211 protein-coding genes, 1 rRNA gene, 1 pseudogene and 1 riboswitch are annotated in these 227,797 nt (G+C 70.1%); of the genes and pseudogenes, 122 read left to right on the top strand and 91 right to left on the bottom strand.

The genetic code is table 11. The features are described from left to right. Positions 1-328 precede the first annotated feature (328 nt). Entirely contained in the window at positions 329-985 is a 657-nt protein-coding gene (locus P2Q00_RS08560) for an MBL fold metallo-hydrolase (RefSeq protein ID WP_275771124.1), read from the bottom strand. 56 nt (positions 986-1,041) lie between these two features. Further along, the gene (locus tag P2Q00_RS08555) at positions 1,042-1,728 is read right to left on the bottom strand and encodes a maleylpyruvate isomerase family mycothiol-dependent enzyme (RefSeq protein WP_275771122.1); all 687 of its coding nucleotides are present in this window, start codon (positions 1,726-1,728) and stop codon (positions 1,042-1,044) included. 229 nt (positions 1,729-1,957) lie between these two features. On the opposite strand from P2Q00_RS08555, the gene uvrA reads away from it, so the two are divergent. Beyond that, positions 1,958-4,987, top strand: coding sequence for an excinuclease ABC subunit UvrA (gene uvrA, locus P2Q00_RS08550; RefSeq protein ID WP_275771120.1), 3,030 nt, complete (start codon positions 1,958-1,960; stop codon positions 4,985-4,987). A 137-nt stretch (positions 4,988-5,124) separates the two neighbouring features. On the opposite strand, the gene P2Q00_RS08545 is transcribed toward uvrA, so the two are convergent. The 4 genes from P2Q00_RS08545 to P2Q00_RS08530 all read right to left on the bottom strand — a co-directional run bounded on the left by P2Q00_RS08545 (position 5,125) and on the right by P2Q00_RS08530 (position 8,870). Continuing rightward, positions 5,125-6,060 (bottom strand): carbohydrate kinase family protein, encoded by a 936-nt coding sequence (locus tag P2Q00_RS08545; RefSeq protein ID WP_275771119.1) that lies wholly within the window; start codon positions 6,058-6,060, stop codon positions 5,125-5,127. Then, positions 6,057-7,169, bottom strand: a complete 1,113-nt coding sequence (locus tag P2Q00_RS08540; RefSeq protein WP_275771117.1) for a LacI family DNA-binding transcriptional regulator — start codon at positions 7,167-7,169, stop codon at positions 6,057-6,059. Before P2Q00_RS08540 ends, P2Q00_RS08545 begins: the two co-directional genes overlap by 4 nt. Before the next feature lie 158 nt (positions 7,170-7,327). Continuing rightward, positions 7,328-8,284 carry a hypothetical protein gene (locus tag P2Q00_RS08535; protein WP_275771116.1) on the bottom strand — a complete coding sequence of 319 codons (957 nt, stop codon included), beginning with the start codon at positions 8,282-8,284 and terminating at the stop codon, positions 7,328-7,330. 211 nt (positions 8,285-8,495) lie between these two features. Next, positions 8,496-8,870, bottom strand: a complete 375-nt coding sequence (locus P2Q00_RS08530; RefSeq protein WP_275771115.1) for a response regulator — start codon at positions 8,868-8,870, stop codon at positions 8,496-8,498. Positions 8,871-9,075: 205 nt separating this feature from the next. Between P2Q00_RS08530 and P2Q00_RS08525 the strand changes: the two genes are divergently transcribed. From P2Q00_RS08525 to P2Q00_RS08510, 4 genes are read left to right on the top strand one after another with little or no spacing between them, the layout of a single operon-like run. Continuing rightward, positions 9,076-10,458 (top strand): ABC transporter substrate-binding protein, encoded by a 1,383-nt coding sequence (locus P2Q00_RS08525; RefSeq protein ID WP_275771112.1) that lies wholly within the window; start codon positions 9,076-9,078, stop codon positions 10,456-10,458. 60 nt (positions 10,459-10,518) lie between these two features. Next, positions 10,519-10,767: a hypothetical protein gene (locus P2Q00_RS08520; RefSeq protein ID WP_275771110.1), complete on the top strand. Its 249-nt coding sequence runs from the start codon at positions 10,519-10,521 to the stop codon at positions 10,765-10,767. Continuing rightward, positions 10,764-10,982, top strand: a complete 219-nt coding sequence (locus tag P2Q00_RS08515; RefSeq protein WP_275771109.1) for a hypothetical protein — start codon at positions 10,764-10,766, stop codon at positions 10,980-10,982. Before P2Q00_RS08520 ends, P2Q00_RS08515 begins: the two co-directional genes overlap by 4 nt. 9 nt (positions 10,983-10,991) lie before the next feature. Then, positions 10,992-13,796, top strand: a complete 2,805-nt coding sequence (locus P2Q00_RS08510; protein ID WP_425579531.1) for a PAS domain S-box protein — start codon at positions 10,992-10,994, stop codon at positions 13,794-13,796. A gap of 325 nt (positions 13,797-14,121) precedes the next feature. Here P2Q00_RS08510 and P2Q00_RS08505 read toward each other — a convergent pair whose 3' ends face one another. Further along, on the bottom strand, positions 14,122-14,358 hold the full coding sequence (locus P2Q00_RS08505) for a hypothetical protein (RefSeq protein ID WP_275771108.1): 237 nt from the start codon (positions 14,356-14,358) through the stop codon (positions 14,122-14,124). Between the two features lie 124 nt (positions 14,359-14,482). On the opposite strand from P2Q00_RS08505, the gene P2Q00_RS08500 reads away from it, so the two are divergent. The 13 genes from P2Q00_RS08500 (at position 14,483) to pgi (ending at position 30,723) form a co-directional block, all read left to right on the top strand. Continuing rightward, the gene (locus P2Q00_RS08500) at positions 14,483-15,157 is read left to right on the top strand and encodes a response regulator transcription factor (protein WP_275771107.1); all 675 of its coding nucleotides are present in this window, start codon (positions 14,483-14,485) and stop codon (positions 15,155-15,157) included. A gap of 64 nt (positions 15,158-15,221) precedes the next feature. Next, positions 15,222-17,252: an excinuclease ABC subunit UvrC gene (gene uvrC / locus P2Q00_RS08495; RefSeq protein ID WP_275771105.1), complete on the top strand. Its 2,031-nt coding sequence runs from the start codon at positions 15,222-15,224 to the stop codon at positions 17,250-17,252. Continuing rightward, a complete protein-coding gene (gene rapZ, locus P2Q00_RS08490) occupies positions 17,249-18,205 on the top strand; it encodes an RNase adapter RapZ (RefSeq protein ID WP_275771104.1) in 957 nt (318 codons plus the stop codon). The genes uvrC and rapZ overlap by 4 nt, the downstream gene beginning before the upstream one ends. Continuing rightward, complete coding sequence (locus tag P2Q00_RS08485; RefSeq protein ID WP_275771103.1) at positions 18,202-19,269, top strand: gluconeogenesis factor YvcK family protein; 1,068 nt, start codon at positions 18,202-18,204, stop codon at positions 19,267-19,269. Before rapZ ends, P2Q00_RS08485 begins: the two co-directional genes overlap by 4 nt. Continuing rightward, positions 19,260-20,249, top strand: coding sequence for a DNA-binding protein WhiA (gene whiA, locus P2Q00_RS08480; protein WP_242774651.1), 990 nt, complete (start codon positions 19,260-19,262; stop codon positions 20,247-20,249). The genes P2Q00_RS08485 and whiA overlap by 10 nt, the downstream gene beginning before the upstream one ends. Before the next feature lie 150 nt (positions 20,250-20,399). Next, the gene (locus P2Q00_RS08475; protein ID WP_275771097.1) at positions 20,400-23,354 is read left to right on the top strand and encodes a M14 family metallopeptidase; all 2,955 of its coding nucleotides are present in this window, start codon (positions 20,400-20,402) and stop codon (positions 23,352-23,354) included. Positions 23,355-23,582: 228 nt separating this feature from the next. Further along, entirely contained in the window at positions 23,583-24,593 is a 1,011-nt protein-coding gene (gap, locus tag P2Q00_RS08470; RefSeq protein WP_057618359.1) for a type I glyceraldehyde-3-phosphate dehydrogenase, read from the top strand. Positions 24,594-24,727: 134 nt separating this feature from the next. After that, entirely contained in the window at positions 24,728-25,939 is a 1,212-nt protein-coding gene (locus tag P2Q00_RS08465; RefSeq protein ID WP_275771093.1) for a phosphoglycerate kinase, read from the top strand. 5 nt (positions 25,940-25,944) lie between these two features. After that, positions 25,945-26,721, top strand: a complete 777-nt coding sequence (gene tpiA, locus P2Q00_RS08460) for a triose-phosphate isomerase (protein WP_275771091.1) — start codon at positions 25,945-25,947, stop codon at positions 26,719-26,721. A 114-nt stretch (positions 26,722-26,835) separates the two neighbouring features. Then, a complete protein-coding gene (gene secG, locus P2Q00_RS08455) occupies positions 26,836-27,066 on the top strand; it encodes a preprotein translocase subunit SecG (protein ID WP_275771853.1) in 231 nt (76 codons plus the stop codon). A 213-nt stretch (positions 27,067-27,279) separates the two neighbouring features. Then, positions 27,280-27,615, top strand: coding sequence for an RNA polymerase-binding protein RbpA (locus P2Q00_RS08450; RefSeq protein ID WP_003976875.1), 336 nt, complete (start codon positions 27,280-27,282; stop codon positions 27,613-27,615). Positions 27,616-27,746: 131 nt separating this feature from the next. Further along, complete coding sequence (locus P2Q00_RS08445) at positions 27,747-29,015, top strand: MFS transporter (RefSeq protein ID WP_275771060.1); 1,269 nt, start codon at positions 27,747-27,749, stop codon at positions 29,013-29,015. 52 nt (positions 29,016-29,067) lie between these two features. Then, positions 29,068-30,723 (top strand): glucose-6-phosphate isomerase, encoded by a 1,656-nt coding sequence (gene pgi, locus P2Q00_RS08440; protein WP_275771059.1) that lies wholly within the window; start codon positions 29,068-29,070, stop codon positions 30,721-30,723. A gap of 11 nt (positions 30,724-30,734) precedes the next feature. Here the strand turns inward: pgi and P2Q00_RS08435 are convergent, their stop codons facing one another. The 3 genes from P2Q00_RS08435 to P2Q00_RS08425 all read right to left on the bottom strand — a co-directional run bounded on the left by P2Q00_RS08435 (position 30,735) and on the right by P2Q00_RS08425 (position 34,773). After that, the gene (locus P2Q00_RS08435) at positions 30,735-33,395 is read right to left on the bottom strand and encodes an ABC transporter permease (RefSeq protein ID WP_275771058.1); all 2,661 of its coding nucleotides are present in this window, start codon (positions 33,393-33,395) and stop codon (positions 30,735-30,737) included. A gap of 113 nt (positions 33,396-33,508) precedes the next feature. Further along, positions 33,509-34,261, bottom strand: coding sequence for an ABC transporter ATP-binding protein (locus tag P2Q00_RS08430; protein WP_275771057.1), 753 nt, complete (start codon positions 34,259-34,261; stop codon positions 33,509-33,511). Then, a complete protein-coding gene (locus tag P2Q00_RS08425; protein WP_275771056.1) occupies positions 34,258-34,773 on the bottom strand; it encodes a PadR family transcriptional regulator in 516 nt (171 codons plus the stop codon). The genes P2Q00_RS08430 and P2Q00_RS08425 overlap by 4 nt, the downstream gene beginning before the upstream one ends. Before the next feature lie 124 nt (positions 34,774-34,897). On the opposite strand from P2Q00_RS08425, the gene P2Q00_RS08420 reads away from it, so the two are divergent. From P2Q00_RS08420 to P2Q00_RS08400, 5 genes are all read left to right on the top strand, one after another. Next, positions 34,898-36,172 carry an ABC transporter substrate-binding protein gene (locus P2Q00_RS08420; RefSeq protein WP_275771054.1) on the top strand — a complete coding sequence of 425 codons (1,275 nt, stop codon included), beginning with the start codon at positions 34,898-34,900 and terminating at the stop codon, positions 36,170-36,172. A 143-nt stretch (positions 36,173-36,315) separates the two neighbouring features. After that, positions 36,316-37,941, top strand: coding sequence for a glycoside hydrolase family 13 protein (locus P2Q00_RS08415; RefSeq protein WP_275771053.1), 1,626 nt, complete (start codon positions 36,316-36,318; stop codon positions 37,939-37,941). 74 nt (positions 37,942-38,015) lie between these two features. Continuing rightward, positions 38,016-39,344, top strand: a complete 1,329-nt coding sequence (locus P2Q00_RS08410) for an ABC transporter substrate-binding protein (protein ID WP_275771052.1) — start codon at positions 38,016-38,018, stop codon at positions 39,342-39,344. Positions 39,345-39,350: 6 nt separating this feature from the next. Next, a complete protein-coding gene (locus tag P2Q00_RS08405; RefSeq protein ID WP_275771051.1) occupies positions 39,351-40,712 on the top strand; it encodes a carbohydrate ABC transporter permease in 1,362 nt (453 codons plus the stop codon). Next, complete coding sequence (locus tag P2Q00_RS08400) at positions 40,709-41,548, top strand: carbohydrate ABC transporter permease (protein WP_275771050.1); 840 nt, start codon at positions 40,709-40,711, stop codon at positions 41,546-41,548. Before P2Q00_RS08405 ends, P2Q00_RS08400 begins: the two co-directional genes overlap by 4 nt. A gap of 212 nt (positions 41,549-41,760) precedes the next feature. Here P2Q00_RS08400 and pgl read toward each other — a convergent pair whose 3' ends face one another. Genes pgl through tkt form a run of 5 tightly spaced genes read right to left on the bottom strand, consistent with a single transcriptional unit; the run spans position 41,761 to position 48,416 of the window. After that, positions 41,761-42,543, bottom strand: a complete 783-nt coding sequence (gene pgl, locus P2Q00_RS08395) for a 6-phosphogluconolactonase (protein ID WP_275771049.1) — start codon at positions 42,541-42,543, stop codon at positions 41,761-41,763. After that, a complete protein-coding gene (opcA, locus tag P2Q00_RS08390) occupies positions 42,540-43,637 on the bottom strand; it encodes a glucose-6-phosphate dehydrogenase assembly protein OpcA (protein ID WP_275771048.1) in 1,098 nt (365 codons plus the stop codon). Before opcA ends, pgl begins: the two co-directional genes overlap by 4 nt. After that, positions 43,634-45,172 (bottom strand): glucose-6-phosphate dehydrogenase, encoded by a 1,539-nt coding sequence (gene zwf, locus P2Q00_RS08385; protein WP_275771047.1) that lies wholly within the window; start codon positions 45,170-45,172, stop codon positions 43,634-43,636. The genes opcA and zwf overlap by 4 nt, the downstream gene beginning before the upstream one ends. 4 nt (positions 45,173-45,176) lie before the next feature. Then, positions 45,177-46,295, bottom strand: a complete 1,119-nt coding sequence (tal, locus tag P2Q00_RS08380; RefSeq protein WP_275771046.1) for a transaldolase — start codon at positions 46,293-46,295, stop codon at positions 45,177-45,179. Between the two features lie 33 nt (positions 46,296-46,328). Then, complete coding sequence (tkt, locus tag P2Q00_RS08375) at positions 46,329-48,416, bottom strand: transketolase (protein WP_275771045.1); 2,088 nt, start codon at positions 48,414-48,416, stop codon at positions 46,329-46,331. 404 nt (positions 48,417-48,820) lie between these two features. On the opposite strand from tkt, the gene P2Q00_RS08370 reads away from it, so the two are divergent. The 3 genes from P2Q00_RS08370 to P2Q00_RS08360 all read left to right on the top strand — a co-directional run bounded on the left by P2Q00_RS08370 (position 48,821) and on the right by P2Q00_RS08360 (position 51,380). Continuing rightward, complete coding sequence (locus P2Q00_RS08370; protein WP_275771044.1) at positions 48,821-49,774, top strand: heme o synthase; 954 nt, start codon at positions 48,821-48,823, stop codon at positions 49,772-49,774. 106 nt (positions 49,775-49,880) lie between these two features. Then, positions 49,881-50,213, top strand: a complete 333-nt coding sequence (locus tag P2Q00_RS08365; RefSeq protein ID WP_275771043.1) for a hypothetical protein — start codon at positions 49,881-49,883, stop codon at positions 50,211-50,213. Positions 50,214-50,273: 60 nt separating this feature from the next. Then, positions 50,274-51,380 carry an amidohydrolase family protein gene (locus tag P2Q00_RS08360; RefSeq protein ID WP_275771042.1) on the top strand — a complete coding sequence of 369 codons (1,107 nt, stop codon included), beginning with the start codon at positions 50,274-50,276 and terminating at the stop codon, positions 51,378-51,380. A 20-nt stretch (positions 51,381-51,400) separates the two neighbouring features. Here P2Q00_RS08360 and P2Q00_RS08355 read toward each other — a convergent pair whose 3' ends face one another. Continuing rightward, positions 51,401-52,948, bottom strand: a complete 1,548-nt coding sequence (locus P2Q00_RS08355) for a carbon-nitrogen hydrolase family protein (RefSeq protein WP_275771040.1) — start codon at positions 52,946-52,948, stop codon at positions 51,401-51,403. A 237-nt stretch (positions 52,949-53,185) separates the two neighbouring features. Between P2Q00_RS08355 and P2Q00_RS08350 the strand changes: the two genes are divergently transcribed. Together P2Q00_RS08350 and P2Q00_RS08345 are read left to right on the top strand one after the other, a co-directional pair. After that, entirely contained in the window at positions 53,186-53,755 is a 570-nt protein-coding gene (locus tag P2Q00_RS08350; RefSeq protein ID WP_275771038.1) for a helix-turn-helix domain-containing protein, read from the top strand. A 9-nt stretch (positions 53,756-53,764) separates the two neighbouring features. Then, on the top strand, positions 53,765-54,364 hold the full coding sequence (locus tag P2Q00_RS08345; RefSeq protein ID WP_275771036.1) for a hypothetical protein: 600 nt from the start codon (positions 53,765-53,767) through the stop codon (positions 54,362-54,364). Here P2Q00_RS08345 and P2Q00_RS08340 read toward each other — a convergent pair. The 4 genes from P2Q00_RS08340 to P2Q00_RS08325 all read right to left on the bottom strand — a co-directional run bounded on the left by P2Q00_RS08340 (position 54,331) and on the right by P2Q00_RS08325 (position 57,979). Next, positions 54,331-55,326 (bottom strand): COX15/CtaA family protein, encoded by a 996-nt coding sequence (locus tag P2Q00_RS08340; RefSeq protein WP_275771851.1) that lies wholly within the window; start codon positions 55,324-55,326, stop codon positions 54,331-54,333. The two genes, P2Q00_RS08345 and P2Q00_RS08340, sit on opposite strands and share 34 nt — an antisense overlap. 84 nt (positions 55,327-55,410) lie before the next feature. Further along, the gene (locus P2Q00_RS08335; protein WP_275771850.1) at positions 55,411-56,142 is read right to left on the bottom strand and encodes an ABC transporter permease; all 732 of its coding nucleotides are present in this window, start codon (positions 56,140-56,142) and stop codon (positions 55,411-55,413) included. A 53-nt stretch (positions 56,143-56,195) separates the two neighbouring features. Then, positions 56,196-57,119 (bottom strand): ABC transporter ATP-binding protein, encoded by a 924-nt coding sequence (locus P2Q00_RS08330; RefSeq protein ID WP_275771035.1) that lies wholly within the window; start codon positions 57,117-57,119, stop codon positions 56,196-56,198. Positions 57,120-57,130: 11 nt separating this feature from the next. Continuing rightward, a complete protein-coding gene (locus P2Q00_RS08325; RefSeq protein ID WP_275771033.1) occupies positions 57,131-57,979 on the bottom strand; it encodes an AAC(3) family N-acetyltransferase in 849 nt (282 codons plus the stop codon). Positions 57,980-58,150: 171 nt separating this feature from the next. Between P2Q00_RS08325 and P2Q00_RS08320 the strand changes: the two genes are divergently transcribed. Genes P2Q00_RS08320 through P2Q00_RS08285 form a run of 8 tightly spaced genes read left to right on the top strand, consistent with a single transcriptional unit; the run spans position 58,151 to position 64,722 of the window. Next, positions 58,151-58,903, top strand: a complete 753-nt coding sequence (locus P2Q00_RS08320) for a helix-turn-helix transcriptional regulator (protein WP_275771031.1) — start codon at positions 58,151-58,153, stop codon at positions 58,901-58,903. Continuing rightward, the gene (sufB, locus tag P2Q00_RS08315) at positions 58,900-60,324 is read left to right on the top strand and encodes a Fe-S cluster assembly protein SufB (protein WP_275771029.1); all 1,425 of its coding nucleotides are present in this window, start codon (positions 58,900-58,902) and stop codon (positions 60,322-60,324) included. Before P2Q00_RS08320 ends, sufB begins: the two co-directional genes overlap by 4 nt. A gap of 59 nt (positions 60,325-60,383) precedes the next feature. Then, the gene (gene sufD / locus P2Q00_RS08310; RefSeq protein WP_275771027.1) at positions 60,384-61,565 is read left to right on the top strand and encodes a Fe-S cluster assembly protein SufD; all 1,182 of its coding nucleotides are present in this window, start codon (positions 60,384-60,386) and stop codon (positions 61,563-61,565) included. Continuing rightward, positions 61,565-61,882, top strand: a complete 318-nt coding sequence (locus P2Q00_RS08305) for a non-heme iron oxygenase ferredoxin subunit (RefSeq protein WP_275771025.1) — start codon at positions 61,565-61,567, stop codon at positions 61,880-61,882. The genes sufD and P2Q00_RS08305 overlap by 1 nt, the downstream gene beginning before the upstream one ends. 7 nt (positions 61,883-61,889) lie before the next feature. Continuing rightward, complete coding sequence (sufC, locus tag P2Q00_RS08300; protein WP_275771023.1) at positions 61,890-62,654, top strand: Fe-S cluster assembly ATPase SufC; 765 nt, start codon at positions 61,890-61,892, stop codon at positions 62,652-62,654. After that, positions 62,651-63,907 carry a cysteine desulfurase gene (locus tag P2Q00_RS08295; protein WP_275771021.1) on the top strand — a complete coding sequence of 419 codons (1,257 nt, stop codon included), beginning with the start codon at positions 62,651-62,653 and terminating at the stop codon, positions 63,905-63,907. The genes sufC and P2Q00_RS08295 overlap by 4 nt, the downstream gene beginning before the upstream one ends. An 18-nt stretch (positions 63,908-63,925) precedes the next feature. Then, the gene (gene sufU / locus P2Q00_RS08290; protein WP_275771020.1) at positions 63,926-64,393 is read left to right on the top strand and encodes a Fe-S cluster assembly sulfur transfer protein SufU; all 468 of its coding nucleotides are present in this window, start codon (positions 63,926-63,928) and stop codon (positions 64,391-64,393) included. Beyond that, positions 64,390-64,722 (top strand): metal-sulfur cluster assembly factor, encoded by a 333-nt coding sequence (locus tag P2Q00_RS08285; protein WP_275771019.1) that lies wholly within the window; start codon positions 64,390-64,392, stop codon positions 64,720-64,722. Before sufU ends, P2Q00_RS08285 begins: the two co-directional genes overlap by 4 nt. Positions 64,723-64,818: 96 nt before the next feature. On the opposite strand, the gene P2Q00_RS08280 is transcribed toward P2Q00_RS08285, so the two are convergent. After that, positions 64,819-65,652 carry an AbfB domain-containing protein gene (locus P2Q00_RS08280; RefSeq protein ID WP_275771018.1) on the bottom strand — a complete coding sequence of 278 codons (834 nt, stop codon included), beginning with the start codon at positions 65,650-65,652 and terminating at the stop codon, positions 64,819-64,821. 211 nt (positions 65,653-65,863) lie between these two features. Between P2Q00_RS08280 and P2Q00_RS08275 the strand changes: the two genes are divergently transcribed. The 4 genes from P2Q00_RS08275 to P2Q00_RS08260 all read left to right on the top strand — a co-directional run bounded on the left by P2Q00_RS08275 (position 65,864) and on the right by P2Q00_RS08260 (position 68,743). After that, complete coding sequence (locus tag P2Q00_RS08275) at positions 65,864-66,184, top strand: DMT family transporter (RefSeq protein WP_275771017.1); 321 nt, start codon at positions 65,864-65,866, stop codon at positions 66,182-66,184. Beyond that, positions 66,184-66,735, top strand: a complete 552-nt coding sequence (locus tag P2Q00_RS08270; RefSeq protein ID WP_275771016.1) for a TetR/AcrR family transcriptional regulator — start codon at positions 66,184-66,186, stop codon at positions 66,733-66,735. The genes P2Q00_RS08275 and P2Q00_RS08270 overlap by 1 nt, the downstream gene beginning before the upstream one ends. Positions 66,736-67,047: 312 nt before the next feature. Then, complete coding sequence (gene dapD / locus P2Q00_RS08265; RefSeq protein ID WP_275771014.1) at positions 67,048-68,037, top strand: 2,3,4,5-tetrahydropyridine-2,6-dicarboxylate N-succinyltransferase; 990 nt, start codon at positions 67,048-67,050, stop codon at positions 68,035-68,037. Positions 68,038-68,314: 277 nt separating this feature from the next. Next, positions 68,315-68,743: a hypothetical protein gene (locus P2Q00_RS08260; RefSeq protein WP_275771012.1), complete on the top strand. Its 429-nt coding sequence runs from the start codon at positions 68,315-68,317 to the stop codon at positions 68,741-68,743. A 32-nt stretch (positions 68,744-68,775) separates the two neighbouring features. Here the strand turns inward: P2Q00_RS08260 and P2Q00_RS08255 are convergent, their stop codons facing one another. After that, the gene (locus P2Q00_RS08255) at positions 68,776-69,279 is read right to left on the bottom strand and encodes a hypothetical protein (RefSeq protein ID WP_275771009.1); all 504 of its coding nucleotides are present in this window, start codon (positions 69,277-69,279) and stop codon (positions 68,776-68,778) included. Between the two features lie 117 nt (positions 69,280-69,396). Between P2Q00_RS08255 and P2Q00_RS08250 the strand changes: the two genes are divergently transcribed. Both P2Q00_RS08250 and P2Q00_RS08245 read left to right on the top strand, forming a co-directional pair. Further along, positions 69,397-69,966 (top strand): SigE family RNA polymerase sigma factor, encoded by a 570-nt coding sequence (locus tag P2Q00_RS08250; RefSeq protein ID WP_275771007.1) that lies wholly within the window; start codon positions 69,397-69,399, stop codon positions 69,964-69,966. Then, on the top strand, positions 69,963-71,180 hold the full coding sequence (locus P2Q00_RS08245) for a YncE family protein (RefSeq protein ID WP_275771006.1): 1,218 nt from the start codon (positions 69,963-69,965) through the stop codon (positions 71,178-71,180). The genes P2Q00_RS08250 and P2Q00_RS08245 overlap by 4 nt, the downstream gene beginning before the upstream one ends. A 4-nt stretch (positions 71,181-71,184) precedes the next feature. On the opposite strand, the gene dapA is transcribed toward P2Q00_RS08245, so the two are convergent. Beyond that, complete coding sequence (gene dapA / locus P2Q00_RS08240) at positions 71,185-72,081, bottom strand: 4-hydroxy-tetrahydrodipicolinate synthase (protein ID WP_275771003.1); 897 nt, start codon at positions 72,079-72,081, stop codon at positions 71,185-71,187. Positions 72,082-72,247: 166 nt separating this feature from the next. On the opposite strand from dapA, the gene P2Q00_RS08235 reads away from it, so the two are divergent. The 5 genes from P2Q00_RS08235 (at position 72,248) to P2Q00_RS08215 (ending at position 74,877) form a co-directional block, all read left to right on the top strand. Next, a complete protein-coding gene (locus tag P2Q00_RS08235; protein WP_275771002.1) occupies positions 72,248-72,382 on the top strand; it encodes a hypothetical protein in 135 nt (44 codons plus the stop codon). Continuing rightward, positions 72,379-73,071, top strand: a complete 693-nt coding sequence (locus tag P2Q00_RS08230; RefSeq protein ID WP_275771001.1) for a hypothetical protein — start codon at positions 72,379-72,381, stop codon at positions 73,069-73,071. The genes P2Q00_RS08235 and P2Q00_RS08230 overlap by 4 nt, the downstream gene beginning before the upstream one ends. A gap of 62 nt (positions 73,072-73,133) precedes the next feature. Continuing rightward, complete coding sequence (locus P2Q00_RS08225) at positions 73,134-73,445, top strand: DUF3618 domain-containing protein (RefSeq protein ID WP_275771000.1); 312 nt, start codon at positions 73,134-73,136, stop codon at positions 73,443-73,445. 78 nt (positions 73,446-73,523) lie between these two features. Further along, complete coding sequence (locus P2Q00_RS08220) at positions 73,524-74,120, top strand: ArsR/SmtB family transcription factor (protein WP_275770999.1); 597 nt, start codon at positions 73,524-73,526, stop codon at positions 74,118-74,120. Between the two features lie 13 nt (positions 74,121-74,133). Next, positions 74,134-74,877, top strand: a complete 744-nt coding sequence (locus P2Q00_RS08215; RefSeq protein WP_275770997.1) for an SRPBCC family protein — start codon at positions 74,134-74,136, stop codon at positions 74,875-74,877. A 25-nt stretch (positions 74,878-74,902) separates the two neighbouring features. Here the strand turns inward: P2Q00_RS08215 and P2Q00_RS08210 are convergent, their stop codons facing one another. Continuing rightward, complete coding sequence (locus P2Q00_RS08210; protein ID WP_275770996.1) at positions 74,903-76,729, bottom strand: DUF8508 domain-containing protein; 1,827 nt, start codon at positions 76,727-76,729, stop codon at positions 74,903-74,905. 278 nt (positions 76,730-77,007) lie between these two features. Between P2Q00_RS08210 and P2Q00_RS08205 the strand changes: the two genes are divergently transcribed. Next, a complete protein-coding gene (locus tag P2Q00_RS08205; RefSeq protein WP_275770995.1) occupies positions 77,008-78,444 on the top strand; it encodes a hypothetical protein in 1,437 nt (478 codons plus the stop codon). A gap of 97 nt (positions 78,445-78,541) precedes the next feature. Here the strand turns inward: P2Q00_RS08205 and P2Q00_RS08200 are convergent, their stop codons facing one another. The 3 genes from P2Q00_RS08200 to P2Q00_RS08190 form a co-directional block, all read right to left on the bottom strand. Then, positions 78,542-78,982 (bottom strand): hypothetical protein, encoded by a 441-nt coding sequence (locus P2Q00_RS08200; protein ID WP_275770993.1) that lies wholly within the window; start codon positions 78,980-78,982, stop codon positions 78,542-78,544. A 37-nt stretch (positions 78,983-79,019) separates the two neighbouring features. Beyond that, entirely contained in the window at positions 79,020-80,183 is a 1,164-nt protein-coding gene (locus P2Q00_RS08195; protein WP_275770991.1) for a chymotrypsin family serine protease, read from the bottom strand. Between the two features lie 71 nt (positions 80,184-80,254). Next, a complete protein-coding gene (locus tag P2Q00_RS08190; RefSeq protein ID WP_275770989.1) occupies positions 80,255-80,494 on the bottom strand; it encodes a hypothetical protein in 240 nt (79 codons plus the stop codon). Between the two features lie 311 nt (positions 80,495-80,805). Between P2Q00_RS08190 and P2Q00_RS08185 the strand changes: the two genes are divergently transcribed. From P2Q00_RS08185 to P2Q00_RS08170, 4 genes are all read left to right on the top strand, one after another. Next, on the top strand, positions 80,806-82,251 hold the full coding sequence (locus P2Q00_RS08185; RefSeq protein WP_275770987.1) for an alkaline phosphatase PhoX: 1,446 nt from the start codon (positions 80,806-80,808) through the stop codon (positions 82,249-82,251). Between the two features lie 381 nt (positions 82,252-82,632). Next, the gene (locus P2Q00_RS08180; protein WP_275770985.1) at positions 82,633-84,213 is read left to right on the top strand and encodes a TROVE domain-containing protein; all 1,581 of its coding nucleotides are present in this window, start codon (positions 82,633-82,635) and stop codon (positions 84,211-84,213) included. A gap of 85 nt (positions 84,214-84,298) precedes the next feature. Beyond that, on the top strand, positions 84,299-84,943 hold the full coding sequence (locus P2Q00_RS08175; RefSeq protein WP_275770983.1) for a GntR family transcriptional regulator: 645 nt from the start codon (positions 84,299-84,301) through the stop codon (positions 84,941-84,943). Between the two features lie 20 nt (positions 84,944-84,963). Continuing rightward, a complete protein-coding gene (locus P2Q00_RS08170) occupies positions 84,964-85,980 on the top strand; it encodes a 1-aminocyclopropane-1-carboxylate deaminase (RefSeq protein ID WP_275770981.1) in 1,017 nt (338 codons plus the stop codon). A gap of 19 nt (positions 85,981-85,999) precedes the next feature. Here P2Q00_RS08170 and P2Q00_RS08165 read toward each other — a convergent pair whose 3' ends face one another. Next, positions 86,000-87,433 carry an MFS transporter gene (locus P2Q00_RS08165; RefSeq protein ID WP_275770979.1) on the bottom strand — a complete coding sequence of 478 codons (1,434 nt, stop codon included), beginning with the start codon at positions 87,431-87,433 and terminating at the stop codon, positions 86,000-86,002. A 161-nt stretch (positions 87,434-87,594) separates the two neighbouring features. Between P2Q00_RS08165 and P2Q00_RS08160 the strand changes: the two genes are divergently transcribed. Further along, positions 87,595-88,161, top strand: coding sequence for a TetR/AcrR family transcriptional regulator (locus tag P2Q00_RS08160; RefSeq protein ID WP_275770977.1), 567 nt, complete (start codon positions 87,595-87,597; stop codon positions 88,159-88,161). 112 nt (positions 88,162-88,273) lie between these two features. On the opposite strand, the gene P2Q00_RS08155 is transcribed toward P2Q00_RS08160, so the two are convergent. From P2Q00_RS08155 to P2Q00_RS08125, 7 genes are all read right to left on the bottom strand, one after another. Then, complete coding sequence (locus P2Q00_RS08155) at positions 88,274-89,479, bottom strand: TerD family protein (protein WP_275771849.1); 1,206 nt, start codon at positions 89,477-89,479, stop codon at positions 88,274-88,276. A 44-nt stretch (positions 89,480-89,523) separates the two neighbouring features. Then, the gene (locus P2Q00_RS08150; protein WP_275770976.1) at positions 89,524-90,519 is read right to left on the bottom strand and encodes a zinc-dependent alcohol dehydrogenase family protein; all 996 of its coding nucleotides are present in this window, start codon (positions 90,517-90,519) and stop codon (positions 89,524-89,526) included. After that, positions 90,516-91,364 carry a carbohydrate ABC transporter permease gene (locus P2Q00_RS08145; protein WP_275770975.1) on the bottom strand — a complete coding sequence of 283 codons (849 nt, stop codon included), beginning with the start codon at positions 91,362-91,364 and terminating at the stop codon, positions 90,516-90,518. Before P2Q00_RS08145 ends, P2Q00_RS08150 begins: the two co-directional genes overlap by 4 nt. Continuing rightward, a complete protein-coding gene (locus P2Q00_RS08140; RefSeq protein WP_275770973.1) occupies positions 91,361-92,299 on the bottom strand; it encodes a carbohydrate ABC transporter permease in 939 nt (312 codons plus the stop codon). Before P2Q00_RS08140 ends, P2Q00_RS08145 begins: the two co-directional genes overlap by 4 nt. Next, complete coding sequence (locus tag P2Q00_RS08135) at positions 92,296-93,669, bottom strand: ABC transporter substrate-binding protein (protein WP_275770972.1); 1,374 nt, start codon at positions 93,667-93,669, stop codon at positions 92,296-92,298. Before P2Q00_RS08135 ends, P2Q00_RS08140 begins: the two co-directional genes overlap by 4 nt. Positions 93,670-93,753: 84 nt before the next feature. Beyond that, positions 93,754-94,533 carry a DeoR/GlpR family DNA-binding transcription regulator gene (locus tag P2Q00_RS08130; protein WP_275770970.1) on the bottom strand — a complete coding sequence of 260 codons (780 nt, stop codon included), beginning with the start codon at positions 94,531-94,533 and terminating at the stop codon, positions 93,754-93,756. Between the two features lie 326 nt (positions 94,534-94,859). Continuing rightward, positions 94,860-95,684, bottom strand: a complete 825-nt coding sequence (locus P2Q00_RS08125) for an NAD-dependent epimerase/dehydratase family protein (protein ID WP_275770968.1) — start codon at positions 95,682-95,684, stop codon at positions 94,860-94,862. A gap of 181 nt (positions 95,685-95,865) precedes the next feature. On the opposite strand from P2Q00_RS08125, the gene P2Q00_RS08120 reads away from it, so the two are divergent. Continuing rightward, positions 95,866-96,807 (top strand): 5-dehydro-4-deoxyglucarate dehydratase, encoded by a 942-nt coding sequence (locus tag P2Q00_RS08120; protein WP_275770966.1) that lies wholly within the window; start codon positions 95,866-95,868, stop codon positions 96,805-96,807. Further along, on the top strand, positions 96,804-97,967 hold the full coding sequence (locus P2Q00_RS08115) for a hypothetical protein (RefSeq protein ID WP_275770964.1): 1,164 nt from the start codon (positions 96,804-96,806) through the stop codon (positions 97,965-97,967). The genes P2Q00_RS08120 and P2Q00_RS08115 overlap by 4 nt, the downstream gene beginning before the upstream one ends. On the opposite strand, the gene P2Q00_RS08110 is transcribed toward P2Q00_RS08115, so the two are convergent. Then, the gene (locus P2Q00_RS08110; RefSeq protein ID WP_275770962.1) at positions 97,904-99,157 is read right to left on the bottom strand and encodes an MFS transporter; all 1,254 of its coding nucleotides are present in this window, start codon (positions 99,155-99,157) and stop codon (positions 97,904-97,906) included. The two genes, P2Q00_RS08115 and P2Q00_RS08110, sit on opposite strands and share 64 nt — an antisense overlap. Positions 99,158-99,399: 242 nt before the next feature. Between P2Q00_RS08110 and P2Q00_RS08105 the strand changes: the two genes are divergently transcribed. The 18 genes and pseudogenes from P2Q00_RS08105 to P2Q00_RS08020 all read left to right on the top strand — a co-directional run bounded on the left by P2Q00_RS08105 (position 99,400) and on the right by P2Q00_RS08020 (position 119,525). Continuing rightward, positions 99,400-99,987 carry a TIGR03086 family metal-binding protein gene (locus P2Q00_RS08105; RefSeq protein ID WP_275770960.1) on the top strand — a complete coding sequence of 196 codons (588 nt, stop codon included), beginning with the start codon at positions 99,400-99,402 and terminating at the stop codon, positions 99,985-99,987. 263 nt (positions 99,988-100,250) lie between these two features. Then, positions 100,251-100,931, top strand: a complete 681-nt coding sequence (locus tag P2Q00_RS08100) for a GntR family transcriptional regulator (protein ID WP_275770958.1) — start codon at positions 100,251-100,253, stop codon at positions 100,929-100,931. Beyond that, on the top strand, positions 100,928-101,839 hold the full coding sequence (locus tag P2Q00_RS08095; protein WP_275770956.1) for a dihydrodipicolinate synthase family protein: 912 nt from the start codon (positions 100,928-100,930) through the stop codon (positions 101,837-101,839). The genes P2Q00_RS08100 and P2Q00_RS08095 overlap by 4 nt, the downstream gene beginning before the upstream one ends. Continuing rightward, on the top strand, positions 101,836-103,557 hold the full coding sequence (gene araD, locus P2Q00_RS08090; RefSeq protein ID WP_275770953.1) for an L-arabinonate dehydratase: 1,722 nt from the start codon (positions 101,836-101,838) through the stop codon (positions 103,555-103,557). The genes P2Q00_RS08095 and araD overlap by 4 nt, the downstream gene beginning before the upstream one ends. Positions 103,558-103,622: 65 nt before the next feature. Further along, positions 103,623-104,558: a carbohydrate ABC transporter permease gene (locus P2Q00_RS08085; RefSeq protein ID WP_275770951.1), complete on the top strand. Its 936-nt coding sequence runs from the start codon at positions 103,623-103,625 to the stop codon at positions 104,556-104,558. Continuing rightward, a complete protein-coding gene (locus tag P2Q00_RS08080; RefSeq protein WP_275770949.1) occupies positions 104,555-105,439 on the top strand; it encodes a carbohydrate ABC transporter permease in 885 nt (294 codons plus the stop codon). Before P2Q00_RS08085 ends, P2Q00_RS08080 begins: the two co-directional genes overlap by 4 nt. Next, on the top strand, positions 105,436-106,728 hold the full coding sequence (locus tag P2Q00_RS08075; RefSeq protein ID WP_275770947.1) for a pectate lyase family protein: 1,293 nt from the start codon (positions 105,436-105,438) through the stop codon (positions 106,726-106,728). Before P2Q00_RS08080 ends, P2Q00_RS08075 begins: the two co-directional genes overlap by 4 nt. Continuing rightward, the gene (locus tag P2Q00_RS08070) at positions 106,725-107,867 is read left to right on the top strand and encodes a Gfo/Idh/MocA family protein (protein ID WP_275770946.1); all 1,143 of its coding nucleotides are present in this window, start codon (positions 106,725-106,727) and stop codon (positions 107,865-107,867) included. Before P2Q00_RS08075 ends, P2Q00_RS08070 begins: the two co-directional genes overlap by 4 nt. Continuing rightward, complete coding sequence (locus P2Q00_RS08065; protein ID WP_275770945.1) at positions 107,867-108,712, top strand: DUF6807 domain-containing protein; 846 nt, start codon at positions 107,867-107,869, stop codon at positions 108,710-108,712. The genes P2Q00_RS08070 and P2Q00_RS08065 overlap by 1 nt, the downstream gene beginning before the upstream one ends. Before the next feature lie 200 nt (positions 108,713-108,912). Then, a complete protein-coding gene (locus P2Q00_RS08060) occupies positions 108,913-110,451 on the top strand; it encodes a glycoside hydrolase family 43 protein (protein ID WP_275771848.1) in 1,539 nt (512 codons plus the stop codon). Between the two features lie 33 nt (positions 110,452-110,484). After that, positions 110,485-111,564: pseudogene (locus P2Q00_RS08055) on the top strand (pectate lyase family protein); the annotation flags it as partial. A 55-nt stretch (positions 111,565-111,619) separates the two neighbouring features. Then, positions 111,620-112,957 carry an ABC transporter substrate-binding protein gene (locus P2Q00_RS08050; RefSeq protein WP_275770944.1) on the top strand — a complete coding sequence of 446 codons (1,338 nt, stop codon included), beginning with the start codon at positions 111,620-111,622 and terminating at the stop codon, positions 112,955-112,957. 133 nt (positions 112,958-113,090) lie between these two features. After that, on the top strand, positions 113,091-113,897 hold the full coding sequence (locus P2Q00_RS08045) for a rhamnogalacturonan acetylesterase (RefSeq protein ID WP_275770943.1): 807 nt from the start codon (positions 113,091-113,093) through the stop codon (positions 113,895-113,897). Between the two features lie 17 nt (positions 113,898-113,914). Beyond that, the gene (locus P2Q00_RS08040) at positions 113,915-115,228 is read left to right on the top strand and encodes a pectate lyase family protein (RefSeq protein ID WP_425579532.1); all 1,314 of its coding nucleotides are present in this window, start codon (positions 113,915-113,917) and stop codon (positions 115,226-115,228) included. Positions 115,229-115,295: 67 nt separating this feature from the next. Continuing rightward, positions 115,296-116,426: a pectinesterase family protein gene (locus tag P2Q00_RS08035; RefSeq protein WP_275770940.1), complete on the top strand. Its 1,131-nt coding sequence runs from the start codon at positions 115,296-115,298 to the stop codon at positions 116,424-116,426. A gap of 4 nt (positions 116,427-116,430) precedes the next feature. Then, positions 116,431-117,447, top strand: coding sequence for a pectinesterase family protein (locus tag P2Q00_RS08030; protein WP_275771847.1), 1,017 nt, complete (start codon positions 116,431-116,433; stop codon positions 117,445-117,447). 48 nt (positions 117,448-117,495) lie between these two features. After that, positions 117,496-118,608 (top strand): right-handed parallel beta-helix repeat-containing protein, encoded by a 1,113-nt coding sequence (locus P2Q00_RS08025; protein ID WP_275770937.1) that lies wholly within the window; start codon positions 117,496-117,498, stop codon positions 118,606-118,608. Between the two features lie 119 nt (positions 118,609-118,727). Continuing rightward, a complete protein-coding gene (locus P2Q00_RS08020; RefSeq protein ID WP_275770935.1) occupies positions 118,728-119,525 on the top strand; it encodes an HAD family acid phosphatase in 798 nt (265 codons plus the stop codon). Here P2Q00_RS08020 and P2Q00_RS08015 read toward each other — a convergent pair. Next, positions 119,522-121,729 (bottom strand): glycoside hydrolase family 43 protein, encoded by a 2,208-nt coding sequence (locus tag P2Q00_RS08015; RefSeq protein ID WP_275770933.1) that lies wholly within the window; start codon positions 121,727-121,729, stop codon positions 119,522-119,524. The two genes, P2Q00_RS08020 and P2Q00_RS08015, sit on opposite strands and share 4 nt — an antisense overlap. Before the next feature lie 199 nt (positions 121,730-121,928). On the opposite strand from P2Q00_RS08015, the gene P2Q00_RS08010 reads away from it, so the two are divergent. Continuing rightward, positions 121,929-123,083: a right-handed parallel beta-helix repeat-containing protein gene (locus P2Q00_RS08010; RefSeq protein WP_275770931.1), complete on the top strand. Its 1,155-nt coding sequence runs from the start codon at positions 121,929-121,931 to the stop codon at positions 123,081-123,083. An 82-nt stretch (positions 123,084-123,165) separates the two neighbouring features. Here P2Q00_RS08010 and P2Q00_RS08005 read toward each other — a convergent pair whose 3' ends face one another. The 3 genes from P2Q00_RS08005 to P2Q00_RS07995 all read right to left on the bottom strand — a co-directional run bounded on the left by P2Q00_RS08005 (position 123,166) and on the right by P2Q00_RS07995 (position 126,373). Then, positions 123,166-124,848, bottom strand: coding sequence for a rhamnogalacturonan lyase B N-terminal domain-containing protein (locus P2Q00_RS08005; protein WP_275770929.1), 1,683 nt, complete (start codon positions 124,846-124,848; stop codon positions 123,166-123,168). A gap of 131 nt (positions 124,849-124,979) precedes the next feature. Next, entirely contained in the window at positions 124,980-125,810 is an 831-nt protein-coding gene (locus tag P2Q00_RS08000) for a hypothetical protein (protein WP_275770927.1), read from the bottom strand. Then, positions 125,807-126,373, bottom strand: coding sequence for a SigE family RNA polymerase sigma factor (locus P2Q00_RS07995; RefSeq protein ID WP_275770925.1), 567 nt, complete (start codon positions 126,371-126,373; stop codon positions 125,807-125,809). Before P2Q00_RS07995 ends, P2Q00_RS08000 begins: the two co-directional genes overlap by 4 nt. Positions 126,374-126,608: 235 nt before the next feature. On the opposite strand from P2Q00_RS07995, the gene P2Q00_RS07990 reads away from it, so the two are divergent. Beyond that, entirely contained in the window at positions 126,609-128,060 is a 1,452-nt protein-coding gene (locus P2Q00_RS07990; protein ID WP_275770924.1) for an NCS2 family permease, read from the top strand. Positions 128,061-128,169: 109 nt separating this feature from the next. On the opposite strand, the gene P2Q00_RS07985 is transcribed toward P2Q00_RS07990, so the two are convergent. From P2Q00_RS07985 to P2Q00_RS07975, 3 genes are all read right to left on the bottom strand, one after another. Further along, positions 128,170-129,618, bottom strand: a complete 1,449-nt coding sequence (locus tag P2Q00_RS07985; protein WP_275770921.1) for a peptidoglycan D,D-transpeptidase FtsI family protein — start codon at positions 129,616-129,618, stop codon at positions 128,170-128,172. Between the two features lie 92 nt (positions 129,619-129,710). Continuing rightward, positions 129,711-130,181: a GNAT family N-acetyltransferase gene (locus P2Q00_RS07980; protein WP_275770919.1), complete on the bottom strand. Its 471-nt coding sequence runs from the start codon at positions 130,179-130,181 to the stop codon at positions 129,711-129,713. Between the two features lie 32 nt (positions 130,182-130,213). After that, entirely contained in the window at positions 130,214-130,987 is a 774-nt protein-coding gene (locus P2Q00_RS07975; protein WP_275770918.1) for an IclR family transcriptional regulator, read from the bottom strand. A 155-nt stretch (positions 130,988-131,142) separates the two neighbouring features. Here P2Q00_RS07975 and P2Q00_RS07970 point away from each other — a divergent pair, with 155 nt between their 5' ends. Both P2Q00_RS07970 and P2Q00_RS07965 read left to right on the top strand, forming a co-directional pair. After that, entirely contained in the window at positions 131,143-132,672 is a 1,530-nt protein-coding gene (locus tag P2Q00_RS07970; RefSeq protein ID WP_275770917.1) for an aldehyde dehydrogenase (NADP(+)), read from the top strand. A gap of 143 nt (positions 132,673-132,815) precedes the next feature. After that, complete coding sequence (locus tag P2Q00_RS07965) at positions 132,816-133,424, top strand: DUF1349 domain-containing protein (RefSeq protein WP_275770916.1); 609 nt, start codon at positions 132,816-132,818, stop codon at positions 133,422-133,424. A 113-nt stretch (positions 133,425-133,537) separates the two neighbouring features. Here P2Q00_RS07965 and P2Q00_RS07960 read toward each other — a convergent pair whose 3' ends face one another. Then, positions 133,538-134,905 (bottom strand): MFS transporter, encoded by a 1,368-nt coding sequence (locus P2Q00_RS07960; protein ID WP_275770915.1) that lies wholly within the window; start codon positions 134,903-134,905, stop codon positions 133,538-133,540. Positions 134,906-134,975: 70 nt separating this feature from the next. Between P2Q00_RS07960 and P2Q00_RS07955 the strand changes: the two genes are divergently transcribed. The 6 genes from P2Q00_RS07955 (at position 134,976) to P2Q00_RS07930 (ending at position 140,099) form a co-directional block, all read left to right on the top strand. Further along, entirely contained in the window at positions 134,976-135,971 is a 996-nt protein-coding gene (locus tag P2Q00_RS07955; protein WP_275770914.1) for a GlxA family transcriptional regulator, read from the top strand. Beyond that, positions 135,968-136,483, top strand: a complete 516-nt coding sequence (locus P2Q00_RS07950) for a GNAT family N-acetyltransferase (protein WP_275770913.1) — start codon at positions 135,968-135,970, stop codon at positions 136,481-136,483. Before P2Q00_RS07955 ends, P2Q00_RS07950 begins: the two co-directional genes overlap by 4 nt. 68 nt (positions 136,484-136,551) lie before the next feature. Then, a complete protein-coding gene (locus tag P2Q00_RS07945) occupies positions 136,552-137,268 on the top strand; it encodes a DsbA family oxidoreductase (RefSeq protein ID WP_275770912.1) in 717 nt (238 codons plus the stop codon). A 107-nt stretch (positions 137,269-137,375) separates the two neighbouring features. Further along, a complete protein-coding gene (locus tag P2Q00_RS07940; RefSeq protein WP_425579533.1) occupies positions 137,376-138,425 on the top strand; it encodes an aminotransferase class V-fold PLP-dependent enzyme in 1,050 nt (349 codons plus the stop codon). A 40-nt stretch (positions 138,426-138,465) separates the two neighbouring features. After that, positions 138,466-139,071: an RNA polymerase sigma factor gene (locus P2Q00_RS07935; RefSeq protein WP_275770910.1), complete on the top strand. Its 606-nt coding sequence runs from the start codon at positions 138,466-138,468 to the stop codon at positions 139,069-139,071. Between the two features lie 23 nt (positions 139,072-139,094). Next, positions 139,095-140,099: a maleylpyruvate isomerase family mycothiol-dependent enzyme gene (locus tag P2Q00_RS07930; RefSeq protein WP_275770909.1), complete on the top strand. Its 1,005-nt coding sequence runs from the start codon at positions 139,095-139,097 to the stop codon at positions 140,097-140,099. A 116-nt stretch (positions 140,100-140,215) separates the two neighbouring features. Here P2Q00_RS07930 and thpD read toward each other — a convergent pair whose 3' ends face one another. From thpD to P2Q00_RS07900, 6 genes are all read right to left on the bottom strand, one after another. Then, on the bottom strand, positions 140,216-141,103 hold the full coding sequence (gene thpD / locus P2Q00_RS07925; RefSeq protein ID WP_275770908.1) for an ectoine hydroxylase: 888 nt from the start codon (positions 141,101-141,103) through the stop codon (positions 140,216-140,218). A gap of 2 nt (positions 141,104-141,105) precedes the next feature. Then, a complete protein-coding gene (locus P2Q00_RS07920; RefSeq protein ID WP_275770907.1) occupies positions 141,106-141,504 on the bottom strand; it encodes an ectoine synthase in 399 nt (132 codons plus the stop codon). Between the two features lie 20 nt (positions 141,505-141,524). Next, positions 141,525-142,796 (bottom strand): diaminobutyrate--2-oxoglutarate transaminase, encoded by a 1,272-nt coding sequence (gene ectB, locus P2Q00_RS07915; protein WP_275770906.1) that lies wholly within the window; start codon positions 142,794-142,796, stop codon positions 141,525-141,527. 49 nt (positions 142,797-142,845) lie between these two features. Further along, positions 142,846-143,352, bottom strand: a complete 507-nt coding sequence (ectA, locus tag P2Q00_RS07910) for a diaminobutyrate acetyltransferase (RefSeq protein ID WP_275770905.1) — start codon at positions 143,350-143,352, stop codon at positions 142,846-142,848. Between the two features lie 306 nt (positions 143,353-143,658). Continuing rightward, complete coding sequence (locus tag P2Q00_RS07905; RefSeq protein ID WP_275770903.1) at positions 143,659-144,177, bottom strand: DinB family protein; 519 nt, start codon at positions 144,175-144,177, stop codon at positions 143,659-143,661. Between the two features lie 103 nt (positions 144,178-144,280). Beyond that, positions 144,281-145,381: a pyridoxal-phosphate-dependent aminotransferase family protein gene (locus P2Q00_RS07900; RefSeq protein WP_275770901.1), complete on the bottom strand. Its 1,101-nt coding sequence runs from the start codon at positions 145,379-145,381 to the stop codon at positions 144,281-144,283. A gap of 97 nt (positions 145,382-145,478) precedes the next feature. Here P2Q00_RS07900 and P2Q00_RS07895 point away from each other — a divergent pair, with 97 nt between their 5' ends. The 5 genes from P2Q00_RS07895 (at position 145,479) to P2Q00_RS07875 (ending at position 150,276) form a co-directional block, all read left to right on the top strand. Continuing rightward, positions 145,479-146,354, top strand: coding sequence for an ABC transporter substrate-binding protein (locus tag P2Q00_RS07895; RefSeq protein WP_275770900.1), 876 nt, complete (start codon positions 145,479-145,481; stop codon positions 146,352-146,354). A 3-nt stretch (positions 146,355-146,357) separates the two neighbouring features. After that, positions 146,358-147,191: an amino acid ABC transporter permease gene (locus tag P2Q00_RS07890; protein WP_275770899.1), complete on the top strand. Its 834-nt coding sequence runs from the start codon at positions 146,358-146,360 to the stop codon at positions 147,189-147,191. Then, positions 147,188-147,982 (top strand): amino acid ABC transporter ATP-binding protein, encoded by a 795-nt coding sequence (locus tag P2Q00_RS07885; protein ID WP_275770898.1) that lies wholly within the window; start codon positions 147,188-147,190, stop codon positions 147,980-147,982. Before P2Q00_RS07890 ends, P2Q00_RS07885 begins: the two co-directional genes overlap by 4 nt. A gap of 109 nt (positions 147,983-148,091) precedes the next feature. After that, complete coding sequence (locus P2Q00_RS07880) at positions 148,092-149,183, top strand: amidohydrolase family protein (protein ID WP_275770897.1); 1,092 nt, start codon at positions 148,092-148,094, stop codon at positions 149,181-149,183. Positions 149,184-149,346: 163 nt separating this feature from the next. Next, positions 149,347-150,276, top strand: a complete 930-nt coding sequence (locus P2Q00_RS07875) for an SCO1860 family LAETG-anchored protein (protein WP_275770894.1) — start codon at positions 149,347-149,349, stop codon at positions 150,274-150,276. 123 nt (positions 150,277-150,399) lie between these two features. On the opposite strand, the gene cobC is transcribed toward P2Q00_RS07875, so the two are convergent. From cobC to cobM, 6 genes are read right to left on the bottom strand one after another with little or no spacing between them, the layout of a single operon-like run. Further along, positions 150,400-151,473, bottom strand: coding sequence for an Rv2231c family histidinol phosphate aminotransferase CobC (gene cobC / locus P2Q00_RS07870; RefSeq protein ID WP_275770893.1), 1,074 nt, complete (start codon positions 151,471-151,473; stop codon positions 150,400-150,402). Further along, the gene (locus P2Q00_RS07865) at positions 151,463-152,392 is read right to left on the bottom strand and encodes a sirohydrochlorin chelatase (protein WP_275770892.1); all 930 of its coding nucleotides are present in this window, start codon (positions 152,390-152,392) and stop codon (positions 151,463-151,465) included. The genes cobC and P2Q00_RS07865 overlap by 11 nt, the downstream gene beginning before the upstream one ends. Beyond that, positions 152,389-152,991 carry a precorrin-8X methylmutase gene (locus tag P2Q00_RS07860; protein WP_275770891.1) on the bottom strand — a complete coding sequence of 201 codons (603 nt, stop codon included), beginning with the start codon at positions 152,989-152,991 and terminating at the stop codon, positions 152,389-152,391. Before P2Q00_RS07860 ends, P2Q00_RS07865 begins: the two co-directional genes overlap by 4 nt. Further along, positions 152,988-154,679: a precorrin-3B C(17)-methyltransferase gene (gene cobJ, locus P2Q00_RS07855; protein WP_275770889.1), complete on the bottom strand. Its 1,692-nt coding sequence runs from the start codon at positions 154,677-154,679 to the stop codon at positions 152,988-152,990. Before cobJ ends, P2Q00_RS07860 begins: the two co-directional genes overlap by 4 nt. Continuing rightward, a complete protein-coding gene (gene cbiE / locus P2Q00_RS07850) occupies positions 154,676-155,923 on the bottom strand; it encodes a precorrin-6y C5,15-methyltransferase (decarboxylating) subunit CbiE (RefSeq protein WP_275770888.1) in 1,248 nt (415 codons plus the stop codon). Before cbiE ends, cobJ begins: the two co-directional genes overlap by 4 nt. Then, a complete protein-coding gene (cobM, locus tag P2Q00_RS07845) occupies positions 155,920-156,738 on the bottom strand; it encodes a precorrin-4 C(11)-methyltransferase (RefSeq protein WP_275770886.1) in 819 nt (272 codons plus the stop codon). Before cobM ends, cbiE begins: the two co-directional genes overlap by 4 nt. A gap of 98 nt (positions 156,739-156,836) precedes the next feature. On the opposite strand from cobM, the gene P2Q00_RS07840 reads away from it, so the two are divergent. Beyond that, a complete protein-coding gene (locus P2Q00_RS07840) occupies positions 156,837-157,565 on the top strand; it encodes a ZIP family metal transporter (RefSeq protein WP_275770885.1) in 729 nt (242 codons plus the stop codon). An 11-nt stretch (positions 157,566-157,576) separates the two neighbouring features. Here P2Q00_RS07840 and cobI read toward each other — a convergent pair whose 3' ends face one another. From cobI to P2Q00_RS07790, 10 genes are all read right to left on the bottom strand, one after another. Continuing rightward, positions 157,577-158,329 carry a precorrin-2 C(20)-methyltransferase gene (gene cobI / locus P2Q00_RS07835; protein ID WP_275770883.1) on the bottom strand — a complete coding sequence of 251 codons (753 nt, stop codon included), beginning with the start codon at positions 158,327-158,329 and terminating at the stop codon, positions 157,577-157,579. Next, positions 158,314-159,747: a cobyrinic acid a,c-diamide synthase CobB gene (locus P2Q00_RS07830; protein ID WP_275770881.1), complete on the bottom strand. Its 1,434-nt coding sequence runs from the start codon at positions 159,745-159,747 to the stop codon at positions 158,314-158,316. Before P2Q00_RS07830 ends, cobI begins: the two co-directional genes overlap by 16 nt. After that, positions 159,747-160,346 carry a cob(I)yrinic acid a,c-diamide adenosyltransferase gene (gene cobO, locus P2Q00_RS07825; RefSeq protein WP_275770879.1) on the bottom strand — a complete coding sequence of 200 codons (600 nt, stop codon included), beginning with the start codon at positions 160,344-160,346 and terminating at the stop codon, positions 159,747-159,749. Before cobO ends, P2Q00_RS07830 begins: the two co-directional genes overlap by 1 nt. Next, entirely contained in the window at positions 160,346-162,343 is a 1,998-nt protein-coding gene (locus tag P2Q00_RS07820) for a putative cobaltochelatase (RefSeq protein WP_275770877.1), read from the bottom strand. Before P2Q00_RS07820 ends, cobO begins: the two co-directional genes overlap by 1 nt. Beyond that, a complete protein-coding gene (gene cobN, locus P2Q00_RS07815) occupies positions 162,340-165,993 on the bottom strand; it encodes a cobaltochelatase subunit CobN (RefSeq protein WP_275770876.1) in 3,654 nt (1,217 codons plus the stop codon). Before cobN ends, P2Q00_RS07820 begins: the two co-directional genes overlap by 4 nt. Further along, entirely contained in the window at positions 165,990-167,501 is a 1,512-nt protein-coding gene (locus P2Q00_RS07810) for a cobyric acid synthase (RefSeq protein WP_275770875.1), read from the bottom strand. Before P2Q00_RS07810 ends, cobN begins: the two co-directional genes overlap by 4 nt. Beyond that, positions 167,498-168,520, bottom strand: a complete 1,023-nt coding sequence (locus tag P2Q00_RS07805) for a cobalamin biosynthesis protein (protein WP_275770873.1) — start codon at positions 168,518-168,520, stop codon at positions 167,498-167,500. The genes P2Q00_RS07810 and P2Q00_RS07805 overlap by 4 nt, the downstream gene beginning before the upstream one ends. A gap of 101 nt (positions 168,521-168,621) precedes the next feature. Then, positions 168,622-168,761, bottom strand: a riboswitch (cobalamin riboswitch). Positions 168,762-168,940: 179 nt separating this feature from the next. Next, positions 168,941-169,168, bottom strand: a complete 228-nt coding sequence (locus P2Q00_RS07800) for a hypothetical protein (protein ID WP_275770871.1) — start codon at positions 169,166-169,168, stop codon at positions 168,941-168,943. Positions 169,169-169,202: 34 nt separating this feature from the next. Next, positions 169,203-170,450 carry an inorganic phosphate transporter gene (locus P2Q00_RS07795; protein WP_275770870.1) on the bottom strand — a complete coding sequence of 416 codons (1,248 nt, stop codon included), beginning with the start codon at positions 170,448-170,450 and terminating at the stop codon, positions 169,203-169,205. A gap of 153 nt (positions 170,451-170,603) precedes the next feature. Then, positions 170,604-171,353 carry a lysozyme gene (locus tag P2Q00_RS07790; RefSeq protein ID WP_275770869.1) on the bottom strand — a complete coding sequence of 250 codons (750 nt, stop codon included), beginning with the start codon at positions 171,351-171,353 and terminating at the stop codon, positions 170,604-170,606. A gap of 196 nt (positions 171,354-171,549) precedes the next feature. Here P2Q00_RS07790 and P2Q00_RS07785 point away from each other — a divergent pair, with 196 nt between their 5' ends. The 7 genes from P2Q00_RS07785 to P2Q00_RS07755 all read left to right on the top strand — a co-directional run bounded on the left by P2Q00_RS07785 (position 171,550) and on the right by P2Q00_RS07755 (position 179,536). Beyond that, the gene (locus P2Q00_RS07785; RefSeq protein ID WP_275770866.1) at positions 171,550-172,281 is read left to right on the top strand and encodes a class II aldolase/adducin family protein; all 732 of its coding nucleotides are present in this window, start codon (positions 171,550-171,552) and stop codon (positions 172,279-172,281) included. Between the two features lie 366 nt (positions 172,282-172,647). Next, entirely contained in the window at positions 172,648-173,766 is a 1,119-nt protein-coding gene (locus P2Q00_RS07780; RefSeq protein WP_275770865.1) for an alpha/beta hydrolase family protein, read from the top strand. A gap of 217 nt (positions 173,767-173,983) precedes the next feature. Continuing rightward, a complete protein-coding gene (locus tag P2Q00_RS07775; protein ID WP_275770863.1) occupies positions 173,984-175,384 on the top strand; it encodes a hypothetical protein in 1,401 nt (466 codons plus the stop codon). Between the two features lie 272 nt (positions 175,385-175,656). Then, positions 175,657-176,331, top strand: coding sequence for a hypothetical protein (locus P2Q00_RS07770; protein WP_275770861.1), 675 nt, complete (start codon positions 175,657-175,659; stop codon positions 176,329-176,331). Between the two features lie 89 nt (positions 176,332-176,420). Further along, complete coding sequence (locus P2Q00_RS07765) at positions 176,421-178,019, top strand: ABC-F family ATP-binding cassette domain-containing protein (protein WP_275770860.1); 1,599 nt, start codon at positions 176,421-176,423, stop codon at positions 178,017-178,019. Positions 178,020-178,381: 362 nt separating this feature from the next. Next, complete coding sequence (locus P2Q00_RS07760) at positions 178,382-178,603, top strand: helix-turn-helix domain-containing protein (RefSeq protein WP_004002281.1); 222 nt, start codon at positions 178,382-178,384, stop codon at positions 178,601-178,603. Positions 178,604-178,732: 129 nt separating this feature from the next. After that, entirely contained in the window at positions 178,733-179,536 is an 804-nt protein-coding gene (locus tag P2Q00_RS07755; RefSeq protein WP_275770858.1) for an enoyl-CoA hydratase/isomerase family protein, read from the top strand. A 102-nt stretch (positions 179,537-179,638) separates the two neighbouring features. Here the strand turns inward: P2Q00_RS07755 and P2Q00_RS07750 are convergent, their stop codons facing one another. Beyond that, a complete protein-coding gene (locus tag P2Q00_RS07750; protein ID WP_275770856.1) occupies positions 179,639-180,352 on the bottom strand; it encodes an Asp23/Gls24 family envelope stress response protein in 714 nt (237 codons plus the stop codon). Between the two features lie 89 nt (positions 180,353-180,441). Here P2Q00_RS07750 and P2Q00_RS07745 point away from each other — a divergent pair, with 89 nt between their 5' ends. The 5 genes from P2Q00_RS07745 to amaP are packed head-to-tail and all read left to right on the top strand — an operon-like array spanning position 180,442 to position 182,794. Beyond that, positions 180,442-180,939 carry an Asp23/Gls24 family envelope stress response protein gene (locus P2Q00_RS07745; RefSeq protein ID WP_275770855.1) on the top strand — a complete coding sequence of 166 codons (498 nt, stop codon included), beginning with the start codon at positions 180,442-180,444 and terminating at the stop codon, positions 180,937-180,939. Between the two features lie 43 nt (positions 180,940-180,982). Beyond that, positions 180,983-181,168, top strand: coding sequence for a hypothetical protein (locus P2Q00_RS07740; RefSeq protein WP_275770853.1), 186 nt, complete (start codon positions 180,983-180,985; stop codon positions 181,166-181,168). A gap of 5 nt (positions 181,169-181,173) precedes the next feature. Further along, positions 181,174-181,557, top strand: coding sequence for an Asp23/Gls24 family envelope stress response protein (locus P2Q00_RS07735; RefSeq protein ID WP_275770851.1), 384 nt, complete (start codon positions 181,174-181,176; stop codon positions 181,555-181,557). Further along, positions 181,554-182,210, top strand: coding sequence for a DUF6286 domain-containing protein (locus tag P2Q00_RS07730; RefSeq protein ID WP_275770850.1), 657 nt, complete (start codon positions 181,554-181,556; stop codon positions 182,208-182,210). Before P2Q00_RS07735 ends, P2Q00_RS07730 begins: the two co-directional genes overlap by 4 nt. Positions 182,211-182,215: 5 nt before the next feature. Beyond that, positions 182,216-182,794, top strand: coding sequence for an alkaline shock response membrane anchor protein AmaP (amaP, locus tag P2Q00_RS07725; RefSeq protein ID WP_275770849.1), 579 nt, complete (start codon positions 182,216-182,218; stop codon positions 182,792-182,794). Positions 182,795-182,877: 83 nt separating this feature from the next. On the opposite strand, the gene P2Q00_RS07720 is transcribed toward amaP, so the two are convergent. The 5 genes from P2Q00_RS07720 to P2Q00_RS07700 form a co-directional block, all read right to left on the bottom strand. Beyond that, on the bottom strand, positions 182,878-183,633 hold the full coding sequence (locus P2Q00_RS07720; protein WP_275770848.1) for an SDR family oxidoreductase: 756 nt from the start codon (positions 183,631-183,633) through the stop codon (positions 182,878-182,880). A gap of 5 nt (positions 183,634-183,638) precedes the next feature. Then, positions 183,639-185,426 (bottom strand): glycoside hydrolase family 15 protein, encoded by a 1,788-nt coding sequence (locus P2Q00_RS07715; protein WP_275771846.1) that lies wholly within the window; start codon positions 185,424-185,426, stop codon positions 183,639-183,641. An 87-nt stretch (positions 185,427-185,513) separates the two neighbouring features. Beyond that, complete coding sequence (locus tag P2Q00_RS07710) at positions 185,514-186,305, bottom strand: SURF1 family cytochrome oxidase biogenesis protein (RefSeq protein ID WP_275770847.1); 792 nt, start codon at positions 186,303-186,305, stop codon at positions 185,514-185,516. 49 nt (positions 186,306-186,354) lie between these two features. Further along, positions 186,355-186,588, bottom strand: a complete 234-nt coding sequence (locus P2Q00_RS07705) for a metallothionein (protein ID WP_275770846.1) — start codon at positions 186,586-186,588, stop codon at positions 186,355-186,357. Between the two features lie 63 nt (positions 186,589-186,651). Continuing rightward, a complete protein-coding gene (locus P2Q00_RS07700; RefSeq protein ID WP_275770844.1) occupies positions 186,652-187,641 on the bottom strand; it encodes a DEDDh family exonuclease in 990 nt (329 codons plus the stop codon). A 166-nt stretch (positions 187,642-187,807) separates the two neighbouring features. Between P2Q00_RS07700 and P2Q00_RS07695 the strand changes: the two genes are divergently transcribed. Beyond that, positions 187,808-188,518, top strand: coding sequence for a VIT1/CCC1 transporter family protein (locus P2Q00_RS07695; protein WP_275770843.1), 711 nt, complete (start codon positions 187,808-187,810; stop codon positions 188,516-188,518). A 115-nt stretch (positions 188,519-188,633) separates the two neighbouring features. Here the strand turns inward: P2Q00_RS07695 and P2Q00_RS07690 are convergent, their stop codons facing one another. From P2Q00_RS07690 to P2Q00_RS07675, 4 genes are all read right to left on the bottom strand, one after another. Then, a complete protein-coding gene (locus P2Q00_RS07690; RefSeq protein WP_275770841.1) occupies positions 188,634-189,644 on the bottom strand; it encodes a CopD family protein in 1,011 nt (336 codons plus the stop codon). Between the two features lie 114 nt (positions 189,645-189,758). Beyond that, positions 189,759-191,123: a CoA transferase gene (locus P2Q00_RS07685; protein ID WP_275770839.1), complete on the bottom strand. Its 1,365-nt coding sequence runs from the start codon at positions 191,121-191,123 to the stop codon at positions 189,759-189,761. Between the two features lie 49 nt (positions 191,124-191,172). Beyond that, positions 191,173-192,696 carry a S8 family serine peptidase gene (locus P2Q00_RS07680; RefSeq protein WP_275770837.1) on the bottom strand — a complete coding sequence of 508 codons (1,524 nt, stop codon included), beginning with the start codon at positions 192,694-192,696 and terminating at the stop codon, positions 191,173-191,175. Positions 192,697-192,804: 108 nt separating this feature from the next. After that, positions 192,805-194,331: a S8 family serine peptidase gene (locus P2Q00_RS07675; RefSeq protein WP_275770836.1), complete on the bottom strand. Its 1,527-nt coding sequence runs from the start codon at positions 194,329-194,331 to the stop codon at positions 192,805-192,807. A 253-nt stretch (positions 194,332-194,584) separates the two neighbouring features. Between P2Q00_RS07675 and P2Q00_RS07670 the strand changes: the two genes are divergently transcribed. From P2Q00_RS07670 to moaA, 3 genes are all read left to right on the top strand, one after another. Further along, positions 194,585-194,941 carry a DUF485 domain-containing protein gene (locus P2Q00_RS07670; RefSeq protein WP_275770834.1) on the top strand — a complete coding sequence of 119 codons (357 nt, stop codon included), beginning with the start codon at positions 194,585-194,587 and terminating at the stop codon, positions 194,939-194,941. Beyond that, complete coding sequence (locus tag P2Q00_RS07665) at positions 194,938-196,563, top strand: monocarboxylic acid transporter (protein ID WP_275770832.1); 1,626 nt, start codon at positions 194,938-194,940, stop codon at positions 196,561-196,563. The genes P2Q00_RS07670 and P2Q00_RS07665 overlap by 4 nt, the downstream gene beginning before the upstream one ends. A 188-nt stretch (positions 196,564-196,751) precedes the next feature. Next, entirely contained in the window at positions 196,752-197,741 is a 990-nt protein-coding gene (gene moaA / locus P2Q00_RS07660; RefSeq protein ID WP_275770829.1) for a GTP 3',8-cyclase MoaA, read from the top strand. A gap of 12 nt (positions 197,742-197,753) precedes the next feature. Here the strand turns inward: moaA and P2Q00_RS07655 are convergent, their stop codons facing one another. Both P2Q00_RS07655 and P2Q00_RS07650 read right to left on the bottom strand, forming a co-directional pair. After that, the gene (locus P2Q00_RS07655) at positions 197,754-197,972 is read right to left on the bottom strand and encodes a hypothetical protein (RefSeq protein ID WP_275770828.1); all 219 of its coding nucleotides are present in this window, start codon (positions 197,970-197,972) and stop codon (positions 197,754-197,756) included. Positions 197,973-198,197: 225 nt separating this feature from the next. After that, positions 198,198-198,596 carry a DUF3099 domain-containing protein gene (locus P2Q00_RS07650; protein WP_275770826.1) on the bottom strand — a complete coding sequence of 133 codons (399 nt, stop codon included), beginning with the start codon at positions 198,594-198,596 and terminating at the stop codon, positions 198,198-198,200. 246 nt (positions 198,597-198,842) lie between these two features. Here P2Q00_RS07650 and P2Q00_RS07645 point away from each other — a divergent pair, with 246 nt between their 5' ends. Beyond that, entirely contained in the window at positions 198,843-199,121 is a 279-nt protein-coding gene (locus tag P2Q00_RS07645) for a GlsB/YeaQ/YmgE family stress response membrane protein (protein ID WP_275770825.1), read from the top strand. A gap of 111 nt (positions 199,122-199,232) precedes the next feature. Here P2Q00_RS07645 and tyrS read toward each other — a convergent pair whose 3' ends face one another. From tyrS to P2Q00_RS07630, 3 genes are read right to left on the bottom strand one after another with little or no spacing between them, the layout of a single operon-like run. Then, positions 199,233-200,501 (bottom strand): tyrosine--tRNA ligase, encoded by a 1,269-nt coding sequence (gene tyrS / locus P2Q00_RS07640; RefSeq protein WP_275770824.1) that lies wholly within the window; start codon positions 200,499-200,501, stop codon positions 199,233-199,235. Positions 200,502-200,557: 56 nt separating this feature from the next. Further along, positions 200,558-201,952, bottom strand: coding sequence for a metallopeptidase TldD-related protein (locus tag P2Q00_RS07635; protein WP_275770823.1), 1,395 nt, complete (start codon positions 201,950-201,952; stop codon positions 200,558-200,560). After that, a complete protein-coding gene (locus tag P2Q00_RS07630) occupies positions 201,949-203,472 on the bottom strand; it encodes a TldD/PmbA family protein (protein WP_275770822.1) in 1,524 nt (507 codons plus the stop codon). The genes P2Q00_RS07635 and P2Q00_RS07630 overlap by 4 nt, the downstream gene beginning before the upstream one ends. A 254-nt stretch (positions 203,473-203,726) precedes the next feature. On the opposite strand from P2Q00_RS07630, the gene fabG reads away from it, so the two are divergent. The 3 genes from fabG (at position 203,727) to P2Q00_RS07615 (ending at position 205,728) form a co-directional block, all read left to right on the top strand. Continuing rightward, positions 203,727-204,431, top strand: coding sequence for a 3-oxoacyl-[acyl-carrier-protein] reductase (fabG, locus tag P2Q00_RS07625; RefSeq protein WP_275770821.1), 705 nt, complete (start codon positions 203,727-203,729; stop codon positions 204,429-204,431). 5 nt (positions 204,432-204,436) lie between these two features. Continuing rightward, entirely contained in the window at positions 204,437-205,204 is a 768-nt protein-coding gene (fabI, locus tag P2Q00_RS07620) for an enoyl-ACP reductase FabI (RefSeq protein ID WP_275770819.1), read from the top strand. Between the two features lie 176 nt (positions 205,205-205,380). Then, the gene (locus tag P2Q00_RS07615) at positions 205,381-205,728 is read left to right on the top strand and encodes a hypothetical protein (protein ID WP_275770817.1); all 348 of its coding nucleotides are present in this window, start codon (positions 205,381-205,383) and stop codon (positions 205,726-205,728) included. Here the strand turns inward: P2Q00_RS07615 and P2Q00_RS07610 are convergent. Beyond that, positions 205,709-206,398: a FadR/GntR family transcriptional regulator gene (locus P2Q00_RS07610; RefSeq protein WP_275770816.1), complete on the bottom strand. Its 690-nt coding sequence runs from the start codon at positions 206,396-206,398 to the stop codon at positions 205,709-205,711. The genes P2Q00_RS07615 and P2Q00_RS07610 overlap by 20 nt on opposite strands. A 70-nt stretch (positions 206,399-206,468) precedes the next feature. On the opposite strand from P2Q00_RS07610, the gene P2Q00_RS07605 reads away from it, so the two are divergent. The 4 genes from P2Q00_RS07605 (at position 206,469) to P2Q00_RS07590 (ending at position 208,902) form a co-directional block, all read left to right on the top strand. Further along, positions 206,469-207,767 (top strand): CynX/NimT family MFS transporter, encoded by a 1,299-nt coding sequence (locus tag P2Q00_RS07605; RefSeq protein ID WP_275770815.1) that lies wholly within the window; start codon positions 206,469-206,471, stop codon positions 207,765-207,767. Between the two features lie 44 nt (positions 207,768-207,811). Continuing rightward, positions 207,812-207,928, top strand: coding sequence for an SGM_5486 family transporter-associated protein (locus P2Q00_RS07600; RefSeq protein ID WP_269787331.1), 117 nt, complete (start codon positions 207,812-207,814; stop codon positions 207,926-207,928). Between the two features lie 183 nt (positions 207,929-208,111). Further along, complete coding sequence (locus P2Q00_RS07595; protein WP_275770811.1) at positions 208,112-208,318, top strand: hypothetical protein; 207 nt, start codon at positions 208,112-208,114, stop codon at positions 208,316-208,318. 65 nt (positions 208,319-208,383) lie between these two features. Then, on the top strand, positions 208,384-208,902 hold the full coding sequence (locus P2Q00_RS07590) for a SixA phosphatase family protein (protein WP_275770808.1): 519 nt from the start codon (positions 208,384-208,386) through the stop codon (positions 208,900-208,902). Between the two features lie 68 nt (positions 208,903-208,970). Here P2Q00_RS07590 and serB read toward each other — a convergent pair whose 3' ends face one another. Together serB and P2Q00_RS07580 are read right to left on the bottom strand one after the other, a co-directional pair. Further along, positions 208,971-210,197 carry a phosphoserine phosphatase SerB gene (gene serB, locus P2Q00_RS07585; protein WP_275770805.1) on the bottom strand — a complete coding sequence of 409 codons (1,227 nt, stop codon included), beginning with the start codon at positions 210,195-210,197 and terminating at the stop codon, positions 208,971-208,973. Between the two features lie 337 nt (positions 210,198-210,534). Then, positions 210,535-212,580 (bottom strand): streptophobe family protein, encoded by a 2,046-nt coding sequence (locus P2Q00_RS07580; protein ID WP_275770789.1) that lies wholly within the window; start codon positions 212,578-212,580, stop codon positions 210,535-210,537. Between the two features lie 240 nt (positions 212,581-212,820). On the opposite strand from P2Q00_RS07580, the gene P2Q00_RS07575 reads away from it, so the two are divergent. Then, on the top strand, positions 212,821-215,334 hold the full coding sequence (locus P2Q00_RS07575; RefSeq protein WP_275770788.1) for an ABC transporter ATP-binding protein/permease: 2,514 nt from the start codon (positions 212,821-212,823) through the stop codon (positions 215,332-215,334). A 107-nt stretch (positions 215,335-215,441) separates the two neighbouring features. Here P2Q00_RS07575 and P2Q00_RS07570 read toward each other — a convergent pair whose 3' ends face one another. The 3 genes from P2Q00_RS07570 to P2Q00_RS07560 all read right to left on the bottom strand — a co-directional run bounded on the left by P2Q00_RS07570 (position 215,442) and on the right by P2Q00_RS07560 (position 218,271). Beyond that, positions 215,442-216,191, bottom strand: coding sequence for a transglycosylase SLT domain-containing protein (locus P2Q00_RS07570; protein ID WP_275770786.1), 750 nt, complete (start codon positions 216,189-216,191; stop codon positions 215,442-215,444). 341 nt (positions 216,192-216,532) lie between these two features. Then, the gene (locus P2Q00_RS07565; RefSeq protein ID WP_275770784.1) at positions 216,533-217,576 is read right to left on the bottom strand and encodes an S-adenosylmethionine:tRNA ribosyltransferase-isomerase; all 1,044 of its coding nucleotides are present in this window, start codon (positions 217,574-217,576) and stop codon (positions 216,533-216,535) included. Beyond that, positions 217,573-218,271, bottom strand: coding sequence for an SDR family NAD(P)-dependent oxidoreductase (locus tag P2Q00_RS07560; protein WP_275770783.1), 699 nt, complete (start codon positions 218,269-218,271; stop codon positions 217,573-217,575). The genes P2Q00_RS07565 and P2Q00_RS07560 overlap by 4 nt, the downstream gene beginning before the upstream one ends. 225 nt (positions 218,272-218,496) lie before the next feature. Here P2Q00_RS07560 and P2Q00_RS07555 point away from each other — a divergent pair, with 225 nt between their 5' ends. The 3 genes from P2Q00_RS07555 to chpE all read left to right on the top strand — a co-directional run bounded on the left by P2Q00_RS07555 (position 218,497) and on the right by chpE (position 220,726). After that, positions 218,497-219,675 (top strand): GAF domain-containing sensor histidine kinase, encoded by a 1,179-nt coding sequence (locus P2Q00_RS07555; protein ID WP_275770781.1) that lies wholly within the window; start codon positions 218,497-218,499, stop codon positions 219,673-219,675. Then, entirely contained in the window at positions 219,668-220,309 is a 642-nt protein-coding gene (locus P2Q00_RS07550) for a response regulator (RefSeq protein ID WP_242774252.1), read from the top strand. Before P2Q00_RS07555 ends, P2Q00_RS07550 begins: the two co-directional genes overlap by 8 nt. Before the next feature lie 171 nt (positions 220,310-220,480). Beyond that, positions 220,481-220,726, top strand: coding sequence for a chaplin ChpE (chpE, locus tag P2Q00_RS07545; RefSeq protein WP_275770778.1), 246 nt, complete (start codon positions 220,481-220,483; stop codon positions 220,724-220,726). 208 nt (positions 220,727-220,934) lie between these two features. On the opposite strand, the gene P2Q00_RS07540 is transcribed toward chpE, so the two are convergent. Beyond that, entirely contained in the window at positions 220,935-221,720 is a 786-nt protein-coding gene (locus P2Q00_RS07540; RefSeq protein WP_275770777.1) for an Rv1486c family protein, read from the bottom strand. 140 nt (positions 221,721-221,860) lie between these two features. Between P2Q00_RS07540 and P2Q00_RS07535 the strand changes: the two genes are divergently transcribed. The 3 genes from P2Q00_RS07535 (at position 221,861) to P2Q00_RS07525 (ending at position 224,255) form a co-directional block, all read left to right on the top strand. Further along, on the top strand, positions 221,861-222,652 hold the full coding sequence (locus P2Q00_RS07535; protein WP_275770776.1) for an ABC transporter ATP-binding protein: 792 nt from the start codon (positions 221,861-221,863) through the stop codon (positions 222,650-222,652). Between the two features lie 94 nt (positions 222,653-222,746). Then, positions 222,747-223,178: an NfeD family protein gene (locus P2Q00_RS07530; protein WP_275770775.1), complete on the top strand. Its 432-nt coding sequence runs from the start codon at positions 222,747-222,749 to the stop codon at positions 223,176-223,178. A gap of 132 nt (positions 223,179-223,310) precedes the next feature. Further along, on the top strand, positions 223,311-224,255 hold the full coding sequence (locus tag P2Q00_RS07525) for an SPFH domain-containing protein (RefSeq protein WP_275770774.1): 945 nt from the start codon (positions 223,311-223,313) through the stop codon (positions 224,253-224,255). Positions 224,256-224,397: 142 nt separating this feature from the next. On the opposite strand, the gene P2Q00_RS07520 is transcribed toward P2Q00_RS07525, so the two are convergent. The 3 genes from P2Q00_RS07520 to P2Q00_RS07510 form a co-directional block, all read right to left on the bottom strand. Beyond that, a complete protein-coding gene (locus P2Q00_RS07520) occupies positions 224,398-224,904 on the bottom strand; it encodes an HNH endonuclease (RefSeq protein ID WP_275770772.1) in 507 nt (168 codons plus the stop codon). Positions 224,905-225,048: 144 nt separating this feature from the next. Further along, positions 225,049-225,588, bottom strand: coding sequence for a YbhB/YbcL family Raf kinase inhibitor-like protein (locus tag P2Q00_RS07515; protein ID WP_275770771.1), 540 nt, complete (start codon positions 225,586-225,588; stop codon positions 225,049-225,051). Positions 225,589-225,630: 42 nt separating this feature from the next. After that, complete coding sequence (locus tag P2Q00_RS07510) at positions 225,631-226,413, bottom strand: sporulation protein (protein ID WP_275770769.1); 783 nt, start codon at positions 226,411-226,413, stop codon at positions 225,631-225,633. A 159-nt stretch (positions 226,414-226,572) separates the two neighbouring features. Here P2Q00_RS07510 and P2Q00_RS07505 point away from each other — a divergent pair, with 159 nt between their 5' ends. Together P2Q00_RS07505 and P2Q00_RS07500 are read left to right on the top strand one after the other, a co-directional pair. Continuing rightward, on the top strand, positions 226,573-227,214 hold the full coding sequence (locus P2Q00_RS07505; protein WP_275770767.1) for a DNA-3-methyladenine glycosylase: 642 nt from the start codon (positions 226,573-226,575) through the stop codon (positions 227,212-227,214). Between the two features lie 498 nt (positions 227,215-227,712). Next, positions 227,713-227,797, top strand: a 16S ribosomal RNA gene (locus tag P2Q00_RS07500); the annotation flags it as partial.

Genomic DNA, 227,797 nt, shown 5'->3' with positions numbered 1-227,797 from the left:
TGCTTCCAGTTGACTGCGCAACAAGGTGCGCGGGGAGCGCGCGCATGACTCCGGCTCGTGTGAATGGTTCACACGGGGCACGTATGTGCAAGTCGGCGCGGGCGGGCGGGCAGTTCACGCCGGAGCGGGCGCCGAGGGCACAGTGCGCGGCCTTTCACGTCATGACCTGTGCGTGCCGTCACGATGTGACGCATCTGCCGCTCTGCGCGCTGTAGGGCATGACTCCCATGGGTCATGGGCCCGTCCTTCAGAGGCGGCAAGCGGGCCGAGGCGTACAGGGGCGGTCAGGTTCCACGACCTGACCGCCCCTGTGTGCCGTTCGGCGTTCTCACCACCCGCGCGCGTGCCACTCCGGCAGCTGCGGCCGCTCCGCGCCCAGGGTCGTGTCGTTGCCGTGTCCCGGGTAGACCCAGGTCTCGTCCGGGAGCACGTCGAAGATCTTCGTCTCGACGTCGTGGATCAGACTGGCGAACGCCTTCGGGTCCTTACGGGTGTTGCCGACACCCCCGGGGAAGAGGCAGTCCCCCGTGAAGACATGGGGATGCCCGTGCGGGTCGTCGTAGACGAGGGCGATCGAGCCGGGTGTGTGTCCGACCAGGTGGCGCGCGGTGAGTTCCACGCGCCCCACTCGGACGGTGTCGCCGTCGTCGACGAGGACGTCGGTCGGCACGGGGATGCCGACGGCGTCCTCCCGGCCCGCATACGTGCGGGCGCCCGTGGCCGTGACGACCTGGGCGAGCGCCTGCCAGTGGTCGCCGTGCTGATGCGTGGTGACGACGGAGGCGATGCCGTCGTCACCGATCATGCCGAGCAGCGTGTCCGCGTCGTTGGCCGCGTCGATCAGCAACTGCTCATCGGTGGCCCGGCAGCGCAGCAGATAGGCGTTGTTGTCCATCGGGCCGACCGCGATCTTGGTGATCATCAGGTCCTTCAGCTCGTGCACATCCGCCGGGCCGCCGACCGTCACCTGTCCGCTGTACGTCATGGCGGCCAGCCTATAGCGGGGGAGTGCGCCCGAAGCCCCCGCCATGGGCCGCGCGGTCACAACGGGGGAAGCGCCGGCAGTGAGCCGCCCTCCACGGTCAGACCGGAGCCGTCGCGGCGCCCGGCCAGCCAGCCGAGCAGCTTGGACGCGGGGCCCGAGACCTTGACCTCCGGTTCCGTCGTCTCCCGACCCGTCCGCCACGCGCGCGTACCGTCCGTCAGCCGCGTGGGGGGCACATCGGGGTGCCCGGAGAAGCGCTCGGCGAGGAAGCCGGTCTCCCGCTCGGAGAACTCCGCCGGCAGATCCTCCAGCTCGTACCCGATGCCGAGGTCCACGTGGTGCAGCTCCACCTCGCCCCATCGCCGGAACGGCACCCCGGACGCCGAGTCGGTGACCCCGTTTCGCAGCTCCACCGTGCGCGACCAGTCGGCCGGCGCGGCTCCCGTCTGCTGGAAGCGGGCCGCGCTGTCGCGCAGGTCGGTGAGCTGGACATCGAGCGGGCGCGGGGCGTCCCGCTCGATGTCGGCGTCGCGGGCCTCCCCGGACGGATACATGGGACGGCCCTCCAGGACGTTCACGAGAGCGTCCGCATTGCGGGCGAGGTGGGCGAGGACGTGGCCGCGGGTCCAGCCGGGGAGCCGTGACGGCTCGGCGACCGACGCGTTGTCCAGCTTGGCGACTGCGGTGAGCAGCCGGTCCGTTGCGTCACGTACTGACGCCAGGTCATGACCGTGATCAATCATGGTGCTGACCCTAGCCCTGCCACACCTTTGGGTGAAGGTGGTGAAGCCGTGCCGTAAATCGAATGCGCGTGCTATATGGTCGGGTGCGGCGTCGGGCATGCTGGATGGCCGGGGATTGTTATGCAACCCGGGAATCCGACCGGCGTTGTCAGTGGCTCCCCCTAGTCTGAGAAAGCACGGGGGCCTCGCCCCTGTCACTCCTCTCAAGCCAAGAAAGGTGCGGACCGGCGTGGCCGACCGTCTCATCGTCCGTGGCGCGCGCGAGCACAACCTCAAGAATGTCTCGCTCGACCTGCCACGCGACTCGCTCATCGTCTTCACGGGCCTGTCGGGGTCGGGCAAGTCCTCGCTGGCCTTCGACACCATCTTCGCCGAGGGGCAGCGGCGCTACGTGGAGTCGCTCTCCTCGTACGCCCGCCAGTTCCTCGGCCAGATGGACAAGCCGGACGTCGACTTCATCGAAGGTCTCTCCCCGGCCGTCTCCATCGACCAGAAGTCGACCTCGCGCAACCCGCGCTCGACGGTCGGCACCATCACCGAGGTCTACGACTACCTGCGTCTGCTCTTCGCGCGCATCGGCAAGCCGCACTGCCCGGAGTGCGGCCGCCCGATCTCGCGCCAGTCGCCGCAGGCCATCGTCGACAAGGTCCTGGAGCTGCCGGAGGGGAGCCGCTTCCAGGTGCTGTCGCCGCTGGTGCGCGAGCGCAAGGGAGAGTTCGTCGATCTCTTCGCCGATCTCCAGACCAAGGGCTACTCACGCGCGCGTGTGGACGGCGAGACCATTCAGCTCTCCAACCCGCCCACGCTGAAGAAGCAGGAGAAGCACACCATCGAGGTGGTCGTCGACCGTCTCACGGTGAAGGACTCCGCCAAGCGCCGCCTCACCGACTCCGTGGAGACCGCCCTCGGCCTCTCCGGCGGCATGGTCGTGCTCGACTTCGTCGACCTCCCCGAGGACGACCCCGAGCGCGAGCGCATGTACTCGGAGCACCTGTACTGCACGTACGACGACCTGTCCTTCGAGGAGCTGGAGCCGCGCTCCTTCTCCTTCAACTCGCCCTTCGGCGCCTGCCCCGACTGCACCGGCATCGGTACGCGCATGGAGGTCGACCCCGAGCTGATCGTCCCGGACGAGGACAAGTCCCTCGACGAGGGCGCCATCCACCCCTGGTCGCACGGCCACACCAAGGACTACTTCGGCCGCCTGCTCGGCGCCCTGGCGGACGCGCTGGGATTCCGGACGGACATCCCCTTCGCGGGCCTCCCGCAGCGCGCCAAGAAGGCACTCCTCTACGGCCACAAGACGCAGATCGAGGTCCGCTACCGCAACAGGTACGGCCGCGAGCGCGTGTACACGACGCCCTTCGAGGGTGCCGTCCCCTTCGTCAAGCGCCGGCACAGCGAGGCCGAGAGCGACGCCAGCCGCGAGCGCTTCGAGGGCTATATGCGCGAGGTGCCCTGCCCCACCTGTGAGGGCACCCGCCTGAAGCCGATCGTCCTCGCCGTCACGATCATGGGGAAGTCGATCGCCGAGGTCTCCGGCATGTCCATCAGCGACTGCGCCGAATTCCTGGGCGAGCTGAAGCTCAACGCCCGCGACAAGAAGATCGCCGAGCGCGTGCTGAAGGAGGTCAACGAGCGGCTGCGGTTCCTGGTCGACGTCGGCCTGGACTACCTCTCGCTGAACCGCGCGGCCGGCACGCTCTCCGGCGGCGAGGCCCAGCGCATCCGCCTGGCCACCCAGATCGGCTCCGGCCTCGTCGGTGTTCTCTACGTTCTCGACGAGCCGTCCATCGGCCTGCACCAGCGCGACAACCACCGGCTCATCGAGACCCTGGTGCGGCTGCGCGACATGGGCAACACGCTCATCGTCGTCGAGCACGACGAGGACACCATCAAGGTCGCCGACTGGGTCGTCGACATCGGCCCCGGCGCTGGCGAGCACGGCGGCAAGGTCGTGCACAGCGGCTCCCTGAAGGAGCTGCTCACCAACGCCGAGTCCATGACGGGTCAGTACCTGGCCGGCAAGAAGTCGATCCCGCTGCCCGACATCCGGCGCCCGCAGGACCCGTCCCGCAGGCTCACGGTGCACGGCGCCCGTGAGAACAACCTCCAGGACATCGACGTCTCCTTCCCGCTGGGTGTGTTCACGGCCGTCACGGGCGTGTCCGGCTCCGGCAAGTCGACGCTGGTCAACGACATCCTGTACACGCACCTGGCCCGCGAACTGAACGGCGCGAGGAGCGTTCCGGGACGGCACACACGCGTGGACGGCGACGACCTCGTTGACAAGGTCGTGCACGTCGACCAGTCGCCCATCGGCCGCACCCCGCGGTCCAACCCGGCGACGTACACCGGCGTCTTTGACCACGTCCGCAAGCTGTTCGCCGAGACCACCGAGGCGAAGGTCCGGGGCTATATGCCCGGCCGCTTCTCCTTCAACGTCAAGGGCGGCCGCTGCGAGAACTGCGCGGGCGACGGCACGATCAAGATCGAGATGAACTTCCTCCCGGACGTGTACGTCCCGTGCGAGGTCTGCCACGGCGCCCGCTACAACCGGGAGACCCTGGAGGTCCACTACAAAGGCAAGTCCATCGCCGACGTCCTGAACATGCCGATCGAGGAGGCCACGGAGTTCTTCGAGGCCGTCCCCGCGATCGCCCGCCACCTGAACACCCTGAAGGACGTCGGCCTCGGCTACGTCCGGCTCGGCCAGTCCGCGACCACCCTGTCCGGCGGCGAGGCACAGCGCGTCAAGCTCGCCAGCGAGCTGCAGCGCCGCTCCACCGGGCGCACGGTCTACGTCCTGGACGAGCCGACCACCGGTCTGCACTTCGAGGACATCAGCAAGCTGCTGAGGGTGCTGTCCGGCCTGGTCGACAAGGGCAACACGGTCATCGTCATCGAGCACAACCTCGACGTGATCAAGACCGCCGACTGGATCGTCGACATGGGCCCCGAGGGCGGCGCCGGCGGCGGACTCGTCGTCGCCGAGGGCACGCCGGAGGAGGTCGCCGGAATCCCGGCGAGCCACACCGGCAAGTTCCTGCGGGAGATCCTCGGCGCCGACCGGATCAGCGACGCGGCCCCCGTGAAGGCCCCGCGCAGGACGGCGGCCAAGAAGACGGTCGCGGCCAAGTCGACGGCGAAGAAGACGGCGACGGCCAGGACCGCCAACAGCACGGCCACGAAGAAGGCGGCCGGTGCCACGAAGAAGGCGGCACCCGCGAAGAAAACGACGCGGGCGCGGAAGGCCTGAGGCCCACGAGCAAGGAGCCTCGACAAATCCGGAAAAGTTCGGCGCCCCACGGGAACTCCCCGTGGGGCGCCGCTCGTTGCAGGAACAGCCGCCTGATCCCTGCGGCTACGACGGTCCTTGACTCCTGAACAGTGCAATCAGCGAAGGAAGCCGAACGCCTCCTCCGGGTCCCCGAGTTCGGAGGCGTACGGCGGCTCTGCGCCCGCCCGGGAGCAGGTGATCGCGGCTGCCCGCGCCGCGAATCGCAGCAGCCTGGTCCAGCCGTCGGCGCCCAGTCCCAGGAGCGCCTCGCAGGACAGGGCGTCCTGGGCGGCCAGACCGTGCAGGAGAGCCGCGTTGACCGTGTCGCCGGCGCCGATCGTGTCGACGACGTCGACCTTCTCGCCCGGCACGGGGTGCACGGCCCCGCCCCGGGTGAAGGCGGAGAGCCCGTCGCCGCCATGGGTGATCACGACCGCCGCGGGTCCGGCGGCCAGCCACTCCCGCGGGGAGCCGCCCAGCCAGAGGGCGTCCTCCTCGGAGAGCTTGAGCAGCGACACCGAGGGCAGCCAGCTCCAAAAGCGCTCCCGGTAGGCGTCCGCATCGGGGATCAGGCCCGTCCGGATGTTGGGGTCGAGAGCGGTGAAGACGCCCTGTGCGGCCGCGGTCCGCAGCAGAGTCTCATAGGCGGTCGCGCCGGGCTCCAGGACGAGCGAGCAGGTGCCGAAGGACACGGCGCGCGTCTCGGCGGGGAGCGCGTCGGGTGCCGCGAACAGCCGGTCTGCGGTCCCCTCGACGTAGAAGGAGTAGGCGGCCGATCCGTTTCCGTCGATCGTGGCGACCGCGAGGGTGGTCGGCTCCGCTCCGCGCTGCACGGCCGAGACGTCCACGCCCGCTCCCCGTAGCCCGTCGAGCAGCGCCTCGCCGAAGGCGTCGCGCGAGGTGCGGGAGCAGAACGCCGTGGGGGAGCCGAGGCGGCCGAGGGCCACGGCCGTGTTGTACGGGCCGCCGCCGAGCGCCGGCTTCAGGCCCGCGAGGGCACCCGTGCCCTGCGGTACCAGGTCGATCAGAGCCTCACCGGCGACGACGATCACGAGTCGGTTCCTTTCTCGAACTTCCCGAACTTCTCGGGCTTCTCATACTTCTCGAACTTCCCGGGTTGTTCGGGGTGTTCGGGCGGTACCGGTCCCTCCGGGCAGCCACACGAGGTCCGGTGGACGAAGGTGCAGGGGAGCCGCAGGGTGCGGGTGGGGCGGTCCGGGGAGGCGAGGCGTTCCAGGAGCACCCGGACCGCCTGCGCGCCGATCTCCCTGCTGGGCTGGGCGACGGCGGTCAGCCGGGGTGAGAACAGGTCCGCCCAGGCGAAGTCGTCGAAGCAGCACAGAGCCATGTCCTCGGGCACGGACAGGCCACGCTCGCGCAGGGCGCGCAGGGCACCGATGGTCATCGCGTTGTTCGCGGTGACGAGTGCGGTGGGCGGTGCAGCGAGGGAGAGAAGAGCCGCCGTGGCGCGCTCGGCACCGGCGGCCTCGGAATCGCCGTGCACCTGGAGGCGTTCGTCGTGAGGGAGCCCGGAGGCGGCGAGGCCGTGGCGGTATCCGGCGATGCGTTCGCGGGTGGTGCTGAGCCCGGGCCGGCCTGCGACCAGGGCGATCCGGCGGTGGCCGAGCTCGGCGAGATGGGTGACCAGCCGGGCGGTCGGTTCGGCACTCTCCGCGCAGACCTGGTCGTAGGCGGGGGTGCCATCGGCCGGGGCGTCCACGAGCCGGTCGAGGAAGACGGCCGGCACGCCGTGGCGGCCGAGGTAGGCGACGAGCTCGCGCGGGTTGGAGGAGGGGGCGACGATCATGCCGTCGACCCGGCGTTCGTGCAGGAGTTGCACGACCTTGCGCTCGTGCTCCGGGTCGTCGTGCGGATCGGCGATGAGCAGGCTGTAGCCGTGTTCCAGGGCACCGGCCTCGACGCCCTGGAGGATCTCCGTGAAGTACGGGTTGCTGATCGCCGACACCGCGAGCCCGATGGAGCGGGTGCGCGAGGTCACCAGGGAGCGGGCGAGGGTGTTCGGGGTGTAGCCGAGCAGGTCGACGGCGTCCAGGACCGCCTGGCGGGTGTGGGGAAGGACGGGCCGGGTGCCGTTCAGGACGTGCGAGACGGTCGCCACGGAGACCCCGGCGCTTCGAGCGACGTCGGCCATGGTCGCCATGGCGTTACCCTCCCTGGCCCGGGCCCCTCCGACGGCGGGGCGTGCCTTCCGGCCGGGACGCTATCCCATTCCCTGCCGGACGTAAACGCTTGCGCAAACGTTTACGTCCAGTGACCGGGAAGATGTGCACCGTTCCGGTCGGCCGCTCGGGGCAGGGCTCACTCCCAGTCCCACCCGATGCCCACGATCCCCGTCCGCACCCGGGGCTCGACCAGGTGGACCGAGCGGTGACGGCCGCTGAGGGGCAGTTCCTGGCGGCCGCTGCGCGGGGCCGCCGGCGAGTGCTGGGCGAAGCGGTGACAGCGGGACGGCAGGGCCTGCTCGTCGAAGCGCACCTGGAGCGCGTACTGCCCGCCGGCCGGCCCGAAGCCCCGGATGTACTCGCGGGAGACACCGGCGGTGCCGTCCTCGACGCCGTAGCGGAAGAGGAAGGTGTCCCCGGCCCGCAGTCGGGTGTCGAAGAGGAGCTCGGCCACGAGCACGCCGGTGTCGTGGTGCACGCGCACGCGTCCCGTGCGGCAGTTCTCCAGCGCATGCACCCGCATGCGTTCCGGCGCGCACCCCGGATCGCCGTGGTGGACGGCCACGAAGCGGTCGACGCCGTCCTTGTGGGCGCGCACTATGTGCTGGGACTCGCGCCCCGCCAGTTCACGGTGCGCGCCGATCCGCACCCGCTCGTGGTGCCCCAGGGTGTGGAGCCCGCCGTCCAGGGGCGAGCCCAGTTCGGCCAGCAGCCGATCCAGGACGCCCGACGCCTCCACCAGGGAGCGGTAGGAACGGCCCGAGGGCCGCCCCGCGCACGAGGGTTCGTCGGTCTCGGCGAGCAGCCGGATCAGGGACTCCTCCGGCAGCTGGAGGATCTCCTCCAGCGCCCGTACGGCTCGCAGGGACTCGGGGCGCTGCGGGCGTCGGGCGCCCTGCTGCCAGTAACTCAGGCTTGTGACGCCCACCTTGACCCCGTAGCGCGACAGATGGTGCTGCACGCGCTGCAGCGGCAGTCCGCGGGCGGCGATCGCGGCACGCAGTGCGACGTGGAAGGGGCCGCCCCGCAGGGCCGAGTCCAGTTCCGCGGTCGCGACGGCGGCGACGTCCGCGTGCTGTGTGGCGTGCGGCATGCAGGGGCCTTTCTGTGAATGCTCGCTACGGCTGGTCGGGCCGGGTTTGCGCTTGTCGTCGGGGCCACCCCGTCGGCGTCGGGGGGTCTTCACATCCGTACGCCGTCGTTCCCGGTCCCGAGTTCCCCCGCATTGAAGCGTGTTGACCTAGTCCCGACAACACCTGAGACCCAACAGCGGCGTACTCCTGGCCGAGACGCGATCACCGGCCTCAAGTCGGCGCGGTGGTCCCGTCGTTGCCGAGCACCTCCCTGATCGCCCGTGCGGACAGGTCGGACTTGTGCACGAAGCCTCGGGCGGGGCTGCGGGCAACGAGTTCCTGGAAGTCCTCCAGGGAGTGCGTGGAGATCAGGATGATGACGGAGGAGACACGGTCGGCCAGTTCCACCGCGACGTCGAAACCGCTCTCGCCGTCGAGGTCGAGGTCCACCAGGACGACGTCCGGGGCGAGTTCCGCCGCACGCGCGAGAGCTTCCGCACCCGTCGAGGCCATGCCGACGATGAGTATCCCGTCGCGCTCGAGCAGGGTGCGTGCGGCCTCCATGAACCGGATGCTGTCATCGACCAGAAGACAGCGCATGGACATGCAGACAGGGTGTCAATGGGCAGGTGATTGCGCTTTCCGGCTACCCGGAAAGAGTCGTTGCGCGGGCTACCGGTCAGCTGGAATGTGCTGAAGTCCTGTGCCGGATCGGCCGGTTCGCGCTCACCCAGCGCAGCGGCATGTCACGGGCGGTAGCATGAGGCCGCCCTGGGGAGGCCGCTGGAGTCCGGTCGAGTGGGGGTGCCCGATGAAGGCGTCGCTCAGCAACTTCGGAATCCGTCGAAGGTGCCGCGTCCTGGTCTCCGGACTGCTGGGGATCGCACTGCTGCTGGCCGGGTGCAGCGATGGCGATGGCGGCGACAGCAAGGCGAAGACCGCGCGCAGCGACACGACCTGTGACGGAGAGATCAAGGGCACCGCACACATCACGGTGTGGTTCCACTCCGAGCAGAGCAGCGAGATCGGCACACTGCGCAGCCAGGTCGAGGAGTTCAACCAGGCACAGAAACAGGTCCGGGTCGAACTGGTCCCCCTCCCGGGACGCCGGCCCTACCGCGAGCTGGTGAACTCCGCCGCGGCCAGCGGTGACCTGCCCGACCTCCTCGACTTCGACGGACCGAACCTCTACAGCTACGCCTGGTCAGGCAGGCTCAGGCCGATCGAGTCCTGCGTGCCGAACAGCCTCCGGCGCGATCTGCTGCCCTCGATCCGCCGGCAGGGCACATACGCGGGACGGCTGTGGGGTGTGGGCACCTTCGACTCCGGAATGGGTCTGTTTGTGCGCAAGTCCGTTCTGCGCAAGGCTCATATCCGCATCCCCGAAAGCGCCGCGGACGCCTGGAGCGCCGACGAGTTCACCGGCATCCTGCACAAGCTGCGCAAGCAGGGCCACCGGACACCGCTCGACCTCTACCTCTACTCCACGAAGCCCGGCGACGAGTGGCCCACGTACGGCTTCGCACCCGCCGTCTGGTCGGCGGGCGGTGACCTCATCGACCCCGTGCACTACCGAACGGCCGACGGCTATCTCAACAGCCCCGCGTCCGTCAAAGCACTCACGACCCTCCAGAGCTGGGTCAAGGAGGGGCTTGTCGACCCGGGCAGGGACGACCGGGCATTCGTCGAGGGCCGCAGCGCCATTTCCTGGCTGGGACACTGGGTGTACGGCGAGTACACGAAGGCGTTTCCCGGCGACGTCGCGATCGTGCCGCTGCCCGACTTCGGGAAGGGCACCGTCACGGGGATGGGCTCCTGGCAGTGGGGCATCCCGGCCGGTGACGCCGACGGGGACGCGGTCTGGCGGTTCCTCGCCTTCCTGCTGAAGCCGGACGAGGTCCACCGGATGAGCGCGGCCAATGGCGCCATCCCGTCGACGAACAGCGCGGTGAAGCTCTCCCCGCAGTATGGCCCGCACGGCGCCGAGCACCTGTACATCGACCAGTTGCGCAGTGGCGTGGCTCGGCCGCGCCCGCAGACGCCCGCCTACCCGGCGATCACCGATGCCTTCTCCTGGGCCTTCCGGAAGATCGTGCTCGACCGGGCCCCGGTTGCGACCATCCTCGATCAGGCGGCCCGCCGTATCGACAAAGACCTGACAGCCCATGACGGTTACCCGCAGAAGGGATCATGACCTCCGCCGCCACGACGCGCGCGGCCCGCACGAGGGCGAAGCCGCCTCATGAGCGTCTCGGTGAGCTTGCTGGACGGCGACTACGACGCCGGCGCCGGGCGGGGGCGCGCCGGGATCCGCGCCGCGGCCGCCTCCGGAGAGCTGCCGGACCTGCTCGACTTCGTCCGCGTCCCCGACGGCACCGAGGGTGCCTGGACCGCCGCCGAGTTGACGGGCATTCTGAGGAAGCTCCGCAAGCAGGGCCGCAAGACGCCGCTCGGCCTCGGGTCCCGGCCTTCCTCCCGAGCCCCGACGAGGTGGTGCGCATGACCGACGTCAGCGGCGCGATCCCGGCGACCAGAACCGCGATCGACCTTACGGAGCAGTTCGCCGAGGCGGGCCCCGAGCGGCGGTACGGCGAACAAGTGCAGAGCGGCCCCGGCCGGTCCCGGACGCGCAGCCCCGCCCACACGGCGATCGGCGCCCGCGAGGACGTCGACAAGGACCTCGCCCACCATCGGTACTACCCGCCCACCGGCCCCTGAAGACCGGCCATGCGCCGCTCCCCGCGCGCGGAACGCCTCTCGCACGGCAGACGCCCGCCGTTCGGCCGGCAAAGGCCGACGGCGGCCAAGTCGCCTTCCCGGCGCGGCAACCGCACACCTTTCCTCGCCCGTCTGCGCGTCGGCCGCAAGCTGATGCTGCTGGTGCTGCTGCCGGTGACCGGGATGCTGGCGTTCACGGCCTTCAGCGCCATCGCCCAGGGGCAGGAGGCGCGGACACTGGGCCGCTTCCGCACGGCGACCGAGGTGTCGTTCGCGACCACCGAGGTCTCCGACGCCGTCGCGCGGGAGCGGATCGCCGCCGTACTGGCCAGGCTGCGCCCCGGACCGGTCACCCTGGCCGAACGGTCCACGGCCGAGCGGGCCACCGACCGCACGCTGGGGCGGGCCACCGACCGGGCCGCCTCCTGGCCGCAGTCCGACATCGTCGGCAAACTCGACGCCCTCGGCCGCCAACTCCACGCGACGCGCGTGCAGACGGGCACCGGCTCGCTGACCGCGGCGACGATCGCGCAGCAGTACCAGACCACCGAGGAGGACCTGCTCGACACCGTCGCCGCCCTCGAAGCCGGGCGCCCCACCAGGGCGGCGGGCCGCGCGGCCGACGCCCACATCGCGCTCCTGAAGGCCATCGAGGCCGCCGAACGGGAGCGTGCCGAGCTGGCCGTCCTGCTCGCCGCGCCCGCCGGCCGGAGACCCACCGTCGCCGTACGCTGGAGTGCGCTGGAGGAGGCCCAGCTGCGGGAGTTCCGGCAGAACACCTCCGACCGGCTGAGGGCCGAGCTGTACGCCACGCAGTTCGAGGCACCCGGCCGGGCCGTGCGCAAGGTCCGCGACACGCTCGCCGAGTCCGATCCCCGGGCCGCGCACTGGCCCTCGTACGACCGCTGGCTCGCCGACTCCAAGGCCCGCATCGAATCCCTGCGCGGCATCCAGGACCAGGCCGCGCGCGAACTCGCCGTGACGGCCGCGCACGATCTGGACAGCGCCAGGACCCGGGCGGTGCGCGACCTCGTCGGCTCCCTGACCGTCCTGGGCGTCGTCACCGTCCTGGCCCTCGCCCTGCGGCGCTCGATCACCCGGCCGCTGAGCGAGGTCTCCGCGGGCGCGCGGGCACTGTCGGACGGCGATCTGTCGTACGACATCCGGTACGCGGGCCGCGACGAACTCGGGGACGTGGCCGACACGTTCCGCGAACTGAGGGTGACCACTGAACGACTGGCGGCCGAGATCCGTTCCATGAACGCGGCGATCGACGACAACCGGCTCGGGCACCGGGCCGACGTCGCTTCCTTCGACGGCACCTGGGCGCAGCTGCTGGGCGGCATGAACGGCACCATGGCGTCCTTCGCGGCGGCGCACGGGCGGCGCAGGAAGGCCGAACACGAACTGGAGGGCATCTTCAACCTCTCCCTCGACCTGCTGTGCATCTCGGGCGTCGACGGCTACTTCAAGCGCGTCAACCCGGCCTTCGAACGCACCCTCGGATACCCGGCAGAAACGCTTCTGGCCAGGCCGTACATCGATTTCGTCCACGAGGAGGACCGGGCCGGCACCCTCTCAGCTCTCGAACGGCTGGCGAGCGGCGTCGAGTTGGCCGAGTTCGAGAACCGCTGTCTGCGCGAGGACGGCACCGAGTGCTGGCTCCAGTGGAGCGCCCGGCCGGTCCCCGAGGAGGGCCTCATCTACGCCGCCGCCCGCGATGTCACCGAAAGCCGCCGCACGGCCCGGGAACAGGCCGCACTGCGCCGGGTCGCGACCCTGGTGGCCCACGGCGCCCCGCCGTCCGAGGTGTTTGCGACGGTGGCGCAGGAGGTCGGGCAGCTGCTGAACACGACCGCGGCCGTCCTGCGGCACGAGCCCGACGGCAGCCGCACGGTCCTCGGGACCGCACAGGGGTTCCCGGAGGAGGTCGAGCGACGCACGCGTCAGGCGCGCCGTGAGGCGGGGCGCAGGGCGATGCAGGAGGCGGCCCGGACCCGGCGCGCGGCGGGCGTCGGCCGCTCCGTGGCAGCGCCGATCGTCGTCGAGGACCGGCTGTGGGGCTTCGTCGTCGCGGCCTCCCCGCTGGGGCCGCTGCCCGACGGGACCGAGTCGCGGCTGGGCGACTTCACCGAACTCGTCGCCACCGCCATCGCCAACGCCGACAGCCGTGCCCAGCTGACGGCTTCACGCGCGCGCGTGGTGGCCGCCGGGGACGCCTCCCGGCGTCGTATCGAGCGCGATCTGCACGACGGCGTCCAGCAGCGGCTCGTCGCACTCCAACTCGACCTGCGGCTGGCCGAGTCCATGGTCACCGACCCGACGTCCGAGCTCGCCGAGCAACTGGCCCATGTCAGCAAGGGCCTCGACGACGCCTTCCAGGACCTGTTGCAGGTGGCTCGCGGCATCCACCCGGCCATCCTCTCCAAGGGTGGCCTCGGCCCCGCCCTGCGTTCCCTGGCCCGCCGCTCCGCCGTCCCCGTGGAACTCGACCTCGGGCTGCCCGGGCCGCGACTGCCCGAGCGGCTGGAGGTGGCCGCGTACTACGTGACCTCCGAGTGCCTCACCAACGCCGTCAAACACGCGCACGCGCGCGTGGTGAGCGTCGAGGCCGCAATCCGCGACGACGCCCTGGAGCTGACCATCCGCGACGACGGTACGGGAGGCGCCGAGCCCGGCCGCGGCTCCGGCCTGATCGGGCTCATCGACCGGGTCGAGGCGATCGGCGGCAAGCTGGACGTCAGCAGCCCCCCGGGCGAGGGGACGACGCTGCACGTCCGGCTGCCGCTGAGCGGGCCCTCGACGGACGTGTGACCGCCCGGGCGTACGCGGGGAGCAGTCCAGGACGGGGGGCCTTGGACTTCGGTGACGCTCGTGTACGTCCGGGCGGTCTGTCGGACGGAGAGGCAGCCGTCCGGCTCCAGGGGTTCCTCCGGCGGATCAGTTCGGCGCCGCGGGGTCTGGCACCCGCCGATGCTCCGCGTTGCCCGCCGCGGCAGCGGCTGACCGACACGGTTCGACCGTCTTGCAGCCGCACGCTCGACCACTGTCGGCTTGGCTCGAGCGGGGCCCCAGGACCCGTTCGGGTCGGACAGGACGTGCGCCGTCCTGCAGCCGGCCTGGTCCGCCGGACGGGCCCCTAGGGCCGGTCGATTCCGCCGTTCCGCCCCCGCTGCAGGCGCTTGGCGTGCACGATGTCGGCGTCCCTGGGGTCCAGGACGTCGCTCCACGCGTGCGTGCCGTCCTCGAAGCGGCGGGCGCGGGCCGGCCGCCGTCGTTTCTCGATCCGCGTCCGACGCATCCGCAGCCCTTCGACCCGCGACCAGCCGGCTCCGAGGCCCGGCCGGTCCGCCTTCATCTGCACTGCTACGAGCATCGCCCGCGAACGTCCCCATGTCGTCACGGCAGGCCCCCAATCCCGTTTCCGGCTAGCCGTAACCCCGAGGGTCGGGCAGGCTGTTGGGCGCGCACCGATCGGTCGGGCAAGGGGAGCCGGGGCCATGGACGACGCATCGCAGCAGCTCACGCGGGGACGGGTCGTCCTCGCCGACGACGACGTACTGCTCCGGGAGGGGCTGGCCAGCCTGTGCGAGCGGGTCGGGTACGACGTGGTGGGCCAGGCGGGTGACGCCGCACGTCTCCTGGAACTGGTCGCCGCCGAGCACCCCGACCTTGCGATCGTCGACATAAGAATGCCGCCGGACCACTCCACCGAGGGCCTCAAGGCAGCCCGTACGATCCGCGAGCTCCACCCCGCCACCGGCATCCTCGTCCTGTCGGCGTTCATCGAGGTCGAGGAGGCCCTGGAGCTGCTGGCGAGCGGTCGGAAGGTCGGCTATCTGCTCAAGAGCCGGGTCACGGTCGTCGACGAGTTCACCGAGGCCCTGGAGCGCATCCACCGGGGCGGCTCGGTCGTCGACCCCTCCCTGGTGCAGGAGCTGTTCTCCGCCCACCGCCGAGACGACCCCCTGTCCCACCTGAGCACCCGGGAGCGCGAGGTCCTGGCCCTGATGGCGGAGGGCCGCTCGAACGCGGGCATAGGCCGCAGACTGTGGGTCACCGAGGGCACCGTCGAGAAACACGTCCGCAGCATCCTCGGCAAACTCCACCTCACCGAGGACACCGACGACCACCGCCGTGTCCTGGCCGTTCTGACGTTCCTCGAGTCCCGGTAGCCCTCGCGACGGCGTTGTCCACAGGCCCGCCGCACTGTCAGCCCCCGCCAGTAGGGTGTGAGACATGGCCGATCCCTCCAGCTACCGCCCCAAGCCGGGACAGATCCCGGACTCTCCAGGGGTGTACAGGTTCCGTGACGAGCACCGCCGGGTGATCTACGTCGGAAAGGCGAAGAGCCTGCGCCAGCGCCTGGCGAACTACTTCCAGGACCTGGCGAACCTCCACCCCCGCACCCGGACGATGGTCACCACCGCCGCGTCCGTGGAGTGGACCGTGGTGTCCACGGAGGTCGAGGCCCTGCAGCTGGAGTACTCCTGGATCAAGGAGTTCGACCCCCGGTTCAACGTCAAGTACCGCGACGACAAGAGCTACCCGTACCTCGCGGTGACGATGAACGAGGAGTTCCCGCGGGTACAGGTGATGCGCGGTCAGAAGCGCAAGGGAGTGCGCTACTTCGGGCCGTACGGACACGCGTGGGCGATCCGCGACACCGTGGACCTGCTCCTGCGCGTCTTCCCGGTGCGCACCTGCTCGGCGGGCGTCTTCAAGAACGCCGCCCGCACCGGCCGCCCCTGTCTGCTCGGCTACATCGGCAAGTGCTCCGCCCCCTGCGTCGAGCGCGTCTCCGCCGAGGAACACCTGGAACTGGCCGAGGAGTTCTGCGACTTCATGGCAGGGCGTACGGGGACGTACATCCGCCGCCTGGAGAAGCAGATGACGCAGGCGGCCGAGGAGATGGAGTACGAGCGGGCGGCCCGCCTGCGCGACGACATCGAGGCCCTGAAGAAGGCCATGGAGAAGAACGCGGTCGTGCTCGCCGACGCGACCGACGCCGACCTGATCGCGGTCGCCGAGGACGAGCTGGAGGCCGCCGTCCAGATCTTCCACGTCCGCGGCGGACGCGTGCGCGGCCAGCGCGGCTGGGTCACCGACAAGGTCGAGGAGATCACCACCGGCGCCCTCGTCGAGCACGCCCTGCAGCAGCTCTACGGCGAGGAGAAGGGCGACTCCGTCCCCAAGGAGGTCCTCGTACCGGCCCTGCCCGACCCGGTCGAGCCCGTCCAGGAATGGCTCACCGAGCGCCGCGGCTCCGGGGTCTCGCTCCGCATCCCGCAGCGCGGCGACAAGAAGGCCCTGATGGAGACCGTGGAGCGCAACGCCCAGCAGGCGCTCGTGCTGCACAAGACCAAGCGTGCCTCCGACCTGACCACGCGCTCGCGTGCCCTGGAGGAGATCGCCGAGGCACTCGACCTGGACAGCGCCCCCCTCAGGATCGAGTGCTACGACATCTCGCACCTCCAGGGCGACGACGTCGTGGCCTCCATGGTCGTCTTCGAGGACGGCCTGCAGCGCAAGAGCGAGTACCGCCGCTTCCAGATCAAGGGTTTCGAGGGGCAGGATGACGTCCGCTCCATGCACGAGGTGATCACCCGCCGCTTCAAGCGGTACCTCGTGGAGAAGGAGAAGACGGGGGAGTGGGCCGACGGCGAGAACACCCTCACCGAGGAGGACGGCCGCCCCAAGAGGTTCGCCTACCCGCCCCAGCTCGTCGTCGTCGACGGCGGGCAGCCGCAGGTGGCGGCCGCCAAGAAGGCCCTCGACGAGCTGGGCATCGACGACGTCGCCGTGTGCGGCCTCGCCAAGCGCCTGGAGGAGGTGTGGCTGCCGGACGACGACGACCCGGTGGTCCTGCCCCGCACCAGCGAGGGCCTCTACCTGCTGCAGCGCGTCCGCGACGAGGCCCACCGCTTCGCGATCACCTACCAGCGCACGAAGCGGGCCAAGCGCTTCAGGTCGAGCCCCCTGGACGACGTGCCGGGACTCGGGGACACACGCAAGCAGGCACTGCTGAAACATTTCGGTTCGTTGAAGAAACTACGATCCGCCACCATCGACCAGATCTGCGAGGTCCCCGGCATAGGCCGCAAGACGGCCGAGACGATCGCCGTGGCCCTCGCCCAGGCGGCCCCGGCCGCGCCCGCCGTGAACACGGCGACTGGAGAGATCATGGAGGAGGAACCCGGAACAATGGGTTCCAGCGGGCAGCCCGTAACCATGGGCGCCCCGGACGAACGACGGGGGCAGGAGACATGAATGTGAACGAGCACGACGGGCAACAGAGCCAGGCCGGAGAAGAAGCACAGGTGAGTACGGGCAGCGACACGCCCGGGGCGGTGCCCGAGGCGGCCATCCCCGAGCTGGTGATCATCTCCGGCATGTCCGGTGCGGGCAGGTCGACGGCCGCCAAGTGTCTGGAGGACCTCGGCTGGTTCGTCGTCGACAACCTGCCGCCCGCGCTGATCCCCACCATGGTGGAGCTCGGCGCCCGCTCGCAGGGCAACGTGGCCAGGATCGCGGTCGTCGTCGACGTCCGCGGCCGCCGCTTCTTCGACAACCTCCGCGAGTCCCTCGCCGACCTTGAGGCCAAGCACGTCACCCGGCGGATCGTCTTCCTGGAGTCCTCCGACGACGCCCTGGTGCGCCGCTTCGAGTCGGTGCGCCGCCCGCACCCCCTGCAGGGCGACGGCCGCATCGTCGACGGCATCGCCGCCGAGCGCGAGCTGCTGCGCGAGCTGCGCGGCGACGCCGACCTGGTGATCGACACCTCCAGCCTGAACGTGCACGAGCTGCGCGCCAAGATGGACGCCCAGTTCGCAGGCGAGGAGGAGCCCGAGCTGCGGGCCACGGTCATGTCCTTCGGCTTCAAGTACGGCCTCCCGGTCGACGCCGACCTGGTCGCGGACATGCGCTTCCTGCCCAACCCGCACTGGGTCCCGGAGCTGCGCCCCTTCACCGGCCTCAACGAGGAGGTGTCGGCGTACGTCTTCAACCAGCCCGGTGCCAAGGAGTTCCTCGACCGCTATGCCGAGCTGCTCCGGCTCATCGCGGCCGGCTACCGCCGCGAGGGCAAGCGGTACGTGACCATCGCCATCGGCTGCACGGGCGGCAAGCACCGCTCGGTCGCCACGTCGGAGAAGCTCGCCGCGCGCCTTGCGGCCGAGGGTGTGGAGACGGTGGTCGTGCACCGGGACATGGGACGCGAATGACGGAACGTTCTTCGCGGCTGGGCAGGCTGCGCCGGGTGGTGCCCGAGTCACGCGTGGCCCGGCCCGTCGAGGCCCGCGGCGCCAGGCCGCGCCGCCGGGGCGCCCAGCCCAAGGTCGTGGCCCTCGGCGGCGGCATGGGCCTGTCCGCCTCGCTCGCCGCGCTGCGCCGGATCACCGGCGACCTCACCGCCGTCGTCACCGTGGCCGACGACGGCGGCTCCAGCGGGCGCCTCCGTGACGAGCTGGGCGTGCTGCCGCCCGGCGACCTGCGCAAGGCGCTGGCCGCGCTGTGCGGCGACGACGACTGGGGCCAGACCTGGGCCCGCGTCATCCAGCACCGCTTCCAGTCCAAGGGCGACCTGCACGAGCATGCGGTCGGCAACCTCCTGATCGTCGCCCTGTGGGAGCAGCTCGGCGACCACGTCCAGGCCCTCGACCTGGTCGGCAGGCTGCTCGGTGCGCACGGGCGCGTGCTGCCCATGTCCGCCGTCCCCCTGGAGCTGCAGGCCCTGGTCAAGGGACACGATCCGGACCGGCCCGAGGACGTCGACACGGTGCGGGGACAGGCGACTGTGGCGCTCACGCCGGGCGAGGTGCAGTCCGTGCACCTGGTGCCGCACGACCCGCCCGCCGTCCCCGAGGCCGTCGAGGCGGTCCTGGACGCCGACTGGGTCGTCCTCGGCCCGGGCTCCTGGTTCTCCTCGGTCATCCCGCACCTGCTCGTTCCCGAACTCCTGGACGCGCTCACGGAGACGAAGGCACGCCGGGTACTCTCGCTGAACCTCGCCCCGCAGCCCGGAGAAACCGAAGGCTTCTCCCCGCAGCGTCATTTGGAGGTTTTGGGACGACACGCCCCTAAACTCGCCCTGGACGTGGTGCTGGCCGACGAGGCCGCCGTGCCCGACCGCGACGTGCTCACCGAGGCCGCCAAGCGGTTCGGTGCCGCGGTCGAGCTGGCCCCGGTGGCCCGGAGGGACGGAAGTCCGCGGCACGACCCGGAGCTGCTGGCCGCCGCGTACGACCGTATTTTTCGGATGCATGGAAGGATCGGCCCATGGCGATGACGGCAGCGGTGAAGGACGAGATCTCCCGGCTCCCCGTCACCCGGACCTGCTGCAGAAAGGCGGAGGTCTCCGCCATTCTGCGGTTCGCCGGCGGCCTCCACCTGGTCAGCGGGCGCATCGTGATCGAAGCGGAGCTGGACACCGCGATGGCGGCCCGGCGCCTGAAGCGGGACATCCTGGAGATCTTCGGCCACAGCTCCGAACTGATCGTGATGGCGCCGGGCGGGCTGCGCCGCGGCTCGCGTTACGTGGTGCGCGTGGTCGCCGGCGGCGACCAGCTGGCCCGCCAGACCGGCCTGGTGGACGGCCGCGGCCGCCCGATCCGCGGCCTGCCGCCGCAGGTGGTCTCGGGGGCCACCTGCGACGCCGAGGCCGCCTGGCGTGGGGCCTTTCTGGCGCACGGTTCGCTGACCGAGCCCGGTCGCTCGTCGTCCCTGGAGGTGACCTGCCCGGGACCGGAGGCCGCGCTCGCCCTGGTCGGTGCCGCCCGCCGTCTGTCGATCGCCGCGAAGGCCCGCGAGGTGCGCGGCGTGGACCGCGTGGTCGTCCGCGACGGCGACGCGATCGGCGCCCTGCTCACCCGTCTCGGCGCGCACGAGTCGGTGCTCGCCTGGGAGGAGCGCCGGATGCGCCGCGAGGTGCGCGCGACGGCGAACCGTCTCGCCAACTTCGACGACGCCAACCTGCGCCGCTCCGCGCGCGCAGCCGTCGCCGCCGGCGCCCGTGTCCAGCGCGCGCTGGAGATCCTCGCCGACGAGGTGCCCGAGCATCTTGCGGCCGCCGGGCGTCTGCGCATGGAGCACAAGCAGGCCTCGCTGGAGGAGCTGGGCGCGCTCGCCGACCCGCCGCTGACCAAGGACGCCGTCGCCGGCCGTATCCGCCGTCTGCTGGCCATGGCCGACAAGCGCGCCTCCGACCTCGGCATCCCGGGCACGGAGTCCAGCATCACCGAGGAGATGGCCGACAACCTCGTCGGCTGACCCCGGGCGGTCCAACACGCCGGTGCCGAAGCCCATTTGGGCCGTAGGCACCGGCGTTTCTGTGTCTTTGCGGCGCCCTTGACTCGGCTGTGAAGTGGCATGAGCCTGGCAACAATTCGTCGCCGTGACGAAGGATTGCTAGGGGGGTTCATGAGACACAGAGCGAGATCGATCCTCGCTGTCGGCGCGCTCCTGCTCGGCGGAGCGAGCCTCGCGCCCATCGCCCAGGCGCAGAACGGAAGTTCGCAGGGATCAGACCCCAATGAGGTCAACGTCTACCGCGCCGACGTCACTGCCAAGCAGGTACCCCTGCTGCTGGCGGCCGGGCAGGACGGCCAGGAACTCGGCGAGCAGGTCCCGGAGAAGGGCACGGCCTCGGTCGAGGTCTACCTCACCGGCCAACAGGCTCACAAGCTGGAGAAGCAGGGCGTCGACCTGACCGAGCACACGCTTTCGGCCAGGGCCGTGAAGCGCGTGGACGCCGCCGCCCAGGGCGTGTTCCGCCCGTACAGCGGAAGCGGCGGCCTCAAAGAGGAGATCGTCCGGACCGGGCAGGAGAACCCCGACCTCACCAAGGTCGTCTCCATCGGCAAGACCGTCAACGGCCAGGACATTCTCGCGCTCAAACTGACCAAGGGCGCGAAGAAGTCCAAGGACGGCTCGAAACCCTCCGTCCTCTACCTGTCCAACCAGCACGCGCGCGAGTGGATCACGCCGGAGATGACCCGCCGGCTGATGCACTACTACCTGGACCACTACAAGACGGACAAACGCATCAGGAAGATCGTCGACTCCACCGAGCTGTGGTTCGTGATCTCGGCCAACCCGGACGGCTACGACTACACCTTCAAGAACTCCGACACCCGTCTGTGGCGCAAGAACCTGCGTGACGTCAACGGCGACGGTGTCATCACCACCGGCGACGGAGTCGACCTCAACCGCAACTTCCCCTACAAGTGGGGCTACGACGACGAGGGTTCGTCCCCCAACCCCACCAGCGAGACCTATCGCGGCGCGAGCCCGGCCTCGGAGCCCGAGACCAAGGCGCTGGACGCCTTCGAGAAGCGCATCGGCTTCAGCTACGCCATCAACTACCACTCGGCCGCCGAACTCCTGCTCTACGGCGTCGGCTGGCAGGTGGCCACCCCGACGCCCGACGACGTGATCTACAAGGCCCTCGCCGGTTCGCCGGACCACTCCGCGATACCCGGCTACCGACCGCAGGTCTCCTCCGAGCTGTACACCACCAACGGCGAGGCGGACGGACACGCGGCGAACGTCAACGGCATGTCGATGTTCACCCCCGAGATGTCGACCTGCCAGACCGCGTCGAACATCGACCCCACCGACCAGTGGAACGCGGCCGACTGCCAGTCCGTCTTCAACTTCCCGGACGACGAGAAGCTGATCCAGCAGGAGTTCGAGAAGAACATCCCGTTCGCGCTGTCGGTCGCCGAGACCGCCCCGCACCCCGACACACCGTCCTCCTCGCTCGGCCTGACCGCCGCCGACTTCACCCCGGCGAAGTTCGCCACTTCGTACGCGCGCGGCGCCGCCCAGGAGGTCTCCGTCGTCGTACGCAAGTCCGTGCGCGACAAGGAGCTCAAGTACCGCGTGAACGGCGGCCGTACCGAGGACAGGGAGCTCAAGGCCTGGAAGGGCGGCGAGACCTACGGCGGTGACGACAACCTGCACTTCGACGAGTACCGGGCCAAGGTCAAGGGCGGCGACCCGGGCGACAAGGTCGAGGTGTGGTTCACCGGCAGGACCAAGGGCGGCAAGAAGGTCTCCAGCGAGCACTTCACGTACACCGTCGCCCAGCTGCCCAAGGCCGACACGCTCGTCGTCGCCGAGGAGGGGGCGGCCGCCACACAGGCGCAGACATACGTGGACGCGCTGAAGGCCAACGGCCGCAAGGCGGTCGTCTGGGACGTCGCCACCCAGGGCGCGCCCGACGCACTCGGCGTGTTGAAGCACTTCAGGACGGTCGTCCACTACACCGGCGCGAGCGTCCCCGGCAACGCCACCCAGCTGCAGCTGCGCGCCTATCTCAACGAGGGCGGCAAGCTGATCGAGGCGGGCGAGCAGGCCGGCGGCACCGTCGACCTCGGCGGGGGCACTCTGTCGAACGACTTCAGCCAGTACTACCTGGGCGCCTATTCGCGTACGTCGACCCCCGGGGCCACCGGCTTCACCGGTTCCGGCCGGCTCGACGGCTTCAGCGGGGCGCTCGGGGCCGCCACCGGCAACCCGCTCGACAAGGCGGGCACCTACGGCGTCACCTCCGACTCGCTGCCCGCCGACAAGTACCCGCAGTTCGCGAGCGCGGGCGCGGGCCAGTTCGCCGGGACCGTCAACCCGTACGGGCCGTATGCCGGCTCCTACATGGCGGCCGCCGTCCACACCGACGACGCCTACAAGCGCCTCACCCGCACCGTGAACCTCACCGGGTTCAGCGCGGCCGACAAGCCCACCCTGCGCAGCCAGATGCTGTGGGACACCGAGCCCGGCTACGACCATGTGATCGTCGAGGCCCACACCACGGGCGCCGACGACTGGACGACGCTGCCCGAGGCGGGCGGCGCGACCAGCAAGGCCGTACCGAGCGACTGCGAGGCGGGCTTCCTGGTGAACGAGCACCCGTGGCTCAAGCACTACCTCACCTTCGCCCCCAGCGGCTGCACCGCGACCGGCACCAGCGGCTCCTGGAACAGCCTCACCGGCGCCTCCAACGGCTGGCAGCAGGTCAACTACGACCTGAGCGCCTACGCCGGCAAGTCCGTCGAGGTCTCGATCAGCTACGTCACCGACCCGGGCACCGGCGGCCACGGAGTCCTCGCCGACGACGCCTCGCTCGTCGTCGGCGGCACGCCGACGCAGACCGAGGGCTTCGAGACGTCGCTCGGCGCCTGGAGCGTGTCCGGACCGCCCGCGGGCAGCCCGGCCGTCCTCAAGGACTGGGCGCGCACCGGAGCGCTGTTCAAGACATATGGAGCGATCACCACCGACCGCACCGTGCTGCTGGGCTTCGGCCTGGAGCACGTCACCGCGGCGGCGGACCGCAACGCCCTGGTGAAGAAGGCGCTCGCGGTCCTCGAAGGGTGAACCACCTGGTCAACGATGACTAGCTCTCCGTAGTCAAAAAGAGTGATCAGATCTTTCGGCCCGGGCGGTCCGTACCCCTACTGGTGGGTACGGACCGCCTGCCCGTGTATGGGGCATCTCGATGTCACTGCGGGGCCCACAGGGAGGTAGGGTCGGGGGTGGTCGGGGACATCCCAAACAGAGCTCGCCGGCACCGCATGGCCGGCGTACCAACGAGGAGATCGGTTCGTGACGATCCGCGTAGGCATCAACGGCTTCGGTCGTATCGGTCGCAACTACTTCCGCGCACTGCTGGAGCAGGGTGCAGACATCGAGATCGTGGCTGTCAACGACCTGGGTGACACCGCGACCACCGCCCACCTGCTCAAGTACGACACCATCCTGGGCCGCCTCAAGGCCGAGGTGTCGCACACCGCCGACACGATCACCGTCGACGGTCACACCATCAAGGTCCTGTCCGAGCGCAACCCCGCCGACATCCCGTGGGGCGAGCTGGGCGTCGACATCGTCGTCGAGTCGACCGGCATCTTCACGAAGAAGGCCGACGCCGAGAAGCACATCGCCGGCGGCGCCAAGAAGGTCCTCATCTCGGCTCCGGCCAAGGACGAGGACATCACCATCGTGATGGGCGTCAACCAGGACAAGTACGACGCGGCGAACCACCACGTCATCTCCAACGCCTCCTGCACCACCAACTGTGTGGCGCCGATGGCAAAGGTCCTCGACGAGAACTTCGGCATCGTCAAGGGCCTGATGACGACGGTCCACGCGTACACCAATGACCAGCGCATCCTGGACTTCCCGCACTCGGACCTGCGCCGCGCCCGCGCCGCCGCCGAGAACATCATCCCGACCACGACGGGTGCCGCGAAGGCCACCGCCCTGGTCCTCCCGCAGCTCAAGGGCAAGCTGGACGGCATCGCCATGCGCGTCCCGGTCCCGACCGGTTCGGCCACCGACCTGGTCGTGACGCTGCAGCGCGAGGTCACCAAGGACGAGGTCAACGCCGCGTTCAAGAAGGCCTCAGAGGACGGCGATCTCAAGGGCTACCTGTCGTACACCGAGGACCCGATCGTCTCCTCGGACATCGTCAGCGACCCGGCCTCCTGCACCTTCGACTCCTCCCTGACCATGGTCCAGGAGGGCAACTCGGTGAAGATCCTCGGCTGGTACGACAACGAGTGGGGCTACTCCAACCGCCTCGTCGACCTGACGGTCTTCGTCGGCAACCAGCTCTGATCGACAGAGCAGGCACTTCGATGTGAATGCAGGGCTCGGGCAGCGCAGGGACGCGCCGTCCGGGCCCTGACTCACGTACAGATCGGCCCTCTTACGATCACGAGCACCACAAGTCCTCCTCGGGAGTCCCTTCAATGAAGACGATCGACGAACTTCTCGCCGAAGGCGTCGCAGGCAAGCGGGTCTTCGTCCGCGCCGACCTGAACGTGCCGCTGGACGGCACCACCATCACCGACGACGGCCGCATCCGCGCCGTGCTGCCCACCGTGAAGGCCCTCGCCGAGGCGGGCGCGCGCGTCGTCGTCGCCTCGCACCTCGGCCGCCCCAAGGGCGCGCCGGACCTTGCCTTCTCCCTTGCCCCCGCTGCCGCCCGCCTGGGTGAACTCCTCGGCGCGGACGTGGCGTTCGCGACCGACACGGTCGGCGAGTCCGCGACGTCCACGGTCGCGGGCCTCGCCGACGGCCGGGTCGCCGTCATCGAGAACCTGCGCTTCAACGCCGGCGAGACCAGCAAGGACGACGCCGAGCGCGGCGCCTTCGCCGACCAGCTCGCCGCCCTCGCGGACGTCTACGTGGGTGACGGCTTCGGCGCGGTGCACCGCAAGCACGCCTCGGTCTTCGACCTCCCGGCCCGTCTGCCGCACGCCGCCGGCTACCTCATCGCGAACGAGGTCGCCGTACTGAAGAAGCTCACCGACGACGTGCAGCGGCCGTACGTCGTCGCGCTCGGCGGTGCCAAGGTCTCCGACAAGCTCGCCGTCATCGACCAGCTGCTCGGCAAGGCCGACCGCCTCCTCATCGGCGGCGGCATGGCCTACACCTTCCTCAAGGCCAAGGGCTACGAGATCGGCAAGTCCCTTCTGCAGGAGGACCAGATCCCGGCGGTCCTGGAGTACATCGAGCGCGCGGAGAAGACCGGCGTCGAGCTGGTGCTGCCCGTCGACGCGGTGGTCGCCTCCGAGTTCCCGGACCTGAAGACCAAGGCTCCCGCGGGCGCCACCACCGTCGCCGCGGACGCGATCCCGGCCGACCAGATGGGCCTGGACATCGGTCCGGAGTCCCGCAAGCTGTACGCTTCGAAGATCACCGACGCCGCCACCGTCTTCTGGAACGGCCCGATGGGCGTCTTCGAGCACCCCGATTTCGCCGAGGGCACCAAGGCGGTCGCCCAGGCCCTCCTCGACTCCCCGGCCTTCACGGTCGTCGGCGGCGGCGACTCCGCCGCGGCCGTGCGTCTGCTGGGCTTCGACGAGAACGCATTCGGCCACATTTCGACCGGCGGCGGCGCCTCCCTCGAATACCTCGAGGGCAAGACGCTCCCCGGCCTCGCCGCACTGGAGGACTGACCTAAATGAGCACGCGCACGCCGATCATGGCGGGCAACTGGAAGATGAACCTCAACCACCTCGAGGCCATCGCCCACGTCCAGAAGCTCGCCTTCGCCCTCGCGGACAAGGACTACGAGGCCGTCGAGGTCGCCGTCCTGCCGCCCTTCACCGACCTGCGCTCCGTGCAGACCCTGGTCGACGGCGACAAGCTCAAGATCAAGTACGGTGCCCAGGACCTCTCGGCGCACGACTCCGGCGCCTACACCGGCGAGATCTCCGGCTCGATGCTGGCCAAGCTGAAGTGCACGTATGTGGCGATCGGTCACTCCGAGCGCCGCCAGTACCACGCCGAGACCGACGAGATCGTCAACGCCAAGGTCAAGGCCGCCTACAAGCACGGCCTGACCCCGATCCTGTGTGTCGGCGAGGAGCTGGACGTCCGCGAGGCGGGCAACCACGTCTCCCACACCCTCGCCCAGGTCGAGGGCGGCCTCAAGGACCTCCCGGCCGAGCAGGCCGAGTCCATCGTGATCGCCTACGAGCCCGTCTGGGCCATCGGCACCGGCAAGGTCTGCGGCGCCGAGGACGCCCAGGAGGTCTGCGCCGCCATCCGCGGCAAGATCGCCGAGCTGTACACCCAGGAGCTGGCCGACCAGGTCCGCATCCAGTACGGCGGCTCCGTGAAGTCCGGCAATGTCGCCGAGATCATGGCGCAGGCTGACATCGACGGCGCCCTGGTCGGCGGCGCCTCACTGGACGCGGACGAGTTCGTCAAGATCGTGCGCTTCCGCGACCAGTGACACGAGCTGGGAGTATGCGGTAGCGGCGATACGTCGTACCCTTGCGGGGGCACAGCTCTGTGGCTGTGCCCCCGCAGTCCATCCGAATCCGAGAGAGTTGGTCCAGCCGTGGTTTTGGGGTTCTCGATCGCCCTGATCGTCTTCAGCCTGCTGATCATGCTGCTGGTGCTGATGCACAAGGGCAAGGGCGGCGGCCTCTCCGACATGTTCGGTGGCGGCATGCAGTCGTCCGTCGGTGGCTCCTCGGTCGCCGAGCGCAACCTCGACCGCATCACCGTGGTGATCGGTCTGCTCTGGTTCGCGTGCATTGTCGTACTCGGCATCCTCATGAAGACGAACAGCTGAGCAGCGACGCACACACAGCACGTACATTCCGCACGTAAGGCCCCATGTTCGGTACGCGCAGCTGAGCGCGGCCTATCATGGGGCTTGCGTCTAGGTGTGGGGGGTGTAACTCCAATCACTGGACGCGCGTTGGGCCTTACGTAGACTGAGGCGCTCGCAACGAAGCGAAACGCCGACTCGCTTCGCGGCACCATCACGCAGGGAGTTACGACCGTGGCAAGTGGCAACGCGATCCGAGGAAGCCGGGTCGGGGCGGGGCCGATGGGCGAGGCCGAGCGCGGCGAGTCCGCGCCGCGTCTGCGCATCTCCTTCTGGTGCTCGAACGGGCACGAGACGCAGCCCAGCTTCGCCAGCGACGCGCAGGTTCCCGAGACCTGGGACTGCCCGCGCTGCGGCTTCCCGGCCGGACAGGACCGGGACAACCCGCCGGACCCGCCGCGCACCGAGCCCTACAAGACGCACCTCGCGTACGTCCGGGAGCGGCGCAGTGACGCGGACGGCGAGGCCATCCTCGCCGAGGCGCTCGCCAAACTGCGGGGCGAGATCTAGGAGTTGAGAGTCGGCCGGGCACCGAGGGGTGCCTGGCCGGAGCTGTTTCGTACCCGGCCCCGGCCGCCTCCGGACCGATTGTCAGTGGTGCCCTCTACGGTTTGTGTATCGGCGAATCGTGAGGGGGAGTTGTGGCGACGGTCGAGGGGGCGGGCGCGCTTGCGCCCGCGTGGCGTGGGGGATTCGGGCGGCTGTGGACCGCTGCTGTGGTCTCGCGGTTCGGGGACGCGCTGCGGGGTGCGGCGCTGCCTCTGCTCGCCGCCTCACTCACGGACCGGCCCCTGCTCATCGCGTCGGTGACCGCCTGCGGCTATCTGCCCTGGATCGTCTTCGGGCTGCTCGGCGGCGCGGTCGCGGACCGGGTGGACCAGCGGCGCGCCATGTGGACGGTGGATGCGGTACGGGGACTGCTGGTCGCGGCCTTCGCCGTGGCCGTCGCGCTCGGTCAGGCCTCGATCGCGCTGCTCATCGCGCTTGCCTTCGCCCTGACCACCCTCCAGACACTCTTCGACAACGCTGCCACGGCGCTGCTGCCTGCGCTGGTGGACCGTGCGGCGCTCGGCAGCGCCAATGCCCGGCTGATGACCGGGCAGAAGATCGCGGGCGGCCTGATAGGAGCGCCCGTGGTGCCGCTGCTGATCGCCGCAGGGGCCGCCGTTCCCTTCGCGGCCGACGCGGGGACCTTCCTGCTGGCCGCCGCGCTGGTCGCCTCGCTGCGGACCGCGGTGCCCGGCCGCGGGCCCAGACCGGTGGGCAGCACCCTGCGCCGGGAGATCGCGGAGGGGCTGCGCACGCTGTGGCGCGACCGGGCTCTGCGCGGACTGTGTGCCGCGACAGCCCTGTGCAACATCGGCATGGGCGCCCTGATCGCCACGCTGGTGATCCTGGTGACCGGCTGGCTGGACGCCGGCACCGCCGGATACGCGGCGGTGACCACCGCGTACATGGTCGGCGGTCTGGCCGGGGGAGCGGTGAACGGACGGATCACCGCGCGGCTCGGGCCGATGCGGGCGGTGCTGCTCGCCGGCGTGGTGCAGATCGGCGCCCTCGTCGTGATGGGCAGCGTGCGAAGCCTGACTGCGATGGCGGCGGCCCTCGCTGTCTTCGGCTTCATGGGCATGGTGTGGAACGTCAACACCACGACCCTGATGCAGCGGCGTACCCCCGCCGAGATGCTGGGCCGGGTCAGCTCCGCCTTCCGCACCCTGGCTGTCGCCGGGGCGCCGCTGGGCGCCCTGCTCGGTGGTGCCGTCGCCACCGCCTGGGGTCTGAACACACCCGCCCTGCTCGCCGCAGCCTTCTTCGTCCTCTCCGTCCTCGCACTGATACCTGGCGGCAAGCAGGACGTACCTGTTGTTGCGCCGGACGACGACGCCACGACGGCTCGCGCCTCGCGCTGATCAATTAGGTTGGAACAGCTGGGACAGGCACGAAAGAAGGCTGAAGTCGGACATGAACGCAGACGGCCGTACCAGGCTCAACCAGACGCCCGAGTGGACCGCGCTGGCGGGGCACCGCGAGGAGCTCGCCGACACCGGTCTGCGGGAGTTCTTCGCCGCCGACCCGGGGCGCGGCGCCGGGTACACGCTTCAGGTCGGCGACCTGTACATCGACTACTCCAAGCACCTCGTCACCGACGAGACCCTGCGGCTGCTGCGTGAACTGGCCGCCGCCACAGATGTCTTCGGCCTGCGGGACGCCATGTTCCGCGGCGAGAAGATCAACACGACGGAGAACCGCGCCGTGCTGCACACCGCGCTGCGCGCGGCGCGCGACGCGGTGATCGAGGTCGACGGGGAGAACGTCGTCCCGGGTGTGCACGCGGTGCTCGACAAGATGGCCGACTTCGCAGACAGGGTCCGCTCCGGCGCCTGGACGGGGCACACCGGCAAGCGCATCAAGAACGTCGTCAACATCGGCATCGGCGGCTCCGACCTGGGCCCGGCGATGGCGTACGAGGTGCTGCGCAGCTACACCGACCGCGACCTCACGGTCCGCTTCGTGTCGAACGTCGACGGCGCCGACCTGCACGAGGCCACCCGCGACCTGGACGCGGCGGAGACGCTGTTCGTCATTGCCTCCAAGACCTTCACCACGATCGAGACGATCACGAACGCGACGTCGGCGCGCGAGTGGCTGCTCGGTGAGCTGAAGGCCGGTCAGGAGGCCGTCGCCCAGCACTTCGTGGCACTGTCGACCAACGCCGAGAAGGTTGCCGACTTCGGTATCGACACGGCCAACATGTTCGAGTTCTGGGACTGGGTCGGCGGACGGTACTCGTACGACTCGGCGATCGGGCTGGCCCTGATGATCGCCATCGGCCCCAACCGCTTCCGGGAGATGCTCGCCGGGTTCCGGCTGGTCGACGAGCACTTCAGGTCGGCGCCCGCCGAGTCCAACGTGCCGTTGCTGCTGGGTCTGTTGGGCGTCTGGTACGGCAACTTCCATGACGCGCAGTCGCATGCGGTGCTGCCGTACTCGCACTACCTGTCCAGGTTCACGGCGTATCTGCAGCAGCTGGACATGGAGTCCAACGGCAAGTATGTCGGCCGGGACGGGCAGGAGGTGGACTGGCAGACCGGGCCGGTGGTGTGGGGCACGCCGGGCACCAACGGGCAGCACGCCTACTACCAGCTCATCCATCAGGGCACCAAGCTGATCCCGGCGGACTTCATCGGGTTCGCCGAGCCGGTGGCCGAGCTGAGCGACGGGCTCAAGGCGCAGCACGACCTGCTGATGGCGAACTTCTTCGCCCAGACGCAGGCCCTCGCCTTCGGCAAGACACCGGACGAGGTGCGGGCGGAGGGCGTGCCGGAGGAACTGGTGGCGCACAAGACGTTCAAGGGCAATCACCCGACGACGACGATCCTCGCGCGCGAGCTGACGCCGTCCGTGCTGGGCCAGTTGATCGCGCTGTACGAGCACAAGGTGTTCGTGCAGGGCGCGGTGTGGAACATCGACTCCTTCGACCAGTGGGGCGTCGAGCTCGGCAAGGTGCTGGCCAAGCGGGTCGAGCCCGCGTTGACCGAGGGGGCTCGGGTGCCGGGTCTGGACGAGTCCAGCAAGGCGCTGGTCGCCAAGTACCGGGAGCTGCGCGGACGGGCGTGACACCGCCGCGGTCAGGCCACCGCGCTGAGCGTGTCCGCGAGTCGTCGTCGTGCCGCGCGTGCTGCCGGGAGGGCGGCGAGCGCGGCCGCGCCGAGCACCGCGGCCGTGCCGAACAGCACCAGCAGTATCGGGGACGGGCCCTGGGCGATCCCCGAGCCGATGCCGCTGGACCTGCCCTGTGAGTCGATCAGCCAGTGGGCGAGGGGGGTGCCCAGGGCCGTGCCGGCGAGGACGGCGGCCAGGGCGGTGCAGCCGGTGGCCGTGACGGTGATCGCGGTGATCTGGCGCGGGGACAGGCCGATGGCCTTGAGGGCGAGCAGATCGCGTTCGCCCTCGCGGACGGTGCCGCCGATGGCGGTGAGCAGTTCGACGAGCCCGATGAGGGCCAGGACGGCGATCAGGCCGACGACGACCGAGCGCAGGGGCGAGAGCTCGTCGGCCGGGTTGGGCACGGCGTGCACGTCGAGCTGTCCGTGCCCGGCGGCGGCCAGCCGGCCGGCGACCTCGTGCGGGTCGGCGCCGGGGCGCAGGCGGAGCTGGTAGAGGGTCGGGGCGAGGCGAGGGTCGTTCTCGCGGAGGGTGTCGAGGGAGGTGGAGATGACCCGGCCGGCGTTCTCCGGTTCGATGCTGCGGCCCACGATGTGCAGGATCTGCGGCTGGTCGCCGACCGTCATCCGCACCCAGTCGCCGACGCGGACGTCCAGCAGGTCCAGGAGGCCCTGCCCGGCCACCGCCTCGTCGCTGCCGCGGGCGGGGCGGCCCTCGGCCAGGGTGTACGGGTAGGGGTTGTGGCGGGTGCCGAGGCCGCGCAGGGCGATCGTGGCCGTCTGGCCCGGGACCAGGGCGGCGACCTCGACACCGGGGTAGGCGGCGGCGACCTGCGGGTCGCGTTGCAGCAGGGCGCGGGCGTCCCGGTCGCTCAGATCGGCGTCGGCGTGGACGGTGAGCGCGGCCGGGAGCCCGATCTGCTCGGGCCTGCTGTGGAAGCGGTCGATGGTGGTCCAGGCGTTCATCGCCACCACGATCAGCAGCAGCGGCAGGGCCAGCCGGGCCACGGTGGCCAGTGACCGCAACCGGCGGACGAAGGCCGTGTGCCAGCCCAGCACCAGCGCGGGCGGCACCCCCAGACCGAGCGCCCGCCGGGCCATGCCGGAGAGCTGCCCGCCAGAGGGGGCGGTGGGATGCAGGCTCGGTGTGCGGTGTGCGGGGCCGCCGGGTTGCCCGCTCGCCGGAGCCGCGGGCCGAGGGCCGAACGCCCCTCGCACCTTGCCCGACAGCGGGTGGTCGGACGGAGCTGCGGCCTCCAGTCCCAGGGCCCGCCGGGTCACCCCCGGCAGCCCCGCACCTCCCGCTGCCGCGGGCCGGGAGGTGGTGGGGTGTGAGCCGGGGGATCGGTGGGGCGGGCGGGCGGAGTGCTCGGCGGTCGGAGTTTCGGGCCGAGGGCTGGGTGTCTGTCGTGCTCCGTCCGGCAGCCGGCCGTTCGATGGGGCTGCGGCTCCCAGTCCCAGCGCCCGCCGGGTCACCCTCAGCAGCCCCCCGCCTCCCGGCGCAGCCGCAGGTCGTGCCACCGGCACCGGTGGCACCCTCCCCGCTCGCCAGGCCGCGAGACCCGTCGTGGCGCCGATGAACAGCACCGCGCCCACCGGGATGGCGAACAGGGCCACCGTGTGGCCGGGCAGTCCCTGCCACACACCGAGGGCGTCGCCGAGGCGGCCCGGGAAGTGGCTGCCCAGGGCCTGGGTGAGCGTTGCGGCGGTCACGGCGCCCAGGACCGCGTAGGCGATGTGCTGGAACAGGAACACGCGGACGACCTGGCCGGGTGTGAAGCCGATCGCCTTCAGGACCGAGATGTCCCGCAGGTGGCCGCGGATGCGGGTGGCGATCGCGCCGTGGACGGCGAGGCCCGCGGCGACCAGCGCGCCCAGCCCGAACAGGCCCAGCACCTGCCCGAGCAGCCGGTTGTCGCCCTGGGCCTCGGCGCGTGCCTGCTGCCAGGTCGAGACCTCGCCGATGGCGCCCGCGCCGAGGACGGTGACGGCGCGCTGGACGGCGTAGTCCGTGTCGTCGGGATTGGTGAGGCGCAGGCCGATGACCTGGCCGGTGGGGTGGGGCACGGCGGCGGGGAGTGCCCAGACCAGGCCCGGCTGCTCGTTCGCGCGATAGCGGGGCTCCGCGCTGTCGGCCACGCCGAGGACGGTCACCGTCCGTGCCCTGCCCGGCAGGGTGAGCGTGTCCCCCGGTTCGGCGAGCAGGGCGCGGGCGAGGCGGCTCTCCAGCACCACGCCGTCGGGGGTGGCGGGGTCCAGCCAGTGGCCGGCGGTGAGCAGCGGGCGGCCCACGGTGGGGCGGTCGGGCGTCGCACGCAGTTCGACCGAGGCGCGGGTGCCGCGTGAGGCGAGGGTGGTGGAGGCGGTGGGGTAGGGGCCGGCGACGGACTCCACGCCGTCCAGGCCCGCCAGCTTCCGGACCTGGGCGGACTCGCCCGTGTGGATCCAGACGTGCGCGCCCCGCTCCTGGGTGAAGATCCGCTGCCAGGGGTTGGTGGCATACCCGAACAGGGCCGTGGCCAGCAGCAGCGACACCACGATCCCGGCGGTGGCGAGGACGAGGAACAGCGCCTCGCCGCGGTGCGTGCGCAGATCGGAGTGCGCCCAGCGCAACGTGGCTCGCACGGGGTCAGCCCTTCCAGCGGGCGTCGTACACGCGCATGCCGGCCACCGGCATGTCAGTCATCTGCATGCCAGTTGCCTGTATGTCAGTCAGCCGCATTTCGGTCAGCCGCATCTCAGTCCTTGAGCTCCAGCACGCCGGATATCCCGCCCCTGCGGGACGCCGGTGTGCCGTCCAGCTCCGCGTCGTCCGCTATCCGGCCGTCGAAGAAGCAGATCACCCGGTCCGCGGCACTTGCCAGCCGGGCGTCATGGGTGACCAGCACGATCGTCTGGCCGCGCTGGTGGAAGCGGGACAGCAGCCGCATCACCTCGCGGGTGCCCTTGCTGTCCAGGCTGCCCGCGGGTTCGTCGGCCAGGAGGAGCGGCGGGTGGTTCACCAGCGCCCGGGCCAGTGCGACCCGCTGCTGCTCGCCGCCCGACAGCTCGCCCGGCAGGCTGCGGTCCTTGCCATCCAGCCCCAGCTCGGCCAGCAGCTCCACGCGCCCGGCGCGCGCCTGCTTCGGCGCCACCCCGGCCAGCAGCGCCGGCAGCTCCACGTTGTCGGCGACCGACAGATTCGACACGAGATTGAAGAACTGGAAGACGATCCCGATCCGCTTCCTGCGCTCCACCGCCCAGCGCGCCTCGCTCCACGCGTCCGTGCGCTCGCCGTCCAGCCGGATGCTGCCGCCGTCCGGTCGCTGCAGCCCGCCCAGCAGATGCAGCAAAGTCGACTTGCCGGCCCCGGACGGACCGGTGACCGCCACGAACTCGCCCTGCCGGACACTCAGATCGACCCCGCGTACGGCATGCGCCGGGGCGCCCTCGCCATAGTGCGTCTTGACCAGGCCCTCGGCGTGCAGCACGGGAGCGGGACTGTCGCTCACTCCAGCTCCTCCAGCTCTTCCTGGCACCGTTCCAGCCAGTCGAGATCGGCCTGCAGGTGCAGCATCGCGCCCTCGATCAGCAGATGGGAAATGCGGTTGTCGCGGTCTTCGGCGGCGGCCAGCTTGGACAGGTCGCGCATGGTGTTGAGGTATTGGCGCCGCTGCTTGTTGATCAGGGCGATCTGCTCGGCGAGACCGGTCCGCGGAGCGAGCGCCAGCTTCATGAAGAACTCGTCCCGCACCCGCGGCTCGTCCTCGGGCTCCTCGAACCAGGCGCGCAGCGCCTCCCGCCCGGTGTCGGTGAGGTGGTAGACCTTTTTGTTGGGCCGGCTCGACTGCTCGACATCCTCACCGTCGATCAGCCCTTGCTTCTCGAGGCGGCCGAGGGTTACGTAGATCTGGCCGACGTTCGGCTGAGGGTACGCGGAGCCCAGCAGTTGCTCAAGGTCCTGCTTGAGCTCGTAGCCATGGGCCGGACCGCGTGCCAGCAGTGCCAGGAGGGGCAGACGCACCCGTGCTGTCCTCCTGTCCGCTCAATGTGCTCCGGGCCCTAGTATCGCGCATACCTAACAGGTATACATGGCCTCTGTCCCCGGGCAAAGGTGCCCGTGGTGCCGGTTGTACAGGGAGGAACCTATGCGGTGGATACACGCCGCCGGTAGGGGTCTCCTGGTACTCGTCGTGGTCATGGCGGGTTACGTCGCCTCCGGCGCCCGCGCCGACGAGGCGACCCCGGGCAGCGGCCGCGGGCCGCTGACGCTCGCCACCGCCGGAGACCTCACCGGCTATCTCGGCCCCCTCCTCAAGGGCTGGAACCGCACCCACCCCGGCGAGAAGGTCACCCTCGTCGAACTCCCGGACTCCGCCGACGAGACCCATGCGCAGATGGTCACCGACCTGCGCGGCGGCGACCGCAGCCGGTTCGACGTCCTCAATATCGACGTCAACTGGACCTCGGAGTTCGCGGCGGCGGGCTGGATACGGGCGCTGCCGCGCGACCGCTTCCCCTTCAAGACCTTCCTGAAGCCGGTCGAGGACACGGCGACCTACGACGGCCGGCTGTACGCCGTCCCGTACGTCACCAACGCCGGCCTGCTCCTCTACCGCAAGGACATCCTCGCCAAGGAGGGCGTCCCGCCGCCGCGCACCTGGGCCGAGCTGGAGCGGGACGCCAAGACCATCGCGCCGAAGTACGGACTCGACGGCTACGCGGGGCAGTTCCTCCCGTACGAGGGCCTCACCGTCAACGCCGCCGAGGCCGTCTACTCCGCGGGCGGCAGCATCCTCGGCGACGAGGGCGCACGGGTCACCGTGAACTCGGCCGCCGCCCGCGAGGGCATCGGCTTCCTCGCCCGGGGCGTGCGCGAGGGCTGGATCCCGAAGAAGGCGCTGACGTACAAGGAGGAGGAGTCCAAGCAGGCCTTCCAGGACGGCCATCTGCTCTTCCTCCGCAACTGGCCCTACGCCTACGTCGTCGCGTCGGCGAAGGGCTCGCCGGTCGCCGGCAGGATCGGCGCCGTACCGCTGCCCGGCCCGGACGGGCCCGGCAGAAGTGTCCTCGGCGGCTCCAACCTGGCCGTCAACACGCACACCCGGCACCCCGACTCCGCCGCGCGCCTGCTGGCGTACCTCACCAGCGAGCCCGTCCAGCGCCAGGTCCTCACGCGCGGCGCGCTGCCGCCCGTACGCGCCGCGCTGTACGAAGATCCCGGGCTGATACGGCGGTTCCCGTATCTGCCGACCCTGCGCAGGAGCGTGGTCACGGCCGCGCCGCGCCCCAAGAGCCCGCGCTACGACCAGGTCAGCCTGGTGGTGCAGGCGGTCGTGCACGACGCGATGACCGGGCACGAGATGCCCGCGGCGGCGGTGCGGAGGCTGGCGCGGGAGCTGGCGGCGATCTCCAACCGCTAGTCGGCTAGTTACTTGTTAAGTAACGCAGAAGTCTCATCTGTCTTCAGAATGCTCCAGTGTGTCCGCTTTTATTAGGGCGACTCGCCAGTAGCTTCTGTTTCTTTCATTGACACCCTTACGACACGCCTACCTAACATGCATGCATGTTGAGTAAGTACCGCTGGTGGCGGGACGCGGTGATCTACCAGGTGTACGTCCGCAGCTTCCTGGACAGCACCGGCGACGGCATCGGCGATCTCGCCGGGGTCCGCGCCGGACTCCCGTATCTGAAGAAACTCGGCGTCGACGGGATCTGGCTGAGCCCCTTCTATCCGTCCCCGCAGCACGACCACGGCTACGACGTGGCCGACTACTGCGGCGTCGACCCACTCTTCGGCGACCTCGCCGAGTTCGACCTGCTGATCGCGGCCGCCCGGCGGCTCGGCGTCAAGGTGCTCCTCGATGTCGTGCCCAACCACTGCTCCAGTGAGCACCCGTGGTTCCAGGAGGCGCTCGCCTCGGCGCCCGGCAGCGCGGCCCGCGACCGCTTCCACTTCTCCGACGGCCGCGGCGCGGACGGCGCGGAGCCGCCCAACAACTGGCACTCCATGTTCGGCGGCCCGGCCTGGACCCGGGTGACCGAGCCGGACGGCCGCCCCGGCCAGTGGTACCTGCACATGTTCGCGCCCGAGCAGCCCGACTGGAACTGGCGCAACCGCCAGACCGGCGCCGAGTTCGACCGGGTGCTCCGCTTCTGGCTCGACCGTGGCATCGACGGCTTCCGTATCGATGTCGCCGCCGGCCTCTACAAGCACCCCGAGCTGCCCGACTCGGACGACCCCGAGGCCGACGCCCGCACCCGCGACTCCGTCAACCCGCTCGCCTGGAACCAGCCCGAGGTGCACGACGTGTGGCGGCACTGGCGGGCGGTGTGCGAGGAGTACACGGCAGGGGACGGCCGTGAGCGGCTGCTGGTCGGCGAGGTGTCGGTCCCGACCGCGCGCGAGCACGCGCAGTACGTCCGCCCCGACGAACTCCACCAGGCCTTCTTCTTCGACCTGCTCAGCGCCCCCTGGAGCGCCGACGCCTTCCGCAAGGTCATCTCCGAGGCCATGCAGGACATAGCCGGCACGGGCTCGACGGTCACCTGGGTGCTCAACAATCACGACCAGGTCCGTACCGTCACCCGTTACGGCGAACCGGCTACCGAGGGCAGCGGCCTCGGCGCCGCCCGAGCCCGCGCCGCCGCGCTGCTGATGCTGGCGCTGCCCGGGGCCGCGTACATCTACCAGGGCGAGGAGCTGGGCCTGCCCGAGGTCGTCGACCTGCCGGACGACGTGCTCACCGACCCGATCTTCCGCCGCACCGGAAGCCGGGCCCGCATCCGCGACGGCTGCCGGGTCCCGCTGCCGTGGTCGGGACAGGCGTCACCCTTCGGATTCACCTCCGGTGCGGAGAGCGCACGGCCGTGGCTCCCGCAGCCCTCCTACTTCGCCGAGTACGCCACCGACCGCGCCCTCGCCGACACCCGCTCCTTCTGGCACCTGTACCGCGACGGTCTCCAACTCCGCGCCGCACTGCCCCAGTTGGGCGAGGGCACGCTCGACTGGCTGGACACCCCGCCCGGCGTCCTCGCCTTCGTCCGCGGCGACGGCCTCGTCTGCGCCGTCAACTTCGGTACGGCGCCCGTGCCCGCGCCGGTCTCCGGCACCCCGCTGCTGTCCAGCGGCCCCTGCACGGCCGGGGTGCTGCCCGGCTCCACGGCGGCCTGGTGGATCGGTGACCTCTGATCACCGGACCTCTGATCACCGCCGATCACCCCTGATTGTTCGTCAGTTTCCCACCCTTTGAAGGGACATCAACGATGATGCGACGACGCACGACCCTGCTCACCAGCTGCACCGCACTGGCCCTCGCCCTCGGCGCGACCGCCTGCGGAGGCGGCGGCCCGGTCTCGGCCGGTGGCGGCGACAAGGCACTCAACGGCCAGACCGTCACCGTGGCCGGAGTCTGGACCGGCAGCGAGCAGAAGAACTTCCAGAAGGTGCTGGACGCGTTCAGCGCGAAGACCGGCGCCAAGACGCAGTTCATCTCCACCGGGGACAACGTCTCCACCGTCGTCGGCAGCAAGATCGAGGGCGGCAACGCGCCCGACGTGGTGATGGTCCCGCAGGTGGGCGTGTTGCAGCAGTTCGCGAAGAAGGGCTGGCTGAAGCCGCTGTCGGCCACCACCGGCAAGTCGGTGGACGCGAGTTACGCGCCCGTCTGGAAGAAGTACGGCAGCGTCGACGGCACCCTCTACGGCCTCTACTTCAAGGCCGCCCACAAGTCGACGGTCTGGTACAGCCCCAGCGCCCTCACCCAGGCCGGCGTCAAGCCGCCGAAGACGTACGACGCCATGCTGAAGGCCGGACACACCGTCTCGGACTCCGGGCTCTCCGCCTTCTCGGTCGCCGGGCAGGACGGCTGGACCCTCACCGACTGGTTCGAGAACATCTACCTCTCGCAGGCGGGCCCCGAGAAGTACGACGCCCTGGCCGCCCACAAGCTGAAGTGGACGGACGCGAGCGTCGTCAAGGCGCTCGGCACGCTCGGCAAGCTGTTCAAGGACAAGCAGCTGATCGCGGGCGGCCAGAAGGAGGCCCTCAACACCGACTTCCCGGGCTCGGTGGAGAAGGTGTTCGGGCCCAAGCCCGAGGCCGGCATGGTCTACGAGGGCGACTTCGTCGCCGGAGTGGCCCATGACCAGTTCGGGAAGACCATCGGCACGGACGCCAACTTCTTCCCCTTCCCCGCGGTGGACGGCGGCAAGGCCCCGGTGGTCAGCGGCGGTGACGCGGCAGTCGTCCTGAAGGACGGCAAGAACACCACGGCCGGCATGAAGCTCCTGGAGTACCTGGCGACCCCCGAGGCCGCTGCCGTGTGGGCGAAGGCGGGCGGCTTCCTGTCCCCGAACAAGAAGCTGTCGCTCGATGCGTACGGCGACGACGTCACCCGCGCCACCGCCAAGTCCCTTGTGTCGGCCGGGGATTCGGTCCGCTTCGACATGTCCGACCAGGCACCGGCGGCCTTCGGCGGCACAAAGGGCGCCGGGGAGTGGAAACTGCTCCAGGACTTCCTGCGCGACCCCTCGGACCCGAAGGGCACCGCGGCACAGCTGGAGGCCGCGGCAGCCAAGGCCTACAAGGGCTGACGGGCCATGACCGCAACTCTGGTGAAAGAGACAAGTCCGCCCCGGATCGGGGCGGTCGAGCGGGCCCGGCGGTCGCGCCGGCGGGCCCGCATCATCGCCCTGCTCTTCGTCTTCCCGGCGCTGCTCCTGCTGGGAGCGCTCGTCGTGTACCCCGTGCTGTTCTCGGTCGGCCGCAGTTTCTTCGACGCGTCCGGCACGCGCTTCGTGGGCGGCGAGAACTACACCGAGATGTTCCGGGACCCGGCGACCCTCAAAGCCGTACGGAACACGGCCATTTGGGTCGTCGTGGCCCCCGCGCTCCTTACCGGCCTGGGCCTGATTCTCGCCGTACTCGTCGAGAAGGTCCGCTGGGCGACGGCCTTCAAGCTGCTGCTGTTCATGCCGATGGCGGTCTCCTTCCTGGCGGCGGGCATCATCTTCCGGCTCGCCTACGACGAGGACCCCAACAAGGGCGTGCTCAACGCGGCCGTGGTCGGGGTGCACGACGCCTTCAAGGGCACGTCGGAGTATCCGACCGCACGGGCACGCGAGGGCCAGGGGCTGAAGGCGGGGGCCGACGGCTCGTACCGGACGAGCGGGAGCGTGTCGCCGGGGAAGTCGGTGGCGCTCGGCCTGGTGGGCGTCGCACCGAAGGACCTGCCGGGCGGTGCCCGGCCCGCGTACGGCGCCGCGCACCGCCAGGCGGCGGCCGACGAGGTGCGCGGGGTCGTCTACCTGGACTTCACCCCCGGTGGGGGCGGGAAGCAGGGCAAGGTCGACCCACGGGAGAGCGGGCTGCCTCAGATGAAGGTCGAGGCGGTGCGGGACGACGGGACGACGGCCGCGAGCACGACGACGGCGGCCGACGGATCGTTCCGCTTCACGGGCCTCAAGTCGGGCTCGTACACAGTGGAGTTGCCCGGGTCGAACTTCGCGCAGCCGTACCAGGGCGTCTCCTGGCTGGGGCCGATGCTCGTCACGCCGGCGATCATCGGGGCGTATCTGTGGATCTGGACGGGCTTTGCGATGGTGCTGATCGGCGCGGGCCTTGCGACCCTGCCCCGGGACGCGCTGGAGGCGGCCCGGATGGACGGTGCGAACGAGTGGCAGATCTTCCGGCGGATCACGGTTCCGCTGCTGGCGCCGGTGCTGACTGTCGTCTTCGTGACTCTCGTGATCAACGTGATGAAGGTCTTCGACCTCGTCTACATCATCGCCCCAGGGCCGGTGCAGGAGGACGCGACCGTGCTCGCGACGCAGATGTGGCTGGTGTCGTTCGGCGGCGGCAACAACCAGGGGCTGGGGAGCGCGCTCGGTGTGCTGCTTCTGCTGCTGGTCGTGCCCGCCATGGTCTTCAACGTCCGTCGATTCCGAAGGAGTCAGCGATGAATGCGGTGAGGCGCGGTCTGAGCAGTGGTCTGGTGCAGGCGTTCCTGGTGCTGATCGGTCTGGTGTGGCTGACGCCGTTGGCCGGACTCTTCTTCTCCTCGCTGCGGTCTTCGCAGGACTCGGCGAGCAGTGGCTGGTGGACGGTGTTCAGCAGCCCCGGCCGGCTGTCCTTCGACAACTACTCGGCGCTGCTGAAGAACGCCGGGATCACGCAGGCCTTCTGGAACACGGTGCTGATCTCGGTGCCCGCGACCGTGCTGGTCGTGGTGCTGGCGGCGCTCGCCGGATATGCCTTCGCCTGGCTGGACTTCCCCGGGCGGGAGGCCGTCTTCCTGGTCGTGGTGGCCCTGTTGGTGGTGCCGGTGCAGATCGGGCTGCTGCCGGTGGCCAAACTCTTCGGGCAGCTGGGGCTGTTCGGGACGATTCCGGGTGTCGTGCTCTTCCATGTGGCGTACGGGCTGCCGTTCGCCGTGTTCCTGCTGCGGAACTACTTCGCCGAGATGCCGAAGGAGATGCTGGAGGCTGCTCGTATGGACGGCGGCAGCGAGTGGCGGATCTTCACGCGGCTGGTGCTGCCGGTGGGGCGGCCTGCGATTGCCTCGCTGGCCATCTTCCAGTTCCTGTGGGTGTGGAACGACATGCTGGTGGCGCTGCTGTTCGCGGACAGTTCGTCGCAGCCGCTGACGGTTCAACTCCAGTCGCAGATACGGCAGTTCGGGAGCAACATCGATGTGCTGGCGCCGGGGGCGTTTGTGTCGCTGGTGGTGCCGGTCGTGGTGTTCTTCGCGTTCCAGCGGCACTTTGTGCAGGGGGTGATGGCGGGTTCGGTGAAGTGAGGGTTCTGGTCCCGTCCCTGGGGGCTGCCGCCCCCAGACCCCCGCTTCGGCCTGAACGGCCTCGTCCTCAAACGCCGGACGGGCTGAAAGATCAAGCCCCGGCCGGCGAAATTCAGCCCCTCCGGCGTTTGAGGAGCGGGGGTCCGGGGGCTGGCCCCCGGTACGGGACGGGTAGGGGCGGCGGGGGCGAAAACCCCCGCCGCACCCTCAGCTCACGGCGATGCCAGCGGATACAGCGACCGCGGCAGCTGCGAGGCCGCCGCCGCGTCCAGGAGCCACAGCGTGCGGGAGCGCCCGCGGGCGCCCGCCGCCGGAGCCTGTACCTCGCCCGCACCCGACAGGGCAATCGCCGCCGCCTGCGCCTTGTCCTCACCGGCAGCCAGCAGCCAGACCTCACGTGCCGCACGGATCGCCGGCAGGGTCAGCGTCACCCGCGTGGGCGGCGGCTTCGGCGCACCATGGACGCCGACCACCGTGCGCTCCGTCTCGTAGACCGCCGGCAGTTCCGGGAACAGCGACGCCACATGCGTGTCCGGGCCGACGCCCAGCATCAGCACGTCGAAGGTGGGCACGGCACCGTGGTTCTCCGGACCGGCCGCCAGAGCCAGTTCCTCCGCGTACCCGGCCGCCGCCGCGTCCACGTCGGCGCCGTACGGGCCGTCCGACGCCGGCATGGCATGCAGGCGCTTGGGGTCCAGCGGGACGGAGTCCAGCAGGGCCTCGCGCGCCTGAGTGACGTTGCGGTCCGGGTCGCCCTCGGGCAGGAAGCGCTCGTCTCCCCACCAGAGGTCCAGCCGGCCCCAGTCGATCGCGTCCCGGGCCGGGGCGGCGGCCAGGGCGGCCAGCAGGCCGTTGCCGTTGCGGCCGCCCGTCAGGACCACGGACGCATAGCCCCGGGAGGCCTGCGCGTCCACGATCTTGGTGATGAGGCGGGCCGCGGCGGCCTGCGCCATCAGTTCCTTGTCGCGGTGCACGACCAGCTGCGGAGTAGTCACTTCGCCGCCGCCTTCGTGGCCGTGCTCTTCGCCCTCTTCGCCGCGTCGTTCACCGGTGCCTGCGCCTCCGCTTCCGGTGCGGTGGCTTCCACAGCTTTCGTAGCGACTTCGACGACGGCCTCTTCTCCTTTGGGGGCCACATCCGGTTCGGCCGCCGCTTCCGGGACCGAAGGGTTCAACCGGTCCACCCCGAACCGCAGCGCCGACGCATACGTGTCGTCCGGGTCCAGCCGCCGCAGCTCCTCCGCGATCAGCTCGGCCGTCTCCCGCCGCTTCAGCGCCACCGCACGGTCCGGCTGGCCCTGGATGGAGAGCGTGGCCAGCGAGCCGTCCGCGCGGTCCAGGACTATCTGGCCCGTGTCCGTGGCCATGCGGACCGCCGTCAGACCCGGGCCGCCCGACAGCGACCGCTTCACCGGCACGTCCAGCCGGTCCGCCAGCCACATCGCCAGCAGCTCGCAGCTCGGGTTGAACTCCTCGCCCTCCACCTCGACGGCCTCCACCTCGCAGGTGACCTGGTCGAGAGCCGCGGCCAGCATCGAGCGCCAAGGCGTGATGCGGGTCCAGGAGAGGTCCGTGTCGCCCGGTGTGTAGGTGTCGGCCCGGGCCGACAGCTCCCGGACCGGCTGCTCCGCCGCGTACGTGTCCGTGACACGGCGCTGGGCGAGCGCGCCCAGCGGGTCGTTCGCCGGGTCGAGGGGCGCGTTCACCGGCCACCAGACGACCACGGGGGCGTCCGGCAGCAGCAGGGGCAGGACGACGGACTGGGCGTGGTCGGCGACTTCGCCGTAGAGACGGAGCACGACCGTCTCGCCCGTCCCCGCGTCCGCGCCCACCCGCACCTCGGCGTCCAGCCTGGACTGCGTACGGTCGCGGGGGGTGCGCGAGACGCGCTTGATGACCACGAGGGTGCGCGAGGGGTGCTCGTGCGAGGCGTCGTTCGCGGCCTTCAGGGCGTCGTACGCGTTCTCCTCGTCCGTCACGATGACCAGGGTGAGCACCATGCCGACGGCCGGTGTGCCGATGGCGCGGCGGCCCTGCACCAGTGCCTTGTTGATCTTGCTGGCCGTGGTGTCCGTGAGGTCTATCTTCATGGCCGGCGCCAGCTCCGTCCGTCTCGCTCGAGCATTTCGTCCGCCTCGACGGGCCCCCAGGTGCCGGACTGGTACTGGGCGGGCTTGCCGTTCTTGTCCCAGTACTGCTCGATCGGGTCGAGGATCTGCCAGGACAGCTCGACCTCCTCGGTGCGCGGGAAGAGGTTCGAGTCGCCGAGCAGGACGTCCAGGATCAGGCGCTCGTACGCCTCCGGGCTCGACTCGGTGAAGGACTCGCCGTAGGCGAAGTCCATCGACACGTCCCGGATCTCCATCGAGGTGCCCGGCACCTTCGAGCCGAAGCGGACCGTCACGCCCTCGTCCGGCTGGACGCGGATGACGATCGCGTTCTTGCCGAGCTCCTCCGTCGCCGTGTGGTCGAAGGGGGAGTGCGGTGCCCGCTGGAAGACGACCGCGATCTCGGTGACGCGACGGCCCAGGCGCTTGCCGGTGCGGAGATAGAAGGGAACCCCCGCCCAACGGCGGTTGTCCACCTCCAGCTTGATGGCCGCGTACGTGTCCGTCTTCGACTTGGCGTCGATGCCCTCCTCCTGGAGGTACCCGACCGCCTTCTCGCCGCCCTGCCAGCCCGCCGCGTACTGTCCGCGCACGGTGGCCAGGCCCAGGTCCTTCGGCAGCCGTACCGCCCCGAGCACCTTGGTCTTCTCCGCGGCCAGCGCGTCCGCGTCGAAGGAGGCGGGCTCCTCCATGGCCATCAGGGCCATGAGCTGGAGGAGGTGGTTCTGGATGACGTCACGGGCGGCGCCGATGCCGTCGTAGTAGCCGGCCCGGCCGCCGATGCCGATGTCCTCGGCCATGGTGATCTGGATGTGGTCCACGAAGGACCGGTTCCAGATCGGCTCGAACATCGTGTTGGCGAAGCGGAGCGCCAGGATGTTCTGGACGGTCTCCTTGCCCAGGTAGTGGTCGATACGGAAGACCTGGTCCGGGGCGAAGACCTCGTGGACGACCTTGTTGAGCTCCTCGGCCGACTTCAGGTCGTGACCGAAGGGCTTCTCGATGACCGCGCGACGCCAGGAGCCGGAGCTCTGGTCCGCCAGGCCGTGCTTCTTCAGCTGCTGGATGACGACCGGGAAGGAGCGCGGCGGCACCGACAGGTAGAAGGCGAAGTTGCCGCCCGTGCCCTGCGCCTTGTCGAGCTCCTCGATCGTGCCGCGCAGCCGCTCGAACGCGTCGTCGTCGTCGAAGGTGCCCTGGACGAAGCGCATCCCCTGGATGAGCTGCTGCCAGACCTCCTCTCGGAACGGCGTACGGGCATGCTCCTTGACGGCGTCGTGAACCTCGGCCGCGAAGTCCTCGTGCTGCCACTCGCGGCGGGCGAAGCCCACCAGCGAGAAGCCCGGCGGCAGCAGACCCCGGTTCGCGAGGTCGTACACGGCGGGCATGAGCTTCTTTCGGGACAAATCGCCCGTGACGCCGAAGATGACCAGGCCCGACGGCCCCGCGATACGCGGGAGCCGTCGGTCGGCGGGGTCACGAAGCGGGTTCGCTCCGGAACCGGCAAAAGGCGCCAAGGGATCAGCCCTCCGAGGGGGCGAGGCGCTCCAGCTCCGCCTCGGTCGACTTGAGCAGGTCGTTCCAGGACGCCTCGAACTTCTCGACGCCCTCGTCCTCCAGAACCTGGACCACGTCGTCGTACGAGATCCCGAGCTTCTCGACGGCGTCGATGTCCGCGCGGGCCTGCTCGTACGTGCCGGCGACGGTGTTGCCGGTGATCGAACCGTGCTCCTCGGTGGCCTGCAGGGTGGCCTCCGGCATGGTGTTCACCGTGTTCGGCGCCACCAGGTCGTCGACGTAGAGGGTCGGCTTGTACGCCGGGTCCTTCACGCCGGTCGAGGCCCACAGCGGACGCTGCTTGCGGGCGCCCGCGTTCTCCAGCTTGCTCCAGCGAGCGGACGAGAAGACCTCCTCGTACGCCTGGTAGGCGAGACGCGCGTTGGCGACGGCGGCCTTGCCGCGCAGCGCCTTCGCCTCGTCGGTGCCGAGCGCGTCGAGCCGCTGGTCGATCTCGGTGTCCACACGGGACACGAAGAAGGACGCGACCGAACGGATCAGCGACAGGTCGAGGCCGCGCTCCTTGGCCTTCTCCAGGCCGGAGAGGTAGGCGTCCATGACCTCGCGGTAGCGCTCCAGCGAGAAGATCAGCGTGACGTTGACGCTGATACCGAGGCCGATGACCTCGGTGATCGCCGGCAGACCCGCCTTGGTGGCCGGGATCTTGATGAGCGTGTTGGGGCGGTCGACCAGCCAGGCCAGCTGCTTGGCCTCGGCGACCGTCGCCTTGGTGTTGTGGGCGAGCCGCGGGTCGACCTCGATCGACACACGGCCGTCCTGGCCGTCGGTGGCGTCGAAGACGGTGCGCAGGATGTCGGCGGCGTCGCGGACGTCCGCCGTCGTGATCATGCGGACGGCCTCGTCCACGGTGACCTTGCGGGCGGCGAGGTCGGTGAGCTGCTGCTCGTAGCCGTCGCCGCCGCTGATCGCCTTCTGGAAGATCGTCGGGTTGGTGGTGACGCCCACGACGTGCTGCTGGTCGATCAGCTCGGCGAGGTTGCCGGACGTGATCCGCTTGCGCGACAGGTCGTCCAGCCAGATCGCGACGCCTTCTTCGGAGAGGCGCTTGAGTGCGTCTGTCATGGAATTACATCTCCTACGTGTCGTATGTGAGCGTCAGCGCTGGGCGGCGGCGATGGATTCCCGCGCCTTGGCGGCCACGTTCTCGGCAGTGAAGCCGAACTCGCGGAAGAGGACCTTGCCGTCGGCGGAAGCACCGAAGTGCTCCAGGGAAACGATGCGACCGGCGTCCCCGACGTACTTGTGCCAGGTAAGACCGATACCGGCCTCGACCGCGACCCGCGCCTTCACGTTCGGCGGCAGAACGCTGTCCCGGTACCCCTGGTCCTGCTCCTCGAACCACTCCACGGACGGCATGGACACAACGCGCGTCGGTACCCCGTCGGCCTGCAGCTGCTCGCGCGCCTCGACGGCGACGTGCACCTCGGAACCGGTGGCGATGAGGATGACCTGAGCGTCTCCGCCTTCGGCCTCGAACAGGACGTAACCGCCCTTGGCGGCATCGTCGTTGGGCTCGTACGCCGGCACGCCCTGACGGGTCAGCGCCAGGCCGTGCGGGGCGCCCTTGCCGAAGACCTTCGTGTAGCGCCTGAGGATCTCGCGCCAGGCGATCGCGGTCTCGTTGGCGTCGGCCGGACGTACGACATTGAGTCCGGGGATGGCGCGCAGCGACGCGAGGTGCTCGATCGGCTGGTGCGTCGGGCCGTCCTCGCCGAGACCGATGGAGTCGTGCGTCCACACGTAGGTCACCGGCAGGTGCATCAGCGCCGACAGCCGAACGGCGTTGCGCATGTAGTCGGAGAAGACCAGGAACGTACCGCCGTAGACACGGGTGTTGCCGTGCAGCGTGATGCCGTTCATCTCCGCGGCCATGGAGTGCTCGCGGATGCCGTAGTGGATCGTGCGGCCGTACGGGTTCGCCTCCGGCAGCGGGTTGTCCGCCGGCAGGAAGGAACTGTTCTTGTCAATGGTCGTGTTGTTCGAGCCGGCCAGGTCGGCGGAGCCGCCCCACAGCTCGGGGATCACGGCACCCAGCGCCTGCAGCACCTTGCCGGAGGCCGCACGCGTGGCGACGCCCTTGCCGGGCTCGAAGACCGGGAGCTTCTCCTCCCAACCCGCGGGCAGCTCACCGGCGTTGATCCGGTCGAAGTCGGCGGCGCGCTCGGGGTTGTTCTGCCGCCACAGCTGGAACGACTTCTCCCAGTCGGCCTTCGCCTCGCGGCCCCGCTCCAGCGCCTGCCGGGTGTGCTTGATGACGTCGTCGGAGACCTCGAAGGACTGCTCCGGGTCGAAGCCGAGGACCCGCTTGGTGGCCGCCACCTCGTCGTCGCCGAGCGCCGAGCCGTGGGCGGCCTCGGTGTTCTGGGCGTTCGGGGCGGGCCAGGCGATGATCGAACGCATCGCGATGAAGGACGGCTTGTCCGTCACCTGCTTCGCGGCCTCGATCGCGTTGTAGATCGCGTGCGGGTCGAGGTCGCCGTCCGGCTTCGGGGCGATGCGCTGCACATGCCAGCCGTAGGCCTCGTACCGCTTGACGGTGTCCTCGGAGACGGCCGTCTCGGTGTCGCCCTCGATCGAGATGTGGTTGTCGTCCCACAGCAGGATCAGATTGCCGAGCTGCTGGTGGCCGGCGAGTGAGGACGCCTCGGCGGAGATGCCCTCCTGGAGGCAGCCGTCACCGGCGATGGCGTAGATGAAGTGGTCGAAGGGGGACTCGCCCTGCGCCGCGTCCGGGTCGAACAGGCCGCGCTCGTAGCGGGCGGCCATCGCCATGCCCACCGCGTTGGCGACACCCTGGCCGAGCGGGCCGGTGGTCGTCTCGACGCCCTTGGTGTGGCCGTACTCAGGGTGACCCGGGGTCTTCGAACCCCATGTCCTAAAGGCCTTCAGGTCATCCAGCTCCAGGCCGAAACCGGCCAGGTAGAGCTGTGTGTAGAGGGTCAGGGACGAGTGGCCGGCGGACAGCACGAAGCGGTCGCGGGCGACCCACTCCGGGTCGGCCGGGTCGTGCCGCATCACCTTCTGGAAGAGGGTGTAGGCGGCGGGCGCCAGGCTCATCGCCGTACCCGGATGGCCGTTGCCGACCTTCTGTACGGCGTCGGCGGCCAGGACGCGGGCGGTGTCGACGGCCCGCTGGTCCAACTCGGTCCACTCGAGGTCTGTGGTGGTCGGCTTGGTGCTCACCCTGAGTCAGGGCTCCTCTCCACATCACGCATGTCGAAATGTCACGCATGTCGAATGCCGGCGCACTGGACGCCCACCGGCCGTTGTCGAGCCTACCCCCGTGAGAACGTGCATTTTTTCGAGTCATTCCAGACTGCCGGGCCCGCGGGGGATCCGCCTCCCGACTGGGCAGATCGCATTCGGCAACTGAATACGCAGGGGCTCATCCGAGTACTCAATCGAGCTTCCGTGCGACCGATGAGCGCGCCCCTGCGGGGCTGGTCCCGCGGCTGGTCGAGGGCCCCTCCCAACACGACCCCACCCCCGCGAAGATCGGGGTATGGGCAACGTCTAAAGTGGCGTGGTACGCGCGAGCCTTTACCGGGACTTCACAGGGTGGGGCTTGCTGGGATGTCTCTGTAGGGGTGTGCGTGACGGCCGTCGAATCCCGTCCAGCGGGGGTACTCGGTGCGAGCGAGAGCCCGCGTCACCGGCCGTTCGGGGCCCGTGTCAAGGCGTTCGTGGCGCTGACCAAGCCGCGGATCATCGAGCTCTTGCTCATCACCACTGTTCCGGTGATGTTCCTCGCCCAGCAGGGCGTGCCGGACCTGAAGCTGGTCCTGCTCACCTGTATCGGCGGCTACCTCTCCGCGGGCGGCGCGAACGCGCTCAACATGTACATCGACCGCGACATCGACGCCCTGATGGACCGCACCTCGCAGCGCCCGCTGGTCACCGGCATGGTCAGCCCGCGCGAGTGCCTCGCCTTCGGCATCACCCTCGCGGTCGTCTCGACGCTCCTGTTCGGTCTCACCGTCAACTGGCTGTCCGCCTGGCTGAGCCTCGGAGCGCTCCTCTTCTACGTCGTCGTCTACACGATGATCCTCAAGCGCCGTACCTCGCAGAACATCGTGTGGGGCGGCATCGCCGGCTGCCTCCCGGTCCTCATCGGCTGGTCGTCCGTCACCGACTCCATGTCGTGGGCGCCGGTCATCCTCTTCCTCGTCATGTTCTTCTGGACGCCGCCGCACTACTGGCCGCTGTCCATGAAGGTCAAGGACGACTACGCGCGCGTGGGCGTGCCGATGCTGCCGGTGGTCGCCTCCAACAAGGTGGTCGCCAAGCAGATCGTGATCTACAGCTGGGTGATGGTCGCGGTCTCGCTCCTGCTCACCCCTCTCGGCTACACGGGCTGGTTCTACACGCTCGTGGCGCTGCTGGCCGGCGGCTTCTGGCTGTGGGAGGCGCACGGGCTGCAGAACCGCGCCAAGGCGGAGGTGACGGGCGGGAAGCTGAAGGAGATGCGGCTGTTCCACTGGTCCATCACCTATGTGTCGCTCCTCTTCGTCGCGGTCGCGGTGGACCCGTTCCTGCGGTAGTCCTTCTTCTCTGTCTTTTTTGTACGTCGTTTCGGGCGGGGTGCGTGGTCAAGGCCACGCACCCCGCCCGTCGCCGTTCGAGCTACCCGTCGGTAGCATCCTGGCCATGGCAGACACGCAGCAGGTTGACCCCAAGGCCGAGCGCAAGGTGGCGAAGCTCGCCAAGCAGATCAGCGCCTTCTCCAAGGCGCACGGCGGGGCCGAGGGCCAGGTGGCCTACATCGGCGAGCGCGGCGCGCGCATCGTCCTCGTCGGTGAGGACGGCGGCTGGGGCGACCTGGTGGCGCCCTCGTACGAGCTGGCCGAGAAGGCGGTGGAGAAGGCCGGCATCACCGTCCACGAGGACTTCGACGGCGAGTTCGCGGCCAAGGTCAAGACGGGCCGCTACGAGTGGACGCGCATGGCGGGCATCCAGGTGGGCGGTCCTAGCAACACCTAGTGCCCGGTTCACCCGTTAGGCCCTGCGACAAGCGCAGGGGCCAGCACACGGGGAGTCCGGATGATCGAAACGCCGTCCCTCGTGGACCAGTACTGCCACGGCGTACTGAGGACGGAGCTGGGTCTCGGCACCTTCGAGGCCCAGCTGTCGCGCACCGAGGGCCCGCCCGCACCCGGCACGACCCTCTTCGACACCCAGACCGGTTTCGCCGTACGCCGCTGGTGTCCCCCGCTGCTCGGCCTGGAACCGCACTGTCCGCCCGCCCGCTATCTCGCCCGGCGTCGTGAACTCGGCGTACTGGAGTCGGGCCGCAGACTGCTGCGCGGCAGCGGCATCACGACGTATCTGGTCGACACGGGGCTGCCCGGCGATCTGACCGGCCCCGCCGAGCTGGCGTCCGCCGGGGCCGCGGAGGCCCGTGAGATCGTCCGCCTGGAGTTACTGGCCGAACAGGTCGCCGACACCTCCGGCACCGTCGAGTCCTTCCTCGCCAACCTCGCCGAGTCGGTGCACGGGGCGGCCGCGGGCGCGGTGGCCTTCACGTCGGTCGCGGGCGTACGGCACGGCCTGGCGCTCGCGCCCGAGCCGCCGGGGCCCGGGGAGGTGCGGGGCGCGGCCGGGCGGTGGCTGGCCGGGCGCCGGGTGGGCGGCGAACTGACCGACCCCGTCCTCCTGCGCCACCTGCTGTGGATCGCGGTCGCCTCCGGCCTGCCGCTCCAGCTGCACGCGGGCCTCGGCGAACCGGGCCAGCGCATCGACCGCACGGACCCGGTGCTGCTCACCGACTTCGTCCGTGCGACGGCGGGGCTGGGTACCGATCTGGTCCTGCTGCACGGCTACCCGTACCACCGCCACGCCGCGCACCTGGCCGCCGTCTTCCCGCACGTCTACGCCGACTCGGGCGCAGCCCTGGTCCGCACCGGCGCCCGCGCCGCAACCGTCCTGGCCGAACTCCTGGAACTGGCCCCCTTCGGCAAGATCCTCTTCTCCACCGGCGCCCACGGGCTGCCCGAACTGCATGTCGTGGGGGCGCGGCTGTTCCGGGAGGCCCTGGGGCGGGTGCTGGGCGGCTGGGTGGCCGAGGGGGCGTGGTCGCTGGGGGATGCGCAGCGGGTGGCGGGGATGGTGGCGGCGGGGAATGCGCGGAGGGTGTACGGGCTGGAGTGAGCCGCACCATCTCGGGGCGGCTATCCGGCCTCGCCCCAGTCCGGCTCGTCGTCCACGTCCGCATAGGCAGGCTCCACCTCCGACCAGCCCGGCTGCAGGGTGGGCAGGGGCAGGGGCATGCCGTCCTCGGCGGTCTGCGGTGTGTCGTTCCGGTAGTGCACGCGGGACACGTCCACGGCGCTGTCGGCGCGGCAGAACTGGGTGTCGTAGTCGGCGTACGTGGTCGCCTTGTGGGTGCGCGGTCCCACCACGACGCAGTTGAAGCCGTCCCCCGGTTCGACGTAGTCCGGTGTCTTCATCTCGGCGCCGACAGCGAGGCTGTTGGACAGGACGACCCAGGCGCCGAGCTCCTCGATGCACCGCTGTGCCGCCTGACGCTCCCACTGGGGCCGCGCCCGCAGGATGGGGGCGGCGAAGAGCGGCACGAAGATGTGGGAGACGCCCAGGGCCTGGAGCTGGGCCGCCCAGCGGACCGACTGCTTGATGTCCTCGCAGATGAAGACGGCCAGGCGTCCCAGCGAGCTCTCCAGCACGGTGATTTCCGTGCCCCGGTTGATGTCCTCGCGGGCGAGTCCCTGGTGCGGTCCCCCGGGCAGCCGCCACTGGTCGGCCAGATCGGTGGTGACGGTGAAGCCCGCCATCTTGTCCTGCCGCAGGATCACCTCGCGGGTACGGCAGTCGATCAGGACTGCCCGGTTCGGGGGCGGGTTGGTGTCGGTGAGCGGTCCGGTGCCCACCAGAAGCCACCGCAGGCCGCTGTCCTGTGGCAGCTCCCTGAGTGCGTTCTTCCAGTTCTTGAGCAGCGGAGTGGACACCGTGCTCTCGGGCAGCACGCCGATCTCGGCGCCCGATTGCCAGAGATTACGGACCGCCGAGCCGATGCGGACACCGAGATCCTCCGAGGGCGTGATCCGATATCGTCGGCCTGGACCTTTCCTCTCCCATTCGAACTTCAGATCGGTATACCTTTCCACGATGGGAACGGCACCGATGGAAATCGATTCCTCGCCCTTGAATCCCGGATCGTTCAGGGCGGGTATCCGGCTGAGCCGGATTCGTCGGCAGTCGTCCGGAGTGACTCGGTGGACGTTGAAGAAATCCGTCTTGTTCTCCCACTCCGCCATCACCTTTCCCGGCCGTGCGCAGCGCGGCAGGAGCAGCCCCGTCGTCCTGCGGGGGGTGTTGAGGCGGTTGTGGCGGATGTAGCGGACCCTGAGCCAGTCCATGGTCGGGTCGTTGAAGCGTGTGTTGAACGGGTTGGCCGCGGCCAGGGCCCGGTCCAGGCCGACCAGGGCGGTGAACATGCCCAGGTGGCCGTGGTTGTCGACCTCGCGGACGATGTCGCCCGCCAGCTTCTCGGTGACGCGGCCGGTCTGCAGGACCTGCCTGCAGATGTGATCGGCTTTTTCCCGAACGGTCAAATCCTGCAACCAATCGATCGCTTCGTCGGCACGGAAGCGCTCTTCCGGAAGCAGATCGTAAAGAATCACGAAGAGGTCGGCCGGATCGGCTGTTAATTCAACCCCGTTGATCGAATGTACGGCGGCGCGCGGCATTTCTTCGTTCATGGTTCATCCCCCCGATGCGTGAGCGCGTAACCAGATGTTAACGGCGGTCACCGAATATGCGCATTGGATGTGTCGACGGAGTTGTAACAAATGAGACTCGTTGATCTCCTGCGGGATTCCGCGGCGATCTTTCGAAGCCTTGGAAAGAATCATCCGCTCATCACTTGACAGTCACTTGACATCGGCGCATGGTGGAACGGAACCAACAGCCGAGGAGTGGAGATCGGGGGACACGCCATGAACGAGTGGGAGAGCGGCCGGCACGACAGGGCGACCGAGGTACGGAATCTGATCGACGAGATGCAGATGGACTCCGGGATGACGGAGGGGTGCTTCAGCTCCCTGGGCATGCTCATCAACGATGCGTCCCTGGCCGCCGACGAGTCGGCCCTGCGCGCGGCCCACGACGGGCTGCGCCGGCTGTACGGGCATCTGGGACCGCAGGAGGAGAACTCCGACCTCAAGTCCGCCGGACAGCGCGGCCGGCTGCTCGGTCAGATCGACATCACGTTCTGGGCACTGCGCCGGCTGCCGTCGGGCCTGCAGCTGAACCTCGACCCGCACGGCCATGCCGCACGCTTCCTGACGGCGATCGCACACGAGCCCGGCTTGAGCAACGAGCAGCTCGCCGAGCGGCTCCAAGTGGACATCACGGAAATCAGCCGGGTCGGCCGCAAGCTTCTGTCGTCCGGCGTGGCGTGGAAGGGCAAGCAGTGGCGGCACAACGTCTGGAGCATCACGCCACGCGGTGTCACCTGCCTGGAACAGGCCGGTCTGATGGAGCCCCAGGGTTCGGTCGCGGACTAGGGGACCGTGGTGGCACAGGGGGAGCCGCGTCCGCGGGACCCGGTTCTCGCGACACCGCGTGATGTCGTCGTCCTGATCGCCGTGCTGCTGGTCCTCACCGTCACGCTCGGCACCGTGCTGGTGCAGGCCTGGCCGCCGTCCGCCGTGGCGAACGGCGGGGCGCCGCACGCCGACCGGATCCGGATCCTGTTCTGGGTGCCCGGGCTGCTGCGCGACACTCGGCTCTTCCTGGTCGTGGCGTCCGCCGGGGGCCTCGGCGCGCTGATCCATGTGCTCCGCTCGGTCTACGAGTATGTCGGCGACCGGAAACTGAGACGCAGCTGGATCACGATGTACGTCCTGGAGCCGTTCGTGGGGGCGGCGCTGGCGCTCGTCGTGTACTGCTTCCTGCGCGGTGGGCTGACGACCAGCATGGCCTCGTCCAGCGACATCAACCCGTACGGCGTGACCTCCGTGGCCGCACTGGTCGGCATGTTCTCCCGGCAGACAGTGGACAAGCTGCGCGCTGTGTTCAACACACTGCTGACGCCGCCACGGGACAGCCCCGAGGAGGGGCTTGGGCGGCCGGGGCCTCCTCAGACCCCGACCCCCACGGCTGACCCCGACTGAGCCGGCCCCGGCAGCTGTACCTCCGCCTCCGGCCGCTCCCGCATCGCCAGCAGCACCCGCAGCACCCAGATCCACACCAGGCCCGAGCCCAGCATGTGCAGGCCGACCAGGGCCTCGGGGAGGTTGGTGAAGTACTGGACGTAGCCGATGACGCCCTGGGAGAGCAGGACAAGGAAGAGTTCGCGGGTGCGGTGCAGGGGGCTCTTGGGGGCGTCGACCGCCTTGAGGACGAACCACAGGGCGAAGGTCAGGGTGACCACGATCCAGGCCAGTACGGCGTGCAGCTTGCTGATCGTCTCCCAGTCCAGCGGCATGCGCTCGACCTCGCTGGAGTCGCCGGCGTGCGGACCTGAGCCGGTGACCACCGTGCCGACCGCGATCAGCAGCACGGAGGCCGCGACCAGGAACCACACCATCTGCTGCACGGGCTTGCCGACCAGCGGCCGGGGCGCCCCGTCGCCCTCGCGGGTGCGCTGCCACATCACGGTGGCGACCGCGATCAGCGCCGAGGCGAGCAGGAAGTGCGCCGCGACCGTGTACGGGTTGAGGCCGACCAGCACCACGATGCCGCCCAGCACCGCGTTGCTCATGACCAGCCAGAACTGCGCCCAGCCCAGACGGGTCAGGCTGCGCCGGTACGGCTTCTCGGAGCGCGCGGCGACGATCGCCCAGCCGATGGCCGCGCACAGCACGTACGTCAGCATGCGGTTGCCGAACTCGATGGCGCTGTGGAAGTTCATCGCACCCGTGGGGGCGAGCGAGGTGGCGGTGCACTTCGGCCAGGTCGGGCAGCCGAGCCCGGAACCGGTCAGCCGCACCGCACCGCCGGTGACCACGATCACCACCGACATGACGAGCGCGGAAAGGGCCGACCGCTGGACCGTCCGGGGCTCGGGGGTCCAGCGTCCGGCGATGAAGGAGAGCGGGTTGCGCACGGCCGCCAGGGCGTCGGCGAGGGTCACGTTTGGCACGCGCCCATCGTAGGCGGCCGCTTGTGCACGCTTTCACGAGGGTCCATGACGCCACCGTCTCCCAACCGCTGCGAGCTACTCCCAGCGGAAGAACCGGCCGGCCGCCGCAAGCCCCACGACCGCCCACACACCCAGAATCCCCAGGTCCCCCCACGGCATCGCGGCACCATGCTGCAGCACGTCCCGCAACCCGTCCGACAAGGCCGAGATCGGCAGCAGCCCCAGCACGTCCTGCGCGCCCTGCGGGAACTTGTCCATCGGGACGATCACACCGCCGCCCACGAGGAGAAGCAGGAAGACCAGGTTCGCGGCGGCCAGCGTCGCCTCCGCCTTCAGCGTGCCCGCCATCAGCAGACCCAGGCCCGAGAAGGCAGCCGTGCCCAGGATCAGCAGGAGCAGGACGGCCGCCACGCTTGTAAATGTCCCAGCGCCGTGCGGTGACCAGCCCAGCGCGAAGGCGATCACCGTCAGCAGGATCACCTGCAGGACCTCCGTGACCAGCACCGACGCCGTCTTCGCGGTCATCAGGCCCCAGCGGGGGAGCGGCGAGGACGCCAGCCGCTTCAGCACGCCGTAGCGGCGCTCGAAGCCCGTGGCGATCGCCTGGCCCGTGAAGGCCGTGGACATGACGGCGAGGGCGAGGATGCCGGGGGCGAGGAAGTCGACCGCCTTGCCCGCGCCGGTGTCGACGATGTCCACCGAGCTGAACAGGACCAGCAGCAGGGTCGGGATCACGACCGTCAGGAGCAACTGCTCGCCGTTGCGCAGCAGCATCTTCGTCTCAAGGGCGGCCTGGGCCGCGATCATGCGGGGGAGAGGCGCCGCGCCGGGCTTCGGCGAGTACGTACCGGTGGCCGTGGTCACGAGCGCAGCTCCTTGCCTGTGAGCTCCAAAAACACGTCTTCGAGGGTGTGCCGCTCCACCGAGATCCTGTCCGGCATCACCCCGTGCTGGGCGCACCAGGACGCCACCGTCGCCAGCAGCTGCGGGTCGACCTTGCCGACGACCCGGTACGAGCCCGGTGTCAGCTCCGCCGCCGAGCAGTCCGCGGGGAGCGCCTTGAGGAGGGAGCCCACGTCCAGGCCGGGGCGGCCGGTGAAGCGCAGCGTGTTCTCGGCGCCGCCGCGGCACAGCTCCTCCGGGGAGCCCTGGGCGATGACCCGGCCGGCGTCGATGATCGCGACATCGTCGGCGAGCTGCTCGGCCTCGTCCATGTAGTGCGTGGTGAGGATGACCGAGACGCCGTCGTTGCGCAGGTCGCGGACCAGGTCCCAGGTGGCGTGGCGGGCCTGCGGGTCGAGGCCGGCGGTCGGCTCGTCCAGGAACACCAGTTCCGGGCGTCCGACGACGGCCATGGCGAGGGCCAGGCGCTGCTGCTGGCCGCCGGAGAGACGGCGGTAGGTCGTACGGCCGCAAGAGCCGAGGCCGAGCCGCTCGATCAGGGCGTCCACGTCCAGAGGATTGGCGTGCAGTTTCGCCACGTGCCGCAGCATCTCGTCCGCCCGCGCGCCCGAGTAGACGCCGCCGGACTGCAGCATCACGCCGATACGCGGATGCAGCCGGCGGGCCTGCCGCACCGGGTCGAGGCCGAGGACGCGCACCGTGCCGGAGTCCGGCCGACGGTAGCCCTCGCAGGTCTCGACGGTGGTTGTCTTGCCCGCGCCGTTCGGGCCGAGTACGGCGGTCACGCCCGCCCTGGCCACCAGGTCGAGGCCGTCCACAGCGGTTTTGGTGCCGTACCGCTTAACCAGGGCCTGAACCTGGACCACGGGCTCACTTCGCATGGGTCCAGAGTCTAGGTACGGGGTCGGCGGCCCGGACCGGCGGGTGCAGGATCTCCACTCAGGGGCAGTTCCTCCTCCCGGGACCGGTGCAGCGCCAGCCACCGCTCCGCATACGCCACCGCGTCCGCCACGGGAAAGAGCCGGGCGTCGGCCGCGCCCACCGCGCCGCGTACGACGGGGCGGTCCCGCTCGAAGTCGTACCCCAGCTCCTCGAACCGTTCGGAGCTGATCGACACCTCGGTCACCACCTCCCAGCCCACCGGGCCGGGCCGCCCCACCTTCACGAGCGGCGACGGTATGCGGTACTCGGCCAGGTGGAAGCTGGTGCAGCTGTCGTAGCCGGCGCCCAGCAGAAGCACCCGGGCGCCCAGGGACTCCAGCCGCGCCAGCGGGCTGCGCTCGCCGAGCCGGCAGTCGGGCGCGTGGCCGTCGACGATCTCCGCCGCGCGCGGGCCGAGTGCCGCGAAGGACGTCTGCGGGTGGGCGCTGCGCCGGGCGCCCGGCCAGGTGCGCACGGTCTCCGGGAGCACGCCGACCCCGCGCGACGGCGTGACCAGCGGGTCGTAGGCGGGCATGGCGACCCGTATCCGCTCCCACCACTCCTCGGGCACCGGCGGGTTCCCCCACACCGCCGGGTCCGAGAGATCGCCGGTCTGGGTCGGGACGACCAGCGTGCCCTTCGGCCCGAGCGCGTCGAGCAGTCCCTGGACGACCGCGACGGGGCCTCCGCAGACCCACCCGAGGCTGCTGAGCGAGGAGTGCACGAGGAGGATCTCGCCGGGCTCGACGCCCAGCCTGTGCAGTTGTGTGGCGACCGTGTCGCGAGTGACAAGAGGGCCGGTCGGAGGGGGTGTCGGCATGGTCCGGGAGTGTTCCGGAAGGCGTCCGGCGGCGCCACCGAATTGGCCCCGTCTGATCGATCAAAGATCGTTTTCGCAGGTCAGGTTAGGTGTGCCTAAGTGACGCAGGGCACCGTCCGGTGGGTGGAACGCGGCTTGCCCGGCCCTGAGGAATTACGCAACAATGGCGTTGTGAAAAACGTCGGCGAGGCTCTGGAGACCCCCCAGGGGGTGCACCAGGAAGAGCACGCGACCGGTGAGCGTTCGACGCGGAACCGGGTCGCGCGGTCCATCCTGGACCACGGGCCGTCGACCGTCACCGAGCTGGCCGGACGGCTGGGGCTCACCCCCGCGGCCGTACGACGTCATCTGGACGCACTGGTCGCCGACGACGTCGTGGAGGCCCGGGAGCAGCGTGTGTACGGCGCGCGGACGCGCGGCCGTCCCGCCAAGGTCTTCGCGCTCACCGACTGCGGCCGCGACGCCTTCGACCAGTCGTACGACAAGCTCGCCGCGGACGCCCTGCGCTGGATCTCGGAGCGCTTCGGCGGGGACGAGGCGGTCGTCGCCTTCGCGCGCGCGAGGATCGCCGAGCAGGCCGCCGCCTACCGCAAGGCGATCGAGGCCGCCGCCCCCGAGGAGCGCACCGAAGCCCTGGCCAAGGCGCTGAGCGCGGACGGGTACGCTGCTACGGCGCGCAGCGCCCCCCTCCCGCAAAAAGGTGAGCAGCTCTGCCAGCACCACTGCCCGGTGGCCCATGTCGCGGAGAAGTTCCCGCAGCTGTGCGAGGCGGAGACCGAGATCTTCTCCCAGCTGCTCGGCACACACGTCCAGCGGCTGGCGACCATCGCGCACGGCGACGGCGTCTGCACGACGTTCATCCCAAAGATTTCCCAAGCCACTCATCACGCAACTGCAAGCACCGCCGGGAGGAACCCAGCATGACGCTCCCCATCGAGGAGACTGCCCACCCTGAGCTCGAGGGTCTGGGCAACTACGAATACGGCTGGGCCGACTCCGACGAGGCCGGTGCCTCTGCCAAGCGCGGCATCAACGAGGACGTCGTCCGGGACATCTCCGCCAAGAAGAACGAGCCGGAGTGGATGACCAAGCTCCGTCTCAAGGGCCTGCGCCTGTTCGAGAAGAAGCCCATGCCGAACTGGGGCTCGGACCTCTCCGGCATCGACTTCGACAACATCAAGTACTTCGTGCGCTCCACGGAGAAGCAGGCGGAGTCCTGGGAGGACCTGCCCGAGGACATCAAGAACACGTACGACAAGCTCGGCATCCCGGAGGCGGAGAAGCAGCGCCTCGTCGCGGGCGTCGCGGCCCAGTACGAGTCCGAGGTCGTCTACCACCAGATCCGCGAGGACCTGGAGGAGCAGGGCGTCATCTTCCTGGACACCGACACCGCCCTGAAGGAGCACCCCGAGCTCTTCAAGGAGTACTTCGGCACGGTCATCCCGGTCGGCGACAACAAGTTCGCTTCGCTGAACACCGCGGTGTGGTCCGGCGGCTCCTTCATCTACGTGCCGAAGGGCGTGCACGTGGAGATCCCGCTCCAGGCCTACTTCCGTATCAACACGGAGAACATGGGCCAGTTCGAGCGGACGCTGATCATCGTCGACGAGGACGCCTACGTCCACTACGTCGAGGGCTGTACGGCCCCGATCTACAAGTCGGACTCCCTGCACTCCGCGGTCGTCGAGATCATCGTGAAGAAGGGCGCCCGCTGCCGCTACACGACCATCCAGAACTGGTCGAACAACGTCTACAACCTGGTCACCAAGCGCGCCGTGGCGTACGAGGGCGCGACCATGGAGTGGATCGACGGCAACATCGGCTCCAAGGTGACCATGAAGTACCCGGCCGTCTACCTGATGGGCGAGCACGCCAAGGGCGAGACCCTGTCCATCGCCTTCGCGGGCGAGGGGCAGCACCAGGACGCCGGCTCCAAGATGGTCCACATGGCGCCGAACACCTCCTCCAACATCGTCTCGAAGTCCGTGGCGCGTGGTGGCGGTCGTACGTCCTACCGCGGTCTCGTCGAGATCGGCGAGGGCGCCCACGGCTCCAAGTCGAACGTGCTGTGCGACGCGCTGCTCGTCGACACCATCTCCCGCTCCGACACGTACCCCTACGTGGACGTCCGCGAGGACGACGTGTCCATGGGCCACGAGGCGACCGTCTCCAAGGTCAGCGACGACCAGCTCTTCTACCTGATGAGCCGGGGCATGACCGAGTTCGAGGCGATGGCGATGATCGTGCGCGGCTTCGTCGAGCCCATCGCCAAGGAGCTCCCGATGGAGTACGCGCTGGAGCTCAACCGGCTGATCGAGCTGCAGATGGAAGGCGCGGTCGGCTGACGCCCGCCCCCGACAGCAGCCAGCAATTTCTGACGTAGGAAGAGAGCAGACCGACAGCCATGGCTGAGGCTCAGAACATTCCGGTGGGGTCCACCACCGCCGGCCAGATCGCGGTGGCCGCCGAGTCGACCGTCGCCACGCGCATGAGCGCGCCCCCGTCCTTCGACGTGGCGGACTTCCCGGTCCCGCACGGCCGCGAGGAGGAGTGGCGGTTCACCCCGCTGGAGCGCCTGCGCGGGCTGCACGACGGCACCGCCGTCGCCACCGGCGAGGGCGTGAAGGTCGCCGTCGAGGCCCCCGAGGGCGTCACCGTCGAGCTCGTGGACCGTGACGACCCGCGCCTCGGCAAGGCCGGCACCCCCGTGGACCGCATCGCCGCCCAGGCGTACTCGGCGTTCGAGAAGGCCGGCGTGGTCACCGTCCCCAAGGAGACGGTCCTCACCGAGCCGATCCGCATCGCCGTGCACGGCGAGGGCGGGGTCGCCTACGGCCACCAGGTCGTCGAGCTCGGAGCCTTCGCCGAAGCCGTCGTCGTCATCGACCACACCGGTGACGCGGTGCTCGCCGCCAACGTCGACTACATCCTGGGCGACGGCGCCAAGCTGACCGTCGTCTCCGTCCAGGACTGGGACGACAAGGCCGTGCACGTGGCCCAGCACAACGCCCTCATCGGGCGGGACGCCACCTTCAAGTCGTTCGTGGTCACCTTCGGCGGCGACCTCGTACGCCTGCACCCGCGCGTCGCCTACGCCGGGACCGGCGGCGAGGCCGAGCTCTTCGGCCTGTACTTCACGGACGCGGGCCAGCACCAGGAGCACCGCCTCCTGGTCGACCACAACACCCCGCACTGCAAGTCGAACGTCGCCTACAAGGGCGCGCTCCAGGGCGAGGCCGCCCACGCGGTGTGGATCGGCGACGTCCTCATCGAGGCCAAGGCCGAGGGCACGGACACGTACGAGATGAACCGCAACCTGGTTCTGACCGACGGCGCCCGGGTCGACTCCGTGCCGAACCTGGAGATCGAGACCGGCGAGATCGTCGGCGCCGGCCACGCGAGCGCGACCGGCCGCTTCGACGACGAGCAGCTCTTCTACCTGATGGCCCGCGGCATCCCGGCCGACGAGGCCCGTCGCCTGGTGGTCCGTGGCTTCTTCGCCGAGCTGGTCCAGCAGATCGGTGTCGACGACATCCAGGAACGCCTTCTCGTGAAGATCGACGAGGAGCTGGAGGCCACGGTCTGATGGCTTTCGTACGCGCCTGCGGGCTGAGCGAGCTGGAGGAGGACACCCCGAAGCGGGTGGAACTCGACGGCACGCCGGTCTCGGTCGTCCGTACCGAGGGCGAGGTCTTCGCGATCCACGACATCTGCTCGCACGCGAACGTCTCGCTCTCCGAGGGCGAGGTGGAGGACTGCCAGATCGAGTGCTGGCTGCACGGCTCCAGCTTCGACCTCCGCACCGGCAAGCCGTCCGGTCTACCCGCGACGCGCCCCGTCCCCGTTTACCCCGTAAAGATCGAAGGGGACGACGTGCTCGTCTCCCTCAACCAGGAGTCCTGAGGCACCCATGGCAACGCTTGAAATCCGAGACCTGCGCGTCACCGTCGAGGCCGACAACGCCACGAAGGAGATCCTCAAGGGCGTCGACCTGACCGTGAAGCAGGGCGAGACGCACGCCATCATGGGCCCCAACGGCTCCGGCAAGTCGACCCTCGCCTACTCGCTCGCGGGCCACCCGAAGTACACGATCACCGGCGGCACCGTGCTGCTCGACGGCGAGGACGTCCTGGAGATGTCCGTCGACGAGCGTGCCCGCGCGGGCCTGTTCCTGGCGATGCAGTACCCGGTCGAGGTCCCGGGTGTGTCGGTCTCCAACTTCCTGCGCACCTCCGCCACCGCCATTCGCGGCGAGGCCCCCAAGCTGCGTACCTGGGTGAAGGAGGTCAAGGAGGCCATGGAGCGCCTCAACATGGACCCCGCCTTCGCCGAGCGCAACGTCAACGAGGGCTTCTCCGGCGGTGAGAAGAAGCGCCACGAGATCCTCCAGCTCGAACTGCTCAAGCCGAAGGTCGCGATCCTGGACGAGACGGACTCCGGTCTGGACGTCGACGCGCTCCGCATCGTCTCCGAGGGCGTCAACCGCGTCCGTGAGACGGGCGAGGTCGGCACCCTGCTGATCACGCACTACACGCGCATCCTGCGCTACATCAAGCCCGACTACGTCCACGTCTTCTCCGGCGGTCGCATCGTCGAGTCCGGCGGCGCCGAGCTCGCCGACAAGCTGGAGGACGAGGGCTACGAGGCATACACGAAGGGCGGCGCATCCGCGTGACACAGCTGCCGGGCCTCCTCGACACAGAGGCGATCCGCAAGGACTTCCCCATCCTGGACCGTCAGGTCCACGACGGGCAGAAGCTCGTGTACCTGGACAACGCGGCGACCTCGCAGAAGCCGCGCCAGGTGCTGGACGCCCTGAACGAGTACTACGAGCGCTACAACGCCAACGTCCACCGCGGTGTGCATGTGCTCGCCGAGGAGGCCACGGCGCTGTACGAGGGCGCGCGGGACAAGGTCGCGTCGTTCATCAACGCGCCCAGCCGCGACGAGGTGATCTTCACCAAGAACGCCTCCGAGTCGCTCAACCTCGTGGCGAACATGCTCGGTTGGGCCGAAGAGCCCTACCGCGTGGACCACGAGACCGAGATCGTCATCACGGAGATGGAGCACCACTCCAACATCGTGCCGTGGCAGCTGCTGTCGCAGCGCACGGGCGCGAAGCTGAAGTGGTTCGGCCTCACCGACGACGGCCGTCTCGACCTCTCCAACATCGACGAGATCATCACGGAGAAGACGAAGATCGTCTCCTTCGTGCTGGTGTCGAACATCCTCGGCACGGTCAACCCGGTCGAGGCGATAGTCCGCCGCGCCCAGGAGGTCGGTGCGCTGGTCTGCATCGACGCCTCGCAGGCCGCCCCGCACATGCCGCTGGACGTCCAGTCGCTGCAGGCGGACTTCGTGGCCTTCACCGGCCACAAGATGTGCGGCCCGACCGGCATCGGCGTCCTCTGGGGCCGTCAGGAACTCCTGGAGGACCTGCCTCCGTTCCTGGGCGGCGGCGAGATGATCGAGACGGTGTCGATGCACTCCTCGACCTACGCCCCGGCACCCCACAAGTTCGAGGCGGGCACCCCGCCGATCGCGCAGGCGGTGGGCCTGGGCGCGGCGATCGACTACCTGTCCGCGATCGGCATGGACAAGATCCTCGCCCATGAGCACGCGCTGACGGAGTACGCGGTCAAGCGCCTGACCGAGGTCCCGGACCTGCGGATCATCGGCCCGACCACGGCCGAGGACCGGGGCGCGGCGATCTCCTTCACGCTCGGCGACATCCACCCGCACGACGTGGGCCAGGTCCTCGACGAGCAGGGCATCGCGGTCCGTGTCGGCCACCACTGCGCGCGGCCCGTCTGCCTGCGCTACGGAATTCCTGCGACCACGCGAGCGTCGTTCTATCTGTACTCCACGCCGGCCGAGATCGACGCTCTGGTCGACGGACTGGAGCACGTACGGAACTTCTTCGGCTGAGGGACGTGAGCTGAGACAGTGAAGCTGGACTCGATGTACCAGGAAGTCATCCTGGACCACTACAAGCACCCGCACGGGCGTGGTCTTCGGGATGGCGACGCCGAGGTGCACCACGTGAACCCGACGTGCGGCGACGAGATCACCCTGCGGGTGAAGTACGACGGCACGAAGATCGAGGACGTCTCGTACGAGGGCCAGGGCTGCTCGATCAGCCAGGCCTCGGCCTCCGTCCTGAACGAACTGCTGGTCGGCAAGGAGCTGGCGGACGCCCAGAAGATCCAGGAGACCTTCCTGGAACTGATGCAGTCCAAGGGCCGGATCGAGCCGGACGACGCGATGGAGGAGGTGCTGGAGGACGCGGTCGCGTTCGCCGGTGTCTCCAAGTACCCGGCCCGGGTCAAGTGCGCCCTCCTCAGCTGGATGGCGTGGAAGGACGCGACGGCCCAGGCCCTGGGCGGAGCCGACGCCGAAAGGAAGACGGCATGAGCGAGACCGTTGAGATGAAGCCGGCCTCGGAGGAAGAGATCCGCGAGGCGCTGTACGACGTCGTCGACCCCGAGCTGGGTATCGATGTCGTCAACCTCGGCCTGATCTACGGCATCCACATCGACGACGCGAACATCGCGACGCTCGACATGACGCTGACGTCGGCGGCCTGCCCGCTGACGGACGTCATCGAGGACCAGGCCAAGTCCGCCACGGACGGCCTCGTCAACGAGCTGCGCATCAACTGGGTCTGGATGCCGCCGTGGGGACCGGACAAGATCACGGACGATGGGCGGGAGCAGCTTCGGGCGCTCGGGTTCAACGTCTGAGGTCCACCCACCGGTCCATCCACTGGTTGAAGCACTGGCTGAACCACTGCTTGAAGAGAACGGCGACGTCCTGAGGGCGTCGCCGTTCTCGTGTCCTCAGGACAGGCCGTCCACGAACCGGAACGCCGAATCCGCCCGGTAGAGGTCGCTGTTCTGGTAGGGATCCAGCTTCAGCTGGAAGTTCTGGTGTCGCAGGAAGCGACCCGGATAGTTCACCGACTCCAGCATGACCGCTCCCGAATAGGCGGAGGCGCGGGGGCAGAAGGTCGCGTCCTGCTTGAAGAGGCCCGAGCCGTCGTTGCGTTCGGAGCGGAGCAGGAAGTTGCGGTGGCGCAGGTATGTGCCGTCGTGCGCGGCGAAGGAGTAACAGGAGCTGTCCGCCAGGCCCTTGACCACCTTGAAGGTGGCGTCCTGCCGGGCAGAGGCCGAGGCGATCGGGTCGAGCTTCACGTAGTCGCCGCTGATGTGCCAGTAGCGGTCGGGGTAGTTCACCGAGCGGACGGACCTGTAGGTGGCCGCCGGCTTCGGGTCGCTCGGTGAACTCGCTTGGGACGTGGGCGACTTGGACGGCTCGGTGCCGCCGGTCGTCGCGGAGCCGTGCGGACGCGGCGCGGCAGACGTGCTGGTCCCCGCGGACGACGGGCCGCTCTTCCCGGCGGGTGTTGTGACGCCGTTCGCGGACGGGGTGGCGAAGGAGATCAGGCCGGGGGCGGTTTCGCCGATGGCGGTCGACGGGATCCCGGATGCCTGTGACGGTTCGTCAGAATCCTTGTCCATCACGGCTATTGCCGTCGCGCATGCGACGACCGTCGCCAGGGCCAGTGCGCCGGCCAGCCAGAGTCTTCGGGTTCCGGGGGCCCTGGATGTGTCGGGGGTCCAGCCGTTCTCCCAGGGGCGGTTCCGGGGCGGCTCGGGGGTGGTTTCTGGCATGCGCTGTTCCTCCAGCGGCGCCCGAGGCGGCGGCCGGGGATGTGAGGGTGGGGTGAGTGAGCGGTGAAACCCTAGTGGAGCTGAGGGAATGCCGGGAGGCGTTTGCAGCGAGCGGTTTCCGTGAATGTTGAACCTCCTCATACGGAACGCCGGACTACGCATCCGGCGCTGGTGGCATCCGGTGCAAGCGCCGTTATGTACACTCGTACGCATGGCATTCCTCATTCTCCTCGCGGCCATCGGCGCCGAGGTGGGCGGCACCACCGCCATGAAGTTCAGCCACGGCTTCAGCCGGCTGTGGCCGACGGTGCTGACGCTCGTCGGATACGGCCTCTCCTTCGCCCTGCTCGCCCAGACGCTGAAGACCATGTCGGTCGGCACGGCCTACGCGATCTGGGCCGGCCTCGGCACCGCGGCGATCGTGGCGATCGGGACGCTGTTCCTCGGGGAGGGGATGACCGTCCAGAAGGCTGTCGGCATCGCGCTGATCATCGTGGGGGTCGTGGTGCTCAATCTGGGGGGCGCGCACTGATGGCCCGCCGCTACGACCCCGACCGGCGCCAGCGGATCATCGACGCGGCGATCCGGGTGGTGGGGGAGAAGGGCCTGGCCGGCCTGAGCCACCGCTCGGCCGCCGCCGAGGCGGACGTACCGCTCGGCTCGACGACGTACCACTTCAAGACCCTCGACGAGCTGATGGTCGCCGCGCTGCGGCAGGCGAACGAGGGCTTCGCCAAGGTGATCGCCTCGCGCGGCGGCCTGGAGGATCCGAGCACCGACCTGGCCGCCGAGCTGGCCGGCTGGATGGGCGACTGGCTGGCGGGCGACCGGACCGGCGTGGAGCTGGAGTACGAGCTGTATCTCGCGGCCCTGCGCCGCCCCGCGCTGCGGCCGGTCGCCGCCGAGTGGGCCGAGGCCCTCGCCGACTGCCTGGCCCCCCGCACGGATCCGGTCACGGCACGCGCACTGGTCGCACTGATGGACGGCATATGTCTGCAGGTGCTGCTCACGGGGGTCGCGTACGACGAGGAGTACGCGCGTGAGGTGCTGGCGCGGGTGATTCCCCCGGGCCGGGGCGCCTGACTGCGGCGAGGGTCTGTCCGGCGGATCAGGTCGGCTGTGGGGGAACGGCGCTTGTCGGCCACCCCGAGCGGGGTCATGGGGGCGCCCCCTTTAGGGGAGCGCGTCCCCAGCAACAGCCCCCGCTCGGGGCGAGCGCACCGCCGTTGTGGCAGTGGGGGAGTGCGTGCCAGGCCCCGCGGCGGGCGAGCTGGTCCGCCGGACAGGCCTGGTGTCATGTCCTGGCCCGCCGCCCGTGCTGAGATACCGCCCGGCTCCTGAGACGTCCGCCCGGCTGGTTGGCCTGGGTGCCCCCCGGCCGGTTAGGTTGCCCTCATGACCGACACGACTGCTCCTCGTACCACCGGCGCCGTGGCCGCCGGGCTTGCCACGATCGCCGCCGACGGCACTGTTCTCGACACCTGGTTCCCCGCGCCCGGGCTGAGCGAGGAGCCCGGCCCGTCCGGCACCGAGCGGCTGTCCGCCGAGAAGGCCGCGGAACTGCTCGGCGAGGGTGCGGCGAAGGCGATCGGCCGGGACGCCCGCCGGGGCGTCGAGGTGGTCGCGGTGCGCACGGTCATCTCCACGCTCGACGCGAAGCCGATCGACGCGCACGACGTCTATCTGCGCCTCCACCTCCTCTCGCACCGGCTGGTCAAGCCGCACGGCCAGAGCCTGGACGGCATGTTCGGCTTCCTCGCCAACGTCGCCTGGACCTCGCTCGGCCCGGTCGCCGTCGACGACGTCGAGAAGGTGCGGCTCAACGCCCGCGCCGAGGGCCTGCACCTCCAGGTGACGTCGATCGACAAGTTCCCGCGCATGACGGACTACGTCGCCCCGAAGGGCGTCCGCATCGCCGACGCCGACCGCGTGCGGCTCGGTGCGCACCTCGCCGAGGGCACCACCGTGATGCACGAGGGCTTCGTCAACTTCAACGCGGGCACGCTCGGCACGTCCATGGTCGAGGGCCGTATCTCCGCGGGTGTCATCGTCGGCGACGGCTCCGACATCGGCGGCGGCGCCTCCACCATGGGCACCCTCTCCGGCGGCGGCAACGTCATCATCTCCATCGGCGAGCGCTGCCTGATCGGCGCCGAGGCGGGCGTCGGTATCGCGCTCGGCGACGAGTGCGTGGTGGAGGCCGGGCTGTACGTCACCTCGGGCACCCGCGTGACCATGCCCGACGGGCAGATCGTCAAGGCCCGTGAACTCTCCGGCGCCTCCAACATCCTCTTCCGCCGCAACTCGGTCACCGGCACGGTCGAGGCCCGCCCGAACAACGCGGTCTGGGGCGGTCTGAACGAGATCCTGCACAGCCACAACTGATCACCGGCGGCCGCGGCCGCCGAACTTGCACACCCCGAAGGGGGGCGTAACGTCAGTTATGCCCCCCTTACGGCATTTCCTGGGTCGCTGCCGCACCCAGGACGCCTCCGTGCCCCCGAGGCGCCGCCAGAGGGAGGTGGCGGACTTGATCGGGAACGACGTCGCGGGGCCGGTCACGGGCACCCGCAGAAGTATGGCCGGGTATCCGGCCGACGCCTTCGGGCACATCTACACTTCGAATTGCGCTGCGAATGAGGCGATTCCCATGCGACGAGGCATGCGACGAAGCGCACTGTTCCTCCTTCCCGCTGCGACGGCGATGACCGCGGTGTCGCTGCTTGCGGGGCCTGCCTACGCAGGCAGCCCGCACTTCATCAACAACGCCACCTCCGCGACCCGGTCGGGCGACACGCTGACCGTCAACGGCAAGGAGGCCGGGCTCGGCGACGAGGCGCAGATCCACGTCGTCCTGAGCGCCACCGGCCTGTGCATCAACGGCGGCGGCCACCACCCGCACGCGGTCAACAAGGCGTCCTTCAACGCCGCGGGCGACTTCCCGGTGCAGAACGGCAAGGCCGACTTCACACTGTCGGTGACGGCCGTCTTCCAGCCGTCGTGCAGCCCGCCGATGACCGTTGCGTTCACCGACGTCTCGCTCATGGACACCACCAACGGCATCACCCTCAACATCCCCGGCACTTTCTGACGGTGCCGCAGGCATGAGGCCGCCCGTCGGCCTCATGCCCTCATGGCCGCCGCGAACTCCGCCAGCGCGGCGAAGTCCTCCTCGCGCAGCCCCAGCCGCGGGCTGACATGGTGCAGGAGCGCCGGCGCCGGGTGCGCCGCGGCCACGAACTCCTCGTCCGCCGGGCCCTGTTCGTCGTCCACCCAGGCGAAGGGGCGGCCCTCGGCGTACCGCACGATCGCCTCCGTCTTCCAGTGCACCCCGTCCGGGCGGAAGGCGAAGAGAGCTTCGCCGAAGTCGACGTACGGCAGTTCGGGCAGGCCGACGACGGGGGCGATCCAGCGGTTGGCGGCATCCATCCATGTCGTGGCCCAGCACAGGTCGTAGTCGAGGGCGAGCAGGGCCGGGCCGTGGGAGGGGTTCAGCCAGACCCGCAGGGGCCGGCCGGGGTGCAGGGCCACCCTGACCGTCGTGTAGCCCTCGGGGCGTCGTTCCGGCTTTGCGGCCCACGGGTTGAGCGGGCCGTCGACGTCGAGGAAGAGCAGGGGGCGGCTCACAGCAATAACGTACGGAAAAATTCTTCGTCCAGCAGGCATAGCGGCGCGCGGCCGTACACGTCACAAGGGGCACAGGGGCGGGGCACGGAGGCAGCCGCCGGGGAAGAGAAGGTGACGATGAATGCCGAAGGGCTGGAGAGCTTCCGCGAGTTCGTGGACAGCAGGTCGTCGGCGCTGCTGAAGACGGCCGTGCTGCTCAGCGGGGGAGATCAGCACGCCGGCGAGGACCTGCTGCAGAACGCGCTCGTCAAGGCGGCGGGGAAGTGGCAGCGGATCGACGAGCCCGAAGCGTATGTACGCCGGATCCTGTACCGACAGCAGGTCAGCCGCTGGCGGCTGAAGTGGCGCAGACGCGAGGTCAGCGTCGCCGAACCGCCCGAAGCCGGCCCGCGGTCCGCGCACTCCGGTGACTCGGCCGCCGCGGCCGAGCTGCGCGTCGTGATGCGGGAGGCGCTCGCCCGGCTCACCGCCCGCCAGCGCACCGTCCTGATCCTGCGCTACTTCGAGGACCTGCCGGAGGCCGACGTGGCCCGTCTGCTGGGCTGCTCCGTCGGCACCGTACGCTCCACCACCCACCGCTCGCTCGCCCGGCTGCGCATCCTGGCGCCGGAGCTGGCCGTGCTCGGCCCGGCGGACGCCGAGCAGCAGCCGTCCCGTGACTACTCGCCCGTGGAGGTGCGGCCGTGAACGTCGACGAACTCGTGCGCGACGCCCTGCGCGAGCAGGCAGGCGAACAGACTGCCGCCGGGCCGGGGTTCGCCGACCGGGTGCTGGCCCTGCACCGGCGCCGCCGCACCCGCCGCCTCGCGACCGTCGCCGCAGCGACGGCTGCCGTGGTCGCCGTCGCCGTGGCGGTACCGCTGCTGGACTCCGGCAAGAGCGACACTCGCCCCTCCGGCGTCACCGAGCAGCACGGCATCCACCCCCACCCCACCCAGTCGCCGCCGCGCGACCTGATCTCGGCCGGGGAAACGGCCCTCGCCGCCTACTACATCCCGAAGACCGTCAAGCAGTCGCCCAAGCAGGCCGTCTCGCAGCGCACTTACTGGCTGCTCGACCCGAAGACCGGCAAGTACGTGAAGGACACCCGCTGGTCCTACGTCGCGGTGGCCCCCGGCATGAAGGCCGCCGCTGTCCTGGAACGCACCCTGCCCGCCGCCCGGATCGGCCTGCTCGACCTGGCCACCGGCAAGGTCGCACGGTGGATCCTGGTCGACCACGGGGTGGCCGGGCTCGCGTTCTCGCGGGACGGAAAGAAGCTCGTCGCGACCACCTACGGCAAGAACCCCGACCTGCGGGTCAAGATGCAGGGCTCCAAGAGCTGGGACTCCGAGCAGACATCGAGCCGCACCGGTTTCTACGTCTTCGACGTGACCACCGGCAAGGGCTCCTGGAGCGAGGTCAAGCTCGGCGGCGACCCGAACAACCCGATGGGCGGCGGTTTCCTCAACGCCCGCCAGGACTTCGCCTTCAGCCACGACGGCAGACACGTCTGGGCCGGCAATCCCATGGGCGACATCGGCAAGCAGTTCTACGAGCCCTCCGGCGCCGAGATCTCCGTACCGGCGAACGAGAAGTATGTGGACTGGTTCGTCGACGCGTACAAGTCGCCGAGCGGCAGGCTCGTCGCCGGGGACTTCGCGGGCAAGAAGTGGGAGACGTCCTCCTATGTCATCGACGCCGTCACCGGCGCGAAGACCGAGGTGCACGGGCAGCAACTGCTTGCCTGGGTCGGGGAGAAGTCGCTGATCGCCTGGGACATCATTCCGGGCAGCAACGAGTTCCACCAGCAGCTCGTGCTGGTCACCATCGGCAGCAACAAGGAGGTGCCGCTCAGCGGCTTGCGGATGGGCAACGACGGGGACGCCGGACGCTGGGAGCCCGTCTTCGCCGAGTACTGACCGGTCAGCCGGCCACGCACTCCTCGTAGGCCGCCAGCAGCCCGTCGACCGCCTCGCGGCCCGCGGGCCGCAGCGGAGCACGGACCGGGCCCGCGGGCAGGCCGAGTTCGCCCAGGAGCGCCTTGGCGGTGACGGTGCCGGGCAGGCCCGCCGCCATCATCAACTCGATGAGCGGCGTGGCGCGTTGCTGGAGGCGGGCGGACACGGGGGTGTCGCCCGCCTCCAATGCGTCGATGACCGCGCGGAGTTGCTCCGGCACGACGTTCGCGACCGTGCTGATGTAGCCCGCGCCGCCCACCGCGGTCAGGGCGAGGTTGTGTTCGTCGCAGCCCGCGTAGTAGGCCAACTCCGTGCGGGACAGCACCTTTTGGGCGCCGAGGAAGTCGTAGGAGCAGTCCTTGACCGCCACGATCCGGGGGTGCTCGGCGAGCCTGATCACCGTGTCGGGCTCGATGCGGGTGCCGGTGCGGCCCGGGATGTCGTACAGCACGACCGGCAGTCCGGACGCGTCCGCGACCGTCCGGAAGTGCTCCTCCAACGCGTCCTGCGGAGGCCTGCTGTAGTACGGGCTGACCACCAACACGGCGTCTGCGCCCGCCTTTTCGGCCTCCCGGGCGAGCTCCACGGTGTGCCGGGTGTCGAAGGTGCCGACGCCCGTCACGATCGACGCCCGGCCGTCCACCGCCTCCCGCACCGCCTCGACGAGCGCCGCCTTCTCGGCGTCCGTGGTGGTCGGCGACTCGCCCGTCGTACCGGAGAGCACCAGACCGTCGCACCCCCGGGAGACCAGGTGGTCGGCGAGCCGCTGGGCCCCGTCCAGATCGAGCGCGCCCTCCTCGGTGAAGGGCGTGATCATCGCGCAGAGGGCGCGGCCGAAAGGGGTCGGGGCGTCAATTGTCATGTTCTCAGTCTCGGCGGACCGACAGTGAAGCTCCACTTAATTCTTCTACGAGATATTGATTAGCGTTGCTGTGATGCGGTCGGCCAGGGCAAGGCCCTATGTCCATTTCGCCCGCCATGGGTCAGCATGGTCGTGACGGTCATCGGCATCGGCCCATGGAGGCGTCATGAAGCTCGGCAAGGCACTGGCCACCGGAGTCGCGGAGGAGCAGCCGCGGATCCATGAGGAAGAGCTCGAACTGCCCGAGGAGACCCAGGACGTCGAGGCGTCCGCGCCCGAAGAGGTTCCGGCGGCCCGATGAGACTGCGGCTTCCGGAGGAACGCCCGACGGAGCCGCCGACCGGATACAAGATCGCCCACCCGGTGCTGTCGCAGGACGGCACCCGGGGCGGGTTCACCGGTGTGTCGCTCGGCGGAGCGCTGCCGTACGGCGTCCTGGCCGATGCGTCCTGCGTCTACGGACTGCGCCACAAGGCGCCGCACCGCCGCTGTGACTGCGGCTTCCACTGCGTGCACGACCGCGCGGCGGCCGAGGCGCTGCTGTGCACCGCCGAGCACCGGGCGGCCGTCCTGCTGGAGGTCACCGTGCTCGGCCGCTACCTCCGCTTCGAGCGCGGCTTCCGCTACGCCCGCCAGCGGGTACGGACCGCCACCGTCGGCCCCTGCGCGTGCGGCACGGCCGCCGTGGCACTGGCCGACGCCGACTGGGGCCGACCGGGCTGGCGCGCGCTGGCCCCCTCCTGCCCGGGCTGCGTCCGCGGCCGTACGTCCCTCTCGCTCGCCGGGTTCGCGCGGCTGGCCGGGGAGGGGCTGCGAGTGGTGGCAGGCAGCGGCGACGCGCTGCCGTCGGCGGGCCTCGCGGCGCCGGAAGGGCTCGGCGTGCCCGAACTCGTCGCCGAGGCGGCCCTGTTGCAGGCGCGGCTCGACTGGTTCCAGACCCAGCTCGGCCGGCTCGGCGAGCACGGGCCGGGCGGTGGCCGGCAGGGATAGCGGGGGCCGGCAGGGGTACCCGGCGTGTTGGTCTGGGGGGCGCTCAGGGAAAGGAGCCACCGATGACTGACAGGACATCGCGCAGCCAACTCGGCGAAACCGTGGAGGAGTTGGCGGCCAGGATGGATGTGAAGGGGCGTGCGCAGGCCCGGGCGGCCGACCTCAGGGACAAGGCGGGCGCAATGACCGTGCAACTGCGCAGCACTGCCGCGCAGGCCGGTCACGCCGCGCACGAGCGGGCCGCGCACGCCGGTCACAAGATCCACGACGGGGCGGCCGGCACGGTGGCGGTACGGCATCCGCGGCCCGCGCTGGTCGTCGGTGCGGTGGTGGCCGTGGCCGCGGTCGTGGCGTGGAGGTACGCCAAGCGATAAGCGGCACCATGTGTCCACCGTCCCACCGAAAACTAAAGCCGTCTGGACAAAAAAAGTTTTCGGTGGGACGGTGGACGCATGCTGGACGTGACCGTGATCGAGGACCCCGAGGCCGCCGCCGTCTCCCTGGACCCCATAAGGGCCAGACTGCTCGCCGAGCTGGCGGCCGGACCCGCGTCGGCGGCGATGCTGGCCGGCCAGGTCGGCCTACCGCGGCAGAAGGTGAACTACCACCTCAAGGCGCTGGAGCGGCACGGCCTGGTCGAGCTGGCCGGGGAGCGCCGCAAGGGCAATGTCACCGAGCGGCTGATGCGGGCGACCGCGGCGTCGTACGTGATCTCGCCGCTCGCGCTCGCCGCCGTGCAGCCGGACCCGGACCGCTTCCGCGACCAGCTCTCCGCGCGCTGGCTGCTCGCGCTCGGCGCCCGCCTGGTGCGGGACGTCGGCTCGCTGATCACCGGTGCGGCGAAGGCCCGCAAGCGGCTGGCCACGTATGCGCTGGACGGCGAGGTCCGCTTCGGCTCGGCCGCCGACCGGGCCGCGTTCATCCAGGAGCTGACGGCCGGTGTCACCGCGCTGATCCAGAAGTACGACTCCCCCGATGCGGAGGAGGGGCGTGACCACCGGATCGTCGTGGCCGTCCATCCCACCCTCAAACAGACCGAGTTGGAATAGTCAGGAGCCCGCCATGTCCCAGGACAAGGAATTCGAGATCGTCCGCGAGTTCGAGGTCGACGCCACGCCCGAGCAGGTGTGGGAGGCGATCACGAACGGCACCGGCGCCTACCTGTGGCCGATGGATCCGCCCGAGCCCCGGGTGGGCGGCAAGGCCGCCTTCGGCTCGACCGTCACCACCTACGACCCGCCGCACCACCTCACCGTCCGCAGCGAGGACGTCGGCTTCCCCACCCAGAGCGTCAACCAGCTCGACCACACCATCGAGGCCCGCGACGGCGGCCGCCGCGCCTGGGTGCGGTATGTGCACAGCGGGATCTTCACCGACGACTGGGACAACCAGTACGACGGCGCCGGCAAGCACACCGACTTCTATCTGCACACCCTGCGCGAGTACCTCACGCACTTCGCGCCCCGCCCGGTCGCCTTCGCCCAGCTCGACGGGCCGGCGGCCTCAGGGACCTCCGATGCCTTCGCCGCGGTCGGGCGTGCTCTCGGGCTCGCGGACGACACCGCGGCGGGCACGCGGGTGCAGGCGCGCGGACCGGAGGGAGGGCTCATCGACGCCGTACTCGACTTCCGCAACCCGTACTTCATCGGGCTGCGCACCGACGGCGCCCTCATCCGCTTCTTCGGACGCAACCACTGGGGCGCCCCGGTGGGCATCAGCATCCACGACTTCGCGCCGGACGCGGACGCCAAGGCGAACGAACTCGCCTGGCAGGACTGGCTGAACGGCGTGTTCAGCCAGTCCTGAGCAAGCCGGGGATACGACTTACGGCTTACGGGTGGAAGCGCAGCACCTGCGGGTCGTGGTCGCTGATCTGGTCGTTGAACTCCGAGTTGATGTGCACGCTGTCGTACTCGAAGTCGCAGCCGCGCCGGATCGACGGGCTGATCAGGATCTGGTCCAGGACCTGCTGGTTGCCCTGGTAGTCGTAGGTATAACGCTCGCTCTTCGGCAGCGACTTGATCGCCGACCAGAGCTCGCCGTCACCCTCCAGGATCTTGGCGGTGCCGGAGAAGTCGAAGTCGTTCATGTCGCCGAGCGCGATGACGTCCGCGTTCTTCTGGACGTCCAGGATGCTCTTGACGAACGCGTTGACCAGCGTCGCCTGGGCGTGACGCTGGGTCTCCGAGCTGCGCGTCGGGGGCTGGTACTGCGCGGTCAGCCCCTGGTCGCCGCCCTTGGAGTTGAGGTGGTTGGCGATCACGAAGACCGTGCGGCCGCGGAAGACGAACTCGGCGGCCAGCGGCTTGCGGCTGGACTTCCACGCGTCGTTGGACGGGTCGACACGGCCGGGTGAGGCCGTCAGCTGCGCCTTGCCGTTGACCTTGGTGACACCGACGGCCGTGGTGGAGTCGCCGCCCGCGCGATCCACGAAGGAGACCCGCTCCGGGTTGAAGAGGAGGACCTGGCGGATGTTGCCGCCGGGCTCGCCGCCGTCCTGGTCGTTGACCGGGCTGATCGAGCGCCAGTCGTACTTCGGGCCGCCCGCCGCGACGATCGCGTCGATCAGCTTGTTCACCGTGACGTCGGCGGCGACCGTGCCGTCGTCCGTCGCGCCGTTGTTGTCCTGGATCTCCTCCAGGGACACGATGTCGGGCGACTGCAGGTTGTTCACGATCGCGGCGGCGTGCGCGTCGAAGGTCTTGTCGGACGGGTCGAGGTTCTCGACGTTGTACGTCGCGACCGCGAGCTCCCCGCGCGACTGCTTCTTCGTCGTCTCGCGCTCCAGGCCGCCGCTCTTCAGCGTGCCGAGCTGGTTCGCGACCAGGGTGTAGCCGCCGAACTGGTTGAAGTCCAGCGGGCCGGCCGTGGTGCCGGTCAGGGTGTCGCCGACGTTCGCCTTCGGGAAGTCGGCCGTCGACCCCAGCGACTGGATCTGCAGACGGCCGGTGTTCTGCGACTCGTAGGAGCCGTACAGCGTGCCGCCGCTGGGAGTGCGGTGCTCGTGCGGCTTCACCGTGACCCACAGCTCGGAGTACGGGTCGGTGGCCGTCACCACACGGGTGTCGGCGACCTGGACGTTCATGCCCTCCAGGGACTCGTAGTAGTCCAGGGCGTACGTCGACGGCTGCAGCGTCAGGCCGTTGATCGAGCCGCTCGCGGCCGTGTCGCCGGCCGGGGTGTACTCGCGCGGCACCGACTTCGCGTCGATCACCGTCGGGGCCGGCACCGCGTTGCCGGTCGAGACGGTGGTGATCGTCGGCTTGGTTATCTCGGTGACCGACTGGTTGCCGGACGAGGCGCCGCCCGGTACGTACTCGGAGACCGTGCCGGTCACCGTGACCGAGTCACCGACGGCGACCTTCGGGGTGGAGCTGGTGAAGACGAAGACGCCCTCACTGGTGGCCGGGTTGTCGTCCGGGTTCGGATCCTGGATCCAGAAACCTCTGGAGGAGCCGTAGGTGCGCACGCCGGTGACGATTCCGGCCACGTCCGTGACCTTCTGGCCGGCGTACGGAGAAATACGCGTAGTGCCCTGGATGTCATGGATGCGCACGGTGTCCGCGTGCGCGGGCGAGGTCAGGGCGACGGCGGACGCCGCGGAACAGACGGCGGCGACAGTGAGCGCGGCGAGACGCGCGGAAGACTTGCTCGGCAACGGGATCCCTCCGGGGACATGCGTGGGTGCCGGGACGAGGGTGGTGCGTGGGACGGTCGAAGGCCGCGACCTGTGTGGTGGTGGCGACGCGCGTAGAAAATACAGTGAACAGATGTCCGCCGGATTTCTACGCGCGTCAATCTCCTGCGTTCTCAGGCCACTTGTCAAGGTTTCGGCCATGTACGCATGGGGTCCGGGAGATGAACCGGGCGGCATGGGTGGAAATCCGTCTAGGCTGAGCGTTTGAGTGGTACGACACGCCCGAGGAGAACCAGCCGATGCCAGACAGCTCCCCCCTGCCGCCGGTGCGCCTGCATCCCGAAGCGGAGCTGGCGCGGGACGCGTTGGCCGCGCCGCTGCTCTCCCGGGCCGCGCGGCTTGCTCGCTGGGCCGGGCCGGACACGCGGGTCGACGCCGGGGGCGGGCTCGTCGAGGAGCAGCTGCCCGCGGCCGCCGAGCTGCTCGGGCTGAGCGGGGACGACGCCGCGGCCTTCGCGAGCGAGGCCTGGCGGGTCGCCGTGGACACCGGGCTCGTCGAGATCGTCGACGAGGACGAGGGCACCGTCACCGCCGGGGAGGACCTGGCCCTGCTCACCCAGGGCTCGCCGCACGAGGTACTGGCCGTGTGGCAGGAGGCCCTGGAGACGGTCCTCGCCGACGCGAGCGTCCCCGACCTGGACGGCCTGGAAGGCGCCCTCGACGAGGCCGGTGAGATCGACTTCTCCCAGCTGGAGTGGGACCCCGAGGCGGAGGCCGAGTTCCTCGACGGCGTCCTCGGCAACCTGTACCTGCTCACCGTCAGCGAGGACGGCCCCGGTGACGCGCCCGTACCGTTGCCCGCCCTCGCCGCGTCGATGATCGTGCCCAGCGACATGGGGGAGCCCACCAACGACGTCCTGGAGCAGGTCTCCGACGCGATGATGCGGCTCGACGACCAGTTCCGGCTGCTGGAGCCGGTGGGGCTGGTCGAGTACCAGCCGGTCGACGAGGCGCTGATGGCGGAGCCCGAGGACGCTGCCGCGGAATCCGCCGCGCGGCCCGACGACACCGATGTCTCGCGCTACGGCATGGTGCGGCTGACGCCGCTCGGCCTGTACGGGCTGCGGGCGCGGCTGCTGGAGGCCGGGCTTGCGGCGCCCGCGGTCGGCGACCTCGTGGACAAGGGCGCCGACGCGCTCCTCGACGGGACGGCCACCTTCCCCCCGGCGGCGGCGCAGGCCGAGACCGAACAGTGGCTGGCCCGCCGCGAACCCCTCGCCGCGGCACGGGAGTTGCTGGCCGCGGCGCGCGGCACGGACGGCGGCGCACCCCTGCGCCGACTGCGCTGCCAGCAGGCGCTGTCGCTCGTCGGTGCCGAGGCCGAGCCCGCACTGCGGGAAGTCCTCGACGACGCGGAGCTGGGCGGACTCGCGCGGGTCTGGCTGAGCGAGCACGGGGCGCCGGACGTGCCGGCGCCGTCCGAGGCGATGATCTTCTGGCTGACCATCGACACGATTGCCGCGCAGCTGGCTGCGGAGGGGAACTCCGAGGAGTTGCGGGCGCTGGTGCAGGGGTTGGCCGCGCAGCACGGCGGATTCTTCGCGGCGGCCTGGCGGGTGGATCACCCCGCCACGGCGGATGTGCTGGAGGCGATGGGGCGGCTGCATCCGGACAAGCGGATCGCCAAGGAAGCGCGGAAGGCTGCGTTCAAGGCGCGGTCGCAGCAAGGGGGTTGAGCTGACGCTCAGGATTGGCCGTTGATTGTCTGCGGGTCCGTTGTGGCTGGTCGCGCAGTTCCCCGCGCCCCTTAAAGGGGCGCGGGGAACGTAGCGCCTAGCAGTGATAGATCGTTGTGTGCTTGAACGACGACGTTGCTCCGTTGAAGCCGTACGTTCCTCGGTACGCTGGCGGATTCTGGAATTCGCCCACAATCGTCACCGTCGCGGTGCCGTCGTGGCGCTTGGCGTCCAGGCGGATGGTGTCGCCGATGAAGCCGCCCGTGATGTTCCAGGGCGGACTGGCGATGGTGCCCGTGATCTGGCCGCCGAGGACGACGTACGGGTGGGTGTTGGGGTTGTACTTCACCTCCAGCTCCCAGGTGACCGTCGCCCCGTTGTGCAGTTCCAGCTTCGCCGTTGTGGACACTGCCTCCGGCGATACTTCCTGCTGCGCCGCGAACGCCTCGTCGCGTGTCTTGACCTCGGCGCCCTGGGCGTTGTGGAAGCGGTGCTCGACCGACGCCGCGGCCTTCTGCCTGCGTGCCTGTGTGGTCATGGGAATGGGCCTCCCCTCGTACGGAATCGATCGACCGTCAGGCCAGCTGCTCGGCGACCTCGATGCGCAGCAGCGCGCGGACGTTCTCGACGTGGTTGGCGATCGTGACGGTGGACGAACCCGCGAAGAGCAGGCCCACCGCGACATTGTCGAGCGAGGTGACCAGGGAGCCCGAGTCGCCGCCCGCCGAGATGTTCGTGGTGAGGATCTGGTCCTTGAAGCGGGCCGTGCCCGCCGTGCCGTAGTTGACGTCGATCGTCGCGTCGACCGCCATGATCCGGCCGAAACTGATGTTGGTCGTACGGCCGGTCTTCTTCACCAGGTCGCCGACCGCGACATTGGCCTTGCGCCGCCAGGCGCGCGGCGCGCCGCTGAAGTACTGCTCGCGGGTGGCGTCCTGGAACTCCACCGCGCCCAGCGCGCAGTCCACCACGTTGTTCTGCCGGTCCAGCGGGATCTGCGGAGCGAACTGGATCGTGACGAAGCGGTCCAGGGTCGCAATCCGGTCCGCCGGGTCGCTGCCGCCGTCGAAGACACCCGGCTGCACGATCGGGCTGCCCAGCTGCGCCCGGTTGGAGTCCGCCAGCACATGGTTGTTGGACAGGACGTAGAACTTCGCCGGTACGCCGAGGCCGGGGCCCGGCGGGTCCACGGTCGCGCCTGGCAGGAAGTCGTACACCACGCTGCCCAATGTGCCCGCCGTCACCCGTACGTTGCCCACCGAGAAGCCCGAAGGGCACGGCCGCATACGGCGCTTGAGGATCTGCGGCTCGAACGCGGCCGGTATGCCGCTCAGCTCCTCCAGCAACGGCTGTGTCAGACGGGCGAGTTGCTCCTCGACGTTTCCGTCCGGCCCGTACGCTGCCCCGCGCCGCTCCTCGCGGCGGGAGCCCGTCTGCCGCTGCTGGCGCTGCGCGGCCACATGGCCGACCGCCACCACGTCCGTGGGCGTACCGTCGTCCATCTGGTACGGGATCACGTCCCGCTCCGGCAGCATCGACTCCGGAACCTTCTGTGTCACGAACACCAGCACGGCCTCCTGGCCGGTGGGTTCGCCCCCGCTCCACTTCACGCCGTGGCCGAAGCCGACCACATTCGCCAGCGGCTGCTCGCGGCGCAGGAAGTCGGACAGTGCCTGCTGCCGTGAACTGTCGCTCAGTTGACCGCCAGTCGGTCCTCGCATCAATTCGGGCTGGCTCACGCCAGACCACCTCTTCTGTTTTCGGCTCAGGGTTCCTACGGGCCGCGGCGCGGTGACTCAGCGCTCAGGGCTCACAAGTCGCCTTCCTGAGCGCTCACTTCTCCGATCGCGAGCACGCGCACCGGTACGCCGTCGAGCTCGTCCGGAACCACGTCTTCTGGAAGGAGCCGGTCACGGGGCACTTTCCGGGTGACGAAGACGATGATCACGTCCCGTCCCGAGTGCTCGTCCCTCCCGGTGCCGACTCCGCTCACGTTGGCCAACTTCATGAGCCGGCCTTCGTGGAGGCGACGTACCCGCTGTGCGTCCATCGGGCTCGCCTCCCCTTCGGGTGGTGTGCAGTTCCTGTCTATGGCCGGGGGAGAGTGCCGTCAAGGCATTCTGAAATGAATCACGAATTTCGACCCGATCCGTGGCTGTTGACCTTGTTTATGAAGAATCATCCGATCAATTTCGTGGACCTGAGGGATTTTTGATGCTCCTGGGCTAGTGCATACGGATTCATGGAAGAGAGCCCGGTGAAGCCGCCCGGTGTTCAACTCCCGTTAAGACGTGGGCGGGACGGTGACGCCGACCGAGCCCCGCCACCCTCCACGGCACACCCACCGTCACAGGAGACACCATGTCGCTCACCCGCAGGGACTTCGCCAGAAAATCCGCGATCACCGGTGCCGGTGTCGCGCTGGCGGGCAGCGTCGGCGCCCTCGCCACCGCCCCGAACGCCCTTGCGTCCACCGACACCGAGGATGCGGACGAGGGGTCGGCAGCCGCGCACGGCGGCGTCGGCTACGGACCGCTGATCCCCGACCCGGACGGCATCCTGGCCCTTCCCGCCGGCTTCAAGTACCGGATCATCACCTACAGCGGCAAAACCAAGCTGGAGTCGGGCGAGTTCACCCCCTCCAACCACGACGGCACCTCCACCTTCGAGGGCCCCCGCGGCGCCACCCTCCTCGTCAACAACCACGAACTGAAGGGCCCGCGCGCCAACTGGCCGCACCCCGTACCGCTCACCGAAGGCCTCGTCTACGACCCCGCCGCATCCGGCGGCTGCACGGTCGTCGAGGTGCGCCGCGACCACGTCGCCGAGTGGGTCGGCATCGCCGGCACCTCCACCAACTGCGCGGGCGGCAACACCCCTTGGGGCACCTGGCTCACCTGCGAGGAGACCGAGGACAAGGCCGGCGCCAACGGCATGACCAAGGACCACGGCTATGTCTTCGAGGTCGACCCGTCCGACCGCCGCGCCAACCGCGACCCGGGGCCCATCAAGGCGCTGGGCCGCTACGCCCACGAAGCGGTCGTCGTAGACCCCAGGCGCGGCCACCTCTACCTCACCGAGGACGCGGCGACCCCGAACGGCCTCCTCTACCGCTGGACCCCGCCGGAGGGCTTCTGTCACGGCCGCGGCAAGCTGCGCACCCTCGCAGACGACGCCGGCGTCCTCCAGGCATTCAAGTGCTTCGACTCCGGCGGCAAGTTCGTCGACGACCTCTCCCGCGCCACGAAGATCGGCACGGTGTACGGCGTCGACTGGGTCGACGTCCCCGACCGCGATGCGAGGACGACCTCCGTCCGCAAGCAGTTCACCACCGGCCAGGTCACCCGCGCCCGCAAGCTGGAGGGCATGTGGTGGGGCGACGGCGGCACGTACATCGTCTCCTCGTACGCCCGTGACGAGAGCCCCGTGCAGCACGACGGCGCCGTCTGGTTCTACGACCCCAAGCGCCGCACCCTGACCCTGAAGGTCCTGCTGGGCGTGAACCCCGACCCGTCCGCCGACGGCGCCTTCGACGGCCCGGACAACATCACGGTCTCCCCGTACGGCGGCCTCGTCATCGCCGAGGACGGCGAAGGCATCCAGCACCTGTTCGGCGCAACGGACAGCGGGCGCACGTACCCCATCGCCCGCAACGAGCTCAACAACGGCACCGAAGAGAAGCCCGAGTACAGCGAGTTCACCGGCGTCACCTTCTCGCCTGACGGCAGCACCCTGTTCGCCAACATTCAGGAGCCGGGCATCATGCTGGCGATCACCGGGCCCTGGAAGCGCCAGAAGCGCGGGTAATTAATTCGGTCGCTCCTCCCGCGGTACGCCTCTTACAGTGATGAACGTCCAGGTGCGAAGGCAGGACCTACTTCCACTGATAATGGGGCGGCCGCGGGTTCGAGTCCCGCCACCGGTACAACGCGCCGGTGTAGCTCAGGGGTTGGAGCACCTACGTCGGTTCCGCCGACTTCGATCTCTGGACACCACAACTTCATTTGCACCTCCCGGTGCGCAGGCTGCGGCTACTTCGTTTGGGTCGAATTGCAGGCCGCCGCCGATTTGATCTCGGGAGGCGCAGTTCATGGTGTGTGTCCCGGGTGCAGAGGCGATCTCGATTCCCTGCGCATTCCTTTTGCTGCGCCTCCCTCCGAAACGGAAACGAATTCGGGGGAATTCACCATGGCGCGATTCAACTCCAAGGCTGCCCGCGCGCAGCCCACTTCGCGGGTCACCTCCACGGGCCGCGTACTCCGCAGCTACGAGGGCGGCAAGGGCCGCGAGCGCGACGCGCGCTCCGAACTCTTTCTGCTCGCCGTCGCCAACTTCGTCTCGCAGCAGACCTATTACGAGTCCGGCGCCGACCGCGACGACCGCTTCGCGCGGCTCGTCCGCACGCTCGCCGTGGAGGACCCGACCTGGACCGCCGGCCTGCTCGGCTGGCTGCGCGGCGAGGGAAACCTCCGTACGGCCTCGATCGTCGGAGCTGCCGAGTACGTGAAGGCACGCCTCGACGCGGGCGCCACCGACGGCCCGTCGAACCGCGAGGTCGTGGCCTCCGTGCTGCGGCGCCCCGACGAGCCCGGCGAGCTGCTCGCGTACTGGACCGCGACGTACGGCCGTAACGTCCCCAAGCCCGTCAAGCGCGGAATTGCCGACGCCGTACGACGGCTCTACAGCGGCAAGTCCCTGCTGAAGTACGACACCGCGTCCAAGGGCTACCGCTTCGGCGACATCCTCAACCTGGTGCACGCGGCCCCGGACCCGGACAAGCCGTGGCAGGGCGAGCTGTTCCAGTACGCCCTCGACCGCCGGCACAACCCGGACACCGCGGCGCCGCCCGCGTCGAACCGCGTGCTGACCGCGCACCGTGAGCTGATGGCGCTGCCGGTGGCACGGCGACGCGCGGTCGTGACCTCGCGGGGCGGGGCCAACCGGCTCGCGGCGGCCGGGATGACCTGGGAGGCGCTGGCCGGGTGGCTGCAGGGCCCGATGGACAAGGCGGCCTGGGAGTCCGTGATTCCGTCCATGGGCGCGATGGCGCTGGTCCGCAACCTTCGGAATTTCGACCAGGCCGGTGTCTCCGACGAGGTCGCGGCCCAGGTCGCGGCGAAGATCAGCGATCCCGCCGAGGTCGCGCGCTCGCGGCAGTTCCCCTTCCGGTATCTCGCCGCGTACCAGCACGCGCCCTCGCTGCGCTGGTCGTACCCGCTGGAGCAGGCGCTCGGCCACTCGCTGGCCAACGTGCCCGCGCTGCCCGGCCGGACGCTGGTGCTCGTCGACCGTTCCGGCTCGATGTGGGCGCCCCTGTCCGACCGCTCGGAGCTCAACCGGGCCGACGCGGCGGCGATCTTCGGCACGGCGCTCGCGGTGCGGGCAGCCGACGCGGATCTCGTCGAGTTCGGCACGACGAGCCGACGCCTGTCGTTCGACGAGGGCGAGTCGGTGCTCAAGATCCTCGATCGCTTCGGCGACCTGGGCGGCACCGACACCACCAGCGCGATCCGCGCCCACTACCGCGGGCAGGACCGCGTCCTGATCGTCACCGACGAGCAGTACGCCTACAGCCGTCACGGCGACCCGACCGAGCAGGTCCCGGCGAACGTGCCGGTCTACACCTGGAACCTCGCCGGCTACCGGGCAGGCCACGGCCCGTCGGGGAAGGGGAACAGGCATACCTTCGGGGGCCTCTCGGACGCGGCCTTCCGGATGGTGCCCTTGCTCGAGGCCGCTCGGGATGCCGACTGGCCCTGGGCTGCCTGAGCGCGCAGGCGTGGCCCGCACTTCTACGGGGGGTGCGGGCCACACTCTTGCCCGCAGGCCGCATTGATATCTAACATTTCAGTTCGTGGAGGCCATACGACCCGTCCAGCGCACCCTCCTCAGGGACCGCGCCTACGAATCCATCCGGGACGCCATCGTGGCCGGGGAGCTCGAACCCGGTGCGGTGGTGCGGGACGCCGAGCTCGCCGAGCGGCTGGGGCTGTCCCGGGCGCCGGTGCGGGAGGCGTTCTCGCGGCTGGTGGACGAGGGGCTGCTGGAGAGCAAGCCGCAGAGCTACACGCGGGTCACCCCGGTCGTCGGCGCCGACGTACGGGACGCCGCCGCCGTGGTCGGCTCCATGCACGAGCTCGCCACGCGGGTCGCGGTGCCGCGGCTGTTCGCCGCGGACGTCCAGGCGATGCGCGCGGCCAACGAACGGTTCGCCGCGGCGGTCGGCGCGGGTGACGTGGAGGGGGCCCTGCGCGCCGACGACGAACTCCACGACGTCCTCGTCCGCGTCGCCGGCAACCACGCGGCCGCGGCCACCATTGCCCGCTACACCCCCCTCATCCGCCGCCTGGAGCGACGCCGCTTCGGCGCGAGCACCTGCCGTTCGGCCGGACTGCACGAGCAGTTGATCGACGCCTGCGCGGCCCGCCGTGCGGATGAGGCGGTCCGCGTCACTGCGGAGATCTGGCGGACCCTCGCCGACCTCGCCGACGGCGACTGATCCAGACCCCGGGAGGACCCATGTCCCTTTCCTCGTACGAGCGTTACCCCCTCCTCTTCGGCCCCTCGCCGGTGCATCCGCTGGAGCGCCTCACCGCACACCTCGGCGGCGCCTCGCTCTGGGCCAAGCGCGAGGACTGCAACTCCGGTATCGCCTACGGCGGCAACAAGACCCGCAAGCTGGAGTACCTGGTCGCCGACGCGCTCGCCAAGGGCTGCGACACCCTCGTGTCGATCGGCGGGGTGCAGTCCAACCACACCCGCCAGGTCGCTGCCGTCGCCGCCCGCGCCGGGCTCAAGTGCGTGCTGGTGCAGGAGAGTTGGGTCGAGTGGCCGGACTCCGTGTACGACAAGGTGGGCAACATCCTGATCAGCCGGCTCGCGGGGGCGGACGTACGGCTGGTGCGGGCCGGGTTCGGGATCGGCTTCAAGGAGAGCTGGGAGCAGGCGCTCAGGGAGGTCGAGGAGTCGGGCGGCACGCCGTACGCCATTCCGGCCGGGGCGTCCGACCACCCGCTCGGCGGCCTCGGCTTCGCCGGATGGGCGTATGAAGTCGCCGAGCAGGAGCGGGAGTTGGGGGTCTTCTTTGACACGGTGGTGGTGTGTTCCGTCACCGGGTCGACCCAGGCGGGCATGGTCGCCGGGTTTGCCGCCCTGGAGGAGGCGGGCGGACGGCCGCGGCGCGTGCTGGGCATCGACGCCTCCGCCAAGCCCGCCGCCACCCGGTCGCAGATCGCGCGGATCGCCCACAACACCGGACAACTCATCGGCGTCAAGAGGGAGTTGACCGAGGCGGACGTCGAGCTCGACGAGCGCTACCACGCGGGCACGTACGGCATCCCCGACGAGACCACGCTGGAGGCGATGCGCCTCGCCGCCCGCACCGAGGGGATGGTCACCGACCCTGTGTACGAGGGGAAGTCGATGGCAGGGATGGTGGACCTGGTCGAGCGTGGCGAGATCGGCCGCGACTCCACGGTCCTCTATGCCCACCTGGGCGGGCAGCCCGCCCTCAACGCATACAGTGCGCTGTTCTGAGCACTCTCGCCGACAGGCCCTAGGCGACTTCGCGCTTCCGTCCGGTGATCACGAACGCCGACACCAGCAGGGCGGTGAGCGCGATCAGTGCGCCGACGCCGAACGCGCGCGCCGAGCCCTCGGTGAGTATCTCGGCCGGTGATCCGTGCGCATGCCGGGTCGCCGTGCCGAACACCGTGACCAGGACGGACAGTCCGAGGGTGCCACCGAGCCACTGGAGGGTCTGGAGGAGACCGGAGGCGGCGCCCGCCTCGCGCGGCTCGATGCGGGCGAGGATCGTCGCGTTGAGCGGCATGAAGCTCAGGCCGACGCCCACGCCCATCAGGAGGAGCGGGCCGAGCAGCCCTGCCGAGTAGCCGTCGCCGGGGTGCAGTCGCCACAGCCGGCCGGCCGCGGTGATGAGCAGGGCCATGCCCGTGAGCAGGACCGGCTTGGCGCCGAACCGGGCCAGCAGCCGCGGCACGAAGCGGACGGTCGTGAACATCGCCAGGGTCATCGGCAGGAAGGCGAACCCTGCGCGCAACGGGCTGTAGCCCAGGACCTGTTGGCTGATCAGGGTGAGGAAGTAGAAGGCGCCGAACATGCCCGCGGGCAGCAGCAGGATGCCCACGTAGCCGCCGGCGCGGTTGCGGTCGGAGAAGAGCCGCAGCGGCATGATCGGCTGGGCGGCGCGGGACTCGACGATCGTGAATCCGGCGAGGAGGGCGGCCGCCGTACTGAATCCGAGCAGCGCCTGGGTGTCGCTCCAGCCCGCCTCCGAGACCCGGATGAAGGCGTACACGAGTGAGGTCATTCCCGCCGTGCCGGTCAGCGCGCCGGCCGCGTCGAACTTGCCTGCGTGGCGCGGGGTTTCGGTGACGAAGCGGGGCAGGGCGAGGGCTACCGTGACGCCGATCGGGACGTTGATCAGCAGGGCCCAGCGCCAAGACGCCCAGGAGGTGAGCATGCCGCCGAGGACCAGGCCGATGGAGGCGCCGATGCCGGCCATGGAGGAGTAGATGCCGAGGGCGTGGTGCCGGCGCGGGCCGTCCGGGAAGTTGGTGGTGATCAGGGCGAGGGTGCTGGGCGCGGTCAGGGCGGCGCCCACGCCCTGCAGCGCGCGGGCCGCGAGCAGCCAGGCGCTGTCGGTGGCCAGGCCGCCGAGCAGGGAGGAGCCGGCGAAGAGCAGCACACCGGTGGTGAGGGTGCGGCGGCGGCCGAGGATGTCTCCGACGCGCCCGCCGAGCAGCAGCAGACCGCCGAAGGCGAGCGTGTAGGCGTTGAGGACCCAGGACAGGCCGGTGCGGCTGAAGCCGAGGTCCTGCTGGATGGCGGGCAGCGCGACGTTGACGACGGTCGAATCGACGCCGACCATCAGATAGGCGGTGACGATGACGAAGAGGATGGCGCGGAGCCTGGCGGGGTGTGGTGCTGCGGTGAGCGGTGCTTCGGTGGTGCCGGCCGGGCTGGACATGGAGTTCTCCCGTTCGATGTCCCCCGGGTGAGATGTGCGCGGGCAGCACTGAGCAATGGAATATGGGCAGGTGAGGGTACCCGCGGAGATAACCGGGGACTGTCTCCGTTTAACTCTCGCTAAGATACGGAGAGGGTCCCCGGTTCGCAAGGAGTATCTGGATGACGCAGGTCAGGCCCATGCGCGCGGACGCTCGGCGCAACTACGAGCGGTTGCTGAAGGTGGCGGCGGAGGCCTTCGCCGAGCATGGGGAGAACGCGTCCCTCGACGACATCGCCAAGCGGGCGGGCGTCGGATCGGGCACGCTGTACCGGCACTTCCCGACGCGGCAGGCGCTGCTGGAGGCGGTGTACGTCGACACCGTCGAGGCGATGGCGGCAGGGGCCGACGAGCTCGCCAAGGAGCTGCCGCCGGGTGAGGCGCTGGTGGAGTGGCTGTACCAGGTGTGCATCGGCACGATCCAGGTCCGTGGCCTGAAGGCCCTGCTGGGGTCGGCCGTCACGGACGGCAGCAATGTTGCCCTCACGGCGTGCGGGACGCATATGAAGGGGGCTGCGGCGCGGCTGGTGGAGGCGGCGCAGCGGGAGGGGACCCTGCGGGCGGATATCGAGCCGCTTGAGGTGTTGCGGCTGGCCCATGGGGTCTCGCATGCGGCGGAACTGGCCGACGGTGAGGGCAAGTTCATCCGGCGGTATCTGTTGCTGCTTACGGAGGGGCTGCGGGCGTAGGCCTCTGCGGTGCTGGGGCTGGGCGGGGGTGGGCGCGCAACCCGGCGGTGCGGGGTGCCGCTGCGCCCACCCGTGCCGCCCCAGCGGCACGACTGCCCGCAGCTGGGGCGGGCTAGAGAGCTTGCGCCGCCGGTTTCACCATGTTGCGTACCGTGCGGGCCTTTACGAACTCGCCCATTGCCGTCATCTCCCACTCGCCGGAGAACTGGCGGATCAGCTTTGCCATCATCACGCCCGTCTGGGGCTCGGCGTGGGTCAGGTCGAAGCGGACGAGTTCCTCGCCGGTCGCCGCGTCCAGGAGGCGGCAGTAGGCCTTGGCGACCTCGGTGAACTTCTGGCCGGAGAAGGAGTTGACCGTGAAGACGAGGCCGGTGGCGTCCTGCGGGATGCGGCCGAGGTCGACCACGATGACCTCGTCGTCCCCGCCGCCCTCGCCCGTGAGGTTGTCGCCGGAGTGCTTGATCGCGCCGTTCAGGATGGACAGCTTGCCGAAGTAGCAGCTGTCGATGTGGTTGCGCTGCGGGCCGTACGCGATGACCGACGCGTCCAGGTCGATGTCCTTGCCGCCGTACGCCGGCTCCCAGCCGAGGCCCATCTTGACCTGGGAGAGCAGCGGGCGGCCGCCCTTGACGAGGGACACCGTCTGGTTCTTCTGGAGGCTGACCCGGCCCTTGTCGAGGTTGATCTTTCCGGTGCCGGTGCCGGTGCCGGTGCCGGTGCCGGGGGCGGGGGCGGAAGCCGCTGCGGCGGGCGAGGCCGGGGGAGGCGGCGGCATGGTGGACACGGGCGGGGCCACCGGCTGGGGCGGGGCGGCGGCCGGGGTCGGCTCCTCCACCGTGACGCCGAAGTCGGTGGCGATGCCCGCCAGGCCGTTGGCGTAGCCCTGGCCGACGGCGCGGGCCTTCCAGGCGCCGTTGCGCAGATAGATCTCCACAACCACCAGGGCCGTCTCGGCGCCGAGCTGCGGGGGCGTGAACGTGGCCAGGACGGTGTTGTCGTCCGCGCTGCGGATCGTGGCCGTCGGTTCGATGCCCTGGAAGGTCTGGCCGGATGCGTCCGGGCTGGCGGTGACGACGATCTTCTCGATGCCCGGCGGGACGGCGGTGGTGTCGACGACGATCGCGTCGGGTGCCGCGCCCCCGCCCGAGCGGTACGTCACGCCGGGGCCGCTCGGCTGGTTGTAGAAGATGAAATCGTCGTCGGAGCGGACCTTGCCGTCGGCCGTGAGCAGCAGGCCCGATACGTCGAGCCGTACGGGGGCGGCGACGTCCACCGTCACTCGGGCGGTGGGGAGCGGGATGTTCGAGCCGGGGGTCATAGCTGTCATGCCGGGTGAACGAGCGGGGGTGCTTTACCGTTCCCTTACCCTGCGGCCAATCGGCGGCTTATTGATTTCGCCCCCGCCGCGAACTGGTCCAGCGCCTCCGGGTACCGGTCCAGCGGGATCCGGTCGCTGATGAACACCTCGGGGTCGAGGACACCGTTCGCGAACAGCTCCGCCGCCCGCTCGAAGCTGTGCAGCACCGCCATCGAACCCGTGATGGTGATCTCCTGGTTGTAGATGCGGTACGGGTCGATCGTCACACGCGTCGCATAGTCCGCCACCCCGAACTGCAGGAACGTACCCGCCTTGGCCACCCGGTCCAGACCGTCCTGGATGGCGGCTGCGTTCCCCGTCGCGTCCACCACCACGTCCCAGCCCTGCGGCCGGTCCAGTTCGTCCGCGTTCGGCGCGGACGCCGAGACGCCCAGCCGTACCGCCGTCTCCAGGCGCGCCGGGTTCAGGTCCACCACGTCCACGCTCGCCGCGCCCGTGCGCTTGGCGAGCTCCAGCATCATCAGGCCCATCGTCCCCGAGCCGTAGATCAGGACGTGTGCGCCCAGGCGGGACTGGAGGACGTCGTAACCGCGGACGGCACACGACAGGGGCTCCACCAGGGCCGCGTCCTCGGTGCGCACGTGCTCGGGCAGTTTCACGCAGTTCGCCACCGGTGCCACCGCGAACTGCGCCGCGCCGCCGGCCGTCGTGACGCCGATCGCGGCCCAGCGTTCGCAGAGGTTGTTGTGGCCCGTACGGCAGTACCGGCACTCGTAGCAGTAGAGGGACGGGTCGACCGCTACCCGGTCGCCGATCGCGACCTCCGTGACCTGGGTGCCGACCCCGACCACCGCGCCGGCGAACTCGTGCCCGGGGACGATCGGCAGCTTGGGTGCGAACTCGCCCTGGAGGATGTGGAGGTCCGTGCCGCACAGACCGCAGGCGGCCACCTCCACGACGACCTCGCGGGGACCGGGCGTCGGGTCCGGGACCTCGGTGACGACTGCACGGCCCACGGACTCGATGACGGCGGCCTTCATTTCACGGCTCCCAGTGACAGGCCCTGGACCAGCTTGTCCTGGGCGGCGAACCCTGCGGCGAGCACCGGCAGGGAGATGACGAGCGACGCGGCGCACACCTTCGCCAGGAAGAGGCCCTGGCTGGTGATGAAGCCGGTCAGGAAGACGGGGGCGGTCTCCGCGACCACGCCCGTCAGGACTCGGGCGAAGAGGAGTTCGTTCCAGCTGAAGATGAAGCAGATCAACGCCGTCGCCGCGATGCCCGGCAGGGCGATCGGGGCCACCACGCGCGCGAGGATTGTCGGCAGCCGGGCGCCGTCGATCTGCGCCGCCTCGATCACCGCCACCGGCACCTCGGCGAGGAAGGACTGCATCATCCACACCGCGATCGGCAGGTTCATCGAGGTGTAGAGGATGACCAGCAGCCAGATGTTGTCCAGCATGCCCGCGTTCTTGGCGAACAGGTAGATCGGGAGGAGGCCCGCCACCACCGGGAGCATCTTCGTCGACAGGAAGAAGAACAGGACGTCCGTCCACTTCTTCACCGGCCGGATGGACAGGGCGTACGCGGCCGGGAGGGCCAGCAGCAGGACCAGGATCGTCGAACCGATCGACGCCACCGCGGAGTTGATCAGCGCCGGCCAGGGGCTCGCGCCGCCGCCCGTGCCGAAGAACTCGCGGTAGCCGTCCAGGGTCAGGGCGGCGCCGAAGGACGGCGGGTTGGTGGCCGCGTCCGACTCCGAGTGGAAGGACGTCAGCGCCATCCAGGCGATGGGCAGGAAGAAGACGATGCCGAGCAGCCAGGCCACCAGGCCCAGGCCTGCGCCCTTGCGGCGGGGGCTGGTTCGTACGGCGACCGTGCTCATGCGCGGGACACCTCCTCGCGGAACAGGGACGACACGACGCGCAGGGCGAAGGTCGCGATGATGATCGAGCCGATGACCACCAGGACGCCCGCGGCCGAGGCGAGGCCGTTCTCATGGGCCTGGTAGAAGCTCTGGTAGACCGTGTACGGCAGATTCGCCGTGCCCAGGCCGCCGGACGTGATCGTGAAGACCGCGTCGAAGTTCTGGACGATGTAGATCGAGCCGAGCAGGGCGCCCAACTCCAGATACCGGCGCAGGTGCGGGAGCGTCAGATGGCGGAAGATCTGCCAGTCGTTCGCGCCGTCCACGCGCGCGGCTTCGAGTTGTTCGTTGTCGCGGCTCTGCAGGCCCGCCAGCAGGATCAGCATCATGAACGGCGTCCACTGCCAGATCAGGGATGCCTCGACCGCGAGCAGCGGATTGTTGGAGATCCAGTCCGGCTGCGGGCCGCCCACATAGTGCAACAGCCCGTTGAGCAGGCCGTATTCGGGGTTGAACAGCACGTGCTTCCAGAGCAGGGCCGCGGCGACCGGGACCACCAGGAAGGGGGCGATCAGCAGCGTGCGGACCACGCCCCGGCCGCGGAACTTGCGGTCGAGGAGCAGTGCCAGCACCAGGCCCAGTACCAGGCTGAGCAGGACCACCGTGACCGTCAGCAGGATCGTCGTCCACACCGAGTGGCGCAGGTCCGGGTCGGTCAGCACCTGCTTGTAGTTGTCGAGGCCGGTGAAGTGACGGGCCTTCGGATAGAGGGCGTTCCAGTCGAAGAGCGAGATCACCAGGGTGGCCACGAACGGCAGCTGGGTCACCACGATCATGAAGACCAGGGCGGGCAGCAGCGGGGCCCGGGTGGACCAGGCGCGCAGCCGGGGGGAGGGCCGGCGGGTCATGCGTACGCGAGTTGCCGTGATGGGGGCGGTTGTCGTGGCGCTCATCGTCCCTCGTACTCCTTCGAGATCTTCTCGGCGAGCTGCTGGGACCTCTTCAGCGCCGAGTCGACGGACTGCCGCCCGGCGATCGCCGCGCTGATCTCCTGGGAGACCTTGGTGCCGAGATCGGTGAACTCGGGGATGCCGACGAACTGGATGCCGGGCGCGGGACGCGGCTGCACCCCCGGATTGTTGGGCTTGGCGCCCTCGATGGCCTCCCTGGTCATCTCCTGGAAGGCGCCGGCCTCCTTGCGGTAGTCGGCGTTCGTGTACGTCGACGCGCGCTTGCCGGCGGGGACGTCGGACCAGCCGCTGGTGTCGCCGACCAGCTGCTCGTACTGCTTGCTGGACGCCCAGGACACGAACTTCCAGGCCTTGTCGGGGTTGCGGGACGCCTTCTGGATGCCCCAGGCCCAGGTGTAGAGCCAGCCGGAGGAGTCGGTCTTCTCGACGGGGGCGGGGACGTAGCCGAGCTTGCCCTTCACGGGGGAGCCCTTGGCCTCCAGGAGGCCGGCCGCGGATGTGGCGTCGTACCACATGGCGACCTTGCCCTGGGTCATGTTGTTCAGGCACTCGGCGAAGCCGGACTGGGCGGCGCCCGACTCGCCGTGCCCCCGCACCAGGTCGACATAGAACTTCGTCGCCTTCTCGAAGGCGGGGGAGTCGAGCTGTGCCTTCCAGCTCTTGTCGAACCAGGTGCCGCCGAAGGTGTTCACGACGGTGGTGAGCGGGGCCATGAGTTCGCCCCAGCCGGGCAGGCCGCGCAGACAGATGCCCCGCATCCCCGACTTCGCCCCGTCGACCTCGGCGGCGAGCTTCGCCACCTGGTCCCAGGTGGGGTGGGCCGGCATCGTCAGGCCCTTCTCGGCGAACACGTCCTTGCGGTACATCAGGAAGGACGACTCGCCGTAGAAGGGCTGGCCGTAGAGCTTTCCGTCGTCGGCGGTCAGGGACTGCCGCATCGGCCTGAGGACGTCCTGCTCGTCGTAGCCGGGATCCTTTGCGACGTACGAGTTCATCTCGTGCAGCCAGCTGTTCTTGGCGTAGATCGGGATCTCGTAGTTGCTGAGCGTCGCCACGTCGTACTGGCCCGCCTGGTTGGCGAAGTCCTGGCTGATCTTGTCGCGGACGTCGTTCTCCGGCAGGACGGTGAAGTTCACCTTGATGCCGGTCTCCTTGGTGAAGTGCGCGGCGGTGAGTTTCTGCAACTCCACCATCTGCGGGTTGTTGACCATCAGGACATTGACGGAGTTGCCGCCGGAACCGGACCCGCCCGCCCCGACCCAACAGCCGGAGAGCAACGGGGCGAGCAGCGTCCCTGCGGCGGCCATGGCGAGCGTGGCTCGCGATGGTCGTCGTCGGCTCTGGGTGCGCATGGATCGCTCCTGAACATATGGGGAGATAAAGGGCTCAACTTGGCGTCGATGAGCCCAGTGAGGGGGTGTACAGGGGGTGTGCTGTCAGACGCGGATGACCTGTGGGCCCAGCAGTGAGTAGCGGTGGGCCTCGGCCGAGGGGAGCAGCGTGCTCGTGACGATCGTCTCCAGCGCGCCGATCTCCGCGAACCGGCAGAAGCTGACCGCCCCGAACTTCGAGTGCACGCCCGCGAACACCGTGCGGCGCGCGGCCCGGATGGCCTGCGCCTTGACCTCGCTGACGGCGGGGTCGGGGGTGGTCAGGCCGTGCTCACGGGAGATGCCGTTGGCGCCGATGAAGGCCAGGTCGATGACGAAGCCGGCCAGCATCTTCGTCGTCCAGTGGTCGACGGTGGCGAGGGTGCCGGGGCGGACCCGGCCGCCGAGCAGCAGTACGGAGATGCCGTCGGCCTCGGCGAGTGCGCCCGCGACCGGGAGGGACGCGGTGACCACGGTCAGCGGCCGGTCCCTGGGCAGTGCCTCGGCGATGAGCTGCGGGGTGAAGCCCTCGTCGACGAAGACCGTCTCGGCGTCCCCGAGCAGCTCGGCCGCGGCGGCCGCGATCCGGCGCTTCTCGGGTACGTGGCTGGTGGCGCGGAACTCGAGCGTCGTCTCGAAGCCGGCGCTCTCCACGGGGTAGGCGCCGCCGTGGGTGCGGCGGACCAGCCCGTGGTCCTCCAGGGCACGCAGATCCCGTCGTACGGTCTCCTTGGCCACGCCCAGTTCGATGGCGAGCGCGGTGACGTCGACCGAGCCGGTGGCGCGCGCGGCCCGCACGATCTCCCGCTGGCGTTCTTCTGCCGTCTTCGCAGTGTTCGCCGTCATCGCCGCACCTGCTTCCCTGCTCACTGCCCGTTCGGGCCCGATGGGACCCACGCAGGAAGTTCTACCCCCGGTGTGCGGCACTGACCAGGCCTCTTGCAGGACCGATGCTGCCCGTATACGCCCGTTTGCGCAGCGGAGTGCCCGCCTCGGACCTGCGTGGCTGTGAGTGAGGGCGTGAGATCGGGCAGGTGCGGTGCCCGAATGCGGCGGCGAGCGGGTCCGTTCGGTGCCCGGCCGCTCCGCTGGGGGTGCCGCGTTGGGTTGTTGATCGGCTGCGGCGCCGTTGTGGCTGGTCGCGCAGTTCCCCGCGCCCCTTTGGGGCGCTGTCAGTACGGCCAGATCGGCGGGTCGTTCACGAAGTGGCCGCCGAGGTAGGCGTGGGCGATGTTCTCGGGGTCCAGTTCGCCCTGGTCGGCGATCAGTTTCTGCGCGTACGGCTCCGAGTCGTCCTGGGGCTCGTAGCCGAGGGCCCGTGCCGTGGACAGGTCCCACCACAGGCGGGTGTTGGCGGAGGAGCCGTAGACGACGGTGTGGCCGACGTTCTCGGCGGTCAGGGCCGCGTGGAAGAGGCGGGCGCCGTCGGGCGGGCTCATCCAGACCGACAGCATGCGCACGCTCGTGGGCTCGGGGAAGCAGGAGCCGATGCGCACCGACACCGTCTCCAGGCCGTGCTTGTCCCAGTACAGCTGCGCGAGGTCCTCGCCGAAGGACTTGGACAGGCCGTAGAAGGTGTCCGGGCGGCGCGGGGTGTCGATGGGGATCAGCTTGCTTGAATCAAGAGGCGTGTTCCCCCGGGGGCGCGGGGTGAAGCCGACCGTGTGGTTGGAGGAGGCGAAGACGATACGGTCCACGCCCTCCTCGCGCGCGGCCTCGTACAGGTTGTACGTGCCCTCGATGTTCGCCGCGAGGATCTTCTCGAAGGGGGCTTCCAGGGAGATGCCGGCCAGGTGGATGATCGCGTCGACGCCCCGCACGGCCTCGCGCACGGCCTTCTTGTCGGTGAGATCCCCGGTGACGGCGTCCGGGTCGCCCTCGATCGGGCGTACGTCGAAGAGGCGCAGCTCATAGCCGAAGGCCGGCAGCAGGTTCCGCATCAGGGTGCCGAGCCCGCCGGCGGCGCCGGTGAGCAGAACGGTGCGGGGGGCTGGCATCCTCGCTTCTCCTTCGGTCGACGGGTGCATGTATGCACGGTATTCACATCCATGGACACGCTATGAAGGCGGGTCGGACCCCGTCAAGAGCCCGGCGCTTGACCGGCCATAAAGGGGCACCTTAGCGTGGTGGCGTTCAGAAATGTAGACGCAGATCATGAACATGGAATCGGGAGTCTCCGTGACGCCAGCCCCCCTTGCCGCTCGGCTCAGCATCCCCAGCGGGCCGCTGTTCTTCCCGGTCACCGCGTACGGCCTGGACGGCTCGGTCGACCTCGACGTGTACCGCGCCCATGTGCGCCGCGGGGTCGAGGCCGGGGCCGCCGCGGTGTTCGCGTGCTGCGGCACCGGTGAGTTCCATGCGCTCACGCCCGAGGAGTTCGAGGCATGCGTACGGGCGGCCGTCGAGGAGACTGCCGGGCGGGTGCCGGTCGTCGCCGGCGCCGGGTACGGGACCGCGCTCGCCGTGCGCTACGCGCGCGTGGCCGAGGCAGCCGGGGCGGACGGGCTGCTCGCCATGCCGCCCTACCTCGTGGTCGCCGGGCAGGAGGGGCTGCTGAGGCACTACCGGGAGGTGGCCGCCGCGACCGCACTGCCCGTGATCGTCTACCAGCGCGACAACGCCGTGTTCACCCCTCAAAGCGTCGTCGAACTGGCCCGCACGGACGGGATCATCGGCTTCAAGGACGGCCTCGGCGACCTCGACCTCATGCAGCGCATCGTCAGCGCCGTACGCACCGAGGCCCCCGGAGACTTCCTCTACTTCAACGGCCTGCCGACCGCCGAACAGACCCAGCTCGCCTACCGCGCCATCGGCGTCCCGCTCTACTCCTCGGCCGTGTTCTGCTTCGCCCCCGAGATCGCGCTCGCCTTCCATCAGGCGCTCGAGTCCGGCGACACCACCACCGCGCACCGCCTCCTCGACGGCTTCTACCGCCCGTTCGTCGAACTCCGGGCCCAGGGGCGCGGGTACGCCGTCTCCCTGGTCAAGGCAGGTGTACGGCTGCGCGGACTCGACGTGGGGGAGGTCCGGCCGCCGCTGCACGAGCCCACCGAGGACCATGTGAAGCGGCTCGCCGAGCTGATCGACCGCGGGTACGCACTGCTGGAGGACGGCAAGTGAAGACGTCGACTTTCGTCTACCCCTGGGACGTCAACGGGGACCCGGAGGCCGCGGACCGTATCGCCGCGCTCGGCGTGCAACAGGTGACGCTGGCCGCCGCGTACCACTCCACGCGCGCGCTCACGCCCCGCCACCCGCGCCACCGCATCGTCACCGCCGAGCACGCGGCCGTGCTGTACCCGACCGACGGCCGTTGGGAGGGGCGGGAGTTGAAGCCCTACGCGGCCGGCGACTGGGCCCTGGGCGACGCCTACGGCGAGGCGGCCGCGGCCCTCGCGGACGCCGGCCTCGAAGTGCACACCTGGGTCGTGCTCGCGCACAACTCCCGCCTGGGCGCCGACCGTCCGGACACCTCCGTCGTCAACGCCTACGGCGACCGCTACCCGTGGGCCCCGTGCATCGCGCAGCCCGCCACGCGCGCGTACCTCGTCGACCTGGCCGCCGAGGCGGCCGTACGGCCGGGGGCGCGCGGCACCGAGCTGGAGTCGCTGGGCTGGTACGGGCTGCAGCATCTGCACGCCCACGACAAGACCGGCGGGGTCGGCCTCGGGGACGCCGGGCACTACCTGATGGCCCTGTGCTTCTGTCCGACCTGCCGGGCCGGATACGGCGAACAGGGCGTGGACGCCGACGAGTTGGCGGCCGCCGTACGCGACGCGCTGGAGCCGCTGTGGCAGGGCGCGCCCGACGGCGGAGGCTGGGCAGGGGTCGAGAAGCTGCTCGGCGAGGCGAAGGCGGCCGCCACGCGCGCGTGGCGCGACGAGACCGCCCGCACGCTTCAGGAGACGGCGGTCCGGGCGGTGCGCGAGGCGGCACCCGAGGGGTTCCAGGTGCTGCTGCACGCCGACCCGGTGACGTATCACGTGGGCGCCAACCCGGGCGTGGACCCCGAGCACATCCTGTCCGTCGCGGACGGCGTGGTGGTGCCGTGCGCGGGCGGTACGGGCCTGCTGACACCGTTCGCCGAGCAGGGCCGGGAAGGGGCCGTCATCGCCGCCAACCTCCCCGTGGTCTCGGGGATGGGCGGCAGCCCGCACACACTGGCCGCGGACGCGGCGCAGGCACGGCGGCGGGGAGCGACCGAACTGCGGCTGTATCACGCCGGGTTGGCGTCGGACGGTGACCTGACGGCGGTGCGGTCGGCACTCGCCGGGCTCTGAAGGAGCCGGGCGGCCGTGGCCAGCAGGGCTGCGCCGAGAGCGAGCAACAGGGGCCGGTAGTCGGTGAGTTCGACCAGGGCCGCCCCCGCTGCCAGCCCGAGCACATTCGGAGCGAATATCAGCGTGCCCGCCGTGGCAGCCGTACGGCCCAGCAGTGCGTCCGGCGTCTCGCGCTGCACGGCGGTCGTCGCGGCGATCAGCACACAGGGCAGCCCCACCCCGCTCGCCAGGCTGCACGCCAGCGCGACCGGGTCGTACGGGACCGCCCGCGCCGCCACCGCGACGGCCGTGAGGGCGATCCCGTACGCGGCGAACCGGCGTTCCCCCAGCCGCCGCAGCGCGGGCCCCGAGGCCGTCCCCACCACGACCGAACCGGCGCCCTGGACGGCGTAGAGCGTGCCGGTGTACGCGGGGGAGTGGCCGAGGCCCGCGACCACGGCGTAGACCAGCGCACCGCAGACACCCGTGAACAGCATCGTCGTACCGCCCGCCAGGACCAGCGGGCGCAACCCCGGGTGGCCCCAGAGGAAGCGGGCGCCCTCGGCGGTCTGCGCTCGCCACGCGCGCGTGGCCGGCTCCGGCCGCTCCTCGCGCACCCGCACGCACGCGTACAGCCCCGCCGCGCACACGAACGTGACGGCGTCCAGCAGGGCGACGCCCGGGCCGCCGTACGCCGCGAAGAGGCCCGCGCCCGCGAGCGGGGCCACCAGCTTCATGCCCTCGGTCGCGGTCATCCGCAGCCCGTTGAAGTCGCCCAGCAGGGACCGGTCGACCGCGGCCGCGACCAGGGCCGACTCGGCCGCGTCTGCCACGACGCCCGTGGCGCCGTACACGAAGAGGACCGTGTAGATCAGCCACAGGCGGCCGGGGGAGTCGACGGTGAAGAGGGTGAGCAGGAGGCCGGCCAGGAGGAGGTCCGCACCGATCAGCAGAGGTTTGCGGCGGACGCGGTCGGCGAGCGTGCCGAGCAGGGGGCCGACGAGGGTCGGCGCCCACATGGCGAGCAGACACAGCGCGGCCAGGCCGTCGGAGCCGGTCAGCTCCCTGACCCAGACGCCCGAGGCGAGCCACAGCGCGGAGGTGCCGAAGCCGGAGACCACCACGCCGGTGAGATACAGGCCCGCGTTGCGGTTCCGCAGGACGCGAAGGACCGTCCAAGTCGATGTGGATGTCGATGTCGATGTCGTCATGCCTGGCCATCGTGGGTCTAAGGCGGGGGCGTGGGCATCGGGCAGGTGCCCTAAGCGCTCCGCTGGAAGTGCGGTGATGCTGTATCAATATGCGGCTCCGCCGCGGGTGCGGGCCGGTGGGGGCTGGTCGCGCCCACGCGGCGGAGCCGCATATCGATACAGCCCCGCGCCCCGGCTTCGCGATGAGTTTTGGGGGCGCGGTCGGTCCACCCCCACAGGACCAGAACTGTGAGGAGCAGCGGATGACTGACACGACCCTCGACCTCGGACCACAGACGCAGGTCGTCGCGCGGCTCGTGGAGGGTGTGAGCGACGGGCAACTGGCCGCTGCGACGCCCTGCCCCGACTGCGCGGTGCGCAACATGCTGGGCCACCTGCTGGGCCTGTCCGTCGCCTTCCGTGACGCCGCCCGCAAGGACCTCGGCGTCACGACGAACACCGCCCCGGACGCCGCCGCACCGGACATCGCCCCCGACTGGCGCGCGGAGCTCCCGAAGGTCCTCGACGAACTCGCCGACGCCTGGCGCGACCCGGCCGCGTGGTCCGGCATGACCCGCGCGGGCGGCTTGGACCTCCCGGGCGAGGTGGCGGGTCTGGTCGCCGTAGACGAACTGGTGATCCACGGCTGGGACCTGGCCCGCGCCACCGGCCAGGACTACGCCCCCGACCCGGCCGCCCTGCAGGCATCGCACGACTTCCTGCTCGCGGCGGCGAACGACCCGAGCCGCGGCGGCGGCATCTTCGGGCCCGTGGTGCCGGTGGCCGCGGATGCCTCGCTGCTGGACCGGGCGGTTGGGCTGAGCGGGCGGGATCCCGGCTGGACGCCGTAGACCTGCCGCTCGTTTCCGGGCTGCGGGTCCGTCGTGGCTGGTCGCGCAGTTCCCCGCGCCCCTAGGCGGCTGCACTTGCCGTACGCAGATCGCGCCTCGGCCGTGACACACACGCCCCGGCAACCCCAACTCCCTTTGCCGGAAGCTTTGTCAGAAGCATTGACGAAACATGCGCCCCCTCCTACCTTCAACGCGTCGTACTTCGTACGTCATATATGAGACGCGATACGCGAGATCCGATACGTGAGATCCGAGAGGCGCGCATGACCTCTGTGCCCACCCCGATCCCGTCCCGCACGCAGTACGTGCTGGACGCGATCAAACACCGCATCCTCACCGGGCAGTTGACGCCCGGTCAGGCCCTGGTCGAGACCGAGCTCGCCGCGCAGTTCGGGGTGTCCAAGACGCCCGTGCGGGAGGCGCTCAAGACCCTGGCCGGTACCGGGCTCGTCGTGATGAGCCAGTACAAGGGCGTCACGGTGCGCATGGTGGACGCGGACATGGCGCGCGAGGTGTACGACGTGCGGCTGCTGCTGGAGCCCGAGGCGCTCAGGCGGGCGGTGCGGCGGGGAGCCTCCCTCGACGCCGCGCGCACCGCGCTCACCAGGGCCGACGACGCCACCGACACCGCCGAACGGTCCCTGGCAAACCGGGAGTTCCACCGCGCCCTGTACCTGCCCTGCGGCAACCCCCTGCTCGGCCGCATGCTCGACGAGGTCCGCGACCAGGCCGCCCTCGTCTCCGCCGTGGCCTGGGCCGCCTCGCCCTCCTGGGAACGGGAGGCCGGCGAGCACCGGGAGATCCTGCGGCTCGCCCTGGAGGGCGACGCCGACGGCGCAGCCCGCGCCCTGCACGCCCATATCGCGTCCTTCGTCGAGCGAGCGTTCCCCCAGGCAACGGACCAGGCAGCGAACCCGGCAGCGAACCAGGAAGGCAACGCATGAGCAGCGTGACGTTCGAGACCCAACGGGCGGCCCTGGCCGACGTGGTGGCGATCCCGGTGACCCCGTTCGCCGAGGACGGCACCGTCGACCAGGACGCCCACCGGGCCCTGCTGCGTCGGCTGCTCGAGGGCGGGATCGGCATCCTCACCCCCAACGGGAACACCGGCGAGTTCTACGCCCTCGCCCCCCAGGAACGGCAGCTCGTCACCGAGTTGACCCTCGACGAGGCCGGCGACCGGGCCGCCGTCCTCGTCGGCGTCGGCCACGACGTGCCCACCGCCGTCGCCTCCGCACGGCACGCCCGCGAGCACGGCGCCCAGATGGTGATGGTCCATCAGCCCGTCCACCCGTACGTCTCCCAGGGCGGCTGGGTCGACTACCACCGCGCCATCGCCGAGGCCGTCCCCGAGCTGGGCGTCGTCCCGTACATCCGCAACACCCAACTGCCCGGCGCCCGCCTCGCCGAACTCGCCGACACCTGTCCGAACGTCATCGGCGTCAAGTACGCCGTCCCGGACGCCGCCAAGTTCGCCGCCTTCGCCCGGGACGCGGGCCTCGACCGCTTCGTGTGGGTGGCCGGCCTCGCCGAGCCGTACGCGCCCTCCTACTTCTCCGCGGGCGCCACCGGCTTCACCTCCGGGCTCGTGAACGTCGCCCCGGCCGTTTCGCTGAACATGATCGAAGCGCTTCGATACGGGGACTACCCGGCCGCCATGAAGGTCTGGGAGCAGATCCGCCGCTTCGAGGAACTCCGGGCGGCGAACGGCTCCGCCAACAACGTCACCGTCGTCAAGGAGGCCCTCGCCTCCCTCGGCCTGTGCCGCCGCGACGTCCGCCCGCCGAGCAAACCGCTGCCCGAGGACGAGCGCGCCGAGGTCGCCGCCATAGCCGCCGGGTGGTCCATATGAAGTCACCGGAGGAGCTCAGAAGCCATCAGTGGTACGGGACGGACGGGCTGCGGTCCTTCAGTCACCGGGCCCGGACCCGGCAGCTCGGCTATCTGCCCGAGGAGCACCTCGGCAAGCCGGTCATCGCGATCCTCAACACCTGGTCGGACATCAATCCCTGTCATGCGCATCTCAGAGACCGTGCCCAGGCCGTGAAACGCGGGGTGTGGCAGGCGGGCGGCTTCCCGCTGGAGTTCCCCGTCTCCACCCTCTCCGAGACCTTCCAGAAGCCGACCCCGATGCTCTACCGCAACATGCTCGCGATGGAGACCGAGGAACTGCTGCGGTCGTATCCGGTCGACGGGGCCGTGCTCATGGGCGGTTGCGACAAGTCCACCCCCGCCCTGCTCATGGGCGCGGCCAGCGTCGACCTGCCGACCGTCTTCGTGCCCGCCGGGCCCATGCTGCCGGGCCACTGGCGCAACGAGGTGCTCGGCTCCGGCACCGACATGTGGAAGTACTGGGACGACAAGCGCGCCGGCCTCATCGGCGACTGCGAGTTGCAGGAGCTGGAGAGCGGGCTTGCGCGTTCGCCCGGTCACTGCATGACGATGGGTACGGCGTCCACGCTCACCGCCGCCGCCGAGGCGCTCGGCGTGACCGTACCGGGCGCCTCCAGCATCCCGGCCGTCGACTCCGGGCACGACCGGATGGCCGCCGCGGCGGGCCTGCGCATCGTCGAACTGGTCTACAGGGATCGGAAGTTGACGGACATCCTGACCGCCGACGCCTTCGAGGACGCCGTCACCACGGTCCTCGGCCTCGGCGGCTCCACCAACGCCGTCATCCATCTGATCGCCATGGCGGGTCGGGCAGGTGTCCGGCTCACCCTCGACGACTTCGACCGCATCGCGCGCACAGTGCCGGTGCTGGCCGACGTCCGGCCCGGCGGACAGACGTACCTCATGGAGGACTTCCACTTCGCCGGCGGCCTGCCCGGGTTTCTCTCCCGCATCCCGGACCTGCTCCACCTGGACCGGCCGACGGTCTCGTACGACACCCTCCGGGAACAGCTCGACGGCGCCCAGGTCCACAACGACGACGTCATCCGGCCCCGCGACAACCCGGTCGCGAGCGAGGGCGGCGTCGCCGTCCTGCGCGGCAACCTCTGCCCGGACGGCGCCGTCATCAAGCACATCGCCGCCGAGCAGCACCTGCTCGAACACACCGGTCCCGCCGTCGTCTTCGACGACTACCGGACCATGCAACGCACCATCAACGACCCGGAGTTGAACATCACCGCCGACAGCGTGCTGGTGCTGCGCAACGCCGGCCCCAAGGGCGGCCCGGGCATGCCCGAGTACGGGATGCTGCCGATCCCGGACCATCTGCTCAAGCAGGGCGTGCGGGACATGGTGCGGATCTCCGACGCCCGGATGAGCGGCACGAGTTACGGCGCCTGCGTACTGCACGTGGCGCCCGAGTCGTACATCGGCGGACCGCTGGCCCTCGTCCGCTCCGGGGACCTCATCACCCTCGACGTCGAGGCACGCACCCTCCATCTCCACGTGGACGACGAGGAGTTGGGGCGGCGCAGGGCGGAGTGGACGCCCCCGCCCACCCGTTACGAGCGCGGCTACGGCGCGCTCTACAACGAACAGATCACCCAGGCCGACACCGGCTGCGACTTCGAGTTCCTGGCCCGTCCGGGGAAGGTGCCTGACCCGTACGCCGGTTGAGTGCCTTTCTCATGCCCGTCAAGCAAGCGCTTCCTGCATCGAACTGCACCGAACGGAGAACAGTCATGGCCCAAGCCGCAGCCGTGGCGAAACCGCCCGCGCCACCCCGGCGGCGCCGTGCCTCCGCCACGCCGCGCAGGCTGCCGTACCTGCTGATCGCCCCGGCGGCCCTGCTCATGCTGGGCTTCATCGCCTACCCGGTGATCAGCGTCTTCTACTACAGCCTGCAGAACTTCAACCCCACCAAGCCATGGCGGAACGGCTACGCGGGCTTCGACAACTTCGTCCAGATCTTCACCAAGGACACCCAGTTCTGGGACACGCTGACCTTCAGCGCCAAGTGGGTCGTCGTCGAGGTGGGTCTGCAGCTGCTGTTCGGTCTGGCGCTCGCCCTCATCGTCAACCAGACCTTCGTGGGCCGCGCGGTGGGCCGTGCGCTGGTCTTCTCCCCATGGGCCGTGTCCGGTGTGCTGACGTCCGCGATCTGGGTGCTGCTCTACAACTCCCAGACGGGCATCACCCGTTACCTGGCCGACCTGGGCATCGGCTCCTACGGCACGAGCTGGCTCTCGGACACTTCAACTGTCTTCCCGGCAGCCATAGTTGCCGATCTCTGGCGAGGCGTCCCCTTCTTCGCGATCCTCATCCTCGCCGACCTGCAGTCCGTCTCGAAGGACCTGTACGAGGCCGCCGAGGTCGACGGGGCGAGCCGCCTCAAGCAGTTCTGGCACATCACGCTCCCGCACCTGAAGGACGCGATCGTGCTGTCGACGCTGCTGCGCGCGGTGTGGGAGTTCAACAACGTCGACCTGCTCTACACCCTCACCGGCGGCGGACCGGCCGGGGAGACGACCACGCTCCCGCTGTACATCGCCAACACCAGCGTGGACGCGCACAACTTCGGCTACGCATCGGCCCTGACCACGGTGGCGTTCGTGATTCTGCTCTTCTGCTCGATGGTCTATCTGCGGCTGAGCAAGTTCGGAGGTGAGGAGAAGTGATCACCGAGATCGCCCCCGCGCCGGAGCGCGCGGCGTCCGAGCCCGCCCGGCCGCGGAAGAAGCGCCGCGCCTGGGACGAGGTCCCCCGCCGGCACATCTACCTCCCGCTCTCCCTCTACCTGCTCTTCACGCTCATCCCCTTCTACTGGATCCTTCTCTTTGCTCTGCGCCCGGCCGGCTCGACCTCCCTCGTGCCCTGGCCGATGACGTTCGACCACTTCGAGAAGGTCTGGAACGAGCGGGCCTTCGGCACCTACTTCCACAACAGCGTGCTCGTCGGCGTCGCGACCCTGGTGATGACGACCGTGGTAGCGCTGGCCGGCGGTTACGCCCTCGCCCGGTTCGACTTCCGGATCAAGAAGGCCTTCATGCTGGCCCTGCTCTGCACGCAGTTCGTGCCGGGCGCGCTGCTCCTGGTGCCGCTGTTCGAGATCTTCGCCAACCTGCGGATGATCAACTCGCTGGCCAGTGTCGTCATCGCCGAGACCGTCTTCCAGCTGCCGCTGTCGATGATCCTGATCAGCGGCTTCATCCGGAACGTGCCGTACTCGCTCGAAGAGGCCGCCTGGGTCGACGGCTGCAACCGGTTCACCGCCTTCCGCATCGTCGTACTCCCGCTGCTGCGGCCCGGGCTGATCGCCGTCGGCTCCTTCGCCTTCGTGCACGCCTGGAACCACTTCCTGTTCGCCCTGATGTTCCTCAGCGACCAGAGCAAGCAGACCATCCCGGTCGGCCTCAACACGCTGATGAGCGCGGACAGCGTCGACCTCGGCGCGCTCGCCGCGGGCGGCATCATCGCGGCCGTACCCGTCGTGATCGTGTTCGCCTTCATCCAGAAGTGGCTGATCACCGGCTTCAGCGCGGGGGCGGTGAAGGGATGAGACTCCGTCAGATCGCCGTCGCAGCAGCTGTGTTGGGGACACTGGGCGTCCCTGCGCACGCCGACAACGCCCGAGACATCAGCCGCGACACCCTCCCCGTCGACGACGGCTGGGCCGCCTACGGCACCGGCACCACCGGCGGATCGGCCGCCGACGACGCCCATGTCCACACCGTCACCGACCGCGCCGGCCTCGTCCGCGCCCTCGACGGCGGCAGCGACACCCCGAAGATCATCAAGATCGCCGGGACCATCGACGCCAACACCGACGACGAGGGCCACCACCTGGACTGCGCCGACTACGCCACCGACGGGTACAGCGTGAAGAAGTACCTGGCCGCCTACGATCCCCGCACCTGGGGTTCGGCCAGGCCCAGCGGCGCGCAGGAGGACGCCCGCCAGGCCTCGGCGGCCAAGCAGGCGGAGTGGGTCACCCTGCCCGTCGGCTCCAACACCACCATCGTCGGCCTCGGTTCCTCCGCCGTCCTCAAGGGCGCAAACCTCCAGGTCAAGAACGCCAACAACGTCATCATCCGCAACCTCGACCTGCGCGACGCCTACGACTGCTTCCCCGTCTGGCAGCCCAACACCGGCGGCCTCGGCGACTGGAAGACGACGTACGACAACATCTGGCTGACCGGCGCCACGCATGTGTGGATCGACCACATCACGGCGTCCGACAAGGGCCACCCGGACGCCAAGGAACCCACCTACTTCGCCCGCAACTACCTGCGCCACGACGGCCTGCTGGACATCACCAACGGCTCCGACCTGGTCACCGTCTCCTGGAGCCGATTCGCCGACCACGACAAGGCGATGCTCATCGGCAACAGCGACTCGGCGACGGGCGACCGCGGCAAGCTGCGGGTCACCCTGCACCACAACCAGTTCGAGTCGGTCGTCCAGCGCGCGCCCCGCGTCCGCTTCGGGCAGGTGCATGTCTACGACAACCGGTACGTCGTCCCTGAGGGCGCCGAATACCGCTACTCGCTCGGCGTCTCCACCGAGTCCGCCATCTACGCCGAGAACAACGCCTTCCACACACCCGGCCATGTCGAGGCCGCCGACCTCGTGAAGAGCTGGAACGGCACCGCCCTGCACCAGACCGGCACCCTCTTCAACGGCTGGCCCGTCGACCTGCTCGCCGTCTACAACGCCTACAACTCGGGCAGCGAGCGCGACCTCACGGCCGACGTCGGCTGGACGCCTACCCTGCACACAAAGATCGACAGCGCCGAGGCGGCCGACCGAGAGGTGGCGCGCGGCGCGGGCGCAGGGAGGATCCCATGAGCACAGACATCGTCCTGGCGGGTGCGCGCGGCCACGGCCGCTGGCACCTGGACAACATCCGCCGCCTCCAGGACAAGGGGATCGTACGGCTGGCAGGCATCTGCGAGCTGACCGCGCTGGCGGGGGACGAGATCCCGGAGGGCCTCGGCACGCCCGAGCAGTCCGCCGACTTCGGCGCGCTCCTCGACTCCACCGGCGCCGGGATCGCGGTGATCTGCACGCCGATCCCGACCCACACCGACCTGGCGCTGACGGCCGCGAGCAAGGGCGTTCACCTGCTCCTGGAGAAGCCGCCCGCGCCCTCGTACGCCGAGTTCCGGCGGATGGCCGACGGGGTCGCCGAGGCGGGTGTGGTCTGCCAGATCGGCTTCCAGTCGCTGGGCTCGCACGCCGTGCCAGCGATCCGCGAGATGGTCGCCGAGGGTGCGATCGGCGAGGTCGTCGGCATCGGCGGGGCGGGCGCCTGGGCCCGGCCGGAGTCGTACTACCGGCGTGCGCCCTGGGCCGGAAAGCGGCGCCTGAACGGCGTCGACGTGATCGACGGCGTGCTGACCAACCCGCTCGCGCACGCCGTCGCCACCGCCCTCGCGCTGAACGGCTCCACGCGCGCCGAGGACGTCACCGGCATCGAGCTGGAGCTGCTGCGCGCCAACGACATCGAGTCCGACGACACTTCCTGCGTCCGCGTCACCACCGCACAGGACCGCCGGATCACCGTCGCCGCGACCCTGTGCGCAGAGGACCCCGACGACCCGTACGTCGTCGTGCACGGCACCCGCGGCCGGATCACCTTCTGGTACAAGCAGGACCGGGTCCTGCTCCAGCGTGCCGACCACGGCCCCGAGGAGTACGAGTACGGCCGCACCGACCTGCTGGAGAACCTGGTCGACCACCTCACCGACGGCGCCGACCTTCTGGTCACCCCGGACGCAACGGGCGCCTTCATGAAGGTCGTTGAAGCGATTCGACAGGCCCCCGACCCGGCCCCGCTGCCGGCCGGGGCCTGGCACCTGATCCCCGACGAGGGCCGCAGGGTCGTGCCCGGCATCGACGGACTCGTCGCGGCCGCCGCCGACAGCCTCTCCCTCTACTCCGAACTCGGCGCCACCTGGGCCCTACCGAAAGAGGTGAGCACCTGATGACGACCAACGACTCGCCCGTCCTGCGCGTCGCGGGCCGCCCGGTCGGCCGCTATGTCACCCGGCCCGAACTGCCGCCCCGGCTCTCGCCACGCCCCTATCTGCACCCCGTCACCACCCTGGCAGGCACGGCGGTCACCGAGCTCAGCCCCGCCGACCACATCCACCACCTCGGCGTCGGTGTCGCCGTTCCCGACGTCGAGGGGCACAACTTCTGGGGCGGACGGACGTATGTCCGTGACCAGGGGCCGACCGAGCTGGACAACCACGGCGCCCAGCGCCACACCTCCTTCCAGCTCCGTGACCCCGACGGCTTCGTGGAGGAGCTGCGCTGGGTGGCGTCCGGCGGCGAACTGCTGCGCGAGCGCCGCACCGTCGCCGCCACCGAACTCACCGACACCGCCTGGGCGTTGGACTTCACGTTCTCGCTCACCAATGTCACCGCCGGCCCGCTGTCGATCGGCAGCCCGGCCACCAACGGACGCCCCGGCGCGGCCTACGGCGGCTTCTTCTGGCGCGCCCGCAAGGAGCACGACACCCCGCACGTCTTCACCGCCGACCGCGAGGGCGAACCGGAGGTGCACGGCACCCGCGCCGACTGGCTGGCCCTCGCCGGCACCACCTGGACGCTGGTCTTCGCCGGCGCCACGGACGCGACCCGTCGGGACCCGTGGTTCGTGCGCACCGCCGAATACCCGGGCGTGGGCTCGTCGTTGGCGCACACGGACCGGCTCCCGATTCCGCCCGGCGAGACGGTCGTACGGCGCGTCGTCACCGTCGTCGCCGACGGCCGGCTGAGCCGGAACGAGGCGGCGGCGCTGGTCCGGAAGGCGGTGAGCCAGTGAGGAACGACGGCCGTACCACCCCGATTCCCGACGGGTCTGCACGTCCGGTGTCCGGCGGGCCTGCACGGCCGGTCTCTGACGGCCCTGCACGGCCGGTGTCCGGCGGCCCTGCACGGCCGGTCACCGACGGCCCTATACGGCCGACCCCCGACGGCCATATATCCCCGACTCCCGACGTGTGTGCCGCCCCGATCCCCGACGTGTGTGCCGCCCCGATCTCCGACCTCTACACCAACCCGATCCTCAACGCGGACTGGTCGGACCCGGACGTCGTCCGCGTCGGCGACGACTTCTACCTCACCGCCTCCAGCTTCGGCCGCGCCCCCGGCCTGCCCCTGCTGCACTCCCGCGACCTGGTCAACTGGACGCTGGTCGGCCACGCCCTGCAACGCCTCGAACCCGCCGCCGAGTTCAGGACCCCGCGCCACGACTGCGGAATCTGGGCACCCTCGATCCGCCACCACGACGACCGCTTCTGGATCTTCTGGGGCGACCCCGACCAGGGCATCTTCCAGATCAACTCCCCTGAGATACGCGGCCCTTGGACCCGCCCGCACCTGGTGAAGGCCGGCAAGGGACTCATCGACCCCTGCCCCCTGTGGGACGAGGAGACCGGCGACGCCTACCTCGTGCACGCCTGGGCCAAGTCCCGCTCCGGCGTCAAGAACCGCCTCACCGGCCACCGTATGCACCCCCACGGAACCGAACTCCTCGACGAGGGCAAGCTGATCGTCGACGGGGACCGCATCCCCGGCTGGTTCACCCTCGAAGGCCCCAAGCTCTACCGGCACGACGGCTGGTTCTGGATCCTGGCCCCCGCCGGGGGAGTGGAGACCGGCTGGCAGGGCGCCCTCCGCTCGCGCGGCTTCTTCGGGCCGTACGAGGAGAAGATCGTCCTCGAGCAGCAGGACACCGACGTCAACGGGCCGCACCAGGGCGGCTGGGTGCGCACCCCGTCCGGCGAGGACTGGTTCCTGCACTTCCAGCAGCGGGGCGCGTACGGCAGGGTCGTGCACCTCCAGCCGATGCGCTGGAGCACGGACGGCTGGCCGGTGCTCGGTGACGACGGCGCCCCCGTCGCCGTACACCGGCGTCCCGACCTGCCGCCGGGGCCGCCCGCCGCGCCCGCCACCGACGACGACTTCCCCGGCGGCCGCTTCGGCCGCCAGTGGTCATGGACCGCCAATCAGCAGGACGGCTGGGCCACCCACCACTCCGGCGACGGCCTCCGCCTGACCTGCGTCCGCTCGGCCGACGCCCACGACCTGCGCAAACTCCCGAGCATCCTCACCCAGCGGCTGCCCGGCACACCGTCGGCGGTCGAGGTGGAGCTGAAGCTGCACAGCGAGGAGCCGGGGGCGCGGGCCGGGCTCGCCGTCCTCGGGGACGCATTCAGCTGGATCGGCCTGCAGCGGGGGGCCGACGGGACGGTGCATCTCGTGCACCGGTTCGCCGAGGGGGTCGCCGAGCGGGAGCGGGACGCCGACCACCCGCGCGTGGCGCCGGAGGGGCGCGTACGGCTGCGGATCGAGATCGGGGCCGGGGCGCGCTGCCGGTTCTTCCACGACATCGGAGAGGGCCCGCAGCTGTCTGGTCCTGTCTTCGCCGCCACCCCCTGGCGCTGGGTGGGTGCCCTGCTCGGACTGTTCGCCCTCGCGCCCGTCGGCTCGGGTCACGCCGGCGCGGCAACCTTCATGCACTTCAGGATCGACTCCTTGTCACCCATCGCAGCTGAGTAACCCACCGCACCCGTATGCCTGTTGGGAGCCGCAATGACGCAGCACCTTGATAGCAAGCGCTTACCAGGATCGAGGCCGGGACCGAGACCGGGGCCCGGCAAGGTCCTGGCCGCCGTGCTCGGCTTAGTGGCCGCGTTGAGTCTCGGGGCGATCGGGCAGGCCAAGGCCGCGACTCCGGTGAGCACTCCGACCTCCATGAACGCCGACCGCTTCAGCGACGTGCCGCACGGCTTCGCCTCCCTCGCCGGGGGCACCACCGGCGGCGCGGGCGGCAAGGTCGTGACGGTCACCGACCAGGCCTCGCTGGCCAAGTACGCGGCGGCCGAGGAGCCGTACATCATCCGGGTCTCGGGATCGATCGCCGTCGAGCCCTTCGGCTCGAACATCATCGTCGGCTCCAACAAGACGATCATCGGCGTCGGCGACACGGGCGAGATCGTGCACGGGGAGCTGCACCTCAACCCGGGCACCCACAACGTGATCATCCGCAATCTGACCATCCGGGACTCGTACGTCGAGGGCGACTGGGACGGCAAGACGCAGGACTTCGACGCCATCCAGATGGACACCGTCGACCACGTCTGGATCGACCACAACCGCCTGACGCACATGGGCGACGGACTGATCGACCTGCGCAAGGACAGCCAGTACATCACCGTCTCGTACAACGTGTTCAGCAACCACAACAAGGCGTTCGGGATCGGCTGGACGCCCAATGTGATCACTCAGGTCACCATCGACCACAACTGGTTCACCGGTACGAAGCAGCGCAACCCGTCCGCTGACAACTGCGCGTACGCCCACCTCTACAACAACTACCTGTCGGCGCAGGTGGCCGACGGCGACCCGGTGTGGACGTACGGGAACTGGTCGCGGGGCCACACCAAGATGGTCATCGAGAACAGTTACTACGACGGTGTCCAGCACCCCTATCAGGCCGACGCCACCGCGGAGTTGGTGCAGCGCGGGTCGATCCTGCGGAACACGACCGGGCGGACGGACGAGTGGGGCACCGCCTTCGACCCGCGGGACTTCTACGACTACCGGCTGGACCCGGCCGCCGCCGTGCCGGCGCTGGTGAAGCGCTTCGCCGGTCCGCAGCCGCGCATGGGTCGCTGACCCCCCACAACTTCATTTCTCCGTTGGATCCAGAAGAAAGAGCCGACCAATGAAGAGCAGCATCCGCAGAAGCAGGCGCGCGGCCGTCGCCGTCGCCCTGGGCTCCGTGCTCGCGCTGACCGCCACCGCCTGCGGCGACGACGGCAGCGGCAGTGCGGGGGACAAGGGCAACGAGGGCTCCGGCAAGGGCGAGATCACCTTCTGGGACAACAACGGCGGTGTCCGGACCGACATCTGGAAGGAGATCATCGCCGACTTCGAGAAGAAGAACCCGGACATCAAGGTCAACTATGTCGGCATTCCCGCCGCGAGCGCCCAGTCCAAGTACGACACCGCCATCCAGGGCGGCGGACTGCCGGACGTCGGCGGCGTGGGCACCGCGATGCTCGCCGAGGTCGCGGTCCAGGGCGCGCTGGAGCCCCTGGACAGCCGCCTTGCGAAGAGCTCGCTGAACGGCAAGCTGAGCCAGAACCTGCTGGACAGCAGCAAGGCCGCGGGCGGCGGCGACAAGCTGTACCAGATCCCGACGTCGTCGAACAACGGCACGTTGTGGTACCGCACGGATCTGTTCAAGAAGGCCGGTCTGGACGCGCCGACCACCTGGTCGAAGTTCTATGCGGCCGCCGACAAGCTCACGAACAAGAGCAAGAACGAGTTCGGCTTCACCATCCGCGGTGGAGAGGGGTCGATTGCACCGGCGCTCGACGCGTCGTACAGCCAGAGCGGTATCACCTCGTTCTGGAACGGCGACAAGACCACGGTCAACGACCCCAAGAACGTGGCCGCGTTGGAGAAGTACGTCGCGCTCTACAAGAAGGACACCCCGTCCGCCGACGTCAACAACGACTTCACCAAAATGGTCGCCCAGTGGGACAGCGGCACCATCGGAATGCTGAGCCACAACCTCGGTTCGTACCAGGACCATCTGAAGGCGCTGGGCGCGGACAAGTTCCGGGGGCTGCCCAACCCGACACAGGACGACGGCACGCGTGTACAGATCTCCAACCCGGTCGACGGGCTGAGTGTCTTCAAGTCCAGCAAGAACAAGGCGGCCGCGTGGAAGTTCGTCGAGTTCGCCGTCTCGCACGAGGAGAACTCCAAGTTCAACGAGTCTGCGGGGCAGATCCCCGCGAACACGGAGGCTGCGCAGGACGCGTGGATCCAGAAGGCCGAGCCGACGAAGCTGGCTGCTGCCGCGTTGAACGGGGCTGGGACCAAGGTGGTGCAGTTGCCGTACTACCTGCCGGACTGGAACACGATCTCCAAGGCCGACAATGAGCCGAATTTCCAGAAAGTCCTGCTCGGAAAGATGAGCGGGAAGCAGTTTCTGGACACGTTGGCCGATCAGTTGAACAAGGCGCAGGCGGACTGGAAGAAGAACCACTGAGATCGGGTGGATGCGGTTGGTGGGGGACTGCGGGTCCGTTGTGGCTGGTCGCGCCCACGCGGCGGAGCCGCAAATCGATACGGTCCCGCGCCCCTAAAAACCTCCCCGTACCCCCTGTTTGAAAGGCACCGGTGTGTCCCTTACTCGCAGACAGGTCAGCCTGGCGGCTGTTGCCGCCGTTCCTCTTGCCCTTGCGGGCATCGGTACTGCGCAAGCCGCGCAGTGCCGTCGCACCCTCTACATCGCCGGTGATTCCACCGCCGCCCAGAAATACGCCGACGCCGCGCCCGAGACCGGGTGGGGAATGGCGCTTCCGTTCTTCCTCCGGAAAGACCTACCTGTCGCCAATCACGCCGTGAACGGGCGCAGTTCGAAGAGCTTCGTCGATGAAGGTCGGCTCGATGCGATCCTCTCGGTGATTCGGCCGGGGGACTTCCTGCTCGTTCAGTTCGCGCACAATGACGAGAAGAAGGACGACCCCACCCGTTACACCGAGCCCTGGACGACGTACCAGGACTATCTGCGGCAGTACATCGAGGGCGCGCGTGCGCACGGTGCCCGGCCCGTGCTCGCGACGCCCGTCGAGCGGCGTCGCTTCGATGCGGACGGGAACGCCGTGCCGACCCACGGCGAGTATCCGGCGGCGATGCGTGCGCTCGCCGCGCAGGAGCGGGTGGCGCTGCTCGACATCGAGGCGCTGTCGCTTGCGCTGTGGCAGGAGCTCGGCGTCGAGGAGACGAAGAAGTACTTCAACTGGACCGCCACCGAGCAGGACAACACGCACTTCAATCCGCCGGGCGCTATCGCCGTGGCGCGGCTCGTGGCGCGGGAGTTGCTGCGCACTCGGGTGCTTGCGCCGCGGGACGTCATCCGGCTGGACGACGAGATTCCGACGTCCTGGATCACCTGGCCCGAGGCGAGCAGCGCCCCGGTCGCGTAACCAAGGAGAGCCGCACAGTGCGTACACAGAAATGTCATGGACGCGTCATAGCGTCGCTCGTGGGGTGCACCGCCCTCGTGCTCGGCGTGACGGGGACCGCCTCCGCCCATGCCCAGGCCCGGGATCTCGACCGGCAGGTGCTCGGCGCGAACGACGGCTGGGGCTCCTACGGCACCGGCACCACAGGCGGCGCGGCCGCCGACGCCGCGCACGTCCACACCGTCACCGACTGGGCCGGCTTCAAGGCCGCCCTCGCCGACGGCGGCAGCGCGCCGAAGATCATCAGAGTCGAGGGGACGATCGACGCCGACGGGCCGAGCTGCGCCTCCTTCGCGGCGCCGGGGTACGACTTCGACACCTATCTGAAGACGTACGACCCCGCGGTCTGGGGGCGTGACAAGAACCTGGACGGCGAGCCCGACGACAGCCCCGAGGGCCTGCGCCGCGCCTCCGAGGCCAACCAGACCGCCTATGTCGAGGCCAAGATCCCGGCCAACACCACGATCGTCGGCATCGGCAAGGACGCCGGGTTCAAGGGCGCCAGCCTGCAGATCAAGGGCGTCGACAATGTCATCGTCCGCAACCTGGCCTTCGAGAGCCCGCTCGACTGCTTCCCGCAGTGGGACCCGACCGACACCGCCGACGGCAACTGGAACTCCGAGTACGACACCGCGGTGATCTACGGATCCACGCATGTGTGGATGGACCACAACACATTCACCGACGGTGATCATCCGGACAGTTCGCTGCCCTACTACTACGGGCGGATCTTCGAGCAGCACGACGGCGAGGTCGACATCGTCAAGGGCGCCGACTACGTCACCGCCTCCTGGAACGTCTTCGAGAACCACGACAAGACGATCCTCATCGGCAACAGCGACAGCGCCTCGACGGCCGCCGTGGACCGCGGGCATCTGAAGGTCACCTTCCATCACAACCTGTTCTCGAACCTCGTCGAGCGCGCACCGCGCGTCCGCTTCGGGCAGGTCGACTCGTACAACAACCACTTCGTGGCCAAGGACGGCTACGGCTACAGCTACGGCATCGGCATGGAGTCCCAACTCGTCGCCGAGCACAACGCGTTCACCCTGCCGGACGGGGTCGGCGCCGGGCTGATCCTGAAGAAGTGGAAGGACTCGCCGCTCACCGCCGACGACAACTACGTCAACGGTGAGCTCACCGACCTGATCGCCGTCCACAACGCCGAGGTGCCGGGCGAGGTCCTCCGGTCCGGTGCCGGATGGACACCGACGCTGCGTACGAAGGTCGACCCGGCCGAGGCGATCCCCGGGATCGTCGACCACTGTGCGGGCGTCGGCCGCCTGGGCTGACGCCCCTGGCCGGGGCGCCCGGCGCCCCGGCCCCCTTTCCCGAGCCGCACTGCGAAGGAGCACCCGTATGCCCTCGCCTCATCTCCGACTCCCGCTCTCCAGACGGGGTTTCCTCCTCGCGAGTACCGGGGCGGCCGCCGCGCTCGGCCTCGCGTCGTCACCCGCGCGGGCCCACGCGGGGGAGTGCCCGTTCGGCCGGTACGGTTCCCCCGACCGCCGTCTCACGCCCCTGACCCTGTACGTCGACCAGCAGGGCCGCGGCGACTTCAGCACCGTCCAGGCAGCGGTGACCGCCGCGAGCGGCAGCGGCCGGACACTGGTCCTCGCACCCGGCGTCTACCGTGAGACGGTCGCCCTCGACGTCACCCGCACGGAGGCGACCTGGATCGGCGCCTCGGAGGATCCGCGTGACGTCGTGATCGTGTACGACAACGCGGCCGGCACCCCCAAGCCCGGCGGCGGCACCTACGGCACCACCGGGTCCGCCACCACGACCGTGCAGGCCGACGGCTTCACGGCCCGCTGGATCACCTTCGCCAACGACTGGCTGCGCGCCGACCACCCGGACATCACGGGGACACAGGCGGTGGCCGTCAAGGTGCAGGGCGACCGGTCGGCCTTCCACCACTGCCGGTTCCTCGGCCACCAGGACACCCTGTACTCCGACTCCATGGCGCTCGGCGCCTTCGCCCGCCACTACTACGCGCACTGCTACGTCGAGGGCGACGTCGACTTCGTCTTCGGCCGGGCGACCGCGGTGTACGAGGACTGCCACTTCCGGACGCTGAACCGCACCGACCTGGCGGCAGCCCCCTACGGTTTCGTCTTCGCACCCTCGACGGCGGTCGCCAACCCGCGCGGCTACCTGGTGACGCGGAGCCGGGTCAGCAGCGAAGCCCCGGACGCCTACTACAAGTTGGCCCGCCCCTGGGTGCCTGGCTCCGACCCCACCGCCCGCCCGATGCTCACCGTCCGGGACACCCGCCTCGGCACCGGCATCGACGCGGTCGTGCCCTACACCAACATGTCGGACACCTATCCATGGCAGCGCCAGCGGTTCGCCGAGTACCGCAACACCGGACCCGGCGCCGTGATCACCGTCCCCGAGAACCGGCCCCAACTCACCGACAGCGAGGCCGAGTCGGCGACCCGTGCGGCCTACCTCGGCGACTGGACGCCATGGCAGGAGGGCCGCTGACATGCTGCACCGGCGCACCCTCCTGGCAGGCATCGCCGGCGGACTCGTGGCCGCCGGCACCACCCCCGCCTTCGCGAGCGCCCGCCGCGTCCGGCACGTCCGCCCCGGCGACTCCGTCCAGGCCGCCGTGGACGCGGTGGACGGGTCCGGCTGGACGATCGTCGTGCACCCGGGGACGTATCGCGAGGTCGTCAACATCCCAGCGGACACAGGTGAGTTGACGATGTGCGGCGCCACGCGCGACCCCCGTGACACCGTCATCGTCTTCGACCACGCGAACGGCACGAAGAAGCCCGACGGCACGACGTACGGGACGGCGGGCTCCGCCACCTTCACCTCCGCAGCCCCCGGACTGACCGTCCGCGACCTGACCCTCGCCAACGACTGGCTGCGCGCCGACCACCCGGACATCACCGGCACCCAGGCCGTGGCCGCCTACACCTACGGCGACCGCACCCACTTCGAGAACGTCCGGCTGCTCGCCCACCAGGACACCCTCTTCGTCGACACGACCGCGCTCGACGCCTTCGACCGGCAGTACTTCCGCCGCTGCCACATCGAGGGCGACGTCGACTTCGTCTTCGGGCGGGCGACCGCCGTGTTCGAGGAGTGCCACTTCCACACGCTGCAGCGGGACGTGGACTTCACCCCCAAGGGCATGGTCTTCGCCCCCTCCACCGCCCGCGCCAACCCGCACGGCATCCTCGCCGTCCGCTCCCTCATCACCTCCGGCGCGGAGGACGGGGCGTACAAGCTGGCCCGGCCGTGGGTGCCGTCGTACGAGACCACCGCGTGGCCGTCGCTGGTCGTGCGGGACTCCTGGATCGGGCCGGGGATCGACCCGGTCGCCCCCTACACCAATATGCGCGACGCCTACCCCTGGCAGTCCATGCGCTTCAGCGAGTACCGCAACATCGGGCCGGGAGCGGAGATCACCGTCCCCGAGAACCGGCCCCAACTCACCGACACCGAGGCCCGGTCGCACACCCCCACGGCCTACCTCGGTGACTGGCGCCCCTGAGCAGTCCCCACCGGAGAACCATCACAGCACGAGAAAGGACCGCACTCCATGTCTCGTCGTACCGCTCTCACCGCCCTGTCGGCCGTCCTGATGGGCGCCGGCCTCGCCGTCCTCCCCACCCAGGCGCACGCCGCCACCGTGGTCGTCAGCAACTCGACCGACCTGTCCAACGCCATCAAGAACGCCACCGCAGGCACCGTCATCCAGGTCCGCGGCGGCACCTACTACCCGACGGCCACGCTCCAGTCCACGGCCAACGGCACGTCCTCGTCCCCGGTCACGCTCACCGCGTACGGCTCGGAGACCGTGAAGATCGACGGATCCTCGCTGCCCTCCGGCTCCTGGATATTCAAGCTGACCGCGGACTACTGGAACGTCTCCAACATCACCTTCCAGAACTCCCCGGACAGCGCGGTCGTCTGCCAGTCCTGCACCGGCACCAACTGGAACAACATCAAGACCATCAACGGCGGCGACTCCGGCTTCACGCTCACCGGGGACGGGACGGTGAACAACACCGTCAAGAACCTGGACAGTTACGGCAACTACGACGCCGCGGGCCACGGCCAGAACGCGGACGGGGTCGCCATCAAGTTCGGCTCCGGCACCGGCAACCTGGTCACCGGCGCCCGGCTGTACAACAACTCGGACGACGGCATCGACCTCTGGTCGTTCTCGTCCCCGGTCACCATCGAGCACTCCTGGTCCTTCGGCAACGGCGTCAACCGCTGGGGCGACTCCGCCTTCGAGGGCAACGGCAACGGCTACAAGTTGGGCGGCAACGGCGTCACGGTCGCGCACGTCGTCAACAACTCCGCCGCCTGGGGCAACGCCGGCAACGGCTTCACCGAGAACTCCAACACCGGCTCGATCACCATCAACCGCACCACCGCCTACGCCAACGGCAAGTGGGGCTACTACTTCGCCACCAGCTCCGCCAAACTCGGCAAGAACCTCGCGGTGAGCAACGGCAGCGGCTCGGTGACCAAGGGCTCCTCGGTCACCTCGGCCGGCAACAACTGGGACTCCGGGATCTCGACACCGGCGTTCAGGTCGACCGACGCCTCCACGACGTACAACGCCCGCAGCTCAAGTGGCACCCTGCCCGCGACGACGTTCCTGACGACGGGGAGCACGACCATCGGGGCGACGATGAACTGACCGGTATCGATCCGGAACCGTCCCGTCCAGGGCGCTTGACCCGTTTTTTGCCTGTGGAAGAGATATCGATCGGGCAACGGGTCTCGCGCCCGCGGGGGTGACGCGCGTAGAAACCTGTCATGCATAAGTCACTGCGTATCGCGGCGGTCGTCGCAGCGTGTGCCGTCACCGGCACCGCGCTCTACGGCGCCGGCGCGGCCACAGCCGGCCAGTCCACGGCCAACTCCACCCACGAGCCCTACAACATCGGGCTCCTGGTGAAGGACATCGACACCTACTACGGCACCACGGCGGACGCGGGCGGCGTGTACCAGGCGTCCCCGGACAGCCCGTATGCCCAGGACCTGGCCCGCCTCGACGCGGCCGCCAAGAGGCACATAGACCGGGCGGCCCGCAAGGCCCACCACCGCGGCGAGAAGCCCGCGGTCGTCTTCGACATCGACGACACGCTGCTGCTCAGCCTCGACTACGAGAAGCGTTACAACTACACGTTCAACCCGACCACGTGGGCCGACTACGTGAACAAGGCCGACCGCCCGGGCGTGTTCGGCAGCGCGGAGCTGGTCCAGTACGCCGAGTCCAAGGGCGTCGAGGTCTTCTACAACTCGGGTCTGAGCGAGGCGCAGCGCACCGCCGCCGTCGCCAACCTGAAGAAGATCGGCGCCGATGTGAACCTCGACGCCGACCACATGTTCCTCAAGGACAAGGCGAACCCGCCGGCCTACCTGAGCTCCTGCGCCACCCCGGGCACCTGGACCTGCACGACCGTGCAGTACAAGTCCGGCACCCGCAAGCACATCGAGGACGACCTCGGGTACGAGATCGTCGCGAACTTCGGCGACCAGTACTCGGACCTGGACGGCGGCTACGCCGACCGCACGTACAAGATCCCGAACCCGACGTACTTCGTCAGCTAGTCACTGACGGGTCTGATCGACTCCAGGGTCGGCACGACCGGCTGAAGGGTACCGTCCGCGGCGAACCACAGCCGGTCGACGGTCGTCTCCCGGTGCATGCCGTCCCCGCCGGGCTTCCCCGGCCCGTTCAGGGCGAACCGGTGATAGACGATGTACCAGTCGTCGGTGCCGGGGACGTTCACCACGGAGTGGTGGCCGGTGCCGAGGATGCCGTACTCGGGGCGCTTGGACAGGATCGTCCCCCGCTTGGTCCACGGGCCGAGCGGGGACGGTCCCGTCGCATAGGCGACGTGGTAGTTCTCGCTACGGGTGTCGTCCTCGGACCACATGAAGTAGTAGGTCCCCCTGCGCTTGATCACGAAGGAACCCTCGCGGAAGTCGTCCGGGGTGATGTCCTTGATCTTCGTCGGGTCGTACGAGGTCATGTCGGCGTTGAGCGGGACGACGTACCCGTGGCCGTTGCCCCAGTAGAGATACGACGTCCCGTCGTCGTCGGTGAAGACCGCCGGGTCGATCATCTGGCCCTTCAGCGAACCGCCCTTCGCCACAAGGGGTTTGCCCAGCGCGTCCTTGAACGGCCCGGCCGGTGAGTCCGCGACCGCGACCCCTATCTGCTGTTCGGCACAGAAGTAGAAGTAGTACTTGCCGTTCCGCTCGGCGATGGCCGGTGCCCATGCGTACTTGTCCGCCCAGGACACGTCCGGGCCCAGGTCGAGGATCACCCCGTGGTCCTGCCAGTGGACCAGATCCCGCGACGAGTACGCCTTGAAACTCGTGCTGCTCCAGCCCTGGTTGCCGTCCGTCGTCGGATAGATCCAGTACTGGCCGTCGAGGTAGTGCACATCGGGGTCGGCGTTGAGGCCGGGCAGGATCGGGCTGCGGGTGCGGACGGCCTCGACGGTCCAGGTGCGGGTCGTGCCGTCGGCGGCGGTCACGGTGTACGTCTGCGGGTTGCGGAAGTCGCGGTGCGTACCGGAGCCGGGGGTGACCGTCGCGCCCTCACCCACGGCGATCTTCGGCGCGAGGTCGCTGAGATCGGCGCCCGGCTGCATCGGCAGCACGACCTTCGACGCGGCCTCCGTGACGATCGCGTACCCCTTCTGGTCCTTCGCCGTCGCGTCCACGACCGACGTGGCGGTGGCGGGATACGCGGCCAGCAGCCGGTCGTACTCGGCCTGCGTCACCGGCATCACCGTGCCGTGCCTCGGACTTGCGGGCAGCTGGTAGTCCTTGGACGGCGTCCACTTGCCGGAGTCGAGGTCGGTGGTCTCGAAGGGTACGTAGCCGCGCTCGCCGTACTCGTCGATGAAGAGGTACCACTTCTTCTCGGTGTTGGACCTGAAGACCGTGGGCCCCTCGCCGCGGTCGATGGAGCCGCTGCCGATGCAGTCGGAGACGAAGTCGTACCTGGTCGAGGTGAGGGTCTTCGACTTCTCGCCGGTGATGAACTTCGAGCACGGCGAGCTGGAGGACGGGTCCCGCTCGTCCTTGGTGTAGCGGTAGTAGGTGTCCTTGTATTTGACGACGGACGAGTCGATCACCGAGTAACCCGGGTCGTCCCAGACCTTCGGCTTGCTGAAGGTGCGGAAGTCCTTCGTGGTCGCGTACATCATGCGGTTGTACTGGTCGCCCGTGTGGTCGGGGTCGTCGTCGGCGTACAGCTTCGACGCCCAGAAGACGACGTACTCGCCGAGCGAGTCGTCCCAATAGGCCTCCGGCGCCCAGGTGTTGCCCGCGTTGTCCGGGGCCACCTGCACCAGGCGCTGGTCGGTCCAGTGGACCAGGTCGGTGGAGTCCCAGATCATGATCGACTTGCTGCCGTGCCGCTGGACGTAGTCCCAACTGCCGCTGCTGTTCCGGTACATGCGCAGGTCGGTGGCGATCAGATAGAACTTGTCACCCTTCGGGGAGCGGATCACGAACGGGTCGCGCAGCCCCTTCTCCCCGATCGTCGACGTCAGCACGGGCTTGCCCTGGTTCAGCTCGCGCCAGTGCAGCGGGTCGTTGCCGCGGCTGAGGGCGTAGCGGATCTGCTCGCCGTCCGCGGTGCCCTCGCCGGTGAAGTAGGCGAAGAGATAGCCGGCGTACTTGGGGTGGTTCACGGGCGGGGCTCCTGAGTGGGCGGTACGGGCGGTGCCGGGTGGTGCGGTGAACAGAGCGAGGAGGACGGCGAGGCAGACGACGAGCACGGCTCTGGGGCGCATGAGTAGTCCTGAAGAAGTGTGGGGGATTCTGTTGGATGGTGCGCGCCCTCGGAGTGTTACGAGTGGGAAACAGCACGTCAACCGGTTGGGGCAGGACGGGAGGCGGCGAAAATTTCGAGGGTTTTCGAGGGGAGCGGCAACCTTTTCCCGCCACGGAGGCGACTCGTCTGCGTAGCTTCCCCTAGGAAAGGAACGCCCAGTGCGACTGAGCACCGGACGCCACCGCCGGACCCGCACGCTCTCGATCGCCGCGGCGGTGGCCGTCTCCGCCGGGGCCGGCGGCGTCTACCTCGGCCTCTCGGGCGGCGGCGCCCAGGCCGCCACCACGACGGTCACCGTGTCCACCACGGCCCAGCTGGAGTCGGCCGTGAAGAACGCCGCCGCGGGCGCCGTCATCCAGGTGCGCGGCGGCACGTACTACCCGTCGGCCACCCTCAAGTCCACTGCCAGCGGCACCGGTTCGAACCGGATCACGCTGCAGGCGTACGGCAGCGAGAAGGTGAAGATCGACGGCTCGAAGCTGCCCGCCGGGTCCTGGCTCACCGGGATCTACGGCAGCTACTGGACCGTCCAGAACCTCACCTTCCAGAACTCCCCGGCCCAGGGCTTTGTCGTCACCTCGTCGACGGGCGGCGTCTTCAAGAACCTGGTCACCGCGAACAACGGTGACTCGGGGTTCACGCTGCGCGGCGACAACACGGTGAACAACCTCGTCCAGAACCTGGACAGTTACGGCAACTACGACCCCTCCGGGCACGGTCAGAACGCCGACGGCATCGCCATCAAGTTCGGCTCCGGGACGGGCAACAAGGTCACCGGCGCCCGCCTCTACAACAACTCCGACGACGGCCTCGACCTCTGGCAGTTCTCCTCGCCGGTCACCATCGAGCACTCCTGGTCATACGGCAACGGAAAGAACCGCTGGAACGACTCCGCCTTCGAGGGCAACGGCAACGGGTTCAAGCTCGGTGGCGGAGGCGTCGCGGTCGCGCACATCGTCAACAACAACGCGGCCTGGGACAACACGCTGAACGGGTTCACCGAGAACTCCAACACCGGGGCGATCGTGCTGAACCGCAACACCGCCTACGCCAACACCGAGGCCGGTTTCTACTTCGCCACCGGCAAGGCCCGGCTCGCCCGGAATCTCGCGGTGAGCGACAAGGGCGGGCTGGACAAGCTCAGTTCGGGGACCGTCTCCGCCGCGAACAACTGGGACAGCGGGGTCGGTACGCCGGCCTTCAAGTCCACGGATGCCACCACCGCGTACGGCGCCCGGAAGTCGGACGGCTCACTGCCCGCGACGGCCTACCTGACCACGGGCTCGACCACCATCGGCTCGACGATGAACTGAGGCACCGAAGACACGAGGACGCCAAGGAAAACGCCCCGCCGGTCGTCACCGGCGGGGCGTTCTTCTGCTGACCGAGGGGGGCTCAGGTCAGCAGGTCCAGGCAGTCGAACGACGTACCGGCGCTGAGAAAGGCCGTGCCGCCCGAACCGCTCACGATGTTGATCTTCAGGACGTTGTACTGGGAGGTGTCCGTCTTCCACGCACTTGTAGGGACGTTGAAAGTGAAGGTGTGGTTGTTCCCACGGTACGAACCCGTGGTGAGGGAACGAGTCGAGGGCTGTGTGGGTGCTGTGGGAATGGCGGAAACCCAGTCGTTCACGGCCACCCGGGGCCGCCCGCCGGCGAACGCGTCCGTCACCCCGACCCGCAGCGTGTGCGCGGCCGCGGCCTGGGCCTTGGTCAGCTTGAAGTAGACCAGGATCCCGTCGTTCACGTCCTTCCACATGTACGCCGGGAAGGACGCGGCCTCGCTGCCGCTGCCGATGGTGACGTTGCCGGTCCACTTGGCCGCGCGGCCGTCGGACGGGTGCGCGTACGTCATCAGCCCGGCGTTCTTGAACTCGCCGGGCGTGCCGTCCCAGTCGCCGAGCCGCCAGACGACGGAGGCGGCGGACGGGTCACCGGTGATCGAGAGGGTGTGCAGAGACGTCGTGGCGCCCGCCGTCACCTTCACCGACTCGGTGTGCACGGCGAGTTCGCCCTTGAAGACGGTCAGCGTGTACGTCCCCGGGAGCATCCCCTTGCAGGAGAAGGCGCCGGTGCCGGCCGCGGCCTTCGCCCAGTACTGCGCATCCGCATTGGCGAAGCCCACGGTGTAGGCGTACTTGGCGTCCATGCCCTTCAGGCCGACGCCCGCCACCTTGCCGCGGCCCGCCCTGCCGACCCAGCCGGTGATGTCGAGCCCGTCCACCCAGGAGGTGTCGAGGTTCGCCTGGAAGAGCGAGGGGGAGGGCGCGCCGCCGTCCGTGAGGGCGATGACGTACGGGCCCTGGAGGCCGAAGCGCTCCGGCTCCGTCTGGGCCTCGTTGTAGTGCAGGATCTCGTACAGGCCCGCGCCGCCGTCGTTGGAGTGCCGCAGCAGCGAACGGTAGAAGGGGCCGCCCGAGGCCTTCTCGTGGTTGGAGCGGACCAGCCACAGGCCGACCGAACCCGTCGTGAAGCCGACGCGGTCGTAGTCGATGGTCCGCTTGCCCGAGTAGTGCTTGGAGTGCGTCGTGCCGTCCGGGTGCCGCCAGACGTCACCGGCCTCGATGATCTTGTCGGTGGTGGAGTCCCAGGCGTCGGAGCCCGTGTTCGGGAACATCCCCGGCTTGAGGCGGACGATGTAGCGGGTCGCGGTGAAGGAGGCGTCCTTCTTGTCCGTCCACAGGTAGACATTGTTCTGGCCGCTGCGGGCCGCGTACCACTGGGTGATCGGACCGTGCACGACCTTGATCAGGATCGTCGATCCGGTCTGTTTGATGGTGACCGTGGAGGCCCCGAGCCCCGACTCGACGTGCGAGTGCTTGCCGCCGTAGCCCTCGTACTCCTTGCCCTTGTAGACCAGGGACGTAATGTCGCCGGTCGACTTGGAGACCTTGAAGACCAGGGAGGAACCGGTGTCGACGACGTAGTTCCTGCCGTCGTCCTGGTAGCCGAAGGCCGCGGCGGACGCGGACGACAGCAGGCCGGCGCCGCCCGCTACGGCGGCGCCGGTGGCGGCGACGCCGATCGCGGAGGCACCGAGCACCCGGCGGCGGGTGAGGTGTCTTCTGTGCGTGCTCAAGGGGCGGTTCCCGTCGTACTTGAATATTCACTCAGTGGTACGTGATGGCAGATGAGCGGAACCCGCGGGTGGTTCCGTCGCATCCTGGTCGCCGCCGGAGGGGGAAGGGTTGCCGCCCTCTGCAAGATTTTTTACGAGTCGCCCTCGTTGTTCGTATGGGCCGCGAAGTCGCCGCCCACCGCACGCTGCGCGCCGTCCGCCGTGGCCGTGATCGCGTAGGTGTCGTCCTTTGCGTCCCGGCCGCCGCGTGCATGGTTGTACTGCCCGGCGAACACCCACTCGCCCTTGGGGACCGTACGGCCCTCCTTGAGCGTCCAGGTGTAGACGAGGAAGCCGTTCTGCTCGCCGACCGTGAGGTCGAAGTCCTGCTCCGGCAGCGAGCGCCAGGCGCCGGCATTGCCGACCCCGCCGGTCTGGGCGACCTTCAACTGCACGGTGAGGGCGGTGAGTTGAGTGCTCGTCTTGAACGTGATGTTGCTCTGCGCCCAGAAGTCGTTGCTGTGCGGGTCCACCGAGCCGTCCGACCACAGCGGGCCGTCGCTCTCGCCGGCGGCGGGCGGCAGCACGGAGGCCGAGGGCTTCACGGAAGGGGAGTTGCTCGCCCTGTGGGACGCCGAAGGCCTGCTCGGCGCCGGGTTCACGGGCGCCCGGCTGGTCGCGTCCGGCGACGGCGTGGGCGTCGGCGAGGTCTCGACCGTCTGCTGCTGCGGGGTGTCGTCCTTCACCGCGGACGCCACCGCGTAACCGCCGACGGCGAGCATGCCCGCGACCGCGGCCGTGGCGCCCACGACCCGGGCCCAGCCCCACACCGGCGGACGCGTCGCCCGGTGTCCGGCGCGGTCCGACTCGGGGCTCATGCCCCGCTCGATCCGGGCCAGGATCCTGGCCCGGTCCGGCTGGTGCGACTCGGCCGCCTCGTGCAGCCGGGCGCGCAGCTCGTCGTGCACGTCCTGCTGCCTCATCGGTCCGTTCCTCCGGTCTCGCCGCCGCGTGCCATCGCCGCGTGCACCTTCTGCGGTACGCCCTGGGAACCGAGCAGCTTCTGCAGCTCGGCCATCCCCTTGGACGTCTGGGACTTAACCGTACCCACGGAAACACCCAGGGCGAGAGCGGTGTCCTTTTCCGACAGGTCGAACGCATGACGAAGCACCACACACGCCCGTTTGCGGAACGGCAGCCTGCGCAGGGCCTCTTGTACGTCGACAACACCCGCTATATCGGGATTCTCGGTCTTCTCCTCGCGCTGCGACCAGAACAGGGAGATCCGCCGGCGCTCGCGTACGGCGCTCCGGATCCGGGTGCGGGCCAAGTTGGCGACGACTCCACGGGCGTAGGCGCCCGGGTGGTCCGCGGCGCGCACCCGGTCCCAGCGGTGCCACAGGGCGAGCAGCGCGTCCGCCGCCAGATCGTCGGCGGCGTCCGCCTCGCCGGTCAACAGGTGGGCGAGACGCGACAGTTCGGCGTAGTGCCGTTCGAAGAAGGCATGGAACTCCACGGAGGCTGCGTCGTCGACGACAGTGCCCACGGGCGGCCAACCTCTCTGTGCGTGTCATGTAGATGACATGTGATCATCCGGGGTAGACCCGGACGAGATCCGGAAGCGTAGCAGTGATCAACCACATGGTTCGTACGGGGCTTCGAACGCAGTCTGGCGGGTCGGCCCTGATTCCGTAACACGGGGAAAACCTGAAACGCGTTCAACGCGGGAACAATCCAGCCAGCATCCGCACACGATCGAACAGGCAACAGGAGTCACCCGCATGTCCGACACCAAGAAGGCGGCAGAGCGGCCAAGTGCCGCGCCACCGGGGGCGAACAGCCTCGACCGCTACTTCAGGATCTCCGAGCGGGGATCCACCTTCGGCCGGGAGATACGCGGCGGCTTCGCCACGTTCTTCACGATGGCCTACATCCTTGTCCTGAATCCCATCATCCTCGGCAGCGCGAAGGACAAGTTCGGGCACTCGCTCGACACGGGCCAACTCGTCACCGCCACCGCCCTGGTGGCCTGTGTGATGACGATCATCATGGGCGTCGGCGGCAACCTGCCGCTCGCCATCGCCGCGGGCCTCGGCCTCAACGCCGTGGTCGCCTTCCAGCTCGCACCGCTGATGAGCTGGTCCGACGCGATGGGGCTCGTCGTCCTCGAAGGCATCCTGATCTGCGTCCTGGTCGTCACCGGGCTCCGCAAGGCGATCATGGACGCCATTCCGCAGCAGCTGAAGCAGGCGATCGGCGTCGGCATCGGCCTGTTCATCGCCTTCATCGGCTTCGTCGACGCCGGGTTCGTGAGCCGTATCCCGGACGCGGCCCAGACGACGGTGCCGGTGCAGCTGGGCGCCGTCGGGCACCTCACCGGCTGGCCGGTCCTGGTGTTCTGTCTGGGCGTGCTGCTCACCATCGCGCTGCTCGCCCGCAAGGTGAAGGGCGCGATCCTGATCAGCATCGTGACCATGACGATCGTCGCGATCGTCATCGACGCGGTGGCGGACATCAAGAGCTGGGGCCTGACCACCCCGAAGGTGCCGGACAAGATCGTCTCCACCCCGGACTTCGGACTCATCGGTCACTTCAGCCTGTTCGGCGGCTTCGCGAAGGCGGGCTTCCTCACCGCCGTCCTGCTGGTCTTCACCCTGATCCTGTCGGACTTCTTCGACGCCATGGGCACGATCGTGGGCATCAGCGCGGAGGCCGGACTGCTCGACGAGCAGGGTCAGGTGCCGGGCATCGGGCGGGTGCTGTTCATCGACGGTGCGGCGGCGGTGGCGGGCGGTCTGGGGTCCGCCTCGTCCAACACGGCGTACATCGAGTCGGCGGCCGGTGTGGGCGAGGGGGCGCGCACCGGCTTTGCGAACCTGATCACCGGTGGGCTGTTCGGGCTTGCGCTGTTCCTGACGCCGCTGCTGACGATCGTTCCGCTGCAGGCGGCTGCGCCTGCGCTGATTGCCGTCGGGTTCCTGATGATGACCCATGTCAAGCACATCGACTGGGACAAGTACGAGATCGCCATCCCGGCGTTTCTGACCATCGCTGCGATGCCGTTCACCTACTCGATCACGGATGGCATCGGGGCCGGGTTCGTGGCCTACGTCCTCATCAAGGCGGTGCTTGGCAAGGCCAAGGAGGTGCACTGGCTGCTGTGGGGGGTGTCTGCGCTGTTCCTGGTGTACTTCGCCATTGACCCCGTTGAGCAGATTCTCGGCGTCAAGTGAGGGACGCTGCGCGGCCAGTGCGGGTTCGTCGTGGCTGGTCGCGCACGCGCGGCGGAGCCGCATATTGATACAGCCCCGCGCCCCTGACGGGGCGCTCCCCTCGACGGTGTTATTTCAGTGCTGCTTGCATCACTGCCTTGGCCACCGGGGCCGCCAGGCCGTTGCCGCTGACCTCCGAGCGGGCCGCGTTCGACTGCTCGACCATGACCGCCACGGCGACCTGCTTGCTGCCCGCCTTGGCGTAGGACGTGAACCAGGCGTACGGGGTCTTGCTGTTGTTCTCGCCGTGCTGGGCCGTGCCCGTCTTGCCGCCCACGGTCGCGCCCGGGATCTGCGCGTTCGTGCCGGTGCCCTTCTCCACCACCGTCTGCATCGCCGACTGCAGTTGCCCGGCGGTCTCGGAGCTGACGATCTCCTTGGTGCTCGTGCCGTCGTCGTAGTTCTTCAGCACGTCGCCGCCGCTGTCGGTGATCTGCGAGACCATGTGCGGCGAGACCAGCTTGCCGCCGTTGGCTATGGCGGCGGACACCATGGCCATCTGGAGCGGGGTCGCGGTGACGTCGTACTGGCCGATGCCCGTCAGGGCCGTGGAGGACCGGTCCATGTCGGACGGGTAGACGCTGGTGTACGCCCGCACCGGCACGTCCTGCGCGCTGTCGTTGAAGCCGAACTTCTCGGCCATCGCCTTCACCTTGTCCTGGCCCAGGTTGACGGCCATCTTCGCGAAGACGTTGTTGCAGGAGTACTGCAGCGCGGTGCGGATCGAGGCGTTCTCACAGGGCGCGCTCGGGTTCTCGTTGGACAGGTCGCGGGTGGTGCCCGGCAGCGTGTACGGGTCCGGGCTCTTCGTCTTCTCGTCCACCGACGAGTACAGCCCGTCCTCCAACGCGGCCGCGGCCACGACCAGTTTGAACGTAGAACCCGGCGGCAGCGGCTGGCGCAGCGCGCGGTTGGTCAGCGGCTTGTCGGAGTCCGCGTTGAGCTTCTTCCAGGCCGTGCCCGCGGTGTTGGCGTCCGTCAGCGACGACGGGTCGTACGACGGCGTGGACACGACCGCGAGGATCCTGCCGGTCGCCGGGTCGATCGCGACGGCCGCGCCCTTCTTGTCGCCGAGCGCGTCGTACGCCGCCTTCTGCACGTCCGGGTCGATCGTCGTGACCACGTTGCCCGGATCGGCCCGCTTGTCGGTGACCGTGTCCAGCACGGTCTTGAGGCGGCTGTCCGTCCCGTCGAGGAGGTCCTGGTAGATGCCCTCCAGCTGGGTCGGCGCGTAGGCCTGCGAGGCATAGCCGGTCACCGCCGCGTAGAGCTTGCCGTCCTTGTACGTGCGCTTGTACTTGAGGTCGCTGCCCTTCGTCGCCGCGGAACCGGTGATCGAATCGCCGGCCACGATGATGTTCCCGAGCGGGTCCGCATACGTCTTGATCGCGTTGCGCCGGTTCTTGGTGTCGTCCGCGAGGGCCTTGCCGTCGTAGAACTGCACCCAGGTCGCCCTGATCAGCAGAGCGAACACGAGCAGCAGCGTGAAGACGGAGGCCCGCCTGATCGTCTTGTTCATCCCGCTCAGAAGGACGAACGGGACGGAGCGAATCGTTCCCGTCCGCCCTGATTTCTCATCGGGCGTTCATGAAGCCGGCCTCGACCAGGGCCTCAGCCGTCCAGCGTCAGCACGACCTCGTCGATCTCCTCGCCCCGCGCGTTCGCGAACCCCGTGGTCCTGGCAGTCACCCGGAACCCGCACTTCTCCAGCACCCGCCGCGACCCGGCGTTGTCCGCCGCGGCCCGTGCGTACAGCGGGCGTTCGCGGACCTCGGCCAGCAGCTCCCGCAGTGCGGCCGTCGCCACGCCGCGCCCCCAGTACGCCCGGTCCACCCAGTATGTGACCTCGCGCTCGCCCGGCTCCCCGTACACCGCCGCGCTGCCCACCACATCGCCGTCGGCCAGGATGGTCCGCGCGACGTCGGCCGACGCACGGATCCGTTTCCAGAGCGCCTCGAAGGCGTCCCGGTCGGCCGGGTCCTTGGCGGTGAAGGCCGCCATGAGGATGGCCTCCGGGTCGTTCATCTGCCGGAAGAAGACCGGGAGATCGCTGTCGTGCACGGTGCGAAGTACGACGTCCATGACGTCAGAGCCTAGGTGCTGTCGCCCTGGAGTCAGAGCCTCCGGGTCGCCAGCGTCAGCCGGTCGCGCGCGTCGAACAGCGCGTCCTTCACCATCTGTTCGTGTGCGGGCGTCAGCCGCGCCACCGGCACCGAGCAGCTGATCGCGTCACGCGCCGGAGTGCGGTAGGGAATGGCGACTCCGAAGCAGCGCAGGCCCAGCGTGTTCTCCTCGCGGTCGACCGCGAAGCCCTGCTCCCGGACCTGGTGCAGCTCCTCGATGAGCTTCTCCCGGTCGGTGATGGTGTTCTCGGTGAGCGCCGGAAGGGTCTCCGGGAGCATCTTGCGGACCTGCTCGTCCGTGTACGTGCTCAGCAGCGCCTTGCCCAGCGAGGTGGAGTGCGCGGGCAGCCGGCGCCCCACCCGCGTGAACGGGCGCAGGTAGTGCTGCGACTGGCGGGTGGCCAGGTAGACGACGTTCGTGCCGTCCAGCCGGGCCAGGTGGATGGTCTCGGTAGTGTCGTCGGACAGCCGGTCCAGGGTCGGACGCGCCGCCGCCACGACCTCGTCGCCGTCGATGTACGAGGTGCCGACCAGCAGTGCCCGCACTCCGATGCCGTACCGCGTGCCCGTCGCGTCCGTCTCCACCCAGCCCAGCTCCACCAGTGTGCGCAGCAGCATGTACAGGCTGGACTTGGGATAACCGACGGCCTCCTGGACCGAGGCCAGGGAGTGCATACCGGGCCGGCCGGCGAAGTACTCGAGCAGTTCCACCGTCCGCACCGCGGACTTGACCTGCGACCCGCCGCCTGTCTCGCCTGCCGACATCGCCCTTGACCCCTTCGTTCGACGGGAAATAGTCTCCAACAGCATATTCATCATCAGAGACAGCGTTCAGTATATCGAACGACCCTGGTGGATGACCCAGATACTGCGGCAATACAAGCAGGACATACCGCAAGACATACGTGGAGGGACCCGCGGTGGCAGCAGCACCAGTCTGGAGTGTCGACCCCCGTACCGGGAAGCAGCGTGAACAGGTTGCGGTGGAGGCCACAGCCCAGGAGGTGGACGCCGCCGTCCGCGCCGCGTGCGCCGCGCGCGGCGCCCTCGCCGACCGCGCGGTCCGCTCGGCCTTCCTGCGCACCGCCGCCGAGCAGCTGGAGGCGGCGAAGGGCGGACTCGTCGAGACCGCCGACGCGGAGACCGCGCTCGGCCCGGTCCGCCTCAACGGCGAACTCGCCCGCACCTGCTACCAGTTGCGGGCCTTCGCGGACATCGTCGACGAGGGCGCCTTCCTCGACGTGATCATCAACCACCCCGACGACACCGCGACCCCGCCGATCCCCGACCTGCGCCGCTACAAGGTGCCGCTGGGCGTCGTCGCCGTCTACTCGGCCTCCAACTTCCCCTTCGCCTTCTCGGTCGCCGGCGGCGACACCGCGAGCGCGCTCGGCGCCGGCTGCCCGGTCGTCGTCAAGGCCCACCCCGACCACCCGGCCCTGTCCGAACTGGTCGCCAAGGTGCTGCGCCGCGCCGCCGCCGCGCACGGCATCCCCGAGGGCGTCGTCGGCCTGGTCCACGGCTTCGAGGCGGGCGTCGAGCTGGTCAAGCACCCCCTGGTGTCGGCGGCCGGCTTCACCGGTTCCGTACGAGGCGGCCGTGCCCTCTTCGACGCCGCCGCCGCACGCCCGACGCCGATCCCCTTCCACGGCGAGCTCGGCTCCCTGAACCCCGTCGTCGTCACCGAGGCCGCCGCGGCCGAGCGGGCGGAGGCCATCGGTACCGGTCTCGCCGGTTCGATGACGCTGGGTGTGGGCCAGTTCTGTGTGAAGCCGGGCCTGGTGCTGGCGCCGTCCGGCGCGGCGGGCGACCGCCTGGTGAAGTCCCTGACGGACGCGGTCAGCGACACCGACGCGGGGGTCCTGCTGGACCACCGCATGCGCGACAACTTCATCGCCGGGGTCGCCGAGCGCGCGGAGCTTCCCGAGGTCGAGTCCCCGGTGACGCCGGGCGCGGGCAGCGAGCACACGGTGAGCGCCGGGTTCCTGACGGTCTCGGCCGACAAGCTGGCGCAGGAAGGCCAGTACGACCTGCTCCTGGAGGAGTGCTTCGGGCCGGTCACCGTGGTGGCCCGCTACGAGGACGAGGCCCAGGTGCAGGAGGTGCTGTCGCGGCTGCCCGGCAATCTCACGGCGACGGTTCATCTGTCGGCGGAGGAGGCGGCCGGGGAAGGCCGTGGCGCGGAGCTGCTGGCCGAGCTGACTCCGCTCGCGGGGCGTGTGCTGGTCAACGGCTGGCCGACGGGTGTCGCGGTGGCTCCCGCTCAGCATCACGGCGGCCCGTACCCGGCGACCACGTCGACGTCGACGTCCGTCGGCGGTACGGCCATCGAGCGGTGGATGCGGCCGGTGACGTACCAGACGGCGCCGGAGGCGATCCTGCCGCCCGAGCTGCGGGACGACAACCCGCTGGGATTGCCCCGACGGTTCAATGGCCGCCTTGAGCGGTAGCGCTCCGCGGGGTGCGCCGTAGGGGTGCGGGTTGCTTGCCGGCTGCGGCTTCGTCGTGGCTTGTCGCGCCCACGCGGCGGAGCCGCAAATCGATACAGCCCCGCGCCCCTAAAAACCCTCCCTGAACCTGAGAGCATCACTGGATGGACGTCAAACTTCCCGAACTGCCCTTCCTCCTCCGCACCTATGGCCCTCAAGGCAACTGGTCCTACGAGGACGGCGTGCTCACCGGATGGGCCGGGCCCCGGCAGGACCGGTTTGTGCCGCCCACCGGGGAGGCGCTGGATCCGGCCTCCGATGCGCCTCGGCTTCTCGGGGCGCCCGAAGGGGACTTCCAGCTGATCGCGCGCGTCACGGTCGGGTTCGCCTCGGCCTTCGACGCGGGGGTGTTGTACGTCCATGTCGGCGAGCGGGCCTGGGCCAAGCTCTGCCTGGAGTACTCCCCGGACGTGCCCACCGTCTGCACGGTGGTCACCCGGGGACACTCCGATGACGCCAACTCCTTCACCGTGGACGGCAGTTCGGTATGGCTCCGACTGAGCCGCACGGGCCGGGCCTTCGCCTTCCACGCCTCCCGCGACGGCAAGCACTGGACCTTCGTCCGCCTCTTCACCCTGGGCGGTGAGAAGGAGACGGACGCAGCCCTGGTCGGCTTCATGACGCAGTCGCCGATGGGGTCGGGGTGCGTGGTGACATACGACCACATCGAGTTCAGACCCAACTGGCCTGCCGATCTGCGAGACGGCAGTTAGTTTCAGCCTGTCGGCTGGTCGAGGACGCCGGTCACTGCACTTCAGCCCGTCCGGCGTTTGAGGACGAGGCCCCTTCAGGGCCGAACGGGGGTCTGGGGGCGGAGCCCCCAGCGCTACCGCAACCGAGACGTGGCCGCACCCGTCAGCGCGAGCACCCCCGCACTGATCACCAACGCCAGACGCATCCCCTCGGCAAACCCCCCGGAGATCAGCGCCCCGAAAACGGCGATCCCCAACCCCCCGGCCACCTGCCGCGCAGCGTTCAGCATCCCCGCCGCCAACCCCGCCCGCTCCACCGGCACCGCATCCATCATCGCGGCCGTCAGCGGCGGCACCGTCAACGCGCACCCCAGCGCCAACGGCACCAACAGCACCGCCGCCAGCACAGAAGACGTCCCGGCGTCGACGTACAACAGCACCAGCAGTCCGACGACGGCCAGCGCCTGCCCCACCAGCATCGGCACCTTCGCCCCGTACCGCCCCGCGAGCTTGCCCGCCACGACGTTCGTCACCGCGATCAGCCCCGTCATCGGCAGGAACGCCAGCCCGGCCCGCAGCGCGGACAGCCCCTGGACCTGCTGGAAGAAAAGGGAGAAGACGAACACCACGCTGTAGAAGGCCACACTCACCGCCGCCCCCGCCGCGACCGCGACCGCCACCGTCCGGTTGCGGAACAGGCCGAGCGGGACGACCGGATGGGGACTGCGCGCCTCGATCCGGAAGAACGCGACGGCCGCGACGACGGCGACTGCCACCGCGACCCACCCCGCCGTCCCGCCCTCGATCACCGCGAAGGTCAGGGCGGTCAGCGCCACCACCGCGGAAACCTGCCCCGGCACATCCAGCGGCGCAGGCCGTCGCTCCGACCGCGGAGCCCGTACTAGCAGCGCCAGGATCAGGGCGCCCAGCGGCAGATTGACGAAGAAGATCCCCCGCCAGTCCCAGGCCGTGGTCAGCAGCCCGCCCGCCACCGGGCCCAGTGCCACCGCCGCCGAACCGCCCGCGGCCCATGTGGCGACGGCGCGCGACCGCCGCGCCGGTTCCGGGAACGCCTGCCGCACCAGCGCCAGCGAGGCCGGGAGCACCACGGCCGCCGCCATGCCCTGCACCACCCGCGCGCCGATCAGGGCCGGCAGGTTCGGCGCCAGTCCGCAGGCCGCCGAGGCCAGCGTGAAGACCGCGGTGCCGAGCGCGAAGGCACGGCTCGCCCCGGCCCGGTCCGAGAAGGCGCCGGTGGACAGCATCAGCGCCGCGAAGGGCAGGGTGTACGCGTCCACCACCCACTGCAGGCCGGCCATCCCGCCGCCGAGGGAGTGGCCGATCGCGGGCAGGGCCACGTTCACCACGGACGCGTCGAGGCAGATCAGCGCGAAGCCGAGGAGCGCGGCGGTGAGAGTGAGCGCGGGGGAGGACCGATCGGGTCCCAACTTCCGCCCGAAAGTGGCGAGTTCATCGCCCTTGACCGTCCGGTTCATCGTCATGCGTCCATGCTGCGGATCTTCGGCGTCGTACAGTAGTGGCCTGAATGCCATACTCCCGGAGGTTCTGGCCATGCCGAGGAAACGGACACCGCACCGCATCGCCGTCATCGCGCCGTCGCCCGTCTCGATGTTCAACCTCGCCATTCCGGAGCTGCTGTTCGCCAAGGTCGAGGTGGACGGGCGGCCGGGCTACGAGGTCGTCATCTGCGCGGCCGAGCCGGGACCGGTGCCCACCTCCGGCGGCCTCGACCTGTACGTCCGCCACGGCCTCGACGCGCTGAAGGATGCGGACACCGTGGTCGTCGCCGGTACCGGAGCGCCCTACCTGCCGGACCCCCGGATCGTGGCCGCCGTCAAGGCAGCCGCCGCCGACGGCAGGCGCATCGCCTCCCTCTGCACCGGCGCCTTCCAGCTCGCCGAGGCAGGCCTGCTTCAGGGCCGCAAAGCCACGACGTACTGGGCGCACGCCGAGGAACTGCGCCGGCGGTACCCGCAGGTCGACCTTCAGGGAGATGTGCTGTACGTCCAGGACGGCCCGTACGTGACGGCCTCCGGCTACGCCGCCGGCATCGACCTCTGTCTGCACATCATCCGCACCGACTACGGCGCCGCCGTCGCCAACGAGGTCGCCCGGCTCGCCCTCGTCGCCCCCGTACGGCCGGGCGGGCAGACCCAGTTCACCCACACCCCGCTGCCGCCCGAGCGGGGCACCGTCTGCGCCGACACCCGCGGCTGGGCCATGCGCAACCTCGACAAGCCGCTCACCCTGACCGATCTGGCCCGCCATGCGGGAGTCTCCGTACGGACGCTCACCCGCCGCTTCCATGCCGAGAGCGGGGTCAGCCCCCTGCAGTGGCTGCTGCACCAGCGCATCGAGCGCGCCAGGGAACTCCTGGAGACCACCACCCTGCCCATGGACCAGGTGGCCCGCGCCTGCGGTCTGGGCACGGCGGACTCCCTTCGGGCCCATGTGGTCAGGCGCACCGGGCTGACGCCGAGCGCCTACCGGGTGCAGTTCACCCGCCTGGGAACCGAGGAGGTCATCGGCTCGTCCTCCGTTGCATGATCAGTAACCGAGTCGTGGGCGGCCGGGTGATCCGTACCGTGCTGCCCGCCGAGGCCGAGGCCGTCACCGCGCTGCACGCGCGGGCCCGGGCGACGTACTACCCGGACGGGGTTCCTGAGGACGGCACCGACTGGCTCGCCGCCTGGCGGGGTGCCATCGAGCGGCCGGACGGGCAGGTGCTGTGCCTCGTCGAGGACGGCCGCATCGTCGCCATCGCCTCCTTCCGCACCCCGCCGGACACCTCGGCAGAAACGGTCAAGCTCTACCAGTTCCACGTCGACCCCGACGCCTGGCGCTCGGGCATCGGTACGGCCCTGCACACGGCCTGCGTCGAGCAGTGGCGGGCCGACGGCAGGCGCACGGCCGTCCTCGACGTGCACGCCGACAACGAGCGCGCCCAGGCCTTCTACGCCCGCCAGGGCTGGATCCCGGACCCCGACAACCCGCCCGCCGAGGACGACCACCACCTCTTCCTGCGCTACTCCGTGCCCAGGGAAACGAGCGGGGAATGATCCTCGCTGCTTGAACGTTCATGCATCCGGCGGAGGGTGCCTCCGTACCCGTACGAGCTGGAGAGAACATGAAGGTCGAGATCTGGTCGGACATCGCGTGCCCCTGGTGCTACGTGGGCAAGGCCCGCTTCGAGAAGGCGCTCGACGCCTTCCCGCACCGCGACCAGGTCGAGGTCGTGCACCGCTCCTTCGAGCTGGACCCGGGCCGTGCCAAGGGCGACATCCAGCCGGTGATCAGGATGCTCACCAAGAAGTACGGCATGAGCGAGGCGCAGGCGCAGGCCGGTGAGGAGAACCTGGGCGCGCAGGCCGCCGCCGAGGGCCTGGAGTACCGCACCCGGGACCGCGACCACGGCAACACCTTCGACATGCACCGTCTGCTGCACTTCGCCAAGGAGCAGGGCAGGCAGGACGAGCTGATCCAGATCCTCTACAAGGCGAACTTCGCCGAGGAGCGGTCCGTGTTCAGCGAGGGCGAGGAGCGGCTGGTGGAGCTGGCCGTCGCCGCCGGTCTGGAGGCCGAGGGTGCCCGCAAGGTGCTCGCCGACCCGGCCGCGTATGCCGACGAGGTCCGCGCCGACGAGCGCGAGGCGGCGCAGCTCGGCGCGAACGGTGTGCCGTTCTTCGTCCTCGACCGCAAGTTCGGCGTCTCCGGCGCCCAGCCCGCGGAGGTCTTCACCCAGGCGCTGACCCAGGCGTGGGGCGAGCGCTCGCCGCTCCAGCTGATCGACCAGGGTGACGCGGACGCCTGCGGTCCCGACGGGTGTGCGGTGCCGCAGCACTGAGAAGCCGAGAAGACGTCCAGCTCAGGGCGGACGTATAAGCGTTCCTTAGTGGAACCACGTAGAAATCGGCAATGGACTATGGGTTCTCCGGGGCTCACAGTGGATCCATGGAGACCTTCGAGAGCCTCGTCTGTGCCGAGTTCGCCCCGAAGAACACCTATCTGAACACCGCGAGCACCGGGCTGGTACCGGCGCGCACCGTGGCCGCCATGCGCATCGCCGTGGAGGCGGCCGCAGCCGGTGATCCGACCGACATGTTCGGGGACGTCGAGGCGAGCCGCGCCTGTTTCGCGCGGCTCGTGGGCGTGCCCGAGCGCCGGGTGGCGGCCGGGGCCTCGGTCGCCGTCTACAGCGGCCTGATCGCGGCCTCTCTCCCCGAGGGCGCCGAAGTCCTCACCGCCGAGGGCGACTTCAGCTCCGTCGTGAACCCCTTCCATGTCCGTTCCGACCTCAAGGTGCGCGTGGTGCCGCTGGAGCGGATCGCCGAGTCGGTGCGGCCCGGCACCGCCCTGGTCGCGGTCAGCGCCGCGCAGTCCGCCGACGGGCGCGTGGCCGACCTGCCCGCGATCCGGCAGGCGGCGCGCGAGCACGGGGCACGTACGTACATCGACGCGTCCCAGGCCGCCGGATGGCTGGACTTCGACGCGGACGCCTACGACTACTCCGCCTCCGTCGCCTTCAAGTGGCTCGTCTGCCCGCGGGGCGTGGCCTTCCTGGTCGTCCCGGAGGATCTCGGCGGGCTCACCCCGCTGTTCGCCGGCTGGGTCGCGGGAGAACACCCCTGGGACGCGTGTTACGGCCCCATCGACGAACTCGCCCACTCCGCCCGGCGGTTCGACGAGAGCCCCGCCCTCTTCTCCTACGCCGGCGCCCGCCGCTCCCTCGAACTCCTGGAGGAACTCGGCACGGACGCCGTACGCGCCCACGACCTCGCCCTCGCCGACCGCTTCCGCGCGGGCCTGGCCTCCCTCGGCCACGAGCCCGTCCCGTCCCCCGGCTCACCGATCGTCTCCGTGCCCGGACTCGGCCGCCGCCAGTCCGAGCTGAGCAGCGCCGGAGTGGAGGTCTCCGACCGCGCGGGCAACCTGCGTGCCGCCTTCCACCTGTACAACACCGCGGCCGATGTCGACCGGCTGCTGGACGTCCTGTCTGCCTGAACCACTGGCGCACGCCCTGCGCGGACGCTAGGAAGGGCACGTGGAGTCCACGGGCAGTACCCCACTGCAGCCGCCCGCCGACACGGAGCTGCACCGGCGGCTGGTGTACGGGGACGAGTCCGCGCTGGCCGAGGTGTACGGGGCGTACGGCCCTCTGGTGCGGCGGGTCGCGGTGCGGGTCACCCGCTCCCCGGCCGCCGCCGAGGACGTGGCGCAGGAGGTCTTCGCGCAGCTGTGGAGCAGGCCGTACGCCTACGACGCGGACCGGGGCAGCCTGCGCACCTGGCTGTCCATGCTCGCCCACCGGCGGGCCGTGGACTGGGTGCGCAGCGAGGCCCGGCACCGCAAGGACGCCCGCGCCGACGACTCCGCGCTGCACGCCATCCCGGACGCCTCGCCCGGCCCCGACGAGACGGTCGTCGACCGCGAACGCTCCCTGCTCCTGCACACCGCCCTCGCCGAACTCCCGCAGCCCCAGCGGGAGGTGGTGCACCTGGCCTACTTCGCGGGCCGCACCTACCGGCAGGCCGCCGTCGAACTGGGCATCCCCGAGGGCACCGCGAAGACCCGGCTTCGCACGGCTCTGCGTACCTTGGCAGAGTCTTTGGCCGACCCTCCCGATCCCGCGCTGGAAAGGGGCGCATGATGGCCACAGGGAAGGAGGCGGGCATGACCAGCGAGCATGACGGAGTACGCGACCTCCTGGCCGCCTGGGCCTTCGGCGCGCTGCCCCCCGCCGAACAGGAGATCGTGCCACGCCATCTGGCCGAGTGCCACAGCTGCGCGGCGGAGGCGGAGAAGCTGCGGGAGACGGTACGACTGCTGGACGGGCCGCCGTCGAGCCGCACAGGCGTGCGGCCCTGGAGTGACGTCCTGTCCACCGCCCTGCGGGCCCGCCCCGCCACGCCCCGGGTCGCCGCGCACGCCGCGCCCTACGCCGCCGCCGTCGCCGGACTCAAGGCGCTGCTGCCCGAGGCGGAGGGCCGCTGGGGCACACCGGTCGTGCACGACTGGGACGTGCACGCGACCGTCGCCCATCTGCTCGCCGCCGACGAGCCCCTTGCCGGGCGGCTCGGCATCGCCGCACGCGTACCGGCCTCCCCGGTGGCCGAGGGCGCACGCTGGCAGGACGCCTGGAACCGCCGCAGCGCCGAAGTCATCGCGCACGAGCACGGCCGTACGCCCGAGGAGACGGTCGCCGACTGGGCCGCGCAGGCGGCCGCCCTGCTCGCCACGCCCGAGGCCCGCGAGCCCGAACTGGCCGCCTGCGCAACGATGTTGATGGGGGTACGGCTGCCCGTCGCCGACCACTTCGTGGTGCGCGCCTTCGAGGCCTGGATCCACACCGACGACATCGGCCGCGCCCTCGGCCTGGCCGTCCCGGCGCCGCCCGCCGGGCACCTGGGGCAGCTGGTGCGGCTGGCGGTCCGCATCCTCGGCCTGGCCCTCGGCCCCGCCGCGCAGCCGGTGCTGTTCGCCGTCGACGGCGAACAGCAGTGGGTGCTGGGTTCGGAGGACGAGCCGATCCGTGCCGAACTCGCCCTGGATCCGGTCGACTTCTGCCTCCTGATGGGCGGCCGCCGGACCCCGGACGAGGTGCCGCGCCGCGCGGTGGGAGACGAGGGCGCGATCAGGAACGTACTGGAGAGGGCGGCGTCACTGTCGTGGCTGTGAAGCCACGCAGCCTGTGACGCCGCCCGCTCCAGGATGAGTCACCGTACGGGCGTGAAGTCCCGTGCCCCGATGCTGCATACACCGGGGGACAACCCCCGGACCCCGCCGGATTGCGCTCACCGCACGGGCGTGAAGTCCCGTGCCCCGATGAACTCAGGCCGCCGGATCGGGGCCGCGAACGGCTCCACGGCCTCGTTCTCCACGCTGTTGAACACGATGAAGACGTTGCTGCGCGGGAACGGCGTGATGTTGTCGCCCGAGCCGTGCATGCAGTTGCAGTCGAACCAGGTCGCCGAGCCGGCCCTGCCCGTGAACAGTTTGATGCCGTACTCGCCGGCCATGGCGGTCAGCGCCTCGTCCGACGGCGTGCCCGCGTCCTGCATCTGCAGCGACTGCTTGTAGTTGTCCTTGGGTGTGGCTCCCGCGCACCCGAGGAACGTGCGGTGCGACCCCGGCATGATCATGAGGCCGCCGTTGGTGTCGTAGTTCTCGGTCAGCGCGATCGAGACGGACACCGTGCGCATGTTGGGCAGGCCGTCCTCGGCGTGCCAGGTCTCGAAGTCCGAGTGCCAGTAGAAGCCACTGGCCCCGAAGCCCGGCTTGACGTTGATCCGCGACTGGTGGACGTAGACGTCCGAGCCGAGGATCTGCCGCGCCCGTCCGACGACCCGCTCGTCGCGCACCAGGTTCGCGAACACCTCGCTGATCCTGTGCACTTCGAAGACGGAGCGGATCTCCTTGGACTTCGGCTCGATGATCGAGCGCTCGTCGGCCCGGATCGCCGGGTCGGTGACGAGGCGCTCCAACTCCCGGTGGTAGACGGCCACTTCGTCCGGGGCGATGAGCTGGTCGACGGCCAGGAAGCCGTCCCGCTCGAACGACCGGAGGTCGCCGGCCGAGACCGGGCCCGGCGTGTCGAAGGAGCCCCACACGACGGGGTCCAGGCGCGGGGTCGACACCTCGGTGGCGCCGCGGCTGGGGTACGGATCGGTGATCGCGGTCATGGTCAGCCCTCCTCCGTCAGCAGGGGATAGACGCCGTTCTCGTCGTGGTCCTCCCGTCCGGTCACGGGCGGGTTGAAGACACAGATGCAGCGGAAGTCCTCCTTGATCCGCATCGTGTGCCGCTCGTGCCCGTCGAGGAGGTACATGGTGCCGGGTGTGATCGTGTACTTCTGCCCGGTCTCGTCGTCGGTGAGCTCGGCCTCGCCCTCGGTGCACACGACGGCCTCGATGTGGTTCGCGTACCACATCGACGTCTCCGTACCCGCGTAGAGGACGGTCTCGTGGAGCGAGAAGCCGACCCTCTCCTTGGCGAGGACGATGCGTTTGCTCTCCCATGTGCCGGACGCGGCCTTCACATGCCGGTCGGTGCCTTCGAGGTCCTTGAACGAACGGACGATCACGGTGCTGCACTACTCCTTTTCTAGACGGTTTCGCGTACGGCGCGGGCGAGGATGCTGAGCCCCTCGTCCATTTCCTCGGCGGTGACGGTGAGCGCCGGGAGGAGCTTGACGACCTCGCTCTCGGGACCCGAGGTCTCGATGAGCAGCCCGAGTTCGAAGGCGCGCTTCGCGATGCGGTCGGCCCGGCTCTTGTCGTGGAACTCCAGGCCCCACACGAGTCCGCGTCCGCGGTACTCCTTGACGTCGGCCGGGTTCTCCTCGGTGATGGCGGCGAAGGTCTGCTCGACCTGCTCGCCGCGCGCCTGGGTCTGCTTCTCCATCGCGGACCCGTCCGCCCAGTACACCTCCAGGGCGGCGGTGGCCGTGACGAAGGCGGGGTTGTTGCCGCGGAAGGTGCCGTTGTGCTCGCCCGGCTCCCAGATGTCCAGCTCGGGCTTGAACAGGCAGAGCGACATGGGCAGTCCATAGCCGCTGATGGACTTCGACACGGTGACGATGTCGGGCGTGATGCCGGCCTCCTCGAAGGAGAAGAAGGCACCCGTACGCCCGCAGCCCATCTGGATGTCGTCGACGATGAGCAGCATGTCCTGCCGCTCGCACAGGTCGGCGAGCGCCCGCAGCCACTCCGGACGGGCGACATTGATGCCGCCCTCGCCCTGCACGGTCTCGACGATCACGGCCGCGGGCTTGTTGAGCCCGGAGCCCTGGTCCTCCAGGAGCCGCTCGAACCACAGGAAGTCCGGGACCTTGCCGTCGAAGTAGTTGTCGAACGGCATGGGCGTGCCGTGCACCAGCGGAATCCCGGCTCCGGCGCGCTTGAAGGCGTTGCCGGTCACGGCGAGGGAGCCGAGCGACATGCCGTGGAAGGCGTTGGTGAACGACACGATGGCCTCGCGCCCCTTCACCTTCCGCGCGAGCTTGAGCGCCGACTCCACGGCATTGGTGCCCGTCGGACCCGGGAACATGACCTTGTACGGCAGATCGCGCGGCCGCAGCACCAGGTCCTGGAAGGTCTGCAGGAAGGCGCGCTTGGCGGTGGTCGACATGTCGAGCCCGTGCGTGACGCCGTCCCGCTCCAGGTAGTCGATCAACGCCCGTTTCAGGACAGGGTTGTTGTGGCCGTAGTTCAGCGAGCCCGCTCCGGCGAAGAAGTCCAGGTACTCATGGCCGTCCTCGTCGTACATGCGGCTGCCGTGCGCACGGTCGAAGACGGTGGGCCAGCCGCGGCAGTAGCTGCGCACCTCGGACTCGAGTGTCTCGAAGACGCTGAGGTCGGGCTGGGTGATGGTCACGACGAATCGCTCCTCGTTGCGTGGGGGGGAGTGCGTGGGGCGTCAGCGGTCAGAGGGAGAGGGGACCGATGCGGTACAGGACTTCCGGGTCGTGCGGCCCGTCGGGGAACAGGCCCTCGTCGAACAGCACCTCGCGTTCCACGAGGGCGCCGTGCCGCTCGGCGAACGACGCGAACAGGCGCTCGGAGCCGGTGTTGCCGGGGGTGATGGTGGTCTCGACGGCGGTGATGCGGTGCGCGGAACCGGTCTGCGCGACAACACCGTCGAGCAGCGCGGCCGCGAGCCCCCGGCCCCGGTACGCCTCGTCCACCGCCACCTGCCACACCAGCAGGGTGCGTGGACGGTCCGGCCGTACGTACCCGGTGACGAAGCCGACCGGCTCCCCGCGCTCGTTGCGGGCCACGGCCGAGGTGGCGGCGAAGTCGCGGCACCACAGCAGATAGCTGTACGACGAGTTCAGGTCGAGGGCTTTCGAGTCCTTGGCAATCCGCCACAACGCGGCTCCGTCCGCGACCTGCGGACGGTCGATGTGCAGATCTGCTTGAGCGGCAGTCATGCGGATTGAATTTACCGAGGGAAATTCGAAATTGCATCGTCGGTGAGGGTTACGCACGGCGGGGCCGTGTGTTATCGCGCGGGCGCGTGCGGCCGCACGGAGTGAGGGCATTAATGGCCGTATTGTCCGGAAAATACAGGGCAAGTTGACCGTGATGTGTAACGCGTCACAGGCGTGTAACCCGCACGAGATCTGCCCGAATTCCCCCGGTTGGTGTTCGCGAAATCTTTGCGTTTAGGTCGGGGAAAAGCGGGCAGAAGGATACGGGAAGCTGCGCGGAAATGAATTCCAGAATTACGCCTGGAATTAATAGCCGGTTACTCCGTCGATCCGTTCCCGCAAGATGTCTGCGTGCCCGTTGTGCCGGGCGTACTCCTCGATCATATGAATGAGCACCCAGCGCAGGCTGACCTCCAGCCCGGCCATGGGTCCGTCGACGATCCGCCCGGTGTAGTCCAGCGGCCGCCCGGCGCACAGCTCCCGCCCGCGCGCGATCTCCCGGCGCCACACGTCCAGTGCCTCGCCGAGCCCCCGCGCGGGGTCGAGCACATACCCGGTCTCCTCCCCGTACACGGGCGGCACGTCGAGCCCGCCGACCACCCGCTGAAACCAGTTCCGCTCGACCTCGGCGAGGTGCTGCACCAGCCCGAGCAGCGTGAGCGCCGACGGCTCCGCCGCAGCCAACCGCACCTGTGCGTCGTCCAGTTCCTTGCACTTCAACTCCAGCGTGGCCCGATGAAAGTCGAGCCAGCTGTCGAGCATGGGGCGCTCGTCACCGGTGAGGTGGGGGATGGGGCGACCGTCGGGGAGGGTGTGCGTAGACATGCGGGTGAGCATGCCATTTCAGCCCGTCCGGCGTTTGAGGACGAGGCCCTTCAGGCCGAAGCGGGGGTCTGGGGGCGCAGCCCCCGGCAACCCCAGCCGACGACTACCCCCAGCCGTCCTCCACGGCCCGCAGCGCCCCCTCCACATCCACGCCCAACCCCTTCTCGGCCATCGCCGAGCCCAACGCCACAAGACTCGCCCCCACAGCGGAGCGCACCGCATCCACCCCGTAGTGATTGACCCGGATCATCTCCTTGGCCAGCGCACCCCCGCCCGCGGCCAGCGGCAACGCGGGGTTCGACGCCAGCGCCCGAGCCACCAGCTCCGACGCGACAACCCCCGCCGGCGCGCGAAGCGTCGTGGCGACCGGCGCCGCCTCCCGGGCCTCGTACACATACGGCTCCAGCCCGCCGCCCAGAGCCACCGCCCCGGCCCGGGTCGCGCTCGCGGCCGCCGCATGCCGGGCCATGACGGTGTCCAGACCCACCGTCTCGATCTGCTCGACACAGGCCTCCAGCGCCAGCATCTCCAACTGCGCCGGCGCATGCAGCAGCGCTTTGCGCCCGCCGTCGATCCACCGCTCCTTCCAGTCCAGCAGCGAGAGATACGACCGCCGCGGCGCCCCCGCGTTCGCCGCCATCCGCGCCCACGCCCGCTCACTCACCGAGACCGCCGACACCCCGGCCGGCCCGCCCATGGCCTTCTGCGCCCCGATGACGCACAGATCCACACCCCACGCGTCCGGCAGCACCGGCTCGGCACCGATGGAGGCGACGGCGTCCAGATAGAACAGCGCCCCCTGCTCCCGTACGACCTCCCCGATCTCCGCGACGGGGTTGGTGTTTCCGGTCGCCGCCTCCGCATGCACCAGCGACACGAAGTCGATCTCGGGATGCTCGGCGAACGCGGCCCGGATCTGCTCGGCGGTGACGGCCGTGTGGAAGGGCACGGCCAGGTCGATCACCGTCGCCCCGCAGTCCCGCAGCCAGTTCCCGAAGGTCTGCCCGTACGGACCCGTGATGACGTTCAGCGCGACGGTGCCCGGCCCGGCGGTCCCCCGGATCGCCCCCTCCAGCGGCAGCAGCGCCTCGCCCTGCATGATCACGACGTCCTGCCCGGTGCCGAGCAACCGAGCCACCCGGTCCTCGATCGAGGCGAAGTGCGCGGCGCTCAGCGGGGGCAGATCGAGGAAAGGGTGGGTCACGACGGTGCCTTCTGCTCGGTCATGGGGTACAGGTGACGAGAGTAACCGGCACCCCATCCCCACTCAGGCCGGCGACTTCGCCCCACAGGAGGTTCCCGTGCACACCGTCCCCGGCCGCCGCTCCAGCGCCCCGCGCCGTGCCATGGCCGTCACCGCCACGACCGCCGGGCTGCTGCTCGTGGCCGTCGCCGCCTCCGGCTGTACGTCGACCGGCAACGGCGGCAGCAAGACCGCCGCCGGCGGGGTCACCCTCGTCAAGGCCGGACAGCTCACCACCTGCACCCACCTCCCGTATCCGCCCTTCCAGTCGGAGATCAACGGCAAGGTGCAGGGCTTCGACGTGTCGTTGATCGACCTCGTCGCGGGGGACCTCGGCGTGAAGCAGCAGATCCTCGACACGCCCTTCGAGAACTTCAAGACCGGTGCGTTCCTCAACTCCGGCGAGTGCGACGTGGCCGCGGCCGGCATGACCATCACCGCCGAGCGCAAGAAGAACGTCGACTTCTCGGACCCGTACTTCGACGCCACCCAGGCCCTCCTGGTCGACAAGAACAGCGGCATCACCTCGCTCGCCGACGCGAAGGCCAAGAAGGTCAAGCTCGGCGCCCAGGCGCAGACCACCGGCGAGGACTACGCGAAGAAGCAGGGCTTCGACCCGGTCTCCTTCGAGTCCTCCGACGCCGTCCTCAACGGCCTGCGCACCGGCCAGGTCAAGGCCGTGATCATCGACTACCCGGTGGTCCAGGGCTGGCTGAAGGACAAGGCCAACGCGGCCGCCTACCAGGTCGCCGACAACCTCAACACCGGTGAGCAGTACGGCTTCACGGTGAAGAAGGGCAACACCAAGCTCCTCGCCGCCGTCAACAAGGCGATCAAGAACGCGAAGGCCGACGGCACATACAAGAAGCTGTACGAGAAGTGGATCGGCCCCTACGCCGCCTCCGCCGCCTCTCCGTCCCCCGCCGCGTCCTGACCCATGGCCGACACAGACGTACAACTCCAGCCCCGCAAAAAGGGCCTGACCCGGCGTCAGAAGCGCAGCCTGTCCCGCGGCGCGCAGTACGTCGTCTTCGTCGCCGCCGTGATCGCGTTCGCGGTCTCGGCCGACTGGGGGCGGCTGAAGAACCAGTTCGCGCAGGGCAGCATCGCCAGGCAGATGTTCCCGGACGTCATCACGCTGGCGCTGAAGAACACCGTGCTGTACACCCTGTCCGGCTTTGTCGTCGGGCTGGCGCTCGGCATGGTGATCGCGCTGATGCGGCTGTCGTCCGTGGGCCCCTACCGCTGGCTGGCCGGCATCTACATCGAGATCTTCCGCGGTCTGCCCGCCCTGCTGATCTTCATCTTCATCGGGGTCGCCGTCCCGCTGGCCTTCCCCGGCACGGAGATCGTCGGCGGCACGTACGGCAAGGTGGCCCTCGCGCTCGGCCTGGTGGCCGCCGCCTACATGGCCGAGACGATCCGCGCGGGCATCCAGGCGGTGCCCAAGGGCCAGCTGGAGGCGGCCCGTTCACTGGGCTTCTCACCGGCCCGCGCCATGATCTCGATCATCATCCCGCAGGCGTTCAGAATCATCCTCCCGCCGCTGACCAACGAGCTGGTCCTGTTGTTCAAGGACTCCTCCCTCGTCCTGTTCCTCGGCGTCACCCTGGAGGAGCGCGAACTGTCCAAATACGGCCGTGATCTGGCGAGCCAGACCGCCAACTCCACGCCGATCCTGGTCGCCGGCCTCTGCTATCTGCTGGTCACGATCCCGCTCGGTTTCGTCGTACGCCGTATGGAGGCGAAGGCCCAGGAGGCCGTGAAATGAGCGAGAAGCTTCCGACCGGGCGCCCGGAGATCGAAGTACGCGACCTGCACAAGTCCTTCGGCGACAACAAGGTGCTGCGCGGCATCGACCTGGCGATCGGACAGGGCGAGGTCGTGTGCGTCATCGGCCCGTCGGGTTCGGGCAAGTCGACGCTGCTGCGGTGCGTGAACCTGCTGGAGGAGCCCACCAAGGGCCAGGTGTTCGTCGGCGGCACCGAGCTGACGGACCCCGATGTCGACATCGACGCCGTACGCCGCCGTATCGGCATGGTCTTCCAGCAGTTCAACCTCTTCCCGCACCTCACGGTGACCGCCAATCTCACGCTGCCGCAGCGCCGGGTGCTCGGGCGCGGCAAGGCGGAGGCCGCGAAGGTGGCCGCCGAGAACCTGGAGCGCGTGGGCCTGTCGGAGAAGGCGGACGCCTACCCCGCCTCCCTCTCCGGCGGCCAGCAGCAGCGCGTGGCGATCGCGCGCTCGCTGTCGATGGGCCCCGAGGTGATGCTGTTCGACGAGCCGACGTCGGCGCTCGACCCCGAACTGGTGGGGGACGTACTCGCCGTCATGCGCATGCTCGCCAACGAGGGCATGACCATGATGGTCGTGACCCACGAGATGACCTTCGCGAGGGAGGTCGCCGACAGGGTGGTCTTCATGGACGGCGGCGTGATCGTGGAGGACGGCACCCCGTCCCAGGTCATCACCAACCCGTCCCATGACCGCACCCGCCATTTCTTGTCACGGCTCCTGGACCCCGCGATGGCAGAAGTAGAGGGCGAGGACACCGCCCCTTAAGGGGCGCGGGGCTGTATCGATATGCGGCTCCGCCGCGTGGGCGCGACAAGCCCCCACTAACCCGCAGCCGACAAACAACCCGCCGAACGCAACGCATATCGTGCAGTACATGAGCGATCAGGCGGTGCTGCACGTAAAGGGACGGGTCCTCGTCGGCCCCGACGACCTACGGGACGAACTCTGGGTCGTAGACGGCCGCGTCACCTACGCCCGCCCAGCCCGCGCACGCGACATCCGTACCGTCGAAGGCTGGGCCCTCCCCGGCCTGGTGGACGCCCACTGCCACGTGGGCCTCGGCCCGCACGGCCCGGTCGAGCAGGACGTCGCCGAAAAGCAAGCGATGACCGACCGCGAAGCGGGCACCCTCCTCATCCGCGACGCCGGCTCCCCCTCCGACACCCGCTGGGTCGACGACCGAGAGGACCTCCCGAAGATCATCCGCGCGGGCCGCCACATCGCCCGCACCCGCCGCTACATGCGCGGCTACGCCCACGAGATCGAACCGGCGGACCTCGTCGCGTACGTCGCCCAGGAGGCCCGCCGCGGCGACGGCTGGGTGAAGCTGGTCGGCGACTGGATCGACCGCGACCTCGGCGACCTGGCCCCCAGCTGGCCGCGGGACGCGGTGGAGGCGGCCATCGCGGAGGCCCACCGCCTCGGCGCCCGCGTCACCGCGCACTGCTTCGCAGAGAACTCCCTGAAGGACCTGGTCGAGGCCGGCATCGACTGCATCGAGCACGCGACCGGCCTGACCGACGACCTGATCCCGCTCTTCGCCTCGCGCGGCGTCGCGATCGTCCCGACCCTCGTCAACATCGCGACCTTCCCGCAGCTCGCCGACGGCGGGGAATCCAGGTTCCCGCAGTGGTCGGCCCATATGCGCCGGCTCCACGAACGCCGCTACGACACCGTGCGGAACGCCTACGACGCCGGTATCCCGGTCTACGTCGGCACCGACGCCGGCGGCCACCTCGCCCACGGCCTGGTGGCGGGCGAGGTGGCGGAGCTGGTCACCGCCGGCCTCCCGCCCGTCGAGGCGCTGTCGGCGACGACGTGGGGCGCACGGAAGTGGCTCGGCCGGCCCGGGCTGGAGGAGGGGGCCCCGGCCGACCTCGTGGTGTACGAGCAGGATCCACGGGCCGATGTACGTGTACTCGCGGCCCCTCGGCGGGTAGTGGTCAACGGGAACGTCGTCGGTTAGAGGCGATGCGGCGGTGAAAGAGTGGACCGCCTGTGCCCGGTGATTCGAAAACGTTCACGGGGAACACACGATGGGGTGAAGTGGCATTGGAATGCCGTCAGTTCACTCCTGGTGCGCAATTCTTGACGGGTCCCGAGCAAGAATCCTCTGAGGGGTCCCCACCTTGAACGGCAAGAACTTCCGCATGCCCGCACGCCGTCTCGCCACCGTCGCGGCGGCCACGGCCCTCGCCGCCGGTCCCGCGGCGCTGGCTGGCGCGGGCTCCGCACACGCGACCGGCGACCAGGGCCGCGCGAGCGCCGTCGTCCTGCGCACCGGGCTCGACGTGTCCCTGCTCAACAAGACCGTGAACGTCCCCCTCGCGGTCTCGCTCAACCAGGTCGAGGCGCCGCAGAGCGCCGAGAAGACGGCGCTGACCGCCAAGCTGGACGGCGTGGACGGCGGAAAGCCCTTCAGCGTGCTGGACGCCGAGGCGGCGAAGTCCGGTGCGAGCGTCACCTCCGGCAGGGCCGAGGGCTACACCAGCCTTGCCCACGCCAAGGTGCACGTCCCCGGCCTGCCGCTGCTGTCCCTCATCGAGCTCGACCAGGTCACCTCGAAGGCGGTCTGCGAGGCCGGCAAGAAGCCCGTCGCCGCCGCGAACCTGGGCGGCTCGGTGACCGTCCTGGGCAAGAAGGTCACCCTGACGACCGGCGGGACCACGGAGGTCAAGGCGCCCGGCATCGGCGAGGTGCGCCTCGACCTGTCGAAGACGGAGACCACGTCGCGTACGGCGGCCGCCACCGCCCTCGAACTCAAGGTCTCCGTCAACCCGTTGAAGCTGAACGTGGCCGACGTCGAGGGCACCCTGACCCTGGCGGAGGCGACCTGCGAGGCGCCGGCGGCGGCCGGCCAGCCGTCGGCGACGCCCGGCGATCCCGCGGGCGGCTCCGGTGCCTCCGCCGCCTCCGGTGGCGCCAAGGCGCAGGGCGCGGAGAGCGGGCTCGCCGAGACCGGTGGCAGCTCCATGACGCCGTACATCGCGGGTGGGGCGATCGCCCTGGTCGTGGCGGGCGGGGGAGCGGTGGCGCTGGCGCGGCGGGGCCGGAGCTAGGCGCTCCGCTGGGGTGCGGGGATGGGCCGTCTTTTGTGTGCGGGTTCGTTGTGGCTGGTCGCGCAGTTCCCCGCGCCCCTTGAGGGGGGCTGCCGAACCGCCTGGCCAGCGGTTCGGCAACGGTCAGTGACGTGTTGACGTCAGGGTCAGTGCCTGGTCCAGCGCCTGTAGGAAGGTGTTGACCGTCGGTCGGTCCCGTACCGCCAGGCGTAGCCACTCCTCGCCCAGGCCCGGGAACGTGTCCCCGCGGCGTACCGCGAAGCCCAGATCGCGAAGGTGCCGGCGCACTGCGGTCGCCCGAGGTACTCGTACGAGGACGAAGGGGCCCTCGGCGGGCTCCGTCACCCGCAGTCCGTCCGAGGCGAACTCGCCGAGGCCGGCGACGAGATGGGCCCGGTCGGCGGCGATGCGGTGCGCCGCGTGTGCCGCCTCCGCCAGGGCCTGCGGCCCCATGCAGGCCTCGGTGGCGGTCAGCGCGGGTGTGGACACCGGCCACAGGGGCTGGGCGCGCCCCAGGTCGGCGATCGTCTCGGGGGCGGCGAGGGCGTAGCCGATCCGGAGTCCGGCCAGCCCCCAGGTCTTGGTCAGGCTGCGCAGGACGACCAGGCCCGGTACGTCCGTGCGGCCGGCCAGTGCCTCCCGTTCACCCGGCACCGCGTCCATGAACGCCTCGTCGACGACCAAGGTCCGCCCGGGGCGGGCGAGTCGGGCGATGGACGCGGCGGGGTGGAGGACGGAGGTCGGGTTGGTCGGGTTGCCGATCACCACCAGGTCCGCGTCCTCGGGGACCGCCGCCGGGTCGAGGCGGAAGCCGTCCTCCTCGCGCAGCAGCACCCGGTCCACCGTGTGGCCCGCGTCCCGCAGTGCCGCCTCCGGCTCGGTGAACTGCGGGTGGACGACGACCGGTCGACGTACCTTCAGGGCGCGGGCCAGCAGGACGAACGCCTCGGCGGCGCCGGCCGTCAGCAGCACCCGCTCCACCGGGAGCCCGTGCCGGGCCGCCACCGCCGCCCGCGCGGCCCGTCCGTCCGGGTAGGCGGCCAGGCCGGTCAGCGACTTGGCGATACGGTCCCGCAGCCAGGCCGGGGGTGTGTCCGCGCGGACGTTGACGGCGAGGTCGATCAGCTTCGCCCCGTCGTCCCGTACCTCGGCGTCACCGTGATGCCGCAGATCATGGGAGCTTCGGTCAGTGTGCATGGGCGTGTCCGCCGTGGTGGTGGTGCCCGTGGTGGTGATGGTGGCCGTCGTCGTCCGGGTGGAAGTGCGGCTGCTGCGGCAGACCGACCTTGTCCTCGAACCCGGGCAGCGCGATCCGGTACACGCACGAGTCGCAGTTCATCCGCAGGTCGCCCTTGACGGCCTCCTCGTACCGCTCCATCACCAGGTCGAGCAGCTCCGGCTCCGGACCGATGACGTCCGCGGACCGCACCTCGACCTCCGGGTGTGCGGCCGCCCAGCCCTCGGTCTGCTGCTTCACCCGGTCCGGCAGGATGCCGGTGAAGAGGAAGTAGGGGAGGACGACGATCCGCTTGGCGCCCAGCTTCACGCACCGGTCCAGGCCGCTCGGTACGTCCGGCGCCGCCAGCGACACGAACGCCGTCTCCACGCCCGCGTAACCGCGCCCCTCCCACAGCAGCCGCGCCGCCTTGTGCACCTCGGCGTTGGCGTCCGGGTCGGTCGAGCCGCGTCCGACCAGCAGCACGGTCACGTCCGCCCGGTCCTCGGGCGTGCGGGCGGCGGAGCCGAGCGCCTCGTCAAGGCGCCGCTCCAGGACGGAGAGGAGGGAGGGGTGCGGGCCCAGGGGGCGGCCGTAGGTGTACGAGATTCCGGCGTGCCGCTCCTTCTCGCGGGCGAGGGCCGCCGGGATGTCCCCCTTGGCGTGCCCGGCGGACACCAGCATCAGCGGGACGGCGGCGAAACGGCGTACGCCCCGCTCCACCAGCTCGGTGACCGCCTCGCCCAGCGGCGGCGGCGAGAGCTCGATGAAGCCGCCCGCGACGGGCAGTTCGGGGTGGCGGCGGCCCAACTCCCGTACGAAGTCGCGGAACGCCTCGGCTCCGGCATCGTCCCGGGTGCCATGACCGGCGATGAGCAGGGCGGGCGGCGGGGTGGTCACGAGGTCTCCTCGGTGAGTGAATCGGGTGGTGAAACGGGGTGGTACAGCAGGGCGTTGAGCGCGGCGGAGGCGACCGCCGAACCGCCCTTCTCGGACACGTTGCTCACCGCGGGCAGCCCGCTCTCGCGCAACGCGGCCTTGGACTCGACCGCACCGACGAAGCCGACGGGCAGGCCGATGACGAGCGCCGGGGCGGCATCCAGGGTGAGCAGCTCCTCCAGCGCAGTCGGCGCGTTGCCGATCACCCAGAGGGCACCGGGCCCGACCTGCTCGTACGCGAGTCGTATGGCGTGTGCCGAACGCGTCAGTCCGGGGCCGGCCACGGCGTTCCTGAGCCGGCAGACGGTCTCGCGTCGCGTGATCCCGGCCGCCACCATCTCCACGTCCACGACCACCGGCGCACCGGCGTGCAGCGCCGCATGCGCCTTCTCCAACTCGCCCTCGTCCATGACGAGATCGGTGGCGTAGTCGAGGTCGGCGGCGGAGTGGACGACCCGTTCCACCACCGCCCGGGTCAGCGGCGGGAAGTGCGAGGTGTCCAGGCGGGCGCGCAGGCGCCGGTACGACTCGACTTCGATGGGGTGGACCACACGGTTCACCTGGTGCCCTCCTGCCAGCGATAGCCGCGCGGCGTCACCATGCGGCCCGCGATGTCGCGGGTCGCCGTGTTGCCGACGGTCACGACCGTCATCATGTCGACCGTCGCCGGGTCGAGCGCGGCCAGGGTCGTCAGTCGGCTGGACTCGTCCGGCCGCGACGCGTTCCGTACGACTCCGACCGGCGTCGTCGGCTCCCGGTGCCCGGCGAGGATCGCGAGCGCCTTCGGCAGCTGCCAGTCCCGGCCCCGGGAACGCGGGTTGTAGAAGGTCACCACGATGTCCGCCTCGGCCGCCGCGCGCACCCGCCGCTCGATGACCTCCCACGGGGTGTGCAGGTCGGAGAGGCTGATGGACACATGGTCGTGGCCGAGCGGAGCGCCCAGGATCGCCCCGGCCGCGAGCGCCGCGGTGACGCCCGGTACGCCGATCACGTCGATGTCGTCGGAGGCCTCGGCGAGCGCGGGGGAGGCCATGGCGTACACGCCCGCGTCCCCGCTGCCGATCAGCGCGATCGACTGTCCCTTCCGCGCCTCGGCCACCGCGGTCCGCGCCCGCTCCTCCTCGGCGCCGAGCCCCGACTCCAGGATCCGGGTGCCGGGCCGCAGCAGGTCGCGGATCTGGTCGACGTACTGGTCGAGGCCGACGAGCACGGAGGCGCGCCGCAGTTCGGCCGTGGCGCGCGGGGTGAGCAGATCGCGGGCGCCGGGACCGAGCCCGACCACCGCGAGCCGCCCGCGCCCGGGGCGTCGTACGACGGCGCAGGTCGCCATCGACGCGTGCCCGTCCGCCCGGTCCGACTTCCGCTTGGGGACGAGGAGTTCACCGCCGCGGGCGAGCGCGGCGGCCTCGGCGACGGAGGGGGTGCCCACGGCGGCGAGCGGGGCGTCGGAGGGGTTGGGGACGTCCACTGCCGCCAGCTCCTCGGCGGAGTACGTCACTACGGGCACCCCGAGCCGGGCAGCAGCCTCGACGATGCCGGGCTCGTCGCGCTTGGCGTCCACGGTGGCGAACTCGGCGACGCTGCGAGGGGACAGCCCTGCGTCCCGCAGCGCGCCCTCGACCAGCCCGAGCACTTCGTCGGCCGGGGCGCCCTTGGACGCGCCGACGCCGATGACGAGGGACGGGGGACGCAACAGCACCTCGTCGTCGCCGGGTTCGACCACGCGGTCCGTCAGCCGGACGGTGCGCGTGCCCTGCGCGGCGAACGGCAGCGGCGGCAGCGGCCACGCCACCTCCGCGTCCAGCACGACCGGCTCCCCGTCCAGCAGAGCCCGCGTCACGCCCGCGACGTCGCCCTCCACGGGGAACCCGAGCGTGTCCAGCCCCGGGATGCCGACGGCGTCCGTCGCGGTGGTCACCACGGGCTCGGCACCCAGCAACTCGCCCACCCGCTCGGCGAGTTCATTCGCACCGCCCCCGTGCCCGCCCACCAGCGACACGGCGAACCGCCCGCCCTCGTCGACGCACACCACACCGGGGTCGGACGCCTTGTCGCCGAGCAGCGGCGCGACGAGCCGTACGACGGCACCGGTCGCCAGGAAGCACACGAGCTGCTCGCACTCCGCGAACGCGGCTCGTACGGCGTCCTTGACGGGACCGTCGTACACGCGCGTGCGGTCCGGCCACGCCGCGGCCAGCCGGTCGCGTGCCGCCGCCCCCGCCGCGGTGGCGGAAATGAGGCCGATCACTGAGCAACTCCTTCTTGGGATACGGGGGTTCTGGTCCCCCACAGCAGGAAAACCGGATTGGTCGCCGCCAGCCGGGTCACGTCCCCCGGCAGCGGTGCGAGCCGCGAGGACTGCAACAGCACGCCGGCGCAGTCGAACCCGGCGCCGTCGAGCGCGGTGCGCACCGCGGGCACCCGGTCCAGCGCGGCCATGGCGACCACGACCGTCCGCCGGGCCCGCCGCGCGCACACGTCGACGATGCCGGGCAGCTCGCGCCCGCCGCCGCCGACGAACACGGCGTCGGGATCGTCGAGTCCGGACAGCGCCGCGGGCGCCTCGCCGTGCACCACGTGCACGTCCACGCCGTGCGCACGGGCGTTGGCGCGGATCCGCTCCACCCCGTCCGCGGCCTTCTCGACCGCGCTCACGGCGGCGCCCAGCCGCGCGCACTCCACGGCCACGGAACCCGAGCCGGAGCCGACGTCCCACACCAGGTCGCCGGGGCGCGGCCCGAGCCGGGCCAGGGCCAGCGCCCGTACCTCGAACTTGGTGATCATCGAGTCGCGGTGCGCGAAGTCGCCCTCGTCCAGCGCCCATTCGGCGGGGCGTACGGCCCCCGCGAGTGTCCGTACGGGACCCGGCGCCCGCGTCTCGTCCAGGCACAGGACGACACTCACCGCCGTACCCCAGTCCCGGCGCGCGGCCTCGGCGGGGGAGACCCGCTCCAGCCGCTCGTCCTGCGAGCCCAGCGCGGAGGCGACGACGAGGACCCGGCCGGGTGCGGTGCGGGCGAGCGCGGCGCCCAGTTCCGCCGGGCCCGCGCCGGGCCCGGTCAGCACCGCCACCTTCGGCTGCGCCCGGCACATGTTGACGGCCGTCCGCGGATCCCGCCCGTGCGCGCTGACGACGACCGCGTCGTCCCAGGTCAGCCCCAGTCGTGCGAAGGCGGTGGCGACGGAGGAGACACCGGGCCGGACATCGAGCCGATCCGCACCGAAGCGCTCGGCCAGCGCCCGCACGATCCCGAAGAACCCGGGGTCGCCCGAGGCCAGCACGACCACGCGCCGGTCCTTGGCGACGTACTCCTCGACGGCGTCCAGGGCGGGCGCCAGCGGCCCGAGGACGATCCGCTCGGCGCCCTCGGGCAGCTCCTCCACAGCCTCCAGATGCCGCCGCCCGCCCACGACGAGCTCGGCCCCTGCCACCGCGTCCACGGGGACCGGCGCCCCCGTCCCCGTACCGACGACCGTGATCGGGCGACTCACGTACTCGCCCCCCGCTCGCGCAGCGCCCGACGGGCCTCCGGGTCGGCCTTGCGGTAGCCGTGGAAGTGGCCCGGGTGGTACAGGTGCGAGCGGGTGCCCTCGGCGTCCAGCGCCGGGCCGACCAGGAAGAGGGTGTGCTTCCAGAGCTTGTGCTCCTTGACCGTCTCCTCCAGCGTCCCGATCGTGCACCGCACGACCAACTCCTCGGGCCAGGTCGCCTGGTAGGCGACGACGACGGGAGTGGAGGTCGGATAGCCGCCTTCGAGCAGCTCCCGCACGAGCTGCCCACTACGAGCCGCCGACAGGAAGATCGCCATGGTGGTGCCGTGCTTGGCGAACTCCCGCACCTCCTCCCCGGGCGGCATCGGCGTCTTGCCGCCGCCGAGCCGGGTCAGCACGACGGACTGCGCGACCTCCGGGATGGTCAACTCGCGCTGCGCCAGCGCGGCGACGGCCGAGAACGCGGAAACACCCGGCACGACCTCCGTCTCGATACCGATCCGCGCACACCGGTCGAGCTGCTCCTGAGTACCGCCCCACAGCGCGGGATCACCGGAGTGGATACGGGCGACCCGCAGCCCGTCCCGCCGGGCCCGCTCGTAGACGGCGACGACGTCCTCCAGCGACATCGTCGCCGAGTCGAGGATCTCCGCGCCCTTGTGCGCATGTTCGAGGACCTCCGCCTGCACCAGGCTCGCGGCCCAGATCACGACGTCGGCCTCGGCGATGGCGCGCGCGGCACGGAACGTCAACAGGTCGGCGGCGCCGGGGCCGGCACCGACGAAGGTCACCTTGCCGGCGGGGGCATCGGCCATGGTTTCGGTCCTCTCTAGCAAAGCTCTGGGTCTTACGAGTCGTGTGGTTGTTGCCGCAGGACGTGCGCGAACGGGGGTTGATCGGATAGCAAGGGCCTATGGCGGTCTTCGTCGCGCTCGGCGCGTTCCTGATGACGCTGGCCGGCGGCTGGACGGCACAGCGTGTGACCGACCGCCGCCATCTGGTCCTGGGGCTGGCCGGCGGACTGATGCTCGGTGTGGTCGGCCTGGATCTGCTGCCGGAGGCGCTCAAGGCGGCGGGCGAAGAGGTCTTCGGCGTACCGGCGGCCCTGCTCCTGTTCGTGACCGGATTCCTGCTGGCCCATCTGGTGGAGCGCCTGCTGGCCGCCCGCCAGGCCGCGCACGGCGGGGAGGAGAGCAACGGCCGCGCGCCCGAGGTGGGTCTGACGGCGGCCGCGGCGATGGTCGGTCACAGTGCGATGGACGGCGTGGCGATCGGCGCGGCCTTCCAGGTCGGCGGGGGCATGGGCACTGCGGTCACGCTGGCGGTGGTCGCCCATGACTTCGCGGACGGCTTCAACACGTACACGATCACAAGCCTGTACGGAAACGCCCGCCGCAAGGCCCAGATCATGCTGTTCGCGGACGCGGTGGCGCCGGTGGCCGGCGCGGCCTCGGCGGCCTTCGTCACCATCCCCGAGGGCCTGCTCGGAGGCTACCTCGGCCTCTTCGGCGGCGTACTCCTCTATCTCGCCGCCGCCGAGATCCTCCCCGAGGCCCACCACGAGCACCCCGCCCGCTCGACCCTGCTGTGCACGGTGGCCGGGGCGGCGTTCATCTGGCTGGTGGTGGGCCTGGCCGGATGATCCGGCGCCGGTCACAGCTTGCCGCCCCGCCCGCCGTCGCGCGGTGCGGGCGCGATGAGCGTGGAGAGGTAGGGGAGCGGTTCGCCGTCGAGCTCGGAGGCCGGCCGGATGGACTCCGACTCCAGCCCGAGCGCCGACCCCCACACCGCATCGTCGATCCGCCCGGTCTCGCGCAAGGCCTCGGCGACCTCGCCGGCCTGCCGCCCGAACTTGTAGGCGACGACGGTCCCGGGCCCGCCGAGGGCGTCCTTGAGCACGGCGGCCCCGGCGGTGACGGGCACGAGGGTGAGCGGCTCGGTGCCTTCGGTGAGCACGGCACCGGAGCGCGCCGCGAGATCCTGCATGGCGGTGATGCCGGGCACGGTCTCCACCACGGTCCCGGGCACCAGCTCGGCGATGGTCTGCGCGAGATAGGTGAAGGTCGAGTACACGTTGGGATCACCGATGGTGGCGAAGGCGACGCTGCCGTGCTCGTTGAGGAGCTGGGCAACCCGAGCCCCGGCCGCATCCCACGCAGCTTCCCGCCGCCCACGATCGCTCCGCTCGTTCAGCGCGAACACGACCCGGACGACCTTCTCCGCGGGCACGTAGTGCAGGACGGTGGCCTCGGCTCTGCCGCGCTCCCCGGTATCCATGACCGGCACAACGACGACATCGGCGGCCCGCAGCGCATTGACGCCCTTGACGGTCACCAGCTCCGGGTCGCCGGGACCCACCCCGACCCCGATCAACCGACTGCTGCTGTTGCTCATGACGTCCGGCACCTCTCCACGAACCGACGGGCGACACCGGGCTCGGACGCCCAGTGCGTGTGCAGATAACTCGCGTGCACACCTTGTTGTACGAAACCTTCGACCCGCCGCGCAGGGGCGCGCACACCCCAGGCCGGAGCCGCCCCCGCCCCCGGCTCGACGACCGTCCGATGAAACTCGTGCCCCCGCATCCGAGTCCCGGCGGCCGCCAGCACACTGTCGCTCACGGCAACGGCGTCCCGATACCCGAGCGTGAGCCCCTCGCTCATCCGCGCACTCGCATCGAGCACCCCGCACATGGGCTGCCCGTCGAGCTCCCGGCACAGATACAGCAGACCTGCACACTCGGCGGCGACGGGAGCGCCGCTCTCGGCGAGGGCGGTGACGGCCTTGCGCAGGGATTCGTTTGCGGACAACTCGGCCGCGTACACCTCCGGGAAGCCGCCGCCGATGACCAACCCACGGGTTCCGTCGGGCAGTTGCTCATCGCAGAGGGGGTCGAAGGGGACAACTTCCGCACCGGCGGCAGTGAGCAGTTCGGCGTGCTCGGCATAGGAGAAGGTGAAGGCGGGGCCGCCGGCGATGGCAACTCTCACAGGTGAGCCTGGGGCGGCATTACCCAGCCCGTCCGGCGTTTGAGGACGAGGCCCTTCGAGCCGAAGCGGGGGTCTGGGGGCGGTAGCCCCCAGGACCTCAGCCGCATCCCAAGCCGCACACGACAACGCACCCGCGCCCCGCGCCAGCGCCAACAACCCCTCCAGATCGCACCCTTCAAGCACCTGCGCGGCCATCGCCGAGACCGCCTCGACCGCCTCAGCCCGCCGCTCGGCGACCGGCACCAACCCCAGGTGCCGCGAGGGCGTGTCCACCTGCGCAACCCGCCGCAGCACCCCCAGCACAGGCACCCCGGCAGAGTCCAAAGCGTCCCGCAGCAACTCCTCATGCCGATCCGACGCGACCTTGTTCAGAATCACGCCCCCGACCCGCACCTCCGGATCCCAGGACGCAAACCCATGCACCAACGCCGCCACGGACCGCGACTGCGACGACGCATCCACGACCAGCACCACCGGCGCCCGCAACAGCTTCGCCACATGAGCGGTGGACGCCAGTTCACCCTCCCCCGCCGCCCCGTCGAACATCCCCATCACACCCTCGACGACGGCGAGGTCACACCCCCGGGCCCCATGCAGGAACAACGGCCCGACCAACTCCGCCCCGCACAGATACGCGTCGAGGTTCCGCCCCACCCGCCCGGTCGCGAGCGCGTGATACCCGGGGTCGATGTAGTCCGGCCCGACCTTGTGCGGAGACACGGCGAGCCCCCGCGCGGCGAACGCGGCCATCAACCCCGTGGCAACGGTGGTCTTGCCGCTGCCGGACGACGGCGCGGCAATGACCAGCCGAGGGACGGACATGGACGACGACATCACCACTCGATACCCCGCTGCCCCTTCTGCCCCACGTCCATCGGGTGCTTGACCTTGGACATGTCGGTCACGAGGTCGGCGAAGTCGACGAGCTTCTCGGGCGCGTTCCGCCCGGTGATGACCACATGCTGGGTCCCCGGCCGATTCCGCAGCACGTCGACGACCTCGTCGGTGTCCACCCATCCCCAGTGCATGGGATAGGCGAACTCATCCAGCACATACAGCTTGTACGTCTCCGCGGCCAGATCCCGCTTGACCTGCTCCCAGCCCTCCCGGGCCTTCTCCTCGTTGTCCATCTGCGAGTCGCGCTGGACCCAGGACCAGCCCTCACCCATCTTGTGCCAGTCGACGCTCCCGCCCTCGCCGGAGGCGCCCAGCACCCGCAGCGCGTTCTCCTCGCCGACCTTCCACTTCGCCGACTTGACGAACTGGAACACCCCGATCGGCCACCCCTGGTTCCAGGCCCGCAGCGCAAGCCCGAAAGCAGCGGTCGACTTGCCCTTCCCGATCCCGGTGTGGACGACGACCAGCGGCCGGTTACGACGCTGACGGGTCGTCAGTCCATCGTCCGGTACGACACTCGGCTGCCCCTGCGGCATTACGCGGCCCTCCTCTTCGCCCCACCCTGTACATCCCTGACCAGCCCGGCGATCGAGTCCGCGCGCAACTCGTCGAGCGTCACCGCCGTCCCCCCGAGCTCACCCGCAAGCTGCCTGGCGAGCCCCAGCCGCACGGGCCCCGACTCGCAGTCGACGACCACCGAGGCGACCCCGTCGGCCGCGAACAGCCGAGCCGCCCGCCCGGCCAGCGCCACCGGCTCGGGCCCGCCCGTGGCCCGCCCGTCGGTCACCACAACCATCAGCGCCCGCCGCGCCGGATCCCGCAACCGCTCCACCCGCAGCACGTCGTGCGCGCGCAGCAGCCCGGCCGCGAGCGGCGTCCGCCCACCGGTCGGCAGCGACTCCAGACGTACGGCCGCCGCGTCCACGGACGAGGTCGGCGGCAGGGCGACATCGGCCGCCGCACCCCGGAACGTCACCAGCCCCACCTTGTCCCGCCGCTGATATGCATCCAGCAGCAGCGACAGCACGGCCCCCTTCACGGCACTCATCCGCTGCCGGGCCGCCATCGAACCCGAGGCATCGACCACGAACAGCACGAGATTCCCCTCGCGCCCCTCCCTGGTCGCCTGCCGCAGATCGTCCCGCCGCACCACCAGCCCCGGCCCCGACCGTCCGCGGGCCCGCTGATGTGGCGCGGCAGCCTGCACGGTCGCCGCCAGGTGCAGCTTGGTCAGCGTCCCCCGGGGCCGCCGCGCCCCCGTCGTTCGCCCGTGCTCGGTCCGCGCCCGCGAACGCCGCCCGGCGGCACCCTCACCGAGCCCGGGCACGCTGAGCACCTTGGTGCGGAAGGGTTCGGAGGCCCGTGCGGGGGACTGCTCGGCAGCTCCCGAGGCCTGCGGTTCGCCGCCCTCCCCGGCTTCCGGCTGCGCGCCGGTGTCGCCGCCCTGCGGGCCGGCGTCGGGCGACGGCTGCCCGCCACCTCCGCCACCGGGCCCGTTGTCATCGGGATCGGGATCGTCGTCGCCGGAGAACTCCTCAAGCGTCTCGTCCAGCTTGTCCTCGTCAAGTCCCGGAGCGTCGAAGGGATTACGCCGCCGCCGGTGCGGAAGCGCGAGCAGCGCTGCCTGCCGTACGTCCTCGGCGAGCACCTCGGTCCGCCCGGCCCAGGCGGCGAGCGCGGTCGCCGTACGCGCCATCACGATGTCGGCCCGCATACCGTCCACCTCGAAGGCGGCACAGGTCGCCGCGATCTGCCGCAGCGCACCGTCCCCGAGCCGCACCGACGGCAGCAACTCCCGTGCGGAGACAATGCGTTGACGTACGGCAGCCTCCTCGTTCGCCCAACGGGCGGTGAAACCCGCCGGATCGTCGTCGTAGGCGAGCCTGCGCCGTACGACCTCCACCCGCTGCTCCGGCTCCCGCGAGGCCGCGACCTCGACGGTCAGCCCGAACCGGTCGAGCAACTGCGGCCGCAGCTCGCCCTCTTCGGGGTTCATGGTGCCGACCAGAAGGAAACGCGCGGCATGCCGTACCGAGACGCCCTCGCGCTCGACATACGACGCACCCATCGCGGCCGCGTCCAGCAGCAGGTCGACGAGATGGTCATGGAGCAGATTGACCTCGTCGACGTAGAGGATCCCGCGGTGCGCATCGGCGAGGAGCCCCGGCTCGAAGGCCTTGACGCCCTCCGCCAGCGCCCGCTCGATGTCGAGGGCGCCGACGAGCCGGTCCTCGGACGCGCCGACCGGCAACTCGACCATCCGTGCGGGCCGCCCCGCACCCGGTGCGGCCTCGTGCGGTCCGTCCGGGCACGCGGGGTCCGGCTTCGCGGGGTCGCACGAGAAACGGCACCCGGCAACGACCGGGACCTCCGGCAACAGCGCCGAAAGCGCCCGTACCGCCGTCGACTTGGCGGTGCCCTTCTCGCCGCGCACCAGTACACCGCCGACCGCCGGCGACACGGCGTTCAGCAGCAGCGCGAGCCGCAGGTCTTCCTGGCCGACGACGGCCGTAAAGGGGAAGGGGGTGGTCACTGGTCGCCCTCCAAGTCGCCTTCCAGCTCCAGGTACGTGGCGCGCAGCCGCTCCAGCGTCTCCGCGTCCGGCTCCGCCCACAGCCCGCGCTCGGCGGCCTCCAGCAGCCGTTCCGTGATTCCGCGCAGCGCCCAAGGGTTGGACTTCTGCATGAACTCCCGGTTCTCCGGGGCGAAGACGTACTCCGCGCTGAGCTTCTCGTACATCCAGTCGTCCACGACCCCGGCCGTGGCGTCGTAGCCGAAGAGGTAGTCGACGGTCGCCGCCATCTCGAAGGCACCCTTGTAGCCGTGCCGCCGCATGGCCGCCATCCAGCGCGGGTTGACCACGCGGGCCCGGAAGACGCGGTGCGTCTCCTCGCCGAGCGTCCGCGTCTTCACCTGGTCGGGGGTCGCGGAGTCGCCGACGTACGCCTCGGGGCTCTCGCCCGTCAGATGCCGCACCATGGCGACCATGCCGCCGTGGTACTGGAAGTAGTCGTCGGCGTCGACGAGATCGTGCTCGCGGGTGTCGACATTCTTGGCGGCCACGGCGATCCGCTTGAACGCCGTCTCCATGTCCCCGCGCGCGGCCCGGCCGTCGAGCCCGCGCCCGTAGGCGTAGCCGCCCCACACCGCGTACACCTCGGCCAGATCCGCGTCCGACCGCCAGTTGCGGGCGTCGATCAACGGCAGCAACCCGGCGCCGTAGGCCCCCGGCTTGGAGCCGAAGATACGGGCCGTCGCGCGCCGCCGGTCGCCGTGCTGTGCCGTGTCCTCGTCGGCGTGGGCGCGCACGAAGTTCTGCTCGGCGGGCTCGTCCAGCTCGGCCACCTTGCGGACGGCGTCGTCGATCAGCCCGACGACATGCGGGAACGCGTCCCGGAAGAAGCCGGAGATACGGACGGTGACGTCGATGCGCGGGCGCCCCAGCTCCGCCAGGCCGATCATCTCGAAGCCGGTCACCCGGCGCGAGGCGTCGTCCCACACCGGCCGGCAGCCCAGCAGCGCCAGGATCTCGGCGATGTCGTCGCCCTGGGTGCGCATCGCGGACGTACCCCAGACCGTCAGGCCGACGGACTTCGGGTACTCGCCGGTGTCCTGCAGATACCGCTGGATGAGGGAGTCGGCGAGGGACTGCCCGACCTCCCAACTCAGCCTGGAGGGAATGGCCTTGGGGTCGACGGAGTAGAAGTTCCGGCCGGTCGGGAGCACATTGACCAGCCCGCGCGTCGGCGAACCGGACGGACCCGCCGGGACGTAACCGCCGTCGAGGGCCTTGAGGATATGGCCGATCTCGTCCGTCGTACGGGCCAGCCGGGGCACCACCTCGGTGCAGGCGAACTCCAACACCGCGACGGCGTCCGGGAGTTCGAGGCCGAGGACGTCACGGACGAGGGCGGGGCCCTCGGCCACGTCCCAGTGCCGTGCCTCCATGCCCTCGGCGATCCGCCGGCACAGCTGCTCCAGCAGATCGATGGCGTCGGCGGCCGTACGGGAAGGGCCCTCGACGAGATCGGTGAGCTCGACCGGCACCTTCACGGGCGCACCCGGCTCCGCCAGCAACTCCTTCTCCACCAGCCCGAAATGAGCCGCCAGTGAAGCCCGGAGCCCCGGCAGCGCATTCGCCTGCCCGCCCCACACCTGCGAGGCACGCAGCACGGCGAGCACCAGGTTCACCCGCGGCTCACCGACCGGCCCGCCACCGAGAATGTGCAGACCGTCCCGGATCTGCACGTCCTTGATCTCGCACAGATAGCCGTCGATGTGCATGACGAAGGAGTCGAAGTCGTCGTCCTCCGGCTGCTCGTCCACATGCAGGTCGTGGTGGAGCTCGGCCGCCTTGACCAGCGTCCAGATCTGCGCCCGCACGGCGGGCGCCTTGGTCGGGTCCAGGTCGGAGACGAGCGCGTACTCGTCGAGCAGCTGCTCCAGCTTGGCCAGGTCGCCGTAGGTGTCGGCACGGGCCATCGGCGGTACGAGATGGTCGACGACCGTGGCGTGCCCGCGCCGCTTCGCCTGGGTGCCCTCGCCGGGGTCGTTGACGATGAACGGGTAGATCAGCGGCAGCTCACCGAGCACGGCGTCCGGCGCGCACCCGCTGCTGAGCCCGAGTCCCTTGCCGGGCAGCCACTCCATCGTGCCGTGCTTGCCCATGTGGACGATGGCGTCCGCGCCGAACGAGTTTTCCAGCCACCGGTAGGCCGCCATGTAGTGGTGCGAGGGCGGCATGTCGGGGTCGTGGTAGATCGCGATCGGGTTCTCGCCGAAGCCGCGTGGCGGCTGGATCATCACGACGACGTTCCCGAACTGGAGGGAGGCGAGGACGATGTCCTCCCCGTCGACATACAGGTTGCCCGGCGGCTCGCCCCACGCCTCCAGCATCCCGTCCCTGAGCTCCGGGTCGAGCTTGTCGAACCACGCCCGGTAGTCGGCGAGCGGCACGCGCGCGGGCGCGGCGGCCAGCTGCTCCTCGGTCAGCCACTCCACGTCGTGACCGCCGGCCGCGATGAGCCGGTGGATCAACTCGTCGCCGTTGTCCGGGTATTCGGTGAGGCCATAGCCGGCTTCCTTGAGGGCGTCCAGGACCTGCACCGCCGACGCGGGTGTGTCCAGGCCGACCGCATTGCCGACGCGCGAGTGCTTGGTCGGGTACGCGGTGAACACGAGCGCGAGCTTTTTGTCCGCGTTCGCCTTGTGCTTCAACTGCGCATGCCGTACGGCGATTCCGGCGACCCGCGCGGCCCGCTCCGGGTCGGCGACGTACACGGGAACGTCGTCGGGACCCTGCTCCTTGAAGGAGAAGGGGACGGTGATGAGCCGCCCGTCGAACTCGGGGATCGCGACCTGCATCGCCGCGTCCATGGGCGACAGGGCGGCGTCCGACTCGTCCCAGGCGTCACGCGAGGACGTCAGACAGAGGCCCTGCAGCACCGGCACGTCGAGGTCGGCGAGCGCCCCGATGTCCCATGCCTCCTCGTCGCCTCCGGCCGACGCCTGCGAGGCGTGCGTGCCGCCGGCGGCGAGCACGGTGGCGACCAGGGCGTCGGTCCGGCCGAGGAGCTCGTACAGCCCGGCGTCCGCGCCGCGCAGCGAACCGCAGTACACGGCAAGGGCGTTGGCGCCCCGCGCCTCGATCGCGTCGCACAGGGTGTCCACGAAGCCGGTGTTGCCGCTCAGCTCATGGGCCCGGTAGAAGAGCACACCGACGGTCGGACGGCCCTCGACGAAGGGACGCTCGCCGTGGACGCCGTACTCGGGCATCTTCTGCGGCTCGACGAACCCCTCACCGGTCAGCAGCACCGTGTCGGACAGGAACCGGGCGAGCTCGGTGAGGTTGGCGGGACCACCCTCGACGAGGTACTTCAGCGCCTCCGCCACGACCCCGGCAGGCACGGACGACTCGGCCATCAACTCCGCGTCGGGGACGGCCTCCCCGCCGAGCAGTACGGTCGGGACACCGGACGCCCTGAGCGCGGCGAGCCCGTCCTCCCAGGCCCGCTTCCCGCCCAGCAGCCGTACGACGGCGATGTCGGCGCCGTCCAGGAGGCCGGGCAGCTCGTCCGTGACGTCGATGCGGGTCGGGTTGCCGATCCGGTAGTCGGCACCGGCAGCGGCCCGGGCCGCCAACAGATCCGTGTCGGCGGTCGACAACAACAACACTGTGCTCATGCGGGTGCTCCCGGTGGAATGAAAGGCAGTCCTTGCGGCGCGCCCGACTCGATGAGCCGCCACAGCGCGTCCGTGTCCGCGTGTTGTTCGATCAGATCGCCGAGCCGGTCGAGCTGCTCCTCGCGCAGCGCGGCGAACGAGGTGTCGGGGGCGGGTATGAAGCGACGGCCCGCGGCGGCCGCCACCTCGCGCAGAAAGGCCCGCCGGAACCCGTCCGACTCCAGCGAACCGTGCCAGTGGGTGCCCCAGGTCTGCCCGACCCGGCAGCCGTCGAGGAAGGCCTCTCCGGCGGTTATGGAGGCGACCCCGTGATGGATCTCGTACCCCTCGACATGTTCGCCGAGGGCTTCTCCCACCGGCCGGGTGAGGGTCTTCTCGCGGGCGAACCGCACACGGACGGGGAGGACGGCGAGCCCGTCGACGGACCCCTTGCGGCTCTCCACCTCGTCCTCGATGTGCTCGCCGAGGACCTGGAAGCCGCCGCAGATACCGAGGACGGGCCGCCCTTCGGCCGCCCTGCGGACAAGGGCGTCCGCAAGTCCCCGCTCCCGCAGCCACTCCAGGGCCTTCACCGTCCCCCGGGTCCCCGGAACGACGACGAGGTCGGCGTCGGCGAGCTCCTCCGGCCGGTCCACGAACCGCACCACGACACCCGGTTCGGCGGCCAGCGCGTCCACGTCGGTGAAGTTGGACATGAGCGGGATCGCACAGACGGCGACCCGCAGCACGTCCTCGCCGACGGGCGGGGCGGTGTTCGACTCGCGCACCGTTCCCCGCAGGGAGACCCGCAGTCCGTCCTCCTCGTCGATGCCGAGACCGTGCCGGAAGGGCAGGACGCCGTAGGTGTGCCGCCCGGTGAGCCCGTGCAGCATGTCCAAGCCGGGCTCCAGGAGGCCGACATCCCCCCGGAACTTGTTGACGAGGAACCCGGCGACGAGCTCCTGGTCCTCGGGCGAGAGCAGGGCGACGGTCCCGAAGAAGGAGGCGAACACCCCACCACGGTCGATGTCGCCGACCACGAGCACGGGCAGCCGCGCGTTCCGCGCGATCCCCATGTTCACGATGTCCGTGCGCCGCAGATTGATCTCGGCGGGAGAACCCGCCCCCTCACAGATCACGGCGTCATACGTGCCCCGCAGCTCGGCGAGACAGTCGAGAACGGTGCCGAGAAGCTTCTGTTGCCGCCCCCCGTGATACCCGCGTGCGCTCAGCTCACCCACCGGCTTGCCCATCAGCACGACCTGACTGCTCTGCTCGCCACCGGGCTTGAGCAGCACGGGATTCATCAGCGCGGTCGGCTCGACCCGGCACGCCTGCGCCTGCATGGCCTGCGCCCGCCCGATCTCGGCACCCTCGCGCGTCACGAACGAATTGAGCGACATGTTCTGCGCCTTGAAGGGCGCCACCTTGACGCCCTGCCGCACCAGCCAACGACAGATCCCGGCGGTGACGACACTCTTACCGGCATCGGAGGTGGTACCGGCGACAAGAAGACCACGGCCGGTCATGACGCACGCCCCGGTTGCAACTGCTGTGGGCAGTCGTTCCGCAGGGCGGAACGGGTGGGCACAGCCTGCAGCCCCGGGCGCCTCGTCGCCCACCCCCGCAGCACCGCCCCAGCCGCACCGACCCCCAACGCCAGCCACCCCACCCGCCGCGACAACCGCACGGCACGCTCAATGTCCCCGACCTCCACCGCACGCCCCTCCCCGTTCAGCACAGGCCGATGCTCGACCCGCCCCCCATACGACAAGGTCCCTCCGAGCCGCACCCCCAGCGCCCCCGCGAACGACGCCTCCACAGGCCCGGCATTGGGGCTCGGGTGCTTCACGGCGTCGGAACGCCAGGCCCGTACCGCCCCTCGGGGGTCACCTCCGGCGACGGTCGCCAGTACGGCGGTCAGCCGGGCCCCCGGCCACCCCGCCACGTCGTCCAGCCGCGCCGAAGCCCACCCGTACCGCCGGTACTTGGCCGACTTGTGCCCGACCATGGCGTCGAGCGTGTTGACGGCCCGGAACCCGAGCAGCCCCGGCACCCCGCCGACGGCCCCCCACACCAGCGCCCCCACCACCGCATCGGACGTGTTCTCCGCGACGGATTCGACAACGGCCCGGGCGATCCCGTCGGCGTCGAGCGCCTGCGGATCCCGCCCGCACAGATGCGGCAGCCGGGCCCGGGCACCCTCGACATCCCCGGCCTCCAGCGCCCGCCCGATGCCACGGGCCTCGCGCGCAAGCGAAGTCCCGCCGACAACGGCCCAGGTGGCAGCGGCGGTCAGCGCGACGGAGGCGGCACGGGACGGACGTACGGCAGAAGCGACGGCGGCGCCGAGAGAGACGGCACCTCCCACGCACACGGCGGCGTGCAACGCCCCCCACCCGCGGTGGTCCCGCCACAGCACCCGCTCCACGGCACCCGCGGCCCGCCCGAACGCGGCGACCGGATGCCCGCGGCGCGGATCGCCGAGGAGGTGGTCACCGAGGAGGCCGGCGGCGGCGCCGTACGCGAAGGCGCGATCGGCACGCATCGGCTCAGCCGGCCGTGGGGTCGGGCAGCGAACGGGTGCTGGGCCTCAAACGGCAGGCGAGCATGGCGACATGTCCTCACTCAGGGTGTCCGCGCCCTGGTTCGACGAGACCGGCGGTGAGAGTTCCTGGCTCCCGGGGATTGCTACCCCGGTGACAGTGGCGGGACCGCGCCGGACTCTCACCGGCTTCCTCTCTTGCCGCCGTATATGGCTCCGGCAGTCCACCATGGCCCTGGAAGGGCCGTCAACTTGCCGTTGACCTGCGACGGGAGAGTGTGCTGAGGCCCACATACAGGGGGTCGCGGGGGTCACGGAAACGCGTGGTGCCGGGACGGATCACCGTCCCGGCACCAGGTGAGTGTCTCGGTTTCAGACCTCAGGTTTCAGACCTCAGGTCCAAGGCCTCAGGCTTTCAGGCTTTCAGGCTTTGGTCATGATCAGACTGATTCCGTACGCGACCGCCGCCGCGCAGGCCGCGAAGCACACATAGGCGCCGGTGACCGCGAGGGTCGCCGAGTTGCCCTGCGCCACGGCCCGTTCGCGGCGCGACAGGCCCATGATGCCGAGGGTGAACAGGGTCACGAGGCCCACCGTGACCGCGAGGCTGACGCCGAAGACGGAGCCCAGGGCTGCCCAGTCGATCTTCATGCTGCTTCTCTTCCTTCGTACCGGGTGGGCGGGCTCAGACGGCCGCGGCCGGCGGGGTCGCCGGGTCGGGGCTGGCGGTCGTGGCCGGGGCGGGGATCGTGGCCGTCAGGTCCTCGGTCACCGTGCCCGCGGGGGGCGGGGTCACGGCGGCGATCGCCGTGGTCACCACACCGGCCGGCTCCTCGGGCTCGTTGACGTTCGACGCGTCGACGACCTCGCGCCGGGAGAGCTTCCAGATGGCCGCGCTGGAGGCGATCAGGAAGACGGCGACGACGGCCGTGCCCCAGTCGCCGAGGTTGGTGACCGACTCGGCGAGCGCGCCCACCAGGGCCGCGGCCGGCAGCGTCAGACACCAGGCCACCAGCATGCGGGTCGCCGTCGACCAGCGGACCACGCCGCCCTTGCGGCCGAGGCCCGCGCCCATCACCGAACCGGAGACCGAATGGGTGGTGGAGAGGGAGAAGCCGAGGTGCGAGGAGGCCAGGATGACCGTGGCCGCGCTGGTCTGGGCGGCGAAGCCCTGCTGCGGCTGGAGTTCGGTCAACCCCTTGCCCATGGTGCGGATGATGCGCCAGCCGCCGAGCCAGGTGCCGAGCGCGATGGCGAGGCCCGCGGAGAGGATGACCCAGGTGGGCGGGTCGGAGTCGGGGGCGACGACGCCGCCGGCGACCAGGGCGAGGGTGATGATGCCCATCGTCTTCTGCGCGTCGTTGGTGCCGTGGGCCAGCGAGACCAGTCCGGCGGAGGCGATCTGGCCGGCGCGGTAGCCCTTCTCGGCGGCCTTGCCGTCGGCCTTCTTGCCGAGGGTGTAGGACAGGCGGGTCGCGAACATCGCGGCGACACCGGCCACGATCGGGGCGGCGAGCGCCGGGATGAGCACCTTGGTGACGAGCACGTCGCCGTGCACCGCGCCCATGCCGGCCGAGGCGATGGTGGCGCCGATCAGACCGCCCATCAGCGCGTGCGAGGAGCTGGAGGGGAGTCCGACGAGCCAGGTCAGCAGGTTCCAGAGGATCGCGCCGACCAGCGCCGCGAATATGACCTCGGGACGTATGCCGTTCTCGTCGACGAGACCCTTGGAGATCGTGTTGGCGACCTCCACGGAGAGGAAAGCGCCCACCAGGTTGAGTGCGGCGGACATGGCCACCGCGACCTTGGGCTTGAGTGCACCGGTCGAGATGGTGGTGGCCATCGCGTTGGCGGTGTCGTGGAAACCGTTCGTGAAATCAAACGCGAGTGCGGTGATCACCACAATCGCGAGGATCAGCGAGAAGTTTTCCATTTACCCAGGCAATCGTTCGAAGTCATCGGTCGGTTGACCGTAGGAAACCTGGGTGAACGGAAGATGAACTGAGGCGGTCTGCGCGGTGTCCGGATGAGGGGGCCGCCGGTCCGCCCGGTCCCGGCGGCCCCCTGGTCCCTTGGTGCCCCTTGGCTAGTAGCCCCGGGCGAACTTCCTCAGCTGGGTCTGCGACCCGTTGAAGAGATTCTGATCACCCGGCAGGCTGCCGCTGTTGCCGTACTGCCAGAAGGTCCAGAACGACCATCCGGCAGGCAGTGATCCCGCGTCCGCCGAGGTGTGGCGGGCGATCCACAGCGCATGGTTCGCGGCGAACGCGCGGCTGCCGCCGGTGCAGGTGTTCCACCAGTGGGTGGTCGTGTAGATCACCGGATGGCGTCCGGTGAGCCGCTTCACCTCGCCGCTGAACGACTTGATCCAGCCGACCATGCTCGCCTTGCTCATGCCGTAGCACTTGTGCTTGGCGCTGTACGGGTTGTATTCGATGTCGAGCGCGGGCGGCAGCGTCCAGCCGTCCGAGCTCCACCTGCCGCCGTTGCGCACGAAGTACGCCGCCTGCGTCCTGCCCGACGACTTGTTCGGCAGCGCGAAGTGGTACGCCCCGCGGATGATGCCGGCACTGCGGGCGCCGTTGTACTGCTGGCTGAAGTACGGGTTGACGTAGTTCGTGGATTCGGTCGCCTTGACGTAGACGAACCTGGCGCCCTTGGCCCTCGCGCTCGACCAGTTGACGTTCTTCTGGTGCGAAGAGACGTCGTGTCCCTTCGGCAGACTCGCCGCCGAGGCGGGAAGCTCGGCGAGAGCGACCCCTGTGGTGGTGAGTGCCGCCACGGTGACCGCGATGACGCGGGTGCGGCGGCGTAACGGTTTGCGATCACGAGCCATATTTCCCCCCGGAATGGCGACGTGCACGACAAAACAACGGGAGATTACTGGAAGATCGTCGGATGCTCGGTGATCTCAGGCCAAGCACGGAGAGAGGCGGATATGTACCTATATGTGCTCTTTCGGAGGCTCGGCTTCCGCCCTAAAGTGCCCCCGCCCGGCGGTGCGTTGAGGGTGCTCCTGGCAGGATCGCGGCATGGCTGAGCAGCGGCGGGACCAGCGGGGCGAACGGGATGCGCGGGAGGGTGGACAGGGTGTGCCGGAGGGGTGGGGGAGGGGTGTGAGTGCCGAGGAGGCGCAGGCCTGGGAAGCGCTCGTCGCGACCGCCCGCCGTACGGTCGCGGACGGCCTGGTCGTCGGCACCTCCGGCAATGTCTCGGTCCGCGTCGGGGACACCGTGCTGGTCACGCCCTCGGGCCTGCCCTACGACCGGCTCACGCCGGACGACGTGACCGGCGTGGACCTCGACGGCCGCCAGGTGCTCGGCACGCTCGTTCCCACGAGCGAACTCCCCATGCATCTCGCGGTCTACCGCACGACCGACGCCCGCGCCGTCGTCCACACCCACGCCGTGCACGCGACGGCCGTCTCGACGCTGGTCCCCGAGCTCCCGGCGATCCACTACATGGCCGGCGCCCTCGGTGGACCCGTCCGAGTTGCCCCCTATGCGGCATACGGCACCGACGAGTTGGCCGAGAACATGCTCCACGCCCTCGCCGACCGCACCGCCTGCCTCCTCCAGAACCACGGCACGACGGCCTACGGCACCACCCTCGACCAGGCCTACGACCGCACGGCCCAGCTGGAATGGATGTGCCGTCTGTGGCTGACGGCGTCGTCGGTACCGGGCCTGTCCCCCACGTTGCTGTCCCCGGAACAGCTGGCAGAGGCGGGGGAGAAGCTGCGCGGGTACGGGCAGCGGCGGTGAGACCCGCCGATCCGCGGTCGGCGTGAGCACGGCGCGCTGTCGGCAGTCCGCAGGACCCCGACGCTGCCGTCCCCGCAGCAGGTGGCGGAGGCGGGGAGAGGCTGCGGGGGTACGGGCAGCGGCGGTGAGACCCGTCGATCCGCGGTCGGCGTGAGCACGGCGTGCTGTCGGCAGTCCGCATGACCGCGACGTTGCTGTCCTCGCCGCAGGTGGCGGAGGCGGGGAGAGGCTGCGTGGGTACGGGCAGCGGCGGTGAGGTCCGCACCACCGCACCCGGCGTGAGGGCAGCACCGCCGCCGGCAACCCGCATCACCCCGACCCGTCCTCCCGCTGGCCGGTGGCGGGGTCCGCCAGGACACTGGACGGGTGCGCACTGTCAAAGCGGCGGCAGCAGCCGTCACCGTGGCCCTGGCGGCCGGCGCGGCGAGCGTGGCCGTCGGCCGGTTCGCGAGCGACGCGGCGCTCAAGGCGCCGCCGGGCCGGCCGCTGCCCACCGAACCCCGGCTCACCGTGCACGCCACGGCCGCAGGCCAGGTCGCGCTCACCCGCGACCTGGCGGCCCTGCGCCCCGGCACCTACGGCCTCGCCGGCAACGGCACCCATGCGGTCGTCGGACCGGTCCTCGACTCGGCCACGCACTCCGTCGACACCGTCGTCCGCCGCCTGGAACGCGTCACGCGCGGCACCCTGGAGCCCGGCGACACGGTGTGGCTGACCCCGAACGTGCACACCGGCGACCCGGGCACCGCCCTCGGCCTCAAGCACACCGACGTCCGCATCCCCGGCGAACTCGGCTCCCTGCCCGCCTGGTTCGTGCCCGGCGTGCGGGACACCTGGGTGATCACCGTGCACGGCCTGGGAGCCACCCGCGAACACCCCATGAACATCATGGAGTTCCTGCACCGCCAGCGCTTCCCGGTACTCGACCTCGCCTACCGCGGCGACCTCGGCGCACCCCGCTCCCCGGACGGCCTCAGCCACCTCGGCGAGACGGAGTGGCGCGACGTGGACGCGGCGATCCGGCACGCCGTGAGCCACGGCGCGCGGCAGGTCGTCCTGCACGGCTGGTCCACCGGCGCCACCATGGCGCTGCGCGCCGCCGCCCACTCCGGGCTGCGCGACCGCATCTCGGGGCTGGTCCTGGACTCCCCGGTCCTCAGCTGGGCCACGACCCTGCGCGCCCTCGCCGCGGCCCGCCGCACACCGGGCGCCCTGCTGCCGCTCGCCGTGCGGGCCGCCCAGGGGCGTACGGGCCTGGAGCGCGAGCGCACCGCAGAGGCCGCGCAGCTCACCGTGCCGGCGCTGATCTTCCACGGCCCGGACGACACCCTGGCCCCCTGGGAGTACTCCCGCCGTCTCGCCCACGCCCGCCCCAACCTGATCGCCCTCCGCACGGTCCCGAACGCCCCGCACGGAGCGATGTGGAACGCCGACCCGAAGTCCTACGAAGAAGCCCTGCGCCGCTTCCTCACCCCGCTGATGTGACCCCTCCGGTCGGCCCCTTCGGCCGACCCCTTCGGCCGTCCCTCCTCGGTGCCGGGCCGGAGCGGAGTTGAACAGTCGGCACGATTCCGTTTAAGGCCGTACCACTGGCCTGTTCTCGGCCCCTGGCCGCTCGCCGGACCCCGTGCGTTGGCCAGTCCCGTCGCCCGCGGTGACATTCCGTTTGGGTTTTCGGACCGTCAACCGGAAGACTGCACCCGTGACGTCCCGTATCCCGCGCGACTCCAGGCTTCGACTCGTCGGCCCGCGATCCCTGTCCGCCGCCCCCAGAGCCGTGAACCAGCGCCGCCCGCGCCGCGCCGCACCCCGCCCCCCGGAGGGCACACCGGCACCCGCGGAGCTGGCCAGAATGGCTCGCTCCGGTCTGGCCGCCGCAGCCCGCGTCGCCCGCTGGGCGGACGCCGTGCTAGGCCCGGGCAGCGACGGCGCGACCGCCGACGGCAAGGCCACCCTCGCCGACGCGACCGCCGAACGGGCCGCCCGCGATCTGGGCCTGACCGTGGCTCAGGTCCGCGCCGACTGGGACACCGCCCGCCTCGCCGGCCTCGTCGAGGTGCACGGCGACAGCGCCCGCCCCGGCTGGCGGCTGCGCGCCTGGAACCGCGACGACAGCGCCGTACTGCGCGGCTGGGTCGCCCTCTTCGACGCCTGGTCCCTCGCTCACGCGGAACCCGCGGACCACGAGCCCGCGGCCGTCGCCGAGGTCGTGTCGGCCATGCCCCAGGTGCTCTCCTTCCTCCAGCTGTCCGCCGGGCCCGTTCCGGTCGAGCAACTCCTCGACCTCCTGGAGCAGCGGGTCACCGAGCTGCGTACCGAGCGCTGCGAGATCCCCTACGGTCCCCAGCCCGATCCCCTGCAGCAGCCGGAGCCCGTCGACACCCCGCTCGCCCCCCTCCTCGACTGGGCCCTGCACGCCCTCGCCTCCGTCGGCGCCCTCACCTACGGCGCCGGACAGGCCACGCTCACCCCGCTCGGCAGCTGGGCGGTCTGGGTCAAGCTGGAGCAGATCTGCGTCGCCGCGCAGAGCCCCGCCGGGAACATCGAGGTCGCCGCCGACGAGATGCTCCGCGGCTGCGCCCAGCTGCGCCCCAACGCCGCCCGCGCCGAATACCGAGCCTGGCTCGCCGCCCGCACCGTCGGCAGCGCCGTCAGCGAACTCCTCGACGCCGCCCGCGGCGACGACGCCCTGCTGCGCGGCCTGGCCTTCGAGGCGCTGCGCGTGGTCGGCGCCCCCGCCGAGCCGGACGTCAGCGCCGTGGCCGAGGAGCCCACCCTGCGGCCCTACGCCCTGCTGTGGCTCGCCGAGCACGACGGCGTCGACCCCGAGGACGCCCACGAGGTCCTCACCCGCGAAGAGGCCACCTGGCTGTGGGTCGACACCGCCGCCGCCGTCGCCGACCACGGCGAGGCCCCGATGCTGGTACGCCACCTGGAGTCGGCCGTACAGCCCACGGTCCCGATGCTCCTCGACGAGGTACGCGCCGTCGGCCACCCCCGCACCGTCCAGGTCCTGGTCGCCCTCGCCGCCGCCCACCCCGACCCGGCCTTGGCGAAGGCCGTCCGGCGCGCCGCCTTCCAGGTACACACGGGCGGTAGCTGAGCAGGGGGGCGAAGTCCCCGCCGGTCCGGCAGCGCCCTGAAGGGGCGCGGGGCTGTGTCGACATGCGGCTCCGCCGCGCGGGCGCGACCAGCCACGACGGAGCCGCAGCCGACAGACGGCATCCCGGCACATCCCGCGGAGCGCACCGCAGGGCCGAACGGGGGAACACCCCCGCCCGCCCGCCGCGCCACGGCGCCACATCCCCCTACCGCCGGTCCACGCGGCTACGCTCTGCGCCGGATCCGAGGCAATGGGCGCTGAAGGGGGGCAAGGTGGTCGATCTGCCGGTCGAGGTGACGGGGGCGAACCCCGCCGCCCCGCAGACCAGTGAGCCCCCGGTCTCCCGCCGTATCCCCCGCCTCCTCCCCGCCGCCCTCGCGCTCCTGGTGGCGGTGCCCGTCCTGGCCGCCGTCCACGCGGCCCGCCCCGCCCCCTACGGCGACCGCTTCACCGCCCACGGGCACTACGTGCGCGACGGGCGCCGTCCGCTCGCCGTGCTCCCCGCCGACGGGTACCCGGTCACGCTCTGGGACGACGGGCTGGTCACCGCGGACGACGGCGCCTCCGTCCGCTGGCACCGCGCGCTGCCCGCGGCCGACGACTGGCTGCCCGCGCGCGGTGGCACCGGAGTGCTGCGCCCCGTGGGCCGGGGCATCCTCGCCGTCGTCACCCCGCCCCGGATCACCGGCTACCGCATCGCCGACGGCGACCTGCGCTGGGTGGTGCCCGCGCGCGAAGGGTGCGCCTTCGCTCCCGAGCGTGCCGTACGTCACGCCGGAGCACTGATCGTCGCCCAGCCCTGTCCGACGGCGGCCTGGACGTCCCAGCTCATCGCCGTGGACGACCTGGGCCGGATCACCCCGCACCGCACCCCCCTCGGCAACGGTCTCCCCGGCAGGCGGCCCGAACACCCGAACACAGAAAAAGTGCTTGCACACCCCCGTTAGACTTGGCCCATGGCCATTCTCCTCGCGCATTAGACGGCGGGAACGCCTCAGCCGCCCACCCGTTCACCCGTCTGCCCTGGAGCCTGTCCGTGATCTCCGCCTCCGGTATCGAGCTGCGCGCCGGTGCCCGCGTCCTCATCGAGTCCGCCAACTTCCGCATCGCCAAGGGCGACCGCATCGGCCTGGTCGGCCGCAACGGCGCGGGCAAGACGACGCTGACCAAGGTCCTGGCCGGCGAGGGCATCCCCGCCGGCGGCACGGTCACCCGCTCCGGAGAGGTCGGCTACCTCCCGCAGGACCCCCGCACCGGTGACCTCGACATCCTCGCCCGCGACCGCGTCCTGTCCGCGCGCGGCCTCGACGTACTGCTCCGCAAGATGCGCGAGAACGAACAGCGGATCGCCAACGGCCAGGGCGCCACCCGCGAGAAGGCCCTCAAGCAGTACGAGCGCAACGAGACCGAGTTCCTCACCAAGGGCGGTTACGCCGCCGAGGCCGAGGCCGCCACCATCGCCGCCGCGCTCAACCTGCCCGACCGGGTGCTCGGCCAGCCGCTCCACACGCTCTCCGGCGGTCAGCGCCGCCGTATCGAACTGGCCCGCATCCTGTTCTCGGACGCGGACACCCTGCTGCTGGACGAGCCGACCAACCACCTCGACGCGGACTCGATCGTCTGGCTGCGCGACTACCTGAAGACCTACCGCGGCGGCTTCATCGTGATCTCCCACGACGTCGACCTCGTCGAGACGGTCGTCAACAAGGTGTTCTACCTGGACGCCAACCGCGCCCAGATCGACATCTACAACATGGGCTGGAAGCTCTACCAGCAGCAGCGCGAGGCCGACGAGAAGCGCCGCAAGCGCGAGCGGCAGAACGCCGAGAAGAAGGCCGCCGCACTGCATTCGCAGGCCGACAAGATGCGCGCCAAGGCCACCAAGACGGTCGCCGCGCAGAACATGGCCAAGCGTGCCGACCGGCTGCTCGCCGGGCTGGAGGCGGTGCGCCAGAGCGACAAGGTCGCCAAGCTGCGCTTCCCCGAGCCGGCACCGTGCGGCAAGACGCCGCTCACCGCCGAGGGACTGTCGAAGTCGTACGGCTCGCTGGAGATCTTCACCGATGTCGACCTGGCGATCGACAAGGGCTCCCGCGTGGTCATCCTCGGCCTCAACGGCGCCGGCAAGACGACCCTGCTCCGCCTCCTCGGCGGCGTCGAGACGCCCGACACCGGCGAGGTCATCGAGGGCCACGGCCTCAAGCTCGGCTACTACGCGCAGGAGCACGAGACCCTCGACCCGGAGCGCTCGGTCCTGGAGAACATGCGCTCCTCCGCACCCGACCTGGACCTCGTCGAGGTCCGCAAGGTGCTCGGCTCGTTCCTGTTCTCCGGCGACGACGTCGACAAGCCCGCCGGTGTCCTGTCCGGCGGCGAGAAGACCCGCCTGGCCCTCGCGACCCTGGTCGTCTCCTCCGCGAACGTCCTGCTGCTGGACGAGCCGACCAACAACCTCGACCCCGCCAGCCGCGAGGAGATCCTCGGCGCCCTGCGCACCTACAAGGGCGCGGTCGTCCTGGTCACCCACGACGAGGGCGCCGTCGAGGCGCTGCAGCCGGAGCGGATCATTCTCCTTCCGGACGGCGTCGAGGACCTGTGGGGCGCGGACTACGCCGACCTCGTCGCCCTCGCCTGAGAGCCCGAGGGAGTCAGCACAGCTTGATCGAAGGCGTGATCCACAGCGTATGGATCATTCGGCCGATCTGTGATCCATCATCTGTGTGAGATCTCCTCGTACCGAGGTGTGTCCTACATCGATTTCACGGCCGAGCCCTTTATCGACAAGGGCTCGGCCGTCTCGCGCCTCTGACCTGGCACTTCACGAAATAACTCGTTCGGCGGTACGAACGCCTCTGGGCGGAATTACAGATTCCCCTTGTGGGGATGCACTCCTGTCGTCAAAACCCTGTCTCACGGACCTTGCCGAATGGGTGGCCATGAACGCCCGGAGGGGTGATCATGAGGGGACCAGAGCGCACTTCCCATGAGGAGGCACGGGTGGCCGAGACTCTGAAGAAGGGCAGCCGGGTAACCGGCGCCGCGCGCGACAAGCTCGCGGCAGACCTGAAGAAGAAGTACGACTCCGGTGCGAGCATTCGGGCACTGGCCGAGGAAACCGGCCGCTCGTATGGCTTTGTGCATCGGATGCTCAGCGAGTCGGGCGTCACGCTGCGTGGGCGTGGCGGGGCGACGCGGGGCAAGAAGGCCGCCTCGTCCTGATCCCGGGCGGCCCATCGGCTTCGATGGTGGCCACCCGGTCGGTCGGTAGATCGGCCGGGTGGTTACTGTGCAGTCACTTAGCTTTGCGCTTTAGCTTGCTCTGCTGACCGCACTCATCGGAGGCACCCCATGGCTTCGCCTGCCCAGGACCTCGGTCCGCTGCTCGACAAGGACGGCGTACGGCTCACCGTCGACGACGCGATCGCCACGGTGACGCTGACCAACCCGGCCAAGCGCAACGCGCAGAGCCCCGCTCTGTGGCGTGCGCTCGCCGAGGCCGGGCGGGTCCTGCCGGGGTCCGTCCGCGTCGTCGTGCTGCGTGCCGAGGGCCAGTCCTTCTCGGCCGGCCTCGACCGGCAGATGTTCACGCCCGAGGGAATCGAGGGCGAGCCGACGTTCATCGACCTTGCCCGCAGCAGCGACGGTGAACTCGATGCGAGCATCGCCGAGTTCCAGGCCGGCTTCACCTGGTGGCGACGGAGCGACCTCGTGTCTATCGCCGCCGTCCAGGGCCACGCCATCGGCGCGGGCTTCCAGCTCGCCCTCGGCTGTGACCTGCGCGTCGTCGCCGACGACGTGCAGTTCGCCATGCGCGAGACCAGCCTCGGGCTGGTGCCGGACCTGACCGGGACGCATCCGCTGGTGGGGCTGGTCGGCTATGCCCGCGCGCTGGAGATCTGCGTGACCGGGCGCTCCGTCTTGGCCGAGGAGGCCGTAAGCACGGGCCTCGCCAACATCGCCGTGCCCGGCGAGCAGCTCGAGGACGCCGTACGCGACCTGGCGTCGGCGATCCTGGCTGCGCCGCGGGACGCGGTGATCGAGACCAAGGCGCTGATCCGTGGGGCGCAGGGGCGGTCCTACGACGACCAGCGCGCCGCGGAGAGGGCCGCTCAGGCGCGGCGGCTGCGGGACCTCGCCGGTCTCGGTGAATGAGCCTCCGGCGGTTGCGCGTTTTTGTCTGCAGGTTCGTCGTGGCTGGTCGCGCCCCGCGGCGGAGCCGCATATCGATACAGCCCCGCGCCCCTTTGGGGCGCGTCAGCTGACCGATGTCACCAGTACCGCCACCGTCGGGTGATCGGGTAGCGACTCGGTGACCGCCGCGCGGACCTGCCGGGCCACGTCCGACGCCCGGTGGTCGGCGTCCACCGCGATCTCCACGCGCGCGTGGCGGTGCGGTAGTGCACCCTCCTCGTGCCGCTCCACGAGGTGCACCGCCGCGCGGCCCAGGCCGCCCGTCAGGTGGGCGACCCCCGGGACCATCAGTGCGGCGGACGCCACGCGCACCTCGTCCGCGTCGTCGGGCTCCGCGGCGCGCGGCGGCTCCGGCGGTAGCACGGGGAGGGGTTCCGGCTCCTCGTCCAGCAGCGCCGTGACCCGCAGGTCGACCTCCGCCACCGCCAGGCCGAGCAGCTCCGTCGCCGCGGCCGACAACGTCGTACGCACCAGGGCCGCCGTTGTCGGCAGCGGCTCGCCCGGCGTCGCGGCGAACTCCGCCGTCACACGCAGCGGTCCGGGCGGCAGGGCGCTCGGCGGAGGCGGTACGACGGGGTCGTCAGTCGTGTCCGGGTCGGCGAGCGCGATGCGGAGCGCATCCAGCCGTACCCCGCGCAGCTCCCCGGCCGCGCGCCGGAGCACCGCTTCGGCCGCCTCCTCCGAGATCCACGCACCGTCTCGCGGGCCGCCCAGAGGCAGGAGCCTGCCGAGACCCAACTGGTGCCGTACCGATTGCGCCCACCGTTCCGCCGTCATTCCTCCAGCCTGCCGCATCCCCGGCGCGCGGTGGGTCAACCCCACTTACCGTGGTGTTAGGGACGACGAACCGGAAGGGACGTACGGCGATGACCGATATGACGGAGCAGAACCGGACGAGGACTCCCTCAGGATCGGGCGAGGCGACGGACCCCCCGACGATGCGCAAGGCGCAGCCGACGCGTCGCGGCGGGGGAGACCCGGCCACCCGAGGGCGGACGACGATCGCCGACGGGGTCGTGGAGAAGATCGCCGGGCTGGCCGCGCGGGACGTGGTCGGCGTGCACGCCCTGGGCAGCGGGCTCAGCCGCACCTTCGGGGCCGTGCGCGACCGGGTGCCGGGCGGCTCGAAGTCCGTGACGCGGGGTGTGAAGGCCGAGGTCGGCGAGGTGCAGACGGCGCTCGACCTGGAGATCGTCGTCGACTACGGCGTCTCGATCTCCGATGTCGCCCGCGATGTGCGGGAGAACGTCATCGCGGCGGTGGAGCGGATGGCGGGCCTCGAAGTCGTCGAGGTCAACATCGCGGTGAGCGATGTGAAGCTGCCGGAGGAAGAGGACGAGGAGTCGGAGCCCCGGATCCAGTGAACGGCCCGCGACCGGACAACCGCACCGCTGAGGGGAGCGCACCATGAGCAGGGCCGTGGTCGGCATGATCGCAGGGATGGCGCTGGGCTTCGCCGGGTACTTCGGCGGCTTCGGGGCCTTTCTGCTGGTGGCCGCCCTGGGCGCCATCGGTTTCGTCGTCGGCCGGTTCCTGGAGGGGGATCTGGAGATCGGCGACTTCTTCCGTACGCGTGACGACCGTCGGCGGTGAGCTCGGTGAGCTCGGTGAGCGACGGTGTCGGTGAGCTTCGCAGGCCCATGGCCGCCGTTGCGCCCGGCGAACGAGGGGCCACCAGGATCGCCGACCGGGTGGTCTCGAAGATCGCTGCCCAGGCGGCCCGGGAGATGCTCAGCGACCAGTCCGGGGACCCGGCACCTCCGCGTGCCACGGTCGTCGTCCACCATAGAGCCGCCCATGTCCGCGTCCACATCGAGCTCGACTACCCGTGCGAGATCGGCGCGCGGTGCGCGGAGGTGCGTCGACATGTCGCTTCGCGGGTAGGCGCGTTGGTGGGCATGGAGGTGCCGGAGGTCGCCGTCCACGTGGAGCGGCTGCATCTGACCCCGGCGCACGGCCTGGCACAGGGGAGGACGCGATGAGCGAGCCCCAGGGCTTCGAGGGCACCACACAACGACTGCCGGTCATCGAGCAGACACCCGGCGGCGAAATCGACCACGGACCACCGCCTCCGCCGGAGGGCGAGGCCGGCCGCGAGCACCGCTTCTGGTCCGCGCGCCGCGTCCCCACGGCAGTCGTGGCGGCCCTGCTCCTCGCGGTCGCGGGCCTCTTCCTCTACGACATCGCGGCCGTACGGGCCCACCGGCCCGCGATGAGCTGGCGGCGCGAGCTCGCCCGGCAGCTCGCCGAACGTCCCCTCGACGACACCTGGGTCCTCGTCGGCGCCGGAGTTGCAGCCGCCCTGGGCCTCTGGCTGATCGTGCTGGCGGCCACGCCAGGCCTGCGCGCCGTCCTGCCGATGCGGCGCACCCAGGCCGACGTACGCGCCGGACTGCACCGCGAGGCGGCCGCCCTGGTCCTCCGCGACCGTGCGATGGAGGTGGCCGGCGTCCAGTCGGTACGGGTGCGGATGCGCCGTGCCCACGCCGATGTCCGCGCGGTCTCGCACTTCCGCGAACTGGGCGACGTACGGGCCGACTTGAACGCGACGCTCGACGAGGCGATCAGAGGCCTCGGGCTCGCCCACCCGCCCGCGCTGACGGTCCATGTACGGCGACCCGGACGGAAGGGGTGACGGCGATGCTCAGGACCGTCAACCGCGTACTGATCGGGATCGTCGGCCTCGTCCTGCTCCTCCTGGGCGGCTCCGTACTGGCCGTCGGACTCGGCGTCCGGCCGCCCTCCTGGTGGATCCACGACGGCCGCCACGACGTACTGCTCAGCAATGCCGAGCGCACCCGCTGGCAGAACGACGGCTGGTGGTGGCCGACGGTCATCGCGGCCCTCGCCGTCGTCGTCCTGCTAGCCCTGTGGTGGCTGACCGCGGTCCTGCGCCGACGCCGCCTGGCCGAGATCCTCGTCGACACCGGCGACGGCGAGGGCGCGCTGCTGCGGGGCCGGGCTCTGGAGGGCGTACTGGCCGCCGAGGCAGGCGAGTTGGACGGCGTGGCCCACGCCCACGTCCACCTCACGGGCCGCCGCACGGCCCCCGAGACCCGAGTCCAGCTTCTTTTGGAACCACACGTGGACCCCGGGACGGCACTGCACTACCTGACGTCTGAGGCCCTGATGCACGCGAGGAATTCAGCGGGCTTGGAGTCACTGCCCGCAGAGGTGCGTCTGAAGGGCGTCAAACACCGTGCGGAAAGGGTGAGTTGACCGCCCCTCATTTTTGGGCGCCGGGGACTGCACGCTTCTCAGGGGCGCGGGGAACTGCGCGACCAGCCCCCACTCACCCGCACTCAAAATCCGTGCCGCATCCCCCCATCAACAGGCACCATGACCCCGGTCAAATAAGAAGCCGCCGGAGACAACAAAAACGCCGCCGTACGCCCAAACTCCTCCGGCGTGCCGTAACGCCGCAACGGAATCCGGGATTCGTTGGCCGCACGGGTAGCTTCCGGATCCGCAGACAACCCGTCCAGCTCGCGCACGCGGTCCGTATCGATACGAGCCGGCAGCAGGCCAACCACCCGAATTCCCCGTGGCCCCAACTCATCAGCGATCGACTTGGCAAACCCGGCGAGTCCCGGCCGAAGGCCGTTGGAAATCGTCAGCGCCGGAATCGGCTCATACACCGAACCTGACAGCACGAAACCAATCACACCCCCCGGTTCCAACTCCGAAGCCGCCGCGCGAGCGAGCCGCACCGCTCCCAGGAACACCGAGTCGAAAGCCGCCCGCCACTGCTCGTCCGTGTTGTCGGCGACAAACCCCGGTGCCGGCCCACCCACACTCACGAGAATCCCGTCGAACCCCCCGAACCGCTCCCGCGCCGCCGCGATCAGCCGCGCGGGTGCCTCCGGATCGGCGTTGTCGACGGCCACCCCGAAAGCGTTCGGCCCCAGCTCGTCCGCCGCAGCCAGCGCACGCGCCTCGTCGCGCCCCGTCACGACGACTTTCGCGCCGTCCGCGACGAGCTCGCGCGCGGCGGCGTTGCCAAGCCCTCGCGTGGCCCCGGTGACGACGTACACCCGGTCCTTCAGTCCAAGATCCATGGCCCCTATCCTGCCTCGTCGCCCCCGAACAGGGCGAGGGCGGTGTTGACCAGGCCGACGTGGCTGAAGGCCTGGGGGAAGTTGCCGAGCTGGCGGCCGGCCACCGGGTCGTACTCCTCGGACAGCAGACCCACGTCGTTGGCGAGCCCCACCAGCCGTTCGAACAGCTCCCGGGCCTCCTTCCTGCGGCCCGTCATGTGCAGGGCGTCCGCGAGCCAGAACGAGCAGACCAGGAACGTGCCCTCGTCGCCGGTCAGCCCGTCGACCGTCGCCCCGGCCGTGCTGTAGCGGCGCACGAAGCCGCCGTGGCCCAGCTCCTCGCGGATCGCGTCGACGGTGCCGATCACGCGGGGGTCGTCGGGCGGCAGGAAGCCGACGCGCGGGATCAGCAGGGCCGCGGCGTCGAGTTCGCGGGAGCCGTAGGACTGCGTGAACGTGTTCCGCTCGGTGTCGAAGCCCTTCTCACACACCTCGCGGTGCACCTCGGCGCGCAGCGCGCGCCAGCCGTCCACATCGCCGCGCAGCTTAGGGTTCTCCTCCAGCGTGCGTACGGCACGGTCGGCGGCCACCCACACCATGACCTTGGAGTGGACGAAGTGGCGCCGGCCGCCGCGCACCTCCCACAGCCCCTCGTCGGGCTGTCGCCACTGCGCGTGCAGCCAGTCCATCAGGGAGGCCTGGATCGCCCACATGTGCGGCTTGGTGGACAGGCCCGAACTCCGGGCCAGCCACAGCGAGTCCAGGACCTCGCCGTACACGTCCAGCTGCAGCTGGTCCACGGCCTCGTTGCCGATCCGTACGGGCGTCGACCCGGCGAAGCCGGACAGCCATGGCAGCTCGAACTCGGGCAGCCGCCGCTCGCCCGCCAGGCCGTACATGATCTGCAAGTCGGCCGGGTCGCCCGCGACCGCGCGCAGCAGCCAGTTCCGCCATGCCTCGGCCTCCTTGTGGTAGCCGCAGGTCAGGAGGGCGCCGAGGGTGAGGGTGGAGTCGCGCAGCCAGCAGTAGCGGTAGTCCCAGTTGCGCACCCCGCCGAGCTGCTCGGGCAGGGAGGTGGTGGGGGCGGCGACGATGCCGCCGGTCGGCGCGTAGGTGAGGGCCTTGAGAGTGATCAGGGAGCGCAGCACGGCGTCCCGGTGGGGGCCGTCGTAGCGGCATTCGGCGGCCCACCGCTGCCAGTCCTTCACGCTGGTGTGCAGCGCCTTGTACGGGTCGACCTGGGCTGGGCGGGGGTGGTGCGAGGGGTGCCAGGTGAGGACGAATGCGACCTTCTCGCCCTTCTCTACGGTGAATTCCGAGTGCGTGCCCAAGTCCTCGCCCCAGGTGTGCACCGGCGGTTCGGTGCGCAGCCACACCGAGTCCGGGCCGGCGATGGCCACCCGGTGGCCGCCGGATTTGCGCATCCACGGCACGATCGAGCCGTAGTCGAAGCGCAGTCGCAGTGTGCTGCGGACGGTCACCTTGCCGCTGAGGCCCTCCACGATGCGTACGAGGTCGGGGGCGCGGTCGCGCTGCGGCATCAGGTCGGTGACGCGCACCGTGCCCTGGCCGGTCTCCCACTCGGTGTCCAGGACGAGGGTGTCGCGGCGGTAGGCGCGGCGGGTGCAGGGGCCCTTGGCGCCCTTGGGCGCGATGCGCCAGTGGCCGTTCTCCTTGTCGCCGAGCAGCCTGGCGAAGCAGGCCGACGAGTCGAAGCGGGGCAGGCACAGCCAGTCGACGGAGCCGTCCCGGCCGACCAGGGCCGCGGTCTGTTCGTCGCCAATGAGGGCGTAGTCCTCGATGCGGGGGTGCACGGAGTTGCGGGTTCCCGGTGCGGCCACCGGGCAATCAGGGGTGGGGCCGGGGGAGTGACGGCCCCGCGGGGCGGGGGTGCCGCCCGGCTACACCGCCGCCGGTTCCGCTTCCTGCGCCTGTTCTCCGGCCGCCGACTCCGCCCGGTCGCGGCGCTCGCGGCGCACCAGCACCCACCAGCCCCACGGGACGCCGGCGGCGAACAGCCACCACTGGATCATGTACGCGTAGTTCAGCGGGGCGTCCTCGCTGCCGGGGTCGGAGATCTGCTCGGGGCTGTCGCCCTTCGCCTCGGGCGCCGTCTGCTCGATGTAACCGCCGAGGACCGTGGCGCCCAGACGCCGGGCCTGCTCAGCGCTGTTGATCAGCATGATCTGCCGGTCCGGCAGCCCCTTGATCTCCTTGATGCCGCTCGCCGCGGTCGTCTCGTCGGCCTTCAGCCGCCCCTTGATGGTGACCTTGCCGGCGGGCGGTGCGGGGATCTTCGGGAAGGTGGTCTGCGCCCCGTTCGCCGGGATCCAGCCGCGGTTGACCAGCACCACCTTGCCGTCCGTCAGGACGAAGGGGGTCAGGACATGGAAGCCGACCTCGTCGTCGGAGTTGGTGCGGCGCCTGACGACTTCCTCGTGGGCGGTGTCGAAGGTGCCCGTCGCGGTGACGGTGCGGTACTTCTCGCTGCTGGTGACCGCGTGCCCGGGGGAGGTCAGCCGCTCCACGGGGACCGGCCTCGCATGCAGCGCCGAGGAGACCAGGTCGTTGCGGGCGGTGCGCATCTCGTAGCGGTGCTTCTGCCAGATGCCCAGCCTGATCATCGTGGGGATCAGGAGAAGGGCGATCAGGGTGAGGATCACCCACTGCCGGGACAACAGGAAGCGGTACACCCCACGACCGTACAACTCGGTCGTGGGGTGCATTCAGGCGGGTAGCGGGTTACACCTTGTCGACGATGCCCACCTTGCCCTCCTCGCGGGCGCAGTGCGCTCCGCAGAACCACTGGCCCTCGACCTCGACCCCCTGCCCGATGATCGACACACGACAGTGCTCGCACACGGGTGCCATGCGGTGGATCGCACAGGAGAAGCAGTCGAATACATGCACCGCTCCCTGCGCATGCACCTCGAAGGTCATTCCGTAGTCATTGCCACATACTTCACAGGTCGCCATGCGCCACAGGGTGAGCCTTCGCCGCCGCACGGGCGAGCGGTCGGCGGGCGAGTCGCACGGCAATCACCCGTCCGCGGGCTCCACATCCCTGAGCAGCTGACCGAACGCCGCCTCGTCCACCACCGGTGTTCCGTACTGCCGGGCCTTGACCACCTTCGACGTACCCGAGTCCGGGTCGTTCGTGACGAGCAGGCTGGTCAGCCGGGACAGGCTCGTCGCCACGTGCAGGCCCGCCTCGACCGCGCGGTCCTCCAGCAGCTCCCGCTCGACCGAGGTGTCTCCGGAGAAGGCGATCCGCATGCCCTGCTTGAGCGGTTTGCCCTCTTCGTAACGCCCTGGGTTGGGATACGGGCATGCGGGCCTTTTGCGGGACGGACGCCAACTGCTCGGCTGGTAGCTGCCGTAGCCGCCGCTCTGCTGTCCGATCCGCGGCGCCGGGCGGTCCGCCCACTCCGTCAGCGGTCGGCACTCGTGCAGCGGCAGCCGTACGCCCCCGGCCGCGGCGGCCCGCAGGCTCGGCCGGAACGCCTCTGCCAGCACGCGCGCGTCGTCCAGCGCGTGGTGCGCGCGCTGCTGTACGACACCGAAGTGGGCGGCCAGCGACTCCAGCTTGTGGTTGGGCAGCGGCAGCCCCAGCTCCTTGGAGAGCGCGATGGTGCACAGCCGCTGCCGGACCGGCGCCTCGCGCTCCGCGCGCGCGTACTCCCGCGCGATCATCTGCCAGTCGAAGACCGCGTTGTGCGCGACGAGCACCCGGCCCTCCAGCCGGGTCGCGAACTCCTCGGCGATGTCCTGGAAGAGGGGCGCGCCCTCCAGCACCTCGCTCGTCAGACCGTGGATCCACACCGGCCCCGGGTCCCGCTCCGGGTTGACCATCGTGTACCAGTGGTCCTCGACCTCGCCATGCGTATCCAGCCGGTAGACGGCCGCGGAGATTATCCGGTCGTCCCGGGCCAGGCCGGTGGTCTCCACGTCAACGACCGCGTATCCCTGCGGATACGCGGCCGGCCACGCTGTGGGGGAGGACGCTGCCGTCGTGAGGTCTTCGAGCATGGTTCCTGAGGATACGGGCCGCCACTGACAGTCCTGTCCGTCAGGTGGCCTTCCGCGCAGGGCTGTTCGACTGCGGCGAATGGCGCGAATGTCTGTGCCCCCGGCCATGGACCTTTTCGGGCGTCGGTACGGGTTCGGTGGCGTCCCGGGTGGGATCCTCCCGGGTGTGACGGAACCAACGCACGACGAGGCGCACAGGGGCGCGCTGGGCGAGCGGCTGAACTGGCTGCGCGCGGCCGTTCTGGGCGCGAACGACGGCATCGTCTCCACCGCGGGTCTCGTCGTCGGCGTGGCCGGCGTGACGGACGACCGCTCGGCCCTGCTCACCGCCGGGCTGGCGGGACTGCTGGCCGGGTCGATGTCGATGGCCGCGGGGGAGTACGTGTCCGTCTCCACCCAGCGGGATTCCGAGATGGCCGCCCTCGCCCTGGAACGGCGGGAGTTGCGCGAGCAGCCGGAGGCGGAGCTGCGGGAGCTGACCGGGTTGCTGGAGGAGCGGGGGCTGTCGCGCGAGGTCGCCGAGGAGGCGGCCCAGCAGCTGACGGAACGGGACGCGCTCAGGGCGCACGCCCGCGTGGAGCTCGGCATCGACCCCGACGAGCTGACCAATCCGTGGCACGCGGCGTGGGCGAGCTTCCTGGCGTTCACCGTGGGGGCGCTGCTGCCGCTGCTGGCGATCGTGCTGCCGCCCGTGGACTGGCGGCTCCCGGTCACTGTGGTCTCCGTGCTGGCCGCCCTCGTCCTCACCGGCTGGACCAGCGCACGGCTCGGCGGCGCCCGGCCCGGACAGGCCGTGCTGCGCAATGTGGTGGGCGGGGCCCTGGCCATGGGGGTGACCTACGTGGCGGGGACGCTGCTGGGGGCGGCCGGGGTCTAGCAGTGCTCGGCATCAACGAGCGACTGATCAACGAGCGACTGATCAACGATTGACCAGTCGTCTGACCCCTCGTCAATGGTTGATCTCCATCGACGGGTTGATCAACTGATTGATGTCACGACCAGCGGATCGGCAGCGGCAGCGCCGTCAGCAGCCCCGACACCAGGACCACCACCGCGAGCGCGGCGATCTCCATGCGCGCGGGGAAGCAGGCCGTCAGCGGGTCGGCGGCGCGGCGCAGCCGGATCCGCGCCCACAGGGCGAGCAGGGCGACGACGGCCACGAGGATCACCTTGGCGAGCAGGGTGCGCCCGTACGCCGTCGTCGTCAGCTGGTCCAGGATCGTGTGCGACGGCATGCGGCGCAGCGAACTCCACACCCCGGTCGCGGTGATGACCGCCAGCAGAACGGCCGCCACGCGCGCGTACAGCCCCAACAGGGCCGCGCCCAGCTCCGAGCGGCCCCACCGGCGCACCGTCCGCAGCGTGTACAGCAGACTGCCCGTCCATAGCGTCGCGCACGTCAGGTGCACCACCGTCAGCCCCGATCCGACCAGCGGACTGTGTTCGGTGGAGGGGTGCGCGCGCAGGGCCTCCGCGGCGACGACCGCGGCCAGCGGCCAGACCTGGGTGACCGGGCGGCGCGAGAGGGCGCAGAGACCCGCCGCGAGAAAGGCGTTGACCTCGACCAGCGCGAGCCGGCCGTCCCGCGAGTCGTAGAGGCCGCCGACGTTGATGTCGGCGAGGCTGTGCGGCACCAGGTTGCCGGTGGACACGACCGAGGCGAGGCCCAGTGCGGCGACGAAACCGGCGGCGGCCGCGTACGGCGCCCAACTGCGGGGCACGGCCTCGGGGGTGCCGGGCAGCGAACGGACCAGACGGTTCACCAACAACTCGCCCAGCGGCACGCACAGCGCGGCGAACAGCACCGCCCGCAACAGCGCGATGCCCCCGACTCCGGGTGCGGCGGCCTCCCCCGTGTCGTGCAGCGCGGTGGACGGGCCGAGCAGCGGTATCAGCGCGGCCAGAGCCACCAGGACGAGGACGGCGACGGCCCGGCCGGCACCGGGGCGCCCTACCGGCCCCCTGGCCCCGGCCTCCCCGGCCGTGGGTTTTGTCAACGTCACCTCACGATGTTCGCCAGCCGCCGCAGAACCGGGCAAGTGGAGTAAGACAACTGGGGTACGGCATTCTGCCCATGGGTACGTTTTCGGTCGCTCCCCTGACTCAGAGACCGTGACTCAGACCCACCGCGCGGGATCCGTCCCCCAGGGCACCGGCGGCCGTGCCCAGTCGACGGGCCCGCCCGCGAAGGAGACCGGCGGCAGGGCATATCGCAGCCGCCCCAGCGAGCTGTCCGTCTCGGCCAGCCACGCACCGGGCCCGTCGTACGAGTTGTCCCCCGCGGCACCGGCCCCCATGCCGTTCAGGAGCCACTCCGCCGTCCGCGCCAGTGCCAGTCGTACGAACCGGCTGCCGCCCTCGTGCGACTGCTCGGTCAGCGCCCGCAGCACGGCCGCCGCCAGCAGATAGCCGGTCCCGTGGTCGAGCGCCTGCGCGGGCAGCGCACCCGGCTGCTCCATGGAGCCCTCGACGGCGGCGATCCCCGAGGCCACCTGCACCAGGCTGTCGAAGCCGCGCCGCTCACCCCACGGCCCGTACGCGCCCCATGCCGACACCTGCGCCACGACCAGCCCGGGCCGCCGTTCCGAAAGCGCCTGCGGCGACAGCCCGAACCGGTCCAGGGCGCCCGGCCGGTAGCCCGTGACGACCACGTCCGCCGCCGCGAGCAGCTCCTCGAAGGTGCGCCGGCCGGCCACCAGGTCCAGCGTCGTCGACCGCTTCCCGAAGCCCGTGTCGGCGTGCTGGTCGGACAGTTCGGGCAGCTGCGGGTGGTCGACGCGCAGTACGTCCGCGCCCAGCAGGGCGAGCGTGCGGGTGGCGACCGGACCGGCCAGGACCCGGGTCAGGTCGAGGACCCGCACTCCGGCCGCGGGCAGCAGGGGAGTTGCGTCGAGCGGGGCGAGCACGCGTGTGCGTGCGGAGTCGAGCCGCTCGCGCTCCACCAGCGGCCGCGCAGCCACCGCGACGGCCTGCTCGTGCGCGGCCCACTCCTTGGCGGTCCGCAGTGCCACGGCCAGACCCCCGGCCCCGTACACGGTCTCCTCGACCTCCAGGGAGGACCGCTCGGCCAGCGCCGCTTCGACGGCGGTCACATCGTCCGGCACCCCCAACGCGTCCAGCAGCCGCGCCCGGTGGTGCGGGTAGTTCGCATGCGTCCGCACCCACCCGTCCGCCGTCCGCCAGAACCGCGACAACGGCGCGAAGGTGACCGGCGCCCGCCCGTCGACCAGCAGCTGCCGCTCACTGTGGAAGGCCGCAGCGACGGCCCCGTCGTCCACCCGCACATCGGGTACCGCCGCCGGCCCGCCCCGCCGCGCCCCCAGCTCGGCACCGGCCAGCGCACACGCTCCGACGCAGGCCCGCGCCAACTCCCGTACGGGAAGGCGCGCTTCGAGCGCACCCTCCCGCACCACGGTCGACACTCGTGGGAGAAGGGCGGGGTCGCCGCCCAGCGCGGACCAGGCAATCTTGATTCCAGTCATTACTTCACTATGCAGTATTGACTGAATCAATATATCGGCCTCGTCCGGCCTACTTGGTCACCGCGTTCAACGCGTCCACGGTGCCCCAGCCGTAGAAGCCGTTGTAGTTCTTCGGCCCCTGGCACACCGCGTCGACCTTGCCGTCCCCGTTGATGTCGTACGGGTCCGTGCACGCCGTGGCGTCGGCCTCGGCGTACAGCAGGGCCTTCACCAGGGCCGGCGAGGCGTACGGGTGGGTTGACTTGATCAATGCGGCGACGGCCGCCACATGCGGCGAGGCCATCGACGTACCGGCCATGTAGCCCCACTTGCCGCCGGGCAGCGTGCCCAGGATCTGACCGCTCGTGGCCGGCGGGGCCGGGGCCTGGTAGCGGGTCGAGTCGCCGCCCGGCGCGGCCACGTCGATGGTGCCCAGACCGTAGTTGGAGAACGACGACTTGATGCCCTTCGCGCCGGTCGCCGCTACGGTCACCACACCCGGCAACTGGGTCGGAATGTCAAGGCACTTGGACGGGTCGATCGCCCGGTCGGAGGGCGTGCCGTCGTTCGGCGAGGACGGGTCCGTGATCGAGTCCGACGCCAGGTCGTAGTTCTCGTTGCCGGCTGCCGCGACGTTGACCGTGCCCTTGCGCTCCGCGAACCGCGCGGCCCGGGTGACGGCGTCCACGAGCGCCTTCTGGTCCGGGTCGTCGGTGCAGTTGAAGTACCAGGGGTCGGTGTAATAGCTGTTGTTGGTGACGTCGACACCGTGTTCGGCCGCCCACACGAATCCGCAGACCACGGCCTCGGTGTAGAAGTAGCCCTTCGGGTCGGCCACCTTGATGCCCGCGACCTTCACGCCAGGTGCGACACCGGTCATGCCGATGCCGTTCTTCGCGGCCGCGATCTCGCCCGCCACATGCGTGCCGTGCGGGCTCTCCCCGGCCGCGGGACGCCAGGCGCCGTCGGTGGTGTCCGGCTTGCCCGACACGCAGTTGACCGAGGCGTTCCGGTTGAAGTTCGGCGCGATGTCGGGGTGCGTGTCGTCGACGCCGGTGTCGATCACGCCGACCGTGACCTTCGGGCTGCCCAGCGACTTCTCGTGCGCCTTGTCCGCCTTGATGGCGGCGAGATCCCACTGCAGGGGCTCCAACGGATCCTGCCCGTCGGCGGCCTGAACGCCCTTCAGCTCCTCGGCGGTGAGCGCCTTGGGTGTGCCCACGTCGGTCGTCGACTGAGCAGGCAGCGGAGCGTTGCGGGTGTTGCCGGCCGACTCCACCCCGTGCACCGTGCGGATGGTCCTGGCGAAGTCGGGGTTCGCCGAGTGGACGACGATCACGCCGATCTCGTCGTACGACGTCACGATCGTGCCGCCGGCCTCGGCTATCGCCTTGTCCACATACGCCGAAGTGCCGTGCCCGGGGCGGACGTTGACGACGTAGCTGAGCGGGCTCGCGTCGGCGGCGGTCGAGGCGGTCGGCGCGGTGTCCGCCGCCGCGGCCGTGACGTTCGGGAGGAACGCGAGGGCCGTTGCCGTCGCCATCCCGAGCGGGATCGCGATCGCGCGGCGGTAGCGCGGGTGAGGCGCTGTCATGTGTCAGTGTCTCCAGTTCGTTCGCGGTGCGAGCGGTATGTGCGGACCGTGCGGGAAGTCCGGGGCGGCGCGGTCTCTGACTCCGCGCCGCCCGTGCGAGCACAGGGTCTACTTCACCGCGCGCAGCGCGTTGACGATGCCGAAACCGTAGAATCCGTTGATCCGCTTTCCGCCCACGCAGGTGGCGTCCACGACGCCGTCGCCGTTCCCGTCGTACGGGTCGGTCGGGCAGCCGGGGTTGTCCGCCTCGGCCTTGAGGAGGGCCTGCAGCTGGGCCGGAGTCGCCCACGGGTGCGTCGACTTCAGCAGCGCGGCGACGGCCGCGACGTGCGGAGTCGCCATCGACGTGCCCTGGAGGTAGCCGTACTGGTTGTTCGGCAGCGTCGACAGGATGCGGCCGTTCTTCGACGGCGTGTCCGGGATCTGGTACTTGTCGCCGCCCGGCGCCGCGACGTCGATCACACCGTCGCCGTAGCTCGAGTAGTAGGACTTCGCGCCCTTGACACCGGTCGCGCTGACCGTGACCACGCCCGGCAGCTGGGTCGGCACGTCGAAGCACTCGTGCGGGTCGACCGTGCGGGTCACGGGCGTCGAGTCGTCGGGGCTGGAGGCGTCCACAAGGGCGTTCGAGTCGAGGTCGTTGTTGGAGTTGCCCGCCGCGGCGACATTGAGGGTGCCCTTGTGCTGGGCGTACAACTGGGCCCTGTTGACCGCATCAACGATGGCACGTTGATCGGGGTCGTCCATGCAGTTGTACTGCCATGGATCAACGTAGTAGCTGTTGTTGGTGATCTCGACGCCGTGGTCGGCGGCGAACACGAAGGCGCAGACGACGCTCTCGGGGAAGAACAGCTGGTTCGCGTCCGGCTGGGCCACCGTGATGCCGGCGACCTTCACACCGGGCGCGACACCCGCGACCCCGATGCCGTTGCGGGCCGCGGCGATCTCGCCCGCCACATGCGTGCCGTGGTAGTGGTCGGCGTCCACCGGCCGCCAGGAACCGTATGTGGTGTCCGCCTTGCCGCTCACACAGTTGGCGGACTGCGAGGGCGAGAAGTTCGGCGCGATGTCGGGGTGGGTGTCGTCGACGCCGACATCGATGACGGCGACGGTCACGCTCTTGCTGCCCGGGTCGATCTGCGCGGCCTTGTCGGCGCCGATCGCGCGCAGGTCCCACTGGTCGGCCTCGAGAGGCTCCTCGCCGGCCGTCGAGGTCTTCGCGACCTTCGCGGCCTCGGCCTTGGAGAGGTACTGCACCGCGCCCTCGTCCGTCGTCCCCGCCGCCTGCACCGGCGAGGTCCGCGAGGCGCCCGCGGACTGCACGCCGCGCACCTTGCGTATCTCCTTGGCGAAGTCGGGGTTCGCGGAGTGGACGACTATCACGCCGATCCTGTCGTACGACACCACGACGGAACCGCCGGCCGCATTGATCGCCGACTTGACCGACTTGATCGTGTAAGGGTCCGTCTTCGTATTGACGAGGTAGGCGAAGGTGCCCGCATCGGCCGCCTGGGCGGCGGACTCCACGCGCGGGGCGGCCTGTGCGGCCGCCGGCAGGAAGCCGAGCGAGGCGGTCAGCGACAGCACGACCGGTACGGCGAGGGCGAGCCGACGTCTGGAACGCAGATGAGCCATGGGGTCTCCACATCATCCGGAAACGAAACAGCCCGAGACGCAGGTGCTGCTCGGGCAGGTACATGACTGGTGGTGCAGGCCGAAGCTATCTCCCGAAGTCGCTGGTCAGCAATGAGTTGCCCAAGGTGAGTTCGGAAACAGGTCAAGGGAGTTGAACCTGCCCTCGCGTGGCGCCGTGACCTTGGACAGGGAGCACGAGGACACTCGCCCCCGATCCCCGTAACAAACCGCATCCGCAACGCGAGGAGACTCCGTGGCCACCGAGACACCGCCCCCCTCGAAAACCACAGCCAAACTCCCGTCAACCGAGGAGTTCGTCGCGGAGCAGGAGAGTGCGGAGTTCGGTGAACTGCGCCGCGCCCACCGCTCCTTCGCCTTCCCGCTGACCATCGCCTTCATCGCCTGGTACCTGCTCTACGTCCTGCTGTCGAACTACGCGGACGACTTCATGGGCACCAAGCTGTTCGGCAACATCAACGTCGCCCTGGTGCTGGGCCTCGCCCAGTTCCTCACCACTTTCCTCATCGCCTGGTGGTACTCGCGGCACGCCGCCGCCCAGCTCGACCCCAAGGCCGAGGCGATCAAGTCCCGTATGGAGGGCGACGTATGAGCATCGCGCAGCAGACCGTGCTGGCCGCCGGTGAGGCCAGTCAGCACCGGCCGCTGATCATCACCCTGTTCTCGGTGTTCGTCGCCGCGACCCTCGTGATCACCGTATGGGCGGGCCGCCAGACCAAGGACGCCGCCGACTTCTACGCCGGCGGCCGCCAGTTCACCGCCTTCCAGAACGGCCTCGCCGTCTCCGGCGACTACATGTCAGCCGCGTCCTTCCTCGGCATCGCGGGCGCGATCTCGCTGGCCGGCTACGACGGCTTCCTGTACTCCATCGGCTTCCTGGTCGCCTGGCTGGTGGCGCTCCTCCTGGTCGCCGAGCCGCTGCGCAACTCCGGCCGGTACACCATGGGCGACGTCCTCGCGTACCGGATGCGCCAGCGCCCGGTCCGCACGGCGGCCGGCACCTCCACCATCGTGGTCTCGATCTTCTACCTGCTGGCCCAGATGGCGGGCGCGGGCGTCCTGGTCTCGCTGCTGCTCGGCATCACCAGCGACGGCGGCAAGATCGGCATCGTGGCGCTCGTCGGCCTCCTGATGATCGTGTACGTCACCATCGGCGGCATGAAGGGCACCACCTGGGTCCAGATGGTCAAGGCCGTGCTGCTCATCGTGGGCGCCCTGCTGCTGACCTTCCTGGTCCTGCTGAAGTTCCACTTCAACATTTCCGACCTGCTCGGCAAAGCCGCCGACAACAGCGGCAAGGGCTCGGCCTTCCTGGAGCCCGGTCTCAAGTACGGCCTCACGTCGACGTCCAAGCTGGACTTCATCTCCCTGGGCATCGCCCTGGTCCTGGGCACCGCGGGCCTGCCGCACATCCTGATCCGTTTCTACACCGTGCCCACGGCCAAGGCCGCGCGTAAGTCCGTCAACTGGGCGATCGGCCTCATCGGCGCCTTCTACCTGATGACGCTCGCGCTCGGCTTCGGCGCCGCGGCGCTCATCAAGCCGGACGAGATCGTCGCCTCCAACAAGGCGGGCAACACGGCCGCACCGCTGCTGGCCCTGCATCTGGGCGGTGTCGACTCCAACTGGGGCGCCATCCTGCTCGCGTCCATCTCCGCGGTCGCCTTCGCCACCATCCTCGCGGTCGTCGCGGGCCTGACCCTGGCCTCGTCCTCGTCGTTCGCCCACGACATCTACGCCAACGTCATCAAGAAGGGCGAGGCCACCGAGAAGGAGGAACTGCGCGCGGCCCGCCTTGCGACGGTCGCGATCGGAGCCGTCTCGATCTGCCTCGGCGCCCTGGCCCGCGACCTGAACGTGGCCGGCCTGGTCGCCCTCGCCTTCGCGGTCGCCGCCTCCGCCAACCTGCCGACCATCCTCTACAGCCTCTTCTGGAAGCGGTTCACCACCCGGGGAGCCCTGTGGTCGATCTACGGCGGCCTGATCACAGCGGTCGGTCTGGTCCTGTTCTCGCCAGTGGTCTCCGGCAAGGAGACATCGATGTTCCCCCACGTCGACTTCCACTGGTTCCCGCTGGAGAACCCGGGCATCATCTCGATCCCGGTCGGCTTCCTGCTGGGCGTCCTCGGCACGTATCTGTCCAAGGAGGAGCCCGACAAGGGCAAGTACGCGGAGCTGGAGGTCCGGTCCCTGACCGGCACCGGCGCCCACTGACGACCCGCTGAACCCCCTCAACTCCGCTGTACACACCCCCCTGAGCGGCCGCGTCGTAGGGATCTACGACGCGGCCGTGCCGTACCTCGTGGGATCGGGCCGCTGTCGTTGTCGGTGGTGTCACGTAGGCTCGCAGGTGACGGGAAAAGATGGAGCCGGACTGATCCGTTACGAGGGAGGGGGCCCACGTGCTCATCGACACCTACGGCCGGGTGGCCACCGACCTGAGAGTCTCGCTGACCGACCGGTGCAACCTGCGATGTACGTACTGCATGCCCGAAGAGGGCCTGCAGTGGCTGGCCAAGCCCGACCTGCTCACCGACGACGAGATCGTCCGCCTGATCGACATCGCCGTCACCTCCCTGGGCATCAAGGAGGTCCGCTTCACCGGCGGCGAACCCCTGCTGCGCCCGGGCCTGGTCGGCATCGTCGAGCGGGTCGCCGCGCTGCACCCCCGCCCCCAGATGTCCCTGACGACGAACGGCATCGGCCTCAAGCGCACGGCGACGGCCCTGAAGGCAGCGGGCCTGGACCGGGTCAACGTCTCCCTCGACACCCTGCGCCCCGACACCTTCAAGATCCTCACCCGCCGGGACCGGCACAAGGACGTCATCGAGGGCCTGGACGCCGCCCGCGACGCAGGCCTGACCCCGGTCAAGGTCAACACCGTCCTGATGCCGGGACTGAACGAGGACGAGGCCCCGGACCTCCTCGCCTGGGCGGTGGAGCACGACTACGAACTGCGCTTCATCGAGCAGATGCCCCTGGACGCCCAGCACGGCTGGAAGCGCGAGGGCATGGTCACCGCGGGCGACATCCTGGCCTCGCTGCGCACCCGCTTCGACCTGACCGAGGAGGGCGCGGACGAGCGCGGCTCGGCCCCCGCCGAGCGCTGGGTCGTGGACGGCGGCCCGCATCGCGTCGGCGTCATCGCCTCCGTCACCCGCCCGTTCTGCGCGGCCTGCGACCGCACCCGCCTCACGGCCGACGGCCAGATACGCACCTGCCTGTTCGCCCAGGAGGAGACGGACCTGCGCGCCGCCCTGCGCTCCGACGCCCCTGACGAGGAGATCGCCCGCATCTGGCGACTGGCCATGTGGGGCAAGAAAGCGGGCGCGGGCCTGGACGACCCGTCCTTCGTCCAGCCGGACCGCCCGATGTCGGCGATCGGCGGCTAGCGCCGGACAGGCCTAGCTGCCCTCGGCGGACTCCCATTCCTTCAGCAGGACCACGTCCTTGAGGAAACCCCGTACACCGAGGAACTGGGAAAGGTGCTCCCGGTGCTCCTCACAGGCGAGCCATGTCTTGCGCCGCTCCGGCGTGTGGATCTTCGGGTTGTTCCACGCGAGCACCCACACGGCATCGGCGCGGCAGCCCTTGGCGGAGCAGATCGGGTTCTCTTCACTCACGGGTTCGTCTCACAGGCGGGCTGAACAAGGCGCAGAACAAGGCGACGCCGAGCAGCCACGGGGGGAGCTGCCCGGCGTCGGTCTGTCGCTCCGACGGGGGATGCGGAGCGCCTACGAAGTATGTCACGGGTAACCCGTCGCCCGGCACCGGAACAACATGATTGATCTGAGCTTTTCTTGAGCTTGGTGCGGAGCCGACTTCCGTTTGCGGCCCTTCCGTGGTGGTCACGCGTGGTCGTGCGGCTCGCTTCGTGCGCCCGGTGCGGGCTCGGCCGCGACATCTTCCGGGACGGGTTCCGCGAAACCGTCGTTCGTGCGCGGCGGCGCAATCATCGGACGCATCGGGGCCCTCACGAACGTCGACGGAAGCGACGGCGCATTCTCCCGCCCCGCGTTCGCGATCACCACGGCGATGTAGGGGAGGACCAGTCCGAGGACCAACGCCACGATCGCGACGTGCCGTTCGACGTTCCACAGAGAGGCCGCGAGGATCACCGACACCGTGCGGATCGACATCGAGATGACGTACCGGCGCTGTCTGCCGCGCACGTCGTCGTCGAGGCTCGCCCGAGCCCCGGTGATCCGGAACACCTGGCTGTTGCCGCCGCCATGCTGCTTCCGCATCACATTCCACCATCCGCCCGCATCGGACCGTCCCCGTCCCCGTGCCCGGTCCGTCCCCGGTCGGGGGACGGCACCCGGACACCTCCAACGTTACGCCGCGCCTGCGCCGCCTACGAGACCGGGTCACCTCCGACCTGGCCGAACGGCCTCAGTCGCAGCGAGTACAGCCCCACCCGACATGCGCCGTACGGTGCACGGGCCGACACTGGGCGTAATGCTCACGTCGAGCCGTACGAGGAGGCAGCCATGGGCTGGTTGTGGGCGATCATTGTGGGTTTCGTACTGGGCCTGATCGCCAAGGCGGTCATCCCCGGCAAGCAGCACAGCCCCCTCTGGCTGACCACCATCTGCGGCATGCTCGGCGCGATCGCCGGCAACGCCGTCGCCCGCGCGGTCGGCGTCGCCTCGACCCGCGGCATCGACTGGAGCCGTCACGCCTTCCAGCTGGTCGCCGCGATCATCATCGTCTTCCTGGCCGACATGGCATACATGGCAACACTGGGCAAGCACAAACAACAGGCGTGAGCTGACGCGCCCCTTTTCAGGGGCGCGGGGAACTGCTTTAGGGGCGCGGGGAACTGCGCGAACAACCACGACGAGAGCCGCAGCCCGCAGATCTCCGCACCCCTACGGCGCTTACGCTCCAGTAACCTCAACAGCGGCAAGATTCTTCTTGCCACGCCGCAGCACAAGCCACCGCCCGTGCAGCAGATCCTCCTTGGCGGGAACCGCGTCCTCGGAGGCGATCTTCACGTTGTTCACGTAAGCGCCGCCCTCCTTCACGGTCCGCCGCGCAGCCGACTTACTGGCCACCAGACCGACCTCGGCGAACAGGTCCACCACGAGACCGGGCTCGGCGACCTGGACGTGCGGCACCTCGGACAGCGCCGCCGCCAGCGTCGCAGCGTCCAGCTCCGCCAGCTCACCCTGCCCGAAGAGGGCGCGGGACGCGGCAACCACCGCGGCCGTCTGGTCGGCGCCGTGCACCAGCGTCGTCAGCTCCTCCGCCAGCGCGCGCTGCGCGGCACGCGCCTGCGGACGCTCCTCGGTCTGCTTCTCCAGCTCTTCGAGTTCCTCACGGGACTTGAAGGACAGGATCCGCATGTACGTCGAGACATCCCGGTCGTCCACGTTCAGCCAGAACTGGTAGAACGCGTACGGCGTCGTCATCTCGGCGTCGAGCCAGATGGCACCGCCCTCGGTCTTGCCGAACTTGGTGCCGTCCGCCTTGGTCATCAGCGGCGTCGCCAGCGCATGCACACTGGCGTGCGGTTCGAGACGGTGGATCAGGTCGAGGCCCGCGGTGAGGTTGCCCCACTGGTCGCTGCCGCCCTGCTGCAGGGTGCAGCCGTGGCGGCGGTACAGCTCCAGGAAGTCCATGCCCTGCAGGAGCTGGTAGCTGAACTCCGTGTAGCTGATGCCTTCTTCGGACTCCAGACGCCGGGCGACGGAGTCCTTCGTCAGCATCTTGTTGACGCGGAAGTGCTTGCCGATGTCCCGGAGGAACTCGATGGCCGACAGACCGGCCGTCCAGTCCAGGTTGTTCACCATGACCGCGGCGTTCTCGCCCTCGAAGGACAGGAACGGCTCGATCTGCGCACGCAGCCGGGTCACCCAGTTCGCGACCGTCTCCGGGTCGTTGAGCGTCCGCTCCGCCGTGGGGCGCGGGTCACCGATCTGGCCGGTGGCGCCGCCCACCAGCGCCAGCGGACGCAGGCCTGCCTGCTGGAGCCGGCGCATGGTGAGGACCTGGACCAGGTGGCCGACGTGCAGACTGGCCGCGGTCGGGTCGAAGCCGCAATAGAACGTGACGGGACCGTCCGCGAGCGCCTTGCGCAAAGCATCCTCGTCAGTGGACAGGGCCCACAGCCCCCGCCACTTCAGCTCGTCGACGATGTCCGTCACGGTTCTCGTATCTCCTTGATGATCTTCGGGCAGTCGAGCGACTACCGGCTACGAGGTTATACGCCCTGACTGACAGAGCTCATATTGAAGTCGGGCACCCGCAGCGCAGGCATCGCAGCCTTAGTGAACCAGTCGCTCCACTCCCTCGGCAGCGTCTTTTCGGTGCGCCCGGCCTCGGTGGCCCGCCCGAGCAGGTCGACCGGCGACTCGTTGAACCGGAAGTTGTTGACCTCGCCGGTCACCTGGCCGTTCTCGACGAGATAGACGCCGTCCCTGGTCAGGCCGGTGAGCAGCAGGGTGGCCGGGTCGACCTCGCGGATGTACCAGAGGCAGGTCAGCAGCAGCCCGCGCTCGGTGTTCGCGACCATCTCCTCCAGCGAGCGGTCCTCCCCGCCGGTCAGGACGAGGTTGTCGATGGTGGGAGCCACCGGCAGCCCGGTCAGGCCCGCGCTGTGCCGGGTCGTCGTCAGATGGGTCAGCTCGCCCTGCCGCACCCACTCGGTGGCCGCGAGCGGCAGGCCGTTGTCGAACACCGACTGGTCGCCGCCGGAGGAGTGCGCGATCACGAAGGGTGCCGACTCCAGGCCCGGCTCGTTCGGGTCGCTGCGCAGGGTCAGCGGCAGCTCGCTGAGCTTGTCGCCCACGCGCGTGCCGCCGCCCGGCTTGGAGAACACCGTGCGCCCCTCGACCGCGTCCCGGCCGGACGCCGACCACATCTGGTAGATCAGCAGGTCCGCGACGGCGGTCGGCGGCAGCAGCGTCTCGTACCGCCCCGCGGGCAGCTCGATCCGCCGCTCCGCCCACCCGAGGCGTACGGCGAGCTCCGCGTCCAGCGCCGCCGGGTCGACGTCCTTGAAGTCCCGCGTGGAGCGGCCCGCCCACGCCGAGCGCGTACGGTCCGGGGACTTGGCGTTCAGCTCCAGTGTTCCGTTGGGCTGGTCGTGGCGCAGGCGCAGCCCCGTCGACGTACCGACATAGCTCGTCACGAGTTCGTGGTTGGCGAAGCCGTACAGCTCGCGGCCGCCCGCACGCGCGCGTGCGAAGGCCTCACCGAGCGCCGGTGCAAAGTCCGCGAACACGGTCGACGAGGTCTCGGCGGGCCCGTCCGTGAAGTCCGGCGACTGGGCAACGCCCGTGACCAGCGGCTGCGCGTCCTCCGCAGGCCCGGCGCCGCGCGCGGCGCCCTCGGCGGCCCGCACCAGCGGCTCCAGCTCCTCCACGGTCACGGCCGAGCGGGAGACGACACCGGAGGCGGTCCCCTCCTTGCCGTCGACGGTCGCGACGACCGTGAGGGTACGCCCGCGCGTGACGCCGTTCGTGGTCAGCGCGTTGCCGGCCCAGCGCAGGTTGGCGGTCGAGTGTTCGTCGGCGATCACGACGCAGCCGTCGGCGGTGGACAGCTCCAGTGCCCGCTCGACGATCTCGTGCGGCTTGTTGCTGCGGGCGCTCATCGACCGGCCTCCTGCGTGGTGTTGAGGATGTTGACGCCCTTGAAGAGCGCGGAGGGGCAGCCGTGCGACACGGCGGCGACCTGGCCCGGCTGGGCCTTGCCGCAGTTGAAGGCACCCCCGAGGACATACGTCTGCGGGCCGCCCACGGCGGCCATCGAGCCCCAGAAGTCGGTGGTCGTCGCCTGGTACGCGACGTCCCGCAGCTGCCCGGTGATGCGCCCGTTCTCGATCTTGAAGAACCGCTGACCCGTGAACTGGAAGTTGTAGCGCTGCATGTCGATGGACCAGGACCGGTCCCCGACGACGTAGATCCCGCGGTCGACCCCGCCGATCAGGTCCTCCGTCGCCATCCCGGCCGGATCGGGCTGCAGCGACACGTTGGCCATGCGCTGCACCGGAACGTGTCCGGGGGAGTCGGCGAACGCGCAGCCGTTGGACCGCTCGAACCCGGTCAGCTTCGCGATGCGCCGGTCCAGCTGGTAGCCGACCAGCGTGCCGTCCTTGACCAGGTCCCAGGACTGGCCCTCGACACCCTCGTCGTCGTAACCGATGGTCGCCAGGCCGTGCTCGGCGGTGCGGTCGCCGGTGACGTTCATCAGCTCGGAGCCGTACTTGAGCTTGCCGAGCTGGTCGAAGGTGGCGAAGGAGGTGCCGGCGTAGGCGGCCTCGTAGCCGAGGGCGCGGTCCAGTTCGGTGGCGTGACCGATGGACTCGTGGATGGTCAGCCACAGATTGGACGGGTCGACGACCAGGTCGTACAGGCCCGCCTCGACGCTCGGTGCGCGCATCTTCTCGGCGAGCAGCTCCGGGATCTGCGCGAGCTCGCTCTCCCAGTCCCAGCCGGTGCCGGTGAGGTACTCCCAGCCGCGCCCGACGGGCGGCGCGATGGTGCGCATCGAGTCGAACTCGCCGCTGGACTCGTCGACCGACACGGCCGTCAGCTGCGGGTGCAGCCGGACGCGCTGCTGGGTGGTCACGGTCCCCGCCGTGTCGGCGTAGAACTTGTTCTCATGCACGGTGAGCAGCGAGGCGTCGACGTGGTTGACGCCGTTCGCCGCCAGCAGCTGTGTGCTCCAGTCCGCCAGCAGCGCCGACTTCTCCTCGTCGGGCACGGAGAACGGGTCGATCTCGTACGACGAGATCCATGTCTTCTCCGCGTGCACGGGCTCGCCGGCGAGCTCCACGCGCTCGTCCGAACCGGCCGCCTTGAGCACCTGGGCGGAGAGCTTGGCCATCGCCACCGCCTGCGAGGCGACCTTGGCGGCGGCGTCCAGGCTCAGGTCCACCCCCGATGCGAAGCCCCATGTGCCGCCGTGTACGACGCGCACCGCGTATCCGAGGTCGGTGGTGTCCGACGAACCGGCGGGCTTGGCGTCCCGGAAGCGCCAGGACGCGCTGCGCACCCGCTCGAACCGGAAGTCCGCATGTTCGGCACCCAGGGCACGCGCGCGTGCCAGCGCCGCGTCGGCCAGGGCGCGTAGGGGAAGTGCCGTGAAGGCTTCGTCGATGGAATGAGGCACCGAGGTCTCTCCTTGTTGTCGTGACCTGTCGTGACCTGTGGTTGCTCCGATCATGTCGCGCCGGCGGGCCCGCGGACCACAGGTTTCGGGTCGGCACCGGGAACTTTCTGTAGGGACCCGACAGCGAGTCCCGTAAGCCACTGTCGGTGCCCGATTGTCCGCACGAGCGCCGGGACCGATAGGTTTTCGAGGGAGCCGCCTGTCATCCAGGTATTCGGGCGGACGTATCAGACCGCTATCGAAAGGGTGATCCGTTGAGCCGCTCGGTTCTCGTCACCGGAGGCAACCGGGGCATCGGCCTCGCCATCGCCCGCGCATTCGCCGATGCCGGCGACAAGGTCGCCATCACTTACCGCTCGGGGGAGCCGCCGGCCGGTTTCCTGGCCGTCAAGTGCGACATCACCGATACCGAGCAGGTGGAGCAGGCCTACAAGGAGATCGAGGCCGAGCACGGCCCGGTCGAGGTCCTGATCGCCAACGCCGGGATCACCAAGGACCAGCTCCTGATGCGCATGTCCGAGGAGGACTTCACCTCCGTCGTCGACACCAACCTCACCGGCGCCTTCCGCGTGGTCAAGCGTGCCAACCGCGGCATGCTGCGCGCCAAGAAGGGCCGCGTCGTCCTGATCTCGTCGGTCGTCGGGCTGTACGGCGGCCCCGGGCAGGCCAACTACGCCGCCTCCAAGGCCGCCCTAGTGGGCTTCGCGCGCTCCCTCGCCCGTGAGCTGGGCTCGCGCAACATCACCTTCAACGTCGTCGCACCCGGCTTCGTCGACACCGACATGACCAAGGCGCTCACCGACGAGCAGCGTGCGAACATCGTGCAGCAGGTGCCGCTCGGTCGTTATGCGCAGCCGGAGGAGGTGGCCGCGACGGTGCGGTTCCTCGCCTCGGACGACGCCTCGTACATCACTGGAGCCGTCATCCCTGTTGACGGCGGACTGGGAATGGGTCACTGATCACCATGAGCGGAATTCTCGAGGGCAAGCGCGTCCTGATCACCGGTGTGCTGATGGAGTCCTCCATCGCCTTCCACGCCGCCAAGCTGGCCCAGGAGCAGGGCGCCGAGATCATCCTGACCGCGTTCCCGCGGCCCACGCTGACCGAGCGCATCGCCAAGAAGCTCCCCAAGCCCACCAAGGTCATCGAGCTCGACGTCACCAATGACGAGCACCTGGGCCGCCTGGCCGACCTGGTCGGTGAGGAGCTCGGCGGCCTCGACGGCGTCGTGCACTCCATCGGCTTCGCGCCGCAGGACGCGCTCGGCGGCAACTTCCTCAACACGCCGTTCGAGTCGGTCGCCACGGCCATGCATGTCTCGGCGTACTCCCTGAAGTCGCTGACCATGGCCTGTCTGCCGCTGATGCAGAACGGCGGCTCGGTCGTCGGCCTCACCTTCGACGCCCAGTACGCCTGGCCGCAGTACGACTGGATGGGCCCGGCCAAGGCCGCCCTGGAGGCCACCAGCCGCTACATGGCACGCGACCTGGGCAAGCAGAACATCCGCTGCAACCTGATCTCCGCGGGCCCGATCGGCTCGATGGCCGCGAAGTCCATCCCGGGCTTCGCCGATCTGGCCTCCGTCTGGGACAGCCGCTCCCCGCTGGAGTGGGACCTCAAGGACCCGGAGCCGGCCGGCAAGGGCGTCGTGGCGCTGCTGAGCGACTGGTTCCCGAAGACCACGGGCGAGATCATCCACGTGGACGGCGGTCTGCACGCCATCGGCGCGTGATCGCAGCCGCCAGGGTCTGAACGGCGATCTTAGGGCGCGCGTCCGGCCGGGCGCGCGCCCTCGGCATATCACCCGTTCGGCCTATCCGGCCGGGCGTAGCCGGGGCTCAACTGCGCACTCTGGATTACGTGTTCAGTACGTGATTCCCTCCCCAGCGCGGCCGAGGAGGTCCCCTTGTGCGCATCTTCCGCAGCCTGGCCTCAGTGACCGTCGCCGTAGCTCTCGTGATGTCCCTGCCGTACGAGGCGATGCCCCACGCGCGCGTGAAGCCCGGGAAACCACCGGCCCCGCAGCTCTTCGGCGCCGAGTGCCGCACCAGGATCACCGGCTCCCACGTGACCGCGTACTGCCACAACCCCTATCCGGGGACCGATGCCGTCAGCCTGCACGTCGAGTGCGCCCGGTGGTGGGACCTCGACACCGACGGCCCCCCGGTCGACACCGGTCCGGCGATGACGGTGCGCCTCACCGGCCGGTGCTGGAAGGAAGTCGGCTCGGTGTGGATCAGTCACCAGAAGCGGTGAACCGTCCGGGACGGCACAGGAACGGATAGCCGGCCGCCTCCGCACCGGCCGCCTCGGCGTCGCCCGCGCGGATCGCGTCGACCAGTCGTGTGTGCTCCATGTACGTCTCCGGCGTCAGCTCCTCGCCGACGTCCTCGCGCAGCCAGTCCCGCAGCACCTCGCCGAGGTCCGCGTACATCGCGGTCATCACGTCGTTGTGGGAGGCCGCCACCACGGCCAGGTGGAAGGTTGCGTCCGCCGTCACGAACGTCTCCTTGTCGCCCGACGCCCAGCCCTCCTCGCGCCGCACCAGCAGCGCGTCCAGCTGCTTGAGGTCCTTCTCGGTACGCCGCTCGGCTGCGAGCTTCGCCGCGGCCGACTCCAGCGTGGAGCGCAGCTCGGCGATGTGCCGGGGATCCGCGTCCGCGAAGCGGCGGTGCATCACGCCCGCCAGCTCACTGGTCGCCACGACGTATGTGCCCGAGCCCTGCCGGATGTCCAGCAGCCCGTTGTGCGCGAGCGCGCGAACCGCCTCACGGACCGTGTTCCGGGCGACGCCGAGCAGCTCGACCAGCTCCGGCTCCGTCGGAATGCGGGAGCCGACCGGCCACTCGCCCGAGGTGATCTGCTGCCGCAGCGCGGCGATGACCTGCTCGGACAGCGCGGAACGACGGGGATGACTCAGGGGCATGGCACACCTTCGCACGAGGTGGGCGGGTTCGCTCGACCCGGGGATGGACAACCAATCATCCTATGATTCTATGATGGGTCGCATGGCAAGTGAGGAAACCCGGACGACGACGTCCACGGCCGTGCGCAGTTCGGCCGCGGACCAGCCCCAGCGACCCGCCACGCACGCGTGGACGACGAGATTGCTCGTGATCGGCATCGTCCTGTCGGCGCTCAACCTCCGCCCCGCCATCACGAGTCTCGGCGCGCTCCTCGAAGACGTCCGCGACGGCCTCGGCATGAGCGGAAGCATGGCCGGCCTGCTCACCTCCGTGCCTCCGCTCTGCTTCGCGGTTTTCGGCGTCACGGCCCCGCGCCTGGCCCGTCGCTTCGGAGCGGGCGCGGTCGTCTGCGCGGGCATGGTCGCCATCACCGCAGGCCTGCTCATACGGCCGTACGCGGGCGGCACGGCCGGCTTCCTGGCCGCCAGCGCGCTCGCCCTCATGGGCATCGCGGTCAGCAACGTCCTGATGCCGGTCATCGTCAAGCGCTGGTTCCCGGACCGGGTGGGCTCCATGACCGGCCTCTACTCGATGGCGCTCGCCCTGGGCACCGCCTCCGCGGCCGCAGCGACGGTGCCCATGACCGAGGCGCTGGGCGGGAGTTGGCAGTCGGGGCTCACGGTGTGGGCGGCCCTCGCGGCGGCGGCCGTACTGCCGTGGATTCCGTTCGTACGGCAGCGGGGTGCGGGGCCTGCCGGGCAGCTGCCCGGGCGACAGGAGCACGCGCGCGTGGAGGCGTCCGCGCTGCGGATCACCCGGAGCCGTACGGCCTGGGCGCTCGCCGTGTTCTTCGGGCTCCAGGCCACCGCCGCGTACATCACGATGGGCTGGATGGCGCAGATCTTCCGGGACGCGGGCGTGCCCGCGAGCACGGCAGGGCTGCTGCTCGCCGTCACGATGGTGATGGGGGTGCCGCTGGCCTTCGTCATCCCGCGCGTCGCCACCAGGCTGCCGCACCAGGGGCCGATCGTGCTCGTGCTGGGCGCCTGCGGCCTGGCCGGTTACGCCGGCCTGTACCTCGCACCGGCCGCCGGAGCCTGGGCCTGGGCACTGCTGCTCGGCGTCGCCAACTGCGCCTTCCCGCTGGCCCTCACCATGGTCGGTATGCGGGCCAGGACCGGCGCGGGCGTCGCCCAGCTGTCGGCCTTCGCCCAGAGCACCGGCTATCTGATCTCCATCCCCGGCCCGCTCCTGGTGGGCGTGCTCTACCAGCACAGCGGCGGCTGGGGACTGCCGATCGCGCTCATGGCCGCCCTGATGGTCCCGCAGATGGTGGTGGGCGTCCTGGCAGGGCGCAACCGCACGGTGGAGGACGAGGCGGCCCGCTGACCCCCGGCCGGACCCTCGCGGGCGCAGGGTGCGAGACTGGCCCCATGCCAGTGCTCGACCCGAACCCCCAGAACGGCCAGAAGAAGATGCTGCTCGTCTTCGGCTCGTTCCTCGCCATCTTCGTGATCATCGCCATCATCGCGACGATCGCTTCGCCCTGACGCCCGATGACGCGGGCCTTATCGGGGTCCGGTGGTGGGGCTAGCCCCACCATCCCCTAGGGGGCGAGTGTCAGGGTCAACTGGGTGGATCTCCGGATGGGTTGAGGGCTCCGGATTCCGTAACTTCGAAGTGTGGCCGCGAGCGGCGGACCACCGGCCATTCGAAGACCAGCGGAGGCACCCATGTCGGCCCAGTCGCACACCCGGCCCCACCCGGCGACCACGGGTGGCGTCGACATCCGGCTGCCCTGGTGGGCCCTCGCCCTGCCGACACTCGCCTTCATCGTGCTTCTGGCGCTGATGCTGAACCCGTCGGACGCGCAGGCGGCGGCGGGCGACCCGGCGATCACCCACCTGTTCGAGCGTGCACAGCAGCTCATAGCGCGCTGAACACCGGTTCGGGCGCCGGTCAACTCCCTGCGCCCCATGGCCTGTTTCATGCGAAGCTGGTTCCCATGAGCGTCGCAGAACCCCGCAGGATCGTCCTCTTCCGGCATGCGAAAGCCGACTGGCCACAGGTGACCGACCATGAGCGCCCCCTCGCCGAGCGGGGCCGTACGGACGCCGCAGTCGCCGGACGCAAGCTGGCCGACACCGGTATCCCCTTCGATCTGGCCCTGTGCTCCACCGCGATCCGGACCCGCGAGACCTGGAAGCTCGCCGTCCACGAATTCCCGCATCGGCCGAAAACCGTCTATGAGGAGCGGATCTACGAGGCCTCACCCGGTGAGCTGATCGCGCTGCTCAATGAGACCCCCGACGACGCGCAGAATGCCGTACTGATCGGCCACAACCCGGGTGTGCAGGGCCTCGCCGAGATCCTGGCCGGCTCGGCCGAGGGCGACGTCGGCGAGCGGATGAACCGCCGCGGCTTCCCGGCCGCCGCCTTCGCCGTCCTGTCCTTCGAGGGCCCCTGGAAGACCCTGGAGCCGGGCGTGGCCACGCTGCTCGACTACTGGGCGCCGACCGAGTAGACGACACGGCGACCGAGGGGCCCGGCACCACCGCGGTGCCGGGCCCCTCGACGTACGGATGGGGGCGACTACTCATCGTCGTGCGTGTCCGCCGCCTCGACCTCTTCCCGGGTGACGCCCAGCAGATACAGGACCGTGTCCAGGAAGGGCACGTTCACCGCGGTGTGCGCCGCCTCCCGTACGACCGGCTTGGCGTTGAAGGCGACGCCGAGACCGGCCGCGTTGAGCATGTCCAGGTCATTGGCGCCGTCGCCGATCGCCACGGTCTGGGCGAGCGGTACGCCCGCCTCCGCGGCGAACCGGCGCAGCAGCCGCGCCTTGCCGGCGCGGTCGACGATCTCGCCGGTGACCCTGCCGGTGAGCTTCCCGTCGACGATCTCCAGGGTGTTGGCCTGGGCGAAGTCCAGCCCGAGCCGCTCCTTGAGGTCATCGGTGACCTGGGTGAACCCACCGGAGACCACGCCCACTTGATACCCGAGCCGCTTCAGCGTGCGGATCAGCGTGCGGGCACCCGGTGTCAGCCGTACCTCACTGCGCACCTTGTCCACCACGGACGCGTCGAGCCCCTCCAGGAGCGCCACGCGCGCGTGCAGCGACTGCTCGAAGTCCAGCTCCCCGCGCATCGCGGCCGCGGTCACCTCGGCGACCTTGTCCTCGCAGCCCGCGTGCGCGGCGAAGAGCTCGATCACCTCGTCCTGGATGAGCGTCGAGTCGACGTCCATGACGACCAGTCGCTGTGCCCGCCGGTGCAGCCCCGCCGCGACGACCGCCACGTCGACACCCAGTGCCGCCGCGTCCGTCACGAGGGCGGTGCGCAGCGGCTCGGTCTCGACGCCGGACACCGCGAACTCGACCGCCGTCACGGGGTATTTGGCGAGGCGGAAGATACGGTCGATATTGCCGCCGACCTTGGTGATCTTCGCGGCGATCCGGGCCGTGGCCTCCGAGGTGAGCGGATGGCCGAGGACGGTGACCAGCGAGCGCCCGAGGCCGCGTGGCCGGTTGTCGCCGCGGCCGGAGATGATCTCCGCCTGCATCCTCATCGACTCGGCCCAGCTGTGGACGGTCGCCCGCAGGTCACCTTCGAGCCCGGCGGGCGGCTGGGTCACGAGCACGCACAGCACGATCCGGCCACGGGTGACGACCTGCTCGATGTCGACCACGTCGACGGAGTAGGCGGCGAGAGTGTCGAAGAGACCCGCCGTGATGCCCGGCCGGTCCTTGCCGAAGATCTTGACAAGGAGGGTGGGGGCATCGGGCGTGACGTCAGAGGTCGGGATCTGCGAAGCGCTCATGGTGTACCCACCGTATCCGGCACCCAGTGCCTACCGCCGCCGCGGTCCGCCTAGCGGACACGGAACAGTGGGTGTCGGACGGATGGCGGGAGCCTTACGCGCCGGCCACGACTGCACCGGCAGCACCGGCACGCGGCGTGCACCTCGCGCGGCACAGGTGCGTTGGAGGGCCCGGTTCCGCCCAGGGGCGATGCATCCAGGTCAGCGGCCTCCCTTGGGCCGGTGGGAATCTTGTGCGTCGGCCACGACTGCAGCGGCCGCACCGCCAGTCGGCGGGGACATCGACCGGCACATGCGTGAGGGGCGGCGCGGTCCAGCCGGCGGTCGGCCGTCCGGCTCAGCGGTCGCCCTTCGGCCTCCCCGGCGGGGGCGGCGGCTGGGGTGGGGGCGGGCCCTCGTCGCGCCCGGGCTTCGGCTGCTTCCCGCGGCGGGGCCGGAGCGGCTGCCGCGGTGTCCGGGGCGGGGGACTCCCGATCGGCCGGGCCACCGTCGGCGCGCCGTACATGTTGCTGTTGCCGGTGTCGGGCGGCGGCGAGCTGCCGGGGTCCCGCGCCTCACCGGCCGGCTGTCCGCGACCTGGGGCACCGGGCGGTCGCGCACCCTCACCCTGCCGGGCCCCGTCCGGCGGCCGCGCGTCCTCCGGTTCCCGCAGCTCGTCCGGCAGCTGCAGATACGGATTGGTCGCGGGGTTCGGCGCCCGGTACGGCGCACCGGGCGTGTACGGCCCCGATGTGCCCCCGGCCGCAGCCATCCCGACCCCGGACTCGTGCGCGTACTGCGGATACCCGGAGTCCCCGGCCGGTACCCCCACGGCCCCGCCCCGCAGCGCCAGCGGCGCCGCCCGCCGTCCCGCCGAGCCGGTCGCCCACGCCAGCAGTGCCCCGGCAGCCCCCGCCCCCGCACCCCACAGGGCGCCCAGGAGCAGCGCCATGCCGAGGTGCCCGTGCAGCTGGATCCCGGCGCCGAACGCATCGAAGCCCAGCACCGACAGCGAGGCGTCCACCGACACCTCCGTCAGCCATGCGAGCAGCGGCAACGTCAACGCCGTAACGACTCCCAGCCGCAAGGCACACCGCCCGGCGAACCCGAGGGCCCCCGGCCCCCGTATGCCTCCGGAACCCGCAGCCCCCGCGGCGCTGCTTCCCCAAGCCCCGCCCACCGCGGAGCCACCGGAGTGTGCTCCCGTCCCCGTGCTCCAAGCCTCGGCGCCCCTGTGCTCACTGCCCCCGGCCGCCGGGCCACCCGCCGCAGGCCGCCCGGCCCCCACCGGTGTCCGCACCGCGGCCAGCACCCCCGCCAGCAGCATCATCAGGGCCGCCGCCACTCCCAGCAGCCACACCCGCCCGTCCAGTTCCGCCAGCCGCCCCAGCGTCACCGACCGGTCGGTCTTCGCGGTGAGCAGGTTGTCCAGCGGATGCGGCAGGAAGTTGGTCAGTACGCCGGTCGCCCTGCCGTCGAACGGCACGAACAGGCCGATCGGGATGCCCAGCCAGGTGCCGTTGGGCGCGCCCAGCAGCGCGGCGCCGAAGATCCGCTTGGGATGGTCGTCGCCGATCGCCGCGTACGCCGCCGCCGCGAACCCTGCCGCCACCGTCACCAGCATCACCGTGACGATCGCCGAAGCCGCCGGCCGTACGACCCGGTGCACGGCCTCCCAACCGGGCGGCAGGGGAGTGCGGCGCGAGGCCAGCAGGGCGATCAGCAGGATGCCGGCCGACCAGCCGAGACCGCCCAGCAGCGTGGGCGCCGTGTCGACGGTGAATCCGACCGCCGCCTTCGCGTTGATGAGGTTGCCGATGTTGTCGGGCAACAGCCCGCCGATGTTCCCGACATCGCCCAGGCCGGGGATCTTGAGGCCGCCGCCCCCTCCGCCCCCGCCCGGCAGCTTGTCGAGCCCCAGCGAGCCGCCGTCGATGGTGATGACGTCGTGCCCCGCCCAGGCCAGCCCGCCCAGCGTCGCCACGAACAGGGCGACCACCGCACCCGCGCGCGCGAGGAGTTCGGCCGGTGCGATCACAACTCCCGCCGCGCGCAAGGACCGTAGGAAGAACCACGACAACAGGAGTGCGCCGACCAGGCTCACACCCAATGGCGTGATCGTGACGGCCGTATGCGCCTGAGCGCCTTTCAGACCGAACGCGGACACGTCGCCGGACGGCGTGACCGAACCACCCGCCCCAAGTGCCACGACAGCCGCGGTCATCGGTCCGAGCGAGCCCGACTTGTCCGCCTCCAGCAGGTGCAGGCCGAGCGCCGCCGTGCCCGCCATCCCGATCAACGCCCAGCTCACAGAGGCGATCGCGGACAGCAGGACGTCCCCCCACGGCACCCTCGTGCCGTGCGTGGCGCTCCGCACGCTCTCGACACTCGACGACGCGCTCATGGCAGACCCCCCGATCCGCATCGCGGCACGGCGGCCGCACATGTCCCCCTCGCGTGGATTACCACTCTCCGGGTCGGTTTCAACCCCGTCAACGGAACCAGCCGATGCGTATGCGCGTGGTGTTCACAAGGCCCGAGTTTCAGTCAGGGGGGCGAGCCTGAAATAGTTCCCGACGATGTTCGACATCCCTAGACTCCCTGTGTTGGGGGTAACTCGGGGGACTACTCAGTGGGGCATGGAGTGCCGGAACTCGTACTGGAATTGAATGGACGTACCTGGACGCTCGACCCGTCCAGGCCGTACACCCTCGGACGTGATCCGCAGGGGGACATCGTGCTCGACGACGCCAGAGTGTCCTGGCGTCACGCCACGATCAGCTGGGGCGGCCGCAGTTGGGCCATTGAGGACCAGGGCTCCACCAACGGCACGTTCGTGCAGGGGCAGCGGATCCATCACATGGAGATCGGGCCCGGCTCGGCGGTGCACCTCGGCAACGCGACCGACGGCCCGTTGGTGAACGTCAGCGGCGCGGCCGCCGTCGCCCAGCCCCAGCAGCCGTACGCCGCCCAGGGCGCGGGCCCCGGCTGGGCGCAGCAGGCACCGCCGCAGCAGCAGGCCCCGCAGGCCGGCTGGCAGCAGCCGCAGCAGGCCGCGCCGCAGCAGGCCGCCGCGCACATCCCGCCGCAGCAGGGCCCCGGTGGTGGCGCGGGGGCGCCGCCGGTCTACGGCGACCGCAGCCCGACCACGTTCCACCAGTTCTCCATCGGCCGCATCATGCGCATCGGCCGTGCCCTGGAGAACGAGCTGGTCGTCTCCGACCTGCAGGTCTCCCGCCACCACGCCGAGTTCCACGCCACACCCGACGGCCGCTTCGAGATCCGTGACCTGGGCTCGCACAACGGCACCTACGTCAACGGCCAGCCGATCGCCAAGGGCGGCTCTGCGCTGCTCGGCCCGAACGACATCGTCGGCGTCGGCCACTCCACGTTCCGCCTGGTCGGCGACCGCCTCGAGGAGTTCGTCGACACCGGTGAGGTGTCCTTCTCGGCCCGCCATCTGACGGTCACGGTCGACGGCGGCAAGCAGATCCTCAAGGACGTCTCCTTCGGCGTCCCGGAGAAGTCCCTGATCGCGGTCATCGGGCCGTCCGGCTCGGGCAAGTCGACCCTGCTCAAGGCGCTCACCGGCTACCGCCCCGCCAACCAGGGCGACGTCCTCTACGACAACCGGAACCTGTACAAGCAGTTCGCCGAGCTGCGCCAGCGCATCGGTCTGGTCCCGCAGGACGACATCCTGCACAAGGAACTGACCGTCAAGAAGGCCCTCAAGTACGCGGCCAAGCTTCGCTTCCCGTCCGACACCACGACCGCCGAGCGCGAGGCCCGGATAGACGAGGTGCTGCGCGAGCTGAAGCTGGACATCCACAAGGAGAAGAAGGTCACCTCCCTCTCCGGCGGCCAGCGCAAGCGCGTCTCGGTGGCTCTGGAGCTGCTCACCAAGCCGTCCCTGATCTTCCTGGACGAGCCGACCTCCGGCCTCGACCCGGGCATGGACCGCGACGTCATGCAGCTGCTGCGCGGCCTCGCCGACGACGGCCGTACGGTCCTCGTCGTCACCCACTCCGTGGCCGAGCTGGCGCTGTGCGACAAGCTCCTGGTGATGGCGCCGGGCGGCGCGGTCGCCTACTTCGGCCCGCCCGAGGAGGCGCTGAACTTCTTCGGCTACGACACCTGGGCCGATGTCTTCTCCGCCTTCGAGAACTACCGCGACTACGACTGGGCCGGACGCTGGAAGGGCTCGCAGCACTACCAGATGTACGCCGCGGACATCGACGCCGTTGCGCCGCAGAGCGTACAGATGCCTCCGATGCAGGCGATGAAGCCGCCCAAGCCACAGGGCTGGATGTCCCAGTTCGGCACGCTGGTGCGCCGCTATGTCTCGGTCATCGCGTCGGACAAGGGCTTCCTGGCCCTCTCGGTGATCCTGCCGCTCGTGCTCGGCTCGGTGAGCCTGCTCATCGACTCCAGCAAGGACCTGCTGGTCAACACGGAAATCAACCCGGCGACCGGCCAGCCCGTCCCGAACGGCACGGCCACCACCGTCCTGCTGATCCTCGCGGTCGGCGCCTGCTTCGCCGGCGCCGCGAACTCCGTCCGGGAGCTGATCAAGGAACGGGTCATCTACGAGCGGGAGCGCGCGACCGGCCTGTCCCGCTCCGCGTACCTGATGTCCAAGGTCTTCGTGCTCGGCTTCGTCACGGTGCTGCAGGGCCTGCTGGTCGGCATGATCGGCTTCGCCAGCCGGAAGATCCCGGACGAGGGCCTGGTCCTCGGCAAGCTCACACTTCTCGAACTCACCATCCCGATCATGGCCCTGGGCTTCACCTCGATGATGTTCGGCCTGATCATCTCCGCGCTGGTGAAGACCTCCGAGAAGACCATGCCGCTGCTGGTCATGTTCGCGATCGTCCAGGTCGTCTTCACGGGCTGCCTCTTCGCCCTGAACGGCGCGATCGGCGTCAACCAGGTCTCGTACCTGATGCCGTCGCGCTGGGCGGTCGCCGCCGCGGGCGCCACCCTGGACTTCAACAGGATCAGCCCGCCCGGCAAGGGCAAGCCCGATGACCCGCTGTGGCAGCACACCGTCGGCGCCTGGAGCATGGACATGATCGCCCTGATCGTCCTCGGTGTGATCTGCGGCTTCTTCGTGGCCCGCTTCCTGCGCCGTCACGAGCCGGAGGTCATGCGCAAGTAGTCGCGGTCCTACGAGGCTGTCGTACGGCGTTCTCGTACGGCGCGAAGGGCGGCACCCGTCAGGAGGTGCCGCCCTTCGGCGTTCACGTGCAGAGGTCCGCGCCGACCTCAGTACGCGCTGTTGACGTTGTCGATCGAGCCGTACTTGTCGGCCGCGTAGTTGGCGGCGGCGGTGATGTTGGCGACCGGGTTGTAGATGTCCCAGGACGTGCCCGCGACGTGGTAGGCGCTGAAGGTCGGCGGGATGACCTGCAGCAGGCCCTTCGACGGGATGCCGTTGATGGCGTTGATGTCCCAGTCGTTGATGGCCATCGGGTTGCCCGAGGACTCCCGCATGATGTTGCGGTACAGGCCGTTGTAGCTGCCCGGTATGCCCTTGGCCTGCATGATGTCGAGCGCGTTCCTGATCCAGCCGTCGAGGTTGTTCGCGTAGGTCTTCGCGGCGACCGGCTTGATCGCGGCACGCTGGGCGGACCGGCTCGCGGCCTCCTTCGCCTTGCGCGCGGCCTCGGCCTTCCTCTTGGCCGCGGCCTCGGCGGCCGCCTTCTTCTTCGCGGCGGCCGCGGCGGCGGCCTTCTTCTTGGCTTCGGCCGCGGCCTTGGCCTTGACGGCCTCGGCCTTCAGGCTGGCACCGGCGAGCTGGTCGGTGACGCTGGCCTTGACGTCCTTGATCTGGTCGGAGCCGTACTCCACCTTGGCCGTGGAAACGGTGGCCTCGTTCGTGGTCGTCTCGGCGTTGCTGGGCACTGCGGAGAACGCCAGGGCGGCGGCACCGAGGGTGGCGACACCGGCCATCGCGACCTTCTGGTGGCGGGTCAGCGAACGACTGAGACGGCGAATGTTGGTGTTCTTGAGCATGGCAGACGGACCTCTTCGAATAGCGCGGAGGTCGCTCTACGTCCGGCGGGGGACACGGGTCCTTCCCGCACAAACGCCGCGGTGGGAACCCGCGGCGCTGAGCGACGGCAGCCATTCTTAGCGGCCGCAAAATGTCATGGCAAAGGTGTGACGTACGATCCCCGGTAGTGGAACGGGGAAGGGCAAAAACGGACAGACTGGACCGTTCGCCCCGCTCATGAGGGGAGGGTCTGTCTCCTATCGTCCTTCGTACGTGATCTGCGCCCTATGTGCGGGCTCACATCGGCGGCGTAACGGAATCACCATGAGTTGCTTGAGCAATGCACTGCGTGAGGACCCTCCTACGGGAGGATGAGGTGGACGTCCCCGAACTCGTGCCACAGGTAGAGCCCGCGCAGCGCCTCCTCGTAGCTGCGGCCGATCGCGGCCCGTGAGGCGATCGCCTCCAGCATCAGCAGATGCGAGGCCTCCGGCTCGTGCAGCCCGGTCAGCAACCCGTCCACCACCCGTACCCCGCGTTCCGGGGTGACCACGAGATCCGTCCACCCGTCACTCGCGCGTACGACGCCGTCGGGCCCGGCCGCCGACTCCACGGCCCGTACGGCCGTCGTCCCGACCGCCACGATCCGGCCGTCTCCCGCCTTCACGGCATTGATCAGCCGAGCCGACGCCTCCGGCACCGCGAACCGCTCCGGGTACGGCGGCTCGTGCACCTCCTGCGAGGCCACCCCGGTGTGCAGCGTGATCGGCGCGAACTGCACACCCCGGCTCACCAGCTCCGCGACCAGCCGCGCCGTGAAGGGCCGGGCCGCACTCGGCATCTCCGCACTGCCCGCCCCGTCGGCGGACGGCAGCGCGAACACCGTCTGGTACACGGACAGCGGCTGGTCCCGCTCCGTATAGGAATAGCGAATGGGCCGCCCGTGCTCCCGCAGCATCCCGAGGACCCCGGCCCCCGACACCCGCGCCCACCACAAACGGGCGCCGTGCGCACTCAGCGGTTCCTCCAGGACCAGCCGTACGCCCCCGGGCAGCCGCACCTCCAAACCCGCGGGCCCGCCCGTACGCGCGCGCGTGGTGCCCTTCCCGTCAGGATCCCGCAGCTCGACCGCCCACCGCCCGTCGTCCCCGCGCGTGGAGAAGTGCACCACCACGCGCGCGTGCCCGACCTGCCCATCCACCGCGGCGGCCAGCGTGGCCGAGGTGTTCACGACGAGCAGATCCCCGGCCCGCAGCAGCTGCGGCAGCTCCACGAACGCGTGGTGCGACACCTCTGTGCCATGCGACACGAGCAGCCGTACGGCATCCCGGTCGAGCCCCGCCCCGCGCTGCTCGACCGGGATCCGGGCCGACAGTTCCTCCGGTATCTGCACCGCCACCGTCATCGCTGCCCCTCCAGCAGCGCCGGAGCCGCGTACCGGCCGCTTGCCGGGCGCTCGTCCAGCAGCCGTAGGAAGGCGGGCACCACACTGGCCGGCGCCGGCCGTGGATCGCCGTCGTCCGGTACGGCCGCCGCATACAGGTCCGTGGCCATGTCCCCGGGGTCGACCGCCCAGACCCGCAGCCCCGGCTCCTCCTCGCCGAGCACCGCCGCGAGATGATCGAGAGCCGCCTTCGACGCCCCGTACCCGCCCCACGTCTCATAGGCCTCGGCGGCCGCGTCCGAGCTGACCGCGATCACCGCGCCCGCCGCCGACGCCCGCAGCAGCGGCAGCGCCTCCTGGACCAGGCCCAGCGCGGCCACCACATTCACCTCCAGCGCCCGCCTGAGCCCCTCCAGGGGCAGCCCCTCCAGCCGTACGAGCGGCTCGGCGCCCAGCGCGCTCGCGTTGTTCACCAGTAGATCGGCGCCGCCCAGCCTCCACGCGGCCGCCACCAGCCCGGCCCGGTGGCGGGCGTCCGTGACGTCCCCGGCCAGGGCCGTCACACGCGTGCCGTACGCGGACACGGCTCCAGCCGCCTCCTTGAGGACTCCCTCGGTCCTGGCGTCGAGCACCAGATCCCAGCCGCGCGCGGCCAGCGCCTCGGCAAGCGCCCGCCCCAGCCCCTTCGAGGCCCCCGTGATGATCGCTACCGGCATGACACGTCCCCTCGTCTCGCCCGCCCGTCGATCGGCGGTGACATCAACGTAGGAACGGCGCCGCCCGCCCCGCCTCGGACGCGGGCCGCAACCAGCCGGGGCCCTTCGGCCTAAGCCGCCGGTCCGGGGCCCGGGACCTAGTCCACCGGCCCTAGGCCCACGGCCCCAGAGACGGCCGCCACTGGTCCGATCCGCGTTGTCACACCCCGCCGGTACCTTGAGGGCATGAGTCAAGGCCCCCGGTCCGGCCTCGCCGCGGTGAGTTCCGCGCTGCTGGCCATGAGCAGGCATCTCGAGGTGCGCGACGTCCTCAAGACGATCGTCGCCTCGGCCCGCGAGCTGCTCGACGCGCAGTACGCCGCCCTCGGCGTCCCCGACGACCACGGCGGCTTCGCCCAGTTCGTGGTCGACGGAGTGAGCGACGCCCAGTGGAAGGCCATCGGCCCGCTCCCGCGCCAGCACGGCATCCTCGCCGCCATGCTGCAGGAGGCGAAGATCGAGCGCCTCGCCGATGTGCGCAAGGACCCCCGCTTCGAGGGCTGGCCCTCCGCCCACCCCGACATGTCCGACTTCCTGGGCCTGCCCATCAGGGACGGCGACGAGGTCATCGGCGCACTGTTCCTGGCAAACAAGCTGCGCCCTGTGGGGGGAAACCCCCCACACCCCCCGCACCCCAAACCGGAAGGCAGTTGCGGCTTCACCGAGGAGGACGAGGACCTGCTCGCCATCCTCGCCCAGCACGCCGCGATCGCCCTCACCAACGCCCGCCTGTACGAGCGCAGCCGCGAGCTGACCATCGCCGAGGAGCGCTCCCGCCTTGCGCACGAACTGCACGACGCGGTCAGCCAGAAGCTCTTCTCCCTGCGCCTGACCGCCCAGGCCGCCGCGGCCCTCGTCGACCGCGACCCGTCCCGCGCCAAGGGCGAGCTGCAGCAGGTGGCCGCACTCGCCGCCGAGGCCGCCGACGAACTGCGCGCCGCAGTCGTCGAGTTGCGCCCCGCGGCCCTCGACGAGGACGGCCTCGTCGCCACCCTGCGCACCCAGATCCAGGTCCTCGACCGCGCCCACACCGCACGCGTGACCTTCGACAGCTGCGGCGTCCGCGCCCTGCCCGCAGCCCAGGAGGAGGCCGTCCTGCGGGTCGCCCAGGAGGCCCTGCACAACGCCCTCCGGCACTCCGGTGCGGAGCACGTGGACGTGGCCCTGGCCCGGCGCGGCACCGCAGCGGTCCTGCGCGTCACGGACGACGGCAGCGGCTTCGACCCGCATTCGATACGCCGCGCGGGACGCCACCTGGGCCTGGTGTCCATGCGGGACCGCGCGAGCGGGGTCGGCGGCGCGCTGACCGTGGAATCGGCGCCCGGCAAGGGCACCACGATCGAGATGGAGGTCCCCGGTGGCTGACGCAATCAAGGTGCTGCTCGTCGACGACCACCAGGTGGTCCGCCGCGGCCTGCGCACATTCCTCGAAGTGCAGGACGACATCGAGGTCGTGGGCGAGGCCGCCGACGGCGCCGAAGGAGTCGCCCGCGCCGAGGAGTTGCGACCCGACGTCGTCCTCATGGATGTCAAGATGCCGGGCATGGACGGCGTCGACGCCCTCCGTAAACTCCGCGAACTCGCCAACCCCGCGCGCGTGCTGATCGTCACCAGCTTCACCGAACAGCGCACGGTGGTCCCGGCCCTGCGCGCGGGCGCCGCCGGGTACGTCTACAAGGACGTGGACCCGGACGCCCTGGCCGGCGCCATCCGCTCCGTCCACGCCGGGCACATCCTGCTCCAACCCGAGGTCGCGGGCGCCCTGTTGTCCCAGGAGGAGGCCAACTCGGGCCAGGGAAGAGGCGGTTCACTCACGGAGCGGGAGCGCGAGGTGCTGGGCCTGATAGCCGACGGCCGCTCGAACCGCGAGATCGCGCGCGCCCTCGTCCTGTCCGAGAAAACCGTGAAGACCCACGTCTCGAACATCCTGATGAAGCTCGACCTGGCGGACCGCACCCAGGCGGCGCTGTGGGCCGTACGCCACGGCGTGACCGGCTGAAACGCGCCGCGCGAGCCGGTACGCCACGGCAATACGGAGGGTTCCCTTCCGGACTGAGATTCATACCGTCGTGGGAATGTCCCCCAGATGGCGCATCCTTCGTGGATCTCCGCCGTTCTCCAGTGCGTGCTGCGGCGACTGCCGCGGCTACCGCTAGGGAGGGCTTAGAAAGTGAAGAACCTGAAGAAGGCAGCGGCCGTGACGATGGTGGCCGGCGGTCTGCTCGCCGCCGGAGCCGGAATGGCCTCCGCCACCGGCGGTGCGCACGCCGACGGCACCGCCGTGGGCTCGCCCGGCATCGCCTCGGGCAACCTCGTCCAGGCCCCGGTGCACGTCCCGCTGAACGTCTCGGGCAACAGCGTGAACGTCGTCGGTGTGCTGAACCCCGCCTTCGGCAACCTGGCCGTCAACCACTGACGCAGGCCACACGGCATGCAGTGACTCCGGCCTCCCGGGCATCCCGGGAGGCCGGTCAGTTGTTTTGAGGGCAGTCGCTTTACAGGCGCCGGTCGGCACTCTCAGCCCGTCCGGCGTTTGAGGACGAGGCCGTTCAGGCCGATACGGGGGTCTGGGGGCAGAGCCCCCAGAGACGGCCACACAACCGCCGGTCACAAGCACCTCGGCGCTAACCCCACCGTTCCCGCTCCTCCACAACGGAGTTGTACGCGGCAACCTGCGCCCGCCGAGCCGTCCGCTCCACCGGCCGCAGAGCCTCAACCCGAGCCCCCATCTCACCGGCGCTGACCGCACCCCCATGGCCGTTGCCGTAGGCGAGGGAGATCAGCAGCCCCACCCGCTGCGCCAGCTCCAGCACCCGCACCGCCCGCGGCGGATACCCCGGAGCCAGCACCTCCCGCCCCCGCTCGGCCCGCGCCCGGTACGCATCGATCGCCGCCTCCGCCACCGGCCCCGACCCGGCGACGTCCAACCGCGACAGCACCTCCGTCGCCTCCCGCAACGCCTCCGCCAGCTCCCGCTCGGCCTCACCCAGCGAGGGCACATCGGCCGGCGGAGCCTCCCGCACCGGCAGACAGTGCCAGACGACCTCGACATGCACATCACCGTCGGGCCCGGCCTCGTACACCTCCGGCACCAGCCCGAACGCGGCGCCGTGACAGACCACCGCCTCCTCGGCGTCCATCGCCCGCGCGTTGAACTCCGGCGGCCCGCTCAGCCCCAGGGGGTGTCCCGGCGCGGGCAGCGCGACCCGCAGCCCCGTCACGCCGAGCGCCCGCAGCCGGCCCAGCGCGAGCGTGAGCCCGACGGGCGCCGACTCGCCCGGCAACCCCTCCATCCGGTGCACGGCATCGTCCCCGACGATCGCGAGCACAGCATCGTCCGGCGAGACAAGTCCGGCCAAAAGGGCATTTCCCCAAGCCGCAAGGCGTCCTGAACGCGGTTCCGAGAGCATGCCTCCACCCTAAGGACCGGACCGATGGAATGGGCGGGCGGACCGGTGGCGTAGATTTCATCGAGGGCTGCGCCCGAAAGCGCGCACGCGACAGCCGAGACGCCGAGACCGGTCACACTGCAAGGGGAGACAACGCGCTCATGAGCGATGTTCTGGAGCTTCAGGACGTATCCGTGGTCCGTGAGGGCCGGGCTCTGGTGGACCAGGTCTCCTGGTCGGTCAAGGAAGGCGAGCGCTGGGTCATCCTCGGCCCCAACGGCGCCGGCAAGACGACCCTCCTGAACGTCGCGTCCAGCTACCTCTTCCCCAGCAGCGGCACCGCCACCATCCTCGGCGAGACCCTCGGCAAGGTCGACGTCTTCGAGCTGCGCCCCCGCATCGGCATGGCCGGCATCGCGATGGCCGACAAGCTCCCCAAGCGCCAGACCGTTCTGCAGACCGTGCTGACCGCCGCATACGGCATGACCGCCGGCTGGCACGAGGACTACGAGGACATCGACGAGCAGCGCGCCCATGCCTTCCTCGACCGCCTCGGCATGACCGAGTACGCGGACCGTAAGTTCGGCACCCTCTCCGAAGGCGAGCGCAAGCGCACCCTCATCGCCCGCGCCCTGATGACCGACCCCGAGCTGCTCCTCCTCGACGAGCCCGCCGCCGGCCTCGACCTCGGCGGCCGCGAGGACCTGGTCCGCCGCCTCGGCCGCCTCGCCCGCGACCCGATCGCCCCCTCGATGCTGATGGTCACCCACCACGTCGAGGAGATCGCCCCCGGCTTCACCCATGTCCTGATGATCCGTCAGGGCAAGGTTCTCGCCGCCGGCCCGCTGGAGCTCGAACTCACCTCCCGCAACCTTTCCCTCTGCTTCGGCCTTCCGCTCGTCGTAGAACAGGTCGGCGAGCGCTGGACCGCCCAGGGCCTGCCGCTGTCCTGACGGTGTGATGCCCGCGCGAAAACACGGGTAAGAAGCCCGTCCCAGCCACATCGCACCCTGTCCGTGGCACGACCCGCGGTCCTACCATGACCATGTGAACGACATCGACGCATGGGTGTGGTGGCTTGTCGGCGCGGCTGCGCTCGGAATCCCGCTCGTGGTGACCGCGATGCCGGAGTTCGGCATGCTCGCGGTGGGCGCCGTCGCCGCAGCCGTCATGGCCGGAGTGGGCTTTGGTTCCGTGGCCCAAGTGCTCGCCTTCGTCGTCGTCTCGGTCGCCCTCATCGCCGTCGTACGGCCCATCGCGGTCCGGCACAGCGCGCAACGCCCCCAACTCGCCACGGGAGTCGAGGCGTTGAAGGGCAAGCAGGCCGTCGTACTCGAGCGCGTCGACGGCTCCGGAGGCCGGATCAAGCTGGCCGGCGAGGTCTGGTCGGCGCGCGCGCTCGACGCCGACAGCGCCTACGAAGTGGGGCAGGAAGTGGATGTCGTGGAGATCGAAGGGGCCACCGCGATCGTCATCTGACCTCGTAGGACTCAACTGAAGCGAACAGCCCACGAGTTGTGCGGCGGTCTGTCAGACTCGACCAGCAAGATCTTCAACAACCATAAGATCTTCCGAAAGCGCCGAGGCGGAGAGAGGGTACGGGGAACGACGATGGAACCGGTCATCATCGTCCTGATCATTCTGGTGGTGTTGGTCTTCATCGCCCTGATCAGGACAATCCAAGTCATCCCACAGGCCAGCGCCGCCATCGTCGAGCGCTTCGGCCGCTACACGCGGACACTCAACGCGGGCCTCAACATTGTGGTCCCGTTCATAGACACGATCCGTAACCGCATCGACCTCCGCGAGCAGGTCGTGCCGTTCCCGCCGCAGCCGGTGATCACCCAGGACAACCTGGTCGTCAACATCGACACGGTCATCTATTACCAGGTGACCGACGCCCGGGCCGCCACTTACGAAGTCGCCAGCTACATCCAGGCGATCGAGCAGCTCACCGTCACCACGCTCCGCAACATCATCGGTGGCATGGACCTGGAGCGCACCCTGACCTCCCGCGAGGAGATCAACGCGGCCCTGCGCGGCGTCCTCGACGAGGCCACCGGCAAGTGGGGCATCCGCGTCAACCGCGTCGAGCTCAAGGCGATCGAACCGCCCACCTCCATCCAGGACTCGATGGAGAAGCAGATGCGCGCCGACCGTGACAAGCGTGCCGCGATCCTCACCGCGGAAGGTACGCGCCAGGCCGCCATCCTCACCGCCGAAGGTGAGAAGCAGTCCCAGATCCTGCGCGCCGAGGGTGAGGCCAAGGCCGCCGCCCTGCGCGCCGAGGGCGAGGCCCAGGCCGTCCGCACGGTCTTCGAGGCCATCCACGCCGGCGACCCCGACCAGAAGCTCCTCAGCTACCAGTACCTCCAGATGCTCCCGAAGATCGCCGAGGGCGACGCCAACAAGCTCTGGATCGTCCCCAGCGAGATCGGCGACGCTCTCAAGGGCCTGTCCGGCGCCATGGGCAACCTCGGCCCGTTCGGCGGCAATTCAGGCGGCGGAGGCTCGGAGAAGACCCCGGAACGCCGAGAGAAGCCGTCGATCGACTAGACGGCTCTTCCAGAGATACGGCAATCCCCGCGCCCCTGCTTTTTTGGGGGCGCGGGGCTGTGTCGATCTGCGGCTCCGCCGCGTGGGCGCGATCAGCCACGAACTACCTGCAGTCGTCGAACGATCTGAACCCGGCAGACGCTCAGGCGGCCTCCCGCGCAAGCCAATCAGGCAGCGCCTCGAAGTCCTCCTGGCCCAGCGTCAGCAGCATGGCATCCTGCGGCGTCGGCTCGAACGGCTGCCGCAGCAACGGCATACCCGCCTGCTCCGGTGTCCGGTCCGCCTTACGGTGGTTGTCGTCCGCGCACGAGGCGACGGTGTTCAGCCACGAGTCCTGGCCGCCCTGCGCCCGCGGCACCACATGGTCCACGGTCGTCGCACGCCTGCCGCAGTACGCGCAACGATGCCGGTCCCGGACCAGCACACCCCGCCTCGACCACGGAGCTTGTCTTCGGAACGGCACCCTCACGTACCTGCACAGCCGGATCACCCGGGGCACGGGTATGTCGACCGCGGCTCCGCGCATGCGCAGCTCGGGGTGGGCCTGCTCGACAACGGCCTTGTCCTGCAGCACCAGAACGACGGCTCGATTCAATGTCACCGTCGACAGCGGCTCAAAGCTCGCGTTCAGCACCAGCGTGTCCCGCATCCAGCCCACCTCCTATGCGCACCGGCCCACCCCCTGGCGGGCTTGGATCAACTCTGGCCGGGCACGCCGAGATGGACAACGCAATAAAAACTGCCCGCCCCTGATCAATTCCAAGACCAGAGGCGGGCAAACGTTCCATGAACGTCAGTCTTCGGCGGGCACCTCGTACTCACCTACGAGCTGGGCGCGGGCAATCGCGTGGAACCGCAGATTGAAACCGACCACTGCGGGAGAGACATCGGAATCCGGCCCGAGCTTCTCCTCGTCCACGGCGTACACCGTGAACACGTACCGGTGCGGCCCGTCCCCGGGCGGCGGAGCAGCCCCGCCGAACTCCTTGCTCCCGTAGTCGTTGCGCACCTGCACGGCACCCCCGGGCAGCCCCTCGAACTTGCCGCTGCCCGCGCCGGCCGGCAGCTCGGTCACCGAGGCCGGAATGTCGAACACGGTCCAGTGCCAGAACCCGCTGCCCGTAGGGGCGTCCGGGTCGTAGCAGGTCACGGCGAAGCTCTTGGTCTCGGCAGGGAAGCCCTCCCACCGCAGCTGCGGCGAGGTGTTGCCGGCCGCGTAGACCTGAGCGTCCTTGAGCGTGGCGCCCTCCTCGACGTCCTCACTCGTCACCGTGAACGACGGCACGGGCGGATGGAAGTCATGGGGGAGCGGCCGCCGCTTGAGCTCGGTCACCTCGGTACCTCCTGATCGATTACGGAATCAGCAGTTCCGAGCCTAGAACCAGTTGCGCTTGCTGCCGACCTCGGACAGCCACTGGTTGAGGTACGCAGCCCAGTCGGTCCCGTGGAAGTCGTGCAGACCCACCTGGAAGGACCGGAACGTGTCGCTGCCCTCGCTGAACAGACCAGGCTTCTTGTCCATCTCCAGGATGACGTCCATGGCGTGCTCGTCTGCCACAAAGCTCAACTCGACCTGGTTCAGACCCCGGTACTGCGACGGCGGGAAGAACTCGATCTCCTGGTAGAACGGCAGCTTCTGCCGGGTGTTCCGGATGTGCCCGCGCTCCATGTCCGCGTTCTTGAAGCGGAAGCCCAGCTGGATGAAGGCGTCCAGGATGGCCTTCTGCGCCGGCAGCGGGTGCACGTTGATCGGGTCCAGGTCACCGGAGTCGATGGCACGGGCGATCGCCAGCTCGGTCGTCACCCCGATGTTCATCCCGCGCAGCGCCTGCCCGTCGATCATCGTGACCGGCGTCTCCCACGGGATCTCCAGCCCGAACGGGACGGCGTGCACGGCACCCGCCTGCAGCTCGAAGGCTCCACCGAGCTGCACCTTGGTGAACTCGATGTTCTGCTTGTACTCCTCGTCGCCGCTCTCGACCTCGACCTTGGCCTGCAGACCGACCGACAGGCCCTCGATGTCCTGATTCACGGACCCGCCCTGGATCCGCACCTCACCCTGGACTACGCCGCCCGGAACGACGTTGACCTCGGTCAGCACCGTCTCGACCGAAGCCCCGCCGGCCCCCAGACTCGCGAGCAGCTTCTTGAACGCCATGTCTCTCCCTCATACATACGTGTGGACCCTAGTGACGCGCGGACCCTTGATCCCTACAAACGCGATCAGGCAGTGGCCGGTTCCGCCACACACCCTGGCAAGGAGAGGGAAGCTTGACCACCCCTTGGCCTCCACCCGTCTGGACTAGGCTCGTTCCCCATGATCGCGCCACCGGACCGTACGCCACTCCCGAGAGAGTTCTTCGACCGCCCCGTCCTGGAAGTCGCCCCCGACCTTCTCGGCCGCATCCTCGTGCGTACGACACCGGACGGTCCGATCGCACTGCGCCTCACAGAGGTCGAGGCCTACGACGGCCCGAACGACCCCGGCTCCCACGCCTATCGCGGCCGCACCGCCCGCAACGACGTGATGTTCGGTCCCCCCGGACATGTCTACGTCTACTTCACCTACGGCATGTGGTTCTGCATGAACCTGGTGTGCGGCCCCGAAGGGAAGGCGAGCGCGGTCCTGCTCCGGGCCGGCGAGATCGTCGAGGGCGCCGAGCTCGCTCGCAAACGTCGACTCTCGGCCCGAAACGACAAGGAACTGGCCAAAGGGCCCGCACGCCTGGCCACAGCCCTGAACGTGAGCCGCGACCAGGACGGCGCGGACGCCTGTGCCCCCGGGGACACCCCCTTGCGGATCCTGACGGGCACCGCGATCGCCCCCGACCAGGTACGCAACGGTCCACGCACCGGGGTGGCGGGTGATGGCGGTCTGCATCCGTGGCGCTTCTGGATCGCCAACGACCCGACGGTGAGCCCTTATCGGGCCCACGTTCCGAGGCACCGCTCAAGTTGACGCGCCCTTGGGAGGTGCGTAATGTAGCCCGAGCCGCTTGAACCGGGTACGGCAATCGCCAGCAGCCGGAAGCGGCCAAACCACTACCTACGATCACCCCTCGGCGGGGGCGAATTCGTCATGCCTGCATGCCTGAATTCGAACCTCGCGGAACTCAATTATGAGTTGCCGGGAGAATCGGCTAACGTAGTGAATGTCGAAAGGCCCCGCCGACAGGGAATCAGGCCCGAAAGGATCTGATAGAGTCGGAAACGCAAGACCGAAGGGAAACTGCCCGGAGGAAAGCCCGAGAGGGTGAGTACAAAGGAAGCGTCCGTTCCTTGAGAACTCAACAGCGTGCCAAAAATCAACGCCAGATATGTTGATACCCCGTCTCCGGCCGGATCACCGGTTGGGGCGAGGTTCCTTTGAAATAACACAGCGAGGACGCTGTGAACGGTCACCTTATTCCGGTGGCTGTTCCGCTCTCGTGATGTGTCTCCCGATTACGGGAAAACATTCACGGAGAGTTTGATCCTGGCTCAGGACGAACGCTGGCGGCGTGCTTAACACATGCAAGTCGAACGATGAAGCCCTTCGGGGT

This window comes from Streptomyces coacervatus (assembly GCF_029223485.1).
GTDB classification, from domain to species: domain Bacteria; phylum Actinomycetota; class Actinomycetes; order Streptomycetales; family Streptomycetaceae; genus Streptomyces; species Streptomyces coacervatus.
Note: the sequence above shows the minus strand (reverse complement) of the source record. Positions and strands in the feature narration are given on the sequence as shown.

Bases quoted from the DNA above. Each gene is read 5' to 3' on its own strand.
- P2Q00_RS08365 (WP_275771043.1), top strand. From the start codon at position 49,881: ATGGCAGACACGCAGCAGGTTGACCCCAAGGCCGAGCGCAAGGTGGCG.
- P2Q00_RS08220 (WP_275770999.1), top strand. From the start codon at position 73,524: ATGCTGGACGTGACCGTGATCGAGGACCCCGAGGCCGCCGCCGTCTCC.
- P2Q00_RS08165 (WP_275770979.1), bottom strand. From the start codon at position 87,433: ATGTCCAGCCCGGCCGGCACCACCGAAGCACCGCTCACCGCAGCACCA.
- P2Q00_RS08025 (WP_275770937.1), top strand. From the start codon at position 117,496: ATGTCTCGTCGTACCGCTCTCACCGCCCTGTCGGCCGTCCTGATGGGC.
- P2Q00_RS07540 (WP_275770777.1), bottom strand. From the start codon at position 221,720: ATGCTCTCGGAACCGCGTTCAGGACGCCTTGCGGCTTGGGGAAATGCC.
- uvrC (WP_275771105.1), top strand. From the start codon at position 15,222: ATGGCCGATCCCTCCAGCTACCGCCCCAAGCCGGGACAGATCCCGGAC.
- P2Q00_RS07740 (WP_275770853.1), top strand. From the start codon at position 180,983: ATGAGCAGGGCCGTGGTCGGCATGATCGCAGGGATGGCGCTGGGCTTC.
- P2Q00_RS07510 (WP_275770769.1), bottom strand. From the start codon at position 226,413: ATGGCGTTCAAGAAGCTGCTCGCGAGTCTGGGGGCCGGCGGGGCTTCG.
- P2Q00_RS07600 (WP_269787331.1), top strand. From the start codon at position 207,812: ATGCCAGTGCTCGACCCGAACCCCCAGAACGGCCAGAAGAAGATGCTG.
- P2Q00_RS08535 (WP_275771116.1), bottom strand. From the start codon at position 8,284: ATGCCGCACGCCACACAGCACGCGGACGTCGCCGCCGTCGCGACCGCG.
- rapZ (WP_275771104.1), top strand. From the start codon at position 17,249: ATGAATGTGAACGAGCACGACGGGCAACAGAGCCAGGCCGGAGAAGAA.
- P2Q00_RS07745 (WP_275770855.1), top strand. From the start codon at position 180,442: ATGACCGATATGACGGAGCAGAACCGGACGAGGACTCCCTCAGGATCG.
- P2Q00_RS07810 (WP_275770875.1), bottom strand. From the start codon at position 167,501: ATGACCGGCCGTGGTCTTCTTGTCGCCGGTACCACCTCCGATGCCGGT.
- P2Q00_RS08250 (WP_275771007.1), top strand. From the start codon at position 69,397: ATGAATGCCGAAGGGCTGGAGAGCTTCCGCGAGTTCGTGGACAGCAGG.
- P2Q00_RS07880 (WP_275770897.1), top strand. From the start codon at position 148,092: ATGAGCGATCAGGCGGTGCTGCACGTAAAGGGACGGGTCCTCGTCGGC.
- P2Q00_RS08235 (WP_275771002.1), top strand. From the start codon at position 72,248: ATGAAGCTCGGCAAGGCACTGGCCACCGGAGTCGCGGAGGAGCAGCCG.
- P2Q00_RS08180 (WP_275770985.1), top strand. From the start codon at position 82,633: ATGGCGCGATTCAACTCCAAGGCTGCCCGCGCGCAGCCCACTTCGCGG.
- P2Q00_RS08420 (WP_275771054.1), top strand. From the start codon at position 34,898: ATGCGGTGGATACACGCCGCCGGTAGGGGTCTCCTGGTACTCGTCGTG.
- P2Q00_RS08525 (WP_275771112.1), top strand. From the start codon at position 9,076: ATGAAGGCGTCGCTCAGCAACTTCGGAATCCGTCGAAGGTGCCGCGTC.
- P2Q00_RS07560 (WP_275770783.1), bottom strand. From the start codon at position 218,271: ATGCCGGTAGCGATCATCACGGGGGCCTCGAAGGGGCTGGGGCGGGCG.
- P2Q00_RS07590 (WP_275770808.1), top strand. From the start codon at position 208,384: ATGAGCGTCGCAGAACCCCGCAGGATCGTCCTCTTCCGGCATGCGAAA.
- P2Q00_RS07945 (WP_275770912.1), top strand. From the start codon at position 136,552: ATGAAGGTCGAGATCTGGTCGGACATCGCGTGCCCCTGGTGCTACGTG.
- P2Q00_RS08155 (WP_275771849.1), bottom strand. From the start codon at position 89,479: ATGACCCCCGGCTCGAACATCCCGCTCCCCACCGCCCGAGTGACGGTG.
- P2Q00_RS08215 (WP_275770997.1), top strand. From the start codon at position 74,134: ATGTCCCAGGACAAGGAATTCGAGATCGTCCGCGAGTTCGAGGTCGAC.
- P2Q00_RS08280 (WP_275771018.1), bottom strand. From the start codon at position 65,652: ATGCCAGAAACCACCCCCGAGCCGCCCCGGAACCGCCCCTGGGAGAAC.
- P2Q00_RS08160 (WP_275770977.1), top strand. From the start codon at position 87,595: ATGACGCAGGTCAGGCCCATGCGCGCGGACGCTCGGCGCAACTACGAG.
- P2Q00_RS07595 (WP_275770811.1), top strand. From the start codon at position 208,112: ATGTCGGCCCAGTCGCACACCCGGCCCCACCCGGCGACCACGGGTGGC.
- P2Q00_RS08225 (WP_275771000.1), top strand. From the start codon at position 73,134: ATGACTGACAGGACATCGCGCAGCCAACTCGGCGAAACCGTGGAGGAG.
- P2Q00_RS08285 (WP_275771019.1), top strand. From the start codon at position 64,390: ATGAGCGAGACCGTTGAGATGAAGCCGGCCTCGGAGGAAGAGATCCGC.
- P2Q00_RS08135 (WP_275770972.1), bottom strand. From the start codon at position 93,669: ATGCGCACCCAGAGCCGACGACGACCATCGCGAGCCACGCTCGCCATG.
- sufD (WP_275771027.1), top strand. From the start codon at position 60,384: ATGGCTGAGGCTCAGAACATTCCGGTGGGGTCCACCACCGCCGGCCAG.
- P2Q00_RS07975 (WP_275770918.1), bottom strand. From the start codon at position 130,987: ATGTCGGCAGGCGAGACAGGCGGCGGGTCGCAGGTCAAGTCCGCGGTG.
- P2Q00_RS07950 (WP_275770913.1), top strand. From the start codon at position 135,968: ATGATCAGTAACCGAGTCGTGGGCGGCCGGGTGATCCGTACCGTGCTG.
- P2Q00_RS08015 (WP_275770933.1), bottom strand. From the start codon at position 121,729: ATGCGCCCCAGAGCCGTGCTCGTCGTCTGCCTCGCCGTCCTCCTCGCT.
- amaP (WP_275770849.1), top strand. From the start codon at position 182,216: ATGCTCAGGACCGTCAACCGCGTACTGATCGGGATCGTCGGCCTCGTC.
- P2Q00_RS08500 (WP_275771107.1), top strand. From the start codon at position 14,483: ATGGACGACGCATCGCAGCAGCTCACGCGGGGACGGGTCGTCCTCGCC.
- P2Q00_RS08020 (WP_275770935.1), top strand. From the start codon at position 118,728: ATGCATAAGTCACTGCGTATCGCGGCGGTCGTCGCAGCGTGTGCCGTC.
- P2Q00_RS07535 (WP_275770776.1), top strand. From the start codon at position 221,861: ATGAGCGATGTTCTGGAGCTTCAGGACGTATCCGTGGTCCGTGAGGGC.
- P2Q00_RS08270 (WP_275771016.1), top strand. From the start codon at position 66,184: ATGGCCCGCCGCTACGACCCCGACCGGCGCCAGCGGATCATCGACGCG.
- P2Q00_RS07755 (WP_275770858.1), top strand. From the start codon at position 178,733: ATGGCTTCGCCTGCCCAGGACCTCGGTCCGCTGCTCGACAAGGACGGC.
- P2Q00_RS07665 (WP_275770832.1), top strand. From the start codon at position 194,938: ATGAGCATCGCGCAGCAGACCGTGCTGGCCGCCGGTGAGGCCAGTCAG.
- P2Q00_RS08260 (WP_275771012.1), top strand. From the start codon at position 68,315: ATGCGACGAAGCGCACTGTTCCTCCTTCCCGCTGCGACGGCGATGACC.
- cobM (WP_275770886.1), bottom strand. From the start codon at position 156,738: ATGGCCGATGCCCCCGCCGGCAAGGTGACCTTCGTCGGTGCCGGCCCC.
- P2Q00_RS07965 (WP_275770916.1), top strand. From the start codon at position 132,816: ATGGACGTCAAACTTCCCGAACTGCCCTTCCTCCTCCGCACCTATGGC.
- P2Q00_RS07650 (WP_275770826.1), bottom strand. From the start codon at position 198,596: ATGCGGAAGCAGCATGGCGGCGGCAACAGCCAGGTGTTCCGGATCACC.
- P2Q00_RS08325 (WP_275771033.1), bottom strand. From the start codon at position 57,979: ATGCCGACACCCCCTCCGACCGGCCCTCTTGTCACTCGCGACACGGTC.
- P2Q00_RS07785 (WP_275770866.1), top strand. From the start codon at position 171,550: ATGGCTGAGCAGCGGCGGGACCAGCGGGGCGAACGGGATGCGCGGGAG.
- P2Q00_RS08105 (WP_275770960.1), top strand. From the start codon at position 99,400: ATGACTGACACGACCCTCGACCTCGGACCACAGACGCAGGTCGTCGCG.
- P2Q00_RS08190 (WP_275770989.1), bottom strand. From the start codon at position 80,494: ATGGACGCACAGCGGGTACGTCGCCTCCACGAAGGCCGGCTCATGAAG.
- P2Q00_RS08150 (WP_275770976.1), bottom strand. From the start codon at position 90,519: ATGAAGGCCGCCGTCATCGAGTCCGTGGGCCGTGCAGTCGTCACCGAG.
- P2Q00_RS08205 (WP_275770995.1), top strand. From the start codon at position 77,008: ATGCCAGACAGCTCCCCCCTGCCGCCGGTGCGCCTGCATCCCGAAGCG.
- P2Q00_RS07830 (WP_275770881.1), bottom strand. From the start codon at position 159,747: ATGTCGTCGTCCATGTCCGTCCCTCGGCTGGTCATTGCCGCGCCGTCG.
- P2Q00_RS07985 (WP_275770921.1), bottom strand. From the start codon at position 129,618: ATGAACAAGACGATCAGGCGGGCCTCCGTCTTCACGCTGCTGCTCGTG.
- P2Q00_RS08405 (WP_275771051.1), top strand. From the start codon at position 39,351: ATGACCGCAACTCTGGTGAAAGAGACAAGTCCGCCCCGGATCGGGGCG.
- tal (WP_275771046.1), bottom strand. From the start codon at position 46,295: ATGACAGACGCACTCAAGCGCCTCTCCGAAGAAGGCGTCGCGATCTGG.
- P2Q00_RS08125 (WP_275770968.1), bottom strand. From the start codon at position 95,684: ATGCCAGCCCCCCGCACCGTTCTGCTCACCGGCGCCGCCGGCGGGCTC.
- P2Q00_RS08185 (WP_275770987.1), top strand. From the start codon at position 80,806: ATGTCGCTCACCCGCAGGGACTTCGCCAGAAAATCCGCGATCACCGGT.
- P2Q00_RS07680 (WP_275770837.1), bottom strand. From the start codon at position 192,696: ATGACAGCGCCTCACCCGCGCTACCGCCGCGCGATCGCGATCCCGCTC.
- P2Q00_RS08485 (WP_275771103.1), top strand. From the start codon at position 18,202: ATGACGGAACGTTCTTCGCGGCTGGGCAGGCTGCGCCGGGTGGTGCCC.
- P2Q00_RS08145 (WP_275770975.1), bottom strand. From the start codon at position 91,364: ATGAGCACGGTCGCCGTACGAACCAGCCCCCGCCGCAAGGGCGCAGGC.
- P2Q00_RS07720 (WP_275770848.1), bottom strand. From the start codon at position 183,633: ATGGATCTTGGACTGAAGGACCGGGTGTACGTCGTCACCGGGGCCACG.
- whiA (WP_242774651.1), top strand. From the start codon at position 19,260: ATGGCGATGACGGCAGCGGTGAAGGACGAGATCTCCCGGCTCCCCGTC.
- P2Q00_RS07805 (WP_275770873.1), bottom strand. From the start codon at position 168,520: ATGCGTGCCGATCGCGCCTTCGCGTACGGCGCCGCCGCCGGCCTCCTC.
- P2Q00_RS07750 (WP_275770856.1), bottom strand. From the start codon at position 180,352: ATGACGGCGGAACGGTGGGCGCAATCGGTACGGCACCAGTTGGGTCTC.
- P2Q00_RS07505 (WP_275770767.1), top strand. From the start codon at position 226,573: ATGATCGCGCCACCGGACCGTACGCCACTCCCGAGAGAGTTCTTCGAC.
- P2Q00_RS08330 (WP_275771035.1), bottom strand. From the start codon at position 57,119: ATGCGAAGTGAGCCCGTGGTCCAGGTTCAGGCCCTGGTTAAGCGGTAC.
- P2Q00_RS08355 (WP_275771040.1), bottom strand. From the start codon at position 52,948: ATGAACGAAGAAATGCCGCGCGCCGCCGTACATTCGATCAACGGGGTT.
- P2Q00_RS07570 (WP_275770786.1), bottom strand. From the start codon at position 216,191: ATGCTCAAGAACACCAACATTCGCCGTCTCAGTCGTTCGCTGACCCGC.
- P2Q00_RS08560 (WP_275771124.1), bottom strand. From the start codon at position 985: ATGACGTACAGCGGACAGGTGACGGTCGGCGGCCCGGCGGATGTGCAC.
- cobO (WP_275770879.1), bottom strand. From the start codon at position 160,346: ATGCCGCAGGGGCAGCCGAGTGTCGTACCGGACGATGGACTGACGACC.
- dapA (WP_275771003.1), bottom strand. From the start codon at position 72,081: ATGACAATTGACGCCCCGACCCCTTTCGGCCGCGCCCTCTGCGCGATG.
- P2Q00_RS08170 (WP_275770981.1), top strand. From the start codon at position 84,964: ATGTCCCTTTCCTCGTACGAGCGTTACCCCCTCCTCTTCGGCCCCTCG.
- P2Q00_RS08555 (WP_275771122.1), bottom strand. From the start codon at position 1,728: ATGATTGATCACGGTCATGACCTGGCGTCAGTACGTGACGCAACGGAC.
- P2Q00_RS07885 (WP_275770898.1), top strand. From the start codon at position 147,188: ATGAGCGAGAAGCTTCCGACCGGGCGCCCGGAGATCGAAGTACGCGAC.
- P2Q00_RS08510 (WP_425579531.1), top strand. From the start codon at position 10,992: ATGCGCCGCTCCCCGCGCGCGGAACGCCTCTCGCACGGCAGACGCCCG.
- P2Q00_RS08140 (WP_275770973.1), bottom strand. From the start codon at position 92,299: ATGAGCGCCACGACAACCGCCCCCATCACGGCAACTCGCGTACGCATG.
- araD (WP_275770953.1), top strand. From the start codon at position 101,836: ATGAAGTCACCGGAGGAGCTCAGAAGCCATCAGTGGTACGGGACGGAC.
- sufC (WP_275771023.1), top strand. From the start codon at position 61,890: ATGGCAACGCTTGAAATCCGAGACCTGCGCGTCACCGTCGAGGCCGAC.
- P2Q00_RS08075 (WP_275770947.1), top strand. From the start codon at position 105,436: ATGAGACTCCGTCAGATCGCCGTCGCAGCAGCTGTGTTGGGGACACTG.
- P2Q00_RS08200 (WP_275770993.1), bottom strand. From the start codon at position 78,982: ATGACCACACAGGCACGCAGGCAGAAGGCCGCGGCGTCGGTCGAGCAC.
- tpiA (WP_275771091.1), top strand. From the start codon at position 25,945: ATGAGCACGCGCACGCCGATCATGGCGGGCAACTGGAAGATGAACCTC.
- P2Q00_RS07645 (WP_275770825.1), top strand. From the start codon at position 198,843: ATGGGCTGGTTGTGGGCGATCATTGTGGGTTTCGTACTGGGCCTGATC.
- P2Q00_RS07960 (WP_275770915.1), bottom strand. From the start codon at position 134,905: ATGACGATGAACCGGACGGTCAAGGGCGATGAACTCGCCACTTTCGGG.
- P2Q00_RS08095 (WP_275770956.1), top strand. From the start codon at position 100,928: ATGAGCAGCGTGACGTTCGAGACCCAACGGGCGGCCCTGGCCGACGTG.
- P2Q00_RS08360 (WP_275771042.1), top strand. From the start codon at position 50,274: ATGATCGAAACGCCGTCCCTCGTGGACCAGTACTGCCACGGCGTACTG.
- P2Q00_RS08530 (WP_275771115.1), bottom strand. From the start codon at position 8,870: ATGTCCATGCGCTGTCTTCTGGTCGATGACAGCATCCGGTTCATGGAG.
- P2Q00_RS08035 (WP_275770940.1), top strand. From the start codon at position 115,296: ATGCCCTCGCCTCATCTCCGACTCCCGCTCTCCAGACGGGGTTTCCTC.
- P2Q00_RS07700 (WP_275770844.1), bottom strand. From the start codon at position 187,641: ATGCTCGAAGACCTCACGACGGCAGCGTCCTCCCCCACAGCGTGGCCG.
- P2Q00_RS07990 (WP_275770924.1), top strand. From the start codon at position 126,609: ATGTCCGACACCAAGAAGGCGGCAGAGCGGCCAAGTGCCGCGCCACCG.
- opcA (WP_275771048.1), bottom strand. From the start codon at position 43,637: ATGAAGATAGACCTCACGGACACCACGGCCAGCAAGATCAACAAGGCA.
- P2Q00_RS08070 (WP_275770946.1), top strand. From the start codon at position 106,725: ATGAGCACAGACATCGTCCTGGCGGGTGCGCGCGGCCACGGCCGCTGG.
- P2Q00_RS07685 (WP_275770839.1), bottom strand. From the start codon at position 191,123: ATGACTGGAATCAAGATTGCCTGGTCCGCGCTGGGCGGCGACCCCGCC.
- P2Q00_RS07580 (WP_275770789.1), bottom strand. From the start codon at position 212,580: ATGAGCGCGTCGTCGAGTGTCGAGAGCGTGCGGAGCGCCACGCACGGC.
- cobN (WP_275770876.1), bottom strand. From the start codon at position 165,993: ATGAGCACAGTGTTGTTGTTGTCGACCGCCGACACGGATCTGTTGGCG.
- cobC (WP_275770893.1), bottom strand. From the start codon at position 151,473: ATGCACACTGACCGAAGCTCCCATGATCTGCGGCATCACGGTGACGCC.
- P2Q00_RS08415 (WP_275771053.1), top strand. From the start codon at position 36,316: ATGTTGAGTAAGTACCGCTGGTGGCGGGACGCGGTGATCTACCAGGTG.
- P2Q00_RS07800 (WP_275770871.1), bottom strand. From the start codon at position 169,168: ATGAAGATCGACTGGGCAGCCCTGGGCTCCGTCTTCGGCGTCAGCCTC.
- P2Q00_RS07705 (WP_275770846.1), bottom strand. From the start codon at position 186,588: ATGGCGACCTGTGAAGTATGTGGCAATGACTACGGAATGACCTTCGAG.
- P2Q00_RS08505 (WP_275771108.1), bottom strand. From the start codon at position 14,358: ATGCTCGTAGCAGTGCAGATGAAGGCGGACCGGCCGGGCCTCGGAGCC.
- P2Q00_RS08515 (WP_275771109.1), top strand. From the start codon at position 10,764: ATGACCGACGTCAGCGGCGCGATCCCGGCGACCAGAACCGCGATCGAC.
- P2Q00_RS07605 (WP_275770815.1), top strand. From the start codon at position 206,469: ATGATGGGTCGCATGGCAAGTGAGGAAACCCGGACGACGACGTCCACG.
- P2Q00_RS07610 (WP_275770816.1), bottom strand. From the start codon at position 206,398: ATGCCCCTGAGTCATCCCCGTCGTTCCGCGCTGTCCGAGCAGGTCATC.
- P2Q00_RS08335 (WP_275771850.1), bottom strand. From the start codon at position 56,142: ATGATCGCGGCCCAGGCCGCCCTTGAGACGAAGATGCTGCTGCGCAAC.
- P2Q00_RS08475 (WP_275771097.1), top strand. From the start codon at position 20,400: ATGAGACACAGAGCGAGATCGATCCTCGCTGTCGGCGCGCTCCTGCTC.
- P2Q00_RS07730 (WP_275770850.1), top strand. From the start codon at position 181,554: ATGAGCGAGCCCCAGGGCTTCGAGGGCACCACACAACGACTGCCGGTC.
- P2Q00_RS08065 (WP_275770945.1), top strand. From the start codon at position 107,867: ATGACGACCAACGACTCGCCCGTCCTGCGCGTCGCGGGCCGCCCGGTC.
- P2Q00_RS07905 (WP_275770903.1), bottom strand. From the start codon at position 144,177: ATGTCTACGCACACCCTCCCCGACGGTCGCCCCATCCCCCACCTCACC.
- P2Q00_RS08050 (WP_275770944.1), top strand. From the start codon at position 111,620: ATGAAGAGCAGCATCCGCAGAAGCAGGCGCGCGGCCGTCGCCGTCGCC.
- P2Q00_RS07840 (WP_275770885.1), top strand. From the start codon at position 156,837: ATGGCGGTCTTCGTCGCGCTCGGCGCGTTCCTGATGACGCTGGCCGGC.
- serB (WP_275770805.1), bottom strand. From the start codon at position 210,197: ATGAGCGCTTCGCAGATCCCGACCTCTGACGTCACGCCCGATGCCCCC.
- ectA (WP_275770905.1), bottom strand. From the start codon at position 143,352: ATGACTGCCGCTCAAGCAGATCTGCACATCGACCGTCCGCAGGTCGCG.
- P2Q00_RS08130 (WP_275770970.1), bottom strand. From the start codon at position 94,533: ATGACGGCGAACACTGCGAAGACGGCAGAAGAACGCCAGCGGGAGATC.
- P2Q00_RS08410 (WP_275771052.1), top strand. From the start codon at position 38,016: ATGATGCGACGACGCACGACCCTGCTCACCAGCTGCACCGCACTGGCC.
- pgi (WP_275771059.1), top strand. From the start codon at position 29,068: ATGAACGCAGACGGCCGTACCAGGCTCAACCAGACGCCCGAGTGGACC.
- P2Q00_RS08110 (WP_275770962.1), bottom strand. From the start codon at position 99,157: ATGACGACATCGACATCGACATCCACATCGACTTGGACGGTCCTTCGC.
- P2Q00_RS07955 (WP_275770914.1), top strand. From the start codon at position 134,976: ATGCCGAGGAAACGGACACCGCACCGCATCGCCGTCATCGCGCCGTCG.
- P2Q00_RS08085 (WP_275770951.1), top strand. From the start codon at position 103,623: ATGGCCCAAGCCGCAGCCGTGGCGAAACCGCCCGCGCCACCCCGGCGG.
- P2Q00_RS07525 (WP_275770774.1), top strand. From the start codon at position 223,311: ATGGAACCGGTCATCATCGTCCTGATCATTCTGGTGGTGTTGGTCTTC.
- P2Q00_RS08465 (WP_275771093.1), top strand. From the start codon at position 24,728: ATGAAGACGATCGACGAACTTCTCGCCGAAGGCGTCGCAGGCAAGCGG.
- P2Q00_RS07890 (WP_275770899.1), top strand. From the start codon at position 146,358: ATGGCCGACACAGACGTACAACTCCAGCCCCGCAAAAAGGGCCTGACC.
- P2Q00_RS08000 (WP_275770927.1), bottom strand. From the start codon at position 125,810: ATGAGGCAGCAGGACGTGCACGACGAGCTGCGCGCCCGGCTGCACGAG.
- P2Q00_RS07565 (WP_275770784.1), bottom strand. From the start codon at position 217,576: ATGACGGTGGCGGTGCAGATACCGGAGGAACTGTCGGCCCGGATCCCG.
- P2Q00_RS08275 (WP_275771017.1), top strand. From the start codon at position 65,864: ATGGCATTCCTCATTCTCCTCGCGGCCATCGGCGCCGAGGTGGGCGGC.
- P2Q00_RS07790 (WP_275770869.1), bottom strand. From the start codon at position 171,353: ATGGCTCGTGATCGCAAACCGTTACGCCGCCGCACCCGCGTCATCGCG.
- P2Q00_RS07635 (WP_275770823.1), bottom strand. From the start codon at position 201,952: ATGAGCGCCCGCAGCAACAAGCCGCACGAGATCGTCGAGCGGGCACTG.
- P2Q00_RS07795 (WP_275770870.1), bottom strand. From the start codon at position 170,450: ATGGAAAACTTCTCGCTGATCCTCGCGATTGTGGTGATCACCGCACTC.
- P2Q00_RS08100 (WP_275770958.1), top strand. From the start codon at position 100,251: ATGACCTCTGTGCCCACCCCGATCCCGTCCCGCACGCAGTACGTGCTG.
- sufB (WP_275771029.1), top strand. From the start codon at position 58,900: ATGACGCTCCCCATCGAGGAGACTGCCCACCCTGAGCTCGAGGGTCTG.
- P2Q00_RS07930 (WP_275770909.1), top strand. From the start codon at position 139,095: ATGACCAGCGAGCATGACGGAGTACGCGACCTCCTGGCCGCCTGGGCC.
- P2Q00_RS07675 (WP_275770836.1), bottom strand. From the start codon at position 194,331: ATGGCTCATCTGCGTTCCAGACGTCGGCTCGCCCTCGCCGTACCGGTC.
- P2Q00_RS07980 (WP_275770919.1), bottom strand. From the start codon at position 130,181: ATGGACGTCGTACTTCGCACCGTGCACGACAGCGATCTCCCGGTCTTC.
- P2Q00_RS08400 (WP_275771050.1), top strand. From the start codon at position 40,709: ATGAATGCGGTGAGGCGCGGTCTGAGCAGTGGTCTGGTGCAGGCGTTC.
- P2Q00_RS08540 (WP_275771117.1), bottom strand. From the start codon at position 7,169: ATGGCGACCATGGCCGACGTCGCTCGAAGCGCCGGGGTCTCCGTGGCG.
- P2Q00_RS08230 (WP_275771001.1), top strand. From the start codon at position 72,379: ATGAGACTGCGGCTTCCGGAGGAACGCCCGACGGAGCCGCCGACCGGA.
- P2Q00_RS07940 (WP_425579533.1), top strand. From the start codon at position 137,376: ATGGAGACCTTCGAGAGCCTCGTCTGTGCCGAGTTCGCCCCGAAGAAC.
- P2Q00_RS07520 (WP_275770772.1), bottom strand. From the start codon at position 224,904: ATGCGGGACACGCTGGTGCTGAACGCGAGCTTTGAGCCGCTGTCGACG.
- P2Q00_RS08350 (WP_275771038.1), top strand. From the start codon at position 53,186: ATGAACGAGTGGGAGAGCGGCCGGCACGACAGGGCGACCGAGGTACGG.
- dapD (WP_275771014.1), top strand. From the start codon at position 67,048: ATGACCGACACGACTGCTCCTCGTACCACCGGCGCCGTGGCCGCCGGG.
- P2Q00_RS08305 (WP_275771025.1), top strand. From the start codon at position 61,565: ATGGCTTTCGTACGCGCCTGCGGGCTGAGCGAGCTGGAGGAGGACACC.
- fabI (WP_275770819.1), top strand. From the start codon at position 204,437: ATGAGCGGAATTCTCGAGGGCAAGCGCGTCCTGATCACCGGTGTGCTG.
- thpD (WP_275770908.1), bottom strand. From the start codon at position 141,103: ATGACCGCGATCACCGATCCGTACCCCAGCCGCGGCGCCACCGAGGTG.
- P2Q00_RS07555 (WP_275770781.1), top strand. From the start codon at position 218,497: ATGAGTCAAGGCCCCCGGTCCGGCCTCGCCGCGGTGAGTTCCGCGCTG.